Raw genomic sequence first — 228,001 nt, 5'->3', positions numbered from 1 at the left:
GAAAGAACTTGATGTCGAGATCGTCGTCGAGGCGACGGGGAAATTCAATTCGGACGTCGGGGCGCGCAAGCATTTGATGGCCGGGGCGCAGAAAGTCATTTTGACGGCGCCGGGAAAAGGCGACTTACGGACGATCGTGATGGGGGTCAATGATCGCGAGTATATGCCGGAGCAAGACCATATCATCTCAAACGCCTCTTGTACGACGAACTGCCTCGCACCTGTCGTCAAAGTGCTCGATTCGACGTTCGGCATCGAGACAGGACTCGTCACGACGGTACACGCCTACACGAACGACCAGAACAATATCGACAATCCGCATAAAGATTTGCGCCGGGCCCGGGCTTGTGGTAGCTCCATTATACCGACTTCGACCGGGGCAGCCAAGGCGATCGGTCTTGTGCTTCCCGAGCTGCAAGGCAAGTTGAACGGGATGGCGCTCCGTGTCCCGACGCCGAACGTCTCGCTCGTCGATCTCGTCGTCGAGCTGCGTCGTGATGTCACGGCCGCCGAAGTGAACGATGCGTTCGAACGGGCCGCTTACGGAGAAATGACCGGGATTCTCGGTGTCTCGAACGAACCGCTCGTCTCAATCGACTTTAATGGAGACGAGCGCTCCTCGATTATCGATGCGGATTCGACGATGGTGCTCGGCGGCAACCACGTCAAAGTGCTCGCTTGGTATGACAACGAATGGGGCTATTCGTGCCGCGTCGTCGATCTTTTGGATATGGTGGCGAGCTACCTGCAAATCGGCCAACAAGAAACGCACGCTTGAGAAAATATATTTCGTCAAAAATATTTTAACGAATTCAAACAAATAGCTTGTATCGACGTCCTAAACGAGATACACTCAATCTCGTGAACTTCAATTGGTCTGACAAACGCAACTTAAAGGGTTAGGACCTCTTAGGACTAACTTGCCCCCGTGGTTGTGGGCGATTCAGGCACAAAGTGAGTGATCATCAACTACTTTGAGACCATTGATGTAAAGGGGGATCCACTTATATGGATACTATGGGACGTCACATTATTACAGAACTTTGGGAGTGCAATCCCGACAAATTGAACGATATCGACTACATCGAGCGCTTGTTCGTCGATGCAGCACTTCGCTCGGGCGCTGAAGTCCGCGAAGTCGCTTTCCACAAATTCGCGCCGCACGGTGTGAGTGGTGTCGTTATCATTTCAGAATCACATTTAACGATTCACAGTTTCCCGGAGCATGGTTACGCATCAGTCGATGTGTTCACATGTGGGGACCGGATCGATCCAGCGACAGCTTCACAATACATTGCTGAAGGCTTAGAAGCGAAAGTTCGCGAAGACGTCAAACTTGATCGCGGTATGGGACCGATTCGTGTTCCAGAAGCACAAGTGGCGATCAGCAAATAATCCGATTGACCTTTTGAGGCTGGCCGATTTTCGGTCAGCCCTTTTAATTGTTTTGTTAAGTCGTTAATTTTGATATGCTTAACGTATATAAATTAGGTGCCGAGGTGGACAATGGGATTACTAGACAAGTTTCAAACACATATCCAAACGGATGATACGCATAAAAATGAGGCGTTGCGCACGCGTTATTTCGCGACGTCGCCGAACGCAGTCCTGACATGGTTAGATGAACGAATTAAAACGGAGGGGCAGACGGTGCGCCGAATCGACGCCGAGCGAGGCGAGCTCGCCTTTTACGGTGACGGTTGGGACGCATTGGCCACAGTCGTTCAAGTGGACGGAGGGCGGACCGCCGTCGATTTCACGATGAATCGTGAACAAATGCTCGGTCCTGACCTGAAACAAGTTGTCGCTGCGTATTATGATGCTTTACAAAATAAGTTCCCACTCCGTGCCATCGGGAATCAATCTGTCGAACGATAAGGAGGGCTGAGCATGCGTTGTCCTAAATGTGATCATAACGGAACGAGGGTGCTCGACTCCCGACCAGTCCAAGATTATTATTCGATTCGACGCCGTCGCGAATGTGAAAAGTGCGGCTATCGCTTCACGACGTTTGAAACGGTTGAACAGACGCCGCTCATCATCGTCAAAAAGGACGGGAACCGCGAAGAGTTCAGTCGAGAGAAAGTTCTGCGCGGGATCATTCGCGCCTGTGAGAAACGACCGGTCACACTCGAGCAACTCGAGGGTGTGGTCACGAAAGTCGAACAACAGTTACGGGCGCTCGGCCAGTCCGAGATCCCGAGTGAACAAGTCGGCGAACTCGTCATGAACGAACTCGCCCGCGTCGATGAAGTGGCGTACGTCCGCTTCGCATCGGTCTATCGACAGTTTAAGGACATCTCTGTGTTCTTTAAAGAGTTAGAGGATTTAATGAAGCAAGAAAAATCGACCAACTAAAGGGGCGGCCTTCTGGTCGTCTTTTTTCAGGGGAGAAACGTTATGGAAAAAGAACGGATTCTTTACGGGACTGATGAGCTATTGATCATGAGCACTGGGCTCATTGATCGCGAGTCTTATCAGTCACTTTATCATTTATATCAACCCGTCATCGGCGTGAAGGCGCTCGCGTTGTATCAAACGCTTTGGAGTGAATTGAAGCCGGGGAAAATGAAGTCGAACTATATATCACATAGCGCCTTGTGTGAAATGCTTGATTATTCGATTAACGAACTGGCGGACAGTCTATTCCGGCTCGAAGCGATCGGCCTCGTCCGGACGTACAAGACGAAAGACGCACGGTTGACGCAATACGTCTATCAACTGAGAGTTCCGCTCGCGCCCCACACGTTCCTAAACGATGGGCTGTTATCGAGTTTTCTCTTCTATAAAGTAGGGGAGGTCCGATTCAAGCAGTTGCAAGGACGGTTCACCATCGACCCGCTACCGGCAGGCATCGTCGAAGTGACGAAAGACTTCAATGAAGTGTTCGACGTCAAAGGGGTCAACCAGATGGCGTTCACTCAAAAAAATTATGAGAAGCCGGACCGCGCCAAGATCGAGATCAACTATACGTTCGATATGGATATCGTCAAAAAACTGACAAACTTCCCAATCGGCTTCTTCACGAAGAAGTTAGACGAGACGATCACAAAACTCGCGTACGTGTCGCAAATCGATGAAGAGACGATGGCCGAGATGCTAAAAGAGTATTTCGTTCACGAAGCGTACTTACCGCTCAGCGAACAAGAGAAGCGTGATGGTTGCCGGCAGATGGTATTACAATTGAAGAAAAAACAGACGAGACATCGAAAAGTGAAGTCAGACGAGACGGAGCAGGCGGAGGTCGGCGATTTGCATGACACAACGGTCATGGAGGAAGCACACCCGCATCAGTACGTATCGACGCTTCGGAAGACGCCACAACTTTCAAAAAGTGACGAACAGCTCATCATCGAGATGGTCGATACACTCGGTCTCGCACCAGGTGTGATCAACGCGCTGTTCTATTATTGTATCGAAGTGAAGAAACAGACGCGGCTCAGCGAGAATTACGTGATGCGCATCGCCACGAGTTGGAAGACGGCGGGCTATTTGCACGCAGGTGACGCATTAGAGCGTGAAGCGACGCAAGACGCGTTGATCGAGAAGAAGCAACAAAAACGTGAGAACGTCCAGCGTACGACGGTCGGCTCGCGTCGGAAAGACAAGACCGAGTTGCCGAAATGGCTCGAAGACGATGCGAAAGAGCAACGGTCTTACGATCAGAAGCGCAAAGAGGCGCTCGAATCATCGGTGCCAGATGACGCGGAACTCGTCAAATTGTTGAATGAACTGAAAGAGAAAGGATGAGCGACATGGAACGGATCAATCAGACGCTCGCCCAGATGATGAACCGTAAAGAAGTGCGGGAAGCGTACGAGTCGATTCGCAGACGAACTCTCGAGCACCCTGGTGTCATTACATTTTTAAAGGCGCATCCAGAACTCGACGAGACGGCGATCGAAGTCGGATTTACGAAATTGAGCGAATATGCCGAGCAGATGGACGGGAAGAAGCTTGTCGATGAACAAGCCGTTATCCCCGGGCATCAGCCGGTCCTTTATGTCGATCTCGGTCAAATTGCAATCCGCTATGAAGAGACGGTCGCTCACCGCCAAGCGAGACGTCAAAAAGAGATGGATCGAAAGTTCAAGAGCTTATTTTTACCGGAAGAAGTGCGGGAAGCGAGCTTTCAATCGTTTGATTATTCGGACGATGCCCGAAAGATCGCGCTCCGTGAGGCGATGCGATTCGTCTCGGGGATGAAGACGCGTCAAAAAGTGAACGGCCTTTACTTGTACGGCAGTTTCGGGGTCGGGAAGACGTACTTGCTCGCCGCGATCGCCAATGAACTCAAAGTCGCCGATATCGAGACGATTTTAGTTCACGCCCCGGGATTCGTCTCGGAAGCGAAACGTAAAATTCGTACCGATTCGTTCGATTCATTTTTGACCTCGTTCCAGCACGTGCCGATTTTGTTGATTGATGATATCGGCGCCGAGGCGATCAGCCCGTGGGTACGAGACGAACTGTTCGGGATTATTTTACAGTACCGCATGATGCATCGTCTGCCGACGCTCTACAGCTCAAACTTCAGCAGCGAAGAGCTCGAGACGCACTTCTCGATTGACGGCTCGCCGCAAAACAAGATGAAAGCACAGCGGCTCATGCAACGGATCTCGACGACGACGACACAGATCGAGCTGAAAGGCGAAAATCGTCGTCGGTAAAGGATTGTATTTCTCGAACGAGTTGACTATACTAATAACCATATAACTGATGCATAGAAGAGGATACGAGACATCGTCACGGGTTTCAAAGCGAAGGAAGAATGGTGAGAGCTTCCTAAACACGCCGATCGACTTACTCCCTCGGAGCACCGCACGGGTCAATCGTGCGGCGATTCACACTCGTTATCGTGTGTTCGAGCCAAGCTTACAGCTTGGGAACGAGGGTGGTACCACGAGAATCAAAGCTCGTCCCTTTCATAGGGATGGGCTTTTTTTATTTTTTTTCAAATAGAGAGGGGAAGTTGACACATGATTCAATTGACATTTCCAGATGGGGCAGTCAAAGCGTTTGAAGCTGGTATCACAGCAGAAGAAGTAGCCGGTTCGATTAGCCCGGGACTTCGTAAGAAAGCCATCGCCGCAAAAATTGATGGTGAACTGATCGATTATCGTCGTCCGATCGAGCGCGACGGTAAAATCGAGCTCGTCATGCCGGACTCGGAGGCAGGCCTCGACTTGATGCGCCATTCATCCGCTCACTTGATGGCTCAAGCGATCAAACGGTTGTACGGCGAAGAAGGGACGATTCATTTCGGTATCGGACCGACGATTGAGAACGGGTTCTATTACGATATCGAGATGGACCGCCGCATCAATGAAGAGGATTTGCCGGAAATCGAGAAGATGATGAAACGGATCGTCGATGAAAACCTCGACATCACACGTGAAGTCGTCACGCGTGACGAAGCGCTCGAGCGTTACAAACAGCTCGGCGACCCGCTCAAAGTCGAGTTGATCGAAGATATCCCGGCAAGTGAGACACTTACAATTTACCATCAAGGTGACTTTTTTGACCTTTGCCGTGGACCGCACGTCCCGTCGACGTCGAAATTGAAAGTCTTTAAATTGATGAGCGTCGCCGGTGCTTACTGGCGCGGAGATTCTGACAACAAGATGTTGCAACGGATTTACGGTACGGCGTGGGCGACGAAAGAACAGCTCGCCGAGCATTTGCGTCTACTTGAAGAAGCAAAAGAACGCGACCACCGTAAACTCGGGAAAGAACTTGATTTGTTCTTCGTCTCGCAAGAAGTCGGCCAAGGATTGCCGATGTGGCTCCCGAAAGGTGCCTCGATTCGTCGTACGGTCGAGCGTTATATCGTCGACAAAGAGCTCGAACTCGGTTATCAGCACGTCTATACACCGGTGCTCGGTTCGGTTGACTTGTATAAGACGTCAGGTCACTGGGATCACTATCAAGACGACATGTTCCCGAAAATGGAGATGGACAACGAAGAGCTCGTCTTGCGCCCGATGAACTGTCCGCACCATATGACGATCTATAAGCATGAGCCACGCTCATACCGTGAGTTGCCGCTCCGTATCGCCGAACTTGGCGGCATGCACCGCTATGAGATGTCAGGTGCTTTGACAGGTCTTCAACGTGTCCGTTACATGGTATTGAACGATGGACACACGTTCGTGACACCAGAGCAGATGAAGCAAGAGTTTAAAGATATCGTTCACTTGATCCAAGAAGTGTATGCCGACTTCGGGATTAAAGATTACCGGTTCCGCCTGTCTTATCGCGACCCGGCCGATAAAGAGAAATACTTCGACAACGATGCGATCTGGGAATCGGCACAGCGTCAATTGAAAGAAACGATGGATGAACTCGGCCTGCCGTACTTCGAAGCGGATGGCGAAGCGGCGTTTTACGGACCGAAACTCGATGTCCAAGTCCGGACAGCGCTCGGGAAAGAAGAGACGTTGTCGACAGTCCAACTCGACTTCTTGCTTCCAGAACGTTTCGATTTGACGTATACAGGTCCTGACGGCAAAGATCATCGTCCAATCGTCCTCCACCGCGGTGTCGTGTCGACGATGGAACGGTTCGTCGCCTACTTGATCGAAGAGTACAAAGGTGCCTTCCCGACATGGCTCGCGCCGGTCCAAGTCAAATTGATCCCGGTGTCTCACGTCCATGATGCTTATGTGGCCGAAGTGAAAGCAGAACTGTTATCACGTGGTGTCCGTGTCGAGACAGACCTTCGGGATGAGAAGTTAGGCTATAAGATCCGTGAAGCACAGATGAAGAAGATCCCGATGACGCTCGTACTCGGTGATAAAGAACGTGATGAGCGTTCGGTCAACATCCGTCGCTACGGTCAACAAGAACAAGTATCGGCAACGCTTGATGAGTTCTTGACGTCCCTCACTGAAGAAATCGCGAATCGTTCACGGTAAAGGTAGGCCATCCTTCAACGGAAGGGTGGTCTTCTTTTCGGTCCAGAGACGGATGCGCAACCTATGAAAGAACACGTATGGTAGAAGAAAGGAGTGATTCAGTTTGAATTATATGAAACCAATTATCGCGCTGACGATCGGGACGATTGTCTCGACTAGCATGATTCCTAAAGTAAACGCCGAAGCGATCGTCGACGATACAATCGTCACCCTCGGGGAGACATTATCAGCAGAGCAGCGAGACTGGGTGCTCGAGCGTGTTGAAGCGCCGGCAGGAATCGAACCGATTATCACGACTGCAGCTGACGAAGAGAAGTATTTAGGTGACGCCGTACCCCAGGCACAACGTGGCGGCGGCATGTACTCATCGGCCCGCATCAAGCTGACTGACGGGACGGGTCTTGATATTCAAACCGAGAACGTCACGTGGGTGACGGAAGATATGTATGCGAACGCGCTCGTCACGGCCGGGGTCACTGACGCCGATATTTACATCACGTCTCCGATCCGTGTGACCGGGACGTCTGCGTTGACAGGTATTATGAAGGCGTACGACCAGACGGCTGACGAGACCGGGATCCAACTGACCGAGGAACGAAAAAATCTCGCGCAAGAAGAACTTGCGGTCACGTCAGAGATCGGGAAGACGGTCGGTCAAGAAGATGTGGCCGGGCTGATGAATGAGATCAAAGCGGAAATCGCGAATCAAATGCCCGAGACGAATATTGAAATTCGTGATATCGTCATTCAAGTATTGAATCAAAACAACGTTCAATTGTCCGATACGCAATTGAACCAGCTGACGACGTTGTTCGAGAACATGCAGCAAGCCAACTTGGATTGGACAGCGATCAGTGATGGATTAAAAGGAGCGGGCCAAGACGTGCAGGCGTTTCTAGAGACGAAAGAAGTACAAGGTTTCTTTGCGCGGCTGTTTGAGTCGCTCAGTAATTTCTTCAAGTCGTTGACGAACTAAACGAAAAAGCAGAGCGAAGGCTCTCAGGCTGTTGACGAACCAGGTCGCTAAAAGCAATCTGGTTCGTCTTTTTTTTATGTTCGAAGACCTCGAGGCGCTCTGACCGACATATAATTTAAGAAATGCTATGTAAACGGCCGCCAGATGGCGACCGTTTGCGTTGCTCGTCCGACGACGCCCCGACTCCCGCAGGAAAGCAATCCGACGGAGACCCAGCAGCGACGCGAGTCGCGATGCGGCTCCGGGATTGCCTGCGGAAAGCGTGGGCGCCGGAAGGACGAGCGATATCAATCAGGTTAGTCAACAAGCTGAGAGAGAAGGCTCTGCTTTTTAATACCAACGTTTATGGATATAGTCCCGAGCGGATTCATGATCATCGACGATCTTCAACGTGATGCGGTTCATCTCTTCAAGCAGATCGGTCAATACAGCTTCAAGTTTAGCGTCGTTCATTTCATGGTGACGCATCGTTTCTTGAACGATATGTTTGATTTGATCATGATAATCGTGATCTTGTTTCACGTCTTTTCTCCAGTTCATCCTCGCCGCCTCCTTTTTTATTTTATTCCCTTTGAAAAGGTATTGCGAAACGATGGAATGACTGTTATTATCATAAAAGTGCGAGCTATCAATTATTCATGCGCGAATTCTTGACATCTTTTTCTGCTAGTGTTAAGATGACTTAGTGAGTAAATACAACAAAGCAGAAGCGCCCGCTTCTCACCTCGTCCGAATCGGTTCGGTCAGGTCCATCATGTACGTAATTCAGTTTCGGTGTCTTGCCGTTCTGAGTACGCAATGATGTGTGGGCGGGAAACTGCCGACGCTTTTTTTGTTACTATTACTATGTTGTCTTATTTTAAAATCTAAAACTCGTGCAATCGCACGATGGAGGTGCTAACCATTAGCAAAGAGCTATTTATCAACGAAAACATTCGTGCCCGTGAACTTCGTCTTATTGGAGCGGACGGTGCACAACTCGGTGTACAATCGCGTAGTGAAGCATTACGCTTAGCGGAAGAAGCTGACCTTGACCTCGTCTTGGTCGCTGACAAAGCAAACCCACCGGTCGCTAAAATTATGGACTACGGTAAATACCGTTTCGAACTCCAGAAAAAGGAGAAAGAAGCGCGTAAAAACCAAAAAGTCATCCAATTGAAAGAAGTACGTCTCAGTCCTACAATCGAGGACAACGATTTCCAAACGAAATTGCGTAACGCTCGCAAGTTTCTTGAAAGTGGAAACAAAGTGAAGGCGTCGATCCGTTTCCGCGGACGTGCCATCACACACTCGGAAATCGGTAGACGTGTTATGGAAAAATTGGCGGCGGAATGTGCCGATTTGGCAACAGTTGAACAAAAGCCGAAGATGGAAGGACGCAGCATGTTCTTAGTGCTGGCTCCGAAGAAAGAAGATTAATCATCGAGTCATAGTGGGGAGGAAATACTCATGCCGAAAATGAAATCGCACCGCGGTGCTTCTAAACGTTTTAAACGTACAGGATCAGGTAAACTCAAACGTTCACACGCTTTCACAAGTCACTTGTTCGGTAACAAATCGACGAAAGCTAAACGTAAGCTCCGTAAAGGTGCTATCGTATCAGCTGGAGACTACAAACGTATTCGCAACATGATTGCGAAGTAATACAGAAGGAATTTAGGAGGGAAACTATATGCCACGCGTAAAAGGCGGTTATACGACTCGTCAACGTCGTAAAAAGCAAATCAAACTTGCCAAAGGTTATTATGGCTCGAAACATATTCTATTTAAAGTAGCAAAACAACAGGTCATGAAGTCACTCATGTACGCATACCGTGACCGTCGTCAAAAGAAACGTGATTTCCGTCGTATTTGGATCACACGTATCAACGCGGCAGCACGTATCAACGGTCTTTCATACAGCCGTATGATGCACGGACTCAAGCTTGCAGGGATCGATATCAACCGTAAGATGCTTGCTGAGCTTGCAGTATCGGATGCACAAGCGTTCGCTTCACTCGCTAACACAGCTAAATCAAAATTGAACGCGTAATCGTTCAATCGAAAGCGCCGAGACTCTATCTCGGCGCTTTCTTTTTTCTCGGAAATTTCTTAAGATGAAGATAAGGAGGACACGCTATGGATCAATCTATCTTGGCCATCGTCGCGTTGGCGCTCATCGCTTTAAACGTCTATACGTATTTCCAGGCGAAGCAGTATACGCACGGCGAAGGGAAGTTCAACGTGTTGTACGCCTATGCCGGAGGAGCCATTGGAGCGTTGTTTGGACTTCATTTGACACGCCAAAAAACGGTTCATGCCCCAAAAAGCATGCAAATACAAGTATTGATTTTAGCAGTGGGCTGGTCTTTAATGATTTTAGTACTGCTTTAAGTGGAGAATAGGAGGAGCAACCGGTGAACTGGACAACATTATTTGATCGGCAACGTGAATTAGATGAGCGGATCAAACAAGAACATCAACTATCCGGCAACCAATTCGATGAACGGTTACTCGCTTTACTCGTCGAACTCGGTGAACTCGCCAATGAGACCCGAAGTTTTAAATTTTGGTCAACGAAAGGCCCGTCGCCTCAAGACGTGATCTTAGAAGAGTACGTTGACGGTATCCATTTCTTACTGTCGCTCGGACTCGCCCTCGGATACGAACGGGAGACGTTCCCGGCAGGCAGCTCGTATCTTGACGCGACTGATGCTTTTTTAGATATCTTTCGAAAAGTGACGAATTTTGGTTTGTCGAAGACAGAAGCGATGTACGAGACGCTGATGGCGGCATATCTCGAACTAGGCTATACGCTAGGTTTCAATGAAGAATTGATTCTGATGGCGTATCTATCGAAGAATGAAGTCAACCATGAGCGACAAAATCAAGGCTACTAATGGAGTCGAAAGGGAGCGATACGAGATGAATGAAACTTTACATATGCTAAAACGACTGACGGATGCGACTGGCGTCCCGGGAAACGAAGGGGAAGTCCGTTCACTCATGCGCGAGTATCTCGAGCCCCACGTCGAATCGTTCGAACAGGATGGTCTTGGTAGTCTGTTCGGCCGTGTGACGGGGAACGGTGAAGGACCGCGTGTCATGATTGCCGGTCATATGGACGAAGTCGGCTTTATGGTCACACGCATCGAAGATAGTGGTTTCCTGCGCTTCCAAGCACTCGGTGGCTGGTGGAACCAAGTATTGCTCGCTCAACGCATGGACGTCGTCACACGCTCTGGAGAGAAAATCCCAGGCGTGATCGGTGCGAAGCCACCGCATGTCCTTCCAGTCGAAGCTCGTAAAAAACCGGTCGAGATCAAAGACATGTTCTTAGATATCGGAGCGACGTCAAAAGAACAAGTCGCCGAGTGGGGAATCCGTCCAGGTGACACGGTCGTGCCGCATTGCGAGTTCACGGTCATGAAAAATGAAGACTTCTTGATGGCGAAGGCATGGGATAACCGAATCGGATGTGCGATCGCGATTGAAGCGGCTAAACGTCTGAAAAATGATGCGCCAGGAACCGTCTTCTCGGGGGCCACGGTTCAAGAGGAAGTCGGATTGCGTGGAGCCGTCACAGCGGCAAACTTGATTAAACCGGACGTCGCGATTGCCGTGGATACGGGTATCCCAGGTGATACGCCAGGTATGACACCGGCAGAAGGCTTGTCAAAACTTGGTGAAGGCGTTCAAGTCATCTTCTTTGATGCGACGACTGTCACGAACCCACGCCTCATCGACTTGATCGTCGAAGTCGCGAAAGCAGAAGACATTAAGTATCAGTTAGATTTGACACCAGGCGGCGGCACCGACGCCGGACGGTTCCATTTATCAGGAGTCGGGATGCCGGCTGTCGCGCTCACGGTTCCAGTCCGTTATTTGCATACGAACGTGTCAATCATTCATAAAGCCGATTATGAAGCGGCCATCGATCTGGTCGTGGCGCTCACAAAACGGTTAGATAACGAAACGGTTCAATGGTTGAAAGAGGGATAATATGACGAAAATCACGTCTACGAAAAGCGAGACGATTAAGCGTTTGAAGCGCTTGATGACGAAAAAAGGCAGACAAGAGTCTGGGCAATTTTTAGTTGAAGGTGAACACTTGGTCGACGAAGCGATCCGGGCCGGACGACTCGTCCAATTGATTATGGGCGAATCTTATCGTCCGAAAAGTTCATGGCGTCTAGACGAGATGCCGGTGCTCGAACTGTCCGACCATGTCGCCGATCTGTTATCAGAAACAGAGAAGACGCAAGGGGTGTTCGCTGTCGTCAAGATGACGCCAGTCGAACGCAAGATGAAGCATGTGCTCGTCCTTGACCGCATTCAAGATCCGGGTAACCTCGGGACAATGATTCGGACAGCAGACGCGGCCGGCTTTGATACCGTGTTTCTCGGTAAAGGTACGGTCGACCCGTTTAACGCCAAAGTCGTACGGGCGACGCAAGGATCGTTGTTCCATGTGAACATTCAATCGGTCGACTTGCTCGACACGTTGCCGGAACTGAAAAGTTTAGGGTTTCACGTCTATGGGACGGCACTTTCGAAAGCGAAGTCATACGACCAAGTCGCGTTCAACGATCAAGTCGCGCTTGTCATCGGGAATGAAGCGCAAGGCGTCCATGACGACGTGCTCGCCCTTTGTGACACACGTGTCCACATTCCTGTAATCGGAGAAGCCGAATCATTGAACGCGGCAGTCGCCGCCGGCATTCTCATGTATCGCATCGCGCTACAATAATCTTGTCACCGCTTGAGAATCGTGATAGTTTAGAAACATCGAACAATATAGGTAAGACGTTGAAAGAGCATAGTACGCGAACCCCCGAACGAGCACAGGGAGCATCGGCCTAGATTGAGAGCCGATGCCGAGGTCGGCGCTGAATTCACTCTGGAGTCGTGTTGGAGACAACACCGAACTGGCATCCCGATACCGATGCTCTCAAGTGGGCCTGATCGGCCAAGTAGGGTGGTACCGCGTTTATTCGTCCCTTCAGTCATCGACTGAAGGGACTTTTTTTGTAGAGGAGGAAACATTGATGAAAGAACAGTTAGAACAATTACAACGTGAGGCCCTTCAAGAAATTGAAACGGCGTCATCACAAAAAACGTTGAACGACGTCCGGATTAAGTATTTAGGTAAAAAAGGCCCGATGACCGAAGTATTGCGCGGGATGGGCAAGTTGTCCGCCGAAGAGCGCCCGGTCGTCGGTGAACTCGCCAACACGGTGCGAACGACGATTCAAGAGGTGTTAGAGGCACGGATCGAGGACGTGAAGGCGGTCGAGCTCGAAGCGAAACTCGCTGCCGAGACAATCGATGTCACGCTCCCTGGTCGAACGGCACTTCCGGGACATAGCCACTTGCTGCAACAAATCGTCGACGAGATGGAAGACTTGTTCGTCGGTCTCGGGTATACGATTGCCGAAGGCCCAGAAGTCGAAACCGATCTGTACAACTTTGAAATGTTGAACTTGCCGAAAGATCATCCGGCACGTGACATGCAGGACTCGTTCTACATCACGGACGAGACGCTGCTGCGGACGCATACGTCGCCGGTGCAAGCACGGACGATGCTCGAAGCGGACGGGAAACCGATTCGCATCATTTGTCCGGGCAAAGTGTACCGTCGTGACGAAGATGATGCGACCCATTCACACCAGTTCATGCAAATCGAGGGACTCGTCGTCGATGAGCATATCTCGATGGCCGACTTGAAAGGCACGCTTGAAGTGTTCGTCAAGCAACTGTTCGGCGAGACACGAGAAATCCGGCTTCGTCCAAGCTTCTTCCCATTCACAGAGCCGTCCGTTGAAGTCGATATCTCATGCTTCAAGTGTGGCGGCAAAGGCTGTAACGTCTGTAAAGGGACAGGGTGGATTGAAATTCTTGGAGGCGGGATGGTCCATCCGCGCGTCCTCGAGATGGCAGGCTATGACGCGACGAAAATGTCTGGCTTTGCTTTCGGGATCGGTGTCGAACGGATGGCGATGCTCAAACACGGTGTCGATGATATTCGTCACTTCTATACAAACGACTTACGTTTCATCGAGCAATTCTAAGGAGGATCATACATGTTATTATCGAAAAAATGGTTGAACCAATATATCGACGTCTCAGACTTGAGCGGGCAAGCGTTAGGCGATTTGATCACGAAAAACGGGATTGAAGTCGAGAGCGTGACAGACCGCTCTGAAGGATTGAAAGGTCTTGTCGTCGGACACGTCCTTTCATGCGCGAAACATCCAGAGGCTGACAAGTTGAACGTGACAACGGTCGACGTCGGTGACGACAGCCCTGTCCAAATCGTCTGTGGAGCACCGAACGTCGCGGCCGGACAACATGTCATCGTCGCAAAAGTCGGCGCAAGACTACCTGGCCTTAAAATCAAAAAAGCAAAACTTCGTGGCGTCGAGTCGCAAGGCATGATCTGTTCGCTCGAAGAACTCGGTTTCGAGAAAAAACAGATTCGCGAAGACGAACAGGACGGCATCCATACGTTCCGGGAAGAAGTTGAAGTCGGAGCGGATGTCATCAGCTTGCTCGATCTCGATGACGAAGTGATTGAACTCGGATTGACGCCGAACCGTTCGGACTGCCTTAGCCTATACGGCATCATTCATGAAGTCGCGGCGATTTTAGAACGCCCGTATACGTTGCCAGCAGCCGATGTCGAAACAGATACACCGAACGACGTGTCTGTGCGACTCGAGACAGACAACTGCACATACTACGCGACGCGTCGCGTCGACGGGGTAACGATTGGCGAGTCGCCACAGTGGTTGAAAAACGTCTTGATCGCGGAAGGTGTGCGCCCGATCAACAACGTGGTCGATGTGACGAACTACGTCATGCTCGAACTCGGTCAACCGCTCCATGCGTTTGACACGTCTAAGCTCGGCCGTACCATTTTGGTTCGCCAAGCCCAGGACGGAGAAGAAATCGTCACACTTGACGATGCGACGCGCACACTCGATTCGTCGATGATGGTCATTACCGATGGACAACATCCGGTCGCAATCGCTGGAGTGATGGGCGGAGCGAATACCGAAGTCGACGCGACGACGACGAGCATCATCCTGGAGTCGGCTTACTTCACGCCGGCCTCGGTCCGGAAGACGAGCCGCACGCTCGGTCTTCGTTCTGATTCAAGCGCCCGTTTCGAAAAAGGAGTCGATCCGGAACGTTTACTCCTCGCGCTTGACCGTGCCGCTGCATTGATCGTCAACGTGAGCGGCGGGACAATCAGTGAGCCGGTCATCGCCGGAAGCAAAGCGTCCGACGCCCGCACGATTGACGTGTCGATCGATTATATTAACCATCGACTCGGGATGGACCTCGACCAAACGACGATCAAACATATTCTAAAGCGGCTCGGGTTAGACGTGACAGGAGACGAAACGTTGACGGTTCATGTCCCGTCGCGGCGACCGGACCTAGAAGTGCCGGCTGATATTACGGAAGAAGTGGCGCGACTATACGGATACGACAGCCTTCCATCGACGCTCCCGGCGTCGCAGTCGAAAGGCTACCTGCCAAAAGACAACGTACTACGTCGTCAAGTGCGCCGCGTCCTTCAAGGAACGGGCTTGTCACAAGCGATCACGTACTCGCTCACGAGCGAGCTTCATGCATCACGGTTCGACGGTGAGGGAGCGACGACAGTCCGACTCGCCATGCCGATGAGCGAGGAGCGTTCGGTGTTACGGACATCACTCGTTCCTGGGTTGCTTGAAGCGGCCCGTTATAACACGGCGCGTCAACAAGCGAACGTCCGTCTATTTGAGACAGGACGGGTGTACGTAGAGCACGGAGAGACGTTGCCACGCGAAACGGAACGCGTCGCGGGCGTAGTGACAGGACTTTGGTACGATCACCGTTCGCAAGGAACACGCATCCCGGTCGATTACTTCGTCGCGAAAGGCATCGTCGATACACTGATGCGTTCGCAACGCATCGACGTGACGTACGAAGCGGCCGTCATTTCAGACATGCACCCTGGCCGCACGGCGAACGTTCTCGTCGCGGGGAACGTCATCGGATACGTCGGGCAAGTCCATCCGGCCGTATCGAAAGACGTATACGGCTTGAAAGAAGTTTACGTCTTCGAGCTCGACCTTGGCGCATTGAAGTCTGAAGCGATGCTCGTCTATCAAGACGTACCACGTTACCCATCGATTTCGCGAGATCTTGCGCTCGTATTGAAGCGTGACATTCCGGCCGGTCAAGTCGAGGCGACGATCAGACAAGCGGCGGGTCCGCTCTTGATCGAGCTTGCTCTGTTCGACGTCTACACGGGCGATAACGTCGGTGAAGCTGAGAAGTCGATTGCCTTCTCGCTCAAATATCAAGATCCGACGCGGACACTTCTTGATGAGGAAGTGACAGCGTCGTATGATGCAATCATCGAAGCAGTCAAAACCAAATACGGCGCAGAAGTACGCGCTTAACAGACAACAGCGATTCCCACAATAAAGGGAATCGCTGTTTTTAGAATTCATTGAACTTCAAGCGCCAAGTCACCGAACTTCGTCCAACCGACGAGGCAAGTCACTTTGTAAAGAAGGAACGTGATGACAGCCGGTAGGATGACGCCGGTGCCGACGAAGACGAGAAACGCTTCCATACCCTGTGCGGCAAGGATATTGAGCGGGGCGATCATTGAGTTCAAGCCGAGCCCGGCAATCTCATACGGCACCTCGAGTGAGAACCAAAGCGTCGCGATCGGAGCGCTGATCATGGCGGCGATGAACGGTGGCATGACGACCCGTGGGTTTTTGACGACGTTCGGGAACTGGACTTTCGGTGTGACGAAAAATGATGCGACCAAGCCGCCTGGATCGGTTTGGCGGTAAGCCATGAGCGTGAAGCCTACGAATTGGGCGGTGCAGCCGATCAAGGCGGCGGCACTTGCGACCGGGTCGAGCTGAAGTGCGATCGCCAGCGCGGCTGATGAGGCAGGTGACATGAGCATGACGCTGAAGACGAGGGCGATGACGAGTGACGTTGCGATCGGTGATGTGTTGACCGACGAAGTGATGCTCGCGCTGATCGAGTTGATGATCGGTGTCGTGACGGCAGCGGCGCCGACACCGACGATGCCTCCGCCGAGCACGGCCGTGACCGGGACGACCATCATATCGAACTTCGTCTTACCGAGGACACGTTTGCCTAACCAGACGGCCGCAGCTGCAGCAATCAAGGCACTGATCGGTTGACCGGGGACGAGGACAAGCCCGCTCTCCGTCGCTTGAAGGGCCGCACCCCCGACGGTCGCCGCAATCATCGAACTGAATAAGATGAGGGTGTTGCCGCCGAGCTGATAGGCGACTCCGGCACCGAGCGCCGGGGCGAGCAGTGACTTCGCGACTTGTCCGATCAAGACGAGCGTCTCGATTCCGGCCATCTTACCGATCGTTTCAATCAAGAGTCCGACCCCGAGTGTGACGAGGACGGCGCTAGCCATCCCTGCTGATATTTTGATCATCCGATCCATTGCGTACTGTTTCACTTCCATCATCTCCTCTATATGTGTTACTCCAATAAAAAAACCTATCCTGATTGGATAGGCGCGTCGGTCATACCATGAGCGCCTCGTCCGAAACCATCGAAACAAGGGCCCAAAAATTCGTCTCGGTCAGCGAGTCGATTTTTCAGTCCCTCAGTCGAATAATAATCAGTAGGCCGTTATGTAATGGTGTACGCATCGTCGCCAGCTCCTCTGTTCAAGATTTTTCTAAGAGTAACACGATATTTTTCAATAATCAATATTTTCTGAAAACTTTCTGAAAAATATTTTTTCCACAGACAAAAACAGAGACCCGCTTCCGTTTAAGGAAGTGAGTCTCTGTTTAACGGTATAGACTTAAGACGTACTGGCTGCCAGTAAACCGACTTGTTGATCGATGAAGTCCATTGAAATGGAATTGAACGTATCGGGTTGATCGACGTTGACGACATGCCCCGAATCGTGGACGACTTGGACGTGTGCCGTCGGTTGATGCTTCGCCGTTCGTTCGACGGCCTCAAGGAACATGTAATCCTCGTCGCCCATAATGTAGAGGATGGGGACGGATGTTTGGATTGAAGTGAAGTGACGCAGCAGCGGATTCATGTTTTCCGTCATCTTGAACCAACGGATGAACTCGCGTTGGCACAAATTGGCCGCGTCGCGCACGAACATCATCCGCGATTTTTTATGCCGTTTCTTCGGCAACAAGATCCAAGCGAATAGTTGATACAGCCACATGTAAGGCACGAAACTTTGCATGAGGCTGCCGAGCCGGATGAGCAAGGTCGAGCGGACATTGAACTTGACGATCGCACCACCTAAGACGACAGAAGCGATGCGGTCGGGGTGATGCTCGAACATCGCTTGGATGACGATCGTCCCGAGCGATAGCCCGACCATATGACCTTTTTCAATATTTAAATGGTTCATCACTTCGACGACGTCTTCGACGACGACATCGAGTGTGTAGGCGTTGAGTGGTTGATTCAAAGATTGTTCTTCGTTATATGAGCCGCCATGACCGCGGAGGTCGAGCAGCAAGACGTTATATTTCTTTCGAAATGGACGAATTTGACGATACCAGTGAGATAGACTCCCGCCTGCGCCATGTATGAAGATGACCCAAGGATGGTCGTCGCTTAATGTGTACGTTTTATAATGCAACATGAACGCTATCCCCCAAAAGTTTTTAAGTTCATTGAACCATAAAACAAATATAACATATCTTTGAAGTGAGAACTATCGTTTCTGCTCGCATAAACGCATTGCTTTTTTCGTGTTCGCGAAGTGAACTTTAGCGATATCGTTCAAACGTTCCTGACCGTAGCGAAGGATCAAGGTCGCGGCCACTTGATCGACTTTCGCTCCGGCCCCTTTCGGTAACGTGGCACCGAGCGTCGCGCTCAATTTGTCCATCTCTTTCAAGAAAAAAGCGCGGGCGAGGATCGAGGCGGCGGCGACGGCGACGTGGAGGCCTTCCGCTTTCGTCGAGAAGTAGACATCGTCTTTGACGATATCGGTCTCAGAACTCAAATGTCTGTAGTAGACGGCTTTTTCGGCGAACTGGTCGATTAGAATCGCTTCTGGCGTCTCGTCTAACTTTTTCAAGAGCGCCGACAACGCCGCGTTGTGGGCGATCGCGGTCATCTTCCCTTGCGTCATCGTCCGTTGCATTTTGTTGTACGTCGGGTTGTGCAGCGTCGCTTTCTGGTAGGGAATCGTGACGTGCAAATCTTTAGCGATGCGTAAAATATCTTTATCGGTAAGCAATTTAGAATCTTTGACGCCGAGTTCTTTGACGAGGGCAATCTTTTCCTTCGGGACGTAGGCGGCGACGACGACGAGCGGACCGAAATAATCGCCTTTCCCGACTTCATCGCTCCCGATGACGGACCAATCGGAAAAACCGGCCGGTAACGTATGTTTTGGAACGGACGTTTCCTTTTTGATGGAATCTCCCCATTTGGCCGCCTCTTCATCCGCAGCCCGACCTTGAAACATGACTTTTCCCGAATTGTACACGGTGATCACACAGTGGGGCGTCTTGGCACTGAAGCGAGCGTGTGGTGGCGGATTGACCGCGTGAGCGCGATAGCTCTGGATTAATTGTTCTTGAGCCGCGGTCGATAGTTTGATGACTTGATTGCCCAAAGTGAGCACTTCCTTTCTTAACGTTCGCAAATTTATCTTACATTTTTTTCGCGCATTTTGAAACCAATGATTCAATTGATACGTATGAATGAGTGAGTAGAAAAGAAGTGAGGTGAGACGGAGATGTGGTGGCGCGATGACACGGACCAAGATGAGGCAGAGTTCCTCTATAAACATATTCTCGAGCTCGAGGCCAGGATCGCCAAACTGGTTGCCCATCAAGTCAGGGTGCGTCGCCTGCTGATGCAAGAGTCGTCGGAGGCGGCGACAGAGCAGATTATTACGTTACAGGGCGAAGTCGATCACTATTTAAAACTACTGCGTCAGGAACGGCTCGAAGAGGTTGACCGGTATGATCGGTTAAACCTTGAACGAACGCTTGGTCGCGTGCGGAAGGCGGTACAGTATCCGACCCGGCCGTTATCGGAATGGGATACGATTGAACAGGCGCTCGCACTTGAAGTCGAACATTTGCGACGTGTGCTCGCATATGAACAACAGCGCCGCACCGAGGAGGGATGGTAATGGAATCGTTAGATCAACTGTACTGGTGGGTACTCATCATTGCCGGTCTCGGTACATTTTTATACATGCTGTTCTCGGACGCGTTCGATTTCTTCGAAGGCTGGTTCAATCCGGCCGTCATCCTCTCTTTCCTGGCGCTCGGGGCAGGGATCGGGTTAATCTTGAACGCGCTCGCCCATGTGTCGCCGATGATCGGTCTCGCGGTGGCGCTCGCCGGCTCATTCGCGCTCACGACGTTACTATACTTGTTCGTCCTCCTACCGCTGTCAAATGCGGAAGAGTCGATTGGTATGACTGATGAGTCGCTCGTCGGATTGGTCGGGCGATTGACCGTCCCCGTCCCGGAAGGCGGTTACGGTGAAGTGCTCGTCGAGTCGGTCGTCGGTTCGATTTTGAAGACGGCACAAAGTATTGACGGGAAAGCGATTCCGAGTGATCGTCGAGTCGTCATCATCGAAGTACAACGAAATATCGCGGTCGTCATGGAATATGACGAACCCACTATTCGAAAGGAGCAATAATGTATGGACACAACCATTTTAGTCAGTATTATCGTCGGGGTGATTTTGCTCGCCTTGATCTTCGTGTTTGTCTTGAAATATCGTACAGTCGGACCGGATGAGGCGCTCATCGTCACCGGGAGCTACTTAGGTAAAAAGAACGTCCACAGTGACGCTTCCGGTAACCGCGTCAAAATCATTCGCGGCGGCGGGGCGTTCGTCTTGCCAGTATTCCAACAAGCGGAACCGCTCAGCTTGCTCTCGAGCAAGCTCGAAGTAACGACGCCTGAAGTGTATACCGAGCAAGGAGTCCCGGTCATGGCTGACGGGACGGCCATCATTAAAATCGGTGGCTCGATCAGTGAGATCGCGACAGCGGCCGAACAATTCCTCGGCAAACCGAAAATCGAGCGTGAGAACGAGGCGAAAGAAGTGCTCGAAGGTCACCTTCGTTCGATCCTTGGTTCGATGACGGTCGAAGAGATTTATAAAAACCGCGACAAGTTCTCGCAAGAAGTGCAACGTGTCGCCTCGCAAGATTTAGCGAAGATGGGCCTCGTCATCGTCTCGTTCACGATTAAAGACGTGCGGGATAAGAACGGATACCTCGAGTCGCTCGGGAAGCCACGGATCGCCCAAGTAAAACGTGACGCCGACATCGCAACGGCCGAAGCGGATAAAGAAACGCGCATCAAACAAGCGGAAGCGATGAAGGACGCGAGGAAAGCGGAGCTTGAACGAAACTCTGAAATCGCGGAAGCGGAAAAAGAGAACCAACTCCGCATCGCCGACTACCGCCGCGAGCAAGATGTCGCTAAAGCACGGGCTGACCAATCGTACGAGCTTGAAGAAGCCAAGGCCAAACAAGAAGTCACAGAGCAACAGATGCAAGTTCAAATCATCGAGCGTCAAAAGCAAATCGAGCTCGAAGAGAAAGAAATCATGCGTCGTGAAAAGCAATATGATTCAGAAGTGAAGAAAAAAGCCGACGCCGACCGCTATGCGATCGAACAGGCTGCGGAAGCTGATAAAGCTCGTCAAATCGCCGCAGCAGATGCCGGGAAGTACCGCATCGAGGCCGAGGCGAAAGCCGATGCCGAACGCGTCCGTCTCGCTGGTGTCGCCGAAGCCGATGCTGAACGGGCGAAAGGGGAAGCAGAGGCCGATATTATTCGTCTTACTGGTCTCGCCGAAGCCGAAGCGAAACAAAAGATCGCCGAGGCGTTCGAACAGTACGGTCAAGCCGCCATTCTCGACATGGTCGTCAAGATGCTTCCTGACTACGCGAAGCAAATTGCGGCACCGCTCGGTAACATCGACCAAATCACGGTCGTCGATACGGGGAGCGGTAAAGACGGGGGAGCCGGTAAAGTCACGGGTTACGCGACTGATTTGATGGCTTCACTGCAGCAGACGCTCAAAGCGTCGTCTGGCATCGATATGAAAGACTTGCTTGATAATTTTGCCGGAAAAGGCAATGTGCCGACCTCACCGACTGCTGAACGGAAGTTGACGGAAACGACCGTCGCGGCGTCAGAAGAATAAGTTGAATCAAGAAGGCTGCAGGCAATCGTCTGCAGCCTTGTTTGTCGTGACGTCGTTCAAATTATTGCCCTAAGTTTTAAAAGGTTTGACTTCAAACCCGGTGTAAATCAGACGATACATGAGATGTCAGACCATTAGAGAGAGGAAGTACATGTTATGAACAAAACAATTATAATCGGCGCATTGACGACTTGTATCGTTTGGCTATCCGGGTGTCAGTCTGTCATCGATCAGCCCGAACAGACGGTCGAACCTCGCCAATCGATGGGTGTCGTCCTGTCTGACGTTGGTCTCGGGGACCAATCGTTCAGTGACGCTGCGATGCGTGGCATGGGGCAGTTACGAGAGACGGGAGATTGGTTCGTCGATTATCGAGAATTGGACGAGACTGAAACATACAAAGTAGGATTTGAGCAATTGGTCGAAGATGGACACGATGTGGTCGTCGGTCTCGGTTTCGCGAGTCAAACCGATCTAGAAACTGTGGCTTCAAAGCACCCAGATCAACAATTTGCCTTAGTCGACGCGGTATCGACGTTACCAAACGTCATCTCGGTCACGTTCGAAGAGACAGAAGGCAGCGCGTTGGCCGGTGCGGTCGCGGGACTTGAAACCGAGTCCGATAAAATCGGATTCATCGGAGGAGTCGACAACGAGTTGATCCAGAAATTTGGAACCGGGTTCGAGTTAGGGGCGAAAAGCGTGAACGAGGACGTCGAAATGATCGTTGACTACGCGAACGATTTCGCCTCGCCTGAGATTGGACGGAAATTGGCGGAAAAACAGATTGCCGCAGGGGCCGACGTGCTTTACGCTGCGGCCGGTCTGACCGGTGTCGGTGTACTCGAGACGGCTGAAAGAAACGGGATCAAGGCGATCGGCGTCGACAGCGATCAATCGATGATCGCACCCGATGCAGTCATCACGTCGATGCTAAAGCAAGTCGACTTGGCCATCGTCAAGATCGCGGACAGTCTTCAAACAGAAGCGATCAACGACCATATCGAACTCGGAATCGAAGAGGGCGGTATCGGGCTAGCAGCGCTGCGCCGTGTGCAATGGACCGATGAAGAGACAGAGCAGTTTGAAGCGGTTCAGAAACGGTTGCTGGAGGGGACGTTACAATGACTTTACGCAAACGCTTTATCTTCTCGACCGTATTCACGGTCTTACTCATCGTTTTGATGATGAGTTATGTATTGACGACGTTGAACCGGTTGCAGACGTACAATGAGCAATACGGAACCCAGATGATCGAGTTATCTCAACTCGAGACGTCACTTTTGCAAGAACAATCCCTTTGGACGTCGCTCGGTGAACAGATGAGTCAATCGACACTGACGCAGCTCGAGCGGATTCGTGCCACGAACACGGAGACGTTCCAAGAGATGAATCAAACCTATTTGATCGATGAGTTTTCAACTCACCTTGACCGAGCCACAGCCAAATATGAGCGCATTGGAGCAAATATTGAAACGGCTCAAGCAGGCGGCATTGCTGCCCGGATTCAAGCGGCGAAACTAGAAGGGGTCTTGAACGACGTGAACACGTTGTTGTTAAAAAACGGAACGTTTTACGAGGCGTTGCAAAAAGAAGCGGCCGACGAGACGAAGCGCCTGTTCCTCGTCTCAATTTTGTTGACGGTGTTCGTCATCACGGTGTTAAGCCTGTACAACTTCTTCTTCGCCCGCTCGATCACACTTCCGCTCGAACGGAACGTAAAAGCAGCCGAGGCGATCGCGGCCGGGCATTTGATCACGTTGCCGGATTCAACGCGACGCGATGAGATCGGCCGACTAGAACGCGCCATGCGAGATATGACGGCGTCGCTTCAAACCGTGATTGGCTCGATCCGGGTCACGTCGGTCAAAGTGAATGAGATGACAGAGACGGCCGCCGCTGAAAATGAAGCGGTCGCGAGTACGACGTCAAATATCACGAACGCGGTCGATGAGATGGCGAACGGGGCCCAATCGATCGCGACTGAACTTCAAGAGACGCTCGAGTCGGTCGGGATCATGGCGACGTCGTTCGAGACGAGCTTGAACCAGACGAAACAAACGACCGAAGAGACGACCGAGATGACGCGTGAAGTGGCAGCCGGAATCGAGACGTTGACGGATCAAGAACATATTCTACGGCGCTCGAGCGAGCGGAATCAATCGCTCGTCAAACGGATGGACCAGTTCGCGAGAAAAACAGAAGAAATCGAGAAGATGGCAAAACTTGTCGAAGACGTTGCCGCCCAGACGAATTTACTTGCCTTGAACGCCGCGATCGAAGCCGCACGAGCCGGTGAGGCCGGACGAGGTTTTGCTGTCGTCGCAAGTGAAGTGAAGAAATTGGCTGAGGAGAGTAATGTGGCGACGCGTTCGATCTTCGGGGTCGTCCAAACGATTCGGGACGAGGTCGGCAATTTGACAGAGATGGTCGAAGAGTCGAGCCACGAGCAAACGGCGCAACTTCAAGCATTCGGACTGACGAAGCAAGCGTTCACACGCATCCATGATCGGACCGATCACGTGGCCTCGTTCGTGGGCACGATCGAACAAGAAATGGTCGCTTCGAGCCGTGAAGTCACGAACGTGTTGAAACGCGTCGAAGAAGTGAGTGGTGTGACCGAAGAATTAGCAGCCGGTAACGAAGAAGTCGCCGCCTCGATGAAAGAGCAACAGGCAAGCTTTGATCAAATCTTTGCCTTGATGCAAGAGCTAGAAGGACAAGCCGCCTCACTGGCGAGCCAAGTTCAACATTTTGAAGAGCAATGAGACAAGTTGAAGAGCAAAGAGACAAGTTTCGGCTTGTCTCTTTTTTGCGTTCCGATACGCCATCGATCCGTGGGTGAACGGTCAAGCATTGCGACCGCATCTAGCAACTAGGACTTGAGCGTGAGCCGGCTATTTCTCGCATACTAATGAAGAGACATTCGTTTATGTGGGGGGAACGATATGGAGAAGTGGAAACGGTATGTCGTCGCGTTGCTCGTCATCTTGTTCGTCGGTGTCGGCTATATGTTTTATTCGAAAGAGCCGGAAACGACGATGGTCGAGGAGTTTACGACGGTGGAGGAAGCAGAGGCGGGCCCGGTGACAGAAGTTGTCGTCTACGTCACGGGAGCGGTCGAAGCGCCCGACACGTATACGATGCCGCAAGGGGCTAGAGTCGGGGACGTCTTGTCTCTCGCCGTGTTGACGGACGAAGCTGACCCTGAACAGCTGAATTTAGCCCAATTGCTCGTAGACGGCACGAAAATCACGGTACCGAAACAAGGAGAGGCCGTTGCAGTCCCGGAAACCGATACGACGAACGGCATTCACGTCAACAGTGCGACGAAAGAAGAGTTGATGACCGTCCCCGGGATCGGTCCGGCCAAAGCGGACGCTATTTTGAACTATTTGAAAGAAAACGGTCCATTTAAATCGTACGACGAGCTCGGGAACGTCAAAGGGTTCGGTGAGAAAACGCTCGAGAGCATGGAAGGCTATTTGTTGGTCCCGTGATATGCCGATCTATCCATTGATCCCGATTGGTCTATTCATTGCTTGGAAGTCCGGGGCTTTTGGTGTCGTGCTCTTGTTCGGGCTAGCCTTGTTCCTGACGTGGCGTCGGCAAACGATCTACACACATGTCGGTGCGATCTCACTCGTTTTCCTAGTCCTGTTACAAAGTTCTGACCCGGCGGTACATGAAGCCGGGGACTCAGTCTTTGCGATCGAGAGCCGACGCGACAACGGTCAATCGGTTCGACTCTATGGTGAATCGAACGGGATGTCTGGGGTCTTGATCGGGCGCGACGTCGAGCTCGGGCGGCCGGGTGAGACGTGTCTCGTCACGTTCGAACCAGTCCCTTTTTCACCGCTTCGAAATACAGGAGGTTTTGACGAGGCGAAATGGGCGCACGGGGCTGGATTGTCTTTTAAAGGGAAGGATGTCCATGTCGAGCGGTGTCGACCGAGTGACGGATTAAATGGGCGCATGCTGCGCTGGAAAGAACGTCAGCTCGAACGGATCGAAGCGTCGCACCGTCCGGACGTGGCGCTTTACATGGAGGCGTTACTGTTTGGCGAGAGCCGTCTGCTCGACGAGGAGACATCGTTCTCCTATCGCGTGACGGGTCTGCTTCATTTGCTCGTCATTTCCGGGTCCCACATCGCCTTGCTCGTGTTTGCGCTCAGATGGGTGTTTCGTCCGTTGCCGCTTCATCGGGAGACGAAACTTGGTCTCGTGATCGTCTGCGTGACCGCATTCGGTTGGCTGACCGGTTTTTCGCCGCCGGTGGCACGAGCCGTGCTTGTCGCTGATGTCGTGCTCGTCTTGTCGCTATTCGGTCAGACGATTCGCGACCCGGTTCGTATGCTCAGTTGGTGTGCGGCAGCCTTGTTAGCCGTTCAACCGTACTTGCTATGGAATCTCGGGTTTCAATTGACAGTCGGTATGACCTTGTTTTTGCTTTTGACACGGTCGATGTGGACAAATCTGTTCAGCGTAGCGCTTTATGCCCAATGGTTCGGTTTAATTTTTTTATGGCAAATCCAGCCGATTATCTCAATCTTTGCTCCGGTGTACAACGTGATTGCCGGATTGTTGATTTCCTGGGCGATCCTTCCGCTTGCACTCGTCACTTATGTGATGACGCAGTTCGAACCGACGCTCTATCCGATTCTCGACGGGTTGAACGGGATGTTTCAGATGCATCACACGTATCGTCCGTGGGTCCCGTTGCACGACATCACATTTTGGCATGCGGTCTATTTGTTCGTGTTGCTCGGGATTGGATTGATTCTATTAGATAAGAGACGAGCGGTCGGATGGGTCATTGCTTCAGTTTCGCTGCTTGCGCTGCACGTCTGGTTAGAATGGTCGGAGGAGCCGCGGGTGACGTTTTTAGACGTCGGGCAAGGGGACGCCATCGTCGTCGAGCAAGCCGGCATCACCGGTGTCATCGATGTCGGCGGCGTGTTTCAACATCCGGACGAGCAGAAACGGTCGACGTTCGACCCGGGTGCCGATGTCGTCGTCCCTTACATATGGAAACGAGGCGAGACCCGACTTGATTTCATTTTGCTGACGCATGCCGACCATGACCATATCGGTGGGCTGACGGGCGTGCTTGATCTGATTCCGGTCGAGGAAGTATGGATCGCGGCGGAAGTGGCCGATGAAACGAAGCGGCGGGCGTTAGTCGACGAGCTCGAACCGTATGACGTGAACGTGCGGTTGTTAGAAGCAGGAGAGCGGCCTTATCCATGGATGTGGGTCGTCACACCGGTTGATGCGGGTGAGGACGAGAATGCGAATTCAGTGTCGGTTTTTATGAAAGTCGGAGACTTGTCCTATTTATTGACGGGTGACTTACCGGAGGCGAACGAGCGGTTGATCCCGACTGTCGACGTCGATGTGTTCAAACTAGGCCATCACGGGGCCGAAACGTCTTCCGGTGCTGACTTGATCGCTCGCATCGATCCAGAGTTTGTGGTCGTCAGCGTCGGCGCCAACAATCGATACGGTCATCCTCATCCAGACACGCTCGCCCGTATTCAGGGAAGGCGGTTGTTACGGACGGATGAGGACGGGATGGTCGTCTGTGAGCGGGGAGGGTGTCAGGGGAGCGTGAGAAGGGCAGTCAGGCCGTGAAAACTATGATAAACTAAAAAGCGATTGCTCCCCCGGGGCAATCGCTTTACGACTTAAAGACTTAAAAATTTGATAAGAACACCGATTGCGAAAATCGTGAAGAAAAAGCCGAACGGGACGATGAAGCCGATTGCTGAATCGATCGCATCGTTACGTTTGCACTGCACGTCGTTCTCAAACGGGTTTTCGCTTTGCGGGCGAACCGAGTTAATATGCATAGTGAGTCCCTCCTTAAAATGGTTCCGTTTTAAGTATAGCGAATCAAAGAAGGATAATCTATGTTTAGATAAGAATAAATTGTGAAAGTGGTGTGTGTGTTGAATGAACCGTGGTTGCACAACGGCAAGTTGTCGAACGTATACGTCCTGTACGGGACAGAGAAGTACTTACTCGAGACGTGGGAACGAGAAATCGTCAAGGCGGCCAGTCCGTCCGGCGACAAATTTGACGTCATGCAGCTCGATTTACATGAAACGTCACTCGATACGGCGTTAGACGAGGCTGAAACGGTACCGTTCTTTAGTGACTACCGCACCGTCATCGTCAAACAGGCCCAATTTTTAACCGGCGCCAAAGAAAAACAAAAGCAAAATCTCGAGCGGTTGACCGAGTACGTGTTGCAGCCGGCGCCTTACTCGGTGCTCGTCTTCATCGTTGAAGCGGAAAAACTCGATGAACGGAAGAAAGTCGTCAAGCGCTTGAAAGAGCGAGCCATCGTCCTCGAGGCGAAGAAGCCGAGCCAAAGCGAGCTCATGCGCTACGTCAATGACGAGCTGAACCGGCGCAGGCAGTCGATGGAGCGTACGACGGTCGAACGCTTGCTATTCCTTTGTCAAGACGACTGGGGCAAGCTCGTCCGGGAACTGGAGAAGCTCCAGCTCTATGCTGGCGACGGAGCCAACATCCCGCTTGAAATCGTCAACGATCTCGTGCCTCGGACGCTAGAAGATAACGTATTCCAACTGTCCGAGTATTTGGTGGGCCGACGGGCCGATTTGGCGTTGCGCCTCGTCCGTGATTTAGAAAAACAAGGCCAAGAACTGATCGGTCTCTTGGCGTTGCTCGCTCGTCAATATCGAAATATGTACCTCGCCAAGCAGTTGACCGAGAAAGGGTACGGCGAGAAGCAAATCGCCTCAAAAATTGGCGCCCACCCTTATACGGTGAAACTGGCGACGCAAGCGAGCCGTAACTTTTCAGAGGCGCAGCTCGCCAAGGCGCTCACGCTCATCGCCGATGCGGACGAAGCGATGAAGACAGGACGGGGCGACAAACAGATCGTGTTTGACACGCTCGTCTGTCAATTAACATTACTGTGAGGTGGTTGTATGTTGCAGCAAGTGTTGCTTGAAGAAGTGGTCCCGCTCCGGCATGAAGTACTGCGTCCAGGTTTAGCCGTTTCGACGTGTTATTTTGACGGGGATGACGCCGAGTCGACCCGTCACTACGCCTGGGCTGAAGACGGGCGCATCTTATCGATTGCGACGGTGATGCGACAAGACCGGGAGCTGTCTGGCGAACGAGTTTCGTTTCAACTGCGCGGCATGGCCACCAATCCGGCCGTCGCCGGGACAGGCGTCGGATCTCGTTTCTTACAGGCGGTCCATCGTGAATTGAACGCTTCTTGGTGGTGTAACGCCCGCGAGGTCGCGGTCCGGTTTTACGAACGCAACGGCCTCGTCATCGTCGGGGATCCGTTCGAAATTGAAGGCATCGGGACACATTACGTCATGCTATACAAAAAAACAGCCGGCTCCTGAACGGAGGCGGCTGTTTCGTTTGTTCTCTAATTAGAGAGCTGCGATACGAGCTGCGAGACGTGATTTGTCACGACCTGCTTTGTTTTGGTGGATGAGACCTTTTGCTGCAGCTTTGTCGATTTTCTTCGTAGCGAGGACGAAAGCTTCTTGAGCTGCTTCTTTGTTTCCTTCGACGACGAGAGTATCGACACGTTTTACTGCTGTACGCATTGCTGCTTTCTCTTGCGAGTTAGCGACGCGACGTTTTTCAGAAGTTTTTGCACGTTTGATTGCTGATTTGATATTTGCCATGTTATTTCACCTCCTGAAACAAGAAAGTGTATGTTCTCATTACTTCAAGTAATCATTCAACAGAACAAGCACAATTGTAGCAAACGGTTATTCGAAAAGCAACCACTTGATGATTATTCTGAAAACTATATGTGGTATTGTTGTAGTAGGTCGTACACATTAACTTAGGATTTTGATATAATGACACGGTATGCATGAGAAGGATAGGTGAACCCATATATGAATAAACAAGAATTAGAGAACCGTCAGAAGAAGATTCGCAACTTTTCCATCATCGCCCACATCGATCATGGCAAGTCGACGCTAGCTGACCGGATTCTCGAGAGAACTGGTGCGCTTACGGCGCGTGAAATGAAAGAACAGACGCTTGACGCGATGGATCTCGAACGGGAACGTGGCATCACGATCAAATTGAACGCTGTTAAATTGAACTATACCGCAAAAGATGGAGTTGAGTACATCCTTCATTTGATCGACACGCCTGGACACGTCGACTTCACGTATGAAGTCTCGCGCTCACTCGCAGCGTGTGAAGGTGCGGTCCTCGTCGTTGATGCCGCCCAAGGGATCGAGGCACAGACGCTCGCAAACGTCTACCTCGCACTCGACAACGACCTCGAGATCATCCCGGTCATCAACAAGATCGACTTACCGTCGGCTGACGTCGAACGCGTCCGTCAAGAGATTGAGGACGTGATCGGACTGGACGCCAGTGATGCGGTGCCGGCTTCTGCCAAGGCAGGAATCGGGATTGAAGAAATTCTTGAACAAATCGTAGAGCTTGTGCCGCCGCCGACGGGAGATCCGTCAGCACCGCTTCAGGCTTTGATCTTCGACTCGTATTACGATGCGTATCGTGGCGTCGTCGCCTCGATCCGAGTCGTCAACGGTTCGGTCAAAGTCGGGGATAAAGTTCAAATGATGTCGACCGGTAAATCGTTCGAAGTGACGGATCTTGGTGTCTCGACACCTAAACCGTTATCTGTGAAAGAGTTGAATGTCGGAGACGTTGGTACGCTCTCAGCATCGATTAAAACGGTTGGCGACGTTCGTGTCGGTGATACGATCACGCTCGCTAAAAACCCATCGACCGAGCAACTTCCTGGTTACCGTAAGATGAACCCGATGGTATACTGCGGTCTTTATCCGATTGATGCGGCCAAGTATAACGATTTGCGTGAAGCGCTTGAGCGGCTCCAGTTATCTGATGCGGCACTCGAGTTCGAGCCCGAGACGTCACAAGCGCTCGGATTTGGTTTCCGTAGCGGATTCCTCGGCATGCTTCATATGGAAATCATTCAAGAGCGGATCGAGCGCGAGTTTGGAATTGACTTGATCACGACGGCACCGTCGGTTATCTATCACGTTACGACGACGTCAGGAGACGTCATCCACGTCGATAACCCGTCGAAGATGCCTGAGCAACAAAAAGTTGAATTGATCGAAGAGCCATACGTCAAAGCGGCGATCATGACACCGAACGATTACGTCGGCTCGATCATGGAACTTTGTCAGAAGAAACGTGGTAGTTTTATCGATATGGAGTACATCGATACGACCCGTGTTAAAATCACGTACGATATTCCGCTCAGTGAAATCGTCTACGACTTCTTTGATCAATTGAAATCAAGTACGAAAGGCTATGCCTCACTGGACTATGATTTGATCGGGTATCGTCCGTCACGCCTCGTCAAGATGGATATTCTCCTCAACAACGAGCTCGTCGATGCGCTCAGCTTTATCGTTCACCGCGACTTCGCCTACGAACGTGGGAAAGTCATCGTTGAAAAGTTAAAGGCGCTCATCCCACGGATGCAGTTCGAAGTGCCGATCCAAGCAGCGGTCAGCACGAAAATTGTCGCCCGGTCGACGATCAAGGCGTTACGTAAAAACGTCCTTGCCAAATGTTACGGCGGCGACATCTCGCGGAAACGTAAACTTCTCGAGAAACAAAAAGAAGGTAAAAAACGCATGAAGATGGTTGGATCCGTCGAAGTGCCGCAAGAAGCGTTCATGTCCGTCTTGTCGATGGACGAAGAATGAGTGGTCGCCCTTATCCATGGATAAGGGCGATTTTTTTCATTTGGCAGGATTCGTGACGTTCGGTACGGAATAGTACCCACTTACAGAAAAATAGAGGAGGAGTAGCGGTGACCGTCTATAATTTTTCAGCAGGGCCGAGCGTTTTGCCAAAATCGGTACTACAAGAAGTGCAAGACGAGTTTCTGTCTTATCAAAAAACGGGTGTCTCGATCGTCGAGATGAGCCACCGTTCGGAGCGCTTCATTGCGATTACCGAGGCGCTCGAAGCGAGGCTGCGGAGATTGATGGACATCTCAGACGATTACGCCGTCCTTTGGCTGCAAGGCGGGGCGACGCTCCAGTTCTCGATGATTCCGATGAACTTGCGTACGACAGGGCGTTTCGCTTATCTCGACAGCGGCACGTGGTCGAAAAAAGCGATTGCTGATGCCCGCCACTATGGGGACGTCGCCGTCGTCGGCAGTTCGGCGAGTTCGAACTATCGGGAACTGCCTGACTATGAAGGGGATGGCGAGACCGCCGATTATCTCCATTTGACGTTGAACAATACAATCGAAGGGACACGTTATACGATGCTTCCGGATACAGGCATCCCGCTCGTCGCGGACGTGTCCTCCAATATTTTGGCAGAATCGATCGACGTGAGCCGCTACGGTCTGCTGTACGCAGGCGCCCAAAAAAATATCGGACCGGCCGGGTTAAGCGTCGTCATCATTCGTCGCGACTTGATTGTCGACCGCGATTTGCCAAGTTATTTGAACTACGCCCGTCACACCGACACCGTTTTGAACACACCGGCGACGTTTAGCATGTATGTCGCCGAACGGGTTCTCGCCTGGGTCGAACGGACGGGTGGCGTCGCCGAGATGGAACGGCGCAACCGTGAGAAGAGCGCGCGATTGTATGCTTATTTAGACGGCTCAACGTTGTTCCGGTCGCTCGTCACAGGAGATATCCGTTCATTGACGAATATTCCGTTCACGACGGGACGGGACGAGACGGATCGAGCGTTTCAACAGTTCGCCGAGGAACGTGGATTGATCGAACTTGGTGGCCACCGCTCGGTCGGAGGGCTGCGGGCCAGTCTTTACAACGCGATGCCGCTCGAAGGAGTCGTTCGTCTAGTCGAAGTGATGCAAGCATTTGAACAGGAGGGATACGATGTTTCACATCAAAACATATAATCAAATCGCATCAGCCGGGCTAGAGCGTTTTGAGCCGAGAGAATACGCCGTCAACGCAGTGGAGCAGGCCGATGCCTGGGTCATTCGGAGCCATGACGTTCACGACGCCGAGATTCCCCCGTACTTGCTCGCGATCGCCCGGGCCGGGGCTGGGGTGAACAACATCCCGCTTGAGCGCTTGGCGCGTCAAGGCGTCGTCGTGTTCCATACACCAGGGGCGAACGCGAACGCGGTCAAAGAACTCGTACTCGCGAGCATGCTTTTATCGGTCCGGCCGATCCTTGAAGGCGCGCGTTGGGTGAACGAGCAAACGTTCCCAAGCCAAGCGTTACTTGAGCGGGCGATGGAAGACGAGAAGCGTCGCTTTGTCGGCTCTGAATTACGAGGCAAGAAGGTCGGCATCGTCGGCCTCGGCGCGATCGGGGCGTCGCTCGCGAACGACCTGCTTCAGCTCGGTGTCGACGTCGTCGGGTACGACCCGCATTTATCGGTCGATGGAGCGTGGAACGTATCAAAGCAAGTAAAACGAGCCAAGCACTTGGACGATTTGCTCAGAGACGTCGATTTGCTCTCGATCCATATGCCGCTCACGGATGACACACGCAACTTGATCGACGCTAGTTGGTTCAAACGGATGAAGCCTGGGGTGACGTTATTGAACTTCGCCCGTGGCGAGCTCGTGAACGATGCTGATTTGATTGAGGCGTTACAAGATAAAGTGGCGACGTACATTACAGACTTCCCGCAACAGGCGTTACTCGGCCATCCTCAAGTCGTCGCTTTTCCGCATCTTGGGGCTTCGACACGAGAATCCGAAGTGAATTGCGCGATTCAAGCCGTCGATACGCTGAAACTGTATTTAGAGACCGGAAACATCCGGAATTCCGCTAACTTTCCGGACACTGAACTTCCTTACGTCGGCAAGCGACGCTTGGCGGTGCTGCACTTGAACGTCCCGAACATGGTCGGTCAAATTGCGAGCCGGCTCGCCGAGAACGGGATCAACATCGATAACATGGTGAATCGCAGCCGGAACGATGTGGCCTACACGATGATCGACATCGATAACCATAAACAAGAAGAACTGTCCGTGCATGCTTTGTACGACATCGAGGGCGTCATGCGCGTCCGTGAATTTTAAGGAGGGATCAATATGGTCATATTTAAACCGTTTAAACCGTATATGCCGGCCCATCCTGAAGCTGTGGCGGCCGACCCGTACGACGTCGTGAACGTCGAACAGGCACGAGGAGACGTCGAGCGACGTCCGAACTCATTTCTCTCGGTCGATAAGCCGGAACTGTTTGCCGCTGACCTGTCGCTCGAAGCGTGGGGACGACGTGCGAGGACCGAGTTGGAACGGTTGTACGCGACTGAACTGACGGAACAGGCAAACGGCTTTTACGTCTATCGGCTGACGAGTCAAGGGCGGCGTCAAACCGGTCTCGTGGCGACGTTTTCGGTCGCGGATTATGAGGCGGGCCGCATCAAGATCCATGAACATACACGAGAAGTGAAAGAGCGGGAACGGGTCGAACATGTGGCGGCGACGAAAGCGCACACCGGACCGATTTTACTGAGCCATGAGCCGGACGAGGCGTTACGGCGTATCCTTGAAGCCGCCACGAACGAACGACCTCTATTTTCCTTCACGGACAGTCAAGGTGTCTTGCACGAAGGCTATGCGGTGCCGCCGAAAGACCAGGCGCGTGTCATTATGATCGGGGCGACGATCCCGTCCATCTATATCGCCGACGGGCATCATCGGGCCAAAGCGGCGGCTGTCGTCGCGGCGCTAGAACTGCCTGAAGGTGAATCGAAACTAGAGCGCGATCACTTTTTAGGTGTGCTCTTCCCGAGCGACGAGTTGACGATCTTGCCGTACCATCGCCTGTTGACCGATGTTACGCCTGAAGAAGTCGCGGCTTTATTGGACGGGATTTCGTTCTCGTACGAAGTGGTGTCGACTGACGGCCTCGTCGTTCCGCAAGCGCGCGGTTCGTTCGGATTGTCTTACCGCGGCAAACAGTATGAGTTGACGAAACGACAGTCGACCGCAGCTCTCGACGTTGCCACGCTACAACGGGATATTCTCGAACCGTACTTCGGAGTGGACGATGTCCGGACCGATAAACGGATTGACTTCGTCGGCGGCTCAGACGCCGTCGAACAACTGGAACGGTTGGCCGAGCGACCGGATGTCGTCGTGTTGACATGTCACGCTACGGCGATGGGAGAGTTGATGCAGGTCGCCGATGAATCCGGACAGATGCCACCGAAATCGACTTGGTTCGATCCGAAACTGAAGAGCGGATTGTTCATCCATCGTTTCGATTGAATGCAGACAGTGGCGTGAAGACGTAAAAAGCGTTATAAATGGAAGGAGAAGAAAGGGGTGGCCGCCATGGCTAAAGCCGTATATCTTCACATTCCATTTTGTGAACATATTTGTTATTACTGCGATTTCAACAAGGTGTTCTTAAAGAACCAACCGGTTGATGACTATTTAGATGCGTTAGAACGAGAGATCGTCCTATCGCTTGAACAATATCCGACAGATGAGATCGAGACGATCTTTATCGGCGGAGGAACGCCGACCGCGCTCGATGAGGTGCAGATGAAACGTCTCATGGACATGGTCGAGCGACACTTGCTCCCGCTCGCTACAAAGAATATAGAATACTCGGTCGAGGCGAATCCGAACTTTGTGAGCGCCGAAAAGCTCGATACGATGAAACGAGGCGGTGTCAACCGCGTCAGTTTCGGCGTCCAGACGTTCGACGACGGCGGGCTTGAACGGATCGGGCGGACGCATCGGGCGGATGACGTGTTCGCGACGGTGACGGAGGCGGCGAAACGGTTCGACAACATCTCGATCGACCTCATGTTCGGACTACCGGAGCAGACGCTCGAACAGATCGAACGGGACCTCGACTTGGCGTTCAAACTGCCGATCCAACACGTCTCGTCCTATTCCTTGATCCTCGAACCGCACACCGTCTTCGCGATCCAAGACCGCAAAGGCAAGCTTCGTCTGCCGGGTGAGGACATCGAAGTCGCCATGTACTTGAAAGTCATGGAGACGCTCGAACGCCGTGGGCTCAAGCAGTACGAGATATCAAACTACAGTGTCGAGGGACGGGAGAGCCGTCACAACCAAGTGTATTGGCGGAACGAGGAGTATTACGGCTTCGGAGCCGGGGCTCACAGTTACTTGAACGGCGAGCGCCGGGCGAACGTCGCGCCGATCCCGCACTATATCAAGGCGGAAGGTTTACCGGTTCGAAGTACGACGACACTCGAGACGTTCGAGCGGATGGAAGAAGAGTTGTTTCTCGGACTCCGGATGCGCAGCGGTGTGTCGTTCGAGACGTTCGAAACGAAGTACGGTGTCTCGATGGAGTCGGTGTTCGGGCACGTCTTGTCCGAACTGAAAGCGAAACAGTTGATTGAAACGACGGACACGCACGTCCAGTTGACCGAGTCGGGACTCCCGCTCGCCAACGAGGCGTTCGCGGCATTCATTGGTGAGGCACGATTAAATGATGTGACAACGTAAAAACAGGCGAATCCGATGTCGGATTCGCCTGTTTTAGTTAGAGAACGAGCTCGCGGTAGATCGGCATGAGCCGTCCGAACGTGTCCTCGACAAGGGCGAGGAACGCCGCTTCGTTTTGGAGGATCGAGGCATCGGCCGAAAGTTGACGACCGATCAAGAAGTCGGCTTTTTTGACGGTCGCGAAGCGCTCGACGATGGCATCGATTGACGCAGAGGACGTCTCTTCGATCAAGAACGCCTCTTTTTTCATATGATCGCCGGCGAGATGGAAGTCGGGAAATTCATGTTTAAAGTCGATTGTCATGAGTCGTTTGCCGATTGCTTCTTTGTTCGGCATCTCATAGATGAAGGCAAGCCAGACGAAGACACGGTCGTCGAACAGACCGACTTGGAAATGCGGATGTTTTTTATAGCCACGTTTATCGTGACAGATCGCCATCCACGTATCTTTCGGCGGATTGACCGTCCGGCGGGCGTGCTTGGCGACGTGGAGATAGAGCGGGATGCCGACGTCGGCTTCAAGCTGCGGACCGACCTCGTCATAGATGCGATGGAACAGCGGTTGAATGTCCGCGCGAATACCTGACATGCGGGCGTCGAGCCCGTCTTGCGTAAACACGTTAAATTGTTTAGTTGTAAACATATGATCACCTCAATTCGTATCATACCGAAAGTGCGCGGAAGATGCATTTCGAATGACTTTCAATCGATGGAAAAAATGATGCATTTGAATTGACAAATAAGGAGAACATGATAATATTTGAAGTGTGATTAGCACTCAGTAAATATGAGTGCTAATAAAAGTGAGGCCAATCCTTCAGAGAGGAGTGATGTTGTGCTGACAGAGAGACAATTGCTCATTTTACGAGCGATCATTGATGATTACATTCAGACAGCCCAGCCCGTCGGTTCACGGACGCTTTCGAAACGGGATGACTTGTCGTTCAGTTCGGCGACGATCCGAAACGACATGGCGGATTTAGAAGACATGGGCTTGATCGAAAAACCGCACACTTCAGCAGGACGAATCCCGTCTGAAGTCGGGTATCGTTATTACGTCGATCACCTTGTCGAGACGAAACTCATCGACGAGCGGGAAACATATCGGCTCGGGGAACGCTTGCGAGCGTCCGCCCAAGAGTCAGAAGTCCTCATTCGTCAAGCCGCTGACCTACTCTCTGATTTGACCAATTATACGACGGTAGCGCTCGGCCCGAGCAGTCAGATGAACCGGCTGGCACGGATCGATTTGATGCCGCTCGATGAACGGCGCGGTGTCGTCTTGATCGTAACGGATCAAGGGCACGTCGAACATCGAACGGTCGTGTTCGAATCGCCGATGGCGCCGGATATGGTCGAACAAACAATCCGATTTTTAAACGATCGTCTAAAAGGAACTCCGCTCGGTCAACTGAAGTTCCGTATCGGAGAAGAAGTGTCAAACCTTCGCCTCGCTCATCAACAACAATATGAGTCGATGATGCAACTCATTCAAGCGACCGTCGGGGTACATCATCCGACCTCGCTGTATCTTGGTGGGAAGAAAAACATCTTCAACCAACCCGAGTTTCAAACGCTCGATACGTTACGTCCGTTCCTAGAGTGGATCGACGAGCAAGAACGGTTGACCGACTGGCTCGAATCGTTGCCAAATCGCGAGATTTATGTGAGCATTGGGAGCGAGAATGGGATTCTTGCGCTTCAAAATTGTAGCGTCATCACCTCGGACTATACGCTCGACGGCAAGACGTTCGGGACGATCGCGATGATCGGTCCGACCCGGATGGATTATCGGCACGGGGTGCGGATGATGGGACAAATCATTGAAGCGTTAAGGCGAACGAAACTAGAAGAGTGAACGAAAGGAGCCTCAATATGACTACTGAAAATCAAAACGGGCCAGACCAAGAAGAAGAAGTGCTCGAAGAGAAAGATTTCGACGCGTTGCAGTCAGAGACTGCGGACGCTGACGAGGTTTCAAATGCTGAAATAGTGGAAGAAAGTTCTGAGGGACCAGATTTGCAACAAGAAATCGAAGCGCTCAAAGCGAGCGAGCTTCGGATTCGTGCTGATTTTGACAACTTCCGTCGCCGAACGAACGAAGAGAACGCGAAACGCGTCAAGTTCGCTTCGCAAGCCGTCATCGAGAAACTGATTCCGCTCATCGATAACTTTGAGCGTGCGCTTCAAGTCGAAGCGTCATCGGATGACGCTAAACAGATTCAAGCGGGTGTCGACATGATCCACCGTCAATTGCTCGACGTGTTAAACGCCGAGAACGTTGAAGTGATCGAAGCAGTCGGTCAGCCGTTCGACCCGAATTATCATCAAGCGGTCATGCAAGAACCGAGTGATGAGTTCGAGTCTGGGATTGTAACGATGGAGCTTCAAAAAGGGTACACGTTGCACGGACGCGTCATTCGTCCAAGCATGGTAAAAGTTTCGGAATAAAATTACTTAACTAGATGGAGGAATAGACAATGGCTAAAATTATCGGAATTGACTTAGGAACAACGAACTCTTGTGTAGCAGTTATGGAAGGTGGCGAAGCGGTCGTCATCTCAAACGCAGAAGGGAACCGTACGACACCGTCTGTCGTCGCATTCAAAGGGGAAGAGCGTCAAGTCGGTGAAGTCGCGAAGCGTCAAGCGATCACGAACCCGAACACGATCCAATCGATCAAGCGTCATATGGGAACGTCACATACGGTCGAAGTCGACGGTAAGAAATTCACGCCACAAGAAATTTCGGCCATCATTTTGCAAAAACTTAAAAAAGATGCAGAAGACTACCTTGGTGAGTCCGTAACTGAAGCGGTCATCACAGTTCCTGCCTACTTTAACGACGCTGAGCGTCAAGCGACGAAAGACGCCGGGAAAATTGCCGGTCTCGATGTCAAACGGATCATCAACGAGCCGACAGCAGCGGCGCTCGCTTACGGCCTCGACAAAGGTGAAGATCACACGATCTTGATCTATGACCTCGGTGGCGGTACGTTCGACGTCTCGATTCTCGAGCTCGGAGACGGCGTGTTTGAAGTTGTCGCGACAGCAGGGGACAACCGACTCGGTGGAGACGACTTTGACCAAAAAGTCATCGATTACCTCGTGTCTGAATTCAAAAAAGAGAACGGTATCGACCTCGCGCAAGACAAGATGGCGCTCCAACGCTTGAAAGATGCGGCCGAGAAAGCGAAGAAAGACCTTTCAGGCGTGACAAGCGCGCACATCAGCCTCCCGTTCATCACAGCAGGAGCAGCTGGCCCGCTTCACCTTGAAACAACACTCACACGTGCGAAATTCGATGAATTGACAGCAGACCTCGTCGAGCGCACGATGGAACCGACTCGCCGCGCGTTGAAAGACTCAGGCCTCACGCCGTCTGATCTCGACAAGATCATTCTCGTCGGTGGTTCGACACGTATCCCTGCGGTCCAAAAAGCGATTCACGATTTCACGAAGAAAGAGCCGTTCAAAGGCGTTAACCCGGACGAAGTCGTTGCCCTCGGTGCAGCGATCCAAGGCGGTGTCCTTGCCGGTGACGTGAAAGACGTCGTCCTTCTCGACGTGACTCCGCTTTCGCTCGGTATCGAGACGATGGGTGGCGTGATGACGAAGTTGATCGATCGCAACACGACGATTCCGACATCGAAATCACAAGTCTTCTCGACAGCAGCAGACAACCAGCCAGCCGTTGACATCCACGTCTTGCAAGGGGAACGCCCGATGGCGCCTGACAACAAGACGCTCGGTCGTTTCCAATTGACGGACATCCCGCCGGCACCACGCGGTGTCCCACAAGTCGAAGTCAAGTTCGACATCGATGCGAACGGAATCGTTCACGTATCGGCGAAAGACCTCGGTACGAACAAAGAGCAGTCGATCACGATCCAATCGTCTTCAGGTATCGACGAGGCTGAAATCGAGCGCATGGTGAAAGAAGCGGAAGCGAACGCGGAAGCAGACAAACAGCGTAAAGAAGAAGCAGAGCTCCGTAACGAAACGGACCAACTCGTCTTCGCGACGGACAAGGCGATCAAAGACCTTGGAGATAAAGTCGACGCAACAGATAAAGACAAAGCCGAAGCAGCGAAAGAAAAAGCAAAATCAGCACTTGAAGGTACAGACCTCGAAGCAATCCGTACGGCGAAAGATGAGCTATCTGAAGTCGTACAAGAATTGACGCAAAAAGTATATGCGAACATGGCTGAACAGCAAGGTGCTGAAGGCGCTGAGACACAAACAGAAGCGAAAGACGATAACGTCGTCGACGCGGAGTTTGAAGATCTCGACGATCGTAAATAAGGCAACCGATAGATTGGATGGCGCCAAAGCAGGTTTCTGCTTTGGCTCTTTCCATGTTAAGGTAGAATCGGTAAAATCGAACTTGAAACAGTAAAGAGGAGAGAGTAACGTGGCGAAACGAGATTATTATGAAGTGCTTGGCCTAGACAAATCGGCCTCGGCGCAAGACATCAAACGGGCCTATCGCAAATTGGCACGGGAATATCATCCAGACATCAACCAAGAGCCGGATGCGGCCGATAAATTTAAAGAGCTCGGTGAGGCGTATGAAGTGCTGTCAGACGAGCAGAAACGGGCTCAATATGACCGCTTCGGATTTGAAGGAGCGAGCCAGTTCGGAGGCGGCGGTGACTTCCAAGGCGGATTCGGCGACATCTTCGACATGTTCTTCGGCGGCGGCGGACGTCGTCAAGACCCGAACGCACCGCGACGCGGAGAAGATTATCAATACGTCGTCGACCTCGACTTCATGGAGAGCGTGACCGGTAAGACGGAAACGATCGACCTTGAGATCGAAGTCGAATGTGACACGTGTATGGGTAGCGGTGCCAAGCCGGGGACGAAACCAGAGACGTGCGGCCGTTGTGGCGGTAGCGGTGTCGAAACGGTCGAACAGAACACGGTGCTCGGTCGCATGGTCAATCAGCGGACGTGTAGCCAATGTCATGGAACAGGCAAGACGATCAAAGAGAAATGTACGACGTGCCATGGCTCTGGTCACGTCAAGAAGACACAGCAAGTCGAAGTCAAAATTCCTGCCGGTATCGATAACGGCCAACAGATCCGCATGTCCGGCAAAGGTGGTCCTGGCGCTAACGGTGGCCCGGCCGGCGATCTTTACATCGTCGTCCGCGTTCGGGCGCACGAAATCTTCGAGCGTGTCGACCAGCACATCTCGATGGAGATGCCGGTCACGTTCGCGCAAGCAGCACTCGGCGCCGAACTCGAAGTCCCGACCGTGCACGGCAAGGTCAGCTTGAAAGTGCCAGCCGGAACACAGACCGGATCGAAATTCCGTTTGCGTGGAAAAGGGATGCCGAGCGTTCGCGGCGGCGGCAACGGCGACCAGTACGTCAATATCGTCATCATGACACCGACGAACATGACAGATCGTCAAAAAGAATTGCTCCGCGAGTTTGAAGAGATCAGCGGAGAAGCGGGCGTGGAAGAACAGCACGGCCTCTTCCAAAAGATGAAAAAGTTTTTTAGCCAGTAAAAGGAGCGTGTACAAGCGATGAAATGGTCTGAAATTTGTGTCCACACGACACAGCAGGCAGTCGAAGCCGTATCAAATTTACTACATGAAGTGGGGGCACAAGGTGTCGTCATCGAGGACGTCGAAGACTACGACCGGATGATGGCAGAAGATCATTTCGGAGAGATTTGGGACGAATCCGGCCGCGATACGTATCCAACGTCGGGTGTCCACGTGAAAGCGTACGTTCCTGTCTCAGGCGACCTACCGGACACGCTCTCGACACTGAAAAAAGAAATTGAACGGCTGCGCAATATCTTTGAAGTCGGCGCTGGTACCGTGACGGCGCTCGAGATGGATGAGGAGGACTGGGCCCACTCGTGGAAGCAGTACTATAAACCGGTCAAGATCTCGCAACATCTCACGATCGTGCCGCTGTGGGAAGAATACGTGCCACAACCGGAAGAGAACGTGATCTTGCTCGACCCGGGTATGGCGTTCGGGACCGGGACGCACCCGACGACGATGCTGTGCATTCAAGCGATCGAGAACTATATCCAACCGGGTGACCGCTTGATCGATGTCGGGACGGGCTCAGGCGTACTTGCCATCGCGGCGGCGAAGCTTGGCGCGGAACGAGTCGAGGCGCTCGATTTGGATGCGGTCGCGGTCGAATCGGCCCGCCAAAACGTCGAGACGAACGGCGTTCTAGACGTCGTCGACGTCAAGACGGGTGATTTGTTGAAAGGGATGAGCGGTGAGTATGACTTGATCGTCGCCAACATTTTAGCTGACGTCATCATGCTGTTCGTTGACGATGCTTACGTGCGCGTCAAACCAGGCGGCTATTTCATCACGTCGGGCATCATCGGCCAAAAACGAGATGAAGTGACGGCAGCGCTCAAGGCGGCTGGATTCTCGATCGAAGAGACGCGAGTCATGGAAGACTGGGTCGCCATCATCGCGAAGAAGGGATAAGCCATGCAACGCTATTTCTTACAACGTGATGCGTTTAAAACAGACACGGTCGCATTGCCGCAAGACGTCGTCCATCATATCGGGACGGTGTTGCGGGCGGGACCGGGTTATCAGATGGTGTTGTTAGACGGTACAGGTGTCGAGTACGTCTGTGAGGTGATCGCGCTCGAAAAAAAATCGGGGACGGCAAAAGTACTCGAAGCGCGGCAGGCGACGACTGAACTGCCCGTTGATGTGACGCTCGCCTACGCACTGCCGAAAGGTGATAAAGTCGAGCTTGTCGCTCAAAAAGCGACCGAGCTCGGGTTGCATCACTTGAAGTTGTTCGAGTCGAAACGATCGGTCGCGAAATGGGACGCAAAAAAAGCCCCTAAGAAAGTTGAACGGCTACAGAAAATCATGCAAGAAGCGGCCGAACAGTCGTACCGGGCCGTCGTCCCGACGTGCGCGTACGTCTCGTCGCGTGACCTGCTAGACGACTTTTCTAATTACGATGCGGTCGTCATCGCTTATGAAGAGTCGGCGAAGCAAGGGGAACAAGCGGCACTCGCGGCTGTCTTCAAAGCGCTTGAACGCGGACAGCGTCTCCTGCTGATCGTCGGTCCTGAAGGCGGATTTGACGATCAGGAGATTGACGCCTGGACGAATCAAGGCGCGCGCCCGTGTGCGTTCGGCCCCCGGATTTTGCGCACCGAGACGGCGCCGCTCTACGCGTTAGCGGCGTTGTCGTATGCGCTTGAATTGAATTGAACACGAAATCAGCTCCCGCAGTTTGCGGGAGCTGATTTTATGTTTAATGACCACATGACAAGAGCCCTCGCCTAGGCGAGGGCTCTTCTTCATGACAGATTATTTTTTGAACAACGTGATCGTCTTCGTCGTCACGTTGCCGGCGAGGTCGACCGCTTCGAACGTGAACGTATTCTCTCCTGACGTCACAGGAAGCGTGACTTTTTCAGTTCTTGAGAAAGCGCGCATCTCATAAGGTGCTTTTAGTGCCTGGCTGAATTTCAAATCACCGTTTACGAGGAGCTTCACTTCATCAAAATTATCTTTGACAGTCACGTTGACGTTGACCGTAGTTTGTTTTTTCCCGATTTGTTTCGGTAGTTTCCCGATCTCGATGACGGCTGGTGTCGCATCGACGAAAATTGTCCGTTGGAAGTTGGCGACGTTTCCAGCCGCATCCTCAGCGACGAAGCGGAGTTTGTGCACGCCGTCTGTAAATGTCCGATTCGTACTGAAGTCATATCGTTTCGTTGTTTCATTCCATGTGAGCGGGACATCAATCCCATCGACTTGGAATGAGTTGATGTTTGATGCGTCTTGAATCGATCCTTTGATGGGGACGATTGACGTCGCGTAAGGTGACAAAGCGAGCGGCGCGTCCAAGAAGACGCCAGGTTTTTCTGAATCCGTCGAATAGGCGACTGTTTTGGTCGTGCTATTTCCGGCATGGTCTGTGACGCGGACGCTGACTTCATCGGTCTCATTAAGTGGCGACGTGAAGGCATGACTGGCCGACCCGTTTGCAAGTTTGGCGACAGACTTACCGTTCAAGAAGTATTCGACAGAATGGATACCAGAGAAGTCGTCGTTCGCTTTTACGGACAAACTGTCATCTTGCCACTTCGCCGAGAACGTCGGATCTGTATAGTCGACTTTAACCGGGAAGCGGAGCGTCTGTGCCTCTTTTTTCATGTAATCGATGCTCGCTTCGATCTCATAGAAGTACTTGCCGGCCGGGGCCGGGTTACCGTTCAATTGTCCGTCCCATTTGTAGTCGGCTGAGTAGTAGTAAGGTGTATTGCGTCCGCCATCGAAGTAGTTTTTACGCAACTCGTCATCTTGCCGGAGCGTGCGGACGACATCGCCTGACTCGTCGACGATGCGATATTTGACGTCTTTGGCGTTACGAAGGAGCGAGAAGACCGGTGTCGCCACATCTTTTACGTTGTCCCCGTCAGGAGAGAACGCGATTGTGTCGGACGTGAACGACTCATCTAGGTTCATGCCCAAATAATTCCCTGTCTGATCGACCATTCCAGCCGTCTGATAGAACGATCCTGATTCATAGATGGAAGCGTCAAAGATCGGTGCTTTGCCCCAGTCGCCTTCGAAACCGACGAACGGTACGACGAGTCCTGGATTGCCTTCTGCCCCGTTCACATCGGTCAAGCGCACGAAACCGTCGACGAAATAGCCGTTTTCAAATACGTCTTTGGCCGAGACGAGACCGTTCAGCGTCTTTGGATTGAGAACCTGCGCTTTCGAGACGTCGAGCGCGATTTTGAGTTCGACTGTTTGCTTCGCTTTCAGTTTGACCGTATTTGCTTTCTTCCCGTTGATCGTCACGCTGGCGTTTTGGAGTGGTTGGGCCTCCATCGCATTTTGAATCGTCCCGGCCGTCCGTTCGATGGCGAGGTCGGTCTGAAGTGAAGACGAAACATCGTATGACACGGCTTTGTCGGATAAGTTCTCGACAACAAGCGTGAACGTCGCCTTGCTTCGGTTGAGTTCTTTTAAGGCAACTTTTGCTTCTTTTGTTGTCTTTTCATAGGCGACGGCTGGCGTTGAGACGGCCGCGTGCAATTGCATCAAACCGGCTCCTCCCCGACGCGGCGTGTATGGGAGGTTCTGATTCAACTGTTGGTTGTATGGACCGATATCAGTCACGGCTTTCGATGTGTTGATCAACAAATTCTTCGCCATCGTTACCCGAGCCGTACCGCTTAAAGCGAACTCGCGATCGACACGTTCGAGCACGAGGGCGGCGCCTCCTGCGACGTGTGGTGCAGCCATCGACGTTCCGCTCATCAATCCGTATTGATCGTCATTCAACGTCGAGAAGATTTGTCCGCCTGGCGCCGAGATTTCAGGTTTGAAATCGAGGTTTGGTGTCACGCCCCACGAAGTGAAGTTAGACAGTGAACCGGCTGCACGGTTAGCGACGCTAATGCGGTCACCTGCGAATTTAATGTTCATTTGTTCACCGGCAACGAGTCGCTGTTGAAGCTCATTTCCGTCTTTAATGCTGAGTGACGCCATCGGGATTTGTGGGTTCGCTAGCGCCATACTGACGTAATCACCATGACCGACGGCACCGCGGACGATGACACCGGCAGCCCCGTTCGCTTCGGCTGTCTTTTGAATGTTCGAGTAGAAATAGGCGCCGTCACGCACCGCGAAGACAATCTTCCCTTTCACGTCTTTCCCGACGTATTGACCAGGCTGTCCGTCACCGACATGGACGAGTTCATAGTCCCCATTCGTGAAAGCTGGGCCATCTTGTTTCTTCCATCCGATTTTATCTGTCTTGTCACCGGATTGAATCGAGAAAGCGTCCAATTGAATTTGGTCGTTCTCGAGTGAGGCGACTGAAGTCGAGGCCGAGCTCACGCTCGGAGCGCCGACGACGCCGGTATCCGGATTGTTCGCATAAGGGAGATCGTATCCGTTTCCGAAGTACGCCGAGTTACCAGCTGAGATCGACATGAAGACACCGTTATCGACAGCACGCTGTACCGCTTGTTGCTCGGGTGAGTCGGCATCGACGAAACCGGCCGTCGATCCGAGACTCATATTGATGACGTCGGCGCCGAGTTTGATGGCATCGTCGATCGCTTTAATATAGATATCGCCGTACGTCGAGGCGTAGTTCGGGTCGTTGCTGAATACTTTGAGACCGAGTACTTGCGATTCTGGAGCGACACCTTTCAAACCGCCAGTCGCCTCATCCCCGTTGGCCGCGACCGTACCCGATACGTGCATCCCGTGCATCGAGGCGCCAGGGGAATCATCGCGAATATCATCGTTCTCGTCGTAATAGTTATAAGCATAAGGAACTTTCTCGTTTATGTAGGCTCCCGGCAAACCGAACTCACTGACTGCCGACTCGACCTCACCTTGCGTGAGCTCTGCTTTTGTATCGTCGGTTAAGCGGAAGTCGCGATGGTCTGCATCGACACCCGTATCGATGACGGCGACGATCGTTCCTTCGCCGGTATACCCATAGTCGCCCCATGTCTGTTGCGATTGGACCATGCCGTTACTCGTTACCATATCCGGTTTGACCTCGGGGCGCTCGTATTCATTGACGACATGGACGTGAGCGACTTCAGGCAACGCTTCAACTTTCTGGACGTCTGTAGCCGAGAGCAACGTACTGAATCCGTTGAAGACGGTCGTGAACTCTTCAATCGTTTCTGCTTTCACACCTTTTTTTGAGATGGCGGCTTTCGCTTTTTTCTGTTCGGCTTTGACGAGTCCGTGAGCATTGTCTTTCTCGACCTTCGTCAATTCATTGAATTTTTTCCCTTTCTTTTTTGCTTGTTCGATGGCAGGTGCACCGACGAGTTCGACGACGACACGCAATTTTTCTTGCTTGTCGGCGATCTCAGCATTCGGCGTAACGGATCGTTTGGCAAGTACCGGATCTGTTCCGAGTCCGAGCAGCCCAGGTGTCAACGCCAGGCATGTAGCGAGGGAGACGTTTACATAAAATTTAAAGTTTGGCAATTTGAAAATCCTCCAATCGTTTAATTGAGAAGTATATGTATTTGTGGAAAATGATAGCTGAATGCAGGGCGATAATCGCTCGTTTTTTTCGAAAACAAGGTAATGAATTTGAACAAATTTAAAAATTCTGACAATTACTTTCGGCCTATCTTTTACTAAAATAGCTAGGTCTAAATTCACGCGTTCAACTCAAGTTTCAAAATTTGGGCGTGATATGCCCTCGAATAAAATGATTCGAACAATTCGCTTGAGATTTTTTTTGAAAATTGGTATGGTCTGAATAGATAAAACATATAAAACTTATCGACATAGTCGGAATAAAGCGATGGGGTGGAGCAATGGGATTACAGTTCATGGACATTTTTAAGGAATGGGCAACGCAATACGACACGACCGTGGCCGGACATGACGAGCAATATAAAGAAGTGTTCGCAGGTTATGAGGAGATGTTGAGCGAGGTCGTGGATCATCTCGAAGGGAAGGTCATGGAGTTCGGAGTCGGGACCGGGAACTTAAGTATGAAGATTTTAGAACGTCACGAGCTGGTTGCGGTCGAACCGTCCCCGGAGATGCGGGCTGTCGCCGCCGAAAAACTTGAGATTGATATTATCGACGGTGACTTTTTAAACTATCCGACGACAGAGCAGATAGATACGATCGTGTCGTCATACGCGTTTCACCATCTGACGGATGAAGAGAAACGGACAGCGATTCAAGGTTACGTCGAGCAGCTCGATTCACCGCGATTCGTCTTACTCGACACGATGTTCGCCTCGCAAAAGGCGAAGCGAGACATTCTCGACTGGGCGAGCGGTAACGGGTACGACGACTTGGTAGAAGATTTGAACCGCGAATTTTATCCGTATACGCAAACGATTCAAGCGATGCTCGAAGCGAACGGTTATACGGTCTCGATGACACAAAAAAATAAATTCGTCTGGCTCGTCGTGGCCACGAAACAATCAGGAGGAACTCAATCATGAAAAGTTATAAAGTCGAAAGTTTTAATTTGGACCATACAAAAGTACAAGCGCCTTACGTCCGTTTAGCAGGAGTGAAAAAAGGGACGGCCGATACGATCTATAAATACGACATTCGCTTCATCCAACCGAACGAGGGTCTCATGCCGATGCGGGCCGTCCATTCGCTCGAGCACTTGATCGCTGAGAACAGCCGCAGTCACTCGGACCAAATCATCGACGTCTCGCCGATGGGTTGCCAGACTGGTTTTTATTGGACGATGTTGAACGACGGCGATTACGAATCGATGCTCGACCTCGTCGAGGCGACACTCCGTGATGCAGCAAATGCGACGGAGTTGCCGGCGCAAAACCCAATCCAATGCGGAAGTGCCAACCACCACGACTTTGAGGGCGCAAAAAAATTAGCGGCCGACATGCTCGCGAAACGTGACGAGTGGCACATCATCTTTAAGGACGAGGCGTAATATGCTCGTCAATAACGTCTATGAACTGATCGGGGACACGCCGCTGCTCGAGTTACGGACGTTGCCTGTTCCGAAAGGCGTTAAAATATACGGCAAGCTCGAGATGATGAATCCAGGCGGGAGTGTGAAAGACCGGCTCGGGCTTCATTTGATCGAACAAGCGCTTGAACGCGGCCAACTCGAACGAGGTGGTACGGTCGTTGAGCCGACGGCCGGAAATACCGGCATCGGGCTCGCCCTCGCCTGTCAGCGGTACGGGGTGAACTTGATGACGGTCACGCCTGAAAAGTTTAGTCAAGAGAAGCAAGCGCTCATGTCATTGCTCGGCGCGACTGTCATTAACACAGAAACCGAGCTCGGGATGAAGGGTGCGATCGAGCGGGCCAAAGAGTTGGCGGTTGAACATAACGCCTATTTACCTGAACAGTTCTCGAATCCGGATAACCCGGATACGTACGTCGACTCACTCGCCCGAGAGCTATTGCAAGATATACCGAATATCGACGTCTTCATCGCCGGCGCGGGCTCGGGTGGCACGTTCACTGGGGTAGCCGCGGTTCTAAAAAATCACGGCACACGCAACGTCGTTGTCGAGCCTGAAGGATCGATCTTAAACGGTGGGCAACCAGGGCCCCATAAAACAGAAGGAATCGGTGTCGAGAAGTGGCCTCCATTTTTAGATCGTGAACTCGTCGATGGGATTTATACGATTTCTGATGATGACGCGTTTTATTACGTCGCCCATTTGGCGAAGCAAGAAGGACTGCTCGTCGGAAGTTCTTCCGGTGCGGCCATCGCCGCTTGTGTGAAGGAAGCAAACCGGATGACCGAAGGTGTGATCGTCACGATTTTACCAGACAGTGTCGAACGATATTTAAGTCAAGGAATAGTCAAGGAGGCAGAACATGCGTACAAAAACAGCGCTTATTCACGGCGGTAAGACGACGGACCCGTTGACGGGTGCCGTGACACCAGCCATCTATCAAACGAGTACTTATAAACAAGACGGAATCGGCAATTTGCGGGACGGGTATGAATATTCGCGGACGGCTAACCCGACGCGGACGGCGCTTGAGACGCTGATCGCCGACATCGAAGGCGGGGCGCGTGGTTTTGCGTTCGCTTCAGGGATGGCCGCCATCTCAACGATTCTCATGTTAATGAAATCAGGGGACCACGTCATCGTCGGTTCTGACGTATATGGGGGAACGTACCGTGTATTCAATCGAGTATTTCAATCACTTGGCTTGGAAGCATCTTTTGTCGATACGTCTGACGCGGCGGCAGTCCGCGAAGCCGTCCAACCGAACACGAAAATGATTTATGTCGAGACGCCGACGAATCCGCTCTTGAACGTCACGGACATGCGCAGTGTGCGTGACATTGCGACCGAGGCCGACGTCTTGTTCGTCGTCGACAATACGTTCATGACACCGTATTTCCAAAATCCGATTGAGTTCGGTGCGGACTACGTCTTGCACAGTGCCACGAAATATTTAGGTGGACATAGTGACGTCGTCGCCGGACTCGTCGTCGCCCGGACAGAAGAACTTGGGGAACGTTTGGCGTTCCTACAAAACTCGGTCGGAGCCGTGCTCGGACCGCAAGACAGCTTCCTCGTCGTGCGCGGCATCAAGACGCTCGCGGTCCGGATGGAAGAGATCGAGACGAACGCGCTCGCACTCGTCGAGTTCTTGACGTCTCACGAGGCGATCAGCCGGGTGTTGCACCCGAGCATTGCCAGCGAGACAGCGAAACAAATCCATCTGTCACAAGCCCGAGGCTTTGGCGGCATGATCGCTTTTGACGTCGGATCGGCCGAAGCGGCAGAGACGGTCGTTGCGAAAACGAACTACTTCACGCTCGCTGAAAGTCTCGGTGCGGTCGAGAGCTTGATTAGCGTGCCGGCACGGATGACACATGCCTCGATTCCGGCCGAACGTCGGGCAGAACTCGGCATCACGGACGGGCTCGTCCGTATCTCTGTCGGACTTGAAGATGTGAACGATTTGATTGAAGACTTGGAGCAAGCACTTGCGGCCTTGACGACAATCACGAGCTGAATGAACGTGTGACACGAGGTGCGCTCTCAGAGCGCGCCTCTTTTGTCGTGGGAAGGTTGGAAGAAATCGCTTGAATGTCCGAAACGCATCGACTAAACTGACGATAATTGATTAGGAGAGCGGGTGAACGGATTGAATAAAGGAGTCATGCCCACAATCGGTGCGTACGTCATGTGGGGCATCCTGCCGATCTATTGGAAGTTTCTACAGGAAATACCGAGCAGTCAAATCCTCGCCCACCGTATCGTCTGGTCGTTTCTATTCATTTTACTCGTCTTGAAATGGACGAAACAGTGGACTGAATTCAATTATGCGCTCAGACATCGGGCGACGCGGAACGCCTTTATGTTGAACGGCTTTATCGTCAGTGCGAACTGGTTTGTCTACATATGGGCGGTCAATCACGGCTATATCATCGAGGCATCGCTCGGATATTATATCAATCCGCTCGTCAGCATGGTGTTAGGTGTCCTCGTTTTTCGGGAATCATTAAATCGAGTCCAATGGCTCGCGGTCGGTGTCGCGACGGTCGGGGTGCTCGTCTTGACGTTCGGTTATGGGTCGTTCCCGTGGATCGCTTTCATATTGGCGAGTACGTTCGGGTTTTACGGGATGGTCAAAAAACGGCGGCCGCTTGCGTCGACGGTCAGTCTAGGCATCGAGACGCTCGCGGTCGTTCCGGTCGCGGTCATCTTCCTCGCTTTCGAAACGTCGCGCGGCGGGCTCACGATGACGGGCGAACCGATTGTTTGGGCCGCGCTCTTAGGCACGGGCGTCATGACGGCGTTGCCGCTCCTGTTGTTCGGTTACGGGGCGCAACATATCCCGTTCACGCTCGTCGGTTTTTTACAGTTCATCGCCCCGACGCTCAGTCTGGCGATCGGTGTCATCTTGTACGACGAACCGTTCACGACGTATCATGTTTTCGCGTTCACGTGCATCTGGATCGCCATCTTTTTCTTCAGTTGGAACAGCTGGGTCCAAACGCGAAAACGCCGTCAACTTGCATGAAGTGAAAGCTGTTACATTTCTCAAAAACATGATAATATGTTAGATGTCAGACCTATATGTCAGAGGAGGAATTTATTATGGAATTAGCACGTTATATCGACCACACGGCCTTGAAGGCAGAAACAACGAAAGATCAAGTTACAAAATTATGTGCAGAGGCACTTGAGTACAAATTCGCGAGCGTTTGTGTCAACCCGACATGGGTCGCTTACGCTGCCGAGCAACTTAAATTAGATGAGGACGTCAAAGTTTGTACGGTCATCGGATTCCCGCTCGGTGCGAACACACCTGAAGTGAAAGCGTTCGAAACGAAAGATGCGATTGCCAACGGCGCAGACGAAGTCGACATGGTCATCAACATCAGTGCGATGAAAGACGGCGATTTCGACCTCGTCGAACGCGACATCCGTGCCGTCGTCGAAGCAGCAAACGGTACGCTCGTCAAAGTCATCTTTGAAACGTGCCTGCTTACTAAAGAAGAAATCAAAAAAGCGGCTGAGCTGTCAGTCAAAGCGGGTGCAGACTTCGTGAAAACGTCGACTGGATTCTCAACTGGCGGCGCTACCGTCGAAGACATCCGACTCATGCGTGAGACGGTCGGACCGGATCTTGGCGTCAAAGCATCAGGCGGCGTCCGTGATTTCGCAGGCGCACAAGCGATGATCGATGCTGGTGCAACGCGCATTGGCGCTTCTGCCGGAATTGCCATCGTCACAGGCGGGCGTTCGGACAGCGATTATTAATTGAAGTAGTAGTTGACCACACGACTTAATTTCACTATAATGTGGTATGACGTGTGAAACACGTTTCCTTAGTCGTGTAATTCGGAGGGAGGGAAAACTAGTGGAAACTCGTGTCCGTAAAAACGAATCGCTTGAAGACGCTCTTCGTCGTTTCAAACGCGGTGTTGCGAAAGATGGCACTCTTGCCGAAGTTCGCAAACGTCGTCACTACGAAAAGCCAAGCGTAAAACGTAAATTGAAATCAGAAGCTGCTCGCAAGAACAAGAAATTCTGATTGAAGTTTCTTTTGTAGAGAGGGTGTTGGCTCATGAGTCTGCAAGAACGCTTGACGGACGACATGAAGCAAGCCATGCGCGCTAAACAGAAAGATCGTCTCACGACGATCCGGATGGTCAAAGCGTCGCTCCAGAACGAGGCCATCAAACTTGGTCGACAAGATCTTACTGAGGAAGAGGAGCTCACGGTGCTCAACCGAGAGATGAAACAGCGCAGAGACTCCCTCCGAGAATTCGAAAGCGCTGGTCGTGAAGACCTTGCTTCTAAAGTAGCTGATGAAATTGTCGTACTAGAGGTCTACATGCCTAAGCAACTCTCTGAAGACGAAGTCACAGCAATCGTCAAGGCGGCAATTGCCGAGACGAACGCTGCGGGTCCGTCCGATATGGGTAAGGTGATGGGCGTCGTCATGCCACAAGTTAAAGGCAAGGCTGACGGTGGTCTTGTGAACCGAATTGTCAAACAACAATTGACGAATTAATGATAAAAGGCAGGGAACTTTGGAGAAATCCAAAAGTTTCTGCCTTTTTTTGCGTATTATGAAACCACATTCAATCTTGTTTCGTATACACTAGAGATAAGAGGTAGCTTTGGATTTGGAAGGGGGTAGCAATACGATGACATTTGGTCTCGGAGTGATTCTGACGGTGTTTTTCGTCGGGATTGTCCTTCTTGGAATTGAAGTGTTCGTTGCCGGTTTTGGATTGTTCGGGGTCCTCGGGATAGGCGCCGTCGTGGCGAGTTTGATTATGGCAGGTGCCACGATCGGGCAGCTTTGGCTGTCGCTTGGTTTAGCGACGGCGCTTGTTGCGGGACTCGGGTTTTGGGCGTACCGTCGACTGCAGTCGAATCGCTCACTCATGTATAAAGGCTTGATTTTGACCGATTCGACGTCGACTGATAAGGGGTATTTGTCTCATGACGACCGGAAACGGTTGCTTGGGAAAGTCGGTGTCACATTGACGCCACTTCGTCCAGCAGGTACTGCTGAGATTGAAGGCGAACGAATCGACGTCGTGGCAGAAGGTAGCTATCTCGATGAACAAACAAAAATTGAGGTGTATAAAGTCGACTCAGGACGCGTTGTCGTCCGACGCTTTGTAGAACCGAAGGAGGATGTAACAGAATGACACCAGAACTATTAAGCACGTTACTCATCACAGGTGGGGGATTGATCGCGCTCGCCGTGTTCTTCACGTTTGTACCGGTCGGCCTGTGGATCAGCTCGTTTGCTTCAGGCGTCCACGTCTCCATCTTCACATTGATCGGGATGCGACTTCGTCGTGTCATCCCGTCTAAAATTATCAACCCACTCATCAAAGCCGTCAAAGCAGGCATTGGCTTGAACACGAACCAGCTCGAGAGTCACTTTTTAGCCGGTGGTAACGTCGACCGTGTCGTCAACGCTTTGATCGCGGCGCACCGTGCCGATATCGAGTTATCGTTCGAACGTGCCGCCGCCATCGACCTTGCTGGCCGGAACGTGTTAGAAGCCGTTCAGATGTCGGTTAACCCGAAAGTCATCGAGACACCGTTCATCGCCGGTGTGGCGATGGATGGGATCGAAGTGAAAGCGAAAGCGCGGATCACGGTTCGTGCCAACATCGACCGCCTCGTCGGGGGTGCCGGTGAAGAAACGATCATCGCCCGTGTCGGTGAAGGGGTCGTCTCGACGATTGGTTCGCAACATAACCATAAACACGTGCTTGAGAACCCGGACATGATTTCACGTACCGTATTGACGAAAGGTCTCGATTCAGGGACGGCGTTTGAAATCTTGTCGATCGATATCGCCGACATTGATATCGGTAAAAACATCGGCGCTGTGCTCCAAACCGACCAAGCCGAGGCAGATAAGAAAATTGCGCAGGCGAAAGCCGAGGAACGTCGCGCGATGGCGATCGCCCGCGAGCAAGAGATGAAGTCGTCGGTCGAAGAAATGCGCGCCAAAGTTGTCGCGGCCGAGGCGGAAGTACCGCTCGCGATGGCAGATGCGCTCCGTAACGGCAAGCTTGGGGTCATGGATTACGTCAACTACTTGAACGTCCAAGCGGATACGCAAATGCGTAATGCGATCGGTCATCCAGTCGAATCTGATAGAGAGTAATCGATATGGATGGATTATGGATCTTACTATTAGCCGCCTTCGGGATCGCTTCTGCGGTCATGAAGCGACTTGAGAAATCGTCATCTACCGGAGAAAAGCCGCCGAGCACGGATTTGAAGCGGTATCTTGATACGGTCGGTGACATGATGAAAGAAGTCGATGGGCAACTGAACGATCCGCGAGATGAGCGACAGAACAAAGTACCGCAAAAAGTTCGTCGTCGTGTCGCGATTCCGGTCGAAAATTCAGACCGGCACGAGTTTGACCCAAATCGACACGCACCAAAGTCACGTGAGCCGCTCCCGAAAGTGAGCGCTGCGTTCGAACAGGCAGTCAAAATCCCTCCGATAACGGAAGCGACCGATTCACGACAGACAGCGCAAACGCGCATTTCGATGAAGCAAGCGCGTCAAGCCATCGTCTGGAGTGAGATTCTTCAGCCGCCGGTCTCGAAACGCCGCCGTCGGTAATTTTTTAGCAGTGACTCGATGTCACTGCTTTTTTTGTGGCTTGAGATAACGGTCTTTCTTTCACGAACGGCATGATAGTGCTAAAGTAAAGAAGGAACAATCTATAGATGAGGGGGAGAAACATCCATTGATTACGACAGATAAGATACCGTTCGTCATGGAACATGCGAGCGAAGCGCAGGCACTCCTCGGACCGAAAGACGAGGTGTTCCATGCGATCGAGGCCGAGCTGGCCGTCGCGCTTACGCCTCGTGGCGAAGAGCTGATCATCCAAGCCGATAGCGTGGAGACGCTCGAATTGACGAAAAGTGTGATCAAGACGTTGCAACAACTCGTTAAACAAGGTGCACGGTTGAACGAGGGCGATGCGATCAGTGTCATCCAACATATTAAGATCGGCAAAGGGGAAGAACTGCTCGAACATTATGGCCGCGTCGTCTTCACGACGAACAAAGGGAAACCGATCCGGGCGAAGACGGTCGGACAGAGCCGTTACGTCCGGGCCATCGAGAAACGCGACCTCGTATTCGGGATCGGGCCGGCCGGGACCGGGAAGACGTATTTGGCGGTCGTCCTGGCTGCGCGGGCGCTGAAAGAAGGTCAAGTGAAACGGATCATTTTGACGCGTCCTGCCGTCGAGGCGGGTGAGAACCTCGGTTTCTTGCCGGGCGACTTAAAAGAGAAAGTCGACCCTTACTTACGACCGCTCTATGACGCCTTGTTTGACGTCTATGGTGTCGAACACACGAACCGTCTGCTCGAGCGAGGCACAATCGAAGTCGCCCCGCTCGCTTACATGCGCGGACGGACGCTTGAAGATGCGTTCGTCATTTTGGATGAGGCGCAGAATACGACGAAAGAACAGATGAAAATGTTTTTGACACGGCTCGGGTTCGGGTCGAAGATGGTCGTCACCGGTGATTTGACGCAAGTCGACTTACCGAGAGGGAAAGCGTCGGGGCTTCAAGAAGCGCTCCATCTCCTCGAAGGGGTCGACGGGATTCACTTCGAACACTTTAGCGCCTCAGACGTCGTGCGGCATCCACTCGTCAAAAAAATCATCAACGCCTACAGTACAGATATTACATGACGAAAGGGGGGGCACTGATGCAGCAAGCACGTCATTGGACGGTCGCCACAATCTCCGTCCTCTTTTTTCTCATCCTTGGCGCGATCCTCTACTTTACGGTGCGCCCATCAATCATCAGCGTAGAGCCGCTTGGCATCGCCGCACAAGATATCCGCTCCCCGATCACGATCGAGGACAGGGTCGCGTCGGACCGTCTGAGACAAGACGCGACGAACGCCGTCGGAAGTCAGTTCTCATTACGCCGTGAATTCGCCGATCAACAGATTGCCAAAATCGAGCAATTGTTCGCGGCGTTCGAAGACACGGATGAGGACACTGAACTGTCTGATATCAAAAATCGATTGAACTCTACAGAAGTGAACGGGCTCCTTGCAGACGATGAGTTGAACTCACTCCTGGAGGCGACCGTGAACACGCGTCGTACCGTCGAAGACGTCGCCGTGACGGCGCTTCAAGAAGTCATGGCCAATCGGATCGAAACGAGTTCCGAGTCGATTGCCGAGGCGAGAGACCGGGCGTCGACGGTCATCGACCAATCACCGTTGTCGTTAGAATTCCGAGCGGTCGCGACGAGTTTAAGTGACCAACTGATCGTCCCGAACTATGTCTTCGATTCGGAAGCGACTCGTCAGAAAGAACAAGAAGCGATCGACGCCGTTGAACCGGTCATCATTCAAGAAGGGCAGCTCCTCGTCAACCAAGGGGAAGTCGTGACCCGTGAAATCTATCGGAAGCTCGAATTGACCGGTGCGATTGACCCGAACCGTTCGTTCGCGCCTTTGTTCGGTGCCTATTTGCTCAGCGGACTCTTGACGGTCGGATTTTTATTCATGCTGATCCGTTCAAAAATTCAAGAACTTTTGCTCCGACCTAAAATTTTGATTACCGTCTATGGTTTACTATTGCTGCAACTAGGTATTTTCTTCGGCGTCGGTTATATCGGGATCGAGTTCACGACGTATGCGTACGTCATCGCCCCGACGGCGTTCGTCGTCTTATTGCTCCGTATCTTAGTCGATGAACGGGTCGCGTTGGCTTCGGCGCTCATCACGATGATCGCTGGTTCAATTGTTGCGAGCTTTGGCCAAAATACGAGCTTTATGACGGTCGTTTACTTTGCGACCGGGAGTTTCCTGGCTGTCTTTTTAGTCGAACCGAAGATTCAACGGAAACGCTTGTTCCTTTCAGGCGTCTTGCTCGGAATCATCAACATCATCATGGTGCTCGCGCTCCTGTTCTTGCGGAACACGCAAGTGACGTGGGAGATGGTCGCCTATTTATCCGGTTTCGCGATCACGAGCGCCTTGCTGTCGATCGTTCTCACGTTCGGCTTCTTACCGTTTCTAGAGCCTTGGTTCGGCGTATTGTCGTCCGGACGCCTAGTCGAATTGATGAGCCCGACGCATCCGTTGCTGCGAAAACTGTTGATGGAGGCGCCGGGAACGTATCACCATAGCATGATGGTCGCCAATCTCGCCGAGTCGGCGTGTGAGGCGATCGGGGCCGATGGTCTGCTCGCCCGGGTCGCGAGTTATTATCACGACCTCGGCAAGACGGAACGACCGCTCCACTTTATCGAGAATCAACAAAACGGCGTGAACCCGCACGACCGGCTCACACCGGAAGAGTCGGCCGACATCATTATGGCGCATCCTTACGACGGCTCTGATTTGTTGCGGCGCTATAAACTGCCGAAAGAGATTATCGACATCGCCGAGCAACATCACGGGACGTCGCTGCTCAAGTTCTTTTATGTGAAAGCGAAAGAGTCACGAGACGTGTCGGAGTCACGTTTCCGTTACCCGGGACCGAAACCGCAGTCGCGTGAGGCGGCGGTCGTCATGATCGTCGATTCGATTGAAGCAGCGGTCCGGTCGCAAAAACAGCCGACACCGGAGCGGATACGTCAGCTCGTCAGCTCGATCATTCGCGACAAGCTTCAAGACGGTCAGTTCGAAGAGTGTGACTTGACGACGAAAGAAGTGTGGCGTGTCGGTGAGAGTGCATGCGAGACGTTGACCGGCTTGTTCCATGAACGGATCGAATACCCAGAACTAAAGAAAGAAGGCGAATTACATGCAAATCATCTCGAACGATGAACAAGGGTTGTTGACCGAGTCTCAGCTCGAGTTAGTCGAATCGATTTTAGTTCACGCGGCCTTGGCTGAACAAGTCGAAGAACCGAGTGAACTGTCAGTCACATTTTTAACGAATGACGAGATTCAAGTGATCAACCAGGAGTGGCGCGGCAAAGACGCGCCGACGGACGTCATCAGCTTTGCTTTTGACGAGATGGGAGAAGAAGAGATGGACTTCATGCTTGATGAGGATGAACCCCGTCTATTGGGCGACATCGTCATCTCGGTGGAGCGGTGCCGCGAGCAAGCGGCGGACTACGGTCATTCGTTCGAACGTGAACTCGGTTTCTTGGCGATCCATGGCTTTCTCCATTTGCTCGGCTACGACCATATGACGCCAGAAGAAGAAGCCGAGATGACGGCGCGTCAAGAGCAAGTGCTCGCTCATTTTGAGTTGAAGCGAGGCGAGGTGTGAATCCGTTCTGGTTTGCGGTGCACGGGATCGTGCACGCGGTGCGAACCGAACGGAACATGCTGATTCACCTCATTGCAAGCCTGCTCGTCGGATTGTTCTGTTGGTGGCTCCCGACGACAACGCTTGAAAACCTCATCTTGTTCGGTTGGGTCGTGCTTGTCATCGCTCTCGAATTGATGAACACGGCCGTCGAACGGACGGTCGATCTCGTGACGAAAGATATCGAGCCGCTCGCCAAACAAGCGAAAGACGTCGCGGCGGGCTCGGTCCTCGTCGCTTCGGGCGGAGCAGCCGTGACAGCGCTCGTCATTTTCGGACCGTATTTATTCGCTTTATAATCAATGTATTGGAAATTTAGAAAGCAGGTGCACTATGTATCAAGAAGGTTTTAAATCAGGTTTTGTTTCAATTATCGGACGTCCGAACGTCGGGAAATCGACGTTCTTGAACCGGGTCATCGGTCAAAAGATCGCCATCATGTCAGACAAACCCCAGACGACACGTAATAAGGTCCAAGGTGTCTATACGACAGACGACACGCAAATCATCTTCATCGACACGCCAGGGATCCATAAACCGAAGCACCGTCTCGGTGACTTCATGATGAAAGTGGCGACGAACGCGTTGCGTGAAGTCGACGCGATTTTGTTCATGGTCAATGTCACAGAGCCGCGCGGTGCCGGTGACGAGTTCATCATCGAGAAGTTGAAAGGACTCGACACACCGATCATCCTTGTGATGAACAAAATCGATTTGATTCACCCGGACGAGATCCCCGCTGTCATCGAACAGTATACGAATCAACTTGATTTCGCGGCGTACGTTCCGATTTCAGCCTTGCAAGGCAATAACGTCGAACCGCTCATCGGTGAGATCAAGAAGCTGCTGCCTGAAGGGCCGATGTACTATCCGGCCGATCAAGTGACGGATCACCCGGAGCGCTTCATCATCTCGGAACTGATTCGCGAGAAAGTGCTCCATAACACGCGCGATGAGATCCCGCATTCGATCGCGGTCAACATCGAATCGATCAAGAAACGAGACAACTCGGACATGGTCGACGTCGAAGCCGTCATCATGGTCGAGCGTGACTCGCAAAAAGGAATCGTCATCGGCAAGAAAGGTGCGATGCTCCGTCAGGTCGGGACGGAAGCGCGTCATGACATCGAGCTCTTGCTCGGTACGAAAGTGTATTTAAACTTATGGGTGAAAGTCCAAAAAGATTGGCGCAATAAGATGGGCCAACTCCGTGACCTCGGTTTCCGCGACGACGAGTATTGAGCCATGTTACAAAAAGTCACGGGCATCGTCATTCGGACCGTCAATTATGGTGAATCCAACAAAGTCGTGACAATCTTCACAGAAGAGCTCGGGAAAGTCGCCGTCATGGCACGCGGTGCGAAAAAGCCGGGGAGCCGGCTGCACGCATCGAGCCAACCGTTCGTTGAAGCCGTCTATATCTTTCCGGCGAGCCGTGGTCTCGGTCAACTCAAGTCGTCTGACGTGATTACGTCATACCCGGAAGTGCGAAAAGATGTCGAGCGGATGGCGTATGCCGTGTACTTGCTCGAACTCGTCGATAAAACTGTCGAAGATCGAGTCCCGAACCGGCCGTTATACCGAATTTTGAATGACGCGCTCCAAGCGCTGAACGCTGGAATGGACCCAGAGATCATCACCCATCATTTCGAGCTCAGAATTATGTATCTGCTCGGTGTCGCCCCGGTCTTGACCGGTTGTGTCCGGTGCAACGATGTGACCGACCCGATGTTCTTTTCCGTGACGTCGGGCGGGTTTCTCTGTTCGCGTCACCAAGAGGCAGGGTCGATTCAGATGAGTGAGCGGCTGGCGAAGTTACTTTACTTGTTGAGCCGGCATGAGCTGTCAGAGTTTAGTAACGTCCCGTTGACGAAGGAGACACGTCTCCTGTTACGGCAACTGTTTGACGCCTATATGGACTCTTACAGCGGATTGAACCTCAAGACGAAACGGGTCCTCGATCAGATGCAGCGACTTTACTTGAACGATGATTGACAATTCATGCAAGGTTCGATACCATAATCTACGATTAGACAAATGAAATAGCGTGCGCTGTGAAGGAAAATGAGTAGTTCTTAAATCATGGGTAAAGCGAGTTCGGGAAGGTGAGAGCCGAACGCCATGAAGAGAGCGAATGGCGATTCCGGAGCGCCCCAATCCAAAGAGTGGCCTCGATACCGAGGCAAGTAGGGTGGAACCGCGGGTAATCCCGTCCCTATGTGCATGGCACATAGGGGCGTTTTTTGTCGTTTCAATACTTTTGGAGGTGTCACATATGAAGCACAAAACGGTGCAAGAAATCATTCTCACGTTGCAAAATTTTTGGGCGTCGAAAAACTGCCTGACGATGCAAGCGTATGACGTAGAAAAAGGGGCCGGAACGATGAACCCGATGACGTTTTTACGGAGTCTCGGACCAGAGCCGTGGAACGTTTGTTATACGGAGCCGTCACGCCGTCCGGCTGACGGTCGATACGGGGAAAACCCGAACCGTCTGTATCAACATCACCAATTCCAAGTCATCATGAAGCCGTCCCCAAACAACATCCAAGAACTCTATTTGGAGAGTTTGGAACTGATCGGTATCAACCCGCTCGAACACGATATTCGCTTCGTCGAGGACAACTGGGAAAACCCGACGTTCGGTGCGGCCGGACTCGGTTGGGAAGTATGGTTGAACGGGATGGAAATCACCCAGTTCACTTACTTCCAACAAGTCGGCGGGATCGAGTGCGACCCGATCGCCGTCGAGATCACGTACGGTCTCGAACGTCTCGCGTCATATATCCAAGAAGTCGAGAGCGTGTTCGACCTCGTCTGGACAGACGGTTTCAAGTATGGCGATATTTTCTATCAGCCAGAGTTTGAACACTCGAAGTACACGTTCGAGCTGTCAGACGTCGATATGTTGTTCACGTTGTTCGATACGTATGAGAAAGAAGCGAAGCGGGCGCTCGAGGAAAACCTCGTCTTCCCGGCGTACGATTACATCTTAAAATGCTCGCACACGTTCAACCTGCTCGATGCGAAAGGCGCGATCTCGGTGACGGAACGGACCGGTTTCATCCAACGTGTCCGCAACATGTCGCGGGCATGTGCGGCCAAATTTATCGAAGAACGGGAACGCCTCGGCTTCCCACTCCTTAATCAAGAGAAAGCAGGTGCCTTGGATGCGTGACCTTTTACTAGAAATCGGACTTGAAGAACTACCAGCCCAATACGTGCTCCGCTCGGAGAAACAGTTAGGAGAGCGCGTGGCGACGTTCTTGTCGGACGCTCGCGTCAACTTCGGAGCTGTCACGGTCTATTCGACACCACGTCGTCTCGCTGTACTCGTCCGTGACGTCGAGGAGAGTCAACAAGATTTGACGGAGACGCTCCGGGGACCGGCTAAAAAGATTGCGCAAGATGCAGACGGAAACTGGTCGAAAGCGGCAGCAGGATTTGCGCGTGGACGCGGATTGTCAGTCGACGACCTTTACTTCGCGGAAGAAAAAGGGGTCGAATACGTCTTCGCAAATCGTCACGAGTCAGGTCAGCCGACGGCTTCATTACTTGGCGGCCTTGAAGACGTCGTCCGCGGCATGACGTTCCCGAAAAATATGAAATGGGGTACGAGCAGCCTCCGCTACATGCGTCCGATCCGCTGGTTAGTCGCCATGTTTGGGACAGAACAGATCGATTTCGAGATCGAGGGCGTCAAAACAGGTAATGTGACACGCGGACATCGCTTCTTAAGTAAAGGCGACGTGACGATCTCATCACCTGACCGCTATGCGGCCACGCTCGAACAAGAGTTTGTCGTCGCATCGTACGACGACCGTCGCGAACGCATCGAACGTCAAATCGAACAATTGGCGAACGAGCAAGGATGGACGGTGCCACTTGACGCATCGCTGCTTGAAGAAGTGACGAACCTCGTCGAGTGGCCGACAGCCCTGTTCGGTGAGTTTGATGCGAGCTACCTCGACCTTCCGGAAGAAGTGTTGATCACGACGATGAAAGAGCATCAGCGCTATTTCCCGGTCTATGTCGGTGACACGCTCCAACACTATTTTGTGACGGTTCGTAACGGTAACGCAGACCATCTGCAAAACGTTGCCAAAGGGAACGAGAAAGTCATCCGGGCACGACTCGCCGATGCCGTCTTCTTCTATGAGGAAGATAAAAAGACGAAGATCGACGACCAGCTCGACCGTCTCGACCGCATCGTCTTCCATGAGAAGCTCGGAACGACAGGCGCGAAAGTTCGTCGCGTCCAACAACTCGCGCTCACGCTCGCTCCACTGTTCAGTGCCGATGCTCAAAAAGTCGAACGCGCTGGAAAGATTCATAAATTCGACCTCGTTAGCCAGATGGTTTACGAATTTACCGAGCTTCAAGGCGTGATGGGAGAAAAGTATGCACTCCAGCAAGGTGAGGACAAAGAAGTTGCGGCCGCGATCCGTGAGCACTATATGCCACGCTTCGCCGGAGACGCATCACCGGCCACGCCGACGGGGGCCGCGCTCGCACTCGCGGATAAACTCGATTCGATTGCTGCGTTCTTCGGGGTCGGCATGATTCCAAGCGGTTCACAAGATCCGTTCGCCCTTCGCCGCCAAGCGCAAGGAGTCGTTCAAATTCTTGGAGATTGGCACGTCGATCTACCAGTCGACAAATTACTTTCACAAGTTGTCGAATCTCAGGTGGAAGCAGGACTTTACGATGCCGATAAAGAACAAGTCAAGGCGCAACTTAACGACTTCTTTATGCTCCGCTTGAAGTATCGTCTGCAAGAGAGACAAGTACGATACGATGTGATTGATGCCGTTCTCACGACTGGTCTGACTGTCGAACAGCTCGACGCTCGCGCGGAGGCGGTTCAAAATATGCTGTCAGACGAGGCGAAACAGTTGATCGAGCAGTTGACGCGCGTCGTCAATATCGCTAAAAAAGGCGAACCAGGACTAGTGAATCCGGCCTTGTTTGAGAATGCTGAAGAGAAAGCCCTTCACGCCGCGGTCGAATCAACATTGCCCGAGACACATGAAGCGGTCGAAGTGGGCGACTACACGCGTGCCATCACATCACTTCGAGCGCTTGAACAACCGATAAGTGCTTATTTTGAAAATACGATGGTCATGAGCGACGTAGAAACGATTCGCCATAATCGTCTCAGTGAGATGAAGCGACTCGCTACGACGATCGAGCGTGTTGCTGACTTCAGCGCGCTCGTACTCTGATCAAACTAGAGGGGGTTGGCTATGCAGCTGAATGAACGCCAACAGAAGATTGTTGAGATTGTGAGAGTGAACGGACCGATCACGGGAGAGCAGATTGCTCAAGAGTTATCGCTCACCCGTGCCACGCTCCGCCCTGATCTTGCTATTTTGACGATGACTGGAATATTAGAAGCAAGACCACGCGTCGGCTACACGTTCGTCGGCAAGCGAAATTCATCGCTGCTCCGCGAAAAACTCGATTCGCTGACCGTTGGTGATTTCATGTCGTCCGCGAAAGTCGTCAGCAATGAAATGACCGTGTATGATGCGGTCGTCACGTTGTTCTTAGAAGATGTCGGGTCGTTGTTCGTCGTCGGAAAAGACAATGAGCTTGTCGGGGTGTTGTCCCGCAAAGATTTACTGCGGGCCGCCATCGGCAATCAGGACCTCGACCAATTGCCTGTCAACGTCATTATGACGCGGATGCCGAATATTACCGTTTGTGAAAAAGGTGAGACGCTCATTCGGGCCGGGATGAAGTTGATTGAGAAACAGATTGACGCCATGCCAGTCGTCGAAGAGAAGGATGGTTCGCTCATCGTGCTCGGCCGAATGACAAAGACGAACATGACCAAGGTGTTGATTGCACTTGCCAACGATGAATCGTTCTGAGGAGGAAATTGGTTTGACAAACAAACAACTCGTATTTGTCGTGAGTGACTCTGTCGGAGAAACGTGTGAGCTCGTCGTCCGGGCGGCAAGCATCCAGTTCCATGAGAACGCGATCGAGACACTCCGGATTCCTTTCGTCGAAGACGAACAGACGATTCATGATGTCGTCACGCAGGCTAGAGCCCAAGGAGCGGTGATCGCCTTCACGCTCGTTAATGAAGAACATCGCTCACTGCTCGTGTCGCTCGGTAAAACGTATGACGTCAAAACGATCGACCTGCTCGGCGACCTCCTAGACGTGCTCTCGGGAAAACTCGGGGAGAGCCCGCGTGAGAAACCGGGTCTGATCTATCGTCTAGACGAGGATTACTTCCGTAAAATCGAGGCGATGGAGTTTGCCGTCAAATATGACGACGGACGTGATCCGCGGGGCTTGAAAAAGGCCGATATCGTCCTCGTCGGTGTGTCTCGCACATCGAAGACGCCGTTGTCACAATATTTGGCGCTAAAACGTTATAAAGTCGCTAACGTCCCGCTCGTGCCGGAGTCGCGTCCGCCGGAAGAACTGTTTGAGGTGTCACCGGATAAGTGCGTCGGCTTGATCATTTCTCCGGACAAGTTGATTTCGATTCGAATGGAGCGTTTGAAATCGCTCGGTCTAAAACCGGAAGCGGATTACGCTCAACTCGAGCGAATCAATCGGGAACTCGAGTACGCGCGAGGGATATACGAACGAATCGGTTGCGAGGTCATCGATGTGACGAATAAGGCGGTCGAAGAGACGGCAGGAATCATCTTACGTCAGCTTGAACTGTCAAAAGATGACTGAGCGCTCGCATTAGTAATCGACGCGTGTTAACGGTATAATAGAGTATTGACACGATAGTGAAACGGAACGTGGTGAGCGTTCCGTTTCGTTGCGAGATTGGATAGGGAGTGGTGGAGTTGCCACGTATACCGGATGAAGTCATTGCGGAAGTGAAACAAGCCACGGATATCGTGGACTTGATCAGTGAACGCGTTGAATTGAAAAAACAAGGCCACCGTCTTGTCGGACTTTGTCCGTTCCACTCGGAAAATAGTCCTTCTTTTTCCGTATCGCCTGAAAAAGGCATGTACCATTGTTTCGGTTGCGGTGCTGGCGGGAACGTCTTTACGTTCGTCATGGAAACGGAAGGGTTGTCCTTCCCGGAAACGATTGAGCGCTTAGCGACACGGGCAAACATCGCTGTAGAAGGGGTGGCCGGTGACGAAGAGTTGACACGCGATCAAGTCGTTCGCAAACAAATGCGTGATGCTCATCGGATCATCGCCGACCTGTATCACGAGGTATTGATGAAAACCGAGGCCGGAGAAGTCGGCTTGACGTATTTACGTGAACGCGGTTTGGCTGAGGCGACGATCGGGCAATACAAAATCGGATACGCCCCTGATCAACGCCGCTTCACCGTCGATTCACTCGAGCGAAGAGGGTTCGACCTAGAAGTCATGGTCGAAGCAGGACTTATTTCTAAATCTAGATCCGGTGAATATTTTGACCGGTTCGAAGGAAGAGTCGTCTTTCCGATTGCGGATCGAGACGGCACGATCGTCGGATTTAGCGGCCGTGCGATTGACGACAGACAGCCCAAGTATGTAAATACGGCGGAGACACCACTCTTTAACAAGAGTGAGTTGTTATTTGGATTTTCACAAGCACGTGCATCGATGCGGAAACAAAAACGGGTGCTCCTTGTCGAAGGGAACGTCGATGTCCTCCAAGTCGCCCAAGCCGGGACGGCCGAGGTCGTCGCTTCACTCGGGACGGCATTTTCATCGCAGCATGCCCGGGCGTTGTCACGGATGGTCGATGAAGTCGTGATTTGTTACGACGGAGACCATGCCGGACAAGAGGCGACGCTAAAAGTCGTTCGCATGCTCGAGGCGTATCCGCTCGACGTCCAAGTGCTCATGTTGCCGGAGAAGACGGACCCGGATGATTATATTCGGACGAACGGTCGGGAGCAATGGCAACGTTTTGTCGAATCGGAACGCTTATCCGTCCTCGATTTCATGAACCGGACGCTTCGGCGCGGGAAAAATATGAATCGTGAAGGAGAACGGATCCGGTTTATTGAAGCTATGCTTGGGGAAATCAGCAAGACGGACAACTCGATTCGCCGCGATTTATATTTAAAAAAATTGGCGAATGAGTTTGACATTCCTGTCGAAACGCTAGCGAATCGAATGCCGCGACCGGTGTCGAGCCAAGTGCAGGCATCACCAGCGGTTCGTGAACCAGAACCAATCCGTAAACGATCGAGTAAAGCGAATGAACCACGTTTTGTGAAGGCTGAAAAATTACTGTTACGGGCGATGCTCAGTGGGCCGGAACGGGTTCGCTTCGTTCGCGACCGACTCGGCCTAGCTTATCAAGATGAGATTCATCGCATGTTGGCGACGGCGTTTTATGAGATCGTTTCAGAAGACATGACGCTTGAAGAGTTTGAGCAGGTCATGCCGCCTTTTATGGAGCGTCACTGCGACCAACGTCCTGACTATGCCAACCGCTATGCAGAGATTCGCCTCATGTCAGCGCCTGATGATCTGACTGAAGAGGTTTTAGATGAATACATTAAGGTGATAAACAGTTATGAGGAACAGCGTCAAATCGAGCGAGCAAAAAGGGAAATCGGGCAGGATGCCGAAAGTATAGTAGACCAGGCATCGAAGCTACAAGAATTGATTACCCGGAGTCGCCGCTTACGTGAACGATGAACGCGAAGGAAGTTTGGAAGGAGTTGAACTGCTAGATGGCAGAGAAGAAAAAAGAGGATTTATTTAACGCCATAGACGAACTTGAAAAGTTGGGGAAAAAGAAGGGTGTCGTATCGATGCAAGCGATCCAGGATCGCCTCAGCCATTTTGAGGTCGATTCAGATTTTATCGATAACTTCATTGAAGATTTAGAAGGCAAAGACATCCGCGTCACAGAAGATGCGGCCGATGCCGAAGAGACTCCTACGAAAAAAGAAGACGAAGAGGTCGACTTGAATGATCTGGCTGTCCCGCCAGGAATTAAAATCAACGACCCGGTCCGGATGTACTTGAAAGAGATCGGCCGTGTCGATCTGTTGAGTGCCAAAGACGAGACCGAACTCGCGAAGCGAATCGAGCAAGGCGATGACGAGGCGAAGAAACGTCTCGCTGAAGCCAACCTTCGTCTCGTCGTCTCGATCGCGAAACGCTATGTCGGTCGCGGCATGTTGTTCCTTGACTTGATCCAAGAAGGGAACATGGGTTTGATCAAGGCAGTCGAGAAGTTCGACTACATGAAAGGGTTCAAATTCTCGACGTATGCGACGTGGTGGATTCGTCAAGCGATCACACGTGCCATCGCCGACCAAGCCCGGACGATCCGGATTCCGGTCCATATGGTCGAAACGATCAACAAATTGATCCGTGTTCAACGTCAATTGCTGCAAGACCTCGGGCGCGAGCCTGCTCCTGAAGAGATTGCCAAGGAGATGGAATTGACGCCTGAGAAAGTTCGTGAGATTTTAAAAATCGCTCAAGAACCGGTGTCGCTTGAAACACCAATTGGTGAAGAGGACGATTCGCACCTCGGTGACTTCATTGAAGACCAAGATGCGATGGCTCCTCAGGACGCAGCAGCCTATGAACTGCTCAAAGAACAACTCGAAGACGTGCTCGATACGTTGACAGACCGGGAAGAGAACGTACTCCGTCTCCGCTTCGGGCTTGATGACGGTCGGACGCGCACGCTCGAAGAAGTCGGTAAAGTGTTCGGGGTCACGCGTGAGCGGATCCGTCAAATCGAAGCGAAGGCGTTACGGAAGCTCCGTCACCCGAGTCGCTCGAAACGCTTGAAAGACTTCCTCGATTAATCGTGTTTTTGAATAAAATGTGAAGTTTTAGAAGAAAGGAAGGAAAATGAGTGATTTTCCTTCCTTCTTTATTGTTTTTTGAGTAAAATAGTGATGGGTAGAAATTTGGAAAGAACATGAGGGGGAAATACAATGCGTAATCCATTGTTACCGTTTGCAGCGATTGCGATCGTCGCAATCATCGCTATGGTCTCATTATCGTATTTTGGCGTAAACCAAGCGCAACAAGCCGCTGAAGGTCCAGCCGTCACCGAGATGAACCCGGAAGACTTGTACGCTGCTAAAGGCTGCACAGGTTGCCACGGCGGAAATCTTGAAGGTGGCGTCGGTCCGGCGTTGACTGGAGTCGGAGAACGTTTGTCTGCTGAAGAGATCGCGAACATCATCGTTAACGGTCAAGGTACAATGCCGGCCGGTCTCGCGTCTGCTGAAGAAGCCGACGTGCTCGCGACATGGTTGATTGAACAATAAGGGTGAGGCGTACTCCTTCTGGGGTACGTTTTTTGTTGTCCGGACAAGAATATTTCGTTACCCTAAAGAAGAAGAAGAAGTAGACAAAAGGAGTTGTCCCCATGCAAGAACAAGTCACGTTAGACCGGCGACTGAAGCGAGTCGTTGATTTTATACCAGCTGGAAGCATTTTAGCCGATATCGGTTCCGACCACGCTTACGTCCCGTGTTATCTCGTACAGCAAGGAATCATCGACCGAGCCATCGCCGGAGAAGTGAATCAAGGTCCGATGGAAGCGGCCAAAGCCCAAGTCGAATTGATCAGCGCATCGAGCAAGATTGACGTCCGGCTCGGTGACGGATTGGCGGTCCTGAATGAAGACGAGGCGACATGTATCTCGATCTGCGGGATGGGCGGAAGCTTGATCCGATCGATCTTAGAGAACGGACGGGATAAGTTAGGCGCGGTCGAACGACTCGTGCTGCAACCGAACGTCGATGGACAGCAAGTTCGGGAATGGTTGCTTGTATCAGGTTTTACGCTCGTCACGGAAACGATTGTCGAGGAGAACGATAAAATATATGAGATTCTTGTCGGGGAGCGGGGCACAGAAACGCGTTACAGTGCGGACGAGGCGGAGCGGACGTGGCAGCTTATGTTCGGGCCGGAGTTGCTGAAGACTCGTCCTGAACCGTTCAAATTGAAGTGGGGCCGGGAAGCGGACAAATTGGATTACGTGCTCGGTCAAATGGCCGCAGGCGCCCAGACCGAGGCGCTCGTCCGGAAGCAGGAGGAGTTCAAAACGTTACGCGACAAAATGAGAGAGGTGAGTCAGTGATGGCAAACGGAAATCATATCATCCAACTGTTTGAAGAGTTCGCACCGAAACATCTCGCGGTCGAAGGCGACAAGATCGGCCTACAGATCGGTACGCTGAATAAAAAAGTGAATCGGGTCATGGTCACGCTCGACGTGCTCGAATCGGTCGTCGACGAAGCCATCGAGCAAGAGGTGGACTTGATTATCGCGCATCATCCGCCGATCTTTAGCGCGCTCACCCAAGTGACCGATCGCAACGCCGCCGGTCGAATCGTTACGAAATGTCTGAAAAACGATATCGCCGTCTACGTCGCCCATACGAATTTAGACGTCTGTGAGGGCGGGGTCAACGACTGGATGAGCGAGGCACTCGGATTGCGTGAGACCGAAGTGCTCGTCCCGACGTATGAAGAGCCGGTGTATAAATTGTCGGTCTTCGTCCCGGAAACACATCAGTCCGCCGTGTCTAAAGCGTTAGGCTCGGCCGGAGCCGGAAGGATCGGGAATTATGGCGATTGCCAATTCACGGTCACAGGGAAAGGGCAGTTCACCCCGCTCGACTTGGCCGACCCGTACCTCGGACAAATCGGGAAAACGGAGCAAGTCGATGAAGTGAAGATCGAGACAATCGTTACCGAAAGTAAGAAGAAGCGGGTGTTAAAAGCGATGTTTGACGCTCATCCTTACGAAGAGGTCGCTCATGACTTGATTCGGGATGAGATTACAGGGCCTGTCTTAGGTCTCGGCCGCATCGGTCGACTCGACAAGCCGCTGACGCTCGCTGAATTTTCGGAACATGTCAAAGCAAGCTTTGGTGTCGAAGCGGTGCGGGTCGTCGGCGACTTGGGCCGAACAATCAAAAAAGTGGCCGTGCTCGGTGGTGACGGCAACAAGTATGTCTCAGCCGCGCACTTCAAGGGAGCCGACGCCTACGTGACCGGTGACTTATATTTCCATGTCGCCCACGACGCGATGGCGCTCGGGCTCGCCGTAGTCGACCCGGGTCATCACGTCGAGAGCGTCATGAAACAAGGCGTCGTCGACGTCTTGCAACAGAAGTTCACGGCAGCAAAACTCGAGGTCGAGCTCCTCGTTTCCGCTACGGACACGAATCCTTTTAAGTTCCGCTGAAACTGAACACAACCCCCGCCCTCATGCATGAGGACGGGGGTTGCTTGTCATTTGCGAAGCGCCTTCACTCTCGGCAAAATGTTTCGCAGTTCGAGATAAGGTGTCTTGTCGTGTGTGCTCAAGTCATCACGGTCGTACTGCGTCAAAAAGTCGATGACTTTTTTCGTGATCGGCGTCGGTGTCGACGCGCCCGATGTGACCGCGACCGTTTCGACGTCTTGAAGCCAATTGAGATCGAGCTCACTCAAATCACCGATGCGATAGGCATTCGTCCCGGCAATCTCTTTAGAGACTTGGGCGAGGCGGTTCGAGTTGTTCGATTTCGGATCACCGACGACGATGAGCAAGTCGCAGTCGCCGGCCTGTTCGGCCACGGCCTCCTGACGAACTTGTGTCGCGTTACAAATCTCGTTATGCACCTCGACGTGAGGATAGCGTTCTTGAATGAGTTCGATCAATGCCGAAACGTCCCATTGGCTCATTGTCGTCTGGTTCGTGACGAGAATGTTTGCGTCTAACAAATGATCTGGCAACGCCTCAAAATCGCTCTCGTACTGGACGAGATGGACTTTTCCAGGGGCGACTCCCATCGCGCCTTCAGGTTCGGGGTGACCGTGCTTGCCGATATAGATGACTTCGTAGCCGGCCGCTGTCTTCTCACGAATTAAATCGTGCGTGACGAGAACGTCAGGACAAGACGCATCGACAATCGTCAGTCCTTTTTCGATGGCACGCTTCCGAACGAGCGGGGAGATGCCGTGGGCCGTAAACACGACGGTCCCTTTGTCGATTGTTTCAACTGCTTGCATCCGATCCTCACCGTCTACGGTCTTGACGCCTAAGTCTTCAAACGCTTGGGTGACGTGACGGTTATGGACGATCATACCGAGTATATGGATAGGCCGTGGTAAATCTGGGTTGGCCACGGCTTCATTCGCTAATTTCATGGCATCGACGACGCCATAGCAGTATCCGCGTGGGCTAATTTTTTTAACTTTCATTTCGTGATGAACGCTCCTTTCGCGATGCTTTCCTACGTATTAGTCTAACATTGTTTCGAAAATACGAAAAGAATTGCGTGTATTCATGCTATAATCTTAAGGTTAGAAAGGAGGGACACCGTGGAACGCTTGAGAACATTGCTTGAAGTTCGAAAATCGTACTTCTTTCAAATCACATTTATTATCTTTATCATTCTTGGACTCGTCATCTCATCACTAGCTTTCTCTGCCGATCGCGTGACGGTGTCCCGCGCGGAAGAATTGGCGAAAGAACAATTTGACTATGCGATTGATGGGAGTATCGAGAACCTCGAGACAAGGCTTGGGAAATTGTATGAAGACCTCGTCTACCTTGGTGCTTATGTTGGAAACGAACCTTTGATTGAAGAGCGGATTCGGACGGGTTACTTGAACCAACGAACGAGTTTCACTTCGATCTTTTACTATGATTTACGAGAAGATGAATTCACTTGGTATTCGCAACGGCAAGTCCCCGCGATGACGTTAAAGGCTGATCCGAAATTTAAAGAAGTCATCACTTCGAACGGCGACGATTTATTCATGAGTGACCCTGTATCGATTTCTGGTGATGCGGGCACGTATCTTTACGTACCCGTCATCGAGGACAACCGACCGATTGGCATGTTTGGTGGAAGCATCAGTGTGCTTAACTCGGACCTCTATCGGCGCATGCTCGAATCCACGAACGATGATATGATTCTCTACCTCTTAAATGAGCGGGGAGAAGTGTTATCGACATCGTTTAACCTCGTCACGGATGCGGAGCGAAGGTTGTCACGCTCAATCGTCGAAACGACGGATGAGTATGACGTTCGGACGATTTTAAGTACCGAAGACGATGTCATCATGTTCGAACCGGACGCTCGAGTGAACGGATGGAGCGTATTGGCCAAGCATAGCACGGATTCGGTTTATGAGGCGGTCTATGATACACGTTGGCAATATTTGATGATTACGCTCGTCACTTTCTTCTTAAGTATTTTAGTCGGTCTCCTTCTCTCGAAGACATTGACGAGCCCGCTGCTCGAACTCGTTCAAAACATCAAGAAACAACAGTCACTCGAACCGATTTTACTCGAACGCACCGGTTCAAAGGAAGTCCAGACGCTCCTCGATACGTATAACGACTACTCGAACCGGATGGAGACGGCTCGACGTGAGCAGTTGAGCCAACAACAGCTCTTGCTCCAACAAGAGAAGCTCGCCTCGCTCGGTCAACTCGCGGCCGGGATCGCTCACGAGATCCGTAACCCGCTCACACCTGTCCAAATCACCTTGCAGATGGCGAAAGAAGGTCATGGTAGTGAAGAAATGCTCGACCTTGCACTGTCCGAGCTCAATCGGGCTAACCATTTGATTACGACGATGCTCACGCTCGCCAAACCAGATCAATCCAAGCTTCAAGAAGAGTGGCTCGACATGACTGAATTTGCGAGTCGGCTCGAGTTCTTACTCGACGCCGAATGTTATAAACGGGTGACGAAGTGGGAACTGATTGTTCCGAATGAGATGCCGCCGTTCTACTGTTCGAGCGACATGCTCGTTCAAACCATCTACAACTTGTTTAAAAACGCCGTCGAAGCCGTCGATTCAAAAGGGGCGGACGGTAGCGTCACGGTCACGGTCCTCTTCACGGAGCGGGATTATCGGTTCTTGATTGAGGATAACGGAATCGGGATGACGAAAGATCAAGTGAACACGGTCGGGTCGGCGTTCTATACGACGAAAGAGAACGGCAACGGGCTAGGGCTGTACATGATTCGAGAATCATTAAAAGCCGTAAACGGTCAAATGGAAATCGAGAGCGTTGAAGGAGAAGGTACGGCGATGATGATTAAAATCCCAAGGCGGACAAACGTATGAAGGGCTTCCGCTATTACTGGCTTTGGATTCCCGTCATCTGGGCCATGACGATTTTATTGATCACGTCGATCCAGTTGCCGGAACGCGCGACGACGAACAATGAGGTCGGCTTCGTGTTCGTCAGTGAAAAACACGAACACGCCAATAAGTTGTTAGCCGCATTTGTACGAACGGCCAATCAAAAAGGGTTCATTCCGATTCCGACGACAAGTGAGGATTCACGTGTCTTAGAAAAAGAGAAATTGGATTCTTTGATCGAGCGCGGTGTCAAAGCCATCTTCGTGACGACGCTTGACGAGACGTTCATTCAATCATCGCTCGAAAAGGCGAGAGACAAAGGGATTCCGATTATCGCGATCGACCGGATGATCGACCACGATAGCGTGCTCACGTCCGTCGTGTCCGATAACGTTGAAATCGGGCGGATGGCCGCCAACCATATTGCCGCCAAACATACCGCACTCGATCGGCCGATCCGTGTCGTCGAAGTGAGGGGAACGGCAAAAGTCCGCTCGACCATCGATCGTAGCCTCGGGTTGACCGAGTACGATAAAGCCCATGACGACCTCGAGGTCGTGGCCTCGCTCACGGGTAACTACGATCCGTTCCAAGCCGAGATCGAGATGTCGCGCTGGCTCGAGGAAGACATCCCGTTCGACGCCGTGTTTTCCCATAACGACGACAATACGTTCGGGGTCGTGAGGGCGCTCGAGAGCAAGAGACTAAATGACAAGACAATCGTGTCGGTAGACGGTGTGACAGAGATTTACCCGTTGATTCATAGCGGGAAAGTCGATGCGACGGTCGTGCAATCCCCGAACGAAATGATTGAAGTCGGGTTCAAAGCGCTCGAACAGCATTTGAGCAGTAAAAAAATCTCGGCGCACTACTATTCATCGAGTTACTTGTATGAAGGACTCGGTAAAGATTAATTGACAAATAACTAGATTCCGCTATGCTAGGAAAAGTGGAAAGAAACAGGAGGTGTATCGATTGAACAGCTTCCAACAGTTCAAATTGTTACCGTTTATCGTCGATGCCTTGACAGAAAAGCGCATCACTAACCCAACGGACATTCAGGCACGGATTATTCCAGCCGCGATGAATGGCCGTGACATCATTGGAAAATCACAAACCGGGACCGGGAAGACACTCGCGTTCCTCTTACCTATTTTAGAATCGATCGACCCGAGCGAACATGAAGTCCAAGCGATCGTTGTCGCACCGACACGCGAGCTTGCCTGGCAAATCCACGAAGAGTTGAAAACACTCCTCGTGAAGCAGCCTGACTATATTAAGACGAGTTTGATCGTCGGCGGAACTGACCGTGAACGTCAAATCGACAAGATGAAAAACCCACCACAGTTGATCATCGGGACGCCAGGCCGTCTGCTCGACTTGATGAAAGTTCAGGCGTTGTTCCCGCATAAAGTCAAACATTTCGTCGTCGATGAAGCCGATCAAATGCTTGATATGGGCTTCTTGCCAGAAGTAGACCGCATCGCGCAGTCGCTTCCGGAAAGACTGCAAACGATGGTCTTCTCAGCGACAATCCCAGAGAAGCTTGAGCCGTTCTTGAAGAAATATCTTCACGATCCGCGCTACGCTGAAGCGAGTGCCGAGCACCGCGTCGCACCGAAGATCAAGCACCACGTCATCCCGGTCCGTCACCGCGACCGCAAAGAATTGACGGTCGAAGTGGCCAAAGCGATCAATCCGTTCGTCTGCCTCGTGTTCACGAACACGAAACAAGACGCGGATGAGCTCGAGAAGTCGTTCCGTGAGGCAGGCCTCAACGTCGGGACGCTTCATGGCGACATGCAAGCCCGTCGACGCAAGCAAGCGATCAAAGACATCAACGATGCAAAATATCAATACGTGATCGCAACCGACTTGGCTGCCCGCGGGATTGATATTAAAGGTGTGTCGCACATCATCAACTTCGGTATCCCGAAAGATCTCGACTTCTACACACACCGTGTCGGCCGGACCGGTCGTGCCGGTGCTACCGGAGAAGCGTATACGCTGTATGAAGATCACGAGAACGGCCCGATCAATCGACTTGAAGAGCGTGGTTTCGCGTTCACACATGTCGATGTCAAAGGCGGGACGCTCCAAGAAATCAAGACTCGTAAACGCCGCGTGACCGACCGTAAGATGAAAGTATCGCACACGGCGCACAGCCGTATGGCCGGTGAGATCAAGAAGGCGAAGAAGAAAGTCAAACCAGGCTACAAGAAGAAGTTCAAGTATAAATTGAAAGAGACGGCTTCGCGCGAGCATATGCAACAACAGCGCACGGAACGTCGTGAGACCCGTAAGAAGAACAGACGGTAATCACTAAAAAGAAGAATCGACTTCATGGAGTCGGTTCTTCTTTTTGTGTACACTAAAGGCAGAAGATTGCGAAGGAGAGTTGACTATGTTAAAAATTGGTTCACACGTTTCGGTTTCAGGTAAGAAGATGCTGCTCGCTGGCAGTGAGGAAGCCGTCTCGTACGGTGCGACGACGATGATGGTCTATACGGGCGCGCCTCAAAACACGCGTCGTAAACCGATCGAGGAGTTAAATATCGAAGCGGCGCTCGTCCACATGGCGGCGCATGACATCGAGGAGATCGTCGTCCACGCCCCATACATCATCAACCTGGGCAATACGACGAAACCCGAGACGTTCGAACTCGCGGTCTCGTTTTTGGCGGCTGAAATCAAGCGGGCCGAAGCGCTACAAGTCGCCCGCCATGTCGTCCTTCACCCAGGCGCCCATGTCGGTGCCGGCGAAGACGTCGGTCTCGCTCGCATCATCGAAGGCTTGAATGAAGTGCTGACCGGAGACGAGACGGTGAAGATCGCCCTCGAGACGATGGCAGGAAAAGGAAGCGAACTCGGGAAGACGTTTGAAGAACTCGCGACGATCATCGACGGAGTGACGCATAACGACCGGCTGTCGGTCTGTTTCGACACGTGCCACGTCCATGACGCCGGGTATGACCTCGTGGGGGACTTAGACGGCGTGATTGCCGAGTTTGACCGCATCGTCGGAATCGACCGACTCGGCGTCATCCACGTCAACGATTCGAAAAACGTGCGCGGGGCGAGAAAAGACCGCCACGAAAATATCGGCTACGGGGAGATCGGTTTTGACGCGTTGAACCGAATCATCCATCATGAGGCGTTCGCGCATTTGCCAAAAATTCTTGAAACACCTTACATTCCAATCAGCGAGAAGACGAAAGTCGCGCCGTATAAGCAAGAGATCGACATGTTCCGATTAGGCGCGTTCGACGCCGAATGGCGCGAACGATTCGCGCTCGCGCATCAATAAGCGATGAGCGTGCTAAAGATCGATCCAGAGACGTATGACGTATTTGCGGCGCTCCCGACATACTTTCGCGAGCAGAGCCCGTTTTACATTGAAGGAAGCATTGAGGGACCAGCCTTGATCGAAGTCGTTGGATATGGGATCGTCGCGGAAGTCGAGATTATGCTCGTCGAGACGACGACGCGCCCCGACGACCGGTATTGGCGAACGCGTCCCGACGATGAAGTTCGAGACTATTGTCTCGTCGATTTAGTCGGCCTTGATTTTCATCATCCGCTGCTCAAGAGTGGTATGTACGACGTGTCGACGTCATATGCGACGTTAAAAGATATGTGGGACCGCGGTTATCAAGTCCCATCCCAACGCTGGACACGGCAAACGTACGAGACGCATCTAGCCCGGGAACGAATGATGATGCACCGTATCGCTTCCGTCACGGCTTGTACGAGCTGTGGAGTCGACTTGATAGACAGGTATGGGGCGATGGCCCATCGTCTGCTAGAGTACCATCTTGAAGGAGACAGCGGGATGTGGGTCTGTCCGACTTGTCATAAGGCGATCCATCATGCAGAGTAACAAAAAGAACGATGCCCGCGGGCATCGTTCTTTTTGTTTAAAATGGCCAGTTCGCAAGCGCGAATTGGTAAACTTTCATCCCGAGAAAGACGCCAAAGATTCCAATGACGCCAGGCAAGACCGGGGGGGCAGGCAACGGCAACTTCAAGGCAGTGAAAATCATGCCACAGATGAGGCCGGCGAGCAACGAGAGTAAGATTTCTTGCATGAATGATTCCTCCATATTCGAAAATGAAAGCGTTTCAACTAACTGAACGAACTAATTATACAATGTTCTTTCTCGTTTGAGAAGTCTAACATCAGTCATCAGTCATTTTCTCATTTTCGGCCCGGAGGCGAAGGACTTCACGTTCGGCCCAGTTCGACGGCTCCCGTTCGAAGACGCTCGGGATGTTGTTCCAACGGCCGCCTGTATATTGATGGATGATGATCTGCGATTGAATTTTCTCTTGGCCAGGTTCTTGCTTGATGTAGACGTAACTGCCATCGGCGCGTTGGATCCGTGCTTTGACGTTATCGACGAGCTGTAGCGCGAGCATGTCTTTAATGTAAGACTTATGACCCGCATCTAGGATTGGGAACAAGATCTCGATGCGCTTTTTCATGTTTCGGGTCATCCAGTCCGCAGACGAGCAATACAAGTCTTCTTTCCCGTTTTGGTAGAAATAGAAGATGCGAGAATGTTCTAGATAGCGGTCGATAATCGAGACGACACGAATATTTTCCGAGACGCCTTTAATGCCCGGACGCAGGCAACAGATGCCGCGAATGATCAAATCGATCTTGACCCCGGCCTGAGACGCGTCATACAGCTTCGTGATGATCGACTTGTCGGTGAGCGAGTTCATCTTGGCGACGATGCGACCGTTCCCATACTTCTCATGCAGTTTGATTTCGTCTTGAATCTTGTGAAGGAAGAAGTCGAGCATGTCGTCAGGCGACGTCTCGAACTCGTGCCAAGACGGTCGTTCACCGTAACCGGAGAGCCAGTTGAAGAAGTTGGTCGCATCTTCGGCCAAGTCCTCGTTCGTCGTCAATAAGCCGATGTCCGTATAAAGCTTCGCCGTCGAGTCGTTGTAGTTGCCGGTACCGAGGTGGACGAAGCGTTGGAGGACACCTCCTTCTAGAATCCGCACGACAAGTGTGATCTTCGAGTGCGTTTTTAACTCTTTATAGCCGTAGATGACGTGGGCCCCGGCTTTTTCGAGCTGTTTCGCCCATTGAATGTTCTTCTCTTCATCGAACCGAGCCTTTAGTTCGACGAGGACGGTGACTTGTTTGCCGCTCTCGGCGGCGTCAGTGAGCGCTTTAATGATCGGTGAATCGCCAGACACACGGTAAAGCGTCTGCTTGATGGCCAAGACGTTCGGGTCTTTCGCGGCCTGGGCGATAAAGCGGACGACCGGGTCGAACGAATGGTATGGGTGATGGAGCAAGTAATCCTTTTTCAGGACGGCCTTGAACAAGTCCTTGCCGGGCTCGAGTCCTTCCGGGACGAACGGGATGAGCGTCTCGTTGATCATCTCATCATACTCGATCCCGATCTTATTATAGATGCCAAACAAGAACGTCAAATCGATCGGTCCGTCGACGACGAAAATGTCGCGGTCGTGCAGATCGAGGACGTCTTGCAGCATAAACAACAGTTCTTTACTGAGTGAACGTTGTTGGACCTCGAGGCGGATGCCGACGCCGTAACGGCGTTTCTTCAATTCTTTCTCGATCTGTTTCAACACATCGTGACTGCCTTCTTCATGGAACGGCATGTCAGCGTTGCGGGTGATCCGGAACGGCATCGTCGACTCCACTTCAAAGCCTTTGAAGAGCGAATCGATGAATTGGATGATGACGTCTTCGAGCAACATCAAATCGGCATGTTCTTCGTCTTCTGTCGGCAGTTCGAGAAAACGCGGTAGGACGGCCGGTACTTGAACGAGGGCGAGTCGCTTTTTGCCTTCTGAGGTCGACGAGATTTCGACGGCGATATTGAGCGATTTTGACAACAGCATCGGGAACGGGCGATACGCATCGACCGCGATCGGTGTCAAGACCGGGAAGACGTGGGTCCGAAAATACAGTTTAACAAAATCAAGTTGCTCTTTGTTCAAGTGCTTCGGACGTAAAAAGCGGACGTTTTCTGTTCCGAGTTGTTTGACGATTTTTTTATACGTCGCATATTGGACTTCGACGAGTTCTTGAGCTTTGATTGAGATCGCTTTAATTTGCTGCTTCGGTGTCAGCCCGGCCTTGTCCTCCGGTTGGTTGAATCCGGCTAGCACCTCGTCTTTCAGTCCTCCGAAACGGACCATGTAGAACTCATCGAGGTTTGCACTGAAGATGCCGAGAAATTTGAGGCGTTCCATGAGCGGATTGCGGTCATCGATCGCTTCTTGGAGCACGCGCTCGTTAAAGCTGAGCCAGCTCAATTCGCGGTTGTTAAAATGTTCTGGTAAGTAAGTCGTCATAAAGTGATCCTCTCCTCTACGCGTAACTCGATCGTCGTTTCGATCGCGCGTTCTAAATGCTTTTTGTGACGGATGCCGCGCTGCAATTCAAAGCGCGGGGACGTCGATGTATGAAGGGTGAAGGCAAGCCCGTCGTCTGTTGTCTCGACGTCGATGTTCTCGACGACTTGACGCTCGGTCAAATCGAGCGCGTCGACAAGTTTGACGATTGATCCAATCAGCTCTAGACTCTTCAACATTTTCGAGTCGAACCATTCAGGAAAGCCCTCGATATGCTGTTCGAGCAGGCGCCGTGACTTGTAAGACGTGACGAGCGCCAGGGCGAGCCGGTCTTCGTTGTTCATGCCTTTAAAGTCATTGGTCGTGATCAAATGGAACGTGTGGTCGCTCTTGTTGTTATGGTCGATGTATTCACCGACGTAAGCGAGACGGCAAGCCGCTTCTAACAGTCCCGGTTCGAACGGTTTTGGTTTGATCGTCTTCGCCTCGATCAAGCCCATATAAATTTGACGGGCCAGATGGACGAGATGCCGATGCCGGACCGGATCGACGTCGTATTGTTTCTCGAAGTGGCGGAAACTTTCTTCTTTGACATCAGCGAAACGGATCTCGTTGTTCTCTTTTAAATAGTATTCATAAAATAGCCCTTCCCGCAGACCGTTATTGCTCATCGTAAACTCAGGCACTTTTAAATAGCGGGCCAGTTCATCGATTGCGGTCACGGCCGGAGCGATGATGTCCATCCGATCTTTTGACAGGCCATCGAGTCGTCCGAGTTGTTTTGTCGACATGTCGATCAGTTCATCGACGACCTCGTGAAGCCGGTCGGCACCAAGTGTATATTGATGGATGCCTTCAAGCGGGAAGTGGGACAACGACTGTTCGACGCGGACGAGGTTTCGGGCGGTCCCGCCGACACCGACGAGCGGAACACCGTGAGGGACGAGCCAATCGATGTCTTTGAACGCTTTCTTCAAGAACGCGGTCAGTTGTTTCCGCTCATCTTTCGAGAGCGTGTCGCCTGACATAAAATCGTTCGTCAACGTGACGGCACCGAACGGGAAACTATGATAAAAGACGAGCTCGCGGTCTTTGAAGTAAGTCACTTCCATTGAGCCGCCGCCGATGTCGACCGAATAGCCGTCTTCGATATAAGTCGAGTTGACGATGGCCGAGTATCCGTAATACGCCTCTTCATAGTCACTCAACAAGCGGATCTCCATCCCGGTCGCGTCAAGGACCTCGTTTAAAATCGCTTCAGAATTGCTGGCGTTGCGGATGGCTGCGGTCGCGACCGGCAACATCTCTTTGACGCCATGATGCTTGTTCAGACTGATGAAATGGTCGAGTGTCTCGATTAACGATTGGATGCCCATTTCGGACAGTTCGTTCGCATCGGTGATGTGACTCGAGAGCCGAGCGACTTCTTTCACGTTCAACCGTTCGAAATATTGGCCGTGTCGATTCACTTCAAAAATGACGTTGCGAATCGAGTTTGACCCGATATCAATGACTGCTAATTTTTTTTCCACGGTAAATCCCCCTCTGCGATACCTCTAGTGTACAACGAACACTAGACAAACTCATCTTGATTTTGTGTGAAGACGTGACGACGAGCTTCTCGATCTTCTCAAACTTGAAGCATTTAATAATATTCTGTATAATACAGACGCCAAGCAAGTAGAAATGATTACGATTTATCAAACGAGAGAAGGGTAGCTCATGACGACATCTGTCGTAAAATTAGATCATGTTTCGTATTATTATGATGGCACGGCCGCACTTCGGGACGTGTCCATCGATATCAAGCAAGGTGATTTCGTCGCCATCGTCGGCGAGAACGGGTCAGGCAAGTCGACGTTGATTCGGACGATCCTTGGTCTATTGAGCCCGCAGGCGGGAACGGTCGAACTGTTCGGTCGCCCGCAAGGCCAATTCAAGGACAAGTCCCGTATCAGTTACGTTTCCCAAAAAGCGGCGTCGTTTAACTCGGGGTTTCCGGTGACGGTCGAAGAAGTCGTCGCCATGGGCCGGTACGGACGGCTAGGCCTGTTCAAGCGATTGAACATGGAAGATAAGGCCGCCATTCAAAATGCACTCGAGACGGTCAACATGTGGCAGTATCGGAATCGCAAAATCGGAAGCCTGTCCGGTGGGCAGCAGCAGCGTGTGTTCATCGCCCGGGCCATCGTCAACCAACCCGATTTGCTCATCTTGGATGAGCCGACGGTCGGGGTCGACCAAAAGCATCTGCGGGACTTTTATGAAGTGCTCCACTTGTTGCGCGAGCAGACGTCGTGCACGTTCATCCTCGTCACGCACGACTTAAACGTCGTCACCGACCTCGTCACGAAAGTCGTCCATCTTGACCGGGGACGTATGGCCTGTAACTGTGGGTTGAAAGAGTATAGCGAACTAGGAGAACTTGCCGCCATCAAGCCGTATCCCGTCAAAGTCCTCGTTCATGAAGGTATGTCATGATTGCCGACTTGTTAACCTATAGTTTTTTACGTTATGCGTTCATAGCGGCCGTCGTCATCGGGTTTACGGCCCCGTTGATCGGTTCTTTCGTCGTCGTCAGACGGATGAGTCTGATTGCCGACGCTTTGTCACACGTGACGCTCGCCGGCATCTCCTTCAGTTTGTTTCTCGGACAGTATGTCTTGTTCTTCTCTGACTTGAATCCGCTCTACCTCGGGACGCTCGTCTCGGTGCTCGCGGCGCTCGGTCTCGATTGGCTCCGCAATAAGTACGTCCATTTCCAAGAGCTGTCGATCCCGATCATGATGTCGGCGGGGATGGGGCTGAGCGCGATCTTCATTTCGTTGTCGCGAGGCTTCTCGGTCGATTTGTCGACGCTGTTGTTCGGTTCGATTTCAGCGGTCAGTCCGTCTGATATCGGTTTGATTCTAGCTGTCGCGCTCATCACGGTCATCGTCATCGTCGTGTTTTATAAACAGCTTTTGTTCTTGTCGTTCGATGAAGAACAAGCGAAAGTGTCCGGGTTGCCGAGCACGTTGTTACACATGTTGTTCATGTTCGTCGTCGCGCTCGTCATCGCTGTCAGTATGCGGATCGTCGGCACGTTGCTCGTCTCGAGCTTGATCACGTTACCGGTCGCGGCCGCACTCCGGTTCACGAACAGTTTCAAACAGACGATTGTTTGGGCAATCGTGTTCGGTGAGCTTGCGACGATTGGGGGACTTGTCCTCGCCTACGAACTAGACGTCGCCCCGGGCGGTGTCATCGTCTTGCTCGCAGTCTTGATTTTGGCTGCCGTCATGTTGTTTGAGAAGATCGGCTCGTTACGGAAGAAGGAGGTACTCCATGAAACAGACTGAACAAATCGAACGGTTGCAATCGTCGTCATTGAAAGTGACGCCGAAACGGATTGAGATGTACGCTTATTTGGCGACCGAAGAACGCTACGTCAGTGCGAAAGACGTCCTGGATTATATGCGTTCGAAACATCCGACGATGAGCTTTGATACGGTCTACCGGAACTTGAAGTCGTTTGCGGAGGAAGGGTTGCTCGAAGCGACCGAGTTGAACGGTGAGAAAGCGTTCCGGGTCACGTGTGGCTCATCGCACCACCACCATCATTTGATCTGCCGCGGGTGCGGCAAGACGAAACTGCTCGAACTTTGCCCGATGCGTTACGTAGAGACGCTTGACCCTGATTTTGAGGTCATCGATCATAAATTTGAGATTTACGGGTATTGTAAACAATGTAAGTAAGGAGGTTGATTACTGCAACTTCCTTTTTTGTGTACATATAAGAAAGGAGTGAGTCGATGATTTATACGGCAAGCGACATCAAGCGAGCGGATGAACAGGCTTTTGCGCACGGGACGACGCCCGAAGCCTTGATGGAGCGGGCGGCGCTGGCCTTGACGAATCGTTTGGTGATTCGAGCAGAGGCGTCCGTCCTCGTCGTCTGTGGACGAGGGAATAACGGGGGCGACGGTTGGGTCATCGCCCGTGAACTGCACCGGCGTGGGTATGACGTCAGCGTCTGGGCACCACTCGGCGAGCCGAGATCGCCAGAAGCCTTGACGCACGCAGCGTTAGCGAAGCAAGTGGTCCCGGTCGTAGATGATCCGAGACGGACGGACTATATTATCGACGCCTTGTTCGGAGTCGGCCTTGACGGACCGGTCACAGGGAAAGCGAGAGACGTGATCACCTGGATGTGCGACCAAGCGGCGACGGTGATCGCGGTCGATGTCCCGTCCGGTGTGCCGAGCGACGAGACGAGCCGGTTCGACGGGCACGCGATCAAAGCCGATCAGACGTTGACGTTACATGGTTACAAGCGAAGTGCGTTCTTGAATCAAACTGCACCGTTTTACGGGAAAGTCGAACGAATCGACATCGGGTTGCCTGAGACGTCGAACTGGCGCGTGTTGACGGAGACCGATTTTGACCGCGGTCTGTTATCCCGTGATCCATATGGCCATAAATCGACTTACGGTCATGGCCAGCTCGTCGGCGGGAGCCGCCACTTGATCGGGGCACCGTTTCTAGCAGCTCAGGCCGCCCTTCGTAGCGGACTCGGACTACTCGATTTGGCGGTGCCGGCTGAGGCGATGGCACTGGCCGCAACGTTACCGGAGGCGATGTTTTACGAGATCGACGCCATACCGGACGCACGATACGCGGCGACGGCGATCGGTCCCGGAATGGTCGAGGATGAACGGTTGACGAACGCTTGGCAAGCGGTCAAGAAACGGACGACGCCGATCATCGTCGATGCCGGTGCGCTGACGCAGGAACACTTACAGGCGTCGGGCCCATTGACGCTCACCCCGCATCCCGGTGAACTTGCCCGGTTGACGGGACAGACAGTCGAAGCGATCGAGGCAGACCGGTTCAAGGCCGCATCAGACTTTGCGAGGCAACATGGGGTTCATCTCATTTTAAAAGGGACGTACACGTTGATCGTTTCGCCAGACGGGACTGGTGCCGTCAATACGGTCGCAGCACCGGCACTCTCGAAAGGCGGGAGCGGTGACGTCCTGACCGGCATGCTGCTCGCGCTTTGGGCCCGGAGTGTGCGGATCGAGCCGGGGCAGCCCCCGAACGAACAAGCCGTCCTATGGCACGCGTTAGCCGCTAGGTCGGCGAGTGAACGGATCCATCCGGCAAGCGTTCTCGCGAGCGATGTCATCGAGGCGATCGGACTGGTATGAAAAAGAGGAATCCGGCGGCGGATTCCTCTTTTTTATAGGGTGATGATGGATTTTGTAGTCTCGAAGCTGTCGACGAGATGGAGTGCCTCGTTCCAAGACGTGATGCGTTTCACCCCGTCCGGTAACGGTCGACGATTATACGGGGCGTCGAACAAGAGCACCGGAATCAATGTCTGTTCATGGATCGAGATGGCATTCTCATAGCGATCCTCCATGAACAAGTCGAGCGCGAGATCTTTGACGACGCCGACTTTGTCGTGACTGCCTGTCATGATCAATGAGTCGAGCGGCAGTTCATGCTGTTTGATCCAGTCCTCGGTGACGGAGCGGACGGCCTCGCTGCGCGCCGTCACGTAGTGAAGTTGGTGCGTTTTCCGAATGTGCCAGAGCACTTCGTTCACTTCAGAGTGAGGGAGTGAACGCCGATAGATGGCTTCTTCATGACCGTGTTCGATCATGAACGTCCAAAAATCATGTTGCGTCATATTCGTGTACGTATGGAGCTCGTATTCGGTCGCCTGATGATAATCGATGGCGTAACCGAGCGTGTCGTTCATATAGTGAAAGCAACTTTGCGGATCCGTGACGGTTCCGTCTAAATCTATCCCAATGTGCATCTTGATTCCTCCTTGCCATAACACTCATTGTATCAAAAGCCCGCTCGGTTGCAACCGAGCGGGCGAGAGATTAGTTAGATTGGTTGGCAAGTTGTTGTTCTTCAAGCTCACGCGCGGCAAGTTTCTCGGCGACGATGGCGTCGATTTCTTTCTTCAACTCTTCGACCATCGTTGCTTCCGGTACTTTACGGATGATTTTCCCGTGACGGAAGAGCAGGCCTTCGTTACGGGCACCGGCGATGCCGATGTCCGCCTCACGTGCTTCACCCGGTCCGTTGACCGCGCAGCCGAGGACGGCGACTTTGATGTTGACGTTAATGTTTTGGATGTACTCTTCAACTTCTTTCGCAATCGAGATCAAATCGATTTCGATGCGGCCGCATGTCGGGCAAGAGATGAGCGTCGCGGCGTTAGCGGCTAGGCCGAACGACTTGAGCACTTCTTTGGCGACTTTGATCTCTTCGACAGGGTCGTCAGACAGCGACACACGTACCGTCGAGCCGATTCCGAGTGAGAGGATCGCGCCGAGTCCGGCCGCTGATTTGAGTGATCCTGAGAACAGCGGTCCTGATTCAGTGATCCCGACGTGGAGCGGGTAGTCGAACGTCTTCGCGGCGAGCGTGTACGCCTCGAGGGCAAGGTTCACGTCAGACGCTTTGAGCGAGATGATCGTGTTGTAAAAACCGAGGTCCTCTAAAATCTTGACGTGATGCATCGCACTTTCGACCATGCCTTGGGCTGTCGGATATCCGTATTTTTCGAGGAATTGCTTCTCGAGCGAACCGGCGTTGACACCGATGCGGATCGGGATGCCTTTCGCTTTAGCGGCGTTAACGACCGCTTCGACTTTTTCGCGGCGACCGATGTTACCGGGGTTGATCCGAATCTTATCGACACCGCTTTCGATGGCTTTCAACGCCAATTTGTAGTCGAAGTGAATATCGACGACGAGCGGGATGTTGATGCGACTCTTGATTTCAGCGAGCGCGTCGGCCGCTCGCTCATCTGGACAAGCGACGCGGACGATTTGGCAACCTGCTTCTTCAAGACGTAAAATTTCGGCGACAGTCGCTTCGACGTCGTGCGTTTTCGTCGTCGTCATCGACTGAATGACGACTTCATCAGATCCTCCGATGATGACGTTGCCGACACGAATCGGACGAGTTAATGAACGGTGTAAGATTTCTGACATATACGTAATCTCCTTCTTTTGGAAAGGTTCCAATCGATTTAGATGGTTGGTTTCTTTCTTATCATAACGAAATGCTTGTGAAAAAGCACCCGGCAAGCGCTCCTAAGATGTGCTCTTTACAAAGTCTAACGTTATCTTAACAGATGCTTCATAATTTTCCACCGTCTCAAGACCGATATATCGGACGAATAGCAACTTGAGAAAGGTGAGGATTAGATGTGTTAACGCGATTGCAACAGCTGTGGAAGCAACGGCGTCCCGAAGGCGTCAAAATTGAACGGCGTCTCCAATGGACGCTGATGCCGCTTGTCGTCATCCTGTTTTTGACGACGTTCGGTTGGTTCGCGCTGAAAGCGGAACACCTGTTGACAGCTGAAGTCGAGAAGCGCTTACTCCGAGAAGCGACAGTCATGCGCGAGACGGTCAAAACGACGTATGGGGCATACCTATCAAATGAAAAAGGGTTGGTACGCTCGTTGAAGTCGACGTATATGCAACAGGCGTCAATTTTATCAGCGGACGGACTCGAGGCCGGTCAGTATTTGATACGAGACGAGCAAGTCGAGCAATTGACAGGAAAAAAAGCGAGCAAGCAGCTTGAAGACAAATTTAATGAAGTGACAGTGAACGAACTCGCAGTCATCGAACGAGGCGACTTCTTCTTAGCAACGGTTCCGATCCCAGAACTACAAGCTCATTACGTATTGGCTGTCACGAGACAATCGGTACTTGGGTCGATGTGGGAACTTCGACAGGCGCTTTTCGCTGTGATTGTCATAGCGATGGGAATCATTATCTATTTATTTTCTCGGATGATCCGTCGCGAAGTCAGACCGTTATCGCAGTTTGCGACGCGACTGCGTGAGGCGGTAGAGACGCGTGCTTTCAAAGAAATAGACTTAGGAGCCAAGTCGTTCGAGATTCGTAGTTTAGAGCGTGAATACAATACGTTCATCGGTCTGTGGAAAAAGTCGTTGCTGACGATGGACGAGACGTCATCGGCGTTTGAGACGAGCTTGCCGACGTTCATGCGGCAACTTGCATCAAATGAACAACAAGTTGTCGCCTTTAAAGAAGTCGCAAGTACGGTCGAACAGACGAGTCGATCGTATCAGGCGTTCACGAGCGAATCGACGCATCGCTTTACGGACATTGCGGCCCATGTCGCGGCACTCAAACAAGATATTTCGGCTGTTGACTTGAGAGCGGTAGCGCTGCAACAAACGATTTCGAGCGAAATTGCCTCGTTTGCTTCGGTCAGAGGCGTGAGCGAGCAGTTCAAAGAGAAGGCGGGTAGTATCCAAGAACGTTTACGCGACAGCGCGAAAACGTCAGAACGAGCCGACGAAGCGCTTCAGACGATCTTATCGGTCGCAGCAGCCACGAAGATGTTGGCACTGAACGCCTCGATCGAAGCGGCTCGTGCCGGGGAACATGGAAAAGGGTTTGCTGTCGTCGCTCATGAAGTCGGTCAGCTAGCGAAAGTGACGAATGAATCTTCGATACTTGCCGTTGCGGCGATTGGGCAAATCAAATCCGAACGGGAAGAAATTTTTAGCGATATGATTCGCTTCGGCGACGATATCCTTCATCTAGGTGAGGCGTTGGACCGAGTTGAAGCAGGGATTGCGAAAATCAATTACGAAGTGCGTGACCAAATGCTTGAGTTCCAATCTATCACGGATCAGACGGCCGCAACGGGAAGGCAGTTGCTCCACATGGCGGAAGCGAACGAACAACTGAAAGAAATCGGCTTGGCGCTCGAGCGGAAGTTGAACGAATTGTATGAAGGGGTCGAAGTATGGACGGACGTTCAAGAAACGTTACAAGCAGCCGGGACAGACCTGGGTCACCAAAGTCGACGCCTGCAGGAAGTACTTACTGAACTTGCACCGAAGACGTGATAAAAAACTCGGGACAGCGCGTGTTAGCGCCGTCCCGAGTTTTTTTGTTTAAGCGGAATTTGGAATAGTGGGACGGTCAAGTAGACGATCGTGACAACGAAGCCGAACCAAAGAAATGCAGGCATAAAGTGATACAAGGCGACGAGCAAGAGCGTCGGCACGAGTGTCATCGCGACCGCGTAAGGCCAAGCTTGCCGATACGGCCACGGTTTCTTCATTCGAAGTCTCGTCACGAGTTGAACGAACAAGGCGGCGATGGCGACCCACATCATATAGAAGAAAAAAATGGCGAACCCGTGTAAAAACAACCACATCGGTGCGAAAAAATCGGGCCGCAAGACGAGGTAATCTAAGACAGTCGCGACGATTGTAAAGACGAGGCTCGCCAACATATAAGCGTGTAGCGGAGCTAGACGGAGCCGTAGCGTTTGCTTCGTAGGTAGCAGGCTATGGCGGATAAACATTGATGTCGTTTTAAGCATACAGACAAAACCCCATTCTGTTATAGTACAAATTATCTAAAATACATAAAAATAAGACAGCTATTTAATAAAACCTTAACATTAAACGTGTTTACATCGACTCAGGGAAGAAGGCATAATGAGTAGGGCAACAAGAACCAATTAAACACAACCAATTCACAATCAAAAGGAGTACAAAAATCGTGGAATACAATTTGCAAGAAATGTTATTCATGTTTTTTGGAGGATTAGGGATCTTCCTATTCGGTATCAAATCGATGGGAGACGGCCTTCAAAAGTCTGCAGGAGATCGACTCCGCGACATCCTTGATAAGTATACAACGAATCCATTCCTCGGAGTACTAGCCGGGATCATCGTTACGATTCTTCTTCAAACGTCTACAGGTACGACAGTTATCACGGTAGGTCTTGTCAGTGCCGGCTTCATGACGCTCCGTCAAGCGATCGGTGTCATCATGGGTGCAAACATCGGGACAACGGTGACAGCATTCATTATCGGATTCGATGTCGGTGCATATTCGCTTCCGATGATTGCCATCGGTGCAGTACTTCTGTTCTTCTTTAAAAAAGAAAAGTTTCAACATATGGGTCAAATCATCTTTGGCGCCGGAGCTCTCTTCTACGGTCTTGAACTTATGGGAGACGGCATGCGTCCGCTCCGTACGAGCGAGTACTTCTTCGAACTCACACAATCGATGAGTCAAAACCCGATCCTCGGAGTTGTCGTCGGAACGGTGTTCACGTTGATCGTTCAATCGTCATCAGCGACGATCGGTGTCCTGCAGGAACTATACGCCGGTGGTTCAATCGACTTGAAGGCCGCTCTACCGGTCTTGTTCGGTGATAACATTGGGACGACAATCACAGCGGTTCTCGCTGCACTCGGTGCGTCAGTCGCGGCTCGTCGTGCGGCGGCAGCCCACGTTATCTTTAACTTGGTCGGGACGGCCATGTTCTTGCTTATCTTGCCGCTCTTTACGCAATATATTTTCTGGATTACAGACTTCCTTAACATTGAGTCGAAGATGCAAATCGCCTTCGCGCACGGTACGTTCAACGTCGCCAACACATTGATCCAGTTCTGGTTCATCGGAACGATTGCTTGGGTCGTGACGAAACTCGTACCAGGTGAAGATTCAATTGTCGATACGAAAGCACAGCACTTGGACCCAATCTTCATTCAACAGTCGCCTTCAATCGCGGTCGAGCAAGCTAAATATGAAGTCATCCGCATGGGTGATTTCGCGAAACTTGGTCTTGATGAGGCACGTTCTTATATGGAGACTGGTGACAAGAAGCACGCGGAAAAATCAGCGCACATTGAAGATGCGTTAAACTCGCTTAACTCTAAAATTACGGATTATCTTGTTCAACTCGCGGCAGTCGATTTGACAGAGCACGAATCACAACAGCATAAGACACTCATGCATGCCATCAACGACATCGAGCGAATCGGTGACCACGTTGAGAACATCATCGAGTTGATCGACTATAAGACGGCGACGCGCATCACGCTCTCGCCGGGAGCCCAAAAAGAATTGACGGAAATGTATGATCTGACACGGGCCACACTCGAGAAGTCACTTCAAACGCTTGCGAGCGGTGACATGGTCGAGGCGCGTCAAGTCATCGAGATGGAAGCGAAACTCGACATGCTCGAGCGTCAATTCCGTAAAAATCATGTCGTTCGTTTGAACACAGGTGAATGTGACGGCCAAGCTGGTATGTTCTTCGTCGATATGCTCTCGAACCTTGAGCGGATCGGTGACCATGCGATGAACATCACGGAAATCACACTTGAAGATGCAACGAACGAAATATCGGTCTAACGTTTCAAAAAGTCTTGCTACTTAAGTTATAAGTAGCAAGACTTTTTTGCGTACGTGTGACTTTTCATTGACAGTAGAGGCTTCCTTCAGTATATTATTACTGTATAACAACGTGGCGGTGTAGCTCAGCTGGCTAGAGCGTACGGTTCATACCCGTGAGGTCGTGGGTTCGACTCCCTCCGCCGCTACCAATAAGGACCCTTAGCTCAGCTGGTTAGAGCAGACGGCTCATAACCGTCCGGTCGTAGGTTCAAGTCCTACAGGGTCCATCGAGGGCAGCTTTCTAATGAAAGCTGCTTTTTTGTTTACATTGTTGTTTTCAAAAGTGAAGACGCGGGTAAATATCCGTTAGCATTTTGTTTTTGAAAAATATGAAACGAGGCGAAGCGAGATGGAACGAAATCATACGATGATGCAATTTTTTGAATGGCACGTCCCGGCTGACCAAAAGCATTGGAAGCGATTGAAAGAACGGGCTTCTAAATTAAAAAAAGCAGGAATCACCGCACTTTGGTTGCCACCGGTCACAAAAGGTCAAAGTGATGAGGATACGGGATATGGTGTCTATGACTTGTATGATTTAGGCGAGTTTGATCAAAAAGGAACCGTCGCCACAAAATACGGGACGAAGCAAGAGCTGCTTGAGGCGACGAAACACGCCCAAGAACTCGGGATGCAAGTATATATGGATGTCGTGTTGAACCATAAAGCCGGAGCCGACGCGACCGAGAAGTTCGACGTGTTAGAAGTCGACCCGGAAGACCGGACGAAAGTGTTGTCGGAAGAACCGTTTGAGATCGAAGGTTGGACGAAGTTTGATTATAAAGAACGAAACGGTAAGTACTCGTCGTTCAAATGGAACTTCCATCATTTCAACGGCACGGACTATGACGCGGCGAGCGAGCATAGCGGTATCTTCTTCATTTTAGGCGATAACAAAAAATGGAATGACAACGTCGATAGTGAGTTCGGCGTATACGATTATTTGATGTTTGCGAACATTGACTATCATCATCCGGAAGTCCGGGAAGAAGTGTTAAGTTGGGGCAAGTGGTTCATCGAAGAGACGAAATGTGATGGCTTCCGTCTCGATGCAATCAAACATATCAACTATGATTTCGTCAAAGAGTTCAGCCAAACGATGAAAGATGAAAAAGGCGAGAACTTTTACTTGGTCGGTGAGTTTTGGAAGTCGGAGCTCGAAGATTGCCGCGCCTTTTTAGACAACATCGACTACCACGTCGATCTGTTCGACGTGCCGCTCCATTACAATTTGCAGCGTGCCTCGATTGAAGGCGCATCGTTTGATTTGCGGACGATCTTTGACGACACACTCGTCCAGTCCCACCCGCTTCACTCGGTCACGTTCGTCGACAACCATGACTCACAGCCGGCCGAGGCGCTCGAGTCATGGGTCGAAGATTGGTTCAAACAGAGTGCTTACGGTTTGATTTTACTCCGCCAAGACGGTTATCCGTGTGTTTTCTACGGTGATTACTACGGCATCAACGGGCCCCACCCGGTCGAAGGGAAGAAGCTGGCCATCGATCCACTTCTGTACGCCCGTCGTGAAAAAGCGTATGGGCAACAAGACGACTACTTCGATAACGAGCACGTGATCGGCTGGGTCCGACACGGCAGCGAGGATATCGAGCGTTCAGGTTGTGCCGTCATCATCTCGAATAACGAAGAGGCGGAGAAACAGATGTACGTCGGGGAGCATCGTGCCGGTGAGAAATGGGTCGACTTGACGCAGACGATCGATGAAATCATCGAGATTGACGAAGATGGAAAAGGGGTATTTAAAGTAGCGGCAGGATCGATCTCGGTCTGGGCGTTGCCGGACGAAGATGTGGAATAAGCCTTTACAATTGAGTAAGCCGTCACAAATCTGTTACATTTAAAACGAACGTTGTTCAAACCAATTTTAAGGGGGATTTTAGTTATGGCTAAATTTGAATTACCACAACTTGATTACGCATACGATGCACTCGAACCACACATTGACGCACGCACGATGGAAATCCACCATTCGAAACACCACAACGCTTACGTCACGAACGTGAACAATGCACTCGAAGGAAAAGACGTAGAGTACTCTTCACTTGAAGACTTGCTCCAAAAACTCGATTCGCTTCCTGCTGACATTCAGACAGCTGTTCGTAACAACGGCGGCGGTCATTGGAACCACTCGTTCTTCTGGAAGTTGTTGAAGAAAAACGAGAACGGGACGCCAACGGGCGAACTCGCAACGGCGATCGACAAAGCGTTCGGCAGCTTTGACGCGTTCAAAGATGAGTTCACGAAAGCCGCTACAACTCGTTTCGGTTCAGGTTGGGCTTGGCTCGTCGTCAAAGGCGGCAAGCTCGAAGTCACGTCGACACCGAACCAAGATTCACCGATCATGGAAGGCATCACGCCGATCCTTGGACTCGATGTTTGGGAGCATGCGTACTACTTGAACTATCAAAACCGTCGCCCGGACTACATCCAAGCGTTCTTCCACGTCATCGACTGGGATTACGTCGCGAAGCTTTACGCTGACGCCAAATAATGACACGATCCCGAGATTCGGTTGAATCTCGGGATTTTTTCTACATTTCATTAATTTGTAAACAAATTATGATATAGTAAAAATCGAGTCTGAAAATAGAAATACAGAAAAGTATAATATAGAAGCAACTGAAAGTGGAAGGAGATAACTGAATTGGCTAGACACCGTGTGAAAGTGCCGAAAAAACGGCGTAACCACCTTCCGTTACGATTAAATTTATTGTTTTTTATCGTCTTCATTTTGTTTGCGACGTTGATCTTTCGGTTAGGCGTCGTCCAAATCGTCAACGGAGAGTTGATCGCCCGAGAGGTTCAAAAGACCGAGTCGAGCAAAATCAAGTACGAGGTGCCTCGCGGCAAAATCTACGATCGGAACGGTCAAGTGTTGGCCGACACGATCTCGAACTATTCGGTCATGTACCGTCGCTCCCAAGTGACGAAAACGGAGGAGCGTCTCGATGTTGCGGTCAAACTTGCTAAGATCGTCGACATTCCGGAGAAAGATCGCAAAGTGACCGAACGGGACCGCAAGGACTATTGGATCGCCATCGATCCTGAGCGCTCGCAAGAACGAGTCCAATCGCTTCTCGCCGAGCTGCCGGAAGAAGAGCGGGCCGCCTTGTCGAACCAAGCAGTCGATCAGTTGCTGCTTGATTCAATCACGCAAGCAGAGATCACGTTCGATGATGCGACCGAAGAGATCATCGCTATCAAACATAATATGGAGAGCGGGTACGCGTTAGACCCGCAAGTCATCAAAATCGGCGCGTCGCCGAAAGAGATGGCTTTGATCGAAGAAAACTTGGAGCTGTTGCCAGGCGTCAGCGTCGAACCGTATTACCAGCGGGCCTATCCGTTCGGTGAAACGTTCCAAAGCTTCCTCGGAAGCTATCGTCAAATCCCGGCCGAGCAACGGGCCTCGTATCAGGCGAAAGGCTACGGGTTGAACGATCGGGTCGGGACGTCTTATCTCGAGCAACAGTATGAAGATATTTTACGCGGGACCCCGGCTTATGACGTGTTCACGACGTATAAAGGCCAACCGGTCGGTGAGCCTACGCGCGTGAGCGGTAATCCCGGAAAAGATATCATCTTGTCGACGGACATCGAATTCCAAAAAGAAGTCGATGAGATCTTGAAGAAGGCGATCCGTGCCGGGCGTTCGGGGAGTCCGCACTTCGACCGGGCTTTCGTCGTCGTCATGAATCCGAAGACGGGCGAGCTGCTCGCTTTGTCTGGGCAAGAGTTAGATCTTGAGACGAACGAGTTTAAAGACGTCTCGACAGGAACCGTTCTCCGGGCGAGCCAAATCGGCTCGACGATCAAAGGGGCGACCGTCGCGTTCGGACTTGAAGAAGAAGTCATCAAGCCGGGCGAATACATTTACGACGCGCCGATCCGCATCGGGTCTTCGCTCAAATCGTCTTACCGGAACATGGGGAACATCAACGACCTCGATGCGCTTGCCATGTCGTCGAACATCTACATGTTCCAGATCGCGCTCAGGCTCGCCGATTATTATTCGACCGGCCAAATCGTCGGTGACAACGTCACCGAAGCGTTCAATACGATGGAGCACTACTATAAACAGTTCGGACTCGGGATCGAGACGGGCATCGATCTTCCTTACGAATCGATCGGTTTCCGGAGCGTGCCCGACCGCGTCACACTGTTGATGGATATGTCGATCGGTCAGTTCATCTCGTATACGCCGATCCAACTCGCGCAATATACGTCGACGCTTGCCAACGGCGGATATCGCGTGCAGCCGCATCTGTTAAAAGAGATCATTGAACCGGGCTCGCTCGATGAGATGAACAAACAAGTCGTCAGCACGTTCCAGCCGAAAGCGCTGAACAAAGTCGACATCCGCGACGAGTTCATCCAGCGTTCGCGTCAAGGCTTCCGTCAAGGGGTCGAGACCGGGACGTCACGGATTCTCCAACAGACGGGGATGACGGCGGCCGGTAAGACCGGGACCGCGCAAGCGATCGCGGAAGGGCCGGACGGCCAAGCGAAACGAAACGCGAACGGTGAGCCGATCAAGACGCTCAACTCGAACCACGTCGGCTGGGCTCCATACGACGACCCAGAGATCGCGTGGGCGATCATCATGCCAGGTCTTGAGGCGGAAGGCGTCAACACGCGCGTCGCCCATGACATCATGAAAGTATATTTTGATTTAGAAGACGTCCAAGCACAGCTCCAGTAAAGAAGTCACTTCGGTGGCTTCTTTTTTTATCTTTACAATTCTTTTACGTTCCGTTTATTTATCGTTAATAGTAGTTTATTAGGATGTTAATTGTAGGACGAAACAACAGACCCACAACACAAATCAAAGCAAACTCAAGGAGGACGTCAGAAATGTCTTGGATGAAAAAATCAGCTTTACTCGCTTCAATCACTTCGGTGGCCATCGTCGGTGCCGCGTGTGGAAACAATGAAGAAGGAAACGGCGGAGCCGAAGGGGACGCACTTTCAGGTAAAGTCGTCATGGACGGTTCGTCTACCGTATTCCCGATCATGGAAGCGGTCGCTGAAGAGTATTCAGCTGAACAGCCAGACGTTGAAGTAACGGTCGGTGTATCTGGAACGGGCGGCGGCTTCAAACGTTTCGTGACCGGTGAGACAGACTTCTCGAACGCATCGCGTGAAATCAAAGAAGAAGAAGCAGCCGAAGCTGAAGCGAACGGTGTCGAATACACAGAAATCGCGGTCGCACTTGACGGATTGGCGGTTGTCGTCAATCCAGAGAACGATTGGGCCGATGATATCACGATGGATGAGCTTAACAAGATGTGGACAGACAGCAACGTGAAGACATGGAAAGACGTCCGCTCGGACTGGCCGGATGAAGAGATCTCATTCTTCTCACCTGGTAAAGACTCAGGTACGTTCGATTACTTCAACGAAGCAGTTCTCGAAGATACAGACGTTCGCCAAGATGCACAGTTGTCAGAAGACGACAACGTCCTCGTGACGGGAGTTGCCGGAACGAAAGGCGCGATCGGCTTCTTCGGATACGCGTACTACATTGAAAACGAAGGAACGTTGAAAGCGTTGAAAGTAGACGGCGTCGAGCCGACAGCTGAGAACGTGACATCGTTCGAATATCCACTGTCACGTCCAATCTACACGTACGTGAACAACGCATCGATGCAAGAAAAGCCGCAAGTTGTAAACTTCGCACGCTTTATGAACGAAAATGCCGCAGCACTTGCTGAAGAAGTCGGCTACGTCGCGATGGAGCAAGCAAGTTACGATGAGAACGCTAAACTGATTGATGAACTCGCTGGTGAATAAATAGAGCAAATGGCAGAAGGTGAGAGACTCTCTCGCCTTCTCGCCATGCTTTCTAGTATGAAGAGGTAGGGAGCGATAAACGAGATGAACGAATCAAAAAATGAGTTCTCGATTCGAGAGATGATTAACGCGAATAAGCAAAAAAAATATAGTACGACGAACGTGTTTGATAAGGTCATGCCGTTCTTATTATTCTTGAGCGCATTTGTCTCGGTCGTCACGACGATCGGGATTGCTTTGACGCTCGGTTTCGAACTGTTCAAGTTCTTTGAAAAAGTTCCGGTACGCGACTTCCTCGGCTCGACCGAATGGTACCCGCTCAGTGCGGATCCGAGTTTCGGTGTTTGGGCGCTCGTCATGGGCACACTCCAAATCACGCTCATCGCGATGATCGTGGCGGTGCCGCTCGGACTCGCATCGGCCATTTATTTGAGCGAGTACGCGTCTGAACGGGCCCGGACGATTCTCAAGCCGATCCTTGAAGTCCTCGCCGGCGTTCCGACAATCGTCTTCGGGTTCTTCGCCTTGTCATTCGTCACACCGATCTTGCAGTCGCTCATTCCGGGGTTGAAGATTTATAACGCCCTCAGTCCAGGGATCGTCGTCGGCATCATGATCATCCCGATGATCGCGTCGATTTCGGAAGACGCGATGAGTGCCGTTCCGAAAAAGATTCGTGACGGGGCACTCGGCCTCGGTGCGACACGTCTAGAGGTCGCCCTCAAAGTCGTCATGCCGGCCGCGCTCTCAGGGATCATCGCTTCGATCGTCCTCGGGATGAGTCGAGCGATCGGTGAGACGATGATCGTCACGATCGCGGGTGGGTCGCAACCGAACTTCGAGTTCAACCCGCTCAACGCGATCCAAACGATGACGGCGTATATCGTCCAGATCGCCAAAGGTGACGCTGGTTACGGGACAATCGAATACTATAGTATCTATGCGGTCGGTGCGCTTCTATTCATCTTTACGCTCGTGATGAACTTGTTCGCGAACTGGGTGACGCGCCGCTTCAGAGAGGAGTACTAATATGGCTTTGCCGAACAGTGAGTTCAAGAATACGAAGAACTATATTGACCATGAGACCGTATCGCGACGGATTAAAAGTCGCCTACGATTGAACGAAGTATTTAAATACATCTTTTTAGCGGGGCTCGTCTTCGCCTTGCTTGTCTTATCGACGCTTATTTATGACGTGATCTCAAAAGGTGGCGGCTGGGTCAATCTCGACTTCCTCCGCAACTTCCCGTCACGCCGTGCCGAACAGGCCGGTCTTTATCCGGCTTTGATCGGGACGCTTTGGCTCATGATGCTAATCGTGCCGATGGTGTTTATCGTCGGTGTCGGTGCCGCGATTTATTTGGAAGAGTACGCACCGAAAAACCGGCTCACATCGTTTATTGAAGTGAACATCTCGAACTTGGCGGGTGTCCCGTCGATCGTGTTCGGTTTGCTCGGATTGACGTTCTTCGTTCGGACGGCCGGACTTGGCAGCTCGGTCATGACTGGGGCGCTGACGCTCGGTCTGATGAGTTTGCCGATCGTCATCGTCGCGTCACAAGAAGCGTTACGGTCCGTTAAGATGGAGCTACGTCACGCGTCGCTCGCTATGGGTGCCTCGAAATGGCAGACGACGTTCAACGTCGTTTTACCGTCAGCTATTCCAGGGATCATCACCGGGATCATCTTGGCCGTATCCCGGGCCATCGGCGAGACGGCACCGCTCATCATGATCGGAGCGGCGACGTTCATCTCGACGACACCGAACAATGTATTTTCAGACTTTACGGCGCTCCCAATCCAAATTTACAACTGGACGAGCCGTCCACAAGCAGAATTCCAAAACCTTGCCGCTGCCGGTATCATCGTCTTGATGACAGTGCTCATCACGATGAACTCGGTCGCAATCTATATCCGCAACAAGTATACAAATCGACATTAAGTCGCAGCAGTAAACGAGGAGGACTCTCGAGATGATGAAACAAACAGAGCTTAAAGGAGATCACAACGTGAATACAACGACGACCCAACCGAACGAGACCGCGATGCAAAAAGACAGCGCCTATGTCGTGAACAACTTGAACTTATGGTACGGCGACGATCAAGCATTGATCGACGTCAATCTCGACATTAAGAAAAACGAAGTGACGGCCATCATCGGTCCGTCTGGTTGTGGGAAGTCGACGTTCATCAAGACGTTGAACCGGATGGTCGAACTCGTCCCGACGGTGCGGACGAACGGGGAGATTCTTTACCACGGCCGCAACATCTTTGATCGTGACTATAGAGTTGAAGATCTCCGCACGTCGGTCGGGATGGTGTTCCAGCAGCCAAACCCGTTCCCGAAATCCGTGTACGACAACGTCGCGTACGGACCGCGCACGCACGGGATCAAAAATAAAAAAGTGCTCGACGAGATCGTCGAACGCTCACTACGCGGCGCCGCAATCTGGGAGGAAGTGAAAGATCGCTTGAACGAGAACGCCTACGGTCTCTCAGGTGGTCAGCAACAGCGCCTTTGTATCGCCCGGACACTTGCGATTGAACCAGACGTTATTCTTATGGACGAGCCGACGTCAGCGCTTGACCCGATCTCGACACTTAAAGTCGAAGAGCTCGTCCAAGAGTTGAAAGAACAATATTCGATCATCATCGTCACGCACAACATGCAACAGGCAGCACGTGTGTCTGACAAGACGGCGTTCTTCTTGAACGGGGAAGTCGTCGAGTTCGACGCAACCGATAAAATCTTCTCGAATCCAACTGACAAGCGGACTGAAGATTACATTTCTGGCCGGTTCGGTTAAGAGGGGGAGATTACTATGGCACAAAATCGCGCATTTTTTGATGTTAAATTAAACGAACTAGAAGAGAAAGTCGTTCGCCTGGCGAACTTGACGATGCGCCAAACGGCGACAGCAATCGAGGTGCTTGAGAAACGAGACCTCACGCTCGCCCAGACGGTAATCGACAATGATAACGAACTAGACGACCTCGAACTTGAAATCAACGACCAGGCGATTCTCTTGATTGCCAAACAACAACCGGTCGCGACCGATCTTCGTCGCTTGATCGTGACGATGAAGTCCGCGACCGACCTTGAACGGATCGCGGATTACGCGACGAACATCGCCAAAGCCGTGACGCGAATCGAGCACGTCCCGTACTTGCTTGACATTAAGCCGCTCAAGCAGATGGCCGAACAGTTGATCGATATGCTTGAACTCGCAACCCGTGCCTATCGTAAAGGTGAAGCCAGCCGGGTCCGTGAGTTGAATGAGATGGATAAAGTCATCGATGATCTCAACTTACAGGTGATCAAGCAATATATCGGAAGTCTACCGACGATGACGGTCGGAACGAACGATGTTTATGAGTTTGCAAACATCGCCCGCTATCTCGAACGGATGGGCGACCATGTGACCAATTTCGGGGAACATTTGATTTTTCTCGAAAAAGGGAAGCATTATGATTTAAATCAGTGATAAAAGTGGTAAAGAACAACAGGTCTGTTGTTCTTTACTTTTTTTTTGTGCAGGAGTTCACTGAAAAAGAACGAATACGTAGAGCATATGGATTTTTTTTTGGAAGGGAGCCAGACATAAATGGAAGAGAAAATCGTATCCTTGAAACAACAAGGGCTTACGTTAAAACAGATTGCAGAACAATTAGACATGCCAGTCGGAAAAGTCCAGTACGCATGGCGTAAATGGCGTTCCCAGAACGGTGAGGTCACCAAGCCGACAACCGCTCCTAAAAAATCTTCTAATGAAGGGAAGGATAGAATGAAACGAAACGAGAAAGAAGCTCCAACAGTGGGGCAGGTCGCCTCGACACTCCATCACGAAGAGCCGAAGCAGTCACCGCTCCTTGAAACAGGTCCAGACGGTTTTTGGAAGCTTCCAGACCGCTACGATGTCGACCTCATGCACGCGGTCGTTCAATCCCCGAACGCGGTCTATGTTTTTTGGGAAGTGTCAGACGCTGTGAAAGAGACGCTGACGATGCAGTTCATGCGCCCGTGGGAAGATTTGCCGAAGGCGTTCCGCATCTTAGACATCACCCTGCTCGATTACACATCTGGTCATGCGAACCGGTCTTATACGTTCGAGTTGCCGGAAATGACGAACAGCTGGTTCGTCCGTCCGCTCGACCCGAACACGACGTACGTCTTCGAATTCGGGATTCGGACGATGGAAGGCGAATTTCTTCCGCTCGTCGCCTCGATGCCGATTGATACGCCGCGGAACGAACCGGCAGGAGTCGGACGTTTTGCCGAGCCGGTCAGACGTTGGCAATTCGGTGAAGTCGAGTCACCAGAACTACTCGATACGTTACCAAAATATTCTGCATACCGCTGCGTACGCTGAGGAGGACACACTATGAAACCAGGTTATTTTTCACTCGTCCTACATGCCCATCTTCCGTACGTGAGGCATGAAGAGAAACACCGGCTAGAAGAACGCTGGGTATATGAAGCCATCTCCGAGACATACATCCCGATTCTGTGGCAAGTCGATCGACTTCAACGGCCCCTGCATTGGACGGTCAGTATCTCTCCGCCCGTCATCGAAATGCTCGCCGACCCACTCGTCCAAGATCGCTATCTCGGGCATTTAGATGAGATGCTTGAACTGATCTCAATCGAACTGGCTGAGGGTCGGAGCGAACAAGAAGTCGAGACGCTTCATTTTTACGAACGCCGTTATCAAGACTTGAAGAACACGTTCCTCCATTGGGAGAAAAATTTGAACCATGCGTTCCGTACATATCGTGAGCAAGGCTTCATCGATATGGTCACATGTACGGCGACACACGGTTTCAACCCGCATCTGTTCACCGATCAGGCGGCACGGGCCGAGATTCGGACTGGATTGAACTGCTTCGAGCGGCATTACGGCTTCCGTCCGACCGGCATTTGGTTACCGGAATGTGCGTATACGCCAGGAGTCGACCGCATCCTCTATGAGGAAGGGATTCGCTACACGTTCGTCGATGAGCACGCGTTGCTCGAAGCCGACCCGACGCCGGACAAAGGCATCGGTGCGCCTGTCTATTCGCCGCACGGAGTCGCTTTATTCCCACGTGATCAAATCATCTCCGGGAAGATTTGGAGTTCGATGATCGGTTATCCGGGGCATCCGGACTATCGCGAGTTTTATCGCGATCTCGCCTACGACCGGGACTGGGAATACATTCAAGCGTTCATGCATCCAGAGGGCATCCGCTTCGACACAGGTCTGAAGATGCATCGCATCACGGGCGACAGCGACGAAAAAGACTTTTACGTCCGCGGATGGGCCGAACATCAAATCGATAATCACGCGACCGATTTCGCGGAGACGCTCGCGGCGCATTTAGAAGCGCACGGTGGACAAACGTTCCCGCCGTTCCTCGTCACGGCACCGTTTGACGCCGAACTGTTCGGCCATTGGTGGTTTGAGGGCCCTGAATTTTTAGGGCAAGTCGCAGAGCGACTAGAGGCATACGGGATTGAGACGATCACGCCGGCACTCTTCCTCGAGCGTCATTTCCAAGACCTGCAAACAGTACAAGTTTCGATGAACACGTGGGGCCGGAAAGGTTACGGCGATGTGTGGATCAACGAACGCAACGAATGGATGCTCAGACATTTGCACACGATGGAGACGCAACTCGTCAAAGACGTGGCCGACTATCGGAACACCTCGCCACTCGCCGACCGGGCTTTGAGACAGCTCATTCGTCATTATGTGCTCTCAGTCTCGAGCGATTGGGCGTTTATCTTGGACGGCCAGACGACGGCGCAATACGCCGCCGAACGTTTCCGCGAACATACCCGCCTGTTTGCCGAACTCGAGACGGCGCTCTACGAAGGCAAGCTATCGGATCGCTTGCTAGACGAGCACTACACGGTCTATCCGTTCTTAGACGACGTGGATATTGATATCGATACGTTCCTATCTCCACACGACTATTATGTGACGCAGGAGCGTGGCGAAGAAGGTGAGGTCATTCTCGTCCTCACGCCAGAATATACAGGCAATATAGTGGGCGACCTCGGTCACCGCGTCGTCGCTGAAGTCGAGGCACGAGCGGCTGACGGGGAGACCGTTTACGTCCTCACGCCGCACAGTGAAGGATTGCCTGAATATGAGCGCCACAATCGCGTGCACGTGTACCGGGTCCCACTCACGAGTCCGTTTCTAGAGCATGTCATGAACCAAATCGCTGCTCAGAACGTCGCCTACGTGAAACTCGTCCAACAGTTACAGACGATGGTCAACTTCAAAGCGGTCCATCATTTTGATTGGATGACGATTCCAGCGGCACGTTCACTTGCGAAGTCACTAGATGTTCCGTTATACTCAACTATGTTGTCATTTGAAACGACCCGCAACCCGCACGGGCACGGTGGCCTGTTCGATGCGATCCATCGCATTGAGAACGGCGTCCTCTCGGAAGCTGATACGGTTTATGTCGGTGAACAGCTCTCGATCGAGGAGCTCGCGACGCGGTATGTGATCGGCGATAACGTAAAAACGTGCCTACCGCTCGACGCGTCACCGTACGGGCAGAAACGTTTGAAAAAGAACGTGAAATAACCTTGCTTTTTCAAAAAAAACTTGGTAGGATAATTGAGTATGCTTAGACTGTAAAGCAAAAGCACTTGATACAACATTAGTAAGATGGGAGTGAAAGATATGCGCGTTAAAATCACACTAGCTTGCACAGAAACAGGCGATCGCACGTACATCACGAAGAAAAACAAACGTAACAACCCAGAGCGCCTCGAATTGCGCAAATACAACCCACGTCTCCGTCGTCACACGCTTTACCGCGAAGTGAAATAATTGAGACCGGCCGTCACTCATGTGGCGGCCTTTTTTTTCGATAGGAGGAATAACAAATGACAGCTAAACAAGAGCTCCGAAAAGCGGTTCATGTGAATATTCGCGTGCTCACCGATCGTGACGGGCGTGATGAAGCGATCCTACATACCGTGGCGTCGCTCCCTGAGTGGCAACAAGCGTATACGGTCGCACTCACATTGTCACTCGACCTTGAAGTGAATACGCGTCCGCTCATCGATACAGCTTTAAAAGCAGGAAAATCGGTGTTGGTGCCGAAAGTAACGAAACAGGGGCTCACGTTCCACGAAATCAGGACGTTCAGCGACCTCGAGCCGGGGGTAATGGGTATTCTCGAGCCGACGACCGCGGAAACCGACCTCGACATCGATGTCTGTATCGTCCCAGGCCGTGTCTTTGACCGTTCTGGATATCGGATCGGTTGGGGCGGGGGTTATTACGACCGTTTCTTAGCGACATATCGCGGTGCGACAATCGCGCTCGCCTACGACGTACAAGTGCTCGACGAAATACCGATCGAACCACACGACATACCTGTCGAACTGATCGTGACAGAAAGGGAAATGATTCGATGCTCTCAATCGTCCTCGTAACTTGTCTAGTTGCACTGGCCGGATATCGTCTCCGGTCGTTGACGTTCTCTGGGGCGATCTTGACGATCGTGACAGGGACGGTCATCGGGTTTGGTTTTGGCTGGTTCGGGCTGTACTTGCTCGGTGTGTTCTTTTCGACGTCCTCGCTCGCTTCAAAATATCGCGCCCGCGACAAGGCGTCGGTCGATGACATCGTCGAAAAATCCGGACCGCGTGACTTCGTGCAAGTGCTTGCGAACGGAGGAATCGCTATGCTCACCGCCGTCGGAATGGCGATGACTTCGAACGAGGCGTGGCTATTCGCTTACGTCGTTTCAATCGCGGCGGCGACGAGTGACACGTGGGGGTCGGAGTTCGGCGTCCTCGCATCGCGCCGACCGCGCTCTATTTTGACATTGCGTGAAGTTGAACCGGGGACGAGCGGTGGGGTGTCACCGTTCGGTACGCTCATGTCCGTCGCCGGCGCGACGATCATCGTCTTGGCATCGCTCCCGTTCTTAAACATAACGATGGGCACGCTATTTCTATTGATTGCGCTCGGTCTGAGCGGCAGCGTCGTCGATACGTTGCTCGGTGCGACCGTGCAACGTAAGTATCGCTGTCGGACGTGCCGAAAACTGACGGAGAAAAAGCTGCATCACGGTGAAGCGACCGACTATGTATCTGGATGGCGCTTTCTCGGCAACGACGCCGTTAATTTCTTGGCGATCGCCTCCGCGGCAGCGATTGGTTTTCTTGTTTTCGCCTAAGGGTAGTACAGAGAATGAGGATGTTTCAAACGAATGTGAATTTTGTCACAATATTGCCAAACTGAAAACGGTTTCTCTTGTATTGACTGTTTGTGAATGATGTTACAATCTAGGTGTAACAGACAAAACAAAAACATGAAACAGATTGTTTGAAGGGTGGAAAAACAACATGGAAACATTAAATCATGCAAAAGTAACACGGGTCGCTCTCGTCGGGGCCGGAGCGGTCGGTGCAAGCTTCGCGTATCAATTGACGACAGCGAGCCTATGTGAAGAACTCGTCATCATCGATATCAACAAGGCGAAGGCAGAAGGCGAAGCGATGGACTTGAACCACGGCGTCTCGTTCGCTTCGTCACCGATGCGCGTCTGGGCTGGAGATTACACGGACTGCGGTGCTGCAGATATCGTCGTCATCACGGCTGGCGCTCCTCAAAAACCAGGTGAGACACGTCTCGACCTCGTTGAGAAAAATGCGAAAATCATGAAATCGATGATCACTGAAATCATGGCTTCTGGCTTCGACGGTATCATCATCCTCGCATCAAACCCGGTCGATATCATGACACACTTGGCTTGGAAATACTCGGGTCTTCCGAAACATCGCGTCTTCGGTTCAGGGACTGTACTCGATACGTCACGCCTCCGCTACATGCTAGGTGATTACTTCAACGTCGATCCGCGCAACTGCCACGCTTACATCATGGGTGAGCATGGCGATACCGAGTTCGCGGCGTGGAGCAACGCCCGGATTTACGGCAAATCGGTCGAACAGTTGCTCGAAGAGAACGACGAGTATACGTGGGAAGACCTTGAAGACATCTACGTCAACGTTCGTGACGCTGCGTACCACATCATCGAACGTAAAGGCGCGACGTACTATGCGATCGGTCTCGGCTTGCTTCGTCTCGTCAAAGCGGTGCTCCGTAACGAGAACACGCTACTCACGGTCGGTGCCTACTTGGACGGAGAGTACGGCTTGAACGATATTCATATCGGTGTGCCGGCAATCATCAACCGCCAAGGCGTGCGTCAAGTCGTCGAAATCGAATTATCAGAAGAAGAGAAGCAGAAAATGCTCCATTCGGCAGACGTGTTGTTGAAAACGATGCAACCTGTTTTATAATATATTCGCGATATAGACGTAGTCGGCGTATGCCGGCTACGTTTTTTATGTGTTGGTACGGACGCCGGACAGATTCAGAAAGCGCCAACTTTTGTCGTCATGATCGAATTGGATTACAATTAAGACAGAAGGAAAGGAGGGGATTCAGTTGACGCAACCGGGATGTTTTTGGGAAGACATTTACCATGCGGTCGAGGCGGGCGGTCGGGTCGAAGGTATACTCGAGCCTTCGCGCGCGCTGCTATTGTTCGACACGAAAGCTGGAGACCTCTATCACCTGTACATAAAGACGGATAAGGCGTGGGCAAACCATGTCGCGATCGAGATCGAGGCGGTCATGAGCTCGTTCCGACTCGCACGACTCGGGCGTGCGAAGCTTCACGTTCATATATACGGCGACCCTCTCGTCGATGAGGAGCGACTTGAGACGTTGTCGTTCCAAGTCGCGGCCAAGGTGAGACTCGACAGGCACGCGTGTGGCGATGAACAAGATGAGACCCGGTTTCGGTCGCTCGCGCTCGCACTCGATAAACAGCGAAAAGCCGAACTGAAGAAGCGATTCTCATTCGGTGAACCGCAACTCGTCTATGCGCTCATGATGTTGACGTTTGTCGTCATGTGGCTCGCCGAATCGCTCGGCTCGACGCTCGATCCGAACACGCTCATCCGATTCGGCGCCAAAGTCAATCCGCTCATCGACGATGGCGAATGGTGGCGCCTCGTCACACCGATGTTCCTTCATATCGGCTGGTTTCATTTTGCGATCAACATGTTCGCGCTCTGGTCGCTCGGCCCGCTCGTCGAACGCATGTATGGGTCACCGAGGTTCTTGACGATCTATCTGTTGGCGGGCGTCATCGCGTCGACCGCCTCCTACGCGTTCAGTGAGGCGATTTCGGCCGGGGCGTCCGGCGCATTGTTCGGTCTCGTCGGCGCACTGCTCTATTTCGGACTGCGTGACCGCTCGCTGTTCATGAAGACGCTCGGCCCACCGCTGTTTATTATGTTAGGATTAAACGTAGGGCTCGCCTTCGTCCTCGGTGCCAGCTTGGACCACTCGGCCCATGCCGGGGGCCTCATCGGTGGATTTTTGATGGCGGGCGTGGTCGGATTACCTGATGAAACGACAAAAAAATGGCGCCTGTTGTTCACGGCGCTAGCAGTTTTATTGACCGGGACACTATACTGGCTCGGATATCATCGATGACAAAGGAGTAACAACATGATTGATACGTTAAAACGATTAGTAGAGATCCCGAGTCCTTCTGGAATGACGCACGAAGCAGTCAGTTACGTCGAACGTGAGCTCACGGACCTCGGGGTTGAGACGAGCCGGTTGAGAAAAGGTGCATTGTTGGCCAAGTTTCCTGGACAAAGCGGGCCGGCCCGTCTTTTGACCGCCCACGTCGATACGCTCGGTGCGATGGTGAAGGAAGTGTTGCCGAGCGGACGCTTGCGGCTGACGCAAGTCGGCGGTTACGCTTGGACCGCGATCGAAGGTGAGAACTGTCTCGTCCATCGCGAAGCGGGCGAGGCATTGGACGGGACGATCCTCGTCCATCAATCGAGTGTGCACGTCTATAAAGACACGAACAGTGCCGAGCGGACGGCGGCGAACATTGAAGTACGTCTCGATGCCGACGTTCATACGGCGGACGACGTCCGAGCGTTAGGAATCGAAGTCGGGGACTTCGTCTCGTTCGATCCCCGTTTCAAACAGACGGAGACGGGTTATATTAAATCGCGTCATCTTGACGACAAGGCGTCGGTCGCCATCCTGCTCGATTTGGCGCGTGACTTGGTCAAAGCGGACTTGCCACATACGGTCTACTATTTAATTTCGAACTATGAAGAGGTCGGTTTTGGCGGGAACGCAGGGATCCCGGACGAAGTTGACGAGTACATCGCAGTTGATATGGGGGCGCTCGGGGACGGGCAACACTCGGACGAGTACACGGTATCGATCTGTGCCAAAGATTCTTCAGGACCGTACGATCTCGAGTTGCGTCGTCAGTTCACAAAGCTTTGCCGCGACCACGACATTCCGTTCAAAGTCGACATTTATCCGTTCTACGGTTCGGACGCATCAGCTGCGATCCGGGCCGGCTATGACGTAAGACATGCGCTCATTGGTCCTGGGATCGAGTCGAGCCACAGCTATGAGCGGACGCACCAAACATCGCTCGAGGCGACACGAGCGTTGCTGTATCGCTACGTATTGACCGCGATGGGGGAATAATAATGAGAAACTTTTATGACGTGCAACAGTTTTTAAAATCGTTTGGCACGATTATTTACATCGGAGAGCGTGACGCCGAGATCGGTCTCATGATGATGGAGTTAGACGAATTGAACGCCGGTGGGATGATCGAACAGCGCGAGTATGACACGGCAAAGATTATTCTGACGCATGAACTAAAAAATTCAATAGATTGACAGAAAAACCTCTTGTGCAAATGTTTGCACAAGAGGTTTTATAGTGTAGACTATTGGATGAAAGCGATTTATTTGAGACGAGGAGTGGAATGCATGAAGTGGTTATTAGGAATCGACATCGGTGGGACGACGGTGAAAATGGCCGTCTTGGACATGAACGGGATCATTTCAGATAAGTGGGAGATCAAGACGGACATCCGTGATAATGGGGTACATATCCCGACTGATATCGCCGCCTCGTTTGAAGCGTACCTTCAGCAATCCGGAAAAGCGAAGCAAGATTTTGCGGGTGCGGGAATCGGAGCTCCAGGATTCATCAACTTCTCAGAAGGTGTCGTCGAATACTCGCCGAACATCGGATGGAAGAACTTTGAGCTCGTCGGCGAATTCGAGAAAGCAGTCGGATTGCCGGCCGTGCTCGAGAATGACGCGAACGCGGCCGCGCTCGGTGAGATGTGGAAAGGCGCCGGTGAAGGAGCGTCTGAACTGCTCGCGATCACACTCGGTACGGGTGTCGGCGGCGGTGTCATCACGAACGGGAACATCGTCCATGGGGCGTCCGGCATGGCTGGTGAGATCGGGCATATCACGGTCGAGCGCGACGAGGCGAAAGCGGTCATGTGTGGATGTGGGCGCAAAGGCTGCATCGAGACGATCGCCTCAGCAACCGGTATCGCCCGTCTCGCCTTACAAAAGCGTAAAGGGAGAACGACGTCATTGAACGAGTTAGGTGAAGTGACGGCTCGCGATGTGTTTGAAGCCTATAAAGCGAAAGACGAGGTCGCGACAGAAGTCGTTGAAGAGATGACGGAATATCTTGGGTTGACGATTTCAAACATCGCCAACACGTTGAACCCTAAAATGATCGTGATCGGCGGCGGCGTTTCAAAAGCGAGACAAGCTTTGCTCGAGCCGCTCGATGAACAATTTAAGCGGTTTGCCCTTGAACGGGTATATACGTCGACGACGTTCAAAATTGCCGAACTCGAGAATGACGCCGGGGTCATCGGCTGCGCTTGGCTGGCACGAAAACATTTTTTGCCGACTAGAGTCTAACCTGTAAAGCACACATGCGATCTCGCATGTGTGCTTTTGACGTACAAAGGGAATTGTAAAGGTGTGGTTGATTTTTTGTTAAAAAAGGGGTAAGATTTGGACTTGATACTGGACTGTTACCGTTAGTGAAATAGATAACAAGCCAACTACATGTTATTGAACTTATTCATGGCGCATCCTGCTTGAGGACGTCTTAAAACTGAAAAGAGGAGGAGGCCGTCAGATGAAGTCATCTCAAAGCTTATCGAAGCTGACTATGCGACTGAATGAAACGGTCCGCGCTTCGTTTCAAGAATATCGGTTATTTTGGATATTTAGTTTATTACTTTGGACGAAGACGTACGTAGTTTACCAATTTTTCTTTAACATCCCGATTGAAAACACAGCTCAAGCATTCATCTTGTTGATCAGTCCGATCAGCTCGACCTTGTTCTTGTTCGCTTTTAGTTTCTTCTTTAAAGGAAATAAGCAAAAGTGGGTGCTGTACACCCTTTATGCGGTCGCCTCGTTCCTGTTGTTCGCGGACGCTGTCTACTACCGCGAGTTTACGGACTACTTGACGATGCCTGTCATTTTGCAACCGTCGAACATGGAGACGCTGTCGACTTCATTCATATCACTGCTTGAATGGAAAGACTTGATCATTCTTGGGGACGTGCTCGTCTTGCCGTTCGTACTATGGAAGATCAATACGTTGCAAACCGCCGCGTCTCACCGCCGGGCGCTCATCACGTTCGTGGCAGCTGTCGCCGTGTTCTTGTTCAACATGTCGCTTGCTGAGACGGAACGCCCTGAACTGTTGACGCGTTCGTTCGACCGTGAGCTGCTCGTCAAAAACATCGGGACGTTCAATTTCCACGTCTATGACGCGATGCTTCAAACGAAGACGTCCGCGCAGAAAGCGATGGCCGATGGGTCGGAGTTAGCCAAGATTGAAAAGTATACCCGCCAAAACTATGCGGCGCCGAATCCGGATTTGTTCGGAAAATATAAAGGTAAAAACGTGGTCGTCGTCTCGCTCGAGTCGACACAAAACTTCACGCACAATATGAAAGCCGCGAACGGCGAGTATATCACGCCGAACTTGAACAAGCTGATCGAAGAGTCCCATTACTGGCCAAACTATTACCATACGGTCGGGCAAGGGAAAACGTCAGACGCCGAGTTCGCCCTCGACAATTCGCTGTATGGCCTGCCACGTGGAGCCGTTTACTTCACGAACGCCGATAATGAGTACCAAGCTCTTCCTGAACTGATCAAAGAAGAGAACTATTATTCAGCCGTGTTCCATGCGAACAACAAATCGTTTTGGAACCGCGATTTGATGTACAAGAACACCGGCGTCGACATGTTCTATGATGAGAAGAGTTACGACCTTGGGAATCCTGAGGACATGACGGAGTGGGGCTTGTTGGACGATAGTTTCTTTGAACAATCGATTCCGATGCTCGAGGAACTCCCGCAACCGTTCTATGCGAAGTTCATCACGCTCACGAACCATTTCCCGTATACGATGCCGAGCGAGGATTACGAACTCGTGCCGAAATTCGAGACGAACTCGACGACGCTTAACAACTTCCCGCAGGCACTCGCTTACCAAGACTATGCGCTTGGCCTGTTCATCGATGAACTGAAACAGAACGGGATGTGGGAAGATACGATTTTCGTTGTGTACGGTGACCACTATGGCATTTCGACAAACCATAACGACGCGGTGGCCGGCTTGCTCGGTAAAGAAGAGTTGACGCCGTATGATGTGGCGAAACTTCAACAAGTACCGTTCGCCATCCATTTGCCGGGCCAAGAAACAGGCGAAGTCCATGAGACGATCGGAAGTCATATCGACATGAAGCCGACGCTCCTGCACTTGCTCGGCATCGATACGTCGGACTTGGTCGGGTTCGGGAACGACTTGTTCGCTGAAGACCGCAACAGTCGCGCCATCTTCCGAGACGGCACGGTCGTCACGGACGATTACGTGTGGACGCAATCGATGTGTTACGATGCGACGACTGGAGAAGCGGTTGAAGATACGACACTTTGCGGACCGGTCACGGAAGAAGCCGAAAAAATCCTGCAAATGAACGATGACTTGATCTATTCGGATTTGCTTCGCTTTAAAGAACAAACCGATTAATAATCAAGAGCTAGCGCTGACCGTTAAACGTCAGCGCTTTTTTTACGGAATAAAAAAAGACGACCGCAGTCGTCTTCGTGGTAAGTCAACATTAACCTGGGATTCCACCGAAAATCAATGTTGCGACGCCAAAGAATCCAAAGACGAGCGCGGTGATTCCGGCAAACGCAAGTGGAAAGAATTGGCGTTTTTTGAATGAACGGGCCATCCCCCAAAGTGCAACGAGTGCTACGATGAGTGAAATCCATCCAAATGGCTCATACAAATGCATGACGAGTTCCCCCTTTATTATACGTCATGAAATTCATAAAAATTTCACTGAAATATCACTATTATTTTATCCGAAATAACACACGCTGTCGAGCAAAGGTTGCCACCGCTACAATTTTGCCACAATATCGTTTAGAATGGTTGTGGAGGTGTTCTAGATGAATATTGTAAAAATCACATCGGGCCTTGCCCAAGAGAACGGATACGTGCTCGAACAAGACGGAACGGTCGTTATCGTCGACCCGGGCACGGACGACCCGAAATTCTTTGAGGCGGTGGAACGTTTCGGCGGATTGAACGCCATTTTGTTGACGCATGCCCACTTTGACCATATCGGCGGCATCGATGCGCTGCGCGATCGCTATCCGGTGCCGGTCTATGTTCATGAAGCCGAGCGGTCATGGCTCGCCGACGGTGAAAAGAACGGGGCGGCAAAGTTCCATCTGCCCCACTCATCGATGCGACCGGCCGAACGAACTTATCAAGGTAAGGAGCTAGAGATTGGTGCGTTTACAATCGAGTTGCATCACACGCCGGGTCATTCACCGGGGAGTGTCACCTTGCACATCCCGAGCGAACGTGTTGCCTTTTGCGGGGACTTGATCTTCAAACAATCGGTCGGTCGGACCGATCTATTCGGCGGCGACCAATCGACGCTCCTCGGATCGATCGATCGGATGCGTCAATTATTGCCGGCCGAGACGGTGCTCTATTCAGGTCACGGACCGAAGACGACACTCGAAGCTGAAATTCGTTCAAATCCATTTTTTGAACGGTGAACATAAAAAAAGATTGTCTCAACGAGAGACAATCTTTTTTTACATTTGGAAGTTACTCCAATACGTGAAGACGACGAAGAAAACAGTCAAGTAAGCGCCGAACACGTATACATACGTTTTTTCAGTCAGTTTCAAGTAGCCTAGTGCGACAAAGAAAATTGTTTGAGCTAAAAAGACAAGACCCATTACGACGAAGTCACCAGTATGTTCGCTACTGCTTTGATCTCCACCGAGTGCGCCCACGAAAGCCAGCGCCGCGATCAACCCAGTCCAAAAGCCTAGGACACGGAACATTCTCGCCATGTTAATCCCCCCATACGTACATTATTCCATTCTCATTCACTATTTTACCAACACATTCAGAAAAATGCTATGAAAACGTGTGAATTGAGCAAAATAATCGTGAAAAATATGTGAAATCGATATGTTATATAAAGTTGTACAAAAATTCAAAAAAGGTTGTACAAACTATGTACAAAAAGAGGAATAGGTTGTATAATCAACTTACAAACATTGAACGGAACAGGTTGTCAAATAAAAGGAGGCGCTGAAAGTGGCAAGTGAACTTATGTTTTATACGTATCCAAGCTGTACGTCGTGTCGAAAAACGAAAGCGTTTTTACAAGAGCAACAACTTGATGTGAACGAACGCCATATTTTCCGAGACGCTCCGACGGTAGACGAACTCTTGACGCTACTTGCACTTAGCGAAGACGGAGTCGATTCACTCCTAGCAACGAGAAGTCAAGCGTTCAAACAGCTCAACGTTGACGTCGATGAATTGAAACTGAGCGAATTGCTGAAGTTGATGAGCGAAAATCCGAAGCTGTTGAAACGCCCGATTTTGACAGACGGTAAAGAAGTCATTGTCGGCTACGACAAGGCATCAATCGAGACGTATGCCCGCCGCCATGATTTGACTTCGGTAAACGTTTCATAAGACAAGTCCACTTTCCTAAGAGTGGGCTTTTTTTTATGCTCATTTATGAGGTGGGGACAATGAAACTGGTGATTGATCGATTGATTAAAGCGGCGCGACGGCTCGAGGCGAGCGATGTCCATTTCATGCCAGGCAAAGACGCCGTTATCGCACAGGCGCGTCACGGGACGTCGATCACAAAGCTTGAGACGATACCACGTCCAGACTACGAACGGCTCACATTACATATGAAATATTGGTGTTCGCTCGCTGAAACGGATCATCGGGTTCCGCAATCCGGGATATATGATCGAAACGAAGAAATGATCAGGGTCACGTTTTTGCCGTCATTTACTGATGTGCTCATGTCATGGCGTCTGCCGAACGTCTCGTTCCAACTTCAAGAGTTGTTATCTGAAGTGGATGTGTTGCGTTTTCAAGGCATGGCTGAGCTGCGGCACGGCTTGTTTTTAATCGGTGGCGCGACGGGGGCCGGAAAAACGACAGTCCTCTATGCTTTTCTTGAAAGTTTGAAGAACCACCGGATCGTGACGATCGAAAACCCTCCCGAACAGCAATTGACGGGTGTGATCCAGCTCGAGGTGAATGTATTGGCAGGACTGGATCATAGACGTTTGTTGAAAGAAACGTTGCGAGCCGACCCGGATATCATCGTTGTCGGGGAGGTGCGGACGAGTGAAGAACTGCTTGTCGCGCATGATGCGGCACTGAGCGGACATTTGACGATCGCGACGTTTCATACGGCGAGTATCGAAGACGGTGAACGCCGTCTCGAACAGTTGATCGGCAAAGTAGAGGTGCCGCGCCATTGGTGTGTGTTGCAGCGGAGAGAGGAGGTGACTTGCTCATGGTCGATGTCCGTTCCAGTAGGGAGCTGAACACGATCCGGCGCTTCCTGCGACTGCAAGCACGAGGGGTCGGGTTGAAAAAGACGTTCGAGACGCTCGAGCTGCATGAGCGGGGGAAGCAAAAACAACTGATTCGTGCGATGCGGCAAAAGCTCGAGAGTGGTCTGGCACTCGCCGACGTATTCTCAGAACTCGTCACGGATGCCCGCATGCGAGACATGCTCGTCACGGCGGAACGGGGACATCATTTCATTGAAGGTCTAGAACAAGTGCTTGCCTTATCGATGATGCGTCGAGGCCTGCAGCAAGAGTTAAAACAACTGGCGAGGTATCCGCTCGTCATCTTGACGATGCTTTTAGGGCTTGGTGCCATTTATGCGCTGTACATCTTTCCGAAATTGCTCTCAATGGTGCAGGTCGACGATTTAGACGGAATCAGCGCCATCCTCTTGTCACGAAGTTTTTTCCCGGGCTTGTTCGTCGCGCTCGTTTTGACAGGTGGCTGGGGCTATTGGGTCGTGAAGCGAGGCCGGTCCGTCCCGATCCGATTCGTCGAGCGGGGAAGACGACTGTATATCACGTATTTGTTTGTCAGCGAACTGTCCTTACTGAGTGAAGGGCAAATTTCGGTTCGTCACGTCATCGAGCGTCTCTCTCACGGGGACGGGGAAGTGGCGCAAATCGCCCGGCGCATCCATGACCGGATGTCTGGTGGGATCGAGTTGGAGGCGGCGGCCCGAGAGGAACGTCTGCTCGATCATGAAGTCGTCAGCTTGTTCGGGGTCGGAACGGTGAGTGGAGACCTCGGGTTGATAATGGCGTTACATCGAGACTTGATCTTTGAAGAGATGGAACTGTATTGGAAGCAACTGATTGCCAAGACGGAGCCTCTCTTATATGGCTTCTTGACCGTCATGGTGACGATGATGTTCTATACGATTTATTTGCCGGTCAAATTGATCATGGCCCAACTATGAGGAGGAGAATTATCGTGGCAAAACTCAAATCAGACTGTCAGGCAGAGCAAGGATTCACACTCGTTGAAATGGCGGCAGTGTTACTGATCATCTCGGTCTTGTTGCTGCTACTCGTCCCGTCTATGTCGGACGGGAAGTCACGGGCGGATAGCGTCAGCTGTGAAGGGAGCGTACGGATTGTCGAATCTGAAATCAATTTATACTATGCGGAACATAAGGCGTATCCAGAATCACTCGCCGTCATCAAACGTGCTTCGACCGAGAACCCGCTCGAATATAGCTGTCAGTCGATGACGTACACGTACACGCCGAGCACAGGTGCGTTGGCGCTGAAATGAGACAAGACGGCTATACGCTCGTCGAGATGGCTTGGGTACTCGTCGTCCTGTCGCTACTCCTTTTAGTGGCGACGCCTACCGTCCGTTCGATGGACCGGCTCGCGCTCATCGACTTCACGGAGGCGCTCGTCCAAGACATCGCCGAGGTCGGCCAGTATCCGTATGTGGCCGCCGATGAAAAATGTGTCCCGCGCTTGAGATGGTACATGAAAGAACGGCGGTATCACATCACGTGCGGGACGACGTCGATCACTTCAGGCGTCGTTCCCGACGGTGTCGAGATGAGCCTGCCGACAACGAACGAAATCGTCTTTTCAAAGTCGGCGGCGACGTATGCCGGGCAGTGGAAATTTTACACGGGCCAAGTCGCGGTCACGTTGAAGTTCAGGATGGGCACGTATGAGCCGGAGGTGATCCGTAGTGGGGGAGGATGAACAAGGCGTCACGTTTTGGGAAGTTTGTTTAAGTCTAGCCCTCCTGCTCGGATGGGTCGGTGTGATTGCGCCGTTCGTTACGGCCGGTACGGAGCGGGTGGAGCGTCTCGAGGCGACGGTTCGGACTTATGAACGGCTTCAAGGGGAGGTGTTGCTCGATGCGGCCGATCCAAGCGGTGAAGTCGAAATTTGTGAACAAGACATATGTCTGCCGACACTCTGAGGGTGGCTTCACGTTGCTCGAGATGACGTTCACATTATTGTTGCTCCCCTTGTTCATCGGGCTGCTCGTCCACTTTTTAGCGCTCGGGGAGGCGTTTTACGAACAACCGCGCGGTCAAGTGAACACGACACCACAACTCATCGTCCGCAAACTGTTCGACAGTCGTGACTGTCAGGTGCAAGAAGGTAGACTCGTCGGTACGTACGTTCGACCCGATGAGACGACGTGGACGTGGACGCTCAAGCAGATCAATCGGAACTTAGTCATGGTAGGCGAAGAAGGAGGGAACTTGTTATTTATAAGAGGAATCGATGGTTATCGCGTCGAACCGTTAGGAAACGGCTACCGGATTCAGTGGACCGACTCGATCGGCCCGCGGGAGAAGTCCGTGATGTGCATGCGCTCGGGTTCTTCGTCATCTCTACGTTAGTCCTCTTGACGTGGCTATTAGCTGCAGCTTTGTTTTGGTATACTGATATCGAACGAAGCACGGAACGTCTGACGCTCGAAATTTTGGCGATTCGCTTCGAATCCCATCTCATGGTCGCCAAACATTCGTGCCAGACAGAAGCAGAGATCATCGTCAAACCGACCGGTACGATTTTCTGCCGACCGCTCGGGCCAGGGACGACGGAGGTCGAGATCCGGTTGAAGACGGGAGAAAAGCATAAAGAGGTGATTTATTTCGATGACTAGACCGTTTTACATCATCGGGTTTATGGGTACAGGTAAATCAAGCTTAAAACGATATCTTGAAAAATCGAATCATGTCATCGATTTGGATGAAGCGCTCGAACGGCATCTTGGGATGGGTTTACCTGCTTATTTCGCCCGACACGGTGAGAGCGCGTTTCGGGCCGAAGAGACGGCGATGCTTCGAAACGTTCATGCGGACTATATCGTGACAGGTGGAGGAATCGTCGAGCGCTCAGAAAATATCGAATGGATGCGGCGGCATGGGCGCATCGTTGCCCTTGAGTTGCCGTTCGAACTGTGTTGGGGGCGCATTAAAGACTCGGACCGCCCGCTCGTGCAACTTGGTAAAAGGAGCGTCGAGGCGCTATACGAGCGCAGGCGTCCGCTTTACGCTTACGCCGATGTGACAATCGACGCCTCATTGAGCTCGGAAGCGATTGCTTGTGAACTAGATCGGTTGAAGGAGGAAGACAGATGATTTGGATTAATCTTGGTATTATCGTGCTCGCACTCGTCGGGCTAGGTGGATACGGATTTTTATTGTATCGGAACAAAATGAAGACCGATCTGCGCCGTGTGAAACGGTTGACGGAACGGTTTACGATTCGAATGAATGTGATTCAAGGCTTGGTCGGTGAGATCAAACAGCACATCGACACGGTCAACGCATCGGTGAAGCAAATGAAGGCTTATTCGGTTAAAGTGAAAGACGAATCGCTCGAACTGAAACAGGCAACGGTCGGCCTTACGAAGGAAATTAAGCGGACCGCTGGAATCGATCGTTCAGGCGTTTCCACTGAGACTGAAATATGAAATAATGAGGATGAAAACGTTTTCGTTTTCAATCCTCTTTATTTTTGCCCATTTTTGCTAGGCAGCGCGTCAAAAAATTGATAGAGTGGAATAGAAAACGAAATATTTCATCAAATGGATTAATTACGTTCGGGATTGGGGGATATTATGGAGAAGTTAACGTTGAAACGTACGCCTTTGTACGACCTGATTTCTACGAAGGCGAAGATGGTGGATTTTGCGGGGTTTGAGATGCCCATCATGTTCTCGTCAATCAAAGAAGAGCATCAAGCGGTTCGGGAGCGGGTTGGCATGTTCGATGTATCGCACATGGGGGAAATTCGGATTGAAGGTCCGGACGCGTTCGAAAACGTCCAACGTCTTGTGACGAATGACGTCTCGAAGCTGAATATCGGGCAAGCGCAATACAACTTGTTTTGTTTACCTGACGGCGGGGTCGTCGACGACCTGCTCGTCTATCGGCTCGATGAAGACGCGTATTGGCTCGTCGTCAACGCCTCGAATATTGAAAAAGACGTGGCCCACGTCCGTCGATACGTATCAGGGGACGTCACTGTGACTGATGAATCGGATGCGTACGGTCAAATCGCGATCCAAGGTCCGATTGCAGAAACAGTACTCGGACGAATCACGGACTTACCGCTACATGAGATCAAGTTCTTCCGGTTTTTGAGCGGCGACGTTGCCGGTGTACCAGCAATCGTCTCGCGGAGTGGCTATACAGGTGAGGATGGGTTCGAAGTATACGCCCGGGCCGAAGATGTCGCGAAGATTTGGACTGCGCTCGAAGCAGAACAAGTGACGCCGTGCGGGCTCGGTTCACGTGACACGCTCCGTTTTGAAGCTTGTCTGCCGCTGTACGGGCATGAGTTAGACGAGACGGTGACGCCGTTCGAGGCCAACTTGAACTTTGCGGTCAAGCTCGATACCGACTTCGTCGGGAAAGATGCCCTCGTCAAACAAAAAGAAGATATTCCGCGCCGTCTGATCGGCTTGAAGCTACTCGGCCGCGGGATTGCCCGACAAGGTGCGCCCGTCTTGTTTGACGGCGAGACGATCGGCGTCGTCACGACGGGAACGATGCCGCCGACCGTCAACGAATCGATCGCTTGGGCCCGGATCGATCGCCGGTTTGTCGAACAATCAAACTTCATCGTCGAAGTTCGGGGCAAACAAATAGAAGCCGAACGTGTGCCGACACCGTTCTATAAACGTAAATGATACAGGGGGATTCAGAATGAACAGAATGGAATTTCGTTATTTACCGATGACCGAGCAAGACGAACGCGATATGCTCCAGACGATCGGTGTCGAATCGATCGAAGATTTGCTTGAAGATATCCCGGCCACGCTCCGGGAGACGGCATCGTTATCTGCCATCGGCGCTCCGCTCCCAGAAGTCGATCTTGTCCGCCACATGACGAAGCTTGCCGAGAAGAACCTTCACACGAAATCACATCCGAGTTTTCTAGGAGCCGGCATGTACGACCACTTGTCGCCAAGCGTCATGAACCATATGTTGCTCCGTTCTGAGTTTTACACGGCGTATACGCCGTATCAACCTGAAATTTCACAAGGTGAACTGCAAGCGATGTTCGAGTTCCAGACGATGATTTGTGAACTGACGGGGATGGACGTCGCCAACTCGTCGATGTATGACGGCATTACCGCACTCGCGGAAGCGACTTACCTCGCGAGCGCTCATACGAAGAAGAAACGTGTCATCGTCTCCGGTGCTGTTCACCCGGAAGCGAAAGACGTCATCCGCACATACGCGGATGGACCGGGACTTTCGGTTGAATATACGCATGTTGCGGCCGGCGTGACGGATTTGACGGACGTCGATTTGACGGACGCCTCGTGTCTCGTCGTTCAGTACCCGAACTTCTACGGTCGCGTCGAGGACTTGGCGACGCTCGCGAAAGCGGCCCATGATGCCGGTGCGCTCTTTGTCGTATCGAGCAACCCGCTCGCACTCGGTATTTTAGAGTCTCCTGGTGCGCTCGGGGCCGATATCACGGTCGGCGATGCCCAACCGTTCGGGATCCCGCAAAGTTTCGGTGGTCCATCGTGTGGCTACTTCGCCGTCAAAAAGGCGCTCATGCGTAAACTGCCGGGTCGTCTCGTCGGTCAGACGGTCGACGAGGACGGGAAACGCGGCTTCGTCTTGACGCTACAGGCACGGGAACAGCATATCCGCCGCGATAAAGCGACATCGAACATCTGCTCGAACCAGGCGCTCAATGCGCTCGCCGCCTCGATCACGATGTCCGCGCTCGGGAAATATGGGATTCGTGACATGGCCGTCCGCAACATTCAAACGGCCCACTATATGAAAGAAGCACTGAAGTCGGCCGGTTACCCGATCATCGACGAAGGACCGATGTTCAACGAGTTCGTCGTCGATTTCGGTACCGATGCCGAAACCGTGTCACGCCGCTTGCTTGACAATGGCATCATCGGTGGATTGCCGCTCGGAACGTATGATGCTGATCGTCAAACACAGATGTTGCTATGTGCGACCGAACTGCGCACGAAAGAAGAGATTGACGGATTTATTGAAGTGGTTGGGGGGACGAACTGATGCAACACGAACAAACGCTCATTTTTGAAGTGTCACGTGCCGGACGGACCGGTTATAACTTGCCGACACCGACCGTGCCAGAAGTTGATATCGAGGCGCTGTTACCGGCGTCGATGATTCGTCAAGAGGCGGCCGAACTGCCGGAAGTGTCGGAACTAGATGTCGTTCGTCACTATACGTCGCTGTCGACGCGGAACCATGGTGTCGATTCCGGCTTCTATCCGCTCGGATCATGTACGATGAAATACAACCCGAAAGTGAACGAAGATATGGCACGTCTGCCTGGGTTCGCCCACATCCACCCGCTCCAACCGATCGAATCGGTGCAAGGGGCGCTCGAGATGATGGTCGACCTTCAAGACCAGCTCGCTGAAATCACAGGGATGGACGAAGTGACGCTCCAACCGGCAGCCGGTGCCCACGGGGAATGGACCGGACTCATGTTGATCAAAGCGTTCCACCAGCATAACGGCGATATGAATCGGACGAAAGTACTCGTCCCAGACTCGGCGCACGGAACAAACCCGGCCTCGGCCGTCGTCGCCGGATTCGAGACGATCACGGTCAAATCGGATGAGCGGGGACTTGTCGACCTCGCTGACTTAAAGGCGAAAGTCGGGGACGACACGGCAGCACTCATGCTCACGAACCCGAACACGCTCGGTTTGTTCGAGGCGGACATCCTTGAAATTGCCAAAGTCGTCCATGAGGCAGGCGGTAAACTGTACTACGACGGGGCCAACTCGAACGCGATTCTAGGGATCGCCCGTCCTGGTGATATGGGCTTTGACGTCGTCCACTTGAACTTGCACAAGACGTTCACAGGACCGCACGGCGGCGGCGGCCCGGGCTCGGGACCGGTCGGCGTCAAGCGCGACTTGATCCCGTACTTGCCGACACCGATCGTAAAAAGAGTGGATTCAGGTTTTACGCTCGATTACGATCGCCCACAGTCGATCGGACGCATCAAACCGTTCTATGGAAACTTCGGCATCAACGTACGCGCCTACAGCTACATTAAGACGATGGGCGCCGAAGGGCTGACGCGTGTCTCGCGCGAAGCAGTGTTGAACGCCAACTACATGTTCGCCCGTTTGAAGGACGCGTTCGATGTGCCGTACGACACGTACTGCAAGCACGAATTCGTCTTGTCGGGTAAACGTCAAAAAGCACTCGGTGTCCGTACGCTCGACATCGCCAAACGATTGCTCGACTTCGGATACCATCCGCCGACGATCTACTTCCCGCTCAACGTCGAGGAGTGCATCATGATCGAGCCGACCGAGACGGAATCGAAAGAGACGCTCGACGCGTTCTGTGACGCGATGCTCCAAATCGTCAAAGAGGCAGAAGAGAATCCGGAAATCGTTCAGACGGCGCCGCACACGACGGTCGTCAAACGACTCGACGAGACGCTCGCTGCCCGTAAGCCGGTATTGAAGTATGAGCGACGCCAACCATCGTCAATCAACTAAGCCAAAACCCGCTCGCAATTCGCGAGCGGGTTTTTGATTTGTGCCAAGATGAGTGGTTGTGACGATTGTATGAACTAAAAAATGTCTTAAATGTGAATAGTCGAACAAGTGTGTAGACTTGAAACTATATAACTAGCAAACTAGTTATATAAGAGGAGGTGATGAAGATGGAATGGACTTTGAAAACAGACGAAGAACTTCGCGAATCCTTACGTATCTGTCAATTTGATGAGGGAGAGCTCGAGCGACAAGCCGCCTTCCATAAAGGACTGGCAGATCCAACTCGGTTAAAGATCGTCCGCCTGTTAGGCATAGCCCCGATGTGCTTATGTGAACTGTCGAGCGCGCTCGAGGTGCCGAACTCTACGTTGACACATCACCTCCGTTTGCTAGAGCGTGGTGAAGTCATTCGCTCGACACGCTTGGGACGGAACACCGTTTTCCAATTGACAGAGAAAGAAGTGGGTGAACATGTTTGATCGGATTGGAGACTTTATCGCATACGACGTCCTTGATCTAAGTGGCCGTTTCGGTGAAGCTGTACAATTTTTCGTGATGGACGTCGTGAAAATAACCGTGCTGATGAGCATTATGATTTTTGTGATCGGATATATTCGCAGTTATTTCCCTGTAGAAAAAGTTCGCGACTATTTGAGTGGCAAGCGGAAAATTGGCGGATATATTGGTGCCGCTGGTCTAGGCGTCTTGTCACCATACTGTTCCTGCTCGACGATCCCCTTTTTCATCGGGTTCGTGGAAGCGGGTATTCCGCTCGGAATGACGTTCACGTTTCTCATCACGTCACCGATTGTGAATGAAATTTCCATCGTCCTTCTCATCTCGATGTTCGGTTGGAAGATCGCGTTCTTATATGTATTTGCAGGGGTGATGGTCGCATTGTTCGCTGGCCTGCTAATTGAAAAGTTACATCTTGAAAAGTATGTGCAAGACTACGTATATCAAATCAAAAGTCAACAAGTCGCGGTCACGGTTGAGTTATCACAAGCAGATCGTTTAGTGACAGCGCTCAATGGCGTCTATGAGACCGTGAAAAAAGTGGGACCTTATTTATTGATTGGGATTGCAATCGCGGCAGGGTTTCACGGGTTCATCCCGGCCGAGTTCATTATGCGTGTCGCAGGGGGAGATAACTGGTATGGCCCAATCGTTGGAACGTTGATCGGGGTCCCGCTCTATTCCAATGCGATCGGGACGTTGCCAGTCATCGAAGTGCTCGTAGGGAAAGGAATGGCGATCGGAACGGCTCTTGCGTTCATGATGTCGACCGTCGCTTTGTCTGTACCTGAAGGTCTACTGTTGAGCCGAGTGTTGAAGAAAGAGCTCGTCATCATTTTCTTTGTCATTGTGACGTTAGGGATCACGGTAATTGGTTACTTATTCAACTTTATACTATGAGGAGGAGTCGAACATGAACATAAAAATTTTAGGGACCGGGTGTCGCAATTGCAAAACGCTGGAGCAAAATGTCGTAGAAGCGCTACGATTAACTGGGAAGACGGCGACGGTTGAAAAAGTGACGGACATCGAGCAAATCATGTCGTATGGAATTATGAGCACGCCTGGCCTCGTCGTCAATGAGGAAATCAAATCGGTAGGGAAAGTTTTAGCACCGAAATCAATCGCTAAATTCTTTTGAACGTTCAATCAAACAAGCGTTGCCCCAACGAATGTTGGAGCAACGCTTGTTTGTGAGGGTCAGTCTTTTTTGACTTTCCCTTTCCAGTTTTTAAATCCGCCTTCAAGCATATAGATGTCGGTGTAGCCATTTTTCATGAGCAGTTTGGCCGCCTGGTTCGTACGTGACTTGCCTTGGCAGTACATGAGGATCGGTTGATCTTTCCGTAGCTCTTTCATTCGAAGTTTCATCTGGCCGACCGGGATATTACGGGCCCCGATGATGTGGCCTCCCTTGTACTCGTTCGGTTCACGGACGTCGATCAATTGTCCTTTGCGGAGCGAAGCGCGAAATTCTTCTTGTTTCATTTTTTTCAAACCACGAGCCGGCATGAAGCGCCAGACGATATATGCGATGAGCGCAGCCCAGAGGATGATGACGAGGATTGTTTCGATTCCCATTGATGTTCTCCCTTTCTCTATTAAGTTTCACCAACATTCATTATAAAGAATTTAAGGTCATGAGACAATGATTGACTAGACGATTTGCCCGTTCTGCTTTCGGTTTTACACGGGTTACGCTAAAATGGAGATTGGAGAACGGAACATAAGGGGAGGCTACGCCCATGCCGACACCGAGTATGGAAGACTACTTAGAACGAATCTACTTACTGATGGTCGAGAAAGGATACGCTCGTGTATCTGATATCGCCGAACATTTAGGGGTGCATCCCTCCTCAGTCACGAAAATGGTGCAAAAGTTAGACCGGGAAGGTTATTTGGTATATGAAAAATACAGAGGCCTGATGTTGACGAATAAAGGGCAGAAAATCGGCAAGCGGCTCGTCGAGCGGCATACGATGCTCGAGTCGTTCCTACGGCTGATCGGGGTCGATGAAGCGCACGTCTATGAGGATGTTGAAGGCATCGAACATCATTTGAGCTCGAACACGCTCGACTGCATGACCCAATTCGTCGAATTCTTCGAAGACAAACCTGAGCTGATGGAGCAGTTTCGACAGTTTCAAGAACTGAATATGACACGGGATGAGTGAAATCGACCGCGATCCGATCGTTGAATCGGATGGTGGTCTTTTTTTAGGCATTCGAAGCGAAAGCCGAACATTAACATCGTTTTATTGAATTAAAGTCTATTTTTAGGGTGATTGTATGATAGAATGGTTGCTGGATAGATAAATGAGGGGGTGACGGCGAACAATCGCCGACAAATGAACATTCAAATCAAAGGGAAGTTATTTGATGAAGCACAGATTAAACAGCGCGTCGCTGAACTCGCGGAACAGATCGAACGTGATGCGGCCGGGACGCCGATCGTCCTCGTCCCCGTGTTAAAAGGTTCACTCGTGTTCGCCGCTGATTTGATGCGACAGATGAAAGGGAGCGTCCAACTGGACACGGTCGCGACTTCGTCTTACGGGAAAAAGTCGGTCTCGAGCGGGAACGTCCAACTTCGGAAAGACCTCGACCTCGACGTCGAAGGGAAATATGTCGTCATTATCGAGGACATCATCGATACCGGCCAGACGCTCAAGTTTTTGTGTCAGCATATGAAGCTGCATCAACCGGGAGAGTTGAAAATTTGCACGTTGCTCGATAAACCGGCCCGTCGCCTCGTCCAACTTGACGCGGATTATGTCGGATTCGAGATTCCAGATGAGTTCGTCATCGGGTACGGCATCGACTACGCGGAACAATACCGCAACTTACCGTATATCGGATTTGTCGAGACAGACTAAAAGGAGCGCCTCTCGAGGCGCTCCTTTTACATGTTCGCTTTCTTTTTCTTCTTGCCTTTTTTCCCTTCGATGACGGTCAGGTGAGGGGCGTCGCTGCGATGGACGCTCGTGCGCTTCGACAGTTTGGTGACGTTCGAGCCTGGTTTGGTGTTCTTTTTCTTAGCGGCCGCTGCGGACGGTTTGACTTTAGGGCTATTGCCCGGTCGCGCCATCCGTTTTTTCGACGCTTGCGCGGTCTTCCGGTAACGCACGTCCTCGGCCGAAATTTTAGGAGCCATGAAGACCCGGTAAATCACGTAAAAGATTAACCCGAAAATACCGATGAAGAGTAGCTGTCTGAACAATCGACCAGGATCGGTCGCTAACATATGTCCGACTCCGATGAAGCCTAAGATGAACACGATGGTCGCCGCGGTCGAGCCGATTCTTTGTCTGATCATGGTGTTTTCCTCCTCTTTATCCCTCTCTTTGGACGTCCGGTTGACCGAGTTCGGAACGTTCCCACGTCTCGAACGCTTCGATGGCGACGCGAATCTGCTCGTCGTTCGGTTCTCGCGTCGTTAATAGTTGCAATGAAAGTCCTGGTTTACCGAGCACGGATAAAAACCGATGCTCCCGGAAGCGATTGGTGAATTGAAGCACCTCGAACGAGATGCCGATGACGACCGGCAACAGTGCGATCCGGCTGACGAGCCGGACCCAAAGTGGGTCGATCGGGACGACCATATAGACGCCGATGCCGACAAAAACGGTGAACAGGATGAAGCTTGAACCACACCGATAGTGGAGGCGTGAGCTTGAACGGACGTTATCAACGGTGATCGGTCGTCCGGATTCGTAGCAGTTGATAACTTTATGCTCGGCGCCATGATATTGGAAGACGCGTCTGATGAGCGGGGTCAATGAAATCAAGTATAGGTAGCTGAGCAGTAATACTAGTTTAATTCCCCCTTCGAGCAGGTTTTGAATCACGTGACCGGACAGTGCGGGCACGTTTTGGAACATAGCGGCAAGGAGCGCCGGGGTGACGTTGAAGATCAATTTGCCGAAGATGTAAGAAATGACACCGACGATGGCGATCATGATGACCATGAGGATGTTTTGCTTTTGCTCTGGCTTCTCCGTGACGTCTTCGCTCGGGTCGACGTCATAGCGATCGCTCGCGAAGTTCATGTGGGCTGAGCCGTTCTTTAACGACTCGTATAAAGCGACGATGCCACGAAGGAACGGGACTTTTTTCAACGATTGGACCCACGGGACGAGGAGTCGAGGCTGTTTGAACGTCTCGATCGATCCGTCTTTACGCCGGATGGCCGAGGCGCTCTCGGTGCGTCCTTGGAACATGACGCCTTCGACGAGTGCTTGACCGCCGACGGGGATCAACTTTTTATTTTTCATAGGTTCTCCTCGATTCTGACAAGTATATAGTTGAATTATAACGTGATTCGATCGAAAAACGAAACCTCAGGTGACGCAATTATCGCTCTTCGCATAAATTTGTTACAATAAGAAAGACTTGACGAATGAGGGGGAAGGCTTGTGCATATACTTGTCTTGAATGGACCGAATTTGAACTTGCTAGGTAAACGGGAACCGGATGTGTACGGGGATGTCTCGCTGAAAGGCTTGACAGCAGAACTGTTGCTCGAAGCACCGGGAGATGTTCGTCTCACGTTCATCCAGTCCAATCATGAAGGTGAGCTGATCGATGCGCTGCATGAGGCGTATGATTACGCGGGCGTGATCTTGAACGCCGGGGCGTATACGCATACGTCGATTGCATTGCGGGACGCGATTGCCGCTATTTCAGCCCCGGTCGTCGAAGTACATATCTCGAACGTGCATGCCCGTGAGTCGTTTCGTCACGAATCGAAACTTGCCGGTGTCTGCCTCGGCGTCATCAGCGGCTTCGGATTGACGAGCTATACGCTCGCGTTGCATGCACTCATCGAACATTGGAGGAATCGACATGATTGAACGCGTCAACAAGCTACAAGCTCAGTTAGAAATGAACGGGATCGATGGATTGCTCGTGACGAAACGAGAGAACATTCGTTACTTGTCTGGGTTTACCGGGTCGAGTGGGGTCATTTTGATCACAGCGAAGGCGGCGAGTTTCATCACGGACTTCCGCTATACCGAGCAGGCAGCTAGCCAAGTAACCGGTTATGACATCATCGAGCTCGAAACATCGCTCATCAAGTCGGTGTCTGACATCGCGAGCCGAGAAGGGGTGAAGCGTCTCGGAATCGAACAAGATGACATGACGGTCGGGACGTATCGGACGTATGAAAAAGAGGTAGCGGCTGAACTGGTCGAGACGTCAGGGATCGTGGAAAAGCTGCGCTTGATTAAGGACGAGGCAGAGATTAAGATAATGAAGGAAGCTGCGGCGATTGCTGATGCGGCGTTTGCCCACATCCAGACGTTCATTCGCCCGGGACGCACTGAGAAAGAAGTCGCCAATGAGTTGGAGATGTTTATGCGCGGCCAAGGTGCGGATTCGTCTTCATTCGATATGATCGTCGCCTCTGGTCATCGTTCGGCATTGCCGCACGGTGTGGCCAGTGACAAAGTCATCGAAGCCGGTGAACTCGTGACGCTCGACTTTGGAGCGTACTACAAAGGGTACTGTTCGGATATTACGCGTACGCTCGCAGTCGGTGAGATCTCAGACAAATTGCGCGAGATTTATGACACGGTGTTGCGTGCCCAACTGGCAGGCGTGGAAGGGACTCGGGCCGGTATCACTGGCATCGAGGCTGACGCGTTGACGCGTGACGTCATCAAAGAAGCCGGGTACGGCGAGTACTTCGGCCACTCAACCGGTCACGGACTCGGAATGGAAGTACATGAGGCGCCAGGGTTGTCGTTCCGGTCTGACACGGTGCTCGAACCTGGGATGGTCGTCACAATCGAGCCTGGGATCTACATCGCCGGCATCGGTGGCTGCCGTATCGAGGATGATGTCGTCATCACGAAGGATGGAAATGTCCGTCTCACGCAGTCGCCAAAAGAGTTAATCACGATCGAGGCTTGAGTCTCAGCTCATTTTTAGGAGGAAATCACTATGGTATCAGTAAACGATTTAAAGACAGGGTTAACAGTCAAAACATCAGATGGTTCGATTTGGCAAGTCATCGAGTTCCAACACGTCAAACCAGGTAAAGGCGCAGCGTTCGTTCGTACGAAAATGCGCAACTTGCGTTCTGGCGCGATTCAAGAGACGACGTTCCGGGGCGGCGAGCGGGTCGAACGCGCCCACATCGAACGTAAAAAAATGCAGTATTTGTATCCGATGGGCGACACGTACGTCTTCATGGATACGGAATCGTATGAGCAGCTCGAATTGACGGGCGAGCAAGTGAAAGCGGCGCTTCCGTTCATGCTCGAGAACATGGAAGTGAGCATCGCTGATTATAACGGTGAGATCCTCGGGATCGAACTTCCGACGACGGTCGTCTTGACGATCACAGAAGCTGACCCAGGTGTTAAAGGGGATACGGCGTCGAACGTCAAAAAGAACGCTACGGTCGAAACTGGCCATATCATTCAAGTCCCGCTCTTCATCGAGCCAGGTGAAAAAGTGACGGTCGACACACGTACCGGCGACTTCATGGGACGTTATAACGGGTAATACGAGCAGTGTCCATTCAAACGAATGGGCACTTTTTTTGTCGTTGCATTCACTGGTCTGACCAGTTATAGTAGAGTAGAGATTAGTACCAGGTATAAATAGGGGGTTTATTTCATGCAAATCGATCATATTAAAGAGCTGATTGAACTGCTCGACCAGACGTCTATCCATGAGATGGAGCTCGAGACGTCCGAGTTCAAACTGTCATTAAAAAAAGAAACGGCGCAGCAAATCGTCGCGAGCACACCGCTTGCTCAACCGATTACTGCTCCGTTATCTGCACCAGCCGTAGAAGAGAGCGAAGCGCCTCAAGCGGAAGTGAGCAACTTACGTACCATCACATCACCGATGGTCGGAACGTTTTATTCACGCCCGGCCCCGGATAAAGACTCGTACGTCAAAGTAGGCGACCGTGTCGAGACGGGTCAGGTCGTCTGTATATTAGAAGCGATGAAACTGTTCAACGATGTCGAGGCCGAAATCAGCGGGGAAGTCGTTGAAATCCTCGTCGCCGACGGCGATCTAGTCGAATATGGCCAAGCGCTCTTTAGCGTGAAGTGAGGGTGCTATGAAATTACTCATTGCAAACCGCGGCGAGATCGCGGTACGAATCATTCGGGCAGCCAAAGAAATGAATATCCCGACAGTCGCCGTCTTTTCGGAGGCAGATCGTGAGTCGTTGCACGTTCGTCTCGCGGACGAGGCGTATTGTATCGGGCCGAACCCGTCGAAAGACTCTTATTTGAATATCCCGAACATCTTGTCGGTCGCTTGTGCGGTCGATGCGACGATGATCCATCCTGGGTATGGATTTTTGGCAGAAAATGCCGAGTTCGCCGAGATGAGTGAAGCGTGCGGGATCCAGTTCGTCGGTCCGAGCAGCTATGCGATTCGGAAGATGGGCATTAAAGATGAAGCGAAGCGGACGATGATCGAGTCAGGTGTTCCTGTCGTCCCGGGATCGAGCGGTGTCGTGACGGATGATGAGGCGATTGAACTCGCTCGAGAAATCGGTTATCCGGTCATCATCAAGGCGACGGCCGGAGGCGGCGGACGCGGGATTCGTGTCGCTTTCGACGAAGAAGAGCTCATCAAAGGACTCGTCGCGACCCGTAAAGAAGCGAAACAAGCTTTTGGGAACGGCGACGTCTATTTAGAGAAATATATCGAATCGTTCCGTCACGTCGAGGTGCAAGTGCTCGCTGACCAGTATGGGAACGTCATTCATTTAGGAGAACGGGACTGCACGATCCAACGCCGGATGCAGAAACTGATCGAGGAGGCCCCGTCGCCTGCGATCGACGAGGCGACGCGCCAAGCGATGGGAGAAGCGGCCGTCAAAGCGGCGAAAGCGATCCAATACTCGAGCGCCGGGACGATCGAATTTATTTACGTCCCTGAATCGAACGAGTTTTACTTTATGGAAATGAACACGCGAATCCAAGTCGAGCATCCGGTCACGGAGATGATCACCGGCTTTGATCTCGTCCAAGCGCAACTTGAAGTCGCGCTCGGGCATCCGCTCGCCATCTCACAGGCCGATATCGTCTTTAGCGGCCACTCGATCGAATGCCGCATTAACGCCGAAGACCCGTTCACCGACTTCCGTCCGATGGCCGGCAAGATCGATCAATATATCGTTCCAGGAGGAATGGGTGTGCGGGTCGACAGCGGACTGTTCGCAGGTGCCGTCATCCCGCCGTTCTATGACTCGATGGTGGCGAAGTTGATCGTCCACGCCCCTACGCGCGAGGAAGCGATCGCGAAGATGCTCCGTGCCCTTGACGAGTTCACGGTGTCGGGTATTCATACGACGATTCCGTTCCATCAACAAGTCATGGCGCACGAACATTTCCGTAACGGTGCGTTCGACACGAAATTTGTCGAAAAAGAAATGATACTGACGAAATGAGTCGAACAAGGAAGCCCGAACATTATTTCGGGCTTCCTTGTTTTTTGTACTGAATTTGTGAGTGCTTTATGCTAAACTATCACAGTCAACAACCCGCCACTTAACGCCTTGACGGTCCGTTTGAGGTGGGGGCTTGCGTCCATCGAGGACTCGACGGCGCCTCTACCCTCGTAGAGTACGGTTACGCTCGTTCCTGCCCGGTAGTGCGGACGGCGCTCATGCGCCTCCTACCTTCGCGTGGCGGAACATCGGGACGGTTGACCTCGCCCCTTCCATGGGGGTCATGCTCCCGTGGCACCTGTACCGATGTGTTCGATGCCTTTCCGATGCAGGTTCATCGCGCCGACGCGGTCATCATTCGATCGGTACCGGCAGTTCTTGCATTGGAACGTGTGCAGCTTCTTGTCCCGGTTCGCCTTCTCGGTGTGCCCGCATGTCGGACAGGTCTGGGAGGTGTGTCTCGGGTCGACGACGATCACCTTCTGACCGTTCAGTGCGGCCTTGTACTCGAGCATGCGACGGAACTGGTAGAACGCCCACGACACGGAGACGTAGCGGTTTCTCGCCCGCACCTTCTCTGTGGCGGCATGGATGCCGGTCAGGTCCTCCAACACGAACAGCGTGCCCCTCGGGTATCGGTCGACGAGTGCCTTCGTGACCTGATGGTTCACATCGGTCACATAACGGTTTTCTCTCGAGCCGAGCTGTCTCAGCCGCTTGCAGGCCGATGGGGTCTGCCGTCGTTGGAGCTGTTCGCGGGTGGCTTTAAACGTGCCTCGCTTGTGCTTCACCATTCTTCCGTCGTAGAAGGTGGTCTCGCCCTGGCTGTCGTACGTGACCGCCAGGAAGTTGATGCCGAGGTCCACACCGACGATGTTTGTGACGCAAGCGTCGTCGAGTTCGGGGAACGCCTTCGTCACGGGGATGTGCAGGAACCATTTCTCGTGTTTGTGCACCAGTTTGGCTGTGCCGAACCGCCACGTCCCGTTGAAGTACTGCCTCATGCCCTTACGCGCATAGTCCAGCTTGATCCGTCCGTCCAGCGTGTTCACGCTGAACCGGTCCTGGGTGAGCGAGTAGTCGCGGTTCCAGACGAGGTCGTATTCGGGACGCTTGAACTCCACACGGGACCACGCGTGCCCGTTCGACTTCGCCGACTTGTACCGAGCGATCACCGTCTTCATGACCGACTGGGCCATCTGGCTCTTCAGGCCGAACCGTTGCCGGAGCTCGGCATAGTGCGAGTCGTTGAGGCTCGCCTGGTTCAGGTCCCTCGTCTCGAAGACGTGTCCCGACAGCCAGTCACAAGCCGACCGGTATGCGTCCATCGTTGCCCTCAGGATAGCCGCTTGAGGGGGCGGGACGAAGAGTTGGACCTTCGCAGTGATGGTGGACATTGGGTTCACCGCCTTTCACTAGAGATAATATTTTTTTCCCGTAGAGAACAGTTTACAAACGAACAACCGGAGAGGATGGGCAAGAGATGAGGCCGGTATCGATAGCGACGTTGTCTGCCAAAACGGACATGCGTGATTCAGTCCCGGCGGCAATTTCTCCCCCACTTATCGTCGGGCTGTGCCCGGAGCACGATTGAAGTAGGGGTATCCTTGCCGATTAAAGATGAAAGCAAGCAAAAGGAGAGTATCTGAATGAAACGTCATGAAGCACGGGAAAAAGCGATTCAAACGCTTTTTCAAATCGAAGTATCAAAACTTGAGGTAGACGAGGCTATCGAATTTGCCCTTGATGGCATGGACTCTGATCCATTCTACGAACAACTCGTCGTTGGAACGTTGGAGAAGAAAGATGAGATTGACGAATTGCTCATCGAAAACTTGAAAAACTGGAGACTCGACCGTCTCGGAAATGTCGAGCGGACGATTCTCCGCATGGCGACGTACGAGTTGCTCTACGTCGAGACGATTCCGGACAAAGTCACGATCAACGAGGCGGTCGAACTCGCCAAATCGTTCGCCGATGAAGAAGCGGCCAAGCTCGTCAACGGCGTGCTCGGTAACATCATTAAAGCGTAAGCGAAGACAAGCACACGGTCTGTTAAACAAATAGAGAAGACACCACACCAACTACAGAGAAACCTAAGACAATGGGGGATGAGAGAGATGGCAGTAGTGATCGACGGGAAACAAATCGCAGCATCGTATCGGGAAACGTTGAAAGATCAGGTGACAGCTCTTCGGGCGCGCGGCATCACCCCGAAATTAAAAGTCATTTTAATCGGGGACGACCCAGCGAGCCACAGTTACGTTCGCGGGAAAGAGCGAGCGGCCAAAGAGATTGGCATCGACTCGCAAATACTTCGATTTGATGAAGACATGACCGAGGCAGAGTTACTAAAGCTGATTGATTTATTGAATGACGATCATGAGGTGCACGGGATTCTCGTCCAACTTCCGTTACCGAACCATATCGATGAATCCCGCGTCATCATGCGGATTTCTCCAGAAAAAGACGTCGATGGCTTCCATCCGGAGAACGTCGGGAAAATGATGCTCGGTCTTGACACGCTGTTGCCGTGCACGCCGCACGGGATTTTACACCTCGTCAAAACGCAGACCGACCTCGTCGGGAAGCATGTCGTCGTCGTCGGGAGAAGCCAGATCGTCGGCAAACCGGTCGGCATGCTGTTTTTGAACGAGTCGTCGACTGTCACGTATTGCCATTCGAAGACGGCTGACCTCGGAGCGATGACGAGACAGGCCGATATTTTGATCGTCGCGGTCGGACGGGCCGGACTCGTCACGGCCGACATGGTCAAACCAGGTGCGATCGTCATCGACGTCGGTGTCAACCGTGTCGACAATCGTCTCGTCGGGGATGTCGACTATGAAGGTGTCAAAGACGTGGCGAGCGCCATCACGCCTGTACCTGGCGGCGTCGGACCGATGACGATCACGATGCTCATGCATAACACGGTCGAGGTCGCTTCGCGTGGCTAATCCGATTCAAGTGTCCGAAGTCGTCCGTTACGTCAAACGACAGCTTGACGACGATCCGATTTTACAACAAATCGCGGTCGTCGGTGAGATCTCGAACTTTAAACGTTACGCTTCGGGTCATTGCTATTTCACGTTGAAAGATGAGGCGTCTCGTATGAAAGCCGTCATGTTTTCACGTGACGCCAGAACGCTCACGTTCGAACCGACAGACGGGATGAACGTCGTCGTCGTCGCGCGCGTGACGATGTACGAGGCGACGGGTGACGTTCAGCTGTACGTTGAACTGATGCGTCAAGACGGTGTCGGTCTATTGTTTGAACGTTACGAGGCGAGAAAACGCGAACTCGAAGCGAAGGGGTGGTTCGACGCGGAACGGAAGCGTTCGCTCCCGGCCTTCCCTGAACGAATCGGGATCATTACGTCCCCCAAAGGTGCTGCCTTGCACGACATCGCGACGACACTGCGGCGCAGGGCGCCACACGTAGCCATCACATTCGCCCCGGTTGCCGTCCAAGGTGACTTGGCGGCCCCGCAAGTGGCGAGTGCGATTCGCTGGATGAACGAACGGACGGACTGTGACGTCTTGATCGTCGGCCGGGGCGGCGGCTCGATCGAGGAACTGTGGGCGTTCAACGAAGATATCGTCGTTGAAGCGATTTACAACTCGACGATTCCGGTCATCTCGGCCGTCGGTCACGAAACCGACTTCACACTTGCCGATTTCGTCGCCGACTTACGTGCGGCCACACCGACGGCTGCGGCGGAACTCGCGACGGCGACGATCGATGCGCAGCGAAAAGACGTCGAGCGTTTGACGATGCAGTTGCAGCGTTCCGTCACGAATCAAATGACAGCTGTGCGCGACCGGCTCGAACGGGCGGCGAACAGCTACGGGTTGAAGTCGCCGCGGTTCACGCTCTCACAAAAGCGGGACCGGTTCGCTCAGGCTGAGATCCGTCTCGAGCAAGGTGTCACCAAACAACTGACGTTCGCCCGCCATCGTCTCGCTCAATCGCAGCAGCGGCTCGATGTCCGGAATTTGGCTCGGGCACTGCGGACGAACGATGAACGGTACCGTCAATTTGAAGGACGACTGAACCGGATTCGGCCGCTCGAACGGCCGACCGAACGCTTTGCCGCGCAGGTCGGCAGGTTGCATGCGGTCAGCCCGCTCGCGGTCCTATCCCGAGGCTATACGCTTACCGAGCAAGACGGGACGTACGTGAAAGATGTCAAACAACTACATGACGGAGTCGTGACGATCCGTTTCCGTGACGGTCATGCCGTCGCGGAAGTGAAGGAGAGACATTATGGCGAAGAAACAAGAAGAACAGACGTTTGAGACGGCGCTAGCCCGACTCGAAGACATCGTGGCGAAACTTGAGACTGGAGAAGTCGCGCTTGAAGAAGCGATGACGCTCTATGAGGAAGGTGTTCGTCTGTCGGCGCTTTGTCAGTCAAAATTGACGGCTGCCGAAAAGAAAATGGACGAAATTTTAGAACTGGACGGTACGCTCCGTGACAAAGGAGGCGCCGTATGAGTCAGTTGATGCTCGATGAGTGGAAACGTGCGGTCGAACAGGCGATGAGTCGTCTCGTTGACGACGCGGCCATGCCGAAGCGACTGTTCGAAGCGATGACCTATTCATTAGAGGCAGGTGGGAAACGGATTCGTCCGGCCCTCCTGTACGCCGTCCTCGATACATACGGCCGACCGATTGAACTCGGTCACGAAGCCGCCGTCGCACTCGAGATGGTACATACGTATTCACTCATTCATGACGATTTGCCGGCGATGGACGACGACGATGTCCGCAGAGGCCGCCCGACGAACCATCGTCAGTTTGATGAAGCGACCGCGATCCTTGCGGGCGATGCGCTCTTGACGGACGCATTTCAAGTGATCACCCGCACGCACGCCGCGCCTGAAAAACTAGTGAGTTTGATTTCACGGTTCAGCGAGGCGGCCGGTAGTGCCGGGATGGTAGGTGGACAGCTAGACGATATGCTAGCCGAGAAACGACAACACGTATCGTTAGAGACGCTTCAGTCGATTCATGCCCGCAAGACCGGGGCGCTGCTCGTCTATGCGCTCGAAGCAGGAGCGATTTTGGCCGATGCGTCCGCAAGCGACCAAGCGGCATTGAAGCGTTTCGGAGCGCATCTCGGTGTTGCGTTCCAAATCCAAGATGACATTTTAGACGTCGAAGGCGACGAGGCGTTGATTGGGAAGCGTGTCGGTTCGGATGAAGGGAACGATAAATCGACGTATCCGAAGCTGCTCGGTCTTGACGGTGCGAAACAAGCGCTCGCTCAAGAAGTCGCACAAGCTGAAGCTGCGCTCGCCGAACTGTCGGTCGCTTCACCTCGTTTGCATGAGCTACTTTACTTTGTCGTCAAACGCAATCATTGACTTTAGGTGACACGATGAGCACATCGTGTCACCTTTGTTTTTCTGTATGTATAGCATATATGGACACATTCTTGTAAAATGTAAGGTACGAATCAGTAATACGACAGGAGAAAGGATGGTCATCATGGACCTGACATCCATTCAAGACCCGTCATTTTTAAAGAAAATGTCGGTGACCGAGATCGAAGCGCTTGGCGCAGACATCAGACGGTTCTTGATTGAAAAATTGGCAGAAACGGGAGGGCATCTCGGGCCGAACCTCGGCGTTGTCGAGTTGACGCTTGCCTTGCACCGTGTATTTGACAGTCCGAAAGATCAACTCGTATGGGACGTGGGGCATCAAGCCTATGTCCACAAAATTTTAACGGGACGGACGAACCAGTTCGACACGCTTCGCCAGTATAATGGCTTATGTGGGTTTCCGAAGCGCTGTGAGAGCGAGCACGATGTATGGGAGACGGGGCACAGTTCGACCTCGTTGTCGGCGGCAATGGGGATTGCCATCGCCAACGAGCTAAAAGGACGAGCGAATGATCGCGCCATCGCCATCATCGGAGACGGTGCTCTCACGGGCGGAATGGCGCTCGAAGCACTCAATCACATCGGGGCCGAGAAACAAAACGTCATCGTCATTTTAAATGACAATGAAATGTCGATCGCACCAAACGTCGGGGCGATGCATAATATGCTCGGCCGGATGCGGGCGTCACGTAAACTGAAGCATGCCCGCGAGGAAGTCGAAGCGCTCATCAAGCACATCCCGATTGTCGGAAGTTCGCTCGAACGCAGTGGCGAACGAGTCAAGTATATGTTGAAGTCGGCACTCATACCGGGTACGTTCTTCGAAGAACTTGGCTTCACTTACTTCGGACCGACGGACGGTCATGATTTGAAAGATTTGCTTGAGACACTCGAGTATGCGAAAAAAATTGATGGACCGGTACTCGTCCATGTCATCACGAAAAAAGGCAAAGGCTATCGCCCGGCCGAACTAGACGGCATCGGGACGTGGCACGGTCTCGGACCGTACAAGATTGAATCTGGTGAAGTCATTAAAGGGAAAGTCAAAGGACCGAGTTATTCAAAAGTCGTTGCCGAAACGATTACGAAAGTCGCGGAGACGGATGAGCGTGTGACGTTGATCACGCCAGCGATGAGCGTCGGTTCGAAACTGGACTGTTTCAACAAGCAATTCCCGGAACGCATGTTTGACGTCGGCATCGCCGAGCAACATGCGGTCACGCTCGCCGGAGGTCAAGCGACACAAGGTCTCAAACCGGTCGTTTCAATCTATTCGACGTTCTTCCAGCGCGCCTATGATCAGCTCGTGCACGATATTTGCCGCCAAAACTTGAACGTCGTCTTCACGATTGACCGGTCGGGCCTTGTCGGCGCCGACGGGGAGACGCACCAAGGCGTGTTCGATATCGCCTTCATGCGCCATGTGCCAAACATTCGGATTTTGATGGCGAAAGATGAGGAAGAATTGCAACATCTCGTCTACACGGCGTTAAAATACGATGATGGACCGATCGCTGTGCGGTTCCCGCGTGGAGAAGGCATCGGTACCCCGATGAGTGAGACGTTGCGTGAACTTCCGCTCGATGAGTGGGAAGTCGTGGCTGACGGGACGGACGTGGCCATCTTGACGTTCGGGCCGCAAGTGCAAGATGCGCTAGAAGTGAGAACGCTCCTCGAAGGACAACGGAGCGTACGGGTCATCAACTGCCGTACGATCAAACCGCTCGACGATGCGATGCTTACCGCGCTCTATGAGGAAGGCATCCCGCTCGTCACGCTCGAAGAGGCCGTTCTTGCCGGAGGGTTCGGAAGCAGTGTGCTCGAGCATGCGAGTGATGCGAGACAGTTCCCGCGCGTCCTTCGTCTAGGGATTCCGGACCGTTATATTGAACATGGCGCGGTCAATCAACTGCTAGAAGAGATCGGGCTCAGACCGTCTCAAATTGCGGAATCGGTAGAGCAGTTCATTCAAATGACAAATCGACAGAATGTGTGAGGAATTATGGAAAAACGAAATAAAACAAGATTAGATGTATTGCTCGTCGATCGCGGATTAGCGGAGACGAGAGAGAAAGCGAAACGGGCCGTCATGGCCGGAATCGTATACAGCGGGACGGAGCGGCTCGATAAAGCCGGCGATAAAGTGTTTGACGACATCCCGCTCGAAGTCAAAGGGCAGACAATGCCTTACGTCGGCCGTGGCGGGCTAAAGCTTGAAAAAGCACTCCAAGTGTTCCCGCTCGACGTCTCCGGGCGTATCGGGATCGATATCGGCTCGTCGACGGGTGGTTTTACCGACTGTGCCCTTCAAAACGGGGCGACGCAAATGTATGCGGTCGACGTCGGTTACAATCAGTTGGCTTGGAAGCTTCGGAGCGACGAACGTGTTGTCGTCATGGAACGGATGAACTTTCGGCACGCAACGAACGAGCAGTTCCCGATTCAACCCGACTTTGCGACGATTGACGTCTCGTTCATCTCGCTTCGGCTGATGATTCCGCCGTTAAAACAAATTTTAAAACCGGACGGTGTCGTCATGGCGCTCATCAAGCCTCAATTTGAGGCCGGTAAAGCGGATGTCGGAAAAAAAGGCATCGTTCGGGACCGGTCGATTCATGAACGCGTCGTCAATGAGATGGTCCGCTACTTCGCATCTGAAGGGTTCTGGGTCGAAGGGCTCGACTTCTCGCCGATCACTGGCGGTGACGGCAATATCGAATTCTTGCTGTTCGCCCGTTACACGGGGATCGGTGGGGTCGAACCAGCTCTCGACGTGTCAGCGGTCATCGACAAGGCACATACTCAACTGAAGAAAACCGTATGAACAGCTGCAGACGATTTGTCTGCAGCTGTTTTTAAAGGTGGTTGCTCACCATATCTTTCCTTTTCAACCTTGGAATGGTAGACCTTTTTTCGTCAATACTTTAGAATGATACTGTATATGTGAAACGAAAAATGAGGTGTCAGGGCGTATGAACAAAGGACAACGATTGATTAAAATTCGAGAAATCGTTACGAATCGTGAAATTGAGACCCAAGATGAACTCGTGGACGAACTCCATCGGTCTGGTTACCCAGTGACGCAGGCGACAGTGTCGCGTGACATTAAAGAACTTCATCTCGTCAAGGTGCCGCTCAACGACGGCCGCTATAAGTATAGTCTGCCGGCCGACCAGCGCTTCAACCCGTATGGCAAGATGAAACGGATACTCGGAGACAGCTTCGTCTCAGTCGACTCGGCCCAAAACTTGGTCGTCATGAAAGTGTTGCCCGGTAATGCGGACGCGATCGGCGTCTTGATTGACCACTTGTCATGGGATGAATTGATCGGGACAGTGTGCGGGGATGATACGATCTTGATGATTGCGCGGGATGAGGACCAGGCGAAGCAGATCATCGAACGACTACTCGGAATGTTATGAGGTGAATTATCAGATGTTAGCAGAACTATCGATCAAACAATTTGCGATCATCGATGAATTGAACGTCACGTTCAAGCGCGGGATGACCGTATTGACCGGAGAGACCGGGGCGGGAAAATCAATTCTCTTGGATGCGATCGGACTGCTCGTCGGAGGACGAGGTTCGAGTGAATTCGTGCGTTACGGTCAAGATAAAGCGGAAATCGAAGGGCTGTTCGTAGTCGAACCCGATCACTTGATCATCGAGGCGGCGACGCAGTACGGAATCGAGATCGAGGAAGGGACCGTCATTTTGCGCCGTGATTTACATAGTAGCGGTAAGAGTGTGTGTCGTGTCAACGGCAAAATGATGCCGCTGTCGACGTTGCGTGAGTTGGGACGTCTCTTGGTCGATATTCATGGACAACACGAGCACCAACATTTGATGGATGCCGAGCATCATCTCGGCATATTGGACAGTTTCGGCGAAACGGATCTGGCCCCGTTGTTAGCGCGTTATCACGAGACGTACACCGATTGGAAACGTGTCGCTGATGAACTGAAACGACTCAGTCAGAGCGAGCAGGAATTGGCCCAACGAATGGACTTATTATCGTTTCAAACGAATGAAATCGACGCGGCCGAGCTCAAAGTCGGGGAAGAGCAGGCGTTGACTGAAGAACGGAACGAACTTGCAAACTTTGAACGGATTCATCAGCACGTCCGCTTGTCCTACGACGCCGTTGCGGACGAGGGGAAAGGGATTGATCAAATCGGCATCGCGATGCGGGAGATGGAAGAAGGTTCGGCGCTCACGGCATCACTTGCGCCGATGGCCGAGATGATCTCGAACGCATACTTCCTGCTTGAAGACGCCAAGTTCCAATTGCGCGACCAACTCGATTCGCTTGAATTTGATCCGATCCGGCTCGATGAGATTGAAACGCGCCTCGCGTTGTTCCAACAATTGAAACGGAAATACGGGGCGACGATTGACGACGTCATCACGTACGGAGAAAAAATCACAGAAGAGTTAAAAACGATGACAAATCGGGAAGAACATCTTCAAGAAATAACAGATCGTCTCGACAGGCTCGAACATTTGATGCGTTCGGCCGGCCTCGAGTTGTCGGCAGCAAGGAAACGAGCAGCCGGCGAGCTTGAGAAGGCAATTCAGCGTGAGTTGAAAGAGCTCTATATGGAGAAGACGAAGTTTGAGGTCCGATTCAAAGAAGTGTCGTGCAAGGCGGACGGGCTCGATCAAGTCGAATTCTATATGATGACGAACGTCGGAGAGCCGTTCAAGCCGCTAGCGAAAGTCGCCTCAGGCGGAGAGCTGTCACGGGTCATGCTCGCGTTAAAATCGATTTTCTCAAGGACGGTCGGTGTCGCGTCAATTATTTTTGACGAAGTCGATACGGGTGTCTCGGGACGGGTTGCCCAAGCGATGGGGGAGAAGATTTTCCGCTTGTCGGTCGGTTCACAAGTGCTTTGTATCACGCATTTGGCCCAAGTGGCCGCCATGGCGGATCATCACTTGTATATTACGAAGACCGAGACGGACGAACGGACGAAGACAAACGTCGCCGCGCTTAGCCATGAGGACCGCATCGATGAACTCGGAAGAATGATTGCCGGTGCGCAAATGACCGATCTGACGAAACAGCATGTGGAGGAGCTGCTTGATATGTCCCTCCAATTAAAACGGAAGTTTATCGAAGGAGTGTCTTAATTGATTACATTATGCATTGCGGACGACAATCGTGAAATCGTCGACTTGTTGACTCGACAACTTGAGTCCGAGTCCGACTTGAAAGTCGTAGGGACCGCTTTCGACGGCGAAGCATGCTTAGACGTCGTCAAGACACACCAGCCGGATGTGCTACTGCTAGATATCATCATGCCGCATCTTGACGGGATCGGTGTGCTAGAACGGCTTCAAGTAGACTTGCCAAACACGAAGCCGGAAGTCATCATGCTCAGCGCTTTCGGGAAAGATGAAGTCACGAAACAAGCCGTTCAACTGGGTGCTTCTTATTTCTTGGTCAAACCGTTCAACATTCAACAACTGATTTCTAAAATCCGCGAGCTGGCTGCGGGTTCAAGCCGCGAGTTCGAACCGATGTCGCCAGAAGAACTCGACATCTCGCTCTTGTTGCAACAGCTCGGCATCTCGCCGCGGATCAAAGGATTTAAGTATATCCGCCAAGCGGTCGTCTATGTGAGGGAGCGGCAAGAACTTTTAGGGTTGATCACAAAGGAATTGTATCCGATGATCGCCAAAGAACATGAGACGACGTCGTCTCGGGTCGAGCGGGCGATGCGTCACGCGATTAAGACGGCTTGGGAAAACGGGATGCGGGATCACGAGATGTTTGACGGTCGTCCAGAGCGAGAGCGCAGCCCGAAAAACTCAGAATTTATTTCGTATTTCGTAACGTACCAATCGTTCAAACAACAGTGAAGGAGTCAGGGGAATCCCCTGATTTCTTTTCTTTTTTATGGGCTCTGTTAAAGGTTAATGTTGTTTTTACTATATAAAAAAGGACTTCCGATTAATATAGAAGTCCCTTTGGTTGTTTCTATTGTCCTTATCAATTCACCCTTTTGTTGAGATTCTATATACCATCCTTTTTTTTCTTATTGGGAAATAAAAAGGAAACCAAAATCAAAATAATACCTATCGCAAAACCTGTCAAGGATATAGCATTAAGTGTGCTTAAAGATAAGTTCTGAGCTAAACCTGATATCTCCAACACTAGTCTTATAACTTGACCTAGTATTACTATCGCAAATGCAATCCACTGAATAATAGTTCGTTTACTGTTATCTTTACGTTTCATACGTCACAACCTTCCAATAAAGAAATATAATTATTTCGTGAATTTGGATAACCCAAGTGTATCATAGGTTTCCTTATTTGGAATAAAATTCCCTTTTATTATGAAGTCATTCATCGTGACTTCCTTTCGTTGGTGATGAATACTTCCTAGTAATTGAAACCAAGCAAGGTAATTGTTCAAATACTTGGTCGTAACGCCATTAAACCGTTGTATCCACCCTTTTAGCCTACGGTGGTAATTATTGACGTTTTGTTAAAGCCCCTTCGTACGAACCTTTCCATCAGATTTGAATTGGTAAATAGCCATCCCTTTTTTAGCAGCATATGTTTTAAAAGCACGCCAAGAATCCGTGCATAATACGTTCTTAAAAGAAAGCGCTTGCATTTTTGATGATTCTTGTTATAATAAAGGTGTACCAAGTTACTTGGACGAGCGTCAGATGAACGCTTTCTAACATGTTCCGGAACAGGTTAGAGCAAGAAATCATCTCGGCTCGCTATCCGTTAATAGCTCAGAGGTGCGAACGACATCTCAAATCGTTATTGTTCCGACGAGAGGTCGCGACATTCGCTCATTTGCGAGACGATTCCGACATCGGTTCGAAGCTAGGGACCCATGTCAGGGTAAAACGAATCGTTCAGTTGACCAAAAGGAGTGTTGTCAATCGTTGAACATCTCATGGCAAGCGTTCGACTTCACAATGGATGGTTGGACATGACCCGATGAATATTTGTTAGTAACTCGAATGAGTACGTTTCCGTTCACGCAAGACGGCAGTTACTAATTTCTTTCAAACTTCTTCATTAAGAAGACCATTGGATCTCATGTCAAAGCAGTATAGCAAGTCTGAAAGGAGATCATCCGTAGTGATCACAATTCAATATGAATAAAAAGGTTCCGCACTTGAAATGAAGTCAAGTTAGGGAACCTTTTTTTTGTGTGTTCAAGAATCTATTCGTGGGACTTTTCCTGTCTTCTTGTCGCGATTAAAGATATACCCTGCAACGAAACCGATACCGCCCATTGCCAGTAACAGACCGAACGTTCCTTGCAACATCGATGCTGCAGCAACCGACTCGATCCATGTGAATGGGGCACTCGTTTTTAAAAAGAAGCTGTCACGTAAAAGCTTGATGCCGTAAACGCCGAATAGGCCTGGGATGATTAGGATCAGAAGCGCGATCACACGCATAGTATCTCCTCCTTTTCCACTCATTATTTTAACAGAAAACGAGAGCGGAGACACTGCCTTTTTCGAAGAGTTGCGAAAAGGAAGGCGGTTGAGTAGCATGAATATAGATTAGGAAAATGGGGGATTTTAAAAATGAATAAACGATTGTTGATTGTCGGAGCGGGGAAAGGCGGGACCGAGGTGCTCAAGATGCTCCTTGATTCCCCACTCGTCACCGTCGCTGCCGTCATCGACTCGGACATAGCGGCAGAGGGATTGAAGCTAGCACGGAGTTGGGGCATCCAGACTTCGAGCGATTGGCGCGCGTGTGCCGACAAAAAAGTCGACTTTGTGATCGAGACGACCGGACAGAGCGAGACGTTCGTTGAACTGAAGGACCATTTTTCGGAGGCGGTCGTGCTGCCAGGCGAGTTTATCCGGATCGTCGTCGAGCGGCTGAAGCAGAACCAACAGATGCTCGAAGCGATCATCGACTGTACGAGCGAGGCGATCTCGGTCGCCGACCATAACGGGAATACGATTTTAATCAATCCGTCCTATACCCGCTTGACCGGATTTAAAAAAGAAGATGTCGTTGATAAACCGGCGACGGCCGACATTGGAATGCAGGAGAGCGTGCACTTGAAAGTTTTATCGACCGGTCAAGGCGTACGTGATATTCGGATGCAGATCGGGGCGACGCGCCGAGACATCCTCGTCAACGCCGAACCGATTGTGGTCGAAGGGAAGCTGCGCGGTTCCGTCGGCGTCATTCGCGACGTGTCCCAAATTCGGGCGTTGCGTGATGAGTTGAAGGAAGCGAAGACGCGGATTCGCAACTTGGAGGCGAAATATCAATTTACAGATATCATTGCGACGAGCGAAGCGATGCGCTTTGTCATCGAACAAGCCCGCCTAGCGGCACTCACGCCGGTCACCGTGCTCATACGCGGCGAGTCCGGCACCGGCAAAGAACTGTTCGCCCACGCCATCCACGGCGAATCGCCACGGAAGTTTAAAAAGTTTGTCCGGGTCAACTGTGCAGCCATCTCGCCGACGCTGTTAGAGAGCGAACTGTTCGGGTATGAGGACGGTGCGTTCAGCGGGGCAAGGCGCGGCGGGAAAGTCGGCTATTTCGAGGAGGCGGACGGCGGATCTTTGTTTTTAGACGAGATTGGCGAACTCCCGGTCGACGTTCAAGTCAAGCTGCTCCGTGTCCTCCAAGAACATGAAATCGTTCGAGTCGGGGGCACGAACGCGATCCCGGTCGATGTCCGGATCATCGCGGCGACGAACGCGAACTTAGAACAGAAAGTGGCGGACGGGACGTTTCGTGAGGATTTATATTATCGGATCAACCGGATGCCAATCCACATCCCGCCGCTCCGTGACCGGCTTGAAGAGATCGAGCCGCTTTGCGAGCGGATCATCCGTAAACTGAATCAAGAGTACGGTCGACTCGTCCACGGGGTCGATCAAGCTGCGATTGAACTATTAAAGAGTCAATACTGGAAAGGGAACGTCCGTGAGCTTGAGAATGTGATTGGCCGGGCGATGATTTATATGGCAAGTTCTGAGCAATGGATCGCTCCCCATCACCTTCAACTATCGACACGGACCGTCACGGCGCGATCAGTCGAAGCCGTATCGCTTCAAGACGCCGTCGCTCGCTATGAACGAGATTTGATCGACCGGGCGATCGCTGAAGCGGACGGGAACAAATCAGAAGCAGCGCGGCGGTTACACATCTCGATCCGGACGCTGTATAATAAACTTGAACGTCTGCAGTAATATGCATGCATAATTTTGCTTACTATGTAATATATTGCAGGGTGGCCCTTTGTTTAAAGCGCTTTCAAAAATGGAAACAAACTTGCATAATATAAAGTGTAGACAGGTTAGGGGGGACAACGATGAACTTTGACAGGATGCTCGAACGGGCAAAACGGTTAGATGGATGCACCGTGTCGATTGCCGGGGCGGCCGACGTGGAAGTGATCCGCGCCGTCAAGCTTGCGACCGACCATGGATTGTCACGATTTATCCTATTCGGTGACGCCCGGGAGATTAAACGCTTGTGTGATGAACATGACATTGCCGAGTCGACGATCGATATTTTGCACGTCAAGGGAGAAGTCGATATCGCCAAACGAGCGACACTTGCGGTTCGCAACGGCGAGGCTGATGTTCTCATGAAAGGAATGGTGTCGACCTCGGTCTTCATGAAGGCGGTGCTCAGCCGGGAGTCGGGACTCAGGACGAGCCGGACGCTAAGCCACGTCGCCTTGTTCCAAATTCCAAATCGGGAGCGGTTGATCGGTGTGACCGACGCGGCGATCCATATCGCTCCGACGCTCGAAGAAAAAGTCGATATCATTCATAACGCGGTCGGCGCGATGCGAGACATCGGTTACGAGTTGCCGCGTGTCGCTGCAATCGCGGCAGTTGAAGTGGTCAATCCGCAAATGACCGCGACGATGGACGCCGCACTCCTTGCCCAGATGAACCGGCGTGGTCAAATCAAGGGTTGCGTCGTCGACGGACCGCTCGCACTCGACAACGCCGTCGACATGATTGCCGCCAAACAAAAAGGAATCGCTAGTGAAGTGGCCGGACAAGCCGACTTATTGCTCGTTCCATACATAGAGGTCGGCAACGTCCTTTATAAATCGATCATGTACTTCGCCGGGGCCAGCGTCGCGGCGATCGTCGTCGGGGCCAGTGCCCCCGTCGTCTTGACAAGCCGGGCCGATACGGCCGAGGCGAAACTTTATTCGCTCGCGTTCGCCCTATTGCACGCTAAAAAATAACTGATGACTCAGGAGGAATAAAAAATGATGGAAACAAACATGGAACCACGCTTTCGAATTTTTGACGTATTGCAGGCTGAAGACTATGAGCAGATCGTATTTTGCCAAGATCAAGCATCAGGCTTGAAAGCGATCATCGCGATTCATGATACGACGCTCGGACCAGCCCTCGGCGGACTGCGGATGTGGAATTATACATCAGAAGAAGAGGCGCTTACAGACGTGCTACGTCTCGCCAAAGGGATGACGTACAAGAATGCGGCGGCGGGACTCAACCTCGGCGGCGGGAAAGCCGTCATCATCGGGAACGCGAAGACGGACAAATCGGAAGCATTGTTCCGTGCCTTTGGCCGCTACGTCCAGTCGCTCAGCGGCCGCTACATCACGGCTGAAGACGTCAACACGACCGTCGCCGATATGGACTTCATCCATATGGAGACCGACTACGTGACGGGCGTCAGCCCAGCGTTCGGCTCGAGCGGCAACCCGTCTCCTGTTACTGCGTACGGTGTCTATCGCGGCATGAAGGCGGCCGCGAAGTGGAAGTTCGGTTCCGACTCGCTCGCCGGCAAGACGGTCGCCGTCCAAGGTGTCGGGAACGTCGCCTATAACTTGTGCCGCCACTTGCATGAGGAAGGCGCGCATCTGATCGTCACGGACATTAACGAAGACGCACTCAAACGTGCCGAGACGGACTTTGGGGCGACAGTCGTCAAACCGGATGAGATTTATGCGGTCGAGTGTGACATCTTCGCGCCATGTGCGCTCGGTGCGGTCATCAACGATGCGACGATCCCGCAACTGAAAGCTCAAATCGTGGCCGGTGCGGCCAACAACCAACTCGCTGAAGACCGTCACGGCGACGTGTTAGAGGAGCGAGGCATCTTGTACGCACCAGACTTCGTCATCAATGCAGGCGGTGTCATCAACGTGGCCGATGAGCTCGAAGGGTACAACCGCGAGCGGGCCATGAAGAAAGTCGACTTGATTTATGACAACATGCAGCGTGTGTTCGAAATCGCTGAACGGGACGGGGTACCGACTCACGTCGCGGCAGAGAAGATGGCCGAAGAGCGCATCGAGATGATGTCGCGTTCGCGCAGCCAGTTCTTGAAAGTCGAAAAGAGCCTGTTAGGTGGGCGCTAACATGACGAGACAACTCGTTCTAGCGATCAACCCGGGATCGACGTCAACGAAAGTCGGTTTATTTGAGGGCTCAGACGAAATTTTGTCGAAAACGGTCCGCCACGGAGAAGATGTCACAGGATTGTCACTCCCGGAACAATTGCCTCACCGGGAGCGAGAAGTACGGGACTTGTTAATTGAATCAGGCATCGCCGGCGAATCGTTGTCGGCGATCGTCGGTCGCGGCGGACTGCTCGCCCCAATGACTTCGGGGACATATGTTGTCAATGAACTCATGCGCGAAGATCTCACGAGCGGGCGCTACGGCGTGCACGCATCCAACTTGGGCGGCTTGATCGCCCATAAGCTCGGTGAATTATTTCAAGTACCGAATTTTATCGTCGACCCGGTAGTCGTTGACGAGATGCATGACCTCGCTCGAGCGACGGGCATGCCAGAAATCAATCGACGGAGCATCTTCCACGCCTTGAATCAAAAAGCCGTGGGCAAGCGCTTTGCCGCAGGAAATGGAAGCGATTACAATGAGCTCAACTTGATTATCGCGCATCTCGGGGGCGGCATCACGGTCGGGGCGCACGCGTCCGGGAACGTCATCGATGTGAACAATGGACTCGACGGGGACGGTCCGCTCGCACCGGAACGAGCCGGCTCGATTCCTGTTGGACAGGTAGTAGAACTATGTTATAGTACCAGGTATAATAAAAACGATATGAAACAGAAAATCGTCGGTCGTGGTGGACTGTATGCGCACCTCGGAACGGTCGACGCCATCGAAATCGAAGACCGGATGACGGCAGGTGACGATAAGGCCGCACTTCTCTATGAGACGATGGCGTACCGAGTCGCCCAAGAGATCTCCAAGCACGGGGCCACGCTGTCCGGGAACGTCGATGCCATCATCTTGACGGGCGGGATCGCCTACTCGGATTGGCTGACCGGGAAGATCAAAGACCGGGTCGGCTACTTGGCACCCGTCCACGTCTATCCGGGTGAGGATGAATTGAAGGCGCTCACGGAAGGGGCCCTTCGGATCATCCGGCAGGAAGAAGCTGTAAAAGCATATGAGGGGGATACACATGGCACGAGAATTTGATGTCATCGTCATCGGCGGCGGACCTGGTGGTTACGTCGCCGCGATCAAAGCGGCGCAGGCCGGTAAGCACGTCGCGATCGTCGAGGCGGAAAAACTAGGCGGGACATGTCTACATAAAGGCTGCATCCCGACAAAAGCGCTCTTGAAGGCAGCGCACGTCTATCAAACGGCGAAACATGGCGAAACGTATGGCGTAGAAGTCGGGACGGTCACGTTCAACATGGGACGGGCACAAACGTTCAAACGAGAGCTCGTCTCCGGCCTTGAGAAAGGCATCGAGCACTTGATGAAGCAAGGGAAAATCGAAGTGTTCCGCGGCAAAGCCTCGATCTTGGGACCGAGCATCTTCTCGCCCCAACCGGGAACGGTCGCGGTCGAGGATGAAACCGGCGAGTCGGAGCTGTTGTTGCCGAACCAGTTGATCATCGCGACGGGATCGATCCCCCGGGAGCTCCCAGGGTTGCCGTTCGATCATGAGCGCATCCTCAATTCAGACGACTTGCTCCGGTTCGAGCAGTTGCCGACGTCCATCGCCATCATCGGAGGCGGCGTCATCGGCGTCGAATGGGCGTCGATGCTGATCGACCTCGATGTCGACGTGACGCTGATCGAGGTCGGCGAACGTCTGTTACCGCTCGAAGACAAGGCCGTCTCGCGAGAAGTCGAGCGACTGCTCAAGAAGCGCGGCGTGCGTGTGAAGAAAAATGTGACGGTCGACCCGGAACGGACGACCGTGTCAGCGGACGATGTCGCGCTCGCGGTCGGTGACGAACAACTTACGGTCGACTGTGTGCTCGTCTCGATCGGTCGGATCGCGAATACGGAAGACCTCGGGCTGCAGAACACGTCGATCATCGTCGAGAACGGCGTCATCCAAGTCGACTCGCAATATCGGACGAAAGAACGTCACATCTTTGCGATCGGTGACTGCATCGGTAAACTCCAGCTCGCCCACGTCGCGTCAGCTGAAGGTGTCAAAGCGGTCGAAGCGATTCTCGGTCAAGAACCGACACCGCTCGACTACAACGTCATCCCGCGCTGTGTGTACGGTGTACCCGAAGTCGCATCGGTCGGATTGACCGAAGAGGCGGCAAAAGCAGCGGGACACGTTGTCAAGACGGGGACGTACCGTTTCAACGGTCTCGGAAAAGCCCGGATCGAAGGACAAGCCGACGGATTCGTCAAGCTGATCTCAGATTCGGACACTGACGACCTGCTCGGAGTCCACATCGTCGGACCGAAAGCGACAGAACTGATCACGGAAGGCGGGCTCGCCCTCGTCTTGAACGCGACGGCTTGGGAGATGGGTCAGCTCGTCCACCCGCACCCGGCACTGAGCGAAGCATTCCAAGAAGCGGCGCTCGCCGTGGACGGGTTACCGATTCACGCCTAAGGAGGAAACAGGAAATGGAACAAATGACTGTGAATTCATATGAAGAGCTCGGCTTGTCGAAACAAGACCTCACCGCGATGTTTGAGACGATGGTCCGGGCCCGTAAAATCGATGAACGGATGTGGAAATTGAACCGAGCCGGAAAAATCCCGTTCGTCGTCTCGTGTCAAGGACAAGAAGCGGCCCAAGTCGGGGCGGCGTTCGCCCTCGAGAAAGGGACCGACTACATCCTCCCATACTACCGGGACGTCGCCGTCGTCTTGCATTTCGGTCAGACGGCGCGTGACTTGATGTTGTCGGCGTTCGCCAAAGCGGAAGACCCGAACTCGGGCGGCCGGCAAATGCCAGGTCACTTCGGCTCGAAACAACTTCGCATCGTGACGGGGTCGTCTCCGGTGACGACGCAAGTGCCGCACGCGGTCGGTGTCGCACTCGCGGCCAAACTGAAAAAAGAAGAGCTCGTCACGTTCGTATCGTTCGGTGAAGGCTCGTCGAACCAAGGGGACTTCCACGAAGGGGCAAACTTTGCCGGCGTGCATAAACTTCCGGTCATTTTGTTCTGTGAGAACAACAAGTACGCGATCTCGGTACCGCTGTCGAAGCAACTCGCCTGCGAGCGCGTCTCGGACCGGGCGAAAGGATACGGGATGCCAGGAGTGACGGTCGACGGGACAGACCCGATCGCCGTCTACGTCGCCGTGAAAGAGGCCCGCGCCCGCGCACTCCGCGGAGAAGGGCCGACGTTGATCGAGGCGGAAGTCGAACGGCTCGTGCCGCACTCGTCGGATGACGATGACAAGGCGTACCGCTCGTCAGAAGAACTCGCCGAACTGAAAAACCGCGACGGGATTCAGTTGTTCCGGAAGCGATTGCTCGAAGATGGCGTCGCAACCGAGGCCGAACTCACAGACATCGAGACGAAAGTCGACGTCGAAGTGAACGAAGCGACGACGTACGCCGACAAGGCGCCTTACGCGTCACCGGAATCGACGATGGACCACGTGTACGAGGGGGATAACTGATGAAAACGTTTATTGAAGCGATCAACGAAGCAATCCATGAAGAGATGGAACGCGATGAGAACGTGTTCGTGCTCGGTGAGGACGTCGGCGTCCGCGGTGGTGTCTTCCGGGCGACGCAAGGCTTGATTGAAAAGTATGGTGAGGACCGTGTCATCGATGCTCCGCTCGCTGAAAGTGCGATCGCAGGCGTTGGGATCGGTGCGGCCATGTATGGGATGCGGCCGATCGCCGAGATGCAGTTCGCCGACTTCATCATGCCGGCCGTCAACCAAATCGTGTCCGAGGCGGCGAAAATCCGTTATCGCTCGAACAATGACTGGACGTGTCCGATGGTCATCCGGGCGCCGTTCGGGGGCGGGATCCATGGCGCGCTCTATCATTCACAGTCGGTCGAGGGCATGTTCAACTCGACGCCTGGTTTGAAAGTCGTCATCCCGTCCGACCCGGTCGACGCCAAAGGACTGCTCAAGGCGGCGATCCGTTCGAACGATCCTGTCCTCTTCTTTGAGCATAAACGGGCGTACCGCTTGTTAAAGGCGGACTTACCGACTGACGACTATACGGTCGAGATCGGCAAGGCCGCCGTAAAACGCGAAGGCGACGACGTGACGATCATCACGTACGGCCTCTGTGTCCATATGGCCCAAGAAGCCGCGAAGACGCTCGAGGCGGAAGGGATCAGCACGCATATTTTGGATTTACGCACGGTCTATCCGCTCGATCAAGACGCGATCGTCGAAGCCGTCAAGAAGACGGGTAAAGTCCTGCTCGTGACCGAAGACAATAAAGAAGGCAGCATCATCGGGGAAGTTGCAGCCATCATCGCCGAGAAAGCGCTGTTTGAACTCGATGCGCCGATCGAGCGCTTGGCAGGGCCGGACGTGCCGGCGATGCCGTACGCGCCACCGATGGAGAAGTATTTCATCGTATCCCCTGAAAAAATTGCGGAGCGGGCCCGTCAGCTCGCTGCGTTTTAAGGAGGGGTCTTATGGAACAGACGATCAAGATGCCACAACTCGGGGAAAGTGTGACCGAAGGGACGATCACGACATTCCTCGTCAAGCCGGGCGACCGGGTCGAAGAGTATGAACCACTCGCTGAAGTCATGACCGATAAAGTGACGGCCGAGATCCCGGCTACGAGTGCTGGGATCATTAAAGAGCTGTTGATTGGTGAAGGCGATACCGTTAGCGTCGGCACGCCGGTCTTGACGATGGAAGTCGCAAGCGCTACCGATGAGCCCGCCGAATTGACAACTGAAGACACGAAGCAGCCGGAACAGGCTGCGGTCGTCGCGACCGTTCCTGTTTCCGCGCCGCCGCGTAATAGAAGCGCGAACGGGCGTTTCTCACCGGCCGTCATCCGTCTCGCGAGTGAGAATGATATCGATTTGGATCAACTCGACGGCTCAGGACTCGGTGGCCGGATCACGCGCAAAGACGTCCTTCGTTACTTATCGGAAGGTCGTCCGCGTCAACCGGAACCGGCGACGCAAGTACCGGTTCAAGAGACGATGACGCAAGTGAAGCTCGATGTGCCAGAAACCGTCACGAAGCCTGTCGTCGCGCCAATGACCGCTTCGACACCGAGTGAATCGTCAGACCGTATTGAGATGATCCCGACGGCGGGTGTCCGTCAAGCGATCGCGAGCAACATGGTCCGCTCGAAGCACGAGGCACCGCACGCGTGGCTCATGATCGAAGTCGACGTGACGAACCTCGTCGAGGCGCGCGCCAAATTGAAAGATGAGTTCTTCGAACGGGAAGGCGTCAAGTTGACGTTTATGCCGTTCTTCATGAAGGCGGCGGTCGAGGGTCTGAAGAAACATCCGATGATGAATTCGGAGTGGGCCGGGGACCATATCAAAGTCCATAAAGATATCCATCTATCGGTCGCCGTCGCGGCGAACGATGCGCTCTACGTCCCGGTCATCAAGCATGCGGACGAGAAGAACATCAAAGGGCTCGCCGTCGCGCTTCAAGACGTCGCCGGCCGTGCCCGCGCAAACCGCTTGAAAGCCGACGAGATGCGTGGCGGCACGTTCACGATCAACAATACGGGCGCTTTCGGATCGATCCAATCGGCCCCGATCTTGAACTACCCGCAAGCGGCGATTCTCTCGGTCGAATCGATCGTGAAACGTCCCGTCTGGGTGAACGGTATGTTCGCGGCACGCGACATGGTCAACTTGTGCATGTCGGTCGATCACCGCGTCCTCGACGGTCTCGTCGCCGGACAGTTTTTACAGGCGATTAAACAGTCGCTCGAATCAATCGACCCGAACACGTACACACTTTATTGATCCAAAAAGGAGCCACGGACGCATGTCCGTGGCTCCTTTCGTTAAATTGACCGTTCAATCAATGACTCGATGTCGCGGCGAATACGTTCGGGCGAAGATAAGTCGGCCTGTGAGTAACTGAGCCGATGTGTCGACTCATCGGTCCCGGTTAAGTCGGCGAATAGACTGCCTAAACTATGGACGCTCTTGTCGACTTGGATCAACAAGTCGAGGCTCGTCTCGTCTTGCAGCAAGATGACCTCGAGTTCGTCGAGCCGACGTCCGAAACTTGTGCCGTTCGGCGAATACTCGAGCTCTTGAGCGATCGGGAGTCGTCCCGAGCGATGTCTGGCCGGCAGCATCTCGGTGTCGGCTTTTTTTAGCCGGAAACCGATATCGTCGAGAACGTCGAGGATGACTTGCTGCTCGCGGTTCGGTTTGACGAGAATCGAGTCCTCGTCTTTCGGGTCGACCGCTTGGGCGATATCGAGGCCGGTCTCGATCCATGTCTTCGACTGGCTGACGGAGATCGGTGTGTTGAACGGCACTTCGATCGTGAACGGGATCTCTTTCACTTCGTCCGGTCCGATCATGAATGGTGCCTCGTTCAACAGGATTTTTTCGATCGTGAACGTCGAATAGGTCGTCTTGTCATTGACCTCGTGCTTGTAGAGCGTATTGAAGAAAATGTAGATACGGTCGACCGATTGTTCGACGTTGCCGCCTTTGATGTGGACGACCCCGTCGAGCGTACCGCCGGGAACACAACTGTTCTCCGCCAGGCGCGTATCGACAGTCGCAGCCCCGATTCCAATCGATGAAAGTAACTTTTTAAACATATGGTGATCCTCCTTTGACGTTTGCACGTGTTCGTGTAATAGTATGTACGGATGCACGTTTAAAAAGTTTCGCAACTACTTAAAAAAAGGATGAATCAAGTGGAATATACAGATTTGATGGAACGGCTCAACGGTCTGATCGAAGATGGGGAGCTCGTGACGGCGACAATCAGTCAACCACGTCAAAAATCGAGCGATTTACGCCGGGTGAAACTGAAGCCGGTATTGTTGAAAGATGAGTACCACATACAGTTTGAATACCAATTTGAGCGCGTCATGAAACATAAAAATTTACGTACGGAAGAAGCGATCGCAGAGCTTGGACAGCTGCTCGAAAACTTCCGGCAAGGACAGTTTCAGCTGAAAGCGACCGAGCTCCATTTCCAACTCTCGAAAAAGTTTAAAGTAACGTATAAAGAGCGGCCAACGGACGTGAAGCAAGTGAAACTGACGCACAACCGCGAAAAGCAGTACGTGTTGCCGGTCGATGAGCCGGTCCCGTTCCTGATTCGCCTCGGCGTCCAGTCGGCAGATGGGAAAGTGAAGCGTCAGAAGTACGATAAGTTTAAACAAATCAACCGGTTCCTCGAGTTCATCGAGGATTCGATCAAATACCTCCCGACCGACCGGACTGTCCGGATTCTCGATTTCGGTTCGGGCAAATCGTATCTGACGTTCGCCTTGTACCATTTCTTGCATGAGATGAAAGGGTATGACGTACACATCACCGGGCTCGATTTGAAGAAGGAAGTCATCGAGGAGTGCGCCGGGATCGCCCGCGACCTCGGCTACGAGCGGCTCGAGTTTCTCGTTGGGGACATCAATGAATTTGAAGGCGAGTCGGCGGTCGATATGGTCGTCACGCTCCATGCCTGCGACGTCGCGACCGACATGGCGCTCGCGCGAGCGGTCCGCTGGGGGGCGAAAGTCATCTTGAGCGTGCCGTGTTGCCAGAAAGAACTGAACCGGCAACTCGAGGCGCCGAGCCTCGACGTCATGCTTCAACACGGCCTCGTCAAGGAACGGTTCGCGGCGCTCGCCACCGATTCGATCCGGGCCGAACTGCTCGGTCTCGTCGGCTATGAAGCGCAGTTGCTCGAATTTATCGACATGGAACATACACCAAAAAATATTTTGATTCGCGCCTATTTGACGAACCGCGAAGCGACCGAAGAGCAGCGCGTCCGCTACAAAGCGTTCAAGTCGTTACTCGGTGCGGACCCGTTCCTTGAAGGTCAGTTGAGCGATAGACTTGTCCTAACCGATCCACAAGACGTAAAATAAGAAAGATAAGACGAAAGTCGAAAGGGGAAACAATATGGATTTTCAATTATACTTTCAAGATGTAGTCGAACAGGCACGCAATGAGGTACGGGCAGCAGGATACACCGAACTGACGACACCGGAAGAAGTCGATGCGGCACTGAAGAAAGAAGGCAAGACGCTCGTGCTCGTCAACTCGGTATGTGGTTGCGCCGGTGGGATCGCTCGTCCGGCCGCGGCCTATGTGAACAAGATGGAAGGCACGAAACCGGATCAGTTCGTCACCGTCTTCGCCGGACAAGACCGGGAAGCGACGGACCGGGCTCGTGAGTATTTCGAAGGGTACGCCCCGTCGTCACCATCGATCGCGCTACTCGAAGACGGAAACATCGTCACGATGGTCGAACGGAGCACGATTGAGTCGTCGACGGCTGAAGAGCTCGTCGAACAGTTACAGACGTTGTTCGATATTTATTACGCGTAATCAATGTGTGGGCGCAAAGGCTTTGCCTTTGCGCTTTTCCTTAAGAAGGGATCGATCGAATGGAACCAGTCGTTAAAATCATGAGCGAGGCGGAATATGCGATCGCCTTGTCGCGAGGTGAGATCAACGAAGAATCGCTCCAAACGGAAGGATACGTTCGTTGCTGCACCCCGCAACAGATCAGCAAAGTCGCGAGGCGCCACTATCACGGGGAGCGGGTCGTGCTCGTCTCGTTCCATATTGGGCGCCTCGGTAGCTTGCTCCACTACGAGCTAGATGAGGACGGAGATCGCTATCCGCACGTATATAGCGCCATCCCGATCACGTCGGTGAAACGGGTGCAACCTTATGGGTCGACAGATAACGGTACGGTCACGTATTTCGCTTACGAGCGGATGTGACCGTAATTTTTTTGATTTTTATGCATGAATATACTTTACAATTAATAATTATGTGTATATAGTGGTTGAAGACAAGTCAGACATATGAAGAGCGAAAGAACTATTGAGACAGAAAAACAAATATGTCATAATTTTGTTAAAGTTCTGACAATTCCATCTTATTGAAAAGGGGAAAATGAACATGAAAAAAAGTTTTCTAGCATTATGTATCGCAGCACTGGCTGCATTTTCGGTCGCCTGTGGCGCCGACGTCAATGAAGGCGGGTCATCGTCGACGAATGAGGAAGACGACAAAGTCCTCGTCATGGGGACGAGCGCGGATTACTTCCCTTATGAGTTCGTCGATACGGCGAGCGGTGACGAGATCGTCGGATTCGATATCGACATCGCCAAACAAGTGGCCGACAACATGGGCTATGAATTGAAAATAGAAGATATGGACTTCGGTAGCTTGCTCGGGGCCTTGAACGCCGGACGCGTCGATTTCGTCATGGCGGGCATGACGCCGACTGAAGAGCGGAAAGAGAACGCCGACTTCACAGATATTTACTTCACGGCGAAAAACTTGATTCTATCAAAAGGCGACGCGATTCAAACGCTTGAAGACCTAGACGGGAAACAAGTCGGCGTCCAGCTCGGTTCGATCCAAGAAGGGATTGCCAAAGACCAGATCCCCGGCGCGGAAATCGTCGCCTTGAACAAGATCCCTGAGATCATTCAAGAGATCAAGACAGGCCGCATCGACGCAATGGTCATCGAAGACACGGTCGCGAAGAAGTACCTCGACCAAGACAGCGAGCTAGCGACGTTTGAAATCGTTGACGAAGAAGAAGCCGGCTCGGCCGCGGCTTTCCGTAAAGACGATGAGCTCCGCGATCAGTTCAACGAAGAGTTGAACAAATTGATCGAATCAGGAGAAATCGAGAAGTTAGCTCAAAAATGGTTCGAAGAAGAGGCAGCACCAGCTGAATAATTATGGATTAAGGCTGACTGAAAACATCAGTCAGCCTTTTTTAGGAGGAACTTATAATGGATTTTAGTCGGATTTATGATTCTATGCCGTACATTCTTGAAGGGATCCCGGTCATGTTCCAAGTCGTGCTCGTCTCGGCGCTGTTCGGGATCACGTTCGGTGTCGTCGTGGCCACGTTCAAGATTGTGCCGAACCGTCTCGTCAACTTCATCGGACACGCCTACACGGCCGTGTTCCGGGGAACACCGCTCATCTTGCAACTCGCCATCATCCACTTCGGCTTGCCGCAGTTGACGGGCTTTATCACGACACCTTATCAATCGGCCGTCATCGCCTTCTCGCTCAACTCGGCGGCGTACATCTCGGAGATCATTCGGGCCGGGATTCAAGCGGTCGACAAAGGCCAGTGGGAAGCGTCTGACGCACTCGGTGTCCCTTATGTCAAACAGCTGCGCTCGATCATCTTGCCGCAGGCGTTTAAAAACATCTTGCCTGCACTCGTCAACGAGATGATCACGCTCACGAAAGAGTCGGCACTCGTCTCGACGGTCGGCGTCCTCGATATTATGCGCCGGGCCCAAATCGTCGGAGGACAGAAGGCGATCTACTTCGAACCGCTCCTGTTCGCCGGTGTGATATACTTTACGATAGTAATGGTGTTGACATACTTTGGTCAACGTCTTGAAAAACGGTTAAGAAAGAGTGATGGCAGATGATACAAGTAAAGGATTTATACAAACAGTTCGGTGACCTTGAAGTGTTGAAAGGGATTACGACTTCGATTGAAAAAGGAGAAGTCGTCGCTGTCATCGGTCCGTCGGGTTCCGGTAAGTCGACGTTCTTACGTTGCTTGAACATGCTCGAAGTGCCGACAAGCGGAACGGTCAGCGTCGCCGGATACGAGTTGACGAAAAAAGGGGCCAACGTCTCGAAGGCACGGCAAAATATCGGGATGGTGTTCCAACAGTTCAACTTATTTCCGCATATGAACGTGCTCGACAACTTGACGTACGCACCGATCAACGTGTTGAAAGTCAGCAAGGCTGAAGCGATCGAACGAGCGAAGACGTTGCTCGAGCGTGTCGGATTATCGGAGAAGATCGATGCTTATCCGAGTCAGTTGTCAGGCGGACAAAAACAACGTGTCGCGATCGCCCGGGCGCTTGCCATGGAGCCGAACGTCATGCTGTTTGACGAGCCGACGTCGGCGCTCGACCCGGAGATGGTCAATGAAGTGCTCGACGTCATGAAAGGACTCGCCGATTCAGGGATGACGATGGTCGTCGTCACGCACGAGATGGGCTTTGCCCGTGAAGTGGCTGACCGTGTCCTGTTCCTTGATGAAGGCATCTTGATGGAGGAAGGCAAACCGGCCGACCTGCTCCTCAACCCGCAGACGGACCGAGCCAAACGGTTCTTAGAAAAAGTCTTGTGATGACACGTTCCATCTGACACCAGAAAGGGAGGATTCGAATGAAGATCACGTACTATGGCCATGCGACAGTCCAGCTCGATATCGACGGAATGAGCGTCTTGATCGATCCGTTTTTGACGAGTAACCCGCATACAGACGTCGACCCGGCGACATTGACAGCCGACTACATTTTGTTGACGCATGCGCATTTCGATCATATCGAGGACGTCGAACTGATCGCGAAAGAAACGGGCGCGACGATCGTCGCGACACATGAACTCGCGACCTATTACGAGAAAAAAGGCTATTCGGTCCACGGCATGAACATCGGGGGAGGGTATTCCTTCCCGTTCGGCCGTGTCACGATGACGCAGGCGTTCCACAGCTCGAGCCTTGACATGGGCGACGTCCCGGTCTATATGGGGATGCCGGGGGGCTTCATCATCGAGACGAACTCGCTGACGCTTTACCATGCGGGTGATACGGCATTGTTCTCGGACATGAAACTGTACGGTGAACGGTTCGAGATCGACGTCGCCTTCCTGCCGATTGGGGACAACTTCACGATGGGGCCGGTTGACGCGCTCGATGCCGCCCATTGGCTGCAGGCGAAACGAATCGTCCCGATTCATTTCGATACGTTCCCACCGATCAAACAAGATGCACGTGCCTTCTGTGACCAGTTACATCAGCGCGGTCTGTTGATCGAACCGAACACGACGATCGAGATTTGATGGCGCGTCAAGCGATTCAAGCGACCGAACGCTTCGTGACGAAGCTTCATACCGGGGATCATACCGGGCATGACATGAGTCATCTCGAACGGGTGCGTCGGCTCGCCGAACATCTCGCTGAAGGGATGGCGGTCGACCCGCTCGTCGTCACACTCGCGGCGCTGCTTCATGACGTCGAGGACGCGAAACTCGGTCGAGCCAAAGGGCTCGTCCGGCATCATCTCGAGACGATCGCCCTCAGTACAAGCCAGACGGATCACATACTCGCCGTCATCGCGGAGACGTCGTTCTCGCAAGGCAGACTGCCGACGACGCTCGAGAGTGCGATCATTCAAGACGCAGACCGGCTCGATGCGGTCGGTGCGATCGGCATCGCCAGGACGTTCCAGTATGCCGGATCACGTGGCACACCGCTCTATGATCCGGCCGACCCGTCGAGCGCCATCGCGCATTTTAGTGACAAACTGCTCTTGCTCGCAGACGGGATGCATACGGACCGGGCGAAAGCGATCGCCCGCGACCGTCACGCGTTCATGACGTCTTTCTTGAAGCAGTTCGAGGCGGAATGGGTTGGCGAAGATATGTAAAACGGCCGAGGAGGGATCCTCGGCCGTTTGGCGTTAAAATGGATGTTTATTGAGCCAATGCCCGCCGTCGAGCGAGATGCATTCACCGTTCAAGTAACGCATCTCATCCGACGTCATCCAGAAAGCGAGGTCAGCGATCTCTTCCGGTGTCCCGAAGCGGCCGAGCGGGACGTTGCGGCGGATGCGCTCGACTTCTTTGACGTGGACGGCGAGTTTGTCGGCCCCGCCAGTCCGTTCGATCGGTCCCGGGCTGATCGCATTCACGCGGGCCCCGAACTGATAGCCCCATTCGACGGCGAGCGTCCGGGTCAAATTCAGTACGCCTGCTTTAGCGGCGGCGCTTGGTGCGACACCAGCACCTGCCTGCCACGCGTACGACGCGACCATGTTGATGATCGAACCGTCACGGAGTTGTTCGCGCTCCCAGTGCTTTCCGAGGACGTGCGTACAGTTGAACGTGCCGTTCAAAACGATGTCGATGACACTCGTCCAACCGTTCGGTGTCAAATCGAGCATCGGGCAGACGAAATTGCCGGCGGCGTTATTGACGAGCGCATGCACCGGACCGAATCGTTCGACAATCTGATCGAGCGCTTGGGCGCACGCCTCGTAATCGCGGACGTCGTGTTGGACGGGTAACGCTTGACCCGCACCGATCGCCTCGAGTTCACCCATCGTTTCTTGCAGGCGCTCTTCGTTACGGCCGCTGATGGCAACGTTCCAGCCTTCGCTTTTAAATTTTAGCGCCATCGCTTTCCCCATGCCGGACGAACCGCCGGTAATCCAAATCGTTTTCAAATGAATCTCCCCCTTTGAATGAATGATCGTTCATTTTTAGTATTCGGGTTTGACTCTAGGGATTCCTGCAAAAAAAAGCGACGGCCGTTTGGCCGTCACTGGAGCTGTTCCAAATAGTTTAATCCGAGCTCGCGGTCGATGCGATACATCGTCCCGGCGACTTTCTCGCCCCAATACGGGTCCGAGGCGTAGAAGACGTTGACACCTTCTTGCTTGTTGCCGGGGAACGGGCCGCGGTCGTACGATCCGGTCACATACTTCTCGGCGAACAAGCGGGCCGCAGCATCGACACTCGCCTCGATTGAAGCGAACGTCGAGGCGTTGCCGCTCGGGTCGTCATCTGTCGCTTTGAACCCGAAGAGATTATTTTTATCGCGGGCGATCGCGGACGTCCCGTATCCCGACTCGTGACCGGCGACGGCGAGTAAGAACAGGGCGTTAATACCGAACTCGGCTTCGGCGTCCTTGAAGGCATCACCTTTTCCGGTGAGCGGACTGTCACCGAGCGTGGCGAGAAATTGATCGAGTTCGCGGGCCGAGTACGGCGATTTGGACTGAATCGAGGCGAATTGGTACGGTGAATCGAAGACGTCCCGGACGTTTTCGGTATAAAACCGGTCCGACGTTTCCTGCGGGGCGGGTCCGACCAAAAATGTCCCAGCCAAGTTCCCGTTCGCTTCAACGGTATGGAGCACTTGTCCGTCCCGCATCTCGTAATAGCCGCGTTTCTCGACGACGGCGTCCGGGTATAGCGTCATGTCGGCCAGCGGTACGTACACGTCGGCACCGGAGATGGTGACTCGCAAATGGTCAGAACCCTTTCCGACGAGCCTAAGCCGGGTGCCGCCGGCGACGTACGACTGCTGCTCCTTGAACGCGGCATCTTTATACAGGTTCGTGACCCGGTCAGTCGGCGTGACGGCGATGCCGGTGCCGGTAAAGTCGATGACTTCGCCGGACGGGCCAAGCAAGGCGCGATTGCCGCCGCGTTCCATATAGGTGCGGGCTTCAGCGAGCGACTCGAAGTGACGGGACGAGACGTCACCATCTGCGAACGTCTCGACGGTGTACGTCCCGTTGCCTCGCTCTTGTAACCAAAGAAAGCCGAAGATGGCAAGTGCTAAGCTGAGCAGGGCGGGCAAGAGCCGGCGTCGTTGTTTTTTCTTCAATAGGATCACTTCCAAACTTGAGGATTGCCAAACAGAGAAAACTAGTAAACAATTTTGTATGAGAGGAGGGAATGATATGAAAATTGGTACACGTACGTTAAAGACGGCGGTCGCGGCTGGGATCGCGATGCTCATCGCTGAGACGATCCATCTCGATTATTACGTCTTCGCGGCCATCATCGCCATCCTCAGTATCCAAGAGACGCGCAAGAAGTCATTTCGGGCCTCATATGAACGTGTCATGGCAAGCTTACTCGCCATCGGGATGGGCGCGTTGATGTTCACGCTGCTCGGCTATTCGCCGGCGACGCTTACACTTTATTTTGTCATGTTCATCCCGCTCGTTCAACAGCTCAAACTGCAGGACGGCATGATCACGAGTGTCGTCATCTTGACCCATCTGTACACCGAAGGACGGTTCTCACTCGACTTGTTCTTGAACGAACTCCTGTTGATCGCGATCGGGGTTGGCGTCGGACTCGTCGTCAACATGTATATGCCGACGCTCGATAAAGACATCGAGCGCATTAAAGAGAGTATCAATCGGGCGCTCGCGGTCCACTTCTATGACGTCGCAGCCTGTGTCGAGACCGGTGTGTACAATAACCATTCGATGATGCTGTTGAAGACGCGTGACTATTTAAAGAACGGGAAAGACTTGGCCCTCCGCCGGATGGGAAACTCGATCGGGAAGCGCAACGAAGACATGGACTATCTATACTTCCGGATGCGCGAGCGCCAGTACGACATTTTGAAGCGGATTGCTGATAATGCGCGGGAGATCACGATGGTCGTCAATGAGGCGAAACCCGTCGCCACATTTTTACGCCGCGTCGGCGACAACGTCAACGAGCAGGCTGACGCCTCGGCGTTTCTTCGCGAGCTCGAGGAAATCATCGACCATTATCGAAAAAACGTACCTCTCCCCACATCGCGTGAGGAATTTGAGGTACGCTCGTCGCTGCTCAATATTTTGTCAGATGTGAAGAGTTACTTGATCTTGAAAGAACGGTACATTCTCCTGTTACAGGAACATGGCCATCCCTGACAAAAACGTGCTAAGCAAGAAGATTGATACGATGACGACGACGCCGATTTGAATGATGCGTTGTCGTTTTTGTTGTTTTTTTCTCATGAGGATCCTCCAAAACGTGTTTGACCTCATTGTACAGAATGGAAAAGGTTCGTGCAAACGACATGAGTTTGTTATAATAACCAAGAAATGTTTGGATGGAGGGATGTTTTTATGGTAAACGAGACACGTGTGCTGGACACATTTTTACAGTTGGTCAGCATCGATTCAGAGACAAAAGAAGAAGCGGTCATCTGTGAGCATTTAAAGTCGGTCTTCACAGAACTCGGATGTGACGTCTACGAAGACGACGCATCGACAAAAACTGCGCATTCAGGAAACAATCTTATCGTCACGTTGGCTGCGACGAAACAGGGCGTTGACCCGATTTACTTCACGGCCCACATGGATACGGTCACACCAGGTAAAGGCATCAAAACGAGTATTAAAGACGGTTATATCGTCACAGACGGGACGACGATTCTCGGTGCCGACGACAAGACGGGGCTTACAGCGATGATCGAACTCGTTCGGGTCTTGAAAGAGGAGGCAATTCCACACGGTCAGATCCAGTTCGTCATCACGGTCGGTGAAGAATCGGGTCTCGTCGGTGCGAAAGTGCTCGACCTCTCGAAAATCGATGCGAAATTCGGTTTCGCCCTCGACTCGGACGGACCGGTCGGCGATATTATCGTGGCAGCTCCAACCCAAGCAAAAGTGAACGCGAAAATTTACGGGAAGACGGCCCACGCCGGTGTCGCCCCAGAAAAAGGCGTCTCGGCGATTCAAATCGCAGCAAAAGCGATCGCAAAAATGAAGCTCGGCCGGATCGATGAAGAGACGACGGCTAACATCGGACGCTTCGAAGGCGGACGCGCGACGAATATCGTCTGTGATTACGTCGAAGTGCTCGCCGAGGCCCGTTCGCTTATCCACGATAAGATGGAAGCGCAAGCTGAAGCGATGAAGCAAGCGTATATCGAAGTTGCTGAGACGCACGGTGGTCGTGCTGAAGTCGAGATTGACATCATGTACCCGGGCTTCAAGTTCGAAGAAGGCGACGAGGTCGTCGAAGTGGCGAAGTCAGCGGCGACAGCGATTGGACGTCCGATTCGTATCCTTCATTCGGGCGGGGGCTCAGATGCGAACGTGATCGCCGGTGGAGGCATTCCGACGGTTAACCTTGCTGTCGGGTATGAAGAAATCCATACGACGAACGAACGCATGCCACTCGTCGAACTGTATAAGTTAATTGAACTCGTTGTTGAAATTGTCGAGCAAGTCGCAACACGGGAAACAAACTAAAAAAAGAGCCGACGCTAAGTCGGCTCTTCCTATGTGTTCGTGTGTTTATGCGGCGAACTCCAACGATTCTAAGACGAGTTCGTCTGAGCAGTGAAGTTCGGTCGCTATGTCGTGAATTCGGATCGAGGTGCCTGCATCTTGTTGGTGTTTGCGATTCATTGAAGTCGCTCGTTCCCGAATCACTTCATACAAAGCATCGGAATGTTCAACTTTATTCATCACGGATCACATCCTTTTCAACGAGTGACTCAAGTATAGCATGGATTAGGCTAGCAGAAAGGACAAATATATTTATGAAGTTACATTTTTTAGGAACTGGTTCAGGCATGCCTTCGAAACAACGGAACGTTTCCGGGCTCGCACTTACATTGCCTAAACAGACGTGGCTGATCGATTGCGGGGAGGCGACCCAGCACCAGATTCTCCATACCACGATCAAACCGCGAAAAGTATCGGCTGTTTGGATCACGCATCTACACGGGGACCATGTCTTCGGGTTGCCAGGTTTCTTATCGACGCGTTCCGCCCTCGACGGAAAGGATCCGCTCACGCTGTACGGGCCGCGTGGCATCAAGCAATGGCTCGAGCTGACGTTGAAACTGACCGGTTCATATTTAGGCTATGACCTGACGATTGTCGAATATGAGGACGGGGACACGTTCGAGCAAGACGGTCACCTCGTCACGGTGCGGAAGCTCGCGCATCGCTTTCCATCTTACGGGTTTCGCATCGAGGCACCGGCGCGTCCGGGGACGCTCCTCGTCGACAAAGTGAGAGCACTCGGTATTCCGAGCGGTCCAGTCTATCGGACAATCAAACAAGCAGACACGTTTGAATTTGCAGGGAAAACATACGCGTCTAAAGAATATGTCACAGAATCGGTCCGTGGAGCGATCGTCGCCATCCTAGGGGATACGACTCCGTGCGAGAATGCATTCGTGCTCGCACAAGCTGCCGACGTTCTTGTCCACGAGGCGACGTTTATGCAAGGGGAGTCAAAACTTGCGAGACAGTATGGTCACTCGACGACGGTCGAAGCCGCAAGGCTCGCGAACGAGGCGGGAGCGGGCCGGTTGATCGTCACCCATATCTCGGCCCGCTACCAAGGCCGGGAAGCAGAATTTGAGGCCGAGGTCGTGTCTGGGTTTGCGGATAGCCATGTGGCAACCGACTTTTCCGAGTTTATAGTGGGGGATTGATGTGACAATACAACTATACGTTTGGCTAGGTTTCATCGTCATCAGCCTGTTGCTAGGTGTAAGATTGAATCAGTTGAAAGAGCCAGAACCGAACTTTTTCGCCAAGTTCTTATTCTACTCGTTGCTCGGAATCGTTTCGTTTCCGATCGGCGGGTTTCATATCCCAATCGGATTTTTGATGTCATTCTTGTTCTTTCCAAAACGAAACAGCCGGTATAAATGGTACGGGGCGCTCGTCGGCTTCTTCTTCTTCATCGTTTTACTGTTCGTACCTTTGTTCGACCAATCCGAATTCCGGGCCGAATCTCAACAAATCGGGCCGGTGTCGGTGCAAGACGAGTCGTTCGACCGGATGACAGATACGATTTTACGCCGGATCAACGGCGAGGTGATCAAGCTCGATCGTAGCAAGATGATTGTCGACCGGGACGGTGAACTGCAGTCACTCGAGTATTTGCTCATGGTCGAACGCAACAGCTCGTTCCAGCAAATCCGCATCAACTATGACGACTCAGGGGAACTTGAATATCGTCAAGTCGATGAGATGAACAAAAGTTCCGGTCGAGCCTTTTTCGAGAAGCTCGTCGACTTCGAACACGTGATCGAAGCCGTACGGGGGACAGCGTGGGAAGACTTTGCCAAACAAGTCGAGGCACCGCTCTTGCAGCTCTCATTTGACGGACTGTACGACATGTACACGTTCGAGAACGAAGCGATGCTCATGATCAACCGGGACGGACGAATCGTCAAATTCTGGCTCCAGCGCGAACCCGTGCTCGCCAACAGTATTCAATTGACCGGTTTGACCCGTGAAGGCAGAACGACAGGCGAAAAATATACGATTCTTTACAACTACTCCATCCACCAACGAGAGGATTTGACGGATCAATGAAAAAATTGCTCATCATGGGTATGATGATACCTTTATTGGCAGCTTGTGCTGGAGAAGAGACATCGAACGGACAAAGTGAGTCTTGTGACGTCGAACCGACAATTTCCGTTTACGACGCGTCGACAGAAGAGACGTTGTACCATGAGAAAAGTGTCTGCCTAGAGGATGGGTCGACGGTGCTCGATGCCCTCAAGGTGACAGAATTGCCGATTGATTCGGTCGGAAGCGGGGAGATGACCTACGTCACGGCAATCGACGGGATTCAAGAAAAATCGGCCGGTCAGTCATCTGGTTGGGTGTACGCCTTTAACGGCAGCCCTGGCGATGAAGGGGCGGCTGCAAAAGAAGTCGAGTCCACCGATATTATCCAATGGCGGTTTGAAGAAGATGCGATTTCTTTCTTCGAATGAGGCGGATTGGGAGCGTAGACATGCTGTCACGCTCCTTTTCTTTCTACTCGTCCATCTGTACGTCTTGATCCATGTGAACGGTTCGTTAAGTCTGCTCGCCGGGCTGGTCTTGTTGTTACTGTTGGAGCGGCGCTTTCCCGTCGCGATGCTCGGTCTGCTCGTCGCGTTCGCGCTGATCTCGCTCGCACCGATTTTGCTCCAGTGGGACGTCTCCATCCGTGCGCTCAGCGACCAAATTGTCCGCTTGGCGACGTTTTTATTCGGAATGGTTTGGGCGAGCCGTTTCATGCGATTAGAACGGCTATTGCCGCTCTTGCGACGCTTTCCGCAATCGACCCGGTTGCTGTACGGTGCTTGGGCGCTCGTCCCGTCGATGGAACGGGCCATCCGTTTGTCGCTCCGCAGTCACCAGCGACAAGACTGGCGAGAAGCGATCGTCGTCGGGATTGACAGCCAGCGCCGTGAACCCGTTTACGCGTTGCCGCGCCTACGTCCATTCCAAGGCGATGATCTCGTTCATCTGTTCATCTTGTTTATTTGCTTTGTGGCGGCGCTTAAGTGGTCACCACTCATCTGGTTGCTTTACCCGTATTTGACGAAAGGAGGGGTGCGAGATGCGTTGGTTATCCTCAGAGCACGGACGTCAGCAAATTGAGGAGTGGGTCGCTTCAGAGCGGGCCCATATCGTCAATCTCGATGACCCGCTCGCCGGTTCGGTCGCCTCACTGCTCGCCGGTGATGATGCGATGCGCGGCGCCGAACTGGCAGCTCTCTTGCAAATCGATCATCTGTCCAAAAAGCGATTTGATGAATGCTCGAGCGGAGAACAACAACTCGTTCGAATCGCTCACGTGCTCGGCGAAAATCCCGATGCGCTCGTTCTCATCGAGCCGTTCCGTTATCTCGATCGATTCCGCAGCGAACACTTGTCGATGCTGCTTCGGCGGCTAGGACAGCTCGGGATTAGCGTCGCTTATACGGACCGGTCGCGTGAAGGCGGTGCAACACATGCGTTCACGGTCGTAAAGTCGTCTAGTGAAGCATCGATTAACGTCAAAGACGTTTCCTATCGTCATCCGTTGCAACCCGCCTACGCGGTCGAACACGTGTCGTACCGGTCTGACGGACCAGGGTTAACGGTGTGCATCGGGACGAACGGCAGTGGCAAGTCGACACTCCTAGAACTGATGGCGAAGAGTCTGCGTCCGCTATACGGGAAAGTGAAGTTATCAGAGCGGCCGCTCTATCTTCCGGCAGACCCCGAGTACGGGCCGTTCCCAAAAGCGTTGAATCGACGGGTCGAACAGTTGCAGGCGGTACTCGCGTCCACGTCGTCACTCATCGTCCTCGACGAGCCGACGGTCGGACTGTCGGAGAACGAACGCGACGCCTTCGTTGCGGCAATCGTACAAAAAGCCGAGACGGCGCGTGTTTTATGTGCGACCCACGATGAACGCTTGATTGCGGCGGCAGGTCATGTCTTATGTATGGCGAGCGGAGCGGTCGTGTTTGACGGCACGCGCGAACAGTACGTGGATCGGAGTACGTTATGGTCACTTACGTCCTCGCCCTCATAACCGCGTTCGCACTTTTGTCGAAGTTTGAGCGGACGAAGTCACCTATTTCTGTATTGACGCAGCTTCTTGCGCTCGCCGTCATCGGACGGTGGCTTTTCATGGCCATACCGAACGTGCAACCGACGACCGCATTGTTGATGCTGACCGCGCTCTATTTTGGATGGACGAGTGCAGGCATGCTCGCTTTATTCGTCCCGATTTTATCGGGACTTTTACTCGGCCTCGGTCCGTTCGTTTTGTATCAGTTTCTCGGTTGGCTGCTCGTGATCACGCTCGTTTACTTGTTACGACCGATCTTGTTACGGTCGCGCATGTTACTTTGGTCAATCGGGCTCGGCTCTGGTTTTTTATTCGGCTGGACGACGAACTTGTCGTTCGCGGAAGTGATTGGAGCCGACTTTATCAAATTGCTCATCCTTAGCTTGCCGTTCGATTTGGCGCATGGAATCGCAAACGTCTTCTTTTTGATCGTCCTACATGATTTATTCGTTCGCATATTTGTCCGAGAAGACGGGTAAACATGAGTACTACTCGAGTGAGGTGGTTGAGCATGGGCGGATACGTCAATATGTATGAGATCGGTTTGTTCCTCTTCATCGGACTATTGTTTATGGCCGTCAATATCTTCTTGATGTCGCGTCGGCTCATTCGGACACGATACGCGATGTTGAGCATCCTCGCTTCTAGCGTCTGGCCGGCACTGATGATCGTCTTGTCCGTTCAAAACGTCAATCTCCTCGAGGAGCTACGAGCCCGAACGGTCACACTTGAAGCCGTGTTCGCCTGGTCTCTCGTCGTCACGACGGCGCTCATGACGGTGATACCAGCTTTTATCTTTATTCGACGTCTGATTCAGCTGTCACGCCATGGCGACTGATTCCTCAACCTAAAAAAGCAGAGCGACTCAAACGTTTGAGTCGCTCTGCTTTTTTTAGGTTCAAGATGTCGGGAGCTGTTCGACCGAGGCATCTGTCGGTTTTTGGAATCGACGTAAAATTTCGAGACTGACCGCTCGCGGCATAATTTTCGCGAGTCCGACGAGCGCTTGGTTCGACAAACCTGGGATGATGACCCGTTTATTTTTCATGACGCCCTTATAACCGAAGAAAGCGACGAGATGAGACGGCATTTTCGATACCATCATTTCACTGCCGGCCCGGTTAAAGAAACCGGTGTCGGTCGGACCCGGGCAAAGGACGCTGACGTTTACGCCTGTGCCTTTCGTCTCGGCATGGAGCGCTTCTGTGAGTGATAAGACGTACGCTTTCGTCGCGTAATAGACGGCCATATACGGTCCCGGCTGGAATGCGGCGACAGAGGCGACATTTAAGACATAGCCGTGATTGCGGGCGACCATGTCAGGCAAGTACGCTTTCGTCAACTCGGTCAAGGCGTTGACGTTCAACCGGACCTCTTCGGCCTCGGTTTCCGCATCGAGCTCGATAAACTCGCCAGCCGTACCGAAACCAGCGTTATTGATTAAAAAATCGACCGTGAGCCCGGCGGCGTCAATCGCGTTCGTCAACCGTTTCACGGCGTTGTGTTCAGATAGGTCGAGTGCGAACACGTGCACGTTAATCGTGTATCGTTTTTCAAGCACTTTTTTGAGTTCATGTAACCGTGGCTCGCTACGAGCTACGAGAATACAGTCAAATCCATCTCGGGCCGCTAAGACGGCGAGATCTAGGCCGATGCCAGTCGAGGCACCGGTAATCAAGGCTGTTTTTGTCAAAATCGTCCACTCCTTCAATTAAAAAGTCATACATTGTTACTGATTTCTTCACTAGTTGTTAAATTCCTGCTTCGTCGACACGCTTGAACGTGTGCTAAAGTATATCAAGAATATGTGATTAGACTCACAAAGTCAGGAGAAAAAACAGATGATGATTCAGCTAGTTACTACAGCACAAAGCGTCGAACAAGCAGAGGCGCTGATCATGGCGGGAACAGACCGTCTATATATCGGAGAGTCGACGTTTGGTTTACGCCATAAAGGTGACTGGTCGCTTCCAGCTGTGAGAGAAGTCACAGCGCTCGCCCGTCGTTACGGCAAAGAAGTGACGGTTGCCGTCAACAATTTGATGCATAACGATCAAATCGAGGCGTTGCCGGATTATTTACACGCGCTCAAGCAAATCGGGATCGACAGTGTGACGGCGGGCGATCCAGGTGCCATCCGCTTGATCCGTAATGCCAATATCCCCTATTGGTACGATGCTCAAACGCTCGTCACGTCGGCGCGACACATTCAATTTTGGGGTAAGCGCGATGCCATCGGGGCGGTCGCGGCCCGTGAAGTGACACTGACCGAACTTGGGATGATTCAACAGCAGATCGGGCTCCCCGTCGAGGTTCAAGTGTACGGACCAACATGTATCCATCACTCGAAACGACCGCTATTGACGAACTATTTCAATGAGATCGGTCGGTCGAGAGGGGACGCGGAAGCGCGCGAGTACTATATGAGCGAACCGTCTGATGCGGACAGTCGCTATCCCGTCTACCAAGACGACAATGGGACGCACGTCTTCTCCGAAGATTTGACGCTCATGGGTCAATTGCCGGTGCTCTTAAAAGGCGGACTGCATACGTGGAAACTCGAAGGATGGCATGCCGGGGACGCGTTCGTCGACATCGTCCGTCTGTTCGACAAAGCCCGGTCCGATTTGTTGAATGGCCAGTTCGACCGCACGCTCATGGAACGGCGTCTCGCCGAACTCCAACCTGAACAATTCCGGCTTGGGACCGGACTGCTGTTACGAAATCCAGAAGAGATCAAGTGAGGGGATCAAGATGAAAAAACGTCCAGAACTACTAGCTCCGGCAGGAAACTTAGAAAAATTAAAGATGGCGATTCTTTACGGGGCCGATGCGGTCTTTATCGGTGGTCAACAGTTCGGGCTCCGCTCGCGGGCTGGCAACTTCGGATACGAGGAGATGACTGAAGGCGTCGCATTCGCGCACGAGCGCGGGGCGAAAGTGTATGTCGCCGCGAACATGGTGACCCATGAAGGGGATATCGATGGCGCGGGCGATTTCTTCTGTCGACTCCGTGACATCGGCATCGACGCCGTCATCGTCTCGGACCCGGCCATGATCGAGGTCTGTCTAACGGACGCGCCCGGTCTTCCGGTCCATTTGTCGACCCAGGCGTCGGCGACGAACTACGAGACGCTCCGTTTTTGGCAAGAGGAAGGGCTAGAGCGAATCGTCCTCGCCCGTGAAGTGTCGATGGAAGAGATCAAAGAGATGAAGCGTCAAGTCGACGTCGAGATCGAGGCGTTCGTCCATGGCGCGATGTGTATCTCCTACTCGGGACGTTGCACGCTGTCGAACCATATGGCGCTCCGCGATGCGAACCGTGGCGGCTGCGCCCAGTCGTGCCGCTGGAAATACGGCTTCTTCGAGGCGGATGAGTTGTTGACAGACGACATGGCAGCGCGCGATGAGGAACCATTCTCGATGAGTTCGGTCGATCTTGCGATGGTCCGGCACATACCCGATTTGGTCGATGCCGGCGTCGATAGCTTGAAAGTCGAGGGACGGATGAAGTCGATCCATTACGTGGCGACCGTCTGTAACGTCTATCGTCAAGTCATCGATGCCTACTGCGCGGATCCTGAAGGCTTCGTCTTCGACCCGGCATGGGAAGAAGAGATTTGGAAAGCGGCGCAACGGGAGCTCGCGAGCGGGTTCTATTACGGCATCCCGACCGAGAAAGAGCAACTGTTCGGCAAACCGCGCGCCATCCCGCAATATGCGTTCGCAGCGCGCGTCATCTCGTATGAAGCGTCGACAGGCATGGCGACGCTCGAGCAGCGTAACCATTTCCGCCGCGGAGAAGAAGTCGAATTCTTCGGCCCCGGGTTCGTCCGCTTCACGCAACGGATCGACGAATTGTTCGATGAGACCGGGATGCCGCTCGAGACGGCGAACCAGGCGATGATGACGGTACGCGTCAAAGTCGATCAACCTGTCGCGACCGACTTCATCATGCGAAAACGAAAAGTGGCAGCAGTGAAAGTTCCCGCTTCAAGTGCCCGTTGACACATCCGGCAAGGCAACATAGTCGACCGTTCCATCCAATCTTGCTACCCTATTAACATATACGAAAAAGGGGATGGAAGGATGAATCAGAACACGGAGCAACTCCGGACCGATCCGATCGGACGCCTGCTGTTCAAGCTGTCGCTGCCGGCGATGATCGGTATGCTGGTGACGGCGCTTTATAATATAATTGACACGATTTTCGTCTCGCGTGGCATCGGCCCTGCTGCCGTGGCCGCGATCGGGATCGCGTTCCCGATTCAAATGATTCTAATGGCCGTCTCGAGTGCGGTCGGTCTCGGCGGGGCCTCGATCAGTTCGCGGAAACTCGGCAAAGGAGATGACGCCGGTGCCGCCGTCACGTTCATGAACGTGCTCGTGCTCGTAGGCGTGTTCGCCGCGTTCGCGGTCAGTTCGGCCATCTTCATGCTCGACTCGATCTTGACCGTGTTCGGGGCGACGTCGGAGATCATGGAATTGAGTCGTCAATACTTATCGGTCACGCTGATCAGTTCGCCGTTCTTCATGTTCACGCTCGCGGCGAGCGCGATGGTGCGGGCCGAAGGACAGGCACCTTATCAGATGAAAGTGATGCTCACGACCGTCGTCGTCAACTTGGTGACGACGCCGCTGTTCATCTTCACGTTCGGATGGGGTATTTACGGGGCGGCCTGGTCGACGGCGCTCGCTCAAGTCGTCGGGTCGGTGCTCATGTTACGCTTCTTCTTCGCAAAAAATCGCCGGACCGAGCTCGACTTCCAATGGCGGAAGTTTCGGCTGCGGTTCGGCGAGTTGAAGGAGATTATGGCAATCGGGTCATCCTCGTTCGTCATGATGGTGTCGCAATCGATCTTGTTCGTCTTCGTCAACATCATGCTCGGGACGTATGGGGGGACCCAAGAATTGGCCACGTTCGCCATTTTGAATAAGTTCATGGCGCTCGTCGGGATGCCGATCATGGGCATCGTCCAAGGCATGCAACCGATAGTCGGCTATAACTTCGGGGCGCGACAGTTCGAGCGGATGCGCGAGACGATTTGGACGGCGCTACGGGCCGGAATCGCGATTGCGGTCTTCATCTGGCTGACGCTCCAGCTGTTCCCGGAACCGCTCATGCGCATGTTCACGTCCGACGCGAACTTGATTGCTGGCGGGGTGACGGCGATTCATGTCCTGTTCGCTGTCTCGTTTTTAACGAGCGTCCAAATGCTTGTCAACGGCATCTATCAATCACTCGGGAAAGCCCGGGTCGCGATGTTCTTGTCGTTGTCTCGACAGACGCTCTTTACGATTCCGCTCGTGTTTATATTACCGAACTTCTTCGGTGTGTTCGGTGTTTGGCTCGCCTTCCCGATCGCCGACGGCTTGACCTTCCTGACAGCGGTCGGCATGGCGATTTGGGACCGGAAACTGCTGTTCCGTCCGTCAGAAGATGAGGTAGAAGCGAAAGCGACCAATTTATGAAACGACGTCCGTTCTTGTTGAACGGGCGTCTTCTTTTAGGAATAAGTAAATCCCACCGAGCAAGACGGCCGCGCCGATCCATTGCATCACGCCGAGCCGTTCCTCGAAGAAGACGAACCCGAACAGCATTCCCCAGAGCGCCTCGCCGAGGATGGTGATGCTGACGACGGTCGCACTGACGCGGGCGAGGGCGTAGTTGAACAAGTTATGGCCGAGGAGCGTCGGGAAGAAGGCGAGAGCGATGAAATACCACCAATTCACCGCTTCGAAGCCGACGAATGTCGTGTCCCGAACGAGCAACATGAAACCGAGAACGAACGTTGCGACGAGATAGACGCTGAACGAGTAGTCGTTCGTCTTCATCTCGGTCCGAATGTGTTGACCGACGAGCCAGTAGCCGGCGATCAGCAAGGCGGCGAGAAGCGCGAGCAAATCCCCGTAGAGCGCGTCGCGACCGATTTGGATATCACCGGCCGCGACGAGCATGCCGCCGAGGACGGCGACGAGCGCAAACGCCAAACCTTTTCGGGTCGGATGTTTTTTAAAGAACAGGGCGTTCCCGATGAGGACGAAAATCGGGCTCGATGTCACGAACAACGTCGAACTCGCGACGGTCGTGTAGTCGAGCGATAAAAACCAGAGCCAGAAATGGAAGGCGAGGAGCGTCCCGCTGAGCAAGATCGCGTAGCGGGTGTTCGAGCGTAACGAGAAGAGCGAGCGGTAATCGAGAAACGGCAACAACATGAGGCTCGAGAACAGCATACGGTAGAATGCGGCCGTCTCCGCCGGAGCGGACGTCCATTTGACGAACAAGACGCTCGTCGACAGGAAAAAGACGGCGGCAAATAAAATTAAATAAGACAACAGGCATCCCCCTTTGGTTTTGTACATATTCTTCTAATGATATAATGAAACATACGAGAAAAAACATTCTTTTTCGAAAGTGTCGTTCCGACGAGATCGTTCGAACGACAACGAAAGTAGGGATCACATGAGATTAATCATTGCGGAGAAACCGTCGCAGGCACAAAAGCTGGCAGCGCCATATCCATCAAAAAAGAAAAAAGACGAGATTGAAATCGCGGCATGCCCTCGTTTCCCGGAAGGTGCCATCGTCGTTTGGGCGGTCGGACACTTATGTGAACTCCAAGAGCCGTCTCACTACCGTCCGGAGTGGAAATCTTGGAAATATGAGTCACTTCCGATCGTCCCAGACCGGTTCGACTACCGCATCTCGCAGGGCAAGTCGAAGCCGTTCCAGACAATCAAAAAATGGCTTCACGACCGCTCCATCACGGACGTCATCATCGCTTCCGACGCCGAGCGGGAAGGAGAGGCGATCGTTCGTCTCATCTTGCGCCTTGCCGGCAACAAAAAACCGCTCGAGCGCTTATGGATCTCGAGTTTGACCGAGCAGGCGGTCGACCGCGGCTTCGCGCAGCTGTTACCGGGAGAGCAGACGATTCCGTATTACCATGAGGCGATGAGTCGTGCCTGTGCCGACTGGCTCGTCGGTATGAACGCATCGCGCGCATATACGACGCTCTTGAAGACGATTGGCATCGAAGACGTGTTCTCACTCGGCCGCGTCCAGACACCGACGCTCGCCTTGATCGTCAATCGAGAGCGCGAGATCAAACAGTTCGTCCCGGAGGCGTACTTCGAGGTCGAAGCGACGCTCCAAAAAGGACGGGGCACGTTCAAAGCGAAATACACACTTGGAAAGACGACGAAACTGAAGACGCGTGAACAAGCTGACGCCGTCGTCGACCGATCGACCGGAACGGCGGTCGTGCGGTCGATTGATAAGGAAGACAAGACGGAACACCCACCGTTCTGGTTCAGCTTATCGGGTCTCCAGGCCGAGGCCGGCAAACGGTTCGGCTTCGGGGCGAAGAAGACGCTCGATATCGCCCAAAAGTTGTATACGAAAGGGTGGATCAGTTATCCGCGGACAGATTCTAGTTTCGTCACGCCCGACGAGGCGACGCTGTTCCCGCAGACGAAAGCACGGCTGTTGAAGTCTGCGGCATATGCTGGACTCGCTGACGTGTTGACCGAGAACCCGTCCCGGAACAGCCGCTACGTCAACGCGAAAAAAGTGAGCGATCACTATGCGATCATTCCGACCGAAGCGTGCGGCGATGTGGGTCGACTTAGCGGGGATGAAGCGAAGCTGTATGACTTGATCAACCGCCGCTTTCTCGCAGCGTTCGCCCCCCCGGCCAAACTCGAGAAGACGACCGTCGACTTGATGGACGGGGAAGACTTATACCGGGCAAAAGGGACGGTCGTTGTCAGCCCCGGGTACCGTCAAGTCGTCGAGATGAAGTCAAAAGACGTCGAGCTTCCGGTGCTGACAACCGGTGAGCCGTTGACTGAAAAGAAAGTCGAAGTGTTATCGAAACAGACAGAGCCTCCAAAACGGTATACGGAAGGCGCGCTCATCATGGCGATGAAAGTCGCCGGGAAACAGCTCGACGACGAGGAACTGATCCATATCATGAAAGAAGTCGAGGGGCTCGGCACGGAAGCGACTCGGGCGAACATAATCGACGGCTTGAAGAAGCGGGGTTATGTTGAACTTCAAAAGAAAGAGCTCGTTCCGACCGATAAAGGCCGTCTGTTAATCGATGTGCTCGGCGACAGCATTCTCGCCTCGCCGGCCATGACCGCGAAATGGGAGAAGCGGCTCCATGAGATCGGACAGGCGTCTGCGTCTGCGGCCGAATTCATCGACCAGGCGAAAAAGATGTCGATTCATCTCGTCGAAGAAGCCAAAGCGAGAGTCGCGGCGGCGAATCCGGAAGGCTATACGATTGAACCGAGACGATTCGGGAAGAAATCTGCCTCGCGGCCGAAGGCGTCGTTCGGCGTCTGCCCGAGCTGTGGCAAAGGACTTGTCGAGCATCCGAAGTTCATCGGGTGCAGCGGGTATCGTGAGGGCTGCAAGTTTACGATGTCGAAACAAGTGCTCGGCGTCGGACTCGCGAAAGACGAACTGAAACAGATGATCAACGGTGGGCAGTCGAATGTTCATGCGTTCAAAAAAGGCGACAAGACGTTTGATGCCACGCTCTATCTTGAAAAAGGGGCGTTACGCTTCGAGTTCAAATAAAAAATAGAGTCGCCCGGCTGGACGGCTCTATTTTTTATCGGTCTGATCGTTTTCAGAAATTCGACGATTGATTTCATCGTAATCGAGGACGATGTCGTCTTTGTTGTCTTTGTAGGCGTATCCTTTTTGGATGACGACGACAGAGGCGACAAAGACGAGTAAAATAATCAATCCGCTCACGGCAAATATCCATCCCATAGCGCATTCCTCGCTTTCTTTCTCTTAGTATGACAAAAATCTGAGACGTTCTCCATGTTTGAGTCTCTCACAACTGTTACAGGTTTGAAATGGTTGGTCTCTTGATTAGATATGATACAATAACATATAGAAGAACACTGACAGAGAAGGTAGGGATGACTATGGCGATTTTGATTGTCGACGACGAACCGGTCAATACGATGGTTCTCGAACAATTATTGCATCAACACGATTATGAGACGGTCTCGGTCTCAAGTGGTGAAGATGCTCTCGCGCTCCTCATGGACCCGCAAGCCCCGTCGCTGTATGACCTCGTCCTGCTCGATGTCGAGATGCCGGGCATCTCAGGGATTGAAACGTGCAAACGGATTCGACAAATGACAGGATATGAAGAACTGCCGGTAATCATGGTGTCGGGCCGGACCGAAGAGAAGCAAATTGCCGAAGGGCTAGATGCTGAAGCGTCCGACTATACGACGAAGCCGATCAAAATCACCGAACTCCTCGCTCGGATTCGCTCAGCGCTCCGTTACAAAGCGGCCGTCGATGAACGGAAAAAATATGAGGCGCGTCTCCAATATGACCTAGATTTGGCCCAAAAGATTCAGCAGAGCGCGCTGACCCCACCAATCAGTAGCGCGGAAATCGATATGCGGGCGCTGTACCTGCCATCTAAAAAATTGGCGGGTGACATGTACGCCTGGTTCCAAGTCGCGCCTGATCGTTACGGCGTCATCATCTTCGACGTGATGGGTCACGGCGTGTCTTCAGCCTTGATCACGATGGGAATCCGCTCGATCTTGCCAGGCCTTGTCGCCAACGTCCAGTACCCGGTCGACGTCATGACCGAACTGAACCGACAGATGACGTTCCTGTTTTCGGGTGACGATATGCAAAGTTATTTCACGGCCGTCTATTGTTACATCGATACGACGAATCAACGCATCGAGTACGTCAATGCCGGTCATCCGCCTGTGATCGTGACGTCTCCGGAAGGGATGACTCGTCTCGAGACGACTGGTGTTCCGGTCGGCATGTTCGAGGAACCGAATTATGAATCGAAAGAAATCAAGATCACGCCAGGTATGGTCCTGCATATGTACACGGACGGACTGATGGAATGTTACAGCAAAGACATCGATGACGGCATCCGTTGGCTTGAAAAAGACATCGCCACGTACGGCTTAGATTATGCCCGTCACGTTGCCGAACGGCTCGTCCCGAAAATCGAGATTGACGACGACTTGTGTCTCGTCACGGTAAAGCTTATTTAAATGACAAAAGGATGAGACCGTCGCTCGTGACGATTTCATCCTTTTGTCTAGAAATAACGTTTCCGCCATAAAATATAAAAGGCGAGACTCGAAAAACCGACCATCATGGCAAGTGCGAACACGAAACCGATTGATTGACCTTCGAACGGGACTTGGACGTTCATCCCAAAGATCCCGGAAATCATCGTCGGAATGCTGAGCACGATCGTGATTGACGCCAAGAACTTCATGACGAAGTTGACGTTGTTCGAGATGATCGACCCGAATGCATCCATCTTAATGCTGATGATGTCGTTATAAATCGAGGCCATCTCCATCGCCTGACGATGCTCGACGAATACGTCTTCTAACAAGTCTTCGTCTTCTTCATGCTTCTCAAGACTCGGCGTCTTGACGATGCGGTCGAGGACGCTGTCATTCGCTTTGAGCGATGTCATGAAGTAGACGAGCGACTTCTGTAAGTTCATCAACTGGAAAATTTCCTGATTTCGCATCGAACGTTGAAGTTCTTGCTCTAGCTCTTCCATTCGCCGGTCGATCTGGCGGAGGAACCGCAAGTACGTCATGCTGACTCGGTGCAAAATCTGGAAGACGAACCGGCTGCGATAGTTTGTCCGGAACAAGCGGGCTTTGCCGTTAGCGAACAAGTTGAGTACATCGAGGTCACGCGAACAGACGGTGATGAAATGTCGTCCCGTGACGATGATACCGAGTGGGATCGTATTATAGGCACGTCCCGTATCGTCTTCTTCGACGTATGGAACGTCAATGATCATGAGCAGGCCTTCGTCATCTTTCTCAAAACGCGGCTTTTCTTCAATATCAAGTGGGTCGTACACGAAGTCTTCAGGAATGCCGGAGGCGGCAATGACTTGATCGGCCTCGTCTTTCGTCGGATTGACGAGTTGGATCCAGCTTCCTTTGTCAAAGTCTTCGATCTCGTGCACACGACCAGATGCGTCGGTACGGTAAATCGTTAGCATAATCTTCCTCCTACCTTAGCTCAACTTTATTATAGGTAGGCGAGTAGGAGAGTGCAATCGCAAAGAAGGAGATTTTTTGTTTTCTCTCGAAAACATACTACAGTGAGTTAGAATGTCAGAAGGAATGAGTAGAAGGAGGGATGGAGATGACTCAAACACCCCAAAACGCTCTGTTTAACGAAGAGAAATTAGCAGAGCTCCATCAAATCGCTAGTGGAAATAAAGATTTTCTGAAAAAGATTGCAGAGACGTACGTCGCCCAGTTCGAGGCGAAGTTTCCTGAATTAAAGCGCGTGGTCGAGACGAAAGATCATGAACAAATCGAACAACTCGCCCACTTGTTAAAGGGCGCCTCTTATTCGGTCGGACTCGACGAGACGGCGTCGCATTTCCAACAACTTGAACTCGCCGGTGAGACGAACGAGGTCGAGAACCTTGAACCGGTGCTTGAAGACATCGAGCGTCAAATGAAACGGTTCGCTGTCGAGTGGGACGCCTATTTCAATCGATTGGTGTAATGAAAGAGGGGCCGCAATTTTGCGGCCCCTCCGTTTGTCATTAGGCTAAAAACTCATCGAGCGTCGCGATCAACATGCCGATCTCAGGCTTCGTGATTTGTGCGTTCGCGCCGACGGCGTCGCCTTTATGTTTCAAGTCGTTTGAGATGAGTGACGAGAAAATTACGATCGGTAATGTCGCGTAGCGGTCCATTTCGCGTAGCCGTCTCGTCAAATGTAACCCGTCCATTTGTGGCATCTCGATGTCGGTGATGAGCAGATCGCACTCGACACCATCTTGCTCGAACGCATCAAGCGCTTCTTTCCCGTTGTTGAAGATTGTCGTGTTGAAGTAGCCTGCCTCATCGAGCGTGTCGATGATCAAGGTCCGAAGCATCTCCGAATCTTCTGCGATCCACACTTGTTTGTTCGAGCGTTCCCTTGCACCGAGTCGTTTGACGGATTCACGAGCCATGATGTCTTTTCGTGACAACTCGAGAGCGATGCGCTCATAGTCGAGAAGAATGATCATTTGGTCTCCTGTTTTGACGACGCCGTTCGTGATGCCTTGGACACCGCGGGCGAGATCTGACGGTGTATCGATCTGTTCCCATGAGATGCGCTTGATCTCTGTCACTTGGTCGACTCGGAGCACCGATTTCTCACCGTTAAACTCACAGACGATCAAGCGATCCCCGTCTCCGGCTTCACGAGGATGGCCGATGACCATCGGGAGATCGATGACCGTCATGACTTCACCGCGTAGTTCGATCAACCCCATGATCGCCTCAGGCGTTCCAGGTAACGGGGTGAGTGGAAGCATCGTGATGATCTCGCGAACCTTCATGACGTTAATCCCGAAAATAAACGGGCCTGACTGGAAAATGACGATTTCTAACTCGTTCGTACCTGCTTCAAGTAAAATATTATGATCCATGCTCAATGGTGGTCCCTCCTATATCGCGTTCTCTCTTCCTCTCTATCGGTCAAATCGATCAAAGTCTTCAGTTGAAAAGTGTCAAAGTCAGGTCAAAAATCACGAAAAGTCATGGAGTAACCGTTTACATTACATAAACTGAATCTTTATAGTTGTTCAACGGAATTGATTTTGCATACAATGAGGGTGGCAACGAGATATCACAGCTTACTCAGGAGGCAGATAGAGATTATGAGTATGAACACATATCCATATTTAATTAACGGGCAATGGCAAGAATCAACAACAAATGAGACGATCGAACTCGTTTCACCTTATACAGAAGAAATCGTCGGACACGTCCAAGCGATGTCGCGCGACGAAGTCGACGAGGCGATTCACGGTGCTAAACGTGCACAACAAGAGTGGGCGGCGCTTCCGGTCAACAAGCGCGCCGAGCTGTTGTACGCATGGGCGGACAAACTCGAAGAACGCGTCGATGAGATCGGTCAAATCATCATGCGCGAAGTCGGGAAGAACTTGAGCGACGCGAAGAAAGAAGTCGTCCGCACAGCTGAGATTATTCGTTATACGGCTGAGGAAGGACTTCGTTTCACAGGTGGATTCATGCAAGGCGATTCGTTCCCGGGCGGATCAAAGAACAAAATGGCGATCATCAAAAAAGAGGCACTCGGTGTCGTTCTCGCGATCTCACCATTCAACTATCCGGTCAACTTAGCCGCTGCTAAAATCGCTCCAGCCCTTATTACAGGGAACGCGGTCGTCTTCAAACCGGCGACGCAAGGTGCGATCAGTGGCGTCAAAATGGTCGAGGCACTGCAAGACGCCGGTCTTCCGAGCGGATTGTTGAACCTCGTGACGGGTCGCGGTTCGGTCATCGGCGACTACTTGACGTCGCACCCAGGTGTCGACATGATCACATTCACAGGCGGTACAGGAACCGGTCAACATTTGTCACAACAGGCATCGATGGTCCCGGTCGTCTTAGAGCTCGGCGGCAAAGACCCGGCGCTTGTCTTAGAAGACGCGGACATGACGCTTGCGGCGGATCAAATCGTCAGCGGTGCGTTCTCTTACTCGGGTCAGCGTTGCACGGCGATCAAACGCGTCTTCGTGCTCGAAAATCAAGCGGACGAACTCGTCGCCATGTTGAAACAGCGTGTCGAGAAGCTCACGGTTGGTTCGCCAGTCGACAACAGCTTCATCGTCCCGCTCATCGACAAAAAGTCGGCTGACTACGTTCAAGGCTTGATTGACGACGCCGTCAACAAGCGTGCGACGGTCGTCCACGGTAACGAACGTGACGGCAACCTGCTCCACCCGACGCTGCTCGATCACGTCACGCGTGAGATGCGTGTCGCTTGGGAAGAGCCGTTCGGACCTGTTCTTCCGATCATCCGTGTCAGCTCGCTCGACGAGATGATCGAACTGACGAACGAGTCAGAGTTCGGTCTTCAAGCGAGCGTGTTCACGCAAAACGTGAACAGTGCGTTCACGGTCGCCGACAAGCTCGAAGTCGGTACGGTCCAAGTCAACGGTCGAACGGAACGCGGTCCTGACCACTTCCCGTTCATCGGTGTGAAACAATCAGGTCTCGGTGTCCAAGGCATCGGACGCAGTCTTGAAACGATGACACGCGATAAAGTGACAGTCATTAACTTATAAACGATTGGAGGGGAGAAATCCCCTCCTTTTTTTGTGCCATTGAAATCCCTTCTTTCTGACAGGTATAATGAATGAAGATAGGTGGAAGGGGTTGTGTGGACGTGGCGAACTGGATTTCAAGCCAACTGGCAAGACTCGATATTCCGACACCGTTTGAGGTCGGTAACGTGAACGTATACATCGTAGAGCATGGGGGCCGGTTTTTCATGGTCGACTGTGGCCCGGATACGGAAGAGGCATGGGCATCCTTGAACGGCGAATTGGCTGAACTCGAACTGACGCTAGCGGATATCGATTTTCTATTTTTAACGCACCATCATGCCGACCATGCCGGTCAAGCTTGGCGGCTGCGGGACGCCTCGATTCCAGTCTACGGTCACGAGAAGCTCGTTCGTTATTTGGAACAGACACCGAACTTTATTAAAAAAGGCAATCACTTCTTATATGAACTGGCTCATTGGTTCGGGGCACCGGAGTCGATCATCACCAAGTTGCCGGACTACCGGGAGGCGCTACGTTGGATCGGTCCGACGACCGTCACGATGACGTTCGAAGAAGGACAAGACGTGACGAGCGACGGGGCATGGAAGACGATTCATCTGCCGGGACACGCGAGCGATCAACTCGGACTGCTCGGACCGGGCGGCGTCTTGATCGCCGGTGATCATTTGATCGATGCGGTCGAACCGAACCCGTTGATCGAACAACCGTATGAGGACGAGGGGTTTGCGTCACCGGTCTTACTGTATCTCGACTCGCTTAGAAAGTTACAGGAGCTTGATATTAAGCTCGTCGTGAGCGGACACGGTAATCCGATTGAGCATCCGCGGGTGCTCATCGAATCAAGGATCAGTCAACGCTATGAACGGAGCGAACAGCTGCTGAACGACTGGGCCGACGGCTTGAGTGTGTTCGATTGGTCGATGCGGCTGTACGGGCGGAAGATGCGCCGGGCGATGCCGCTTGTCTTCAGCGAAGTGTTCGCGCGGTTGACATTGCTCGAGGAGCGCGGTCATGTCGTCAAGCAGTTAACCGATGGCAAATGGATTTATGTGAGAGTGGAGGAAGCAATGGAATGAGACATATTGTGATCACGGGTGCGTCGAGCGGCTTTGGTGCCGCTTTGGCGCATTCTTTTTCGGCAGCGGGCTATAAGCTGACGTTAATTGCCAGAAACGAGACGCGCCTTCGAGAGCTCGGGACGAAACTAGCTGCAGACTGGATGGTCGCGGATGTTTTGACAAGTTATGAGACGCTCGTCGACGATGTCGTACAGAAATATGGACCAATCGACGGTTGGGTCAACAACGCCGGCGTCGGTGAGTTTGACCGGGTCGTTGATCAAACGACGGACGTCATCGAAGAGACGATGTGCTTGAACGCGATCGCGCCGATGGTGATGTCGCGTGACTGTGGGCGCCGGATGAAGCGAGGCGGGACGATCATAAACGTCTGCTCGCAAGCTGCCAAAGTGCCGACCCCGAAGTCGGCCGTGTACGCCGGATCGAAAGCGGCGTTGCTCCAGTTTTCAAACGCGCTCCGGCTCGAGCTGAAGCCGGCAGGTGTCCATGTACTGACGGTCAATCCTGGTCCGATCAACACGCCGTTCTTTGATCGTGCTGATAAGACGGGGCGCTATGGACAGAGTGTGCGTCGTATCATGCTCGACCCAGATCAGTTGGCACAGGGGGTCGTCTCAGCGTTTGAACAGTCGAAACGTGAAGTCAACGCCCCGTGGTGGATGGACTTAGGCGGAAAACTGTACGCAATGTGCCCGATTTGGTTCGAACGGTTGGCAAAACGGGGATTTGACAAAAAGTAGTAGAGAGAGGGGAAGTACGATGCGACGAATACGACAATTTGGGCTGCTGTTTGCGCTTGTTTTCCTCAGCGCCTGCGGGACGACGGGAGCAGACTTGGCCCCGACGTTTGACGAGGCGGTTCAAGAGGCTGAGCAAACGACGGTCAACTTTTACTTGTGGGGTGGGGACGACGGCATCAACCGTTACATCGATGACTACGTCGCACCGCGCCTGAAAGAAACATACGATATCGAGTTGAATCGCGTCCCGATGGACACGGCCGAATTCATTCGCCAACTGTCACTCGATAAACGTTCGAACCGAGAGGCGGGCACGATCGACCTCATGTGGATCAATGGTGATAATTTTAGAAACGCGGCCGAGGCGGAGCTTCTACAAGGCGACCTGCTCGATAAAATCCCGAACGCAGCACTTTTGAACGAGACCGCGCAAGCGACCGACGCCGGGACGCCGACCGACGGACTCGAGGTGGCGTGGGGCAACGTTCAGTTCGTGCTGCACTATGATGCCGACAAAGTGACGAATCCTCCGGCGACGTTCGAAGAACTACATCGTTGGACCGAAGCAAATCCGGGCCGTTTCACGTATCCTGAAGTGACAGACTTCACCGGTAACGCGTTCGTCCGCCATCTGCTCTATGCCGATTACGGGGAAACGATCCGAAGCGATCAAACGATCCCGGATGCATTTTGGGATGAACTCGCGACGTGGTCACCGAATCTGTGGAAACAAGGAGCGACGTATCCGAAGTCACTCGCCCAACTCGACCAACTTTATGCGAAAGGTGACGTGTGGATGACGATGGGATTCAATGAGCGTCGTGCTGAGGCCGAGCGAAACGACGGCGTGTTTCCAGACGGGACGCGTGCACTCGTCCTCGACCATTCAATCGCCTCGACGCATTTTCTCGCGGTCCCGTTCAACGCAAGCAATCCGAACGGTGCCCTCGTCGTGATCAATGAATTGTTGTCACCGGAAGCCCAACTCGCCAAACAAGATGCGACGTATTGGGGGGACGGGACGTCGCTCGATTTGATGAAGCTTGAACGAGCGGACCGGGAAGCCTTCCTCAAACTGGACACGGGCGTCACGTATCCAGACCCTGAACAACTTGCCGAACGTTCGATTGCCGACTTCGGGCCGAGCGTGATCGATCAAGTTCGTGAAGGATGGTCCCGTGTCGCGAGGTAGCGTCGGCTTGAGCGTCATCGTCTTATTGCTACCGCTCGCCGGTCTGGCGTTTCTAGCCGGTGAGACCGCTTCATTCGAATGGACGTCACTTTGGCGCGATGCGGCGTGGCGGGCGAGTTTAGCCGTCACGCTTTACGTGACGCTCGTCTCGACGACGATTTCGCTACTCATCGGGACGTGGTTGGCACGAACGGTCCGGATTCGAGAGGCCGTTTGGCTTTCAGCGCTGCTCAAATTGCCGATGTTCGTGCCGCATGTCGCAGGTGCGTATTTATTTTTGTTGTTGTTCTCGGGCGGTTTTCCGTTTTACGGGCTTGTGGAAGCGAACGAGCGCCATCACTTTGTCGTCATATTGACGTATGTGTGGAAAGAAGTGCCGTTCGTCTTTTTGATGATGCTCGGCACATACGGGCAACTGAATCGCGGCTATCTCGATATGGCGAAGACGCTCCAACTCACACGGTTCGAGCAGTTCAAAGTCGCGGAGTGGCCGTTTTTACTGAAGCCACTCTTGGACTCGTTTTGGATTTTAGTGGCGTTCATCTCGTTCGCTTACGAGGTACCGGCCCTGCTCGGGGTCACATTCCCGGAGCTGCTCGGGGTGCTCGCATACGAACGGCTGACGACAGGGTTGTTTTTAAACGCGAATGAATCCTACGCGGTCGCACTCGTTTGGACACTATTGATCTCAGTCGGGGCTTTTGTATCGTATCTCGTTACGGCCAAACGAAGACGCCGGATTGAAAAAGGGGTGAGGCGATGAGTCGGGTCCTGATCATCAGTTTCATCTTGTTCCCGTTTCTCGGCTTACTCTTCGGTTTGCCTTCTCCGATCCGATTGGATGAAGTGCTCATGAACACGGTGTTCTACGTCATCAGTTTGGCCGTCATCAATGTCTGGCTCGGTCTCGGGACAGCGTGGTGGCTGATTTTTACAGAGTCGAGGTGGCGGACACTCGTCGAATGGCTCGTCTTTATCCCGTTGTTCATTCCGGTCATGGCGAGTATGTTCGGTATGTACATCGTGCTCGCGAACGTCGGGCTCGTCGGGACTTATGCCGGTGTCTTGCTCGTCTTGCTCGTCTCGACGCTCCCGTACTCGATCCGGCTCGCCTACAATGCGATGTATGTGATCGGACGCCCGCTCCTTGAGCAGACGATGACACTGCCGCCGCTGCCTCGATTTAGCATGGTGCTGTTTCCTTTGTTGGCGGCGACGATGCGGACGATCGTCTTGTTCTCGACGGTCATCGTTCTTGGTCAGTTCGTGCTCGTGCAATTGATCGGTGCAGGGCTCATCCCGACCGTCACGACACAACTGTATCAATCGTATGCAGGAAATGACGTTTCATTGGCACTACAAAACACGTGGGTCCTCATCTTGTTGCCGGTCTTGTTGTATATCGGTCTCGGAGGATTGTTTCGCGTATCGGTACGAATTATGAAGGAGCGGTTAAGATGAGTTTAGTCGTTACGGGAATACAAAAAAACTTTAAACAACGCGACGTGTTGAACGGGGTCGACCTGATCGTTGACAAGAAAGAGATCCATGCGCTTGTCGGGGTGAGCGGGTCCGGGAAGTCGACGTTGCTACGGATTATCGCCGGACTTGAGACGGCAGACACGGGGACGGTGACGTGGGACGGAGAGCCGCTCCTCGGGACGCCTCCTCACAAGCGGCGCATCACGATGCTGTCACAATCACCGCTTCTGTTCCCGCATCTGTCGGTCGGGGAGAACGTGACGCTCGCGACTCAAAACCGGTCCCGGGAGCAGGCAGAGGCGTGGCTTGCCCGTGTCCGCCTTCCGGGCCGATATGACGATGACATCCACGAACTTTCCGGAGGCGAGCAACAGCGTGTCAGTTTTGCCCGTGCCCTTGCGGCCGAGCCGCGGCTCATTTTATTAGATGAGCCGTTCACGAATCTCGATCCGGATTTGAAGTACGAGTTGCAGCGGCTGATCCGGGACCTCGTCCAACAACTCGAGTTGACGGCGTTGCTCGTGACCCACGACCGGGAAGAAGCGATGCTCGTCGCCGATCGGGTGACGTTGCTCGAGGACGGAGAAGTCCTGGCGACGGGGACGCCAGGCGAACTATACGAGACTGAGCCGGCGTTTGGAGACTTTATCGAGCTTTCGGGTTCGTCTTATCCGGCGACGATGATGGAAGTGACGGAAGAAGCAGGCGAACCGGTCGTACTCGTCCGACAGTTGAATCGCTTCGGCAATCGCCTAGGCGAGTATCGCCTCGCGACCGGTACGTACATCATTCTCCCCCGGGATGAAGCGTTTCAGGTCGGGGAGACCTACTATTTGCGGAAGAAAAAAGGAGTGGTTTGATGCTAGACACGTACGGAAGCCGCTGGGTTCGTCCCATCGTTGAAAGAGGGGCCGATCGGCTTCTAAAATGGAATTTCACACCGAACGAAGTGACAATCCTTGGAGGCGTCATCGGAATCTCGGTCGGGTTCTTTATTTATAATGACATGCTTTGGACAGCGGTCGCCCTGCTTTGGTTGTCGGGTCTTCTCGATGTCATTGACGGGACGATGGCGCGCCGCTCTCGGAAGACGGGGTTTGGCACAGTGCTCGACCTCGTCTTCGATCGCATCGTCGAGATCTCGGTCGTCGTTGCGCTGGCGCTTCGTTACCCTGAGCACATGCCGGTCTTTCTCTTCTTGCTCGGATCCTTCGTCGTTGCGATGACGCTGTTTCTCGCCGTCGGAGCCAGCAGTTCAAAACGTTCTGAGAAATCATTTTATTATCAACCGGGTCTCCTTGAACGGACGGAGTGCTTCATCTTGTTCACGCTCATGATTTTGTTCCCGTCGTGGATCGGGGTCGTCGCGACGCTGTTCCTCATCCTTGAAGTGTTCACGATCAGCCAGCGCCTGTTGGAAGCACGGCGGATTTTACGATGAAGCCGCGGCTCGTCCTAGTCGGGCTCGGTCACGGGCAACTCGAAATTTTAGCGCGGATCGAACAGTTGCGTGAACGGTACGAGGTCAGTTATGTCGGACTTGAGGAAACGATTTATACCGGGGCGTTCCCCCAAGTGATCGCAAATGAGATGGCTTCGGCAGTCGTCAACTTGCGACCGGACGTCACACCGGTCGCGAGCAGACTCATCTCGCTCGACCCGGTCAAACGAATCATCGAGACCGATCAAGGTATGATCGCTTACGATCATCTCGTGCTCGCGACAGGTGCGAAGAGCCGAGGGATCGGAACGGGCTTGAAACCGATGACGGACGTAGCAATCGAACACATTCAAGCGAGCCGTGCGGTCACGATCGTCGGAGGGGGCAAAGCTGGCGTCGAGCTCGCTTTCGCTTGCGTGAGGTCGAAGCAACACGTCACGCTCTATGCGAAGCAGATTTTGCCCGACTTGCCGAACCGGGTCGGCCGTCATATTGCCCGTCGTCTCGTTGCAAGCGGGGTGACGCTGATCGCGCAACAGTATGAGGGTGGGGACGCGCCAGACGGTCTTGTCCTTGACGCGACTGGAGTCGTGCCGGTCGAGTGGTGGCACCGCTCAGGCCTTGCCGAGGAGGGGTCGTTTATTCCGACCGACGCTTATTTGCGTCACGCGACGTATCAAGATATTTACATCACCGGGGATATGGCAATGGGCTTGAACGGAGGCGTCGACGCGGTCCGATCGGGCCGTCACGTCGCGTCGGCGCTCCTCGGTGACCAAAAGCCATACAAACAGCGGACGTCGCTCAATATTTTATTGACGACCCCGGGACACGCCTTACTCACGTTTGGGCGCTTGACGTGGCACGGCCGGTGTTCGTATTGGATCAAGCGTCAAATCGACAGGCGCTACATGCAGAAATTCACGCACTAAAAAAGACGACCGCGGTCGTCTTTTGATTAGGCGTTCAACGTGTCGAGGAACGATCGAATTTGCATTTCCGTCTTCGCATGCGCCGAATGAAGGTGTTCTTGTTTGACGCCTTCTTTATAGAAGAGCAGTGACGGGATGCCACGGACTTCCTGCGTGTCAGACAGTTCAGGCAGTTCGTCGCGATCGACGACGTACCAGTTGAATTGCGGGTAGTCTTTGACGAGTTCGTCGACGTACATGTCGAGGCGGCGGCAGTCCGGGCACCAAGACGTCGTGAAGATGACCATTCCTTTATCTTGAATGGCAGTTTGGAATTGTTGTTCAGATTGTATTGGTTTCATGATTGATCACTCCTTTCTCTCATTGTCTGTGTCTTCGGTGCGCCCGTCAACCGATTGACATTCTCGGACTTACAAGAGATTGTGCTACACTTAAAAAAACTGAACTGCAAGGGAATGGTGATGGTTATGGCGTTACGTCATGCACTACTCGGGTTGTTGACCCATCAGCCTGCGACCGGCTACGCCTTGAACGCGACGTTCAAAGCGCAAATGATCCACTTTTGGCACGCCCATCATACACAGATTTATCGGGAGCTGTTAAAGATGGAAGACGAGCACCTCGTTTCGTCAGAGCATGTGACCCAACATGATCTTCCCGATAAGAAGATCTATTCGATCACAGCGCCGGGACGTCAAGAGTTGATTGACTGGCTCAGACAACCGACGTCGTTTCAGCCGAAGATGAAAGATGAGAACCTGCTGCGCGTCAGCCTGCTGCAACTGCTTCCGCTTGACGAGGCGATCCGTTACGTCGAGGAGACGAAAACGCATCATGAACAAGTCGCACATCAAATTCGTGCGTTCCAAGCAGCCCATCAATCGGAAGCGGACACGCTCGGGTACTTATTGACGAGTGAATATGCGATCCGCATGATGGAAAACTATGCCGATTGGGCCGATTGGGCGATCGAACAAATGAAACAGCGCGATAAACATACGACCTGACGTTCAGGTCGTATGTTTTGTATACGGATGAATCGGTAGACGAGCCAGTAGTTTATCGAGTGCACGCTCATTGATGTCGTCATGATACGCGTCAATCGTCTGCTGCAACTGCTCAACAGAAGAAGCGCCAGGCAAGACGACGGCACACGTCCGTTTCGCGGCAGCGAGCGCATACGCTTGAATCGGGTGTGGTAACGTCGACAGGAGGTTGCGTAACTCGGGTTCGCTCCACGACTCGAAGCCCTTAGCGCTCAAGCGCTCGGACCATTCATCGGTCAACAGCCCTTTAGCGAGCGGTCCTCGACCGACGAGCGGAACGTCTTGCCCGAGCGATTCGATGCGGCGGTCGAGCAGTGAGTACGGTGTCATCAAGACATCGAGCTCCCCGTGCTCAAGCCAGTAGCGGATCACGTTCGGACGAATCGAGGAGAGCCCGATTTGACGGATGACCCCGGCCTGCTTTTGTCGGCGCATGAAATCGATCGTCGCGTCAAGGTCGTCTTCCATCGTTCCACCATGTACGTAATATAAGTCTAAGTAATCCGTCTGTAGTCGTTCGAGAGAACCGTGAAGCGCCTGTTCTAAATAAGAAGGGGTTGGGTTCCAGCGCATTCCGTCCTCGGTCCATTCATTTCCGCCTTTGCTCGTCAAAAACAAATCGTCGCGCCGACCGGCAAACGTCTCACCGACGAGCCGTTCGACGTCGTGACGGTCATAGACGTCAGCCGTGTCAAAATGACGGATCCCTGACGCGTAAGCCGCCTCGAGAATCCGTCGGCCCTCATCGTCACCTTGTTTTAAAATCGACATCGTTCCTAGTCCAAGTTCTGCCATCGATAATTCCTCCTTGTTCCGTCCATTGATTTGACTCATAATTACAGTATATAAGAAAACGTGAGGAGTACATAACAATGGAAGAGAAAACGATTGAACGGGAAGTCATCTATCAAGGGAAGATTTTCGATGTCGAGAAGCATGTCGTCGCGCTCCCGAACGGAGGAACGTCGGTCCGAGAGCTTGTGTATCATAATGGGGCCGTCGCGATATTGTTGATCGATGAGGACGACAAGATCGTTCTCGTCGAGCAATACCGGAAAGCGTTCGAATCGATGTCACTCGAGATTCCGGCCGGGAAACTTGAAATCGGAGAAGAGCCGCTCGCGAGTGCGAAGCGTGAACTCGAGGAAGAGACCGGTTATAAAGCCGAGTCGCTTGAAAAGATGTTCTCGTTTTACGGGGCACCTGGATTTTGTAGTGAGCGCGTTGACGTGTTCGTCGCCAAAGGTTTGACGGCGGGAGCGATGAACCTAGACGAGGACGAATTTTTACAAGTCGAACGTTATACGTTCGAAGAAGCGGGCGAACTTTTAGCGAGTGGCCGGATCACCGATGCCAAGACGATTATGGCGATTCAATGGTGGCAATTATCTAAATTGAAATAATTCTAATCTGTAGTAGGTTGTGATAGACTTACATAGTAATGATTTTAATTTGAAAAATCGACGGAACTTCGGTATGCTTTGAATAGTGAATTATGTAAAGAGGGGGCGCCTTATGGAAACGCGAATTGAACGGATCAAACAGCAATTGAGCGCCAAAGGATATAAATTGACACCGCAACGAGAATCAACGGTCCGTATCTTGCTTGAGAATGAGACAGACCATCTAAGTGCAGAGAACGTGTTCATGCTCGTCAAGAGTATCGCACCCGAAATCGGTCTCGCGACCGTGTACCGGACACTCGAACTGTTGACCGAGCTCGGCGTCGTCGACAAAGTCAACTTCGGTGACGGTGTCGCCCGGTTCGATCTCAGACCAGAAGGGGCGAACCATTCGCACCATCACCTCGTCTGTGTCGAGTGCGGATCAGTCGAAGAGATCATGGAAGACCTGCTCGTCGACGTCGAGAAGAAAGTCGAGAGCAAGTATGAATTTTTAATCAAAGACCATCGTTTGACGTTCCATGGCATCTGTAAAGTGTGCCAAGCGAAAGGCGTCACGCTCGAAGGGCATAAAGCCGTCATTAACGGTTGACGAAACAAGGGAGGACAAGCCGAGCGGCTTGTCCTCCCTTATGTTGATCATCAGATCAAATCGTCAGTTCAATTTTGTTTCGTTCTGGATCGTGGACGACGCTCTCATAATAGCCGTCCCCGGTCAGACGCGGTCCATCGACGAGTTCATAGCCATCAGCCTGCAAGCGCGCCGTCAATTCGTCGACGGCCTCGGCGCTGCCTAGCGCGAACGCCACATGCGCCCAGCCGAGTGTCGGCATCGCTTCGCCTTGGATGTCCGACCGCGACATCAGCTCGAGTCGGCACGCTGATTCCGGAAACGTTAAAAAATACGATGTGAACTGTTTGTGCCGGTTCGTATATTTGTCGTTGGCGCTGGCACCAAAGTATGTCTCGTAAAAGCGGCGCATCCGTTCGAGGTCGTGGACCCATACGGCAACGTGTTCGATGTTCATCGTCATCCCTCCTTTTCAACTACGTTCATCTTACCAGTGATGCAGCGGGATTGTCAGTCGATTTCCTGGAGAAAACGGGCGTGAAATCGATGACAAAAAACTGTCAAAAAAACTTACAAAAAAATGAGGTCAGACGTCTTCACAACGGTTTACATAAGTGATATGATGTAAGCGTATTCAGGTGTAGCGAGGAAGGAGGGGGATGTCATGCGTTCGCAAGTCGAGTCGTTTTTACAATATATGACGGTTGAGAAAAGAATGTCCACCAACACGAGACAAGCCTATGCGAGCGATTTGACCCAGTACTTATCGACACTAACCCAACTTGGGGTGACCGAGTGGAATGAAGTCACGCGCTCACATATCGTCAAGCATTTAGAGGAACTGTCGCAAGCGGGTCGGGCCGCCTCGTCACTGCGGCGAGCCGTCAGTTCGATTCGCACGTTTCATCACCATCTGAAGATGAGCGGCGGCGCCTCGACTGATCCGGCACTTTACTTAGAGACGCCGAAAGCGGAACGACATCTGCCGGACACGTGGTCGCAAGACGAAGTCGAGCGCTTGCTCGATAGCGTCCCGACGAACGATCCGCTCGCGCTTCGGGATCGTGCCATGCTCGAACTGCTCTACGGGACAGGCATGCGCGTCAGCGAACTTCTCGGTCTTGATTTGGATGATTTACAGTTTGAACTGGGGTATTTACAGTGTGAAGGCAAAGGCGAGAGCGCCCGGATCATTCCGGTGTCGTCGGTCGCCCAAAATTTTGTCGAACGTTACATCCAGCAAGCGCGAAACGGCCTCGGTGGTCGGGAGACCGAGGCGTTGTTCTTGAACGGACGTGGCGGTCGGCTTAGCCGCCAAGGGTTTTGGAAGATCATCAAGCGACGGGCGAAAGACGCCGGTATCCCGAAAGAGATCACACCGCACGTGTTGCGTCACTCGTTCGCGACGCACTTGCTCGAGAATGGTGCCGATCTGCGCGCCATCCAGCAAATGCTCGGCCATGCCGATCTCTCCACCACTCAAATCTACACACATGTCAACAAGGCGCGGCTCCACGATGTGTACCGTAAGCATCACCCGCGGGCCTAGACACTTAAAGGAGGAACTTTTGTGAAGAAATTTAAACGTATATTCTTAGTCGTCATGGACTCAGTCGGGATCGGGGAAGCTCCAGATGCCGACCAGTTCGGAGACGTCGGTTCAGACACGTTAGGTCACATCGCTCGTGAGCATGGCGGCCTGAACATGCTGAACATGGGCAAGCTCGGATTGGCGAACATTAAACCGATCGAAGGCATCGAACCGTCAAGCGCGCCGAGCGCGTTCGGGCGGATGGAAGAAATTTCGGCCGGGAAAGATACGATGACTGGTCATTGGGAAATCATGGGTCTCCACATCGATACGCCGTTCCGTGTGTTCGAGGAATTCCCGGACGATTTGATCAACCGGCTTAAAGAGTTCAGTGGACGCGACATCATCGGCAACAAGCCGGCATCAGGAACGGAAATTTTAGACGAGCTCGGTGAAGAGCATGTCGCGACAGGTGCGTTGATCGTCTATACGTCGGCCGACTCGGTGCTTCAAATCGCGGCCCACGAAGAAGTCGTCCCGCTCGAAGAACTGTACCGCATCTGCGAATACGCGCGCGACATCACGCGCGAAGATCCGTACATGCTCGGCCGGATCATCGCCCGGCCGTTCCTCGGAACGCCTGGTGCTTGGGTCCGGACGTCAAACCGTCACGACTATGCGCTCAAACCGTTCGGCAAGACGGTCATGAACACGCTCGAAACAGCTGGCAAAGACGTGATTGCCCTCGGGAAGATCAGTGATATCTATGACGGAGAAGGCGTGACGAAAGCGGTCCGTACGAAGTCGAACATGGACGGGATGGACAAACTCGTCGCTTCGCTTGATGAGGAGTTCGAAGGGCTCTGCTTCTTGAACCTCGTCGACTTTGACGCATTGTTCGGCCATCGCCGGGATCCGGAAGGATATGCGGTCGCGCTCGAAGAGTATGACGCCCGTCTTCCTGAAGTGTTTGCTCGCTTGCGTGAAGACGACTTGCTGATCATCACGGCCGACCACGGTAACGATCCGACGGCACCAGGGACGGACCATACGCGGGAATATGTCCCGCTCATCGTCCATCACCACGGTTCGACTGCGGTCGACCTCGGCGTTCGCGCTACGTTCGCAGATATCGGCGCCACGGTGGCGGATAACTTTGACGTCGACGCACCAGCAATCGGAAACAGTTTCTTAAACGAAATTTGAGGAGGCACTACACATGGTAAATTGGAACGAAACAAAAGCATTTTTACAGGAACGCATGAACGGAACGCCAGAAATCGGACTCATTCTCGGATCGGGTCTTGGCGTGCTCGCCGACGAGATTGAGAATCCGGTCGCGATTCCTTACGAAGATATTCCGCACTTCCCGGTCTCGACAGTCGAAGGTCATGCCGGACAGCTCGTCTTTGGTGACCTTGAAGGGAAACGTGTCGTTGCGATGCAAGGACGGTTCCATTTCTATGAAGGATATTCGATGGAACAAGTCACGTTCCCAGTCCGTGTCCTCAAATTGATCGGTGTCGAGACGCTCATCGTCACGAACGCCGCTGGTGCTTGCAACGAGGCGTTCAACCCGGGCGACTTGATGGTCATCACGGACCATATCAATTTCTTCGGCACGAGCCCGCTCATCGGCAAGAACGCGAGCGACTTCGGGACACGCTTCCCGGATATGTCAGAGGCGTACGACAAACAACTCGTCGCGTTGACAGAGCGGGTCGCGTCAGACCTCGGTCTCAAGATTCAAAAAGGCGTCTACTTCGGGAACACCGGTCCGACATACGAGACACCGGCCGAAGTCAAGATGGCCCGTCTGCTCGGCGGCGACGTCGTCGGCATGTCGACCGTACCAGAAGTCATCGTGGCTCGTCACTCAGACATGCGTGTCCTCGGAATTTCGTGCGTCTCGAACATGGCCGCAGGTATCCTTGACCAACCGCTCAACCACGAAGAAGTCATCGAGACGACAGAGCGCGTCCGTCAAGACTTCCTTTCACTCGTACGTGGCACGATTAAAAGCATGTGACTAAAACAATTCTAGGAGGACGAAACTTATGCGTATGGTCGATTTGATTTTGAAAAAACGTAACGGTGGAGAATTAAACGAACAGGAGATCCGCTACGTCGTGGAAGGCTTCACGAATGAGACGATTCCAGACTATCAAATGTCTGCTTTGTCGATGGCGATTTATTTCAATGGCATGACCGAGAAAGAGACGGCGGCGTTGACGATGGAAATGGTCAAGTCAGGTGACGTCATCGACCTTTCTAAAATTAAAGGGAAAAAAGTCGATAAGCACTCAACTGGTGGCGTCGGTGACAAGATCAGTTTGATCGTCGCCCCACTCGTCGCCTCGATCGGTATCCCGGTCGCTAAAATGAGCGGGCGCGGGCTCGGTCATACAGGTGGGACGATCGACAAGCTCGAATCATTCCCAGGGTTCAACGTCGAGTTGACAGAAGCGCAGTTCACGAAGCAAGTGAACGACATCAAGATGTCGATCATCGGGCAGACGGGCAACTTGACGCCGGCCGACAAACGTCTTTACGCGCTCCGCGACGTGACGGCGACGGTTGAGTCGATCCCGCTCATCGCGAGCTCGATCATGTCGAAGAAGATCGCGGCCGGTGCCGACAGCATCGTCCTTGACGTCAAGACAGGGTCTGGTGCGTTCATGAAGTCGTTCGACGACGCGAAAGCACTCGCTGAAGAGATGGTCGCCATCGGGAAGAACGTCGGTCGCAAGACGATCGCCGTCATCACCGATATGGACCAACCGCTCGGCTTTGAGATCGGGAACGCGAACGAAGTGAAAGAGGCGATTGAAGTATTGTCTGGGAAAGACGTCAAAGACTTGAAAACGATCGCGCTCACGATTGCCGGTCATATGGCCGTCCTCGGTGAATTTTATAAGACGTTTGACGAAGCATACGCCGATCTTGAACGCCGGATGGCCGACGGTCACGCGCTTGAAGTATTCCGTCAGTTCGTCGCGGCACAAGGTGGGGACGCCTCACTCGTCGATGATGTGACTAAATTCCCGCAAGCGAAATTTGAGACGACGTTCGTCGCGAAGACAGCCGGTTACGTCGAATCGATTATCGCGGACGAGGTCGGTGTCGCAGCGATGCTCCTCGGAGCGGGACGGGCAACGAAGGACGACTTGATCGACTTCGCGGCCGGTATCACGCTCGAGAAGAAAGTCGGCGACAAAGTCGAGGCGGGTGACGTCATCGCGGTCCTTCGTTCAAACATCGAAGACATGTCTTCGGCACTTGAACGCATGGATCATGCTTACACGATTGGCGCCACTCAACCAGAGGCACGTCCGCTCGTCCACGCGGTCATCCAGTAAGTCAGAACGTCTGTTTCCACAAAACAGTGGAGGCAGACGTCTTTTTTTGATAAGATGGGTAATGTGAGTGATTATTGACTATATGAACATAAAGGGGTATTTCCATATGAAAAAAGGATCAATGAAATTAGAGAACGGTGAAATGATTGAATTTGATTTATTCCATGACGCAGCACCGATCACGGTCGACAACTTCGAAGAGCTCGCGAACCGCGGCTTCTACGACGGATTGACGTTCCACCGTGTCATCCCAGGCTTCGTCAGTCAAGGCGGATGCCCGGACGGAACAGGTATGGGCGGTTCAGGTAAAACGATCCCTTGTGAGACGTCGACTTCGTTCCCGTACAAACATGAAGCCGGCTCGCTTTCGATGGCACACGCTGGGCGCAACACGGGCTCATCACAGTTCTTCATCGTCCATGCGCCACAACCGCACCTTGATGGGGTTCATACTGTGTTCGGTAAAGTGACGTCAGGCCTTGAACACGCGGTCAAACTTCGCCAAGGCACGAAGATGGCTGAAGTCAAAGTTTGGGATGAGAATTGATTTCTGCCTAAACGTTATGGCACAATGAGCCATGTCTCTCACGTGTTCACTTCGTGAAACATGTCTGACTAAAGGTGGTGAGACCAGCCATGCTGGTGAAGTATAAACAATCGCACGAGAAGACGGCGATGGGGCTGCTCGCATTTTCATGTAGCGACAAGTCTCCGCTCGCCCTTCTCGAACTCGTACGGTCTTACGAGGAAGATGCTTCGAAGTTCCTCTACTTGTGGAAAGTCGAAGAAGACTTCGTCGGGATCATCGGGATGGAACAGCTTGAGACGACGATGTGCATCCATCATATCGCCTTGTCGCCTTCGTTCCGTGGCGAAAAACGTTCATATGAACTGCTCGATGAGACGCGGAACTTGTTACCGCTCGATTTGACGCTTGTCGGTCACGGGAAGACGAGTGACTTGCTCGATAAATGGAATCAAGTCTCGATATAAAAAGCTAGGCTCAGCGCCTAGCTTTTTGTCGTTGTTCTAGCGCGAGCAGACGCTCTTCAACGACGGGCGTCCGGTCACGGTGGATATGTTTATGGACGAGCTCGTCGAAAGTCAGGGAGGTCGGTTCGAACGTGGGTTTCAACCGGTCGATTTGTCGGCGTGTCGCCTCGTCTAGCGGGAGTGTGTCCGAGAGCGGCCAACGTTCCAAGTCGCTTGTGAACGCCTCCATGTCGATGCCGAGCGGTTCAAGAGCGCTTTTGGCCAAAGGAAGCTTTTGCTTCAATGCAGCGACGCTCTTGACGGCCCCGGCCGTATTGCCCCGGCGGAAGTGGTAGTGGGCGACGGCGTACTGGATCAAGACGGCATAGCCGAGATGTTCACGGTTCCCATCCTGCCACGCCTCTTCGAGCACCTCGTGGCACTCGAAATAATCGGCATGACATTCAAACAGCAATGTATACTGATAAAAAGGGGTAAGCATCAATTTTCTCCTTTCGTGGTCACTGTACTACAAAACATGTTATACTAAAGCGCAAAAATGTTAAATGGCAGGTGTCTCTATGGAAGCGTATAACGTCAAAATCGATACGTTCGAAGGCCCGCTCGACTTGTTGCTCCACTTGATCGGCAAGATGGAGCTCGATATCGCCGACATCTCTGTTTCGGAAGTCACGGACCAGTATGTCGCCTTTATCCGGACGATGCAAAAGTTTGAGCTCGATGTGGCCAGTGAATATTTGGTCATGGCGGCGACGTTGCTCCAATTAAAGAGCAAACAACTGTTGCCACCGGTCCCGATCGAGGACGATGAGATTCCGGATTTCGGCGAAGAGCCGACTCGGGAAGGGTTGATTCGACAGTTGATTGAATACAAAGCTTATAAAGAAGCGGTCGTCTTCATGCGCGAGCAAGAAGAGCAACGGCTCGAACTATATAGCCGTCCCGGCGAAGATTTGACACGGTACATGTCTGAACTGGTCCAACCTTACGATGGACCGCTCAACTTTTCAGATTTGTTGCACGCCTATTCAAAGATGGTCGAGCGGAAGCGTTGGAAAGAACGGCGTAAAAAGACGATCAAGCGGGAAGAGCGGACGCTCGAACAGCAGATGACCCGTTTGCATGAACATGTGTCGGCGAACCGGAACACGTCGTTCTTTGCATTCTTCGAAGAACGGCCGGACGTGTCCGACCTCGTCGTCACGTTCATGGCGCTGCTTGAGTTGATTAAGTTACGAGTCGTCACGACAAAGCAAGTCGACCGAGATATTCACATTTCGTTTGTCGAAGCGTCAAAGGAAAGGGATGAAGCCGTTGTTGTCTTATGAAACGATCATTGAAAGCCTATTGTTTGTCGTCGGAGAAGAGGGCATGGAAGTCCGGGCGCTAGCAGATACGCTCGATATTTCTGAGGCCGCTGCCCGCGAACAATTGAATAAGCTAGGGGCGTCGTTCACGGATTCGGGGCGTCCGTTTCAATTGATCGAATCGGGCGGCGTGTACAAGCTTGTGACGATCCCGGACGTGTCCGAGTACATTCAGCGGTATGTCGGGACGATGGCCGAACAGGCGCTGTCTCGTGCGGCCATGGAGACGCTCGTCATCATCGCCTACAAGCAGCCGGTCACACGGGCCGATATCGAGGAAGTCCGCGGTGTCAAAGTCGAACGCGTCATTCATACGTTGTTGTCAAAAGGGCTGATTGAATCAGCCGGCCGGGCGAAGACGATCGGGCGCGCGAAACTGTACCGGACGACCGAGCATTTCCTTGACCATTTCGGATTCAATTCACTCGAGGAGTTGCCACCATTAACGTTTGTTGACGAGTTGGCAGACGAAGGCGATCTGTTCTTCGGCCAGCCAACTTCGATTACGGAAGATAGATTGGAGAATGATTAAATGGAACGTTTACAAAAAGTGATTGCCCAAGCGGGTATCGCCTCACGGCGTAAAGCCGAAGAAATGATTTTAGACGGACGGGTTCGCATTAACGGCAAAGTCGTTCGTGAACTCGGGACGAAAGTCGGACCGAAGTCGGAGATTGAAGTCGACGGCGTCAAAATCGAACAGGAAGAACACGTCTACTACGTGCTCTACAAACCGAGCGGCTACGTGTCGACGGTCGACGATGATAAAGGACGCAAAGTCGTTACCGATCTCGTCCCACCAGGGTCGCGTGTCTTCCCGGTCGGTCGTCTCGATTACAATACGACGGGACTCATCATCTTGACGAACGACGGAGAATTCTCGAACATGATGACTCATCCGAAGTTCAAAATCCCGAAACGTTACGTCGCGAAAGTGAAAAACATCCCTTCGTATATCGCTATCAAGCAGCTCGAGTCAGGCTTAGAGCTCGATGACGGTTATAAGACGGGCAGCGCGAAAGTCAGAATGAAGACAGTCGACCATAAGAAGAACTCGGCGATTCTCGAAATCGTCATTTCGGAAGGGCACAACCGTCAGATTCGACGCATGCTCGAAGCAGTCGGTTCGGAAGTCATCAAACTGAAGCGCGAACAGTTCGGTTTCTTGACGCTCGACGGACTCACGACAGGCGACTGGCGCGAGTTGTCACGCAAGGAAGTGAGCAAGCTCCGTGAGCTCGCGAACCCGGTCGTGCCAAATGAACCACGAGGCAAGAAAAAGAAAAAATAACAAGTTAAAAATCGTCCTTACACAGGATGATTTTTTCTTTTGTGGAGATTCTGTGACAAAAAGATGAAAAAAGTCTGTTAATGTGCGTTATCGTTGTTTTTTCAGTACAATAGCAACTGAAGGATGGTGTGAAATCATGACGAAAGAGACGAAACAAGGCGATCGGATGAATCAAGCGATGGCCCATAAGAAAAAGCGGTCATTTTGGCGCCTCATGATTATGACGATGGTGCTGTTTGCCGGTGCGGTCGTCATCATGCAATTGATCGAGCAGGCCGGGAACGATGGCCGGGTCGAGGCCGGAGACGACGCGCCGAACTTTAAACTCGTCAGTCTTGACGGTGCGACGATGGTCGAGCGCGAAACGTATGATGGGAAAGGGATGCTGTTAAATTTCTGGGGTACGTTCTGTGAACCGTGCGAGAAAGAGATGCCGGTCGTACAAGACAACTATGCCACGCTTCAAAATATGGGCGTGGATTTTTGGGCCGTGAACGTCGGTGAGACGCCGCTGCGGGTCGACAACTTTATCAATGATCTCGGCGTCGAACTCGACTATCCGATCTTGATGGATACACGTAGCGAAGTCGAGAAGGCGTACGGCATTTATAACTTACCGGTGACGTTCGTCATCGATGCCGACGGAAAAGTCATTGAAAAGTATGAAGGCGAACTCACGAAAGAGAAACTGTTAGAGTTAGCCGAGAAGTCATTGTAAGCGAACGGGGGGCGCACACATGCTAGATATGAAATACGACGGCGCCGATTTACGGTCGAAGCGTCGTCCGAGATCTTGGATTGACCGTGTCTGGAGTTTCTTTGCATCGGTCAAAGTCGGTCTTTGGTTGATTGGACTCATTATCGTCGGCTCTGCGGTCGGGACGACATTTCCGCAAGAGATGTATATTCCGCAACAATTGCCGGCTAGTCAATACTATACCGAAGAATATGGCACGCCAGGAACGATTTATTACACGTTAGGATTCCATAACTTATATACGTCGTGGTGGTACATCACGTTGATCGTGATGCTGACGTTGTCACTGATCGTCGTCTCGATCGATCGATTCTTTCCGTTGTATAAAGCGTTGAAATATCAACCGGTCCGACGCACCGACCGCTTCATGCGCGGGCAACGCCTGATCGGTGAAGGTAAAGGGACGGACGAACAGATCGACGCGCTCGGTGAGGCATTAAAGTCTAAGCGTTATCATGTAAAACGCGACGGCGATGCGCTACTCGCCGAGAAGTATCGGTTTGGTCGTTGGGGTCCATACATCAACCACATCGGGCTTGTCATCTTCTTTATGGGGGCGATGCTCCGCGTCTTCCCGGCATTTCACACCGATACGCTCGAATGGGTGAGAGAAGGGGACACGGTCGCGCTCGAGGCGACCGATGACACGTATTACATTCGTAACGATCAGTTCATCCTCGAGATGTATGATCCAGAAAATAATGCGGAGGACGCCAAGTTCGCCGAAGCGATTGAAAAAGCCGGTGCTGTCCCGAAAAACTATGAGACGGAACTGACACTGTTCAAGAAGACCGGAACGAACGAGGACGGATCGCCGCAACTCGAGGAAGTCGAAACCGGTTCGACGAAAGTGAACCATCCGTTCAAATTTGATAAGTACGAAGTGTATCAGGAACAGTATTCAAGCCGACCGGAGTTTTTGTCGATGTCGTTTAACGTCGGTGACAAACAGACAGGTGACATATACGGACCGTTCACGGTTGACTTGACGGACCCTGAGACGACATACGATCTCGGCGAGGTCACGGTGACGCTCAACGACTTGTATCCGGACTTTGAAGTTCGAAACGGACAGCCGGATACGAAGTCACCACGGGCGTTGAACCCTGCTTTCTTCTTAGCGGTCGAGAACCCGGATGGGACGACCGAATCGAACTTGATCGGGATTCGATTGAACGTTGCCGATGAAGACAATCGTTACGCGATCCAGTTCGCAGGAACGGAAATGGCGAGTACGAGCGGACTTCGGGTCAAGAGCGACTCGACGTATCCGATTTTAATTGTCGGTGGGACGATCTTCATGATCGGGATCGTCATGGGGATGTATTGGCCGCACCGCCGGGTCTGGATCCGACGTCATAACGAGACGGACGTGCTCGTGGCTGGATTCACGAACAAGAACCCGTCGTCGCTTCACCGCGAGATCACACCGCTCCTAGAAAAAAATGGGCTGCCGATTTGGGAAGACCAGGCTCGGTTCGAAAAAAAGGCAGACATCGACTCAACTAAAGAAAGAGGGGAATCATAATGGAGTGGATTCAGTGGAGCAGCCGCCTGCTCTTGATCGCGTTCATTCTTTACGCCGTGGCGACCGTGTTGTTCACAATCGCGGTCAGCGGCATGCGCAAAGACCGAAACGTCAACCGGATCGCTTACGGTAAGTATGCGTTCACGCTAGCCGTCATCGGCTTTGTCGCCCAAATGGGATATTTTATCATGCGTTGGATCGGGGTCGGCTACGCGCCGGTCTCTAACCTTTACGAGTATACGACATTCTTCGGAATGATGATGGTGCTCGGTTTTCTCGTCGTCTACGGGATCTATAAAAACGATGTGCTCGGCTTGTTCGCCATGCCGGTGGCGCTTCTTGTCATCGCGTTCGCATCGATGTTCTCAAGCGAAGTGGCACCGCTCATTCCGGCACTGAACAGTGTCTGGTTGAAAATTCACGTCACGACGGCCGCGCTCGGTCAAGGGATTCTCGCCATCAGTTTCGCCTCGGGCTTGATCTTCTTGCTCAACGAAACGTCGATGCGCGAACAATCGAAATCGCGCACATGGCTAGAAGTGACGATGTTCGTCCTCATGTGCACGCTCGGCTTCATCCTCGTATCGATGCTGTTTAAAGCAATCGGTGCCGGCGGAGTCGTCGAATTTACGAATGACCGCGGTACGCAAGAGTCGTACGAATACTTCATGCCTATCTTGTTCGTACCGGAAGGCGCACAACTGTTATCAGGTGCGAGTGGACTATCGCTCGAATTGCCGACGTTCATCAACACGTTGAAGTTGAACACGTTGCTCTGGTCGGTTATCGCTGGCGCCGTCATTTACCTCGTGCTCCGGTTCGTCGTCTTACGCAAACGTATTGCGGAAGCGTTGCAACCGCTCGCGAAGAAAGTCGATCTTGACCTCGCGGACGAGATCAGCTACCGTTCGATCGCGATCGGGTTGCCGGTCTTCATCCTTGGTGGGCTCATCTTCGCCATGATTTGGGCGCAGATTGCCTGGAACCGTTTCTGGGGCTGGGACCCGAAAGAAGTATGGGCGCTCATCACGATGCTCATCTATATTTATTACTTGCATATGCGCATCCAGCGGGGCTGGACGGGGACGAAAGCAGCATGGCTCTGTGTCGGCGGATTCGCCGTCATCATGTTCAACTTAGTGTTCGTCAACCTCGTCATCGCCGGATTACATTCATACGCTTGATGAAAAAGAAGTCACTTCGGTGGCTTCTTTTTCGTAAGGGCATACAACTCACCGTTGTTAAGCGAAATAATAGAGTGGTATAGTTATGAAAGAGAGCGAAATGTTCACAATTGTGCAACATTCGCTACATCTTGTAATGGTTCTCTGGGAGGTTTAGTTGATGGCTGATAAAACAAAAATTCTAGTAGTCGACGACGAAGAAAGAATTCGCCGACTGTTAAAAATGTATCTAGAACGGGAGCAATACGTGATCGAAGAAGCGACGAATGGTGAAGAAGCGCTTCAACTCGCACTTGAAGGCGACTTTGACGTCATCTTGCTCGACTTGATGATGCCGAAGATGGACGGGGTCGAGGTGTGTACCGAACTCCGTAAAACGAAAGCGACACCTGTCATCATGCTGACGGCGAAAGGTGAGGAGATTGACCGGGTTCAAGGGTTCGAGGTCGGCGCGGACGACTACATCGTCAAACCGTTCAGTCCTCGTGAAGTCGTCTTACGCGTCAAAGCGCTACTCCGTCGCTCAGGTTCGACAAAGTTTTTGCAAACGGCCGAAAAGTCGAAAGACTTGATCGTGTTCCCGCATTTGACGATCGACAATGACGCACACCGCGTCACGGTCGACGGAGAAGAAATCGCCCTCACGCCGAAAGAGTATGAGCTATTATTCTTCCTGGCCAAACAAGTCGATAAAGTGTTCTCGCGGGAGCAACTGTTAAAAGAAGTATGGAACTATGAATTTTTCGGAGACCTTCGAACGGTCGACACGCACGTGAAACGGCTTCGTGAGAAATTGAACCGTGTCTCTCCATCCGCGGCCCAAATGATCACGACGGTATGGGGTGTCGGATACAAGTTTGAAGTCGTCAGTGAGTGATGATCCGCCGCAATAGTATTGTCACGAAGCTGTGGCTGACGATCCTCGTGTTGGTCAGCCTGATTTTGTTCATCGTATCCGTCCTAATGCTCGAGTTCTTCAACTCGTTCCATATTGATCAGGAACGTGGGCATTTAGCGAAACTCGGTGGGCAAGTCCAGTCAGTCTTGCTAGAGGAAGGCGATTCGTCACGGACGGTCGACCAAATCATCGAAGTGTACGGAGCGAACTATATTTTAGAGAACGGGTCGGTCCGTTCGAACTTCGGCACGGAAGTCGATGGCTTGATGACCGAACTCGGACGTCAGTCATGGGGTCCTTATCAAGCTGTAGGGGAGACGGCGATCGGGAACTTCTCGTCGTTCGATGACCAGGCTGCCTTGGCGTATCGGACGACGTTCTCTCTTGAGACGGGCGAGTATACACTCTATTTGATTGAGCCGCTCAATGCGATCTCAAGCGCGAATGAAGGGGCGCGGACAATCATCTTTTGGACGGTCGCCTCGGCGATCATCGTCACGACCGTGTTCGCTTTCTTCTTATCGACCCGGATCACGGCCCCGCTGCGTGAGATGAGGGATGCCGTCAATAAGACGGGTGAAGGACAGTTCGATCTGCGGCTCGTCCAGAAGACGAATGACGAAATCGGTGAACTTGCCGGCTCATTCAATGCGATGAGCAGCCAGCTGTCGACATACGTGAACGCGCTCGACCGCGAACGGCTGCAGCTCGCTTCGATTCTACGTTCGATGGCAGACGGTGTCATCACGCTCGATCGCCATGCGAACGTGATCGTGACGAACCCGCAGGCACAGCCGTTATTGCACGACGATCAACCGCACGAAGTCGTGCTCGCGCTCTACGAAGACGTCGTCGGCGGTGCGCCTGAGAAGACGATTGAAGTGAAGCAAGACGATCACTACTACACGTTGACGGTCACACCGCTCCTCGGGGAGGAAGATTTCGAGGGAGCGGTCGTCGTCATCCGTGATACGACCGAAAGTCACCGCCTCGACAAGATGCGGACCGACTTCGTCGCCAACATCAGCCACGAGCTGCGAACACCGCTCGTGACGCTCCAAGGCTATTCCGAGGCGATCATCGACGGTATGACCGAAAGTGACGAGGCGACGAAAGAATTCGCTTCGATCATTTACGACGAGTCGTTACGGCTTGCCCGGCTCGTCAACGATTTACTCGATTTGGCGAGAATCGAATCAGGGAAAGAGACGATGCAGTTCGCGGCGTTCGATTTCGGCGAATTTTTACCTCGGGTGATGCGCAAGTTTAACCAGATGGCGAACGAGAAAGGGATCACGTTGTCGACCGTGGCTCCGAAGCGGATGATTGAAGCGGATGGGGACCGGTTAGAACAAGTGTTCACGAACTTGATCGGCAACGCCATCGCCCACACCGAGAGCGGAGCGATTCGGCTCGAGGCGACCGAAGAAGCAGACGGCTTCTTGATCTGTTTGACCGATACCGGCAGCGGGATCCCGAAAGAGGACTTGCCGTTTGTGTTCGAGCGGTTCTATAAAGCGGACAAGGCCCGGACGAGCGGCGGGAAGACCGGAACAGGCATCGGACTCGCCATCGTCAAGAATGTCATCGACGCCCATCATGGCACGGTCGACGTCACGAGCGTGTACGGCGAAGGGACGACGTTCACAATTCGGCTCCCTTACGACCAACCGCAATCATAACGACAATGGTGACTCCTATGGGTCACCATTTGTGGCATAGAGGAGGAAATGACATGAAGCGATATACACGTGGAGGCGACAAGGGTGAAACGTCATTGATCGGCGGACGCGTCTTGAAAGTACACCCGCAAATCGAGGCGATGGGATTGTTAGATGAATTGAACAGTCACATCGGTCTCGCGCTCGCGCACCAGACGGACGCGACGTTACGGGATCAACTGACGAAAATCCAGCACGATCTGTTCGACCTCGGTTCAGAACTGATGTACAAACAAGATCCGCCGCAGCAAGTCGACTTAGCGATCGTCACCGAGCTCGAGACGTGGATCGATGAACTAGAGACGAAGTGTCCGGAACTCGTCCGCTTCATTCTGCCGGGGGGCAGCGTGGCCTCGGCGAGTCTGCACGTCGCCCGGACGGTCTGTCGCCGCGTCGAACGCGAGCTCGTCAACATCGATGCGGCCGTTCGTCAATTGTCTTACTATAACCGCTTAAGCGATTACTTGTTCACGGCCGCCCGTTATGCCAACGTGGTGGCGGGCGTACCCGATCAAGAGTATGCGCGCGGTGCGTCCGTGTTCCAACCGAAAACGAAAAAGGAGTAGATGATTCATGAAAGGGATCGAACAATTCCGTAACCAGCTCCACTACTCGGTCTATCCGACCGATAAATTCAAAACGACGACGTGCCTCGTCTCGTTCGCGGCGCCGTTGTCTGCAGAGACGATTGCCGACCGGGCGCTACTGCCGTACGTCATGGAAAAAGCGACGGCGGCGTATCCGTCGATTGAACTGTTTCATACACCGCTCGAACAATTATATGATGCTAGCCTATTCGCCGGTGCGTCAAAAGTCGGGAAAGAGCATGTCATCCAGTTCCAACTAGAAGTCGTGAACGACCGGCTCGTCGGGGAACCGGTCCTGTCTCAGGCGATCAAGCTATTAGAAGAAGTATTGCTCCGCCCGAACGTTTACGACGACGCGTTCCAACCGCTCATCGTCGAACAAGAATCCCGTCTACAGCGTCAACGTATCGAGTCGGTATACGATGATAAAATGCGCTTCGCCCAGCAGCGATTGCAAGAACTGCTCGGCGGAGAACTCGCGATCCCGTCGCTCGGGACACTCGAACAACTTGACCAGGTGACGCCGCGATCGCTCTATGAGGCGTACACGTCCATGATCAAGCACGACCGCATCGACGTCTACGTCGTCGGGGACGTCACGCGTGACCAAGTGACCGAGGCGTTTTTGCCACTCGAGACGCTCGGCTCGCCGCTCGTCCGAGAGTATCCTGAACCGGTCGACCGAGAGTTTCAGCGACTTGAGGAACAGCAGGACGTGAAGCAGAGTAAACTTCACCTCGCCTATGAGGCCAACGTTGACCCGCGCAGCGAGGACGCGATCAAGATGCAAGTCGTCAACGGCTTGTTCGGTGGGTTCCCACACTCGAAACTGTTCATGAACGTCCGTGAAAAGGAGAGCTTGGCGTACTATGCGGCGTCGCAATACAGTTCGCTTAGCCGGATGTTGTTCGTCTACGCCGGGATCGATGCCTTGAACCAAGTAAAAACAGAACAAATCATTGCCGACCAACTTGCCGACCTGCAAGCAGGAGAGTTCGATGACATGACGCTTGAGCAGACGAAAGAGATGTTGTTCCATCAACGGCGCCAACTCGGTGACAGTCCGCGTCAACTGATCGCCTGGATGAGTGGCTCGGACATCCGTCCGTTCTCACTCGAAGAAGAGATGGCCATCCTTGCCCGGACCACGCGAGAAGACGTGGCCGCGCTCTCTAGTCAAATCAAACTGAAGGCGATTTATTGTTTAAAGGGGGGGACAGCATGAAACTAGATTTTCCAAACGTCGGTGAGACGATTCATCACGTCGTTCTCGATAACGGGCTGACGGTCTACTTGCTGAAGAAAGCTGGATATGAAAAGACGTACGCCACATTCACGACAAAATACGGTTCGATCGACCGCCGCTTCAAAACGGACGACTGGATCGAAGTACCCGACGGCATCGCCCATTTCCTTGAACATAAAATGTTCGAAAAAGAGGACGGTGATGTGTTCCAGAAGTTCGGACAGCTCGGGGCGTCGGCGAACGCTTTCACATCATTCACCCGGACCGCTTATTTGTTCGGTGCCACGTCAAACGTCGAGGCAAACTTAAAGACGTTGATTGATTTCGTCCAAGATCCGTACTTTACGGAGGCTTCGGTCGAGAAAGAGAAAGGCATCATCGGCCAGGAGATTCAAATGTATCAAGACAACGCAGGGTGGCGTCTTTATTTCGGTTTGATCGAGGCGATGTATGAAGCGCATCCGGTCAAAATCGATATCGCCGGAACAATCGAGTCGATCAGCGCGATCACGGCCGCTGACCTTTATGCGTGTCATCAAGCGTTCTATCATCCGAGTAACATGACGCTGTTCGTCGTCGGCAACATCGACCCTGACATCGTGCTCGAACAGATCCGTTCGAATCAGGCCGCGAAAACGTTCGAACCGCCTGTACTCACTGAACGCGAACACGTGCAAGAGCCGAGAACGGTCCGCTTAGCCACGCGTGTCATCGAGATGGACGTATCAGTCCCGAAAGTCATGATCGGCTACAAGGACACGCCACGCGCCGGGGAAGACGGGATGAAACAAGAACTGGCCGTCGAACTGCTCATGCACGCCTTGTTTGACACGACGGCGCCGCTCTATGCAGAGCTTTACGCCGAAGGGTTGATCGATGATGCCTTCTCGTTCGACTATACGTCGGAAGAATCGTTCGCCTTCGCCGTGCTGTCGATGGAGACACCGCATGTCGATGCGTTCGTCGCCCGCATCACCGAGGTGCTCGAGCGTCCGCTCGACATTGGAAATGAGACACTCGACCGTAAGAAACGGATGATGAAAGGGCAGTTTTTGAAGGCGCTCAACTCACCCGAGTTCATCGCCAACCAATTTTCACGCTACGCGCTAACGGGCGGGAACATGTTCGATTTGCCTGAGCTGCTAGACGCGGTCACGCTTGAAGACCTATACGACACGTATGACCGATTGTTCAAACCGGATCAACGGACCGTCTGTGTCGTCAAAAAACCATGACGACACTCATCACCGGGGCGAGTGGGGCGATCGGTCGTGCCGTCGCCCTTTCCTTTCGCGATGATGAGCTCATCTTACATGCGTACGCGAACACGGAAGCGCTCGAAGCGTTCGTGAAGACAGAGGGTTTGTCAGGACAAGTCGTCACGTGCGACCTCGGCGACGACCAGGAGCTAGACGCCTGGCTCGCTACGGTCGGCGCGGTCGATCGGATTATTCACGTCGCCGGTAACCACGCCTACGGGCTGCTCGTCGACGCGGACATCACTGAACTCGATCGTCTCTATCGCGTTCATGTGCGCGCGATGGTTCGACTCGTTCAACACGTCGTCGGGCAAAAAGCTTACGATCGCCCGCTCGACATCGTCATCGTCTCGAGCGTCTGGGGGGAAGTCGGAGCGGCCGGAGAAGTGATGTACTCGACCGTCAAAGCGGCACAGCTCGGCTTCGTCAAAGCGTTCGCGCGCGAGGCCGGCCCGTTCAATGTTCGCATCAATGCCATCACGCCGGGGTGGATTGAGACGCCGATGAATGATACGGTAGAAGAGACGAAACAAGACGTTAGAGATGAGATTCCGCTCGGCCGTCTCGGTCATGTCTCAGAAGTTGCCGAGACGATCCGTTTCCTCTGTTCACCGTCCGCGTCCTACGTGACCGGCACGGTGTTACGGGTCGATGGCGGTTGGCAGTAAAAACTTTGTCGTCTCGGTTGAAACGAGTTCTTTTCAATTCTTCTAAAATAATTTAGAATGAACAAGGTAGCGAGCCTACATTCGGAAAGGGTGGACGAGATGGATCATAAGTTCGAAGAATGGTATCTCGAATATGAACTTTGCCAAAATCGCCCCGGTATCCTCGGCGATATCGCCTCGCTGATGGGGATGCTCCAAATCTCGATCGTGACCATCAACGGGGTCGATCTGCAACGTCGTGGGATGTTGCTCAAGGCACCGGCCGCCGATCACGTCCATCGGCTCGAGCATATTTTGCGGAAGATGGAAGCAATCGTCGTCATCAAACTCCGCCGCCCGAAACTGAGGGACCGGATTGCGATCCGTCACGGCCGCTATATCGAACACGACAACGACGACAAAAAGACGTTTCGCTTCGTGCGTGGAGATTTAGGGGTACTCGTCGATTTTGTCGCTGAACTGATGAAAGAAGAACGACATCTGTTGATCGGTGTCCGGGGCAACCCGCGCGTCGGCAAGACAGAGTCGATCGTCGCGGCGAGCGTCTGCGCAAACAAGCGTTGGCTGTTTCTCTCGTCGACGCTCATGAAACAGACGGTCCGGACGTCACTGTTTGAAGAAGAACGAGAAGGCGATCACGTCTACATAATCGACGGCGCCGTTTCGACGCGGACGATGGACGAACGTCATCGTCAGTTGATCCGGGAAGTCATGCGTCTGCCTGCCGTCAAAGTGATCGAGCATCCCGATCTTTACGTCCGCAATACCGATTGCGTGTTTGAGGACTTTGACTATATTATCGAACTGCGAAACAACCAAGATGAAATCATCATCATTCCGCAAGAAACGAATCGTGAAGCAGAATGGTTTGAATAATTAATTGAATGGAAGGTGTGGACCCCTTTGACAGAACTAGGGACTTTTTTGAAACAAAGGCGTGAGGCGAGCGGTCTGACGCTTGACCAAATTCAGCAGACGACGAAGATTCAAAAACGCTATATCATCGCGATCGAGGAAGGTGATTATAAAAATCTCCCTGGTTCGTTTTATGCACGGGCGTTCATCAAAACGTATGCGGAATCGCTCGGTCTTGATGTCGATGAGCTTTACGAGACATATGCAAAAGATTTACCGAAAATCGAACCGCAACCGACCGCTCAATTATCACGTAAGCAAACTTATTCAAAAGCTTCCGAGACATCGAGCCGCGTCTCGAGATGGGTGCCGAAAATCATGCTCGTGCTTGTCGCCTTCTTGCTTGTGACAGCGGTCTACTACGTCGTTAGAAATCTCGATTTTGGAGGCGGACAGGACGCGACACCGGCTGAACCACCGGCTTCAGGCGTGACGATCAATCAAAATGAAGACGTCCCTGAAGAAGAGCCGACGGAAGAAGCGCCGGTCGAAGAAACACCGGCCGAGGAAGAGCCGCCAGAAGAAACCGGACCGATCGCGGTGACGGAAACGAACGGGGCCGACCTCACGTATGAGATCGCAACAGCTGACAAGCTGACGACCGAGATTCACGTCAAAGAATCACCGGCGACTTATGTCGGCGTTCGCGATACATCGCTTGAAGGAGCGTTCCTTGCACCGGAATATCCGAACCAATCGAAACAAAACCCGATCGTCATCGAAGGTGCCGAAACAGATACGCTTCGGATTCGGATCGGTTTGATCGGTGGCGTCGAGAAGATTGTCGTCAACGGCCGTGAGCTTGAGCTTGCTGATTCTCCGGTCACACAAAATATATTTGTGAAGAGAGTCGACGCTGAATAAGTCGACGTCTTCTAGAGGAGGAGTTCTCGATGAACCTACCTAACCGCCTGACGATGTTGCGGGTTTTGCTCATCCCCGTATTCGTCGTCTTGCTCGCTGTAGATTTTAACTGGGGAGACATCGCTTTCCTCGGGGCGGAAGTACCGCTCCATCAATTCATCGCCGCGGTCGTGTTTACGATCGCAGCGATTACGGATTGGCTTGACGGGCACTTGGCCCGTAAGCACAACTTGGTCACGAACTTCGGCAAGTTCATGGATCCGCTCGCTGACAAGTTACTCGTCACGGCGGCGCTCGTCTTGCTCGTCGAGATGGACCTCGTCGCGGCATGGGTCGTCGTCGTCATCTTGTCACGTGAGTTCGCGGTGACGGGGCTTCGTCTCGTCGCGGCTGATGAAGGAATTGTCGTGGCAGCCGGTAAGTCGGGTAAAGCGAAGACATGGGTCCAGCTCTTTGCCATCATCTTCTTATTGTTCGGCAACCCGATTTTCAACTATATCGGCATCCCGTTCGGGGAGTGGGCGATGTGGCTCGCACTCGTCTTGACGATTTATTCTGGGGCCGAGTATTTCGCACAAAACTATAAGATCATTGTAAAATCGATGTAAATCGACGACAGGCGAGTTGTGGGAGCAACTCGTCTTTTTTTTGAATCAAAGGAGGAACTTCGATGAAACGGACCGAAATCATTGCGGTAGGTTCTGAACTACTCTTAGGGGAAATCTCGAACACGAACGCCCGTTACTTATCAGAGCAGTTGTCGAAATATGGACTGTCCGTGCTGTATCATGTAGTGGTCGGGGATAACTTCGATCGCCTGAGAGAAACGTTCGAGCAAGCGAAGCGGCGGAGCGAACTCGTAATCGTCACCGGTGGACTTGGTCCGACGAATGATGACATCACGAAACAAGTGCTCGCTGACTTGCTCGACCGTCCGCTCGTTCGGGACGAAGCGTCTTTAGACACGATCCGACGCTTTGTCGCCTCGCGGGGACGAGCCATGAACGACGGGGACGCCAGACAAGCAGATGTTTTATCAGGAGCTGAAGTGCTCCACAATCCGGCCGGTCTCGCTCCCGGCATGTGGGTCGAGGACGAGACGACGTGGCTGCTCTTGCCCGGGGTGCCACGCGAGATGACAGCGATTGTCGAAGCGACGTTTCCGAGCAAGTTTTCGGGTGCGACGATCGTTTCTGAATCACTACGTTTTTATGAAATCGGTGAGTCGGCGCTTGACGAGGCGGTATCCGATCTAATGGACGGGGTGAACCCGACAGTCGCCCCGTACGCGGAATCAGGGGAAGCGCGACTGCGTGTCAGCGCGAAAGCGGAGACCGAGGACGCGGCCCGGGAGATGATCGACCGCGTCAAACGAGACATTCTGTCTCGTGTCGGCGCCTATTATTTCGGTTCGGACGAGGATACGCTGGCTGCGCATTTGATTCGCGAGCTAAGACGGCGCCACGCGACGCTATCGATCGCCGAATCGTTGACCGGGGGACAAGTCCAAGCGATGCTGACGGCGGTCCCAGGGGCGTCAGAAGTCTTTCTAGGAGGCGTCGTCACATACTCGGACAAGCTAAAAAATAGGTTTTTAGGGGTATCCCTTGCTACAATTGAGTCACAGTCGGTCGTCTCAAAACAAGTTGCTTTAGAAATGATCCAAGGGCTCGCTGATCAGACGAATTCGGATTACGGATTGTCCTTCACCGGTGAGGCCGGACCCGTCTCAAATTCGGGTCGACCGGTCGGCACCGTGTTCATCGGGGTGAAGACGCCGTCAGGTATGGAAGTGATCGAACGCGTCTATCCACACCAACAGCGGAACGTCATCCAGGCGCGCGCGGCCAAAGATGGGTTATGGGCATTGTGGCAACGAATGAAAAAAGGCGAATAAACGTTCGTAAAAACCTTGTGTAAAAGGTTGGGTTCGTTTATAATGAAGATACAAATCAAAGGAGGCTCATTAATCTATGAGTGATCGTAAACAAGCGTTAGAAATGGCATTACGCCAAATTGAGAAACAATTCGGTAAAGGCTCAATCATGCGCCTCGGTGAAAATACAGATCAACAAGTATCCGTCACTCCGTCAGGATCGATCGCCCTCGACATCGCGCTCGGCGCAGGCGGCTATCCACGTGGCCGTGTCATCGAAGTGTACGGACCGGAATCTTCAGGTAAGACGACAGTGGCGCTCCATGCGATCGCTGAAGTCCAAAAACGCGGTGGCCAAGCAGCGTTCGTCGATGCGGAGCACGCGCTCGATCCGAAGTACGCGCACAACCTCGGTGTCAACATCGATGAACTGCTCTTGTCACAGCCGGACACAGGGGAGCAAGCGCTCGAAATCGCAGAAGCGCTCGTTCGTTCTGGTGCCGTCGACATCCTCGTCGTCGACTCGGTAGCGGCACTCGTACCAAAAGCTGAAATCGAAGGTGAGATGGGTGACTCACACATGGGACTTCAAGCTCGTCTCATGAGCCAAGCGCTCCGTAAGTTGTCGGGTGCGACGAACAAATCGAAGACGATCGTCATCTTCATCAACCAGATTCGTGAAAAAATCGGTGTCATGTTCGGGAACCCGGAAACAACTCCAGGTGGACGTGCCTTGAAATTCTATTCGTCGGTTCGTTTAGAAGTCCGTCGTGCAGAGACGTTGAAGCAAGGCCAAGAAATGGTCGGTAACCGGACGAAGATCAAAGTCGTCAAGAACAAGGTCGCCCCACCATTTAAAACAGCTGAAGTCGACATCATGTACGGTCTAGGGATTTCACGTGAAGGTGAACTCATCGATATCGGTGCCGATCTTGATATCGTTCAAAAAAGCGGTGCTTGGTATTCGTACAACGAAGAACGCGTTGGACAAGGTCGTGAAAATGCGAAGCAGTTCATGAAAGAAAATCCACAAATCGCCGCAGCGATCGAACAACAAATTCGCGATCACTACGGTCTCAACGGTGAGAAGACGGTCACGGTCGAAGCCGACAGTGATGAAGTGCTCTCACTCATCGAAGAAGATTAAGCAAGCGACCCGCCGGATGCGTCCGAGCGGGGTTTTTGTATATCACAATATTTTTTAAGGAATTGGGAGTTCTATCCTGTCCTTGCATTGCATTCTAACAAGTAAATAAGTACAATAAAGCTATGCGCGGGTCCCCCCGTGTCATTCAATCTTAAAAAAATAAAATAACCTTGCGAAAGGGAGGTGAACATGATGGAATGGCTAAATTGGCTTATTCTGATCCTCCTTTTGCCGATAGCTTTTGTTGCAGGTTTTTTTGTGCGTAAATCGATCGCCGAAGCGAAGATTCAAGGTGCTGAGACGGAAGCGACCAAGATTGTGGAGCAAGCGAAACAACAATCGGAAGCGATGCAAAAAGAGGCACGGCTTGAAGTAAAAGAAGAGATGATTCAACTTCGCAATGAGACGGAACAAGAGTTACGTGAACGTCGCGAAGAGCAGAAAGTGAAAGAGAATCGCTTCGTTCAAAAAGAAGAGCTTCTTGACCGGAAAGCAGACATGCTCGAACGGAAAGAAGATGCTTTGGATGAACGCGAGGCGGGCATTGCGAAACGGAAACGTGAAGCAGAGACGCTCGAAAGCAAAGTGGAGGAATTATACGAGGAAGCCCGTCAAGAACTTGTACGCGTGGCGGCCTTGTCGAAAGAAGAAGCACGAACCATCATCATGGACGAAGCGAAGCAGGAAGCGCTTCACGATGCTGCTCTCCTTCAAAAAGACATCGAGCAAAAAGCAAAACTTGAAGCTGATAAAAAAGCGAAACACTTGTTGTCTCTCACGATGCAACGTTATGCGGCTGAACATGTCGCTGAGACGACGGTATCCGTCGTCAACTTGCCGAGTGACGAGATGAAAGGGCGCATCATCGGTCGTGAAGGACGTAACATCCGCACGCTCGAGACGCTCACTGGGATCGATCTCATCATCGATGACACGCCTGAGGCGGTCATCTTGTCCGGATTTGACCCGGTCCGTCGTGAGATCGCCAAGATGACGCTAGAAAAACTCGTGCAAGACGGACGGATCCATCCGGCCCGGATCGAAGAGATGGTCGAGAAGTCACGCCGCGAAGTCGATGAGCGCATCCGTGAATACGGTGAGGAAGCGACGTTCGAGGCTGGTATCCACGGGGTACATCCTGACCTTATCAAAACACTCGGACGCATGCGTTACCGGACGAGTTACGGTCAAAACGTACTCGCCCATTCGGTCGAAGTGGCCCACCTCGCCGGCATGATGGCCGCCGAGCTCGGGGAAGACGTGACGCTCGCCAAGCGAGCGGGACTCCTCCACGATATCGGGAAAGCGATCGACCATGAAGTCGAGGGCAGCCACGTCGAAATTGGCGTTGAGCTGGCCACGAAGTATAAAGAACATCCGGTCGTCATCAACTCGATCGCCTCGCACCATGGAGACGTCGAAGCGACATCGACGATCGCTGTTCTCGTCGCAGCGGCAGACGCGCTGTCTGCGGCACGGCCGGGCGCTCGTCAAGAGACGCTCGAGAGTTACATTCGCCGCTTAGAACGCCTCGAGTCAATTTGTGAGTCGTTCGAAGGTGTCGAGAAATCATATGCGATCCAAGCAGGACGCGAAGTCCGCATCATCGTCCGCCCAGACGTCGTCGACGACGTCGTGGCGAACAAGATGGCGCGCGATATTTGCAAACGGATCGAAGATGAACTGGATTATCCAGGACAAATTAAAGTGACGGTCATTCGTGAAACGCGTGCCGTCGATTATGCGAAGTAAAAAGCGGAGACATTCTCCGCTTTTTCTGTTTTGAAGGAGGAAATATTTATGAAGATTTTATTTATCGGTGACGTCGTCGGGAAACCGGGTCGTGACATCTTGGCAGCACAAATCGGGCGCTTGAAAAGCAAATACAGTCCGACGTTCATGCTCGTCAACGGTGAGAACGCAGCCAACGGGCGCGGTATCACAAAAAAAATATACCAACAATTTCTCGAACTTGGATTCCACGGCGTGACGATGGGGAACCATACATGGGACAACCGTGAAATCTTTGATTGGATCGACGACGCCGAGCGCATCGTCCGTCCGGCCAACTATCCGGACGGCACGCCCGGTGTCGGCATGATGGTGCTCAAGCAGAACGGGAAGAAGCTTGCCGTCATCAACGTCATGGGGACGGTGTTCTTGCCGTCGCTCGATTGTCCGTTCCGCAAAGTCGACGCCCTCGTCGATGAGGTTCGGGACGATGTCGATGCCATCTTCGTCGACATGCACGCCGAGGCGACGAGTGAGAAGATCGCGATGGGGTATCACCTAGACGGCCGTGTCCAAGCCGTCGTCGGGACGCACACCCATGTCCAAACCGCTGATGAGCGCGTGCTCAAAAACGGGACGGCGTATATCACTGATGTCGGGATGACCGGTCCGCTCGACGGTGTCCTCGGCATGGACGCGTCTGTCGTGTTGAAAAAATTTGTGACACAACTCCCGGTCCGGTTTGAAGTTGCCGAGGGACGGGAACAACTTAATGGAGTTTTAATCACGATCGACGACCAGTCGAAACGAGCGACCAAGATCGAACGCATACACCTAGATGATCAGACCGTCTGGTTTGATTGAACAACCTACCCGAGGGGGAAACAAGAATGGACGTACTCAGAGTTTCAGCAAAATCGAATCCCAACTCCGTTGCGGGTGCATTAGCTGGCGTTCTTCGTGAAAAAGGAACGTGTGAGATTCAAGCGATCGGCGCCGGTGCGCTCAATCAATCCATCAAAGCTGTCGCCATCGCCCGCGGTTTCGTCGCGCCGAGCGGTCTTGATTTGATCTGTATTCCAGCGTTCACGGATATTCTAATTGACGGGGAAGAACGAACTGCCATCAAGCTCATCATCGAACCTAGATGAGCTTGTGCGGTCGGGACATAGGTCCTATTCTTGTGAAGAGAAGCCATCGGAGCGGATGGCTTCTCTTTTTTGTTGAAAAATGAGGTTCTATCTTCTCAGTTTCGTCATTTTATGACAAGATGAAAGAGAACGTGAAGTTCGACAAACAGACAAGAGGGGGACGTTTTCGATGGAACAGCTCGTGTCAACGACAGAGAAGGAAGCAACGACACCTGTTATGAAAGCGATTCAAAAACACACGGCCGGATTTGGGGCAAAGCTGGTCGAGGTGCCGATTCCGACACCGGGTGCCGGTGAAGTATTGATCAAAGTGAAAGCGACATCGATTTGCGGGACCGACGTCCATATTTATGAATGGGACGACTGGGCGAAGAGCCGGGTCAAACCGCCTTACGTGTTCGGGCATGAGTTTTCAGGGGAAGTCGTGGCGCTCGGGGAAGGCGCGAAGCGCATCAAAGTCGGTCAGACCGTGTCGGCTGAGACGCACATCGTCTGCCATCAGTGTAAACAATGTTTGCGTGGCCAGTATCATATCTGTAAAAATACGAAAATCATCGGGGTCGACACACAAGGCTGTTTCGCCGAGTATGTCGTCATGCCGGAAGAGAACTTATGGGTCAACCCGGAGACGATGCCGTCGAAGCTAGCGTCGATTCAAGAACCGCTCGGGAACGCGGTCCATACAGTGCTCGCAAGTGACGTAACGGCACAATCTGTCGCCATCGTCGGCTGCGGCCCGATCGGTCTCATGGCCGTCGGCGTCGCCAAGGCGGCCGGTGCGAGCCGCGTGTATGCGATTGACATCAATCCGTACCGGTTGAAGCTTGCAGAACAGATGGGAGCGGACGTCGTCATCAACAGCATGGACCAAAATCCGCTCGACTTGATCATGGCTGAGACGGACGGGGACGGGATCGACGTCGTCTGTGAGATGAGCGGGCATCCGGTCGCGATCGACCAGGCGTTCAAGATGGTGACGGCGGGCGGTGACGTCAACGTCTTGTCACTTCCGGCACGACCGGTCGCGCTCGATTTGACGCGTGACGTCGTCTTCAAAGGAATCCGGGTCCAAGGCATAACCGGTCGTAAAATGTACGAGACGTGGGGCCAAGTGTCGACAATGCTCGCGTCCGGCCAATTGAACGTCGAACCGATCATCACCCACGTCTTCAAGCTCGAGGAGTTCGAGCAAGGTTTCGAGCTCATGCGGGCCGGGAAATGCGGGAAAGTCGTCTTACTACCATAAACAGGGGGAATCGATATGGCATTTGAACATATTACAGAAGCAGTCAATGAAATGAAGCAAGCGGGCACGTTCCGCTCGCTCGTGCCGCTCGAATCGGCGCAAGGGAACGAAGTCATGATCAACGGTAAGTCGCTCGTCCAATTATCGTCGAACAACTACCTCGGACTCGCCAACCACCCACGCTTAAAACAAGCCGCGATTGAAGCGGTCGAAGCGTTCGGGGCCGGGACGGGATCGGTCCGGACGATCGCCGGAACGTTCGAGATGCATGAAGCGTTCGAGCGCGAGCTCGCCGAGTTCAAGCATACGGAAGCGGCACTCGTGTTCCAATCGGGATTCGCGACGAACCTCGGCGTCTTATCAGCGCTGCTCGGACCGGAAGACGTCGTCATCAGTGACGCGCTCAACCACGCCTCGATCATCGACGGAATCCGTCTGACGAAAGCGGCCCGTCGCATCTACAAGCATACCGACCTTGAAGACTTAGAGGCGGCCTTGAAAGAGACGCAAGACTACCGGACGCGGCTCGTCGTAACGGACGGCGTCTTCTCGATGGACGGCAACATCGCACCGCTCCCGGAGATCGTCGAGCTCGCCGAGAAGTATGATGCTGCGGTCATGGTCGACGACGCGCACGCGTCGGGCGTCCTCGGTCAGAATGGACGCGGGACGGTCAACCACTTCGGTCTCGACGGCCGCGTCGCCCTCCAAGTCGGGACGTTGTCGAAAGCGATCGGGGTCCTCGGCGGCTACGTCGCCTGTTCGAACGACGTCCGTGACTTCTTGATCCAAAAAGGGCGTCCGTTCTTGTTCTCGACGTCACACCCGCCAGCGGTCGTCGCGGCGAACCGTGAGGCGATCCGGGTCATGAAAGAAGAAGAGGAACTGTTCGACAAGCTATGGGCGAACACCGAGTTCTTCAAATCGGGTCTCCGTGACCTCGGCTTCGACATCGGCCACGCGACGACGCCGATCACCCCGGTCATGCTCGGTGAGGAGACGCTCGCGCACACGTTCTCGGACAAGCTGAAAGACCACGGCGTGTTCGCACAGAGCATCGCCTTCCCGACGGTCGAGAAAGGCAAGGCCCGTATCCGGACGATCGTGACGGCGGAACATACCCGTGACGACCTCGAACGCGCGCTCGCCGCTTTCAAGGCGGTCGCCGAAGAGTTGAACGTCACGCTTCACGCGTAAGATTGGACTGCAGACGATTTGTCTGCAGTTTTTTATGTGTCAAAAACGTCTATACTATCCTCTTCAATCTATGAATATATCGTGTCAACTTAATCAACCGTGGAGTAAGAGATGACCTATTTGAACAAGTTATACTGGTTCGTCTTGAAAATTTTGGTAGACATTCGAGGGTGCAGACTCTAAAATTTGAAAAAGAATAATTTAGAATTTAATTTTATTTCAAATACCGAATTTAGAATTAAAAAGTTCAAAGAATGTCATTATGGATTGATGTTATCGGAATCGCCTGTATGAGTGTACTTTTTTCGACAGCGGGCATTTATCTATTGATTAAACCGGGAAAAGCGATCACGGATAGTTCAGGGAGCGTGGATGGCATCATCGCTACGATTGTGATTCACGTTGTCCTTATATTTATGACGACAAAACATTTGGGGGCAATCTTGTTACTTATCGGCATCGGCTTGGGGATGGGACTATACGTCGAACTGTATGACGCATTGTTACCGCACGTGAAAGCGATGAGGATGCGTTGATGGACCAACATTCAAGTTTAGTTTTAGGGTCGTTTATGACAGCGGAAGAATTCTCTATTCTGACGATTTCACCGCTGTTCATTATTAACGTTGTGATTGGGATCGGGATTTTGGTCGTCGTGTTCTCTATCGACGTGGAGTCATGGAAAGACTTTTTCTTGTTTTTAGGGATGACGATTTGGGCCTCGGTTTTCGTTTCGGTTTATGCGATGGCATGGTACGTCCGAATTAAGTACGATACGTCGCCGGATTTTTCGGCAACGTTTGGTCTGGATTCCTTTCCAGGATGGGGGACGTTAGTAAGTAAATGAATGCACGAACCTCATGTTACACAGAACGCTTTGATTAATGGCATCGTGTTGATTATGATGCGTAAAGAGAATGCCTGGTACATCTGGTTGTTGAAAGCACCGTCGCTCTTCTTCGTGAGTCTCTTTTTCGTCAAATACATTCCGCTCGTCTTCAAGTGGCTATTCACATAAAAAGAGCAAGGCACTTGGCCTTGCTCAAATAATGAACATCCCTCGGAACCCGCGGGCCGCGTAATAGGAATCCGCACCATTGTGGTAGACGAAGATGTGGTCATAGCGGCGGTCACAGAACAAGGTGCCGCCCTTTTGACGAATCGCTCCCGGGGTGGCAATCCAGCTCGATGTCTTCAAGTCAAACGCGCCGAGCGTCTGCAGATGACGATACGTGACCTCATCCAATAGTTCAATCCCCATCTCTTCGGCCAACGCGACGGCGCTCCCCTCTGGTTTGTTCTTCTTCCGCGCCGCTAACGCCTGCTCATCGTAGCAGAGGCTCCGGCGTCCGCTCGGGCTTTCCGGTGAGCAGTCACAAAAAGCGAGATCACCTTTCGGAAGTCGAATCACGTCAGGTTCGCCGCCGGTCCGTTCCATTTCAGAGAGTGTAAGGAGCTGGTCCGGATTCGTCTCAAGCTTCGTCAACACGTCTGACCAGACGACATCGGGATGCCGCTCCATGTGGGTTTGAAAGCGCGATTTGAGCGTGTTTAACAAGTCGATTGTTTCTTCGTTTGAGAGGTTGGGCATGTTTCTCACTCCATTTCAGCAGTTTCTCTTAGTATAAGATATTTTTCGTCATCATTTATAATTCATTGAGCGAAAGGAGAACGCACGATGAACTTCGATAACATAAATGTTCAGCAACTACACGCAAAGACGTTCCAGAAAATTGATTTGTTTCAACTCAAAACGATTTGGTCAGGTTGTCTGCCGCATGCGTCTTACCGGGTGACAGACTTTTCAGAGCTGAACTTACATGTGACGAAGCCACAATTGATTCAGCTTCGATGGATCGATTTGACGTTACCGTTCGGCATCTATTCAAATGAAAAACTAGTTTTTTTGTATGATCCGTACGCTCGCGAGCTACATACGGAAGAAGGGGGTATACTCGAGCAAAACCACCCTAACGTATCGATTGTCGATTTTTTAATCGCGCACGGGCAAACGTTTCATGATCCGGATACATATTCTTTGAAAATGGAGGATGCTTATGGTTTGTCACCGGATAGCCATTGGAGACAGTTCGGTTTACCGAAAGTGAAGGCCCCTGCGGCATTCATTGCGAACTTATTAACCACATTCGGTGTTATCTCATTCCAAGTCGTCTTATACAAAAATAAATTATTATCAGATATTGAGTCATGGGCGAAGCGGACGGGAAGCAATTATACAGTTGAATCTAGTAGAAAATGGGTGTGGCCGAAAACGTATAAGGTGAGCTGTGATATCTCTCAACAATCGGAACAAGCTATCCATCAACTTGTGTCAATTCTGGATCACTATGAAGAGTGGGAAGGTGTTCGATTCCTAATCCCAACCGAGACAGAAACCGTCTCATTGTTCATCGGAGGCGATTTGACGCAAGGATATGGCTACGGTGTGTTTCAGTATGAACATCCTGGAGAGGTGGTTTCAAATGAGATTTGAAGATTTGTTCCTGTATAACGGGACGATTGAGGTGTTCGCTTTCAATTATGACATCGGCCCCAAAAGCCTGACGTTCAATCTACAGCTGTACGACCATACTAGGAAGCGGAACGCCTCCTTCCGTGAGCGGCTCGAGGCGAATGAAATTTCTCCGCAAAGCGAGGTGGTGAACGTGAAGCTCTGCTTTGAAGACATCATCTACATGGAAATCATCGATGAATCGTATGCCGATGGGGTGGTGATGACGCCTCACGACAAATGTGAAGGGCATCAAATCGTTCGCTATTCAAGATCAGGCTATCTCGAGCAGCTACAAGAAACGCATTTCCAATTGTGGGAGTGCATCAAATCGGATGTTGCTACATTTTGTCACTATCGGATTTGCGGATTGGATACGGTCCTCGAAATCATCACGATGTCGGACCCGACTGTCGAGACGGCGATTGGGTTGAATTGTATCCGTCGCGGCAGCCCGACCATCTATTTTGGCGGGGAGCATTACTACGAGAAGTCGTAAGCGATATGTAGAACATTCGAAAATACAAATAGGCGCCATCTCCTACTGAGAAGGCGCCTTACTATTACACGGATTGGACCAAGTCGTCCATCTGGTCGATTTGTCGGCCGAGCCAGACGAGTGGGATGGTCAAACCTGCGCCAATCAAGTAGACGACCGCAATCGGCAATCCGTCCGCGAGCATACCGAACGTCAGGCTGCCGATGCTGAAGGCGAACGTGTAGGTCGTCTGTTGGACGCTGTAGACGTACGGGAGTTGTGCGGCCGGTGTCGTCTCTTGGAGCGCTGTGTTCGTCTGGATGATGAGGAGCTGGGTGGCGTATCCTTGAATCGCGAGCGCGATGAGTGCGAACACGATGTGAGACGTCAGCCCGAACAACAGGGCGGCCCCTACAGACAAGACGGAGCTGATGGCGAGCGAACTGTTGCGCTTTGCACGGTACAGGTAAGCGCTCGCTATGATCATACTGACCAAGAAGCTCGCGTTCATCGTTCCCCACCAGCTCGTATCGATGTGGAGATGGCGCTCCAAATAGACGAGTAGGAGCGCTGAAATCCAAAGTGTGCTGACGAACGATTCGAACGTGACGAACACCGTGATCAGTCGAGCATAAGGTGCTGTTCGCACGAAGGCGAGGCTGTCCTTTAGGGAAATGTCCGATTCAAGCTCTGTTTCCGTCACATCGTGGTCGAGCGAATGGACGAATTGAAACGTGACGAGCGTTGACAGCGTGAACAAAATCAAAGCGACGGTTAGAGCCACCTCGCTTGAAAACGAAGCGACAAGAATCGTCCCAAGCGGCCACATCGCCAGCTGGATGAACTGGTTCGACCCTTGGACGAGACTGTTTGCTTGTTGGCGATTTGTCGTCAGCCGGGGAATGAACGACGCCTGGACCGGACGGGCGAACCCGTCTAAGAAAGCGATTAGTACGACAAGACCGAGGACGTAGACCGATTCCGTCTGAATCACCGCAAGAAGTAGGATTGTTTTCAGTAATTGCGTGACGAGTAGCGTCTGACCGAGCGTGAACCGAGATAGGACGCGGGCAAAGAACAGACCGCTCACGGTCATGCCGATCGTGACGGCAATCGGGAAACTAGCCGCTGCGAGGGCGGAACCGCTCTGTTGATACAATAAGGCGATCAAGGCGACGATATAGAGCACGTCACCGATGTTGGCCAGCCATTGACTGACCAAGAGCGTGTAAAATGACTTCATCACAAATCTCCCCCAGGACTATTCAATTTTGGATGGGATGGATGAAGCCAGATTACATATTTTCACCGCTTTCAAATTATTTACAGATAGCTTACAATAAATCATCAGTGAACACAATAAATGGGAGATGGATGGGGGGACGGTAACATGTTGGCTTATAATATCGATGAAAAATTACAGCTACGGATGTTCACCGTCGACGACGCGGAGGCGTTGTTCGAACTGACGATGGCATCGAAGCCATATCTTCGCGAGTGGCTCGGGTGGCTCGATTACACGGAGACGGTTGAGGATTCGCGGCAGAACATCGAAGGACGAATCAAAGGATTGATCGAGACGGGTGGCTATCCAAAATCGTTCGCGATTCTGTATCAAGGCGAGCTAGCCGGGACGATCGGCTTCAACGATCTTGATCGTGGCATCAAGTGCGGGACGGTCGGCTATTGGCTCGGCCAAGACTTTCAAGGGCATGGCATCATGAGCCAAGCACTTGAAACGATCATCGAGTACGGATTTAAGGAACTCCGCTTACATAAGATTGAGATCCGTGTCGCGACCGGGAACGTGAAGAGCCGGGCGCTGCCGGAACGGCTCGGCTTCAAACAAGAAGGCGTGCTTCGAGACGCCGAATGGCTGTACGACCGGTACGTCGACCATGTCGTCTACGGGTTACTAGAAGATGAATGGGCCCATTGATCGACAAAGCAAAACCCGTCCTCGGAAAAGGGCGGGTTTTAGTTCGTCACATTTTCACCGAACAGCTCGGCACCGAACTCGGCATACGCCTGCTCATAACGGCGGAGCGACGACTCTTTATGCATGCACGTCACGTTCATCCGCTCGAGAGAGGTCATGTCGGTCGCATACGTCTTCAAGACATGGGCGTTCCGGAGCATCGACGGGGTGACCGAGCGGGTGACGCCGCTGCGCTCGTTCAACTGCCGCATCATCTTCGTAATCATGACGATCGTCAGCTGTTTCGGCTGGTTTTTGGCGTACACCCAGCGGAACGTCATCCGGGCAAAGTCGAACGAGACGAAGACGGGATCTTCCGAGTACCAGCGCGGGCGCACCGGCGTCGGGATGTCGGCGAGATAGTTCATGAGGAGCGATTGGTCCTCAGGCGTCAGCTTCAGCGTGAACTTGTTACCGAGCCGGTCATAGACATCGAACTCGTAGCTCGCCAAGTGTAGGTCGTTCATTTTCAGACGGATGATATGATGGACGCGCAAACCGTATTTGTAGAACAGTGTGACGATGAGCGCGTTGCGGTTGACGAGGTACGGATGGGCCTGAAGCTGGTTCTCGCTCAATCCCCGCGGCGACCGGATCGTCCGGACGAGCTTGTCGAACTCGGACTGTAACGCGATCTGGTCGATGGTGA

Annotated in this window: 242 protein-coding genes, 2 tRNA genes and 1 pseudogene (2 of these 245 cut by a window edge); 205 read left to right on the top strand and 40 right to left on the bottom strand. The window is 52.5% G+C overall.

Going from position 1 to position 228,001, the window contains the following annotated elements; all coding sequences use genetic code 11:
• The 8 genes from EVJ23_RS01805 to EVJ23_RS01770 form a co-directional block, all read left to right on the top strand.
• On the top strand, window positions 1–778 hold the 3' portion of the coding sequence (locus EVJ23_RS01805) for a glyceraldehyde-3-phosphate dehydrogenase (RefSeq protein ID WP_131463835.1). The gene continues 254 nt to the left of window position 1, outside the view; the window shows 778 of its 1,032 coding nt (coding positions 255–1,032); its start codon lies off the left edge, out of view; its stop codon occupies window positions 776–778.
• Window positions 779–1,008: 230 nt separating this feature from the next.
• On the top strand, window positions 1,009–1,395 hold the full coding sequence (gene speD, locus EVJ23_RS01800; RefSeq protein ID WP_029595188.1) for an adenosylmethionine decarboxylase: 387 nt from the start codon (window positions 1,009–1,011) through the stop codon (window positions 1,393–1,395).
• Between the two features lie 111 nt (window positions 1,396–1,506).
• Window positions 1,507–1,878, top strand: a complete 372-nt coding sequence (locus tag EVJ23_RS01795; RefSeq protein ID WP_070326947.1) for a hypothetical protein — start codon at window positions 1,507–1,509, stop codon at window positions 1,876–1,878.
• A gap of 12 nt (window positions 1,879–1,890) precedes the next feature.
• Window positions 1,891–2,358: a transcriptional regulator NrdR gene (gene nrdR / locus EVJ23_RS01790; protein WP_035385865.1), complete on the top strand. Its 468-nt coding sequence runs from the start codon at window positions 1,891–1,893 to the stop codon at window positions 2,356–2,358.
• A gap of 42 nt (window positions 2,359–2,400) precedes the next feature.
• Window positions 2,401–3,750 carry a DnaD domain protein gene (locus EVJ23_RS01785; protein WP_131463833.1) on the top strand — a complete coding sequence of 450 codons (1,350 nt, stop codon included), beginning with the start codon at window positions 2,401–2,403 and terminating at the stop codon, window positions 3,748–3,750.
• 5 nt (window positions 3,751–3,755) lie between these two features.
• Window positions 3,756–4,670, top strand: a complete 915-nt coding sequence (gene dnaI, locus EVJ23_RS01780; RefSeq protein ID WP_070326949.1) for a primosomal protein DnaI — start codon at window positions 3,756–3,758, stop codon at window positions 4,668–4,670.
• Between the two features lie 309 nt (window positions 4,671–4,979).
• Complete coding sequence (gene thrS, locus EVJ23_RS01775; RefSeq protein WP_070326950.1) at window positions 4,980–6,917, top strand: threonine--tRNA ligase; 1,938 nt, start codon at window positions 4,980–4,982, stop codon at window positions 6,915–6,917.
• A 112-nt stretch (window positions 6,918–7,029) separates the two neighbouring features.
• Complete coding sequence (locus EVJ23_RS01770) at window positions 7,030–7,893, top strand: DUF1002 domain-containing protein (RefSeq protein ID WP_070327894.1); 864 nt, start codon at window positions 7,030–7,032, stop codon at window positions 7,891–7,893.
• Window positions 7,894–8,223: 330 nt separating this feature from the next.
• On the opposite strand, the gene EVJ23_RS01760 is transcribed toward EVJ23_RS01770, so the two are convergent.
• Window positions 8,224–8,433: a hypothetical protein gene (locus tag EVJ23_RS01760; protein ID WP_070326951.1), complete on the bottom strand. Its 210-nt coding sequence runs from the start codon at window positions 8,431–8,433 to the stop codon at window positions 8,224–8,226.
• Between the two features lie 348 nt (window positions 8,434–8,781).
• Here EVJ23_RS01760 and infC point away from each other — a divergent pair, with 348 nt between their 5' ends.
• The 9 genes from infC to pheT all read left to right on the top strand — a co-directional run bounded on the left by infC (window position 8,782) and on the right by pheT (window position 16,331).
• Window positions 8,782–9,312: a translation initiation factor IF-3 gene (gene infC, locus EVJ23_RS01755; RefSeq protein WP_070326952.1), complete on the top strand. Its 531-nt coding sequence runs from the start codon at window positions 8,782–8,784 to the stop codon at window positions 9,310–9,312.
• 30 nt (window positions 9,313–9,342) lie between these two features.
• Entirely contained in the window at window positions 9,343–9,537 is a 195-nt protein-coding gene (gene rpmI, locus EVJ23_RS01750; RefSeq protein ID WP_016508031.1) for a 50S ribosomal protein L35, read from the top strand.
• A 28-nt stretch (window positions 9,538–9,565) separates the two neighbouring features.
• Window positions 9,566–9,925, top strand: coding sequence for a 50S ribosomal protein L20 (rplT, locus tag EVJ23_RS01745; RefSeq protein ID WP_016508086.1), 360 nt, complete (start codon window positions 9,566–9,568; stop codon window positions 9,923–9,925).
• A gap of 86 nt (window positions 9,926–10,011) precedes the next feature.
• Window positions 10,012–10,266 carry a hypothetical protein gene (locus EVJ23_RS01740; protein ID WP_070326953.1) on the top strand — a complete coding sequence of 85 codons (255 nt, stop codon included), beginning with the start codon at window positions 10,012–10,014 and terminating at the stop codon, window positions 10,264–10,266.
• Between the two features lie 23 nt (window positions 10,267–10,289).
• Entirely contained in the window at window positions 10,290–10,772 is a 483-nt protein-coding gene (locus tag EVJ23_RS01735) for a dUTP diphosphatase (protein ID WP_070326954.1), read from the top strand.
• A gap of 25 nt (window positions 10,773–10,797) precedes the next feature.
• The gene (locus EVJ23_RS01730; RefSeq protein WP_131463831.1) at window positions 10,798–11,874 is read left to right on the top strand and encodes a M42 family metallopeptidase; all 1,077 of its coding nucleotides are present in this window, start codon (window positions 10,798–10,800) and stop codon (window positions 11,872–11,874) included.
• A gap of 1 nt (window position 11,875) precedes the next feature.
• The gene (locus EVJ23_RS01725) at window positions 11,876–12,622 is read left to right on the top strand and encodes a TrmH family RNA methyltransferase (RefSeq protein ID WP_070326956.1); all 747 of its coding nucleotides are present in this window, start codon (window positions 11,876–11,878) and stop codon (window positions 12,620–12,622) included.
• 298 nt (window positions 12,623–12,920) lie between these two features.
• Window positions 12,921–13,943, top strand: coding sequence for a phenylalanine--tRNA ligase subunit alpha (gene pheS, locus EVJ23_RS01720; RefSeq protein WP_070326957.1), 1,023 nt, complete (start codon window positions 12,921–12,923; stop codon window positions 13,941–13,943).
• 12 nt (window positions 13,944–13,955) lie between these two features.
• Complete coding sequence (pheT, locus tag EVJ23_RS01715) at window positions 13,956–16,331, top strand: phenylalanine--tRNA ligase subunit beta (protein WP_131463829.1); 2,376 nt, start codon at window positions 13,956–13,958, stop codon at window positions 16,329–16,331.
• Window positions 16,332–16,378: 47 nt separating this feature from the next.
• Here pheT and EVJ23_RS01710 read toward each other — a convergent pair whose 3' ends face one another.
• From EVJ23_RS01710 to rnhC, 3 genes are all read right to left on the bottom strand, one after another.
• A complete protein-coding gene (locus tag EVJ23_RS01710; RefSeq protein WP_131463827.1) occupies window positions 16,379–17,401 on the bottom strand; it encodes a PTS sugar transporter subunit IIC in 1,023 nt (340 codons plus the stop codon).
• 345 nt (window positions 17,402–17,746) lie between these two features.
• A complete protein-coding gene (locus EVJ23_RS01705) occupies window positions 17,747–18,559 on the bottom strand; it encodes an alpha/beta fold hydrolase (RefSeq protein WP_071397801.1) in 813 nt (270 codons plus the stop codon).
• A 72-nt stretch (window positions 18,560–18,631) separates the two neighbouring features.
• Window positions 18,632–19,543: a ribonuclease HIII gene (gene rnhC, locus EVJ23_RS01700; protein ID WP_131463825.1), complete on the bottom strand. Its 912-nt coding sequence runs from the start codon at window positions 19,541–19,543 to the stop codon at window positions 18,632–18,634.
• 123 nt (window positions 19,544–19,666) lie between these two features.
• Here rnhC and EVJ23_RS01695 point away from each other — a divergent pair, with 123 nt between their 5' ends.
• From EVJ23_RS01695 to EVJ23_RS01665, 7 genes are all read left to right on the top strand, one after another.
• Window positions 19,667–20,068, top strand: a complete 402-nt coding sequence (locus EVJ23_RS01695; RefSeq protein ID WP_070326962.1) for a hypothetical protein — start codon at window positions 19,667–19,669, stop codon at window positions 20,066–20,068.
• Window positions 20,068–20,589 (top strand): NfeD family membrane protein, encoded by a 522-nt coding sequence (locus EVJ23_RS01690; RefSeq protein ID WP_083273931.1) that lies wholly within the window; start codon window positions 20,068–20,070, stop codon window positions 20,587–20,589. Before EVJ23_RS01695 ends, EVJ23_RS01690 begins: the two co-directional genes overlap by 1 nt.
• 3 nt (window positions 20,590–20,592) lie before the next feature.
• Window positions 20,593–22,113 carry a flotillin lipid rafts scaffold protein FloT gene (locus EVJ23_RS01685; RefSeq protein WP_070326964.1) on the top strand — a complete coding sequence of 507 codons (1,521 nt, stop codon included), beginning with the start codon at window positions 20,593–20,595 and terminating at the stop codon, window positions 22,111–22,113.
• A gap of 156 nt (window positions 22,114–22,269) precedes the next feature.
• Window positions 22,270–23,241 carry a BMP family lipoprotein gene (locus tag EVJ23_RS01680; protein WP_131463823.1) on the top strand — a complete coding sequence of 324 codons (972 nt, stop codon included), beginning with the start codon at window positions 22,270–22,272 and terminating at the stop codon, window positions 23,239–23,241.
• A complete protein-coding gene (locus EVJ23_RS01675) occupies window positions 23,238–24,881 on the top strand; it encodes a methyl-accepting chemotaxis protein (protein ID WP_131463821.1) in 1,644 nt (547 codons plus the stop codon). Before EVJ23_RS01680 ends, EVJ23_RS01675 begins: the two co-directional genes overlap by 4 nt.
• A gap of 180 nt (window positions 24,882–25,061) precedes the next feature.
• Window positions 25,062–25,613, top strand: coding sequence for a helix-hairpin-helix domain-containing protein (locus EVJ23_RS01670; protein WP_070326967.1), 552 nt, complete (start codon window positions 25,062–25,064; stop codon window positions 25,611–25,613).
• A 1-nt stretch (window position 25,614) separates the two neighbouring features.
• Complete coding sequence (locus EVJ23_RS01665; protein ID WP_131463819.1) at window positions 25,615–27,747, top strand: DNA internalization-related competence protein ComEC/Rec2; 2,133 nt, start codon at window positions 25,615–25,617, stop codon at window positions 27,745–27,747.
• Between the two features lie 53 nt (window positions 27,748–27,800).
• Here the strand turns inward: EVJ23_RS01665 and EVJ23_RS01660 are convergent, their stop codons facing one another.
• Window positions 27,801–27,965, bottom strand: coding sequence for a YqzM family protein (locus EVJ23_RS01660; RefSeq protein ID WP_016508105.1), 165 nt, complete (start codon window positions 27,963–27,965; stop codon window positions 27,801–27,803).
• A gap of 96 nt (window positions 27,966–28,061) precedes the next feature.
• Between EVJ23_RS01660 and holA the strand changes: the two genes are divergently transcribed.
• Both holA and EVJ23_RS01650 read left to right on the top strand, forming a co-directional pair.
• Window positions 28,062–29,066, top strand: coding sequence for a DNA polymerase III subunit delta (gene holA, locus EVJ23_RS01655; protein ID WP_083273932.1), 1,005 nt, complete (start codon window positions 28,062–28,064; stop codon window positions 29,064–29,066).
• A gap of 9 nt (window positions 29,067–29,075) precedes the next feature.
• Window positions 29,076–29,507: a GNAT family N-acetyltransferase gene (locus EVJ23_RS01650; RefSeq protein ID WP_131463817.1), complete on the top strand. Its 432-nt coding sequence runs from the start codon at window positions 29,076–29,078 to the stop codon at window positions 29,505–29,507.
• Window positions 29,508–29,537: 30 nt separating this feature from the next.
• On the opposite strand, the gene rpsT is transcribed toward EVJ23_RS01650, so the two are convergent.
• Window positions 29,538–29,798 (bottom strand): 30S ribosomal protein S20, encoded by a 261-nt coding sequence (rpsT, locus tag EVJ23_RS01645; protein WP_034778152.1) that lies wholly within the window; start codon window positions 29,796–29,798, stop codon window positions 29,538–29,540.
• A gap of 219 nt (window positions 29,799–30,017) precedes the next feature.
• Here rpsT and lepA point away from each other — a divergent pair, with 219 nt between their 5' ends.
• The 5 genes from lepA (at window position 30,018) to hemW (ending at window position 36,584) form a co-directional block, all read left to right on the top strand.
• Window positions 30,018–31,841: a translation elongation factor 4 gene (gene lepA, locus EVJ23_RS01640; protein ID WP_070326972.1), complete on the top strand. Its 1,824-nt coding sequence runs from the start codon at window positions 30,018–30,020 to the stop codon at window positions 31,839–31,841.
• A 107-nt stretch (window positions 31,842–31,948) separates the two neighbouring features.
• Window positions 31,949–33,025, top strand: coding sequence for a 3-phosphoserine/phosphohydroxythreonine transaminase (gene serC / locus EVJ23_RS01635; protein ID WP_131463815.1), 1,077 nt, complete (start codon window positions 31,949–31,951; stop codon window positions 33,023–33,025).
• Window positions 33,003–34,166, top strand: a complete 1,164-nt coding sequence (locus tag EVJ23_RS01630) for a phosphoglycerate dehydrogenase (protein ID WP_070326974.1) — start codon at window positions 33,003–33,005, stop codon at window positions 34,164–34,166. Before serC ends, EVJ23_RS01630 begins: the two co-directional genes overlap by 23 nt.
• A gap of 12 nt (window positions 34,167–34,178) precedes the next feature.
• Window positions 34,179–35,363, top strand: coding sequence for a DUF1015 domain-containing protein (locus tag EVJ23_RS01625; protein WP_131463813.1), 1,185 nt, complete (start codon window positions 34,179–34,181; stop codon window positions 35,361–35,363).
• 66 nt (window positions 35,364–35,429) lie between these two features.
• Window positions 35,430–36,584 carry a radical SAM family heme chaperone HemW gene (gene hemW, locus EVJ23_RS01620; protein ID WP_131463811.1) on the top strand — a complete coding sequence of 385 codons (1,155 nt, stop codon included), beginning with the start codon at window positions 35,430–35,432 and terminating at the stop codon, window positions 36,582–36,584.
• Between the two features lie 37 nt (window positions 36,585–36,621).
• Here hemW and EVJ23_RS01615 read toward each other — a convergent pair whose 3' ends face one another.
• Window positions 36,622–37,227 carry a DUF1054 domain-containing protein gene (locus EVJ23_RS01615; RefSeq protein ID WP_070326977.1) on the bottom strand — a complete coding sequence of 202 codons (606 nt, stop codon included), beginning with the start codon at window positions 37,225–37,227 and terminating at the stop codon, window positions 36,622–36,624.
• Between the two features lie 192 nt (window positions 37,228–37,419).
• Between EVJ23_RS01615 and hrcA the strand changes: the two genes are divergently transcribed.
• From hrcA to EVJ23_RS01585, 6 genes are all read left to right on the top strand, one after another.
• Entirely contained in the window at window positions 37,420–38,442 is a 1,023-nt protein-coding gene (gene hrcA, locus EVJ23_RS01610) for a heat-inducible transcriptional repressor HrcA (protein ID WP_070326978.1), read from the top strand.
• A 17-nt stretch (window positions 38,443–38,459) separates the two neighbouring features.
• The gene (gene grpE / locus EVJ23_RS01605) at window positions 38,460–39,035 is read left to right on the top strand and encodes a nucleotide exchange factor GrpE (protein WP_131463808.1); all 576 of its coding nucleotides are present in this window, start codon (window positions 38,460–38,462) and stop codon (window positions 39,033–39,035) included.
• 29 nt (window positions 39,036–39,064) lie between these two features.
• Window positions 39,065–40,888, top strand: a complete 1,824-nt coding sequence (dnaK, locus tag EVJ23_RS01600) for a molecular chaperone DnaK (protein ID WP_071397788.1) — start codon at window positions 39,065–39,067, stop codon at window positions 40,886–40,888.
• A gap of 109 nt (window positions 40,889–40,997) precedes the next feature.
• Window positions 40,998–42,104 carry a molecular chaperone DnaJ gene (dnaJ, locus tag EVJ23_RS01595; protein ID WP_131439963.1) on the top strand — a complete coding sequence of 369 codons (1,107 nt, stop codon included), beginning with the start codon at window positions 40,998–41,000 and terminating at the stop codon, window positions 42,102–42,104.
• Window positions 42,105–42,122: 18 nt separating this feature from the next.
• Window positions 42,123–43,061 carry a 50S ribosomal protein L11 methyltransferase gene (gene prmA / locus EVJ23_RS01590; protein WP_070326982.1) on the top strand — a complete coding sequence of 313 codons (939 nt, stop codon included), beginning with the start codon at window positions 42,123–42,125 and terminating at the stop codon, window positions 43,059–43,061.
• A 3-nt stretch (window positions 43,062–43,064) separates the two neighbouring features.
• Window positions 43,065–43,811: a 16S rRNA (uracil(1498)-N(3))-methyltransferase gene (locus EVJ23_RS01585; RefSeq protein WP_131463806.1), complete on the top strand. Its 747-nt coding sequence runs from the start codon at window positions 43,065–43,067 to the stop codon at window positions 43,809–43,811.
• A gap of 99 nt (window positions 43,812–43,910) precedes the next feature.
• On the opposite strand, the gene EVJ23_RS01580 is transcribed toward EVJ23_RS01585, so the two are convergent.
• Window positions 43,911–47,579 (bottom strand): S8 family serine peptidase, encoded by a 3,669-nt coding sequence (locus tag EVJ23_RS01580; protein WP_131463804.1) that lies wholly within the window; start codon window positions 47,577–47,579, stop codon window positions 43,911–43,913.
• Window positions 47,580–47,917: 338 nt separating this feature from the next.
• Between EVJ23_RS01580 and EVJ23_RS01575 the strand changes: the two genes are divergently transcribed.
• From EVJ23_RS01575 to EVJ23_RS01450, 26 genes are all read left to right on the top strand, one after another.
• On the top strand, window positions 47,918–48,562 hold the full coding sequence (locus EVJ23_RS01575) for a class I SAM-dependent methyltransferase (protein WP_131463802.1): 645 nt from the start codon (window positions 47,918–47,920) through the stop codon (window positions 48,560–48,562).
• A complete protein-coding gene (locus EVJ23_RS01570) occupies window positions 48,559–49,026 on the top strand; it encodes an S-ribosylhomocysteine lyase (RefSeq protein WP_131439956.1) in 468 nt (155 codons plus the stop codon). The genes EVJ23_RS01575 and EVJ23_RS01570 overlap by 4 nt, the downstream gene beginning before the upstream one ends.
• Before the next feature lies 1 nt (window position 49,027).
• Window positions 49,028–49,966, top strand: a complete 939-nt coding sequence (locus tag EVJ23_RS01565; protein WP_131463800.1) for a PLP-dependent cysteine synthase family protein — start codon at window positions 49,028–49,030, stop codon at window positions 49,964–49,966.
• Complete coding sequence (locus EVJ23_RS01560; protein ID WP_131463798.1) at window positions 49,932–51,089, top strand: bifunctional cystathionine gamma-lyase/homocysteine desulfhydrase; 1,158 nt, start codon at window positions 49,932–49,934, stop codon at window positions 51,087–51,089. Before EVJ23_RS01565 ends, EVJ23_RS01560 begins: the two co-directional genes overlap by 35 nt.
• 147 nt (window positions 51,090–51,236) lie before the next feature.
• Window positions 51,237–52,100, top strand: coding sequence for an EamA family transporter RarD (gene rarD, locus EVJ23_RS01555; protein WP_236633361.1), 864 nt, complete (start codon window positions 51,237–51,239; stop codon window positions 52,098–52,100).
• A 77-nt stretch (window positions 52,101–52,177) separates the two neighbouring features.
• The gene (deoC, locus tag EVJ23_RS01550) at window positions 52,178–52,843 is read left to right on the top strand and encodes a deoxyribose-phosphate aldolase (RefSeq protein ID WP_070326989.1); all 666 of its coding nucleotides are present in this window, start codon (window positions 52,178–52,180) and stop codon (window positions 52,841–52,843) included.
• A 79-nt stretch (window positions 52,844–52,922) separates the two neighbouring features.
• Window positions 52,923–53,117, top strand: coding sequence for a 30S ribosomal protein S21 (gene rpsU / locus EVJ23_RS01545; protein WP_286203271.1), 195 nt, complete (start codon window positions 52,923–52,925; stop codon window positions 53,115–53,117).
• Window positions 53,118–53,150: 33 nt separating this feature from the next.
• Window positions 53,151–53,600, top strand: coding sequence for a GatB/YqeY domain-containing protein (locus EVJ23_RS01540; RefSeq protein ID WP_070326991.1), 450 nt, complete (start codon window positions 53,151–53,153; stop codon window positions 53,598–53,600).
• Window positions 53,601–53,736: 136 nt separating this feature from the next.
• A complete protein-coding gene (locus tag EVJ23_RS01535; protein WP_070326992.1) occupies window positions 53,737–54,249 on the top strand; it encodes an NfeD family protein in 513 nt (170 codons plus the stop codon).
• On the top strand, window positions 54,246–55,226 hold the full coding sequence (gene floA / locus EVJ23_RS01530; protein WP_131463796.1) for a flotillin-like protein FloA: 981 nt from the start codon (window positions 54,246–54,248) through the stop codon (window positions 55,224–55,226). Before EVJ23_RS01535 ends, floA begins: the two co-directional genes overlap by 4 nt.
• A 5-nt stretch (window positions 55,227–55,231) precedes the next feature.
• The gene (locus EVJ23_RS01525) at window positions 55,232–55,696 is read left to right on the top strand and encodes a hypothetical protein (protein WP_131463794.1); all 465 of its coding nucleotides are present in this window, start codon (window positions 55,232–55,234) and stop codon (window positions 55,694–55,696) included.
• 127 nt (window positions 55,697–55,823) lie between these two features.
• A complete protein-coding gene (locus EVJ23_RS01520; RefSeq protein WP_370251801.1) occupies window positions 55,824–56,786 on the top strand; it encodes a PhoH family protein in 963 nt (320 codons plus the stop codon).
• Window positions 56,787–56,803: 17 nt separating this feature from the next.
• Window positions 56,804–58,885: an HD family phosphohydrolase gene (locus EVJ23_RS01515; protein WP_236633362.1), complete on the top strand. Its 2,082-nt coding sequence runs from the start codon at window positions 56,804–56,806 to the stop codon at window positions 58,883–58,885.
• Complete coding sequence (gene ybeY / locus EVJ23_RS01510) at window positions 58,863–59,339, top strand: rRNA maturation RNase YbeY (protein ID WP_070326995.1); 477 nt, start codon at window positions 58,863–58,865, stop codon at window positions 59,337–59,339. Before EVJ23_RS01515 ends, ybeY begins: the two co-directional genes overlap by 23 nt.
• On the top strand, window positions 59,336–59,677 hold the full coding sequence (locus EVJ23_RS01505; protein ID WP_070326996.1) for a diacylglycerol kinase family protein: 342 nt from the start codon (window positions 59,336–59,338) through the stop codon (window positions 59,675–59,677). Before ybeY ends, EVJ23_RS01505 begins: the two co-directional genes overlap by 4 nt.
• Before the next feature lie 34 nt (window positions 59,678–59,711).
• Complete coding sequence (era, locus tag EVJ23_RS01500) at window positions 59,712–60,620, top strand: GTPase Era (protein ID WP_070326997.1); 909 nt, start codon at window positions 59,712–59,714, stop codon at window positions 60,618–60,620.
• Window positions 60,621–60,623: 3 nt separating this feature from the next.
• Entirely contained in the window at window positions 60,624–61,373 is a 750-nt protein-coding gene (gene recO, locus EVJ23_RS01495) for a DNA repair protein RecO (RefSeq protein ID WP_131463792.1), read from the top strand.
• Window positions 61,374–61,653: 280 nt separating this feature from the next.
• On the top strand, window positions 61,654–62,556 hold the full coding sequence (gene glyQ, locus EVJ23_RS01490) for a glycine--tRNA ligase subunit alpha (protein ID WP_016508054.1): 903 nt from the start codon (window positions 61,654–61,656) through the stop codon (window positions 62,554–62,556).
• Window positions 62,549–64,603: a glycine--tRNA ligase subunit beta gene (glyS, locus tag EVJ23_RS01485; protein WP_131463790.1), complete on the top strand. Its 2,055-nt coding sequence runs from the start codon at window positions 62,549–62,551 to the stop codon at window positions 64,601–64,603. Before glyQ ends, glyS begins: the two co-directional genes overlap by 8 nt.
• Window positions 64,604–64,624: 21 nt before the next feature.
• Complete coding sequence (gene ccpN / locus EVJ23_RS01480; RefSeq protein WP_070327000.1) at window positions 64,625–65,254, top strand: transcriptional regulator CcpN; 630 nt, start codon at window positions 64,625–64,627, stop codon at window positions 65,252–65,254.
• Window positions 65,241–66,083 carry a pyruvate, water dikinase regulatory protein gene (locus EVJ23_RS01475; RefSeq protein WP_070327897.1) on the top strand — a complete coding sequence of 281 codons (843 nt, stop codon included), beginning with the start codon at window positions 65,241–65,243 and terminating at the stop codon, window positions 66,081–66,083. Before ccpN ends, EVJ23_RS01475 begins: the two co-directional genes overlap by 14 nt.
• A gap of 110 nt (window positions 66,084–66,193) precedes the next feature.
• Complete coding sequence (gene dnaG / locus EVJ23_RS01470) at window positions 66,194–68,011, top strand: DNA primase (RefSeq protein ID WP_233589561.1); 1,818 nt, start codon at window positions 66,194–66,196, stop codon at window positions 68,009–68,011.
• A 35-nt stretch (window positions 68,012–68,046) separates the two neighbouring features.
• Window positions 68,047–69,141: an RNA polymerase sigma factor RpoD gene (gene rpoD / locus EVJ23_RS01465; protein WP_016508087.1), complete on the top strand. Its 1,095-nt coding sequence runs from the start codon at window positions 68,047–68,049 to the stop codon at window positions 69,139–69,141.
• A 132-nt stretch (window positions 69,142–69,273) separates the two neighbouring features.
• Complete coding sequence (cccA, locus tag EVJ23_RS01460; RefSeq protein WP_070327002.1) at window positions 69,274–69,612, top strand: cytochrome c550; 339 nt, start codon at window positions 69,274–69,276, stop codon at window positions 69,610–69,612.
• 101 nt (window positions 69,613–69,713) lie between these two features.
• Entirely contained in the window at window positions 69,714–70,430 is a 717-nt protein-coding gene (locus EVJ23_RS01455) for a tRNA (adenine(22)-N(1))-methyltransferase (protein WP_131463788.1), read from the top strand.
• Window positions 70,430–71,542 (top strand): Nif3-like dinuclear metal center hexameric protein, encoded by a 1,113-nt coding sequence (locus tag EVJ23_RS01450; RefSeq protein WP_131463785.1) that lies wholly within the window; start codon window positions 70,430–70,432, stop codon window positions 71,540–71,542. The genes EVJ23_RS01455 and EVJ23_RS01450 overlap by 1 nt, the downstream gene beginning before the upstream one ends.
• Window positions 71,543–71,589: 47 nt before the next feature.
• Here the strand turns inward: EVJ23_RS01450 and EVJ23_RS01445 are convergent, their stop codons facing one another.
• Window positions 71,590–72,543, bottom strand: a complete 954-nt coding sequence (locus tag EVJ23_RS01445; RefSeq protein WP_131463783.1) for a 4-hydroxy-3-methylbut-2-enyl diphosphate reductase — start codon at window positions 72,541–72,543, stop codon at window positions 71,590–71,592.
• A gap of 120 nt (window positions 72,544–72,663) precedes the next feature.
• Between EVJ23_RS01445 and EVJ23_RS01440 the strand changes: the two genes are divergently transcribed.
• From EVJ23_RS01440 to EVJ23_RS01420, 5 genes are all read left to right on the top strand, one after another.
• Complete coding sequence (locus EVJ23_RS01440) at window positions 72,664–74,427, top strand: sensor histidine kinase (protein WP_071397766.1); 1,764 nt, start codon at window positions 72,664–72,666, stop codon at window positions 74,425–74,427.
• Complete coding sequence (locus tag EVJ23_RS01435; RefSeq protein ID WP_071397765.1) at window positions 74,424–75,359, top strand: sugar ABC transporter substrate-binding protein; 936 nt, start codon at window positions 74,424–74,426, stop codon at window positions 75,357–75,359. Before EVJ23_RS01440 ends, EVJ23_RS01435 begins: the two co-directional genes overlap by 4 nt.
• Window positions 75,360–75,420: 61 nt before the next feature.
• The gene (locus tag EVJ23_RS01430) at window positions 75,421–76,764 is read left to right on the top strand and encodes a DEAD/DEAH box helicase (RefSeq protein WP_071397764.1); all 1,344 of its coding nucleotides are present in this window, start codon (window positions 75,421–75,423) and stop codon (window positions 76,762–76,764) included.
• An 85-nt stretch (window positions 76,765–76,849) separates the two neighbouring features.
• Window positions 76,850–77,752, top strand: a complete 903-nt coding sequence (locus tag EVJ23_RS01425) for a deoxyribonuclease IV (RefSeq protein ID WP_131442975.1) — start codon at window positions 76,850–76,852, stop codon at window positions 77,750–77,752.
• 3 nt (window positions 77,753–77,755) lie between these two features.
• Window positions 77,756–78,325, top strand: a complete 570-nt coding sequence (locus EVJ23_RS01420; protein ID WP_131463781.1) for a hypothetical protein — start codon at window positions 77,756–77,758, stop codon at window positions 78,323–78,325.
• A 37-nt stretch (window positions 78,326–78,362) separates the two neighbouring features.
• Here the strand turns inward: EVJ23_RS01420 and EVJ23_RS01415 are convergent, their stop codons facing one another.
• The 3 genes from EVJ23_RS01415 to EVJ23_RS01405 all read right to left on the bottom strand — a co-directional run bounded on the left by EVJ23_RS01415 (window position 78,363) and on the right by EVJ23_RS01405 (window position 82,322).
• The gene (locus tag EVJ23_RS01415) at window positions 78,363–78,533 is read right to left on the bottom strand and encodes a DUF1427 family protein (protein WP_021065708.1); all 171 of its coding nucleotides are present in this window, start codon (window positions 78,531–78,533) and stop codon (window positions 78,363–78,365) included.
• 91 nt (window positions 78,534–78,624) lie between these two features.
• Complete coding sequence (locus EVJ23_RS01410; RefSeq protein WP_070327011.1) at window positions 78,625–80,790, bottom strand: RNA degradosome polyphosphate kinase; 2,166 nt, start codon at window positions 80,788–80,790, stop codon at window positions 78,625–78,627.
• The gene (locus EVJ23_RS01405) at window positions 80,787–82,322 is read right to left on the bottom strand and encodes a Ppx/GppA family phosphatase (protein ID WP_131463779.1); all 1,536 of its coding nucleotides are present in this window, start codon (window positions 82,320–82,322) and stop codon (window positions 80,787–80,789) included. The genes EVJ23_RS01410 and EVJ23_RS01405 overlap by 4 nt, the downstream gene beginning before the upstream one ends.
• Window positions 82,323–82,512: 190 nt before the next feature.
• Between EVJ23_RS01405 and EVJ23_RS01400 the strand changes: the two genes are divergently transcribed.
• The 4 genes from EVJ23_RS01400 to EVJ23_RS01385 are packed head-to-tail and all read left to right on the top strand — an operon-like array spanning window position 82,513 to window position 85,982.
• Window positions 82,513–83,271, top strand: coding sequence for a metal ABC transporter ATP-binding protein (locus tag EVJ23_RS01400; protein ID WP_070327013.1), 759 nt, complete (start codon window positions 82,513–82,515; stop codon window positions 83,269–83,271).
• Window positions 83,268–84,131: a metal ABC transporter permease gene (locus EVJ23_RS01395; protein WP_131442970.1), complete on the top strand. Its 864-nt coding sequence runs from the start codon at window positions 83,268–83,270 to the stop codon at window positions 84,129–84,131. Before EVJ23_RS01400 ends, EVJ23_RS01395 begins: the two co-directional genes overlap by 4 nt.
• The gene (locus EVJ23_RS01390) at window positions 84,118–84,528 is read left to right on the top strand and encodes a Fur family transcriptional regulator (RefSeq protein WP_131463777.1); all 411 of its coding nucleotides are present in this window, start codon (window positions 84,118–84,120) and stop codon (window positions 84,526–84,528) included. The genes EVJ23_RS01395 and EVJ23_RS01390 overlap by 14 nt, the downstream gene beginning before the upstream one ends.
• A gap of 56 nt (window positions 84,529–84,584) precedes the next feature.
• On the top strand, window positions 84,585–85,982 hold the full coding sequence (locus EVJ23_RS01385; RefSeq protein WP_131463775.1) for an NAD(P)H-hydrate dehydratase: 1,398 nt from the start codon (window positions 84,585–84,587) through the stop codon (window positions 85,980–85,982).
• A gap of 32 nt (window positions 85,983–86,014) precedes the next feature.
• Here EVJ23_RS01385 and EVJ23_RS01380 read toward each other — a convergent pair whose 3' ends face one another.
• Both EVJ23_RS01380 and ispG read right to left on the bottom strand, forming a co-directional pair.
• Window positions 86,015–86,599: a hypothetical protein gene (locus tag EVJ23_RS01380; protein ID WP_236633687.1), complete on the bottom strand. Its 585-nt coding sequence runs from the start codon at window positions 86,597–86,599 to the stop codon at window positions 86,015–86,017.
• 70 nt (window positions 86,600–86,669) lie between these two features.
• Window positions 86,670–87,791: a flavodoxin-dependent (E)-4-hydroxy-3-methylbut-2-enyl-diphosphate synthase gene (gene ispG / locus EVJ23_RS01375; RefSeq protein ID WP_016508052.1), complete on the bottom strand. Its 1,122-nt coding sequence runs from the start codon at window positions 87,789–87,791 to the stop codon at window positions 86,670–86,672.
• 218 nt (window positions 87,792–88,009) lie between these two features.
• On the opposite strand from ispG, the gene EVJ23_RS01370 reads away from it, so the two are divergent.
• Window positions 88,010–89,695, top strand: coding sequence for a methyl-accepting chemotaxis protein (locus EVJ23_RS01370; protein WP_131463773.1), 1,686 nt, complete (start codon window positions 88,010–88,012; stop codon window positions 89,693–89,695).
• A 23-nt stretch (window positions 89,696–89,718) separates the two neighbouring features.
• Here the strand turns inward: EVJ23_RS01370 and EVJ23_RS01365 are convergent, their stop codons facing one another.
• The gene (locus tag EVJ23_RS01365) at window positions 89,719–90,159 is read right to left on the bottom strand and encodes a hypothetical protein (protein ID WP_236641218.1); all 441 of its coding nucleotides are present in this window, start codon (window positions 90,157–90,159) and stop codon (window positions 89,719–89,721) included.
• A 200-nt stretch (window positions 90,160–90,359) separates the two neighbouring features.
• Between EVJ23_RS01365 and EVJ23_RS01360 the strand changes: the two genes are divergently transcribed.
• The 22 genes from EVJ23_RS01360 (at window position 90,360) to EVJ23_RS01255 (ending at window position 112,810) form a co-directional block, all read left to right on the top strand.
• Window positions 90,360–92,006 (top strand): Na/Pi cotransporter family protein, encoded by a 1,647-nt coding sequence (locus tag EVJ23_RS01360; RefSeq protein WP_131463771.1) that lies wholly within the window; start codon window positions 90,360–90,362, stop codon window positions 92,004–92,006.
• Window positions 92,007–92,120: 114 nt separating this feature from the next.
• Window positions 92,121–92,197, top strand: a tRNA-Met gene (locus tag EVJ23_RS01355).
• Window positions 92,198–92,201: 4 nt separating this feature from the next.
• Window positions 92,202–92,275: transfer RNA gene (locus EVJ23_RS01350), tRNA-Ile, on the top strand.
• Between the two features lie 122 nt (window positions 92,276–92,397).
• Window positions 92,398–93,867: an alpha-amylase gene (locus EVJ23_RS01345; protein WP_131463769.1), complete on the top strand. Its 1,470-nt coding sequence runs from the start codon at window positions 92,398–92,400 to the stop codon at window positions 93,865–93,867.
• An 84-nt stretch (window positions 93,868–93,951) separates the two neighbouring features.
• Window positions 93,952–94,560 carry a superoxide dismutase gene (locus tag EVJ23_RS01340; RefSeq protein WP_131463767.1) on the top strand — a complete coding sequence of 203 codons (609 nt, stop codon included), beginning with the start codon at window positions 93,952–93,954 and terminating at the stop codon, window positions 94,558–94,560.
• 153 nt (window positions 94,561–94,713) lie between these two features.
• Window positions 94,714–96,771: a peptidoglycan D,D-transpeptidase FtsI family protein gene (locus EVJ23_RS01335; protein WP_199749299.1), complete on the top strand. Its 2,058-nt coding sequence runs from the start codon at window positions 94,714–94,716 to the stop codon at window positions 96,769–96,771.
• 152 nt (window positions 96,772–96,923) lie between these two features.
• Window positions 96,924–97,862 carry a PstS family phosphate ABC transporter substrate-binding protein gene (locus EVJ23_RS01330; protein WP_131463765.1) on the top strand — a complete coding sequence of 313 codons (939 nt, stop codon included), beginning with the start codon at window positions 96,924–96,926 and terminating at the stop codon, window positions 97,860–97,862.
• A gap of 84 nt (window positions 97,863–97,946) precedes the next feature.
• Window positions 97,947–98,891, top strand: coding sequence for a phosphate ABC transporter permease subunit PstC (gene pstC / locus EVJ23_RS01325; protein ID WP_131463763.1), 945 nt, complete (start codon window positions 97,947–97,949; stop codon window positions 98,889–98,891).
• Window position 98,892: 1 nt separating this feature from the next.
• A complete protein-coding gene (gene pstA / locus EVJ23_RS01320) occupies window positions 98,893–99,804 on the top strand; it encodes a phosphate ABC transporter permease PstA (RefSeq protein ID WP_131463761.1) in 912 nt (303 codons plus the stop codon).
• Between the two features lie 103 nt (window positions 99,805–99,907).
• Complete coding sequence (gene pstB, locus EVJ23_RS01315) at window positions 99,908–100,669, top strand: phosphate ABC transporter ATP-binding protein PstB (protein ID WP_233589588.1); 762 nt, start codon at window positions 99,908–99,910, stop codon at window positions 100,667–100,669.
• Between the two features lie 15 nt (window positions 100,670–100,684).
• Window positions 100,685–101,347: a phosphate signaling complex protein PhoU gene (gene phoU / locus EVJ23_RS01310; RefSeq protein WP_131463758.1), complete on the top strand. Its 663-nt coding sequence runs from the start codon at window positions 100,685–100,687 to the stop codon at window positions 101,345–101,347.
• 120 nt (window positions 101,348–101,467) lie between these two features.
• Window positions 101,468–102,232 carry a DUF4912 domain-containing protein gene (locus EVJ23_RS01305; protein ID WP_131440104.1) on the top strand — a complete coding sequence of 255 codons (765 nt, stop codon included), beginning with the start codon at window positions 101,468–101,470 and terminating at the stop codon, window positions 102,230–102,232.
• Between the two features lie 12 nt (window positions 102,233–102,244).
• Entirely contained in the window at window positions 102,245–104,446 is a 2,202-nt protein-coding gene (locus tag EVJ23_RS01300) for a 1,4-alpha-glucan branching protein domain-containing protein (protein WP_131463756.1), read from the top strand.
• 84 nt (window positions 104,447–104,530) lie between these two features.
• Window positions 104,531–104,695, top strand: a complete 165-nt coding sequence (gene rpmG, locus EVJ23_RS01295; RefSeq protein ID WP_016510885.1) for a 50S ribosomal protein L33 — start codon at window positions 104,531–104,533, stop codon at window positions 104,693–104,695.
• Between the two features lie 56 nt (window positions 104,696–104,751).
• Window positions 104,752–105,306 carry a 5-formyltetrahydrofolate cyclo-ligase gene (locus tag EVJ23_RS01290; protein ID WP_071397741.1) on the top strand — a complete coding sequence of 185 codons (555 nt, stop codon included), beginning with the start codon at window positions 104,752–104,754 and terminating at the stop codon, window positions 105,304–105,306.
• Complete coding sequence (locus tag EVJ23_RS01285; RefSeq protein WP_070327028.1) at window positions 105,285–106,055, top strand: DUF92 domain-containing protein; 771 nt, start codon at window positions 105,285–105,287, stop codon at window positions 106,053–106,055. The genes EVJ23_RS01290 and EVJ23_RS01285 overlap by 22 nt, the downstream gene beginning before the upstream one ends.
• Window positions 106,056–106,224: 169 nt before the next feature.
• The gene (locus tag EVJ23_RS01280; RefSeq protein ID WP_070327029.1) at window positions 106,225–107,181 is read left to right on the top strand and encodes an L-lactate dehydrogenase; all 957 of its coding nucleotides are present in this window, start codon (window positions 106,225–106,227) and stop codon (window positions 107,179–107,181) included.
• Between the two features lie 148 nt (window positions 107,182–107,329).
• Window positions 107,330–108,388: a rhomboid family intramembrane serine protease gene (locus tag EVJ23_RS01275; RefSeq protein WP_070327030.1), complete on the top strand. Its 1,059-nt coding sequence runs from the start codon at window positions 107,330–107,332 to the stop codon at window positions 108,386–108,388.
• Between the two features lie 15 nt (window positions 108,389–108,403).
• Complete coding sequence (locus EVJ23_RS01270; RefSeq protein ID WP_131463754.1) at window positions 108,404–109,420, top strand: M42 family metallopeptidase; 1,017 nt, start codon at window positions 108,404–108,406, stop codon at window positions 109,418–109,420.
• Between the two features lie 2 nt (window positions 109,421–109,422).
• Window positions 109,423–109,617 (top strand): YqgQ family protein, encoded by a 195-nt coding sequence (locus EVJ23_RS01265; protein ID WP_070327032.1) that lies wholly within the window; start codon window positions 109,423–109,425, stop codon window positions 109,615–109,617.
• Between the two features lie 93 nt (window positions 109,618–109,710).
• A complete protein-coding gene (locus tag EVJ23_RS01260; protein WP_304984974.1) occupies window positions 109,711–110,673 on the top strand; it encodes an ROK family glucokinase in 963 nt (320 codons plus the stop codon).
• A 223-nt stretch (window positions 110,674–110,896) separates the two neighbouring features.
• Window positions 110,897–112,810, top strand: coding sequence for an LTA synthase family protein (locus EVJ23_RS01255; protein WP_131463750.1), 1,914 nt, complete (start codon window positions 110,897–110,899; stop codon window positions 112,808–112,810).
• 91 nt (window positions 112,811–112,901) lie between these two features.
• Here EVJ23_RS01255 and EVJ23_RS01250 read toward each other — a convergent pair whose 3' ends face one another.
• Window positions 112,902–113,081, bottom strand: coding sequence for a DUF2759 domain-containing protein (locus EVJ23_RS01250; RefSeq protein WP_070327033.1), 180 nt, complete (start codon window positions 113,079–113,081; stop codon window positions 112,902–112,904).
• A 157-nt stretch (window positions 113,082–113,238) separates the two neighbouring features.
• Here EVJ23_RS01250 and EVJ23_RS01245 point away from each other — a divergent pair, with 157 nt between their 5' ends.
• Window positions 113,239–113,859 carry an MBL fold metallo-hydrolase gene (locus tag EVJ23_RS01245; RefSeq protein ID WP_131463748.1) on the top strand — a complete coding sequence of 207 codons (621 nt, stop codon included), beginning with the start codon at window positions 113,239–113,241 and terminating at the stop codon, window positions 113,857–113,859.
• A gap of 39 nt (window positions 113,860–113,898) precedes the next feature.
• Here EVJ23_RS01245 and EVJ23_RS01240 read toward each other — a convergent pair whose 3' ends face one another.
• A complete protein-coding gene (locus EVJ23_RS01240; RefSeq protein WP_070327035.1) occupies window positions 113,899–114,162 on the bottom strand; it encodes a DUF2626 domain-containing protein in 264 nt (87 codons plus the stop codon).
• Window positions 114,163–114,427: 265 nt separating this feature from the next.
• Between EVJ23_RS01240 and EVJ23_RS01235 the strand changes: the two genes are divergently transcribed.
• From EVJ23_RS01235 to EVJ23_RS01160, 16 genes are all read left to right on the top strand, one after another.
• The gene (locus tag EVJ23_RS01235; protein WP_016510368.1) at window positions 114,428–114,799 is read left to right on the top strand and encodes a Spx/MgsR family RNA polymerase-binding regulatory protein; all 372 of its coding nucleotides are present in this window, start codon (window positions 114,428–114,430) and stop codon (window positions 114,797–114,799) included.
• A gap of 59 nt (window positions 114,800–114,858) precedes the next feature.
• Window positions 114,859–115,677: an ATPase, T2SS/T4P/T4SS family gene (locus EVJ23_RS01230; protein ID WP_236633685.1), complete on the top strand. Its 819-nt coding sequence runs from the start codon at window positions 114,859–114,861 to the stop codon at window positions 115,675–115,677.
• The gene (locus EVJ23_RS01225) at window positions 115,647–116,624 is read left to right on the top strand and encodes a type II secretion system F family protein (protein WP_070327037.1); all 978 of its coding nucleotides are present in this window, start codon (window positions 115,647–115,649) and stop codon (window positions 116,622–116,624) included. Before EVJ23_RS01230 ends, EVJ23_RS01225 begins: the two co-directional genes overlap by 31 nt.
• Window positions 116,625–116,638: 14 nt before the next feature.
• A complete protein-coding gene (locus EVJ23_RS01220; RefSeq protein ID WP_083273936.1) occupies window positions 116,639–116,962 on the top strand; it encodes a prepilin-type N-terminal cleavage/methylation domain-containing protein in 324 nt (107 codons plus the stop codon).
• A complete protein-coding gene (locus EVJ23_RS01215) occupies window positions 116,959–117,396 on the top strand; it encodes a prepilin-type N-terminal cleavage/methylation domain-containing protein (RefSeq protein ID WP_131463744.1) in 438 nt (145 codons plus the stop codon). The genes EVJ23_RS01220 and EVJ23_RS01215 overlap by 4 nt, the downstream gene beginning before the upstream one ends.
• Complete coding sequence (locus EVJ23_RS01210; protein ID WP_070327040.1) at window positions 117,383–117,619, top strand: hypothetical protein; 237 nt, start codon at window positions 117,383–117,385, stop codon at window positions 117,617–117,619. Before EVJ23_RS01215 ends, EVJ23_RS01210 begins: the two co-directional genes overlap by 14 nt.
• Entirely contained in the window at window positions 117,555–118,049 is a 495-nt protein-coding gene (locus EVJ23_RS01205; protein WP_131504703.1) for a hypothetical protein, read from the top strand. The genes EVJ23_RS01210 and EVJ23_RS01205 overlap by 65 nt, the downstream gene beginning before the upstream one ends.
• Window positions 118,013–118,315, top strand: coding sequence for a hypothetical protein (locus tag EVJ23_RS01200; RefSeq protein WP_070327042.1), 303 nt, complete (start codon window positions 118,013–118,015; stop codon window positions 118,313–118,315). The genes EVJ23_RS01205 and EVJ23_RS01200 overlap by 37 nt, the downstream gene beginning before the upstream one ends.
• Complete coding sequence (locus EVJ23_RS01195) at window positions 118,308–118,793, top strand: shikimate kinase (RefSeq protein ID WP_236633366.1); 486 nt, start codon at window positions 118,308–118,310, stop codon at window positions 118,791–118,793. The genes EVJ23_RS01200 and EVJ23_RS01195 overlap by 8 nt, the downstream gene beginning before the upstream one ends.
• Window positions 118,790–119,128: a hypothetical protein gene (locus EVJ23_RS01190; protein ID WP_070327043.1), complete on the top strand. Its 339-nt coding sequence runs from the start codon at window positions 118,790–118,792 to the stop codon at window positions 119,126–119,128. The genes EVJ23_RS01195 and EVJ23_RS01190 overlap by 4 nt, the downstream gene beginning before the upstream one ends.
• A gap of 147 nt (window positions 119,129–119,275) precedes the next feature.
• Complete coding sequence (gcvT, locus tag EVJ23_RS01185; protein WP_070327044.1) at window positions 119,276–120,349, top strand: glycine cleavage system aminomethyltransferase GcvT; 1,074 nt, start codon at window positions 119,276–119,278, stop codon at window positions 120,347–120,349.
• 25 nt (window positions 120,350–120,374) lie between these two features.
• A complete protein-coding gene (gene gcvPA, locus EVJ23_RS01180) occupies window positions 120,375–121,712 on the top strand; it encodes an aminomethyl-transferring glycine dehydrogenase subunit GcvPA (protein WP_131464900.1) in 1,338 nt (445 codons plus the stop codon).
• The gene (gene gcvPB, locus EVJ23_RS01175; protein ID WP_201739210.1) at window positions 121,712–123,187 is read left to right on the top strand and encodes an aminomethyl-transferring glycine dehydrogenase subunit GcvPB; all 1,476 of its coding nucleotides are present in this window, start codon (window positions 121,712–121,714) and stop codon (window positions 123,185–123,187) included. The genes gcvPA and gcvPB overlap by 1 nt, the downstream gene beginning before the upstream one ends.
• A gap of 167 nt (window positions 123,188–123,354) precedes the next feature.
• Window positions 123,355–123,666, top strand: a complete 312-nt coding sequence (locus tag EVJ23_RS01170) for an ArsR/SmtB family transcription factor (protein ID WP_236633684.1) — start codon at window positions 123,355–123,357, stop codon at window positions 123,664–123,666.
• Window positions 123,659–124,603, top strand: a complete 945-nt coding sequence (locus EVJ23_RS01165; RefSeq protein ID WP_131463736.1) for a permease — start codon at window positions 123,659–123,661, stop codon at window positions 124,601–124,603. Before EVJ23_RS01170 ends, EVJ23_RS01165 begins: the two co-directional genes overlap by 8 nt.
• Window positions 124,604–124,616: 13 nt before the next feature.
• Window positions 124,617–124,844 (top strand): thioredoxin family protein, encoded by a 228-nt coding sequence (locus tag EVJ23_RS01160; RefSeq protein WP_070327048.1) that lies wholly within the window; start codon window positions 124,617–124,619, stop codon window positions 124,842–124,844.
• Between the two features lie 59 nt (window positions 124,845–124,903).
• Here the strand turns inward: EVJ23_RS01160 and EVJ23_RS01155 are convergent, their stop codons facing one another.
• The gene (locus EVJ23_RS01155) at window positions 124,904–125,284 is read right to left on the bottom strand and encodes a rhodanese-like domain-containing protein (protein WP_016510373.1); all 381 of its coding nucleotides are present in this window, start codon (window positions 125,282–125,284) and stop codon (window positions 124,904–124,906) included.
• Between the two features lie 164 nt (window positions 125,285–125,448).
• On the opposite strand from EVJ23_RS01155, the gene mntR reads away from it, so the two are divergent.
• Both mntR and hpt read left to right on the top strand, forming a co-directional pair.
• Window positions 125,449–125,877 (top strand): transcriptional regulator MntR, encoded by a 429-nt coding sequence (gene mntR, locus EVJ23_RS01150; RefSeq protein ID WP_070327049.1) that lies wholly within the window; start codon window positions 125,449–125,451, stop codon window positions 125,875–125,877.
• Between the two features lie 174 nt (window positions 125,878–126,051).
• On the top strand, window positions 126,052–126,579 hold the full coding sequence (gene hpt, locus EVJ23_RS01145; protein WP_070327050.1) for a hypoxanthine phosphoribosyltransferase: 528 nt from the start codon (window positions 126,052–126,054) through the stop codon (window positions 126,577–126,579).
• Window positions 126,580–126,605: 26 nt separating this feature from the next.
• Here hpt and EVJ23_RS01140 read toward each other — a convergent pair whose 3' ends face one another.
• Window positions 126,606–127,019: an SA1362 family protein gene (locus EVJ23_RS01140; RefSeq protein WP_016510385.1), complete on the bottom strand. Its 414-nt coding sequence runs from the start codon at window positions 127,017–127,019 to the stop codon at window positions 126,606–126,608.
• A 16-nt stretch (window positions 127,020–127,035) separates the two neighbouring features.
• On the bottom strand, window positions 127,036–127,977 hold the full coding sequence (locus EVJ23_RS01135) for a DUF1385 domain-containing protein (RefSeq protein ID WP_071397716.1): 942 nt from the start codon (window positions 127,975–127,977) through the stop codon (window positions 127,036–127,038).
• Between the two features lie 141 nt (window positions 127,978–128,118).
• Between EVJ23_RS01135 and aroQ the strand changes: the two genes are divergently transcribed.
• The 5 genes from aroQ (at window position 128,119) to accC (ending at window position 132,128) form a co-directional block, all read left to right on the top strand.
• Window positions 128,119–128,556: a type II 3-dehydroquinate dehydratase gene (aroQ, locus tag EVJ23_RS01130; protein ID WP_131463734.1), complete on the top strand. Its 438-nt coding sequence runs from the start codon at window positions 128,119–128,121 to the stop codon at window positions 128,554–128,556.
• Complete coding sequence (locus tag EVJ23_RS01125; RefSeq protein ID WP_070327905.1) at window positions 128,552–129,619, top strand: M24 family metallopeptidase; 1,068 nt, start codon at window positions 128,552–128,554, stop codon at window positions 129,617–129,619. The genes aroQ and EVJ23_RS01125 overlap by 5 nt, the downstream gene beginning before the upstream one ends.
• 30 nt (window positions 129,620–129,649) lie before the next feature.
• On the top strand, window positions 129,650–130,216 hold the full coding sequence (efp, locus tag EVJ23_RS01120; RefSeq protein WP_070327053.1) for an elongation factor P: 567 nt from the start codon (window positions 129,650–129,652) through the stop codon (window positions 130,214–130,216).
• 114 nt (window positions 130,217–130,330) lie between these two features.
• Window positions 130,331–130,777 (top strand): acetyl-CoA carboxylase biotin carboxyl carrier protein, encoded by a 447-nt coding sequence (gene accB / locus EVJ23_RS01115; protein WP_070327054.1) that lies wholly within the window; start codon window positions 130,331–130,333, stop codon window positions 130,775–130,777.
• 7 nt (window positions 130,778–130,784) lie between these two features.
• Window positions 130,785–132,128, top strand: coding sequence for an acetyl-CoA carboxylase biotin carboxylase subunit (gene accC, locus EVJ23_RS01110; RefSeq protein WP_131463732.1), 1,344 nt, complete (start codon window positions 130,785–130,787; stop codon window positions 132,126–132,128).
• A gap of 281 nt (window positions 132,129–132,409) precedes the next feature.
• Here the strand turns inward: accC and EVJ23_RS01105 are convergent, their stop codons facing one another.
• Entirely contained in the window at window positions 132,410–133,525 is a 1,116-nt protein-coding gene (locus EVJ23_RS01105) for an RNA-guided endonuclease InsQ/TnpB family protein (RefSeq protein ID WP_131463730.1), read from the bottom strand.
• A gap of 252 nt (window positions 133,526–133,777) precedes the next feature.
• Between EVJ23_RS01105 and nusB the strand changes: the two genes are divergently transcribed.
• From nusB to spo0A, 10 genes are all read left to right on the top strand, one after another.
• Window positions 133,778–134,161 (top strand): transcription antitermination factor NusB, encoded by a 384-nt coding sequence (nusB, locus tag EVJ23_RS01100; RefSeq protein WP_131458862.1) that lies wholly within the window; start codon window positions 133,778–133,780, stop codon window positions 134,159–134,161.
• An 87-nt stretch (window positions 134,162–134,248) separates the two neighbouring features.
• Entirely contained in the window at window positions 134,249–135,085 is an 837-nt protein-coding gene (gene folD / locus EVJ23_RS01095) for a bifunctional methylenetetrahydrofolate dehydrogenase/methenyltetrahydrofolate cyclohydrolase FolD (RefSeq protein WP_131463728.1), read from the top strand.
• Window positions 135,078–136,427, top strand: coding sequence for an exodeoxyribonuclease VII large subunit (gene xseA / locus EVJ23_RS01090; protein ID WP_070327059.1), 1,350 nt, complete (start codon window positions 135,078–135,080; stop codon window positions 136,425–136,427). The genes folD and xseA overlap by 8 nt, the downstream gene beginning before the upstream one ends.
• On the top strand, window positions 136,396–136,626 hold the full coding sequence (gene xseB, locus EVJ23_RS01085) for an exodeoxyribonuclease VII small subunit (RefSeq protein ID WP_016510387.1): 231 nt from the start codon (window positions 136,396–136,398) through the stop codon (window positions 136,624–136,626). The genes xseA and xseB overlap by 32 nt, the downstream gene beginning before the upstream one ends.
• Window positions 136,623–137,498, top strand: coding sequence for a polyprenyl synthetase family protein (locus EVJ23_RS01080; protein ID WP_070327060.1), 876 nt, complete (start codon window positions 136,623–136,625; stop codon window positions 137,496–137,498). Before xseB ends, EVJ23_RS01080 begins: the two co-directional genes overlap by 4 nt.
• 124 nt (window positions 137,499–137,622) lie before the next feature.
• Window positions 137,623–139,515 (top strand): 1-deoxy-D-xylulose-5-phosphate synthase, encoded by a 1,893-nt coding sequence (gene dxs / locus EVJ23_RS01075; protein WP_070327906.1) that lies wholly within the window; start codon window positions 137,623–137,625, stop codon window positions 139,513–139,515.
• 6 nt (window positions 139,516–139,521) lie between these two features.
• A complete protein-coding gene (locus EVJ23_RS01070; protein ID WP_070327061.1) occupies window positions 139,522–140,343 on the top strand; it encodes a TlyA family RNA methyltransferase in 822 nt (273 codons plus the stop codon).
• A gap of 148 nt (window positions 140,344–140,491) precedes the next feature.
• Window positions 140,492–140,941 (top strand): transcriptional regulator AhrC/ArgR, encoded by a 450-nt coding sequence (ahrC, locus tag EVJ23_RS01065; protein ID WP_016510386.1) that lies wholly within the window; start codon window positions 140,492–140,494, stop codon window positions 140,939–140,941.
• A 13-nt stretch (window positions 140,942–140,954) separates the two neighbouring features.
• Complete coding sequence (gene recN, locus EVJ23_RS01060) at window positions 140,955–142,652, top strand: DNA repair protein RecN (protein WP_070327062.1); 1,698 nt, start codon at window positions 140,955–140,957, stop codon at window positions 142,650–142,652.
• The gene (gene spo0A / locus EVJ23_RS01055) at window positions 142,653–143,384 is read left to right on the top strand and encodes a sporulation transcription factor Spo0A (RefSeq protein WP_131439845.1); all 732 of its coding nucleotides are present in this window, start codon (window positions 142,653–142,655) and stop codon (window positions 143,382–143,384) included.
• 154 nt (window positions 143,385–143,538) lie between these two features.
• Here spo0A and EVJ23_RS01050 read toward each other — a convergent pair whose 3' ends face one another.
• The 3 genes and pseudogenes from EVJ23_RS01050 to EVJ23_RS01040 all read right to left on the bottom strand — a co-directional run bounded on the left by EVJ23_RS01050 (window position 143,539) and on the right by EVJ23_RS01040 (window position 144,955).
• Entirely contained in the window at window positions 143,539–143,763 is a 225-nt protein-coding gene (locus EVJ23_RS01050; RefSeq protein ID WP_131463726.1) for a hypothetical protein, read from the bottom strand.
• A 30-nt stretch (window positions 143,764–143,793) separates the two neighbouring features.
• Window positions 143,794–144,138, bottom strand: a pseudogene (locus tag EVJ23_RS01045) (IS1595 family transposase); the annotation flags it as partial.
• A 568-nt stretch (window positions 144,139–144,706) separates the two neighbouring features.
• Window positions 144,707–144,955, bottom strand: a complete 249-nt coding sequence (locus EVJ23_RS01040) for a DUF2627 domain-containing protein (RefSeq protein WP_016510497.1) — start codon at window positions 144,953–144,955, stop codon at window positions 144,707–144,709.
• 132 nt (window positions 144,956–145,087) lie between these two features.
• Between EVJ23_RS01040 and EVJ23_RS01035 the strand changes: the two genes are divergently transcribed.
• The 8 genes from EVJ23_RS01035 to EVJ23_RS01000 all read left to right on the top strand — a co-directional run bounded on the left by EVJ23_RS01035 (window position 145,088) and on the right by EVJ23_RS01000 (window position 154,700).
• Window positions 145,088–146,725: a sigma 54-interacting transcriptional regulator gene (locus tag EVJ23_RS01035; RefSeq protein WP_131463724.1), complete on the top strand. Its 1,638-nt coding sequence runs from the start codon at window positions 145,088–145,090 to the stop codon at window positions 146,723–146,725.
• Window positions 146,726–146,847: 122 nt separating this feature from the next.
• Window positions 146,848–147,744, top strand: coding sequence for a phosphate butyryltransferase (gene yqiS, locus EVJ23_RS01030; RefSeq protein WP_131463722.1), 897 nt, complete (start codon window positions 146,848–146,850; stop codon window positions 147,742–147,744).
• Between the two features lie 24 nt (window positions 147,745–147,768).
• Window positions 147,769–148,890 (top strand): Glu/Leu/Phe/Val family dehydrogenase, encoded by a 1,122-nt coding sequence (locus EVJ23_RS01025; protein WP_131463720.1) that lies wholly within the window; start codon window positions 147,769–147,771, stop codon window positions 148,888–148,890.
• A 1-nt stretch (window position 148,891) separates the two neighbouring features.
• Window positions 148,892–149,983, top strand: coding sequence for a butyrate kinase (gene buk, locus EVJ23_RS01020; protein ID WP_131463718.1), 1,092 nt, complete (start codon window positions 148,892–148,894; stop codon window positions 149,981–149,983).
• On the top strand, window positions 149,967–151,376 hold the full coding sequence (gene lpdA / locus EVJ23_RS01015) for a dihydrolipoyl dehydrogenase (protein ID WP_131463716.1): 1,410 nt from the start codon (window positions 149,967–149,969) through the stop codon (window positions 151,374–151,376). Before buk ends, lpdA begins: the two co-directional genes overlap by 17 nt.
• A 23-nt stretch (window positions 151,377–151,399) precedes the next feature.
• Complete coding sequence (locus EVJ23_RS01010) at window positions 151,400–152,398, top strand: thiamine pyrophosphate-dependent dehydrogenase E1 component subunit alpha (protein ID WP_131464898.1); 999 nt, start codon at window positions 151,400–151,402, stop codon at window positions 152,396–152,398.
• On the top strand, window positions 152,398–153,375 hold the full coding sequence (locus EVJ23_RS01005) for an alpha-ketoacid dehydrogenase subunit beta (protein WP_070327068.1): 978 nt from the start codon (window positions 152,398–152,400) through the stop codon (window positions 153,373–153,375). The genes EVJ23_RS01010 and EVJ23_RS01005 overlap by 1 nt, the downstream gene beginning before the upstream one ends.
• Window positions 153,376–153,386: 11 nt before the next feature.
• Window positions 153,387–154,700, top strand: coding sequence for a dihydrolipoamide acetyltransferase family protein (locus EVJ23_RS01000; RefSeq protein ID WP_131463714.1), 1,314 nt, complete (start codon window positions 153,387–153,389; stop codon window positions 154,698–154,700).
• A gap of 41 nt (window positions 154,701–154,741) precedes the next feature.
• On the opposite strand, the gene EVJ23_RS00995 is transcribed toward EVJ23_RS01000, so the two are convergent.
• Window positions 154,742–155,518 carry a sporulation protein gene (locus EVJ23_RS00995; protein ID WP_070327070.1) on the bottom strand — a complete coding sequence of 259 codons (777 nt, stop codon included), beginning with the start codon at window positions 155,516–155,518 and terminating at the stop codon, window positions 154,742–154,744.
• 99 nt (window positions 155,519–155,617) lie between these two features.
• Here EVJ23_RS00995 and EVJ23_RS00990 point away from each other — a divergent pair, with 99 nt between their 5' ends.
• The 8 genes from EVJ23_RS00990 (at window position 155,618) to EVJ23_RS00955 (ending at window position 161,374) form a co-directional block, all read left to right on the top strand.
• A complete protein-coding gene (locus tag EVJ23_RS00990; protein ID WP_070327071.1) occupies window positions 155,618–156,802 on the top strand; it encodes a class I SAM-dependent methyltransferase in 1,185 nt (394 codons plus the stop codon).
• Between the two features lie 34 nt (window positions 156,803–156,836).
• Window positions 156,837–157,265 carry a BrxA/BrxB family bacilliredoxin gene (locus tag EVJ23_RS00985; protein WP_070327072.1) on the top strand — a complete coding sequence of 143 codons (429 nt, stop codon included), beginning with the start codon at window positions 156,837–156,839 and terminating at the stop codon, window positions 157,263–157,265.
• 59 nt (window positions 157,266–157,324) lie between these two features.
• The gene (locus tag EVJ23_RS00980) at window positions 157,325–157,666 is read left to right on the top strand and encodes a DUF952 domain-containing protein (RefSeq protein WP_071397702.1); all 342 of its coding nucleotides are present in this window, start codon (window positions 157,325–157,327) and stop codon (window positions 157,664–157,666) included.
• A gap of 181 nt (window positions 157,667–157,847) precedes the next feature.
• On the top strand, window positions 157,848–158,639 hold the full coding sequence (locus EVJ23_RS00975; RefSeq protein WP_131463712.1) for a transporter substrate-binding domain-containing protein: 792 nt from the start codon (window positions 157,848–157,850) through the stop codon (window positions 158,637–158,639).
• 56 nt (window positions 158,640–158,695) lie between these two features.
• Window positions 158,696–159,355, top strand: a complete 660-nt coding sequence (locus EVJ23_RS00970) for an amino acid ABC transporter permease (RefSeq protein WP_201738347.1) — start codon at window positions 158,696–158,698, stop codon at window positions 159,353–159,355.
• Entirely contained in the window at window positions 159,352–160,074 is a 723-nt protein-coding gene (locus EVJ23_RS00965; protein ID WP_070327076.1) for an amino acid ABC transporter ATP-binding protein, read from the top strand. The genes EVJ23_RS00970 and EVJ23_RS00965 overlap by 4 nt, the downstream gene beginning before the upstream one ends.
• 38 nt (window positions 160,075–160,112) lie before the next feature.
• On the top strand, window positions 160,113–160,787 hold the full coding sequence (locus EVJ23_RS00960; protein ID WP_131463710.1) for a metal-dependent hydrolase: 675 nt from the start codon (window positions 160,113–160,115) through the stop codon (window positions 160,785–160,787).
• A complete protein-coding gene (locus EVJ23_RS00955) occupies window positions 160,787–161,374 on the top strand; it encodes an HD domain-containing protein (protein WP_131463708.1) in 588 nt (195 codons plus the stop codon). The genes EVJ23_RS00960 and EVJ23_RS00955 overlap by 1 nt, the downstream gene beginning before the upstream one ends.
• A gap of 33 nt (window positions 161,375–161,407) precedes the next feature.
• Here the strand turns inward: EVJ23_RS00955 and fadH are convergent, their stop codons facing one another.
• Together fadH and EVJ23_RS00945 are read right to left on the bottom strand one after the other, a co-directional pair.
• On the bottom strand, window positions 161,408–162,178 hold the full coding sequence (fadH, locus tag EVJ23_RS00950; RefSeq protein ID WP_201738976.1) for a 2,4-dienoyl-CoA reductase: 771 nt from the start codon (window positions 162,176–162,178) through the stop codon (window positions 161,408–161,410).
• A gap of 89 nt (window positions 162,179–162,267) precedes the next feature.
• Window positions 162,268–163,350 carry an N-acetylglucosaminidase gene (locus EVJ23_RS00945; protein ID WP_236633717.1) on the bottom strand — a complete coding sequence of 361 codons (1,083 nt, stop codon included), beginning with the start codon at window positions 163,348–163,350 and terminating at the stop codon, window positions 162,268–162,270.
• Between the two features lie 67 nt (window positions 163,351–163,417).
• Here EVJ23_RS00945 and EVJ23_RS00940 point away from each other — a divergent pair, with 67 nt between their 5' ends.
• Together EVJ23_RS00940 and EVJ23_RS00935 are read left to right on the top strand one after the other, a co-directional pair.
• Window positions 163,418–164,389: an aromatic acid exporter family protein gene (locus EVJ23_RS00940; protein ID WP_131463706.1), complete on the top strand. Its 972-nt coding sequence runs from the start codon at window positions 163,418–163,420 to the stop codon at window positions 164,387–164,389.
• A 198-nt stretch (window positions 164,390–164,587) separates the two neighbouring features.
• On the top strand, window positions 164,588–165,718 hold the full coding sequence (locus tag EVJ23_RS00935; protein ID WP_131463704.1) for a M20/M25/M40 family metallo-hydrolase: 1,131 nt from the start codon (window positions 164,588–164,590) through the stop codon (window positions 165,716–165,718).
• A gap of 45 nt (window positions 165,719–165,763) precedes the next feature.
• On the opposite strand, the gene EVJ23_RS15260 is transcribed toward EVJ23_RS00935, so the two are convergent.
• Complete coding sequence (locus EVJ23_RS15260; RefSeq protein ID WP_167615642.1) at window positions 165,764–165,937, bottom strand: hypothetical protein; 174 nt, start codon at window positions 165,935–165,937, stop codon at window positions 165,764–165,766.
• A gap of 74 nt (window positions 165,938–166,011) precedes the next feature.
• On the opposite strand from EVJ23_RS15260, the gene rnz reads away from it, so the two are divergent.
• Genes rnz through EVJ23_RS00900 form a run of 7 tightly spaced genes read left to right on the top strand, consistent with a single transcriptional unit; the run spans window position 166,012 to window position 170,673 of the window.
• A complete protein-coding gene (rnz, locus tag EVJ23_RS00930) occupies window positions 166,012–166,917 on the top strand; it encodes a ribonuclease Z (RefSeq protein WP_131458475.1) in 906 nt (301 codons plus the stop codon).
• Window position 166,918: 1 nt separating this feature from the next.
• Window positions 166,919–167,809, top strand: a complete 891-nt coding sequence (locus EVJ23_RS00925) for a hypothetical protein (RefSeq protein ID WP_071397691.1) — start codon at window positions 166,919–166,921, stop codon at window positions 167,807–167,809.
• A 20-nt stretch (window positions 167,810–167,829) separates the two neighbouring features.
• Window positions 167,830–168,219 (top strand): DUF4430 domain-containing protein, encoded by a 390-nt coding sequence (locus EVJ23_RS00920; RefSeq protein ID WP_236641216.1) that lies wholly within the window; start codon window positions 167,830–167,832, stop codon window positions 168,217–168,219.
• On the top strand, window positions 168,197–168,874 hold the full coding sequence (locus EVJ23_RS00915; protein ID WP_131463700.1) for a hypothetical protein: 678 nt from the start codon (window positions 168,197–168,199) through the stop codon (window positions 168,872–168,874). Before EVJ23_RS00920 ends, EVJ23_RS00915 begins: the two co-directional genes overlap by 23 nt.
• Window positions 168,834–169,796: an ATP-binding cassette domain-containing protein gene (locus tag EVJ23_RS00910; RefSeq protein ID WP_131463698.1), complete on the top strand. Its 963-nt coding sequence runs from the start codon at window positions 168,834–168,836 to the stop codon at window positions 169,794–169,796. Before EVJ23_RS00915 ends, EVJ23_RS00910 begins: the two co-directional genes overlap by 41 nt.
• A complete protein-coding gene (locus tag EVJ23_RS00905; RefSeq protein WP_131463696.1) occupies window positions 169,769–170,314 on the top strand; it encodes a hypothetical protein in 546 nt (181 codons plus the stop codon). The genes EVJ23_RS00910 and EVJ23_RS00905 overlap by 28 nt, the downstream gene beginning before the upstream one ends.
• A 32-nt stretch (window positions 170,315–170,346) precedes the next feature.
• The gene (locus EVJ23_RS00900) at window positions 170,347–170,673 is read left to right on the top strand and encodes a hypothetical protein (RefSeq protein ID WP_131464896.1); all 327 of its coding nucleotides are present in this window, start codon (window positions 170,347–170,349) and stop codon (window positions 170,671–170,673) included.
• Window positions 170,674–170,733: 60 nt separating this feature from the next.
• On the opposite strand, the gene EVJ23_RS00895 is transcribed toward EVJ23_RS00900, so the two are convergent.
• Window positions 170,734–171,531: an SDR family NAD(P)-dependent oxidoreductase gene (locus EVJ23_RS00895; protein WP_370252119.1), complete on the bottom strand. Its 798-nt coding sequence runs from the start codon at window positions 171,529–171,531 to the stop codon at window positions 170,734–170,736.
• Between the two features lie 145 nt (window positions 171,532–171,676).
• On the opposite strand from EVJ23_RS00895, the gene EVJ23_RS00890 reads away from it, so the two are divergent.
• The 3 genes from EVJ23_RS00890 (at window position 171,677) to EVJ23_RS00880 (ending at window position 175,307) form a co-directional block, all read left to right on the top strand.
• Entirely contained in the window at window positions 171,677–172,579 is a 903-nt protein-coding gene (locus tag EVJ23_RS00890) for a peptidase U32 family protein (RefSeq protein WP_131463692.1), read from the top strand.
• Window positions 172,580–172,589: 10 nt separating this feature from the next.
• A complete protein-coding gene (locus EVJ23_RS00885; RefSeq protein WP_131463690.1) occupies window positions 172,590–173,843 on the top strand; it encodes a peptidase U32 family protein in 1,254 nt (417 codons plus the stop codon).
• Between the two features lie 81 nt (window positions 173,844–173,924).
• Window positions 173,925–175,307, top strand: a complete 1,383-nt coding sequence (locus tag EVJ23_RS00880; protein ID WP_131463688.1) for an MATE family efflux transporter — start codon at window positions 173,925–173,927, stop codon at window positions 175,305–175,307.
• Here EVJ23_RS00880 and EVJ23_RS00875 read toward each other — a convergent pair.
• On the bottom strand, window positions 175,302–176,171 hold the full coding sequence (locus EVJ23_RS00875; RefSeq protein WP_236633681.1) for a DMT family transporter: 870 nt from the start codon (window positions 176,169–176,171) through the stop codon (window positions 175,302–175,304). The genes EVJ23_RS00880 and EVJ23_RS00875 overlap by 6 nt on opposite strands.
• 127 nt (window positions 176,172–176,298) lie before the next feature.
• On the opposite strand from EVJ23_RS00875, the gene EVJ23_RS00870 reads away from it, so the two are divergent.
• Window positions 176,299–178,425, top strand: coding sequence for a DNA topoisomerase III (locus tag EVJ23_RS00870; protein ID WP_131463686.1), 2,127 nt, complete (start codon window positions 176,299–176,301; stop codon window positions 178,423–178,425).
• Window positions 178,426–178,452: 27 nt separating this feature from the next.
• On the opposite strand, the gene EVJ23_RS15255 is transcribed toward EVJ23_RS00870, so the two are convergent.
• On the bottom strand, window positions 178,453–178,623 hold the full coding sequence (locus tag EVJ23_RS15255; protein ID WP_201739209.1) for a hypothetical protein: 171 nt from the start codon (window positions 178,621–178,623) through the stop codon (window positions 178,453–178,455).
• Window positions 178,624–178,784: 161 nt separating this feature from the next.
• Here EVJ23_RS15255 and EVJ23_RS00865 point away from each other — a divergent pair, with 161 nt between their 5' ends.
• A complete protein-coding gene (locus EVJ23_RS00865; RefSeq protein WP_131463684.1) occupies window positions 178,785–179,897 on the top strand; it encodes a PP2C family protein-serine/threonine phosphatase in 1,113 nt (370 codons plus the stop codon).
• Window positions 179,898–179,944: 47 nt separating this feature from the next.
• Here EVJ23_RS00865 and EVJ23_RS00860 read toward each other — a convergent pair whose 3' ends face one another.
• On the bottom strand, window positions 179,945–180,880 hold the full coding sequence (locus EVJ23_RS00860; RefSeq protein WP_070327095.1) for a magnesium transporter CorA family protein: 936 nt from the start codon (window positions 180,878–180,880) through the stop codon (window positions 179,945–179,947).
• Between the two features lie 146 nt (window positions 180,881–181,026).
• Here EVJ23_RS00860 and EVJ23_RS00855 point away from each other — a divergent pair, with 146 nt between their 5' ends.
• On the top strand, window positions 181,027–181,398 hold the full coding sequence (locus EVJ23_RS00855; RefSeq protein ID WP_236633372.1) for an Hpt domain-containing protein: 372 nt from the start codon (window positions 181,027–181,029) through the stop codon (window positions 181,396–181,398).
• A 40-nt stretch (window positions 181,399–181,438) separates the two neighbouring features.
• On the opposite strand, the gene EVJ23_RS00850 is transcribed toward EVJ23_RS00855, so the two are convergent.
• A complete protein-coding gene (locus EVJ23_RS00850; RefSeq protein ID WP_084812901.1) occupies window positions 181,439–182,314 on the bottom strand; it encodes a chemotaxis protein CheV in 876 nt (291 codons plus the stop codon).
• 228 nt (window positions 182,315–182,542) lie between these two features.
• On the opposite strand from EVJ23_RS00850, the gene EVJ23_RS00845 reads away from it, so the two are divergent.
• From EVJ23_RS00845 to EVJ23_RS00805, 9 genes are all read left to right on the top strand, one after another.
• Entirely contained in the window at window positions 182,543–183,979 is a 1,437-nt protein-coding gene (locus tag EVJ23_RS00845; protein ID WP_131464894.1) for an NADP-dependent glyceraldehyde-3-phosphate dehydrogenase, read from the top strand.
• 101 nt (window positions 183,980–184,080) lie between these two features.
• Window positions 184,081–185,058 carry an MBL fold metallo-hydrolase gene (locus EVJ23_RS00840; RefSeq protein ID WP_236633680.1) on the top strand — a complete coding sequence of 326 codons (978 nt, stop codon included), beginning with the start codon at window positions 184,081–184,083 and terminating at the stop codon, window positions 185,056–185,058.
• The gene (locus tag EVJ23_RS00835) at window positions 185,055–185,801 is read left to right on the top strand and encodes an SDR family NAD(P)-dependent oxidoreductase (RefSeq protein WP_236633679.1); all 747 of its coding nucleotides are present in this window, start codon (window positions 185,055–185,057) and stop codon (window positions 185,799–185,801) included. The genes EVJ23_RS00840 and EVJ23_RS00835 overlap by 4 nt, the downstream gene beginning before the upstream one ends.
• A 19-nt stretch (window positions 185,802–185,820) precedes the next feature.
• Complete coding sequence (locus tag EVJ23_RS00830) at window positions 185,821–186,993, top strand: ABC transporter substrate-binding protein (RefSeq protein ID WP_131463678.1); 1,173 nt, start codon at window positions 185,821–185,823, stop codon at window positions 186,991–186,993.
• Entirely contained in the window at window positions 186,980–187,756 is a 777-nt protein-coding gene (locus EVJ23_RS00825) for an ABC transporter permease (RefSeq protein WP_070327101.1), read from the top strand. The genes EVJ23_RS00830 and EVJ23_RS00825 overlap by 14 nt, the downstream gene beginning before the upstream one ends.
• Window positions 187,753–188,454: an ABC transporter permease family protein gene (locus tag EVJ23_RS00820; protein ID WP_071397672.1), complete on the top strand. Its 702-nt coding sequence runs from the start codon at window positions 187,753–187,755 to the stop codon at window positions 188,452–188,454. The genes EVJ23_RS00825 and EVJ23_RS00820 overlap by 4 nt, the downstream gene beginning before the upstream one ends.
• Entirely contained in the window at window positions 188,451–189,335 is an 885-nt protein-coding gene (locus tag EVJ23_RS00815) for an ABC transporter ATP-binding protein (protein WP_131463676.1), read from the top strand. Before EVJ23_RS00820 ends, EVJ23_RS00815 begins: the two co-directional genes overlap by 4 nt.
• Complete coding sequence (locus EVJ23_RS00810) at window positions 189,335–189,916, top strand: CDP-alcohol phosphatidyltransferase family protein (protein ID WP_071397670.1); 582 nt, start codon at window positions 189,335–189,337, stop codon at window positions 189,914–189,916. The genes EVJ23_RS00815 and EVJ23_RS00810 overlap by 1 nt, the downstream gene beginning before the upstream one ends.
• A complete protein-coding gene (locus EVJ23_RS00805; RefSeq protein WP_131463674.1) occupies window positions 189,913–190,848 on the top strand; it encodes an NAD(P)/FAD-dependent oxidoreductase in 936 nt (311 codons plus the stop codon). The genes EVJ23_RS00810 and EVJ23_RS00805 overlap by 4 nt, the downstream gene beginning before the upstream one ends.
• Before the next feature lie 26 nt (window positions 190,849–190,874).
• Here EVJ23_RS00805 and EVJ23_RS00800 read toward each other — a convergent pair whose 3' ends face one another.
• Complete coding sequence (locus tag EVJ23_RS00800) at window positions 190,875–191,189, bottom strand: thioredoxin family protein (protein ID WP_071397668.1); 315 nt, start codon at window positions 191,187–191,189, stop codon at window positions 190,875–190,877.
• Window positions 191,190–191,315: 126 nt separating this feature from the next.
• Between EVJ23_RS00800 and EVJ23_RS00795 the strand changes: the two genes are divergently transcribed.
• Window positions 191,316–191,855: a PadR family transcriptional regulator gene (locus tag EVJ23_RS00795; protein ID WP_131463672.1), complete on the top strand. Its 540-nt coding sequence runs from the start codon at window positions 191,316–191,318 to the stop codon at window positions 191,853–191,855.
• A gap of 3 nt (window positions 191,856–191,858) precedes the next feature.
• Here the strand turns inward: EVJ23_RS00795 and EVJ23_RS00790 are convergent, their stop codons facing one another.
• On the bottom strand, window positions 191,859–192,689 hold the full coding sequence (locus EVJ23_RS00790; protein WP_236633375.1) for an aldo/keto reductase: 831 nt from the start codon (window positions 192,687–192,689) through the stop codon (window positions 191,859–191,861).
• A gap of 77 nt (window positions 192,690–192,766) precedes the next feature.
• On the opposite strand from EVJ23_RS00790, the gene EVJ23_RS00785 reads away from it, so the two are divergent.
• Both EVJ23_RS00785 and fur read left to right on the top strand, forming a co-directional pair.
• On the top strand, window positions 192,767–193,297 hold the full coding sequence (locus EVJ23_RS00785) for an NUDIX domain-containing protein (RefSeq protein WP_071397666.1): 531 nt from the start codon (window positions 192,767–192,769) through the stop codon (window positions 193,295–193,297).
• 112 nt (window positions 193,298–193,409) lie between these two features.
• Entirely contained in the window at window positions 193,410–193,889 is a 480-nt protein-coding gene (gene fur, locus EVJ23_RS00780; protein ID WP_016509373.1) for a ferric iron uptake transcriptional regulator, read from the top strand.
• A 55-nt stretch (window positions 193,890–193,944) separates the two neighbouring features.
• Here fur and EVJ23_RS00775 read toward each other — a convergent pair whose 3' ends face one another.
• Entirely contained in the window at window positions 193,945–194,325 is a 381-nt protein-coding gene (locus EVJ23_RS00775) for a VOC family protein (protein ID WP_131463668.1), read from the bottom strand.
• 207 nt (window positions 194,326–194,532) lie between these two features.
• On the opposite strand from EVJ23_RS00775, the gene xerD reads away from it, so the two are divergent.
• From xerD to EVJ23_RS00745, 6 genes are all read left to right on the top strand, one after another.
• Entirely contained in the window at window positions 194,533–195,417 is an 885-nt protein-coding gene (gene xerD / locus EVJ23_RS00770; RefSeq protein WP_016509359.1) for a site-specific tyrosine recombinase XerD, read from the top strand.
• A 21-nt stretch (window positions 195,418–195,438) separates the two neighbouring features.
• Window positions 195,439–196,605 (top strand): phosphopentomutase, encoded by a 1,167-nt coding sequence (gene deoB / locus EVJ23_RS00765; protein WP_131463666.1) that lies wholly within the window; start codon window positions 195,439–195,441, stop codon window positions 196,603–196,605.
• Between the two features lie 13 nt (window positions 196,606–196,618).
• A complete protein-coding gene (locus EVJ23_RS00760; RefSeq protein WP_016509380.1) occupies window positions 196,619–197,428 on the top strand; it encodes a purine-nucleoside phosphorylase in 810 nt (269 codons plus the stop codon).
• Window positions 197,429–197,456: 28 nt separating this feature from the next.
• Window positions 197,457–198,758 carry a pyrimidine-nucleoside phosphorylase gene (locus EVJ23_RS00755; protein WP_131439774.1) on the top strand — a complete coding sequence of 434 codons (1,302 nt, stop codon included), beginning with the start codon at window positions 197,457–197,459 and terminating at the stop codon, window positions 198,756–198,758.
• 106 nt (window positions 198,759–198,864) lie between these two features.
• Complete coding sequence (locus EVJ23_RS00750) at window positions 198,865–199,305, top strand: peptidylprolyl isomerase (RefSeq protein WP_035386247.1); 441 nt, start codon at window positions 198,865–198,867, stop codon at window positions 199,303–199,305.
• An 89-nt stretch (window positions 199,306–199,394) separates the two neighbouring features.
• Window positions 199,395–199,751 (top strand): GCN5 family acetyltransferase, encoded by a 357-nt coding sequence (locus tag EVJ23_RS00745; RefSeq protein WP_070327113.1) that lies wholly within the window; start codon window positions 199,395–199,397, stop codon window positions 199,749–199,751.
• 10 nt (window positions 199,752–199,761) lie between these two features.
• Here EVJ23_RS00745 and EVJ23_RS00740 read toward each other — a convergent pair whose 3' ends face one another.
• Window positions 199,762–200,232 (bottom strand): DUF309 domain-containing protein, encoded by a 471-nt coding sequence (locus EVJ23_RS00740; RefSeq protein ID WP_131463664.1) that lies wholly within the window; start codon window positions 200,230–200,232, stop codon window positions 199,762–199,764.
• Window positions 200,233–200,311: 79 nt separating this feature from the next.
• Between EVJ23_RS00740 and EVJ23_RS00735 the strand changes: the two genes are divergently transcribed.
• From EVJ23_RS00735 to EVJ23_RS00620, 24 genes are all read left to right on the top strand, one after another.
• Complete coding sequence (locus EVJ23_RS00735; protein WP_070327115.1) at window positions 200,312–201,079, top strand: segregation and condensation protein A; 768 nt, start codon at window positions 200,312–200,314, stop codon at window positions 201,077–201,079.
• Window positions 201,069–201,650, top strand: a complete 582-nt coding sequence (gene scpB / locus EVJ23_RS00730; protein ID WP_071397682.1) for an SMC-Scp complex subunit ScpB — start codon at window positions 201,069–201,071, stop codon at window positions 201,648–201,650. Before EVJ23_RS00735 ends, scpB begins: the two co-directional genes overlap by 11 nt.
• A complete protein-coding gene (locus EVJ23_RS00725) occupies window positions 201,651–202,409 on the top strand; it encodes a pseudouridine synthase (protein WP_071397662.1) in 759 nt (252 codons plus the stop codon).
• A 136-nt stretch (window positions 202,410–202,545) separates the two neighbouring features.
• On the top strand, window positions 202,546–203,127 hold the full coding sequence (locus EVJ23_RS00720) for a redoxin domain-containing protein (protein WP_071397661.1): 582 nt from the start codon (window positions 202,546–202,548) through the stop codon (window positions 203,125–203,127).
• A 19-nt stretch (window positions 203,128–203,146) separates the two neighbouring features.
• The gene (gene resB / locus EVJ23_RS00715) at window positions 203,147–204,694 is read left to right on the top strand and encodes a cytochrome c biogenesis protein ResB (protein WP_236633376.1); all 1,548 of its coding nucleotides are present in this window, start codon (window positions 203,147–203,149) and stop codon (window positions 204,692–204,694) included.
• Complete coding sequence (gene ccsB / locus EVJ23_RS00710; RefSeq protein WP_071397659.1) at window positions 204,694–205,878, top strand: c-type cytochrome biogenesis protein CcsB; 1,185 nt, start codon at window positions 204,694–204,696, stop codon at window positions 205,876–205,878. Before resB ends, ccsB begins: the two co-directional genes overlap by 1 nt.
• A 160-nt stretch (window positions 205,879–206,038) precedes the next feature.
• Window positions 206,039–206,755, top strand: a complete 717-nt coding sequence (locus EVJ23_RS00705; protein ID WP_070327120.1) for a response regulator transcription factor — start codon at window positions 206,039–206,041, stop codon at window positions 206,753–206,755.
• Entirely contained in the window at window positions 206,755–208,458 is a 1,704-nt protein-coding gene (locus EVJ23_RS00700; protein ID WP_071397658.1) for a HAMP domain-containing sensor histidine kinase, read from the top strand. The genes EVJ23_RS00705 and EVJ23_RS00700 overlap by 1 nt, the downstream gene beginning before the upstream one ends.
• A 53-nt stretch (window positions 208,459–208,511) precedes the next feature.
• Window positions 208,512–209,063, top strand: coding sequence for a cob(I)yrinic acid a,c-diamide adenosyltransferase (locus tag EVJ23_RS00695; protein ID WP_131439764.1), 552 nt, complete (start codon window positions 208,512–208,514; stop codon window positions 209,061–209,063).
• A gap of 7 nt (window positions 209,064–209,070) precedes the next feature.
• Window positions 209,071–210,309, top strand: coding sequence for an EF-P 5-aminopentanol modification-associated protein YfmF (gene yfmF / locus EVJ23_RS00690; RefSeq protein WP_131463662.1), 1,239 nt, complete (start codon window positions 209,071–209,073; stop codon window positions 210,307–210,309).
• Window positions 210,306–211,565 (top strand): EF-P 5-aminopentanol modification-associated protein YfmH, encoded by a 1,260-nt coding sequence (gene yfmH / locus EVJ23_RS00685; protein ID WP_131463660.1) that lies wholly within the window; start codon window positions 210,306–210,308, stop codon window positions 211,563–211,565. Before yfmF ends, yfmH begins: the two co-directional genes overlap by 4 nt.
• Window positions 211,562–212,257 carry an elongation factor P 5-aminopentanone reductase gene (gene ymfI / locus EVJ23_RS00680; RefSeq protein WP_131463658.1) on the top strand — a complete coding sequence of 232 codons (696 nt, stop codon included), beginning with the start codon at window positions 211,562–211,564 and terminating at the stop codon, window positions 212,255–212,257. Before yfmH ends, ymfI begins: the two co-directional genes overlap by 4 nt.
• Before the next feature lie 99 nt (window positions 212,258–212,356).
• On the top strand, window positions 212,357–213,133 hold the full coding sequence (locus EVJ23_RS00675; RefSeq protein WP_071397654.1) for a YmfK family protein: 777 nt from the start codon (window positions 212,357–212,359) through the stop codon (window positions 213,131–213,133).
• Window positions 213,134–213,181: 48 nt separating this feature from the next.
• Entirely contained in the window at window positions 213,182–214,036 is an 855-nt protein-coding gene (locus EVJ23_RS00670; RefSeq protein ID WP_233589550.1) for a helix-turn-helix domain-containing protein, read from the top strand.
• A gap of 29 nt (window positions 214,037–214,065) precedes the next feature.
• Window positions 214,066–214,644: a CDP-diacylglycerol--glycerol-3-phosphate 3-phosphatidyltransferase gene (pgsA, locus tag EVJ23_RS00665; RefSeq protein ID WP_035386389.1), complete on the top strand. Its 579-nt coding sequence runs from the start codon at window positions 214,066–214,068 to the stop codon at window positions 214,642–214,644.
• Between the two features lie 62 nt (window positions 214,645–214,706).
• Window positions 214,707–215,933: a competence/damage-inducible protein A gene (locus EVJ23_RS00660; RefSeq protein ID WP_131463656.1), complete on the top strand. Its 1,227-nt coding sequence runs from the start codon at window positions 214,707–214,709 to the stop codon at window positions 215,931–215,933.
• 76 nt (window positions 215,934–216,009) lie between these two features.
• Complete coding sequence (recA, locus tag EVJ23_RS00655) at window positions 216,010–217,059, top strand: recombinase RecA (RefSeq protein WP_070327130.1); 1,050 nt, start codon at window positions 216,010–216,012, stop codon at window positions 217,057–217,059.
• 189 nt (window positions 217,060–217,248) lie between these two features.
• On the top strand, window positions 217,249–218,811 hold the full coding sequence (gene rny, locus EVJ23_RS00650; RefSeq protein ID WP_370246299.1) for a ribonuclease Y: 1,563 nt from the start codon (window positions 217,249–217,251) through the stop codon (window positions 218,809–218,811).
• 48 nt (window positions 218,812–218,859) lie between these two features.
• On the top strand, window positions 218,860–219,654 hold the full coding sequence (locus tag EVJ23_RS00645) for a TIGR00282 family metallophosphoesterase (RefSeq protein ID WP_035386387.1): 795 nt from the start codon (window positions 218,860–218,862) through the stop codon (window positions 219,652–219,654).
• Between the two features lie 26 nt (window positions 219,655–219,680).
• Window positions 219,681–219,941 carry a stage V sporulation protein S gene (locus tag EVJ23_RS00640; RefSeq protein ID WP_016509762.1) on the top strand — a complete coding sequence of 87 codons (261 nt, stop codon included), beginning with the start codon at window positions 219,681–219,683 and terminating at the stop codon, window positions 219,939–219,941.
• Between the two features lie 169 nt (window positions 219,942–220,110).
• Window positions 220,111–221,187, top strand: a complete 1,077-nt coding sequence (gene tdh, locus EVJ23_RS00635) for an L-threonine 3-dehydrogenase (protein WP_070327132.1) — start codon at window positions 220,111–220,113, stop codon at window positions 221,185–221,187.
• A gap of 15 nt (window positions 221,188–221,202) precedes the next feature.
• On the top strand, window positions 221,203–222,384 hold the full coding sequence (locus EVJ23_RS00630; RefSeq protein WP_070327133.1) for a glycine C-acetyltransferase: 1,182 nt from the start codon (window positions 221,203–221,205) through the stop codon (window positions 222,382–222,384).
• 290 nt (window positions 222,385–222,674) lie between these two features.
• Window positions 222,675–222,920 carry a hypothetical protein gene (locus tag EVJ23_RS00625; protein ID WP_131463654.1) on the top strand — a complete coding sequence of 82 codons (246 nt, stop codon included), beginning with the start codon at window positions 222,675–222,677 and terminating at the stop codon, window positions 222,918–222,920.
• Window positions 222,920–223,231 (top strand): hypothetical protein, encoded by a 312-nt coding sequence (locus EVJ23_RS00620; RefSeq protein WP_131463652.1) that lies wholly within the window; start codon window positions 222,920–222,922, stop codon window positions 223,229–223,231. The genes EVJ23_RS00625 and EVJ23_RS00620 overlap by 1 nt, the downstream gene beginning before the upstream one ends.
• A 195-nt stretch (window positions 223,232–223,426) precedes the next feature.
• On the opposite strand, the gene EVJ23_RS00615 is transcribed toward EVJ23_RS00620, so the two are convergent.
• The gene (locus EVJ23_RS00615) at window positions 223,427–223,975 is read right to left on the bottom strand and encodes a DUF4256 domain-containing protein (protein WP_131463650.1); all 549 of its coding nucleotides are present in this window, start codon (window positions 223,973–223,975) and stop codon (window positions 223,427–223,429) included.
• Window positions 223,976–224,062: 87 nt separating this feature from the next.
• Between EVJ23_RS00615 and EVJ23_RS00610 the strand changes: the two genes are divergently transcribed.
• Window positions 224,063–224,878 (top strand): hypothetical protein, encoded by an 816-nt coding sequence (locus EVJ23_RS00610; RefSeq protein ID WP_131470803.1) that lies wholly within the window; start codon window positions 224,063–224,065, stop codon window positions 224,876–224,878.
• On the top strand, window positions 224,868–225,395 hold the full coding sequence (locus EVJ23_RS00605; protein ID WP_131463646.1) for a hypothetical protein: 528 nt from the start codon (window positions 224,868–224,870) through the stop codon (window positions 225,393–225,395). The genes EVJ23_RS00610 and EVJ23_RS00605 overlap by 11 nt, the downstream gene beginning before the upstream one ends.
• A gap of 64 nt (window positions 225,396–225,459) precedes the next feature.
• Here EVJ23_RS00605 and EVJ23_RS00600 read toward each other — a convergent pair whose 3' ends face one another.
• Window positions 225,460–226,617 carry an MFS transporter gene (locus tag EVJ23_RS00600; RefSeq protein ID WP_131463644.1) on the bottom strand — a complete coding sequence of 386 codons (1,158 nt, stop codon included), beginning with the start codon at window positions 226,615–226,617 and terminating at the stop codon, window positions 225,460–225,462.
• Window positions 226,618–226,764: 147 nt separating this feature from the next.
• Between EVJ23_RS00600 and EVJ23_RS00595 the strand changes: the two genes are divergently transcribed.
• Complete coding sequence (locus EVJ23_RS00595) at window positions 226,765–227,313, top strand: GNAT family N-acetyltransferase (RefSeq protein WP_131463642.1); 549 nt, start codon at window positions 226,765–226,767, stop codon at window positions 227,311–227,313.
• A 38-nt stretch (window positions 227,314–227,351) separates the two neighbouring features.
• Here the strand turns inward: EVJ23_RS00595 and EVJ23_RS00590 are convergent, their stop codons facing one another.
• Window positions 227,352–228,001, bottom strand: partial view of a tyrosine-type recombinase/integrase gene (locus EVJ23_RS00590; RefSeq protein WP_070327139.1) — the 3' portion only. 346 nt of this gene lie beyond the right edge of the window; 650 of the gene's 996 nt are visible here — the last part of the coding sequence; its start codon lies beyond the right edge, outside the window — the gene reads right to left on this strand; the stop codon is at window positions 227,352–227,354.

The sequence above is a fragment of the Exiguobacterium sp. SH1S1 genome (genome assembly GCF_004337245.1).
In the GTDB taxonomy this organism is placed as follows: Bacteria; Bacillota; Bacilli; order Exiguobacteriales; family Exiguobacteriaceae; genus Exiguobacterium; species Exiguobacterium aurantiacum_A.
The sequence above is the reverse complement of the archived record's forward strand: the minus strand, read 5'-3'. Positions and strand labels throughout refer to the sequence as shown.

Bases quoted from the DNA above. Each gene is read 5' to 3' on its own strand.
- xerD (WP_016509359.1), top strand. From the start codon at position 194,533: ATGCGTTCGCAAGTCGAGTCGTTTTTACAATATATGACGGTTGAGAAA.
- EVJ23_RS00965 (WP_070327076.1), top strand. From the start codon at position 159,352: ATGATACAAGTAAAGGATTTATACAAACAGTTCGGTGACCTTGAAGTG.
- EVJ23_RS01710 (WP_131463827.1), bottom strand. From the start codon at position 17,401: ATGATGGAAGTGAAACAGTACGCAATGGATCGGATGATCAAAATATCA.
- EVJ23_RS00980 (WP_071397702.1), top strand. From the start codon at position 157,325: ATGGAACCAGTCGTTAAAATCATGAGCGAGGCGGAATATGCGATCGCC.
- lepA (WP_070326972.1), top strand. From the start codon at position 30,018: ATGAATAAACAAGAATTAGAGAACCGTCAGAAGAAGATTCGCAACTTT.
- rpmI (WP_016508031.1), top strand. From the start codon at position 9,343: ATGCCGAAAATGAAATCGCACCGCGGTGCTTCTAAACGTTTTAAACGT.
- EVJ23_RS00805 (WP_131463674.1), top strand. From the start codon at position 189,913: ATGAAGCCGCGGCTCGTCCTAGTCGGGCTCGGTCACGGGCAACTCGAA.
- buk (WP_131463718.1), top strand. From the start codon at position 148,892: ATGACGAGACAACTCGTTCTAGCGATCAACCCGGGATCGACGTCAACG.
- EVJ23_RS00675 (WP_071397654.1), top strand. From the start codon at position 212,357: ATGGATCATAAGTTCGAAGAATGGTATCTCGAATATGAACTTTGCCAA.
- EVJ23_RS01195 (WP_236633366.1), top strand. From the start codon at position 118,308: ATGACTAGACCGTTTTACATCATCGGGTTTATGGGTACAGGTAAATCA.
- EVJ23_RS00940 (WP_131463706.1), top strand. From the start codon at position 163,418: ATGAAAATTGGTACACGTACGTTAAAGACGGCGGTCGCGGCTGGGATC.
- pstA (WP_131463761.1), top strand. From the start codon at position 98,893: ATGGCTTTGCCGAACAGTGAGTTCAAGAATACGAAGAACTATATTGAC.
- grpE (WP_131463808.1), top strand. From the start codon at position 38,460: ATGACTACTGAAAATCAAAACGGGCCAGACCAAGAAGAAGAAGTGCTC.
- EVJ23_RS01300 (WP_131463756.1), top strand. From the start codon at position 102,245: ATGAAACCAGGTTATTTTTCACTCGTCCTACATGCCCATCTTCCGTAC.
- EVJ23_RS00785 (WP_071397666.1), top strand. From the start codon at position 192,767: ATGGAAGAGAAAACGATTGAACGGGAAGTCATCTATCAAGGGAAGATT.
- cccA (WP_070327002.1), top strand. From the start codon at position 69,274: ATGCGTAATCCATTGTTACCGTTTGCAGCGATTGCGATCGTCGCAATC.
- infC (WP_070326952.1), top strand. From the start codon at position 8,782: ATGGAGGTGCTAACCATTAGCAAAGAGCTATTTATCAACGAAAACATT.
- EVJ23_RS00820 (WP_071397672.1), top strand. From the start codon at position 187,753: ATGAGTCGGGTCCTGATCATCAGTTTCATCTTGTTCCCGTTTCTCGGC.
- EVJ23_RS00735 (WP_070327115.1), top strand. From the start codon at position 200,312: ATGGAAGCGTATAACGTCAAAATCGATACGTTCGAAGGCCCGCTCGAC.
- EVJ23_RS00775 (WP_131463668.1), bottom strand. From the start codon at position 194,325: ATGAACATCGAACACGTTGCCGTATGGGTCCACGACCTCGAACGGATG.
- EVJ23_RS00975 (WP_131463712.1), top strand. From the start codon at position 157,848: ATGAAAAAAAGTTTTCTAGCATTATGTATCGCAGCACTGGCTGCATTT.
- EVJ23_RS01585 (WP_131463806.1), top strand. From the start codon at position 43,065: ATGCAACGCTATTTCTTACAACGTGATGCGTTTAAAACAGACACGGTC.
- EVJ23_RS01035 (WP_131463724.1), top strand. From the start codon at position 145,088: ATGAATAAACGATTGTTGATTGTCGGAGCGGGGAAAGGCGGGACCGAG.
- EVJ23_RS01705 (WP_071397801.1), bottom strand. From the start codon at position 18,559: ATGTTGCATTATAAAACGTACACATTAAGCGACGACCATCCTTGGGTC.
- EVJ23_RS01165 (WP_131463736.1), top strand. From the start codon at position 123,659: ATGTTTGATCGGATTGGAGACTTTATCGCATACGACGTCCTTGATCTA.
- pgsA (WP_035386389.1), top strand. From the start codon at position 214,066: ATGAACCTACCTAACCGCCTGACGATGTTGCGGGTTTTGCTCATCCCC.
- EVJ23_RS01435 (WP_071397765.1), top strand. From the start codon at position 74,424: ATGAAGGGCTTCCGCTATTACTGGCTTTGGATTCCCGTCATCTGGGCC.
- EVJ23_RS01725 (WP_070326956.1), top strand. From the start codon at position 11,876: ATGACGAAAATCACGTCTACGAAAAGCGAGACGATTAAGCGTTTGAAG.
- EVJ23_RS00600 (WP_131463644.1), bottom strand. From the start codon at position 226,617: ATGAAGTCATTTTACACGCTCTTGGTCAGTCAATGGCTGGCCAACATC.
- EVJ23_RS00660 (WP_131463656.1), top strand. From the start codon at position 214,707: ATGAAACGGACCGAAATCATTGCGGTAGGTTCTGAACTACTCTTAGGG.
- EVJ23_RS01280 (WP_070327029.1), top strand. From the start codon at position 106,225: ATGGAAACATTAAATCATGCAAAAGTAACACGGGTCGCTCTCGTCGGG.
- EVJ23_RS01040 (WP_016510497.1), bottom strand. From the start codon at position 144,955: ATGCGTGTGATCGCGCTTCTGATCCTAATCATCCCAGGCCTATTCGGC.
- EVJ23_RS01225 (WP_070327037.1), top strand. From the start codon at position 115,647: ATGGTCGATGTCCGTTCCAGTAGGGAGCTGAACACGATCCGGCGCTTC.
- deoC (WP_070326989.1), top strand. From the start codon at position 52,178: ATGGAATTAGCACGTTATATCGACCACACGGCCTTGAAGGCAGAAACA.
- pstB (WP_233589588.1), top strand. From the start codon at position 99,908: ATGCAAAAAGACAGCGCCTATGTCGTGAACAACTTGAACTTATGGTAC.
- EVJ23_RS00790 (WP_236633375.1), bottom strand. From the start codon at position 192,689: ATGGCAGAACTTGGACTAGGAACGATGTCGATTTTAAAACAAGGTGAC.
- EVJ23_RS01570 (WP_131439956.1), top strand. From the start codon at position 48,559: ATGAAAAGTTATAAAGTCGAAAGTTTTAATTTGGACCATACAAAAGTA.
- EVJ23_RS01420 (WP_131463781.1), top strand. From the start codon at position 77,756: ATGAGCGTGCTAAAGATCGATCCAGAGACGTATGACGTATTTGCGGCG.
- EVJ23_RS01025 (WP_131463720.1), top strand. From the start codon at position 147,769: ATGATGGAAACAAACATGGAACCACGCTTTCGAATTTTTGACGTATTG.
- era (WP_070326997.1), top strand. From the start codon at position 59,712: ATGTATCAAGAAGGTTTTAAATCAGGTTTTGTTTCAATTATCGGACGT.
- dxs (WP_070327906.1), top strand. From the start codon at position 137,623: ATGGACCTGACATCCATTCAAGACCCGTCATTTTTAAAGAAAATGTCG.
- EVJ23_RS00910 (WP_131463698.1), top strand. From the start codon at position 168,834: ATGCGTTGGTTATCCTCAGAGCACGGACGTCAGCAAATTGAGGAGTGG.
- EVJ23_RS01415 (WP_021065708.1), bottom strand. From the start codon at position 78,533: ATGCAAGAAATCTTACTCTCGTTGCTCGCCGGCCTCATCTGTGGCATG.
- EVJ23_RS00705 (WP_070327120.1), top strand. From the start codon at position 206,039: ATGGCTGATAAAACAAAAATTCTAGTAGTCGACGACGAAGAAAGAATT.
- floA (WP_131463796.1), top strand. From the start codon at position 54,246: ATGACACCAGAACTATTAAGCACGTTACTCATCACAGGTGGGGGATTG.
- EVJ23_RS00955 (WP_131463708.1), top strand. From the start codon at position 160,787: ATGGCGCGTCAAGCGATTCAAGCGACCGAACGCTTCGTGACGAAGCTT.
- rpsT (WP_034778152.1), bottom strand. From the start codon at position 29,798: ATGGCAAATATCAAATCAGCAATCAAACGTGCAAAAACTTCTGAAAAA.
- dnaK (WP_071397788.1), top strand. From the start codon at position 39,065: ATGGCTAAAATTATCGGAATTGACTTAGGAACAACGAACTCTTGTGTA.
- EVJ23_RS01540 (WP_070326991.1), top strand. From the start codon at position 53,151: ATGAGTCTGCAAGAACGCTTGACGGACGACATGAAGCAAGCCATGCGC.
- EVJ23_RS01170 (WP_236633684.1), top strand. From the start codon at position 123,355: ATGGAATGGACTTTGAAAACAGACGAAGAACTTCGCGAATCCTTACGT.
- EVJ23_RS01630 (WP_070326974.1), top strand. From the start codon at position 33,003: ATGTTTCACATCAAAACATATAATCAAATCGCATCAGCCGGGCTAGAG.
- EVJ23_RS00640 (WP_016509762.1), top strand. From the start codon at position 219,681: ATGGACGTACTCAGAGTTTCAGCAAAATCGAATCCCAACTCCGTTGCG.
- EVJ23_RS00610 (WP_131470803.1), top strand. From the start codon at position 224,063: ATGAACTTCGATAACATAAATGTTCAGCAACTACACGCAAAGACGTTC.
- EVJ23_RS00720 (WP_071397661.1), top strand. From the start codon at position 202,546: ATGACGAAAGAGACGAAACAAGGCGATCGGATGAATCAAGCGATGGCC.
- thrS (WP_070326950.1), top strand. From the start codon at position 4,980: ATGATTCAATTGACATTTCCAGATGGGGCAGTCAAAGCGTTTGAAGCT.
- EVJ23_RS01695 (WP_070326962.1), top strand. From the start codon at position 19,667: ATGTGGTGGCGCGATGACACGGACCAAGATGAGGCAGAGTTCCTCTAT.
- dnaI (WP_070326949.1), top strand. From the start codon at position 3,756: ATGGAACGGATCAATCAGACGCTCGCCCAGATGATGAACCGTAAAGAA.
- EVJ23_RS00605 (WP_131463646.1), top strand. From the start codon at position 224,868: ATGAGATTTGAAGATTTGTTCCTGTATAACGGGACGATTGAGGTGTTC.
- gcvT (WP_070327044.1), top strand. From the start codon at position 119,276: ATGGAGAAGTTAACGTTGAAACGTACGCCTTTGTACGACCTGATTTCT.
- EVJ23_RS00630 (WP_070327133.1), top strand. From the start codon at position 221,203: ATGGCATTTGAACATATTACAGAAGCAGTCAATGAAATGAAGCAAGCG.
- EVJ23_RS15260 (WP_167615642.1), bottom strand. From the start codon at position 165,937: ATGAATAAAGTTGAACATTCCGATGCTTTGTATGAAGTGATTCGGGAA.
- EVJ23_RS00645 (WP_035386387.1), top strand. From the start codon at position 218,860: ATGAAGATTTTATTTATCGGTGACGTCGTCGGGAAACCGGGTCGTGAC.
- recA (WP_070327130.1), top strand. From the start codon at position 216,010: ATGAGTGATCGTAAACAAGCGTTAGAAATGGCATTACGCCAAATTGAG.
- tdh (WP_070327132.1), top strand. From the start codon at position 220,111: ATGGAACAGCTCGTGTCAACGACAGAGAAGGAAGCAACGACACCTGTT.
- nrdR (WP_035385865.1), top strand. From the start codon at position 1,891: ATGCGTTGTCCTAAATGTGATCATAACGGAACGAGGGTGCTCGACTCC.
- EVJ23_RS01230 (WP_236633685.1), top strand. From the start codon at position 114,859: ATGAAACTGGTGATTGATCGATTGATTAAAGCGGCGCGACGGCTCGAG.
- EVJ23_RS01140 (WP_016510385.1), bottom strand. From the start codon at position 127,019: ATGATCAGACAAAGAATCGGCTCGACCGCGGCGACCATCGTGTTCATC.
- EVJ23_RS00830 (WP_131463678.1), top strand. From the start codon at position 185,821: ATGCGACGAATACGACAATTTGGGCTGCTGTTTGCGCTTGTTTTCCTC.
- EVJ23_RS00740 (WP_131463664.1), bottom strand. From the start codon at position 200,232: ATGCTTACCCCTTTTTATCAGTATACATTGCTGTTTGAATGTCATGCC.
- EVJ23_RS01770 (WP_070327894.1), top strand. From the start codon at position 7,030: ATGAAACCAATTATCGCGCTGACGATCGGGACGATTGTCTCGACTAGC.
- EVJ23_RS01190 (WP_070327043.1), top strand. From the start codon at position 118,790: ATGATTTGGATTAATCTTGGTATTATCGTGCTCGCACTCGTCGGGCTA.
- EVJ23_RS01475 (WP_070327897.1), top strand. From the start codon at position 65,241: ATGAATCGTTCTGAGGAGGAAATTGGTTTGACAAACAAACAACTCGTA.
- folD (WP_131463728.1), top strand. From the start codon at position 134,249: ATGGCAGTAGTGATCGACGGGAAACAAATCGCAGCATCGTATCGGGAA.
- rpoD (WP_016508087.1), top strand. From the start codon at position 68,047: ATGGCAGAGAAGAAAAAAGAGGATTTATTTAACGCCATAGACGAACTT.
- EVJ23_RS00915 (WP_131463700.1), top strand. From the start codon at position 168,197: ATGCGATTTCTTTCTTCGAATGAGGCGGATTGGGAGCGTAGACATGCT.
- EVJ23_RS01575 (WP_131463802.1), top strand. From the start codon at position 47,918: ATGGGATTACAGTTCATGGACATTTTTAAGGAATGGGCAACGCAATAC.
- EVJ23_RS01455 (WP_131463788.1), top strand. From the start codon at position 69,714: ATGCAAGAACAAGTCACGTTAGACCGGCGACTGAAGCGAGTCGTTGAT.
- EVJ23_RS01560 (WP_131463798.1), top strand. From the start codon at position 49,932: ATGCGTACAAAAACAGCGCTTATTCACGGCGGTAAGACGACGGACCCG.
- EVJ23_RS00885 (WP_131463690.1), top strand. From the start codon at position 172,590: ATGAAAAAACGTCCAGAACTACTAGCTCCGGCAGGAAACTTAGAAAAA.
- EVJ23_RS00835 (WP_236633679.1), top strand. From the start codon at position 185,055: ATGAGACATATTGTGATCACGGGTGCGTCGAGCGGCTTTGGTGCCGCT.
- EVJ23_RS01385 (WP_131463775.1), top strand. From the start codon at position 84,585: ATGATTTATACGGCAAGCGACATCAAGCGAGCGGATGAACAGGCTTTT.
- EVJ23_RS01535 (WP_070326992.1), top strand. From the start codon at position 53,737: ATGACATTTGGTCTCGGAGTGATTCTGACGGTGTTTTTCGTCGGGATT.
- EVJ23_RS01290 (WP_071397741.1), top strand. From the start codon at position 104,752: ATGACAGCTAAACAAGAGCTCCGAAAAGCGGTTCATGTGAATATTCGC.
- ahrC (WP_016510386.1), top strand. From the start codon at position 140,492: ATGAACAAAGGACAACGATTGATTAAAATTCGAGAAATCGTTACGAAT.
- rarD (WP_236633361.1), top strand. From the start codon at position 51,237: ATGCCCACAATCGGTGCGTACGTCATGTGGGGCATCCTGCCGATCTAT.
- EVJ23_RS01205 (WP_131504703.1), top strand. From the start codon at position 117,555: ATGCGGCCGATCCAAGCGGTGAAGTCGAAATTTGTGAACAAGACATAT.
- EVJ23_RS01105 (WP_131463730.1), bottom strand. From the start codon at position 133,525: ATGTCCACCATCACTGCGAAGGTCCAACTCTTCGTCCCGCCCCCTCAA.
- pheS (WP_070326957.1), top strand. From the start codon at position 12,921: ATGAAAGAACAGTTAGAACAATTACAACGTGAGGCCCTTCAAGAAATT.
- EVJ23_RS15255 (WP_201739209.1), bottom strand. From the start codon at position 178,623: ATGGGATGGATATTTGCCGTGAGCGGATTGATTATTTTACTCGTCTTT.
- EVJ23_RS01215 (WP_131463744.1), top strand. From the start codon at position 116,959: ATGAGACAAGACGGCTATACGCTCGTCGAGATGGCTTGGGTACTCGTC.
- EVJ23_RS01730 (WP_131463831.1), top strand. From the start codon at position 10,798: ATGAATGAAACTTTACATATGCTAAAACGACTGACGGATGCGACTGGC.
- EVJ23_RS01345 (WP_131463769.1), top strand. From the start codon at position 92,398: ATGGAACGAAATCATACGATGATGCAATTTTTTGAATGGCACGTCCCG.
- EVJ23_RS00725 (WP_071397662.1), top strand. From the start codon at position 201,651: ATGGAACGTTTACAAAAAGTGATTGCCCAAGCGGGTATCGCCTCACGG.
- EVJ23_RS01240 (WP_070327035.1), bottom strand. From the start codon at position 114,162: ATGGCGAGAATGTTCCGTGTCCTAGGCTTTTGGACTGGGTTGATCGCG.
- EVJ23_RS01365 (WP_236641218.1), bottom strand. From the start codon at position 90,159: ATGTTTATCCGCCATAGCCTGCTACCTACGAAGCAAACGCTACGGCTC.
- EVJ23_RS01410 (WP_070327011.1), bottom strand. From the start codon at position 80,790: ATGACGACTTACTTACCAGAACATTTTAACAACCGCGAATTGAGCTGG.
- hemW (WP_131463811.1), top strand. From the start codon at position 35,430: ATGGCTAAAGCCGTATATCTTCACATTCCATTTTGTGAACATATTTGT.
- glyS (WP_131463790.1), top strand. From the start codon at position 62,549: ATGCGTGACCTTTTACTAGAAATCGGACTTGAAGAACTACCAGCCCAA.
- yfmF (WP_131463662.1), top strand. From the start codon at position 209,071: ATGAAAGGGATCGAACAATTCCGTAACCAGCTCCACTACTCGGTCTAT.
- EVJ23_RS01665 (WP_131463819.1), top strand. From the start codon at position 25,615: ATGCCGATCTATCCATTGATCCCGATTGGTCTATTCATTGCTTGGAAG.
- recN (WP_070327062.1), top strand. From the start codon at position 140,955: ATGTTAGCAGAACTATCGATCAAACAATTTGCGATCATCGATGAATTG.
- EVJ23_RS01670 (WP_070326967.1), top strand. From the start codon at position 25,062: ATGGAGAAGTGGAAACGGTATGTCGTCGCGTTGCTCGTCATCTTGTTC.
- speD (WP_029595188.1), top strand. From the start codon at position 1,009: ATGGATACTATGGGACGTCACATTATTACAGAACTTTGGGAGTGCAAT.
- EVJ23_RS01450 (WP_131463785.1), top strand. From the start codon at position 70,430: ATGGCAAACGGAAATCATATCATCCAACTGTTTGAAGAGTTCGCACCG.
- EVJ23_RS00745 (WP_070327113.1), top strand. From the start codon at position 199,395: ATGCTGGTGAAGTATAAACAATCGCACGAGAAGACGGCGATGGGGCTG.
- rnz (WP_131458475.1), top strand. From the start codon at position 166,012: ATGAAGTTACATTTTTTAGGAACTGGTTCAGGCATGCCTTCGAAACAA.
- EVJ23_RS01565 (WP_131463800.1), top strand. From the start codon at position 49,028: ATGCTCGTCAATAACGTCTATGAACTGATCGGGGACACGCCGCTGCTC.
- EVJ23_RS01515 (WP_236633362.1), top strand. From the start codon at position 56,804: ATGCAGCAAGCACGTCATTGGACGGTCGCCACAATCTCCGTCCTCTTT.
- hpt (WP_070327050.1), top strand. From the start codon at position 126,052: ATGAACATTCAAATCAAAGGGAAGTTATTTGATGAAGCACAGATTAAA.
- EVJ23_RS00870 (WP_131463686.1), top strand. From the start codon at position 176,299: ATGAGATTAATCATTGCGGAGAAACCGTCGCAGGCACAAAAGCTGGCA.
- EVJ23_RS01625 (WP_131463813.1), top strand. From the start codon at position 34,179: ATGGTCATATTTAAACCGTTTAAACCGTATATGCCGGCCCATCCTGAA.
- EVJ23_RS01445 (WP_131463783.1), bottom strand. From the start codon at position 72,543: ATGAAAGTTAAAAAAATTAGCCCACGCGGATACTGCTATGGCGTCGTC.
- EVJ23_RS01380 (WP_236633687.1), bottom strand. From the start codon at position 86,599: ATGCACATTGGGATAGATTTAGACGGAACCGTCACGGATCCGCAAAGT.
- EVJ23_RS01250 (WP_070327033.1), bottom strand. From the start codon at position 113,081: ATGCATTTGTATGAGCCATTTGGATGGATTTCACTCATCGTAGCACTC.
- EVJ23_RS00815 (WP_131463676.1), top strand. From the start codon at position 188,451: ATGAGTTTAGTCGTTACGGGAATACAAAAAAACTTTAAACAACGCGAC.
- EVJ23_RS00595 (WP_131463642.1), top strand. From the start codon at position 226,765: ATGTTGGCTTATAATATCGATGAAAAATTACAGCTACGGATGTTCACC.
- EVJ23_RS01680 (WP_131463823.1), top strand. From the start codon at position 22,270: ATGAACAAAACAATTATAATCGGCGCATTGACGACTTGTATCGTTTGG.
- EVJ23_RS01395 (WP_131442970.1), top strand. From the start codon at position 83,268: ATGATTGCCGACTTGTTAACCTATAGTTTTTTACGTTATGCGTTCATA.
- EVJ23_RS01265 (WP_070327032.1), top strand. From the start codon at position 109,423: ATGAGAAACTTTTATGACGTGCAACAGTTTTTAAAATCGTTTGGCACG.
- EVJ23_RS00920 (WP_236641216.1), top strand. From the start codon at position 167,830: ATGATGATACCTTTATTGGCAGCTTGTGCTGGAGAAGAGACATCGAAC.
- EVJ23_RS01760 (WP_070326951.1), bottom strand. From the start codon at position 8,433: ATGAACTGGAGAAAAGACGTGAAACAAGATCACGATTATCATGATCAA.
- EVJ23_RS01000 (WP_131463714.1), top strand. From the start codon at position 153,387: ATGGAACAGACGATCAAGATGCCACAACTCGGGGAAAGTGTGACCGAA.
- recO (WP_131463792.1), top strand. From the start codon at position 60,624: ATGTTACAAAAAGTCACGGGCATCGTCATTCGGACCGTCAATTATGGT.
- ccpN (WP_070327000.1), top strand. From the start codon at position 64,625: ATGCAGCTGAATGAACGCCAACAGAAGATTGTTGAGATTGTGAGAGTG.
- EVJ23_RS01050 (WP_131463726.1), bottom strand. From the start codon at position 143,763: ATGAAACGTAAAGATAACAGTAAACGAACTATTATTCAGTGGATTGCA.
- EVJ23_RS01070 (WP_070327061.1), top strand. From the start codon at position 139,522: ATGGAAAAACGAAATAAAACAAGATTAGATGTATTGCTCGTCGATCGC.
- rplT (WP_016508086.1), top strand. From the start codon at position 9,566: ATGCCACGCGTAAAAGGCGGTTATACGACTCGTCAACGTCGTAAAAAG.
- efp (WP_070327053.1), top strand. From the start codon at position 129,650: ATGGTATCAGTAAACGATTTAAAGACAGGGTTAACAGTCAAAACATCA.
- EVJ23_RS00850 (WP_084812901.1), bottom strand. From the start codon at position 182,314: ATGGATCATAATATTTTACTTGAAGCAGGTACGAACGAGTTAGAAATC.
- EVJ23_RS01525 (WP_131463794.1), top strand. From the start codon at position 55,232: ATGGATGGATTATGGATCTTACTATTAGCCGCCTTCGGGATCGCTTCT.
- pheT (WP_131463829.1), top strand. From the start codon at position 13,956: ATGTTATTATCGAAAAAATGGTTGAACCAATATATCGACGTCTCAGAC.
- rpmG (WP_016510885.1), top strand. From the start codon at position 104,531: ATGGGAGTGAAAGATATGCGCGTTAAAATCACACTAGCTTGCACAGAA.
- EVJ23_RS01390 (WP_131463777.1), top strand. From the start codon at position 84,118: ATGAAACAGACTGAACAAATCGAACGGTTGCAATCGTCGTCATTGAAA.
- EVJ23_RS01740 (WP_070326953.1), top strand. From the start codon at position 10,012: ATGGATCAATCTATCTTGGCCATCGTCGCGTTGGCGCTCATCGCTTTA.
- EVJ23_RS00750 (WP_035386247.1), top strand. From the start codon at position 198,865: ATGAAAAAAGGATCAATGAAATTAGAGAACGGTGAAATGATTGAATTT.
- EVJ23_RS00760 (WP_016509380.1), top strand. From the start codon at position 196,619: ATGGTAAATTGGAACGAAACAAAAGCATTTTTACAGGAACGCATGAAC.
- EVJ23_RS01235 (WP_016510368.1), top strand. From the start codon at position 114,428: ATGTTTTATACGTATCCAAGCTGTACGTCGTGTCGAAAAACGAAAGCG.
- EVJ23_RS01795 (WP_070326947.1), top strand. From the start codon at position 1,507: ATGGGATTACTAGACAAGTTTCAAACACATATCCAAACGGATGATACG.
- EVJ23_RS00625 (WP_131463654.1), top strand. From the start codon at position 222,675: ATGAGTGTACTTTTTTCGACAGCGGGCATTTATCTATTGATTAAACCG.
- xseB (WP_016510387.1), top strand. From the start codon at position 136,396: ATGGCGAAGAAACAAGAAGAACAGACGTTTGAGACGGCGCTAGCCCGA.
- EVJ23_RS00800 (WP_071397668.1), bottom strand. From the start codon at position 191,189: ATGAAACCAATACAATCTGAACAACAATTCCAAACTGCCATTCAAGAT.
- EVJ23_RS00985 (WP_070327072.1), top strand. From the start codon at position 156,837: ATGGATTTTCAATTATACTTTCAAGATGTAGTCGAACAGGCACGCAAT.
- EVJ23_RS01260 (WP_304984974.1), top strand. From the start codon at position 109,711: ATGAAGTGGTTATTAGGAATCGACATCGGTGGGACGACGGTGAAAATG.
- EVJ23_RS00700 (WP_071397658.1), top strand. From the start codon at position 206,755: ATGATCCGCCGCAATAGTATTGTCACGAAGCTGTGGCTGACGATCCTC.
- EVJ23_RS00880 (WP_131463688.1), top strand. From the start codon at position 173,925: ATGAATCAGAACACGGAGCAACTCCGGACCGATCCGATCGGACGCCTG.
- EVJ23_RS01685 (WP_070326964.1), top strand. From the start codon at position 20,593: ATGGACACAACCATTTTAGTCAGTATTATCGTCGGGGTGATTTTGCTC.
- ymfI (WP_131463658.1), top strand. From the start codon at position 211,562: ATGACGACACTCATCACCGGGGCGAGTGGGGCGATCGGTCGTGCCGTC.
- EVJ23_RS01160 (WP_070327048.1), top strand. From the start codon at position 124,617: ATGAACATAAAAATTTTAGGGACCGGGTGTCGCAATTGCAAAACGCTG.
- EVJ23_RS01285 (WP_070327028.1), top strand. From the start codon at position 105,285: ATGCTCTCAATCGTCCTCGTAACTTGTCTAGTTGCACTGGCCGGATAT.
- rny (WP_370246299.1), top strand. From the start codon at position 217,249: ATGATGGAATGGCTAAATTGGCTTATTCTGATCCTCCTTTTGCCGATA.
- EVJ23_RS01245 (WP_131463748.1), top strand. From the start codon at position 113,239: ATGAATATTGTAAAAATCACATCGGGCCTTGCCCAAGAGAACGGATAC.
- accC (WP_131463732.1), top strand. From the start codon at position 130,785: ATGAAATTACTCATTGCAAACCGCGGCGAGATCGCGGTACGAATCATT.
- EVJ23_RS00755 (WP_131439774.1), top strand. From the start codon at position 197,457: ATGCGTATGGTCGATTTGATTTTGAAAAAACGTAACGGTGGAGAATTA.
- mntR (WP_070327049.1), top strand. From the start codon at position 125,449: ATGCCGACACCGAGTATGGAAGACTACTTAGAACGAATCTACTTACTG.
- fur (WP_016509373.1), top strand. From the start codon at position 193,410: ATGGAAACGCGAATTGAACGGATCAAACAGCAATTGAGCGCCAAAGGA.
- EVJ23_RS00935 (WP_131463704.1), top strand. From the start codon at position 164,588: ATGGTAAACGAGACACGTGTGCTGGACACATTTTTACAGTTGGTCAGC.
- EVJ23_RS01010 (WP_131464898.1), top strand. From the start codon at position 151,400: ATGACTGTGAATTCATATGAAGAGCTCGGCTTGTCGAAACAAGACCTC.
- gcvPA (WP_131464900.1), top strand. From the start codon at position 120,375: ATGGAATTTCGTTATTTACCGATGACCGAGCAAGACGAACGCGATATG.
- EVJ23_RS00855 (WP_236633372.1), top strand. From the start codon at position 181,027: ATGACTCAAACACCCCAAAACGCTCTGTTTAACGAAGAGAAATTAGCA.
- EVJ23_RS00865 (WP_131463684.1), top strand. From the start codon at position 178,785: ATGGCGATTTTGATTGTCGACGACGAACCGGTCAATACGATGGTTCTC.
- lpdA (WP_131463716.1), top strand. From the start codon at position 149,967: ATGGCACGAGAATTTGATGTCATCGTCATCGGCGGCGGACCTGGTGGT.
- ispG (WP_016508052.1), bottom strand. From the start codon at position 87,791: ATGTCAGAAATCTTACACCGTTCATTAACTCGTCCGATTCGTGTCGGC.
- EVJ23_RS01305 (WP_131440104.1), top strand. From the start codon at position 101,468: ATGGAAGAGAAAATCGTATCCTTGAAACAACAAGGGCTTACGTTAAAA.
- EVJ23_RS01675 (WP_131463821.1), top strand. From the start codon at position 23,238: ATGACTTTACGCAAACGCTTTATCTTCTCGACCGTATTCACGGTCTTA.
- resB (WP_236633376.1), top strand. From the start codon at position 203,147: ATGCTAGATATGAAATACGACGGCGCCGATTTACGGTCGAAGCGTCGT.
- pstC (WP_131463763.1), top strand. From the start codon at position 97,947: ATGAACGAATCAAAAAATGAGTTCTCGATTCGAGAGATGATTAACGCG.
- EVJ23_RS00810 (WP_071397670.1), top strand. From the start codon at position 189,335: ATGCTAGACACGTACGGAAGCCGCTGGGTTCGTCCCATCGTTGAAAGA.
- EVJ23_RS01785 (WP_131463833.1), top strand. From the start codon at position 2,401: ATGGAAAAAGAACGGATTCTTTACGGGACTGATGAGCTATTGATCATG.
- EVJ23_RS00795 (WP_131463672.1), top strand. From the start codon at position 191,316: ATGGCGTTACGTCATGCACTACTCGGGTTGTTGACCCATCAGCCTGCG.
- EVJ23_RS01135 (WP_071397716.1), bottom strand. From the start codon at position 127,977: ATGAAAAATAAAAAGTTGATCCCCGTCGGCGGTCAAGCACTCGTCGAA.
- EVJ23_RS01650 (WP_131463817.1), top strand. From the start codon at position 29,076: ATGTTGCAGCAAGTGTTGCTTGAAGAAGTGGTCCCGCTCCGGCATGAA.
- prmA (WP_070326982.1), top strand. From the start codon at position 42,123: ATGAAATGGTCTGAAATTTGTGTCCACACGACACAGCAGGCAGTCGAA.
- gcvPB (WP_201739210.1), top strand. From the start codon at position 121,712: ATGCAACACGAACAAACGCTCATTTTTGAAGTGTCACGTGCCGGACGG.
- EVJ23_RS01330 (WP_131463765.1), top strand. From the start codon at position 96,924: ATGTCTTGGATGAAAAAATCAGCTTTACTCGCTTCAATCACTTCGGTG.
- ccsB (WP_071397659.1), top strand. From the start codon at position 204,694: ATGGAGTGGATTCAGTGGAGCAGCCGCCTGCTCTTGATCGCGTTCATT.
- EVJ23_RS00860 (WP_070327095.1), bottom strand. From the start codon at position 180,880: ATGCTAACGATTTACCGTACCGACGCATCTGGTCGTGTGCACGAGATC.
- EVJ23_RS01615 (WP_070326977.1), bottom strand. From the start codon at position 37,227: ATGTTTACAACTAAACAATTTAACGTGTTTACGCAAGACGGGCTCGAC.
- EVJ23_RS00615 (WP_131463650.1), bottom strand. From the start codon at position 223,975: ATGCCCAACCTCTCAAACGAAGAAACAATCGACTTGTTAAACACGCTC.
- EVJ23_RS01340 (WP_131463767.1), top strand. From the start codon at position 93,952: ATGGCTAAATTTGAATTACCACAACTTGATTACGCATACGATGCACTC.
- yfmH (WP_131463660.1), top strand. From the start codon at position 210,306: ATGAAACTAGATTTTCCAAACGTCGGTGAGACGATTCATCACGTCGTT.
- accB (WP_070327054.1), top strand. From the start codon at position 130,331: ATGCAAATCGATCATATTAAAGAGCTGATTGAACTGCTCGACCAGACG.
- yqiS (WP_131463722.1), top strand. From the start codon at position 146,848: ATGAACTTTGACAGGATGCTCGAACGGGCAAAACGGTTAGATGGATGC.
- ybeY (WP_070326995.1), top strand. From the start codon at position 58,863: ATGCAAATCATCTCGAACGATGAACAAGGGTTGTTGACCGAGTCTCAG.
- EVJ23_RS00695 (WP_131439764.1), top strand. From the start codon at position 208,512: ATGAAGCGATATACACGTGGAGGCGACAAGGGTGAAACGTCATTGATC.
- EVJ23_RS01270 (WP_131463754.1), top strand. From the start codon at position 108,404: ATGATTGATACGTTAAAACGATTAGTAGAGATCCCGAGTCCTTCTGGA.
- EVJ23_RS01660 (WP_016508105.1), bottom strand. From the start codon at position 27,965: ATGCATATTAACTCGGTTCGCCCGCAAAGCGAAAACCCGTTTGAGAAC.
- glyQ (WP_016508054.1), top strand. From the start codon at position 61,654: ATGAAGCACAAAACGGTGCAAGAAATCATTCTCACGTTGCAAAATTTT.
- EVJ23_RS01080 (WP_070327060.1), top strand. From the start codon at position 136,623: ATGAGTCAGTTGATGCTCGATGAGTGGAAACGTGCGGTCGAACAGGCG.
- EVJ23_RS01005 (WP_070327068.1), top strand. From the start codon at position 152,398: ATGAAAACGTTTATTGAAGCGATCAACGAAGCAATCCATGAAGAGATG.
- EVJ23_RS01400 (WP_070327013.1), top strand. From the start codon at position 82,513: ATGACGACATCTGTCGTAAAATTAGATCATGTTTCGTATTATTATGAT.
- EVJ23_RS00900 (WP_131464896.1), top strand. From the start codon at position 170,347: ATGGGCGGATACGTCAATATGTATGAGATCGGTTTGTTCCTCTTCATC.
- phoU (WP_131463758.1), top strand. From the start codon at position 100,685: ATGGCACAAAATCGCGCATTTTTTGATGTTAAATTAAACGAACTAGAA.
- EVJ23_RS00620 (WP_131463652.1), top strand. From the start codon at position 222,920: ATGGACCAACATTCAAGTTTAGTTTTAGGGTCGTTTATGACAGCGGAA.
- EVJ23_RS00970 (WP_201738347.1), top strand. From the start codon at position 158,696: ATGGATTTTAGTCGGATTTATGATTCTATGCCGTACATTCTTGAAGGG.
- EVJ23_RS00905 (WP_131463696.1), top strand. From the start codon at position 169,769: ATGGTCACTTACGTCCTCGCCCTCATAACCGCGTTCGCACTTTTGTCG.
- EVJ23_RS00995 (WP_070327070.1), bottom strand. From the start codon at position 155,518: ATGTTTAAAAAGTTACTTTCATCGATTGGAATCGGGGCTGCGACTGTC.
- EVJ23_RS00890 (WP_131463692.1), top strand. From the start codon at position 171,677: ATGATGATTCAGCTAGTTACTACAGCACAAAGCGTCGAACAAGCAGAG.
- EVJ23_RS01425 (WP_131442975.1), top strand. From the start codon at position 76,850: ATGTTAAAAATTGGTTCACACGTTTCGGTTTCAGGTAAGAAGATGCTG.
- EVJ23_RS01155 (WP_016510373.1), bottom strand. From the start codon at position 125,284: ATGGGAATCGAAACAATCCTCGTCATCATCCTCTGGGCTGCGCTCATC.
- nusB (WP_131458862.1), top strand. From the start codon at position 133,778: ATGAAACGTCATGAAGCACGGGAAAAAGCGATTCAAACGCTTTTTCAA.
- EVJ23_RS00960 (WP_131463710.1), top strand. From the start codon at position 160,113: ATGAAGATCACGTACTATGGCCATGCGACAGTCCAGCTCGATATCGAC.
- EVJ23_RS01690 (WP_083273931.1), top strand. From the start codon at position 20,068: ATGGAATCGTTAGATCAACTGTACTGGTGGGTACTCATCATTGCCGGT.
- EVJ23_RS01255 (WP_131463750.1), top strand. From the start codon at position 110,897: ATGAAGTCATCTCAAAGCTTATCGAAGCTGACTATGCGACTGAATGAA.